The following is a 226,757-nucleotide window of genomic DNA, read 5'->3' as shown; positions in this document are numbered from 1 at the left end:
GGTAAGTCATCGCTCACCAGCTTCGCTGCCGCCGGATCTGTGCACCGTGCTGGTGCGAATCCGGGAACAACCATCGTAGCACAGCAGCGCGCACGTTGGTGTCACCCATTGGAGGCATGGCCAGCTTCATGTGCCGCTTCATGCGTGCCGGCATGGCATTCGCACGCGGCACCGGCGGCGGCCTGCTGCAGGTTCTGCAGGATGCCGCACCCGCTGGCGGGCTGGTGGTGGCGGCAGGTCTCGCGCAGCACGCGCAACTGCCCTTCCAGCGCCTCCAGCGCCACGCGCTGGGCGTGGATCTGGGCGATCTGGCGATCGAGCAGTGAGTTGATGTCGCCACAATCCTGCGACGGGTTGCGCTCGAACTCGCGCAGCCGCCGCACGTCCGACAGGCTCATGCCCAGCGACCGGCAGTGGCGCACGAAATTCAGCTGCACCAGGTGGCCGTCGTCGTAGCGGCGATAGCCGTTGGCCTCGCGCCGGGGCGCGTCGAGCAACCCTTCGCGTTCGTAATAGCGGATGGTCTCGACGTCGCAGCCACTGGTACGGGAGAGTTCGCCGATGCGCATGTGATTGGTCCTTCGCGTTACACCCTGTAACTACTACAGGGTTATCGCTAGTGTAGGCCAGTCTCATGCCTCTTGCAGAAGTGCCGGACGCGGCAAGCATTCCCGGCGCGACGCCGTTGCGGACGGCGCCTGCACCAGGCGGCATCCTGTAGAATTCCTTCGACTTCTACCGATAAACCGTCCCCCGTGGTGCGCTCCATCCGGCTACTCCTGCTGGTCATGATGCTGGTCTTCCTGCCCCTGCCGGGCTGGGCCGCCGCGTTCGCGCACGCCGCGGCGAGCACCGGTGAAGTCCCGTCCGCGCCCGCAGCCGCCATCGTCGACGACGAGGCTGTCGAAGCCGCCGCAACGGGCAACCCGTCGCCGGCACCCGAGTCCGCGGAGCCGCAGTGGCAGCCCGGCGCCGACCTGGCCGAGCAACTGCTGCCGCCATCCCCCCTGCGCCTGGCGGCCTGGGCCGGCCGCGCCGGGCCGCCGCACTATGCCGGCGCCCCGCTGCCCGAACCCGACCTGCCAAGGCTGCCGCGCCCGCCGCGCGCCTGATTCCCACTGGCGCGGCCCGCCCGCGCCCGCCTGTTCCTGCGCGCCGCGCCTCACCGTGCTGCGCGCGCCTGCGGCTGGTCCGCATCCTTGCTGTATCCGCTCGACACACCACTGCTCCACACACACATGAAACGCGTACTGCTTTTCCTGGCGACCAACCTCGCCGTCATGCTTGTCCTCAGCATCACCGCCAGCGTGCTGGGGGTGAACCGCTACCTGACCGCCAACGGCCTGAACCTGGGCATGCTGCTGGCATTCGCCGCCCTGATGGGCTTCGGCGGCGCCTTTATCTCGCTGCTGATGTCCAAGACCATCGCCAAATGGTCGACCGGCGCGCAGGTCATCACCCATCCCGGCACCAGCACCGAGCTATGGCTCGTGCAGACCGTCGAGAAGCTGGCGCAGCGCGCCGGCCTGCCGATGCCGGAAGTGGCCATCTACGAAGGCGAACCCAACGCCTTCGCCACCGGCGCGACCAGGAACAGCTCGCTGGTGGCGGTATCCACCGGCCTGCTGCAATCGATGTCCCATGAGGAAGTGGAAGCCGTGCTGGCGCACGAGGTCGCGCACGTGGCCAACGGCGACATGGTCACGCTGACGCTGGTCCAGGGCGTGGTCAATACCTTCGTCATCTTCCTGGCGCGCGTGGTCGGCTACTTCGTCGATTCGATGCTGCGCAAGAACGACGAGGAATCGCGCGGCCCGGGCATCGGCTACATGGTCACGGTGGTTGTCTGCGAGATCGTGTTCGGCATCCTGGCCAGCATCATCGTGGCCTGGTTCTCGCGCCGCCGCGAGTTCCGCGCCGATGCGGGCGCGGCCGGCATGATGGGCACGCCGACGCCGATGGTGGCCGCACTGCGCCGCCTGGGCGGCCTGGAGCCGGACGGACTGCCGCAGAACATGCAGGCAATGGGCATCGCCGGCGGCAAGTCGTGGATGGCGCTGTTCTCGAGCCACCCGCCGATCGAGCAGCGCATTGCCGCGCTGCAGTCGGCGCGCTGATACCAGGGTTCAGTCGAACACGCGGCCGCGCAGCGACTTGACCTCGCTGCGCTGGCTCTTGCTTTCCAGCCGGCGCTGGCGCGACGCCCGCGTCGGCCGTGTGGGCCGGCGCACGCGCGGCGGCACGGCCACGCTGCGCACCAGTTCGTGCAGCCGCCGCACCGCTTCGTCGCGGTTCTGGTCCAGGCTGCGGAACTGCTGCGCCTTGATCACCACCACGCCATCGCGCGTAATGCGGTGGTCATGCAGCGCCAGCAGGCGCTCCTGGTGGTCGGGCGCGAGCGAGGACGCGCGCACGTCATAGCGCAGATGCACGGCATTGGACACCTTGTTGATGTTCTGGCCGCCCGCACCCTGCGCCCGGATCGCGGTGATCAGGTATTCGTGGTGGGGGATGACAAGGTCGTCGGTCATGGCCGCATCATAGCAAGCGCCCCGGCGCCCGCTAACGCCACGAGTAACCGATGCCGACGCCATAAGTGATCTGGTTGCGCGTACCGCGCTGGGTCACGATGGGGCTGTCGGCGGCATCGCCGGTCAGGCGCTGGCCGTACACCATCGCCCCGCCATACCAGTGCTTGTCGAACTGGCAGATCAGCGCCAGCCAGCCGGTGAACTGTTCCAGGCCGCCGCCCGGGTTGTAGACCGGCAGCCCGCTGGCCGCCGAATCCGACGGGGTGACGCCGAAATAGGTGCGGTTGAAACTGCCGCTGACCCACGTCGCGCCCAGCCCGACTCCCGCGTAGACCCGCGGGTGCAGCGGCACCCAGAGCGAACCCGTTGCAGCGACATGCGTGCCGCCATAGACGACGCCGGCATTGGTCATCACGTTGACACCGCCTCGCAGCCGCCAGGGGATGCGGCCTTCGTTCAGGTATTCGTAGCCGATATACCCGCCGGCCTCGACGGTGGTGTCAATCTCATGCACGCGCGACACCACGGGATCGTCCACATTGCTGCGGCCCAGCCGCAATCCTGCCGCCGGCCCCCACTGGAACCCGGTCAGCCCGCCGAAGTTGAACTGGGCATAGGGCCCATACCATTCCAGCAGCCGGCCACCCGGCGTGACATAGCGCAGGCCAGGCACCACGCCGACCATGCGGTCCTTGCCGCCCGCGAACTCAGTGGTGGAGCCGATACCCAGCCCGACCATATTGGGCAGGGAGCCGGGCAGGCTCAGCGGCATCGCGTCCGCAGAGGTCGCTGCAGCCGCCGTGAGCGCCAGTGCTGCCAGCGCCCGGCGCAGGGGCATCGTTGAGATCGCCATGGTGGTTCCCCGAGGCGCCGCACGCGGCACGGCGCGCCCAGCTTGCTTGGATCGGGTGAATTTATCAGCACCGGGGCGCGCTACGGCGAGGCGCGTTCTGAAAGTTTTCAGTGGGCGATATAAGCCAAGCCGCACCGCGGGAGGTCGTACCAGGGCGGATCTGTGGCGTTACGGGGCTTCATCCCTGATGCCAGACAGCGAAAATCGCGCGCAACTAGCGCAAAATGTTCGATGTCAGTATTTTGTCATTGGGACGCCCTTGTTCGGATTGCTGTGACGCGTATCCCCGCCAGCGGCGCAATAGAACGATCAGGAGCCCTGCGAGCAAGATTCCCGCAAAAATATCGACAAGGTAATGGGCGCCAAACGGGATCGCCGAGTAGATCATTGCGATATTCAGCGCCGCGGAAGCCGGAAAGACCCATCGGACATGCCGCACTGCATAGGCGAACAATACGGCATCAGCAGCGTGGAGGGACGGCATCGATATAAGCCCCTGCCCCGCGTCCAGATCGAAAACGGTCATCTCGCCTGCGCGCAGCGCGTAGAACTGCGACCACGGCGATTCCTGAGGCGCGCCAGAGAAACCGAAGTGAATCATCGGGTTGGATGCCGGAAACGGCGCAGAGATCAAGATGACGGTAACAGCTGCCGCCATGAACAACAAGACAAAGTCGGCAAGGTCATCGGTACGCCTCGTAACCCCGAGCACGATAATCGTGAACACAACCTGATAGGTGTACGACAGGTAGACTTTGCTGAGCGCGACGCTGACGAAATGGTGCTTTGTCTGCCATGTGTACAGATCCGGCCAGTGGAATCCGAGCATCGCATCGAGCGCGATCAGGTCGTTGTCTATCACCGGCGGGGCGAGAGAAACACAGAGGTTTTGCAGGATGAGCGCTGCATAGGTGAACAGCATCATTACCGCCAGTGCGTCCACGAGCGCGCAACCTTCGCGAAAATGGAAGCGCAGTGCGAGTTGAGAGTAACGCGATAGGCGAGAGATGCCACGAAGGATGACCGCTGAGACGGCTACTATCAGCGAACCTGATGTATGCTGCGCCATCGCCCCGGTTGCCACCGCGAATCCGGCTCGTTGCAACCAGAGGTAATCGACCGCGGCGACGACGACGAGGGTGGCCCAGGCGGCGATATTAAGGCACGCGGACGCAGAAAGCGGAACGCGGGCGGCGATAGGGACATTCAGGGCGTTCGGATGTCCGGCGACTTCGATTTCGCGCATTCCCTCCCCCTTGTATCCTGTTCAATTTTGTCTTTCTTCAGCTTGCCCGCGCTGCGCAGCAATGTTCAGTGCCGATGTTCACGACATGGCGGGCTGGTTCCCGGGCAGAAACTAATCAATTTGCGAGTCCCGTCGAAGAAGGATTCTGCCGCCGCATTATTTGATTCGTAGCGCACGCAAACACCTGATCGTGTTGCGATGATGGTAGCGGGCCGTATTGGAATACAAGAGTAATCTGAAGCAGTAGGCCGTCTGGCCGATGGACAACCCACTCAATCCCGACAGCACCCCTGTCCTACGAGCCGATTCCCTGAAAGGCGCATCAGCTCAGAATCGAACGGGCCCGGAGCTGGATCCGACGCCTACCGTCAAGCGCATCGAGAGGTGGTAAAACGAGCGGAGTCACCGACTCGCGCCCGGATCCTGGCCGACCTGGCGAAGTGCGGCATTCGCCCTGGCTGGCGAGATGCGCATGAAGCCTATTGACTTTCCGGGCCTGAAGAAGCTCGCGGGGAGAGTGGGAATTTAGCGGCGATGGGAGCGTCCGGCGGGCAGTGGGTCACCAGACGTAAGCAAATGCCGTCATTTCTGACATCTATTGCCTGACGCCACAGGTGGAAAAAAGCGGGAATCCCTTGTGGGGATTGGCGCGCCCGGCTGGGATCGAACCAGCAACCCCTGCCTTCGGAGGGCAGTACTCTATCCATTGAGCTACGGGCGCACAGGACGGTTTTGCAACCGGTTTTACGGGTACAGCGGTTGCGGCGGGCGAGTGCTGCCGCAGAGAAGTCGCATAGGATACCGCTTTTACCCGGCGCCGTCCATGCGGGGCCGCCACGGGCGTCGGGGAACGTCTCGCAACCGCCGCTTTTTGGCACTGGCTGGGGGGCTTTGGCGCTATAATCGCCAGCTATTTGCGTCAAATCGTGCCCGTCGCGCCGTCGACGCAACGAGTCGACCGGGATCAAGTCCGCGCGGCTGGTTGTAGGTGACAATCGGGCCCGGTCCGGGAGACAGTCCGAAGCGCGCAAATAGCAACAGACCCAAGTCAGGCAAGGGCCGCAGGGGAGCGCGGGCGGTCCGGATGGGGCCGGATAGTGGTCAGCGAAGGGCCACACCAGGGCCAGAAAAAGCAAGCCGAGCGTAAGCGGCCAGAAGGTTTCCTGCAAAACTGAGAGTTCTGTATGAGCGACGTCCACAACGAACACCCCGAGCACGAGTCTCCCATCAAAACCCCGAAGCAATTGATCGCAGTCGTGATCGCGGCGTTCCTGGTGCCGATCATCGTGATCATCCTGCTGGTCAACTTTGTCGGACACGGCTCTACGGAAAGCGCCGGAGCCGTCACCACGGCGGAGGCCGTCAACGACCGCATCAAGCCGGTCGCCTCGCTCGAAATCAAGGATGCCAACGCGCCGCGCGTCTTCAAGACGGGCGAACAGGTCTACAAGGAAGTCTGCGCCGCCTGCCACGCGACCGGCGCGGCGGGTGCGCCCAAGTACGGCAATGCCGGCGACTGGGGCGCGCGTATCGGCCAGGGCTTCGAGGGCCTGGTGAAGTCGCTGCTCAATGGCAAGGGCGCCATGCCGCCGCGCGCCGGCAGCACCCCGGACGACTACACCGATTACGAACTGTCCCGCGCCGTGGTCTACATGGCCGACGCCGGCGGCGCCAAGTTCCCCGAGCCGGCTGCGCCGGCCGCCGCGGCGCCGACGACTGCCGCCGCTTCTGAAGCCGCCGCTCCGGCTGCTGCGGCCGCGCCGGCCCCGGCTGCTCCGGCCGCCGCCGCAGCAGCACCGGCGCCTGCTGCAGCCGCGGCACCGGCTGCCCCGGCAGCTGCCTCGGCGGATGTCGGCAAGAAGGTCTACGAGCAAGTCTGCGCCGCCTGCCACGCGGCCGGCGTGGCCGGAGCACCCAAGTTTGGCGACAAGGCCGCGTGGGCGCCGCGCCTGAAGGAAGGCATGGATGCGGTCCACAACTTCGCGCTCAAGGGCAAGGGCGTGATGCCGCCCAAGGGTGGCTACGCGGGCCCGGACGCGGATGTCCTCGCCGCCGCGGACTACATGGCCAGCGCCGCCAAGTAAGCCGGCCCGCCGCAAACCCAAAGCCCGCGCAATGTGCGCGGGCTTTTTTTCGTCCCGGGTTCGTCCCCGCAGACTGCGCGGGTGCTACACCACGCGCGAGTAGCGCGGCACGATGCGGATCGGCTGCGCGCCATCGTTGGCGGCCTGGGCGTCATTGTCCGCGCGACGGGCGGCATCTTCGCGCAGGTAGCGGTCGAACACCATCGCCACGCGCCGCACCAGCAGCCGGCCCAGCGGCGTCACGGTGATGCGGCCGGGTTCGCGCTGCACCAGCCCATCCTCGGACAAGCGGCCCAGATCGGCCAGTTCCGCCGAAAACACCCGGTTGAAATCGATGCCGTGCCGCGCCTCGATCGCGGGCAGGTCAAGTACGCCGTTGCACATCAGGTCGCCGATGATCTCGCGCCGCAGGTGGTCGTCAGCGTTCATCGCCACGCCGCGTGCCAGTGGCAGGCGGCCCTGGTCGAGCGCGCCGTAGTACGCGTCGAGCGTGCGCGCGTTCTGCACGTAGCGCCCGGCGATCGCGCCGATCGCGGAGATGCCGAGCCCGACCTGGTCGTAGCCGGCATGCGTCGAGTAACCCTGGAAGTTGCGCTGCAGCCGGCCTTCGCGCTGGGCCACGGCGAGGTCGTCGTCGGGCAGCGCGAAATGGTCCATGCCGATATAGACGTAGCCCTCGGCGGTCAGCCGCTCGATCGTGGAGACCAGGATGTCGAGCTTTTCGCCCGCGGGCGGCAAGGCGCTTTCGTCGATGCGGCGCTGCGGCTTGAACACATGCGGCAGGTGGGCGTAGCTGTAGACCGAAAGCCGGTCGGGGCGCAGCGCCAGCACCTGCCCGATGGTGCGGCCAAAGCGCGCCGCGGTCTGGTGCGGCAGGCCGTAGATCAGGTCCAGGCTGACCGAGCGGAAGCCCAGCGCGCGCGCGGCATCGACCACGGCGCGGGTCTCTTCGAAGGGCTGGATGCGGTGGATGGCCTGCTGGACTTCGGCATCGAAATCCTGCACGCCCAGGCTGACGCGGTTGAAGCCAAGCTCGGCCAGCAGCGCCATGCGGGCATGGTCGACGCGGCGCGGGTCGATCTCGATCGAGTGCTCGCCGTCGCCCGCCAGCGCGAAATGCGCGTTCAGCAGCGCCATCACGCGGCGCATTTCGTCAGGGTCGAGGAAGGTGGGCGTGCCGCCGCCCCAGTGCGACTGGATCACCTCGCGGCGCGTGCCGAGCCGGTCGGCCACCAGGGCCATCTCGCGGCCCAGATAGCTGACATAGCGGGCACTGCGGCCGTGGTCGCGCGTGATGATCTTGTTGCAGCCGCAGTAGTAGCAGATGTTCTCGCAGAACGGGATATGCAGGTACAGCGACAGCGGTGCCGGCGCGTCGGCGCGGCAGTCGGCCAGCGCGTCGTGGTACAGCGACAGGTCGGGGCCGTTGTGGAAGCGGTCGGCGGTCGGGTACGAGGTGTAGCGCGGGCCGTTGCCGTCGATGCGGCCGGCCAGCGCGCGGAAGTCGGACAGGGCGCGGCGGTCGAGCGCAGGAGAAGTCATCGCGGACGCAGTCATGGGGGCGCAGGGGACGGGTGTGGAACGCCCCATCGTAGGACCGGTCCGGCGCCGGCGGTTTGACCGCCGTCAAGCGCGGACCTTGGCGCTGCCGGCCACGCCGGAACAGCGCGCTTGCGCACGTCACATTGGTGTCATGTGTGGCGGATATGCTGCGCGCCACCGCGGCCCGCGCGCTATCCGTCCCTGCCTCTGCGATGCCAACTTCCGACCAGACTCCCTTCCCCGCGCCGTACCTGACACTGCGCGCCAACCTGCCAGCACCGGCGCGGCAACGGCGCCGGCTGCTTGCCGTCGCCGGCATGGCGCTGACCCTCCCCGGCTGGCCTGCCCTGGCGCAGGCGCGCCGCACGGTGGTGGTCGGACACCTGCTCGACCGCACCGGCGCGCAGGCCGACCTGGCGCGCGACTACCTGGCCGGGGCCAAGGTCATGTTCGACGCCGTCAACGCGGCCAACGGCCCGGTGCGCATCCTGCACGTGGTGCGCGATGCCGACCCCGATCCGCGCCGCGCGCTGGCGCAGGCGGTGTCGCTGGCAGATACCGAGCATGCCGAGCTGCTGTTCGGCCCGGGCGACCGGCTGCTGCCGGGGCTGGCGGCATCGACCGAACTCTCGCGGCGCGGCGTGCAGATCGTGGCGCCGTGGTCAGGGCTGGCGCTGGCGGCCGACAACGTCTGGTTCACCCGTGCCGACTACCAGACCGAACTGGACGCGGCGGTGCGCCAGCTGCGCAGCTATGGGCTGACCAGTATCGCACTGGCCGTGGCGCCGGACTTCGCGACGCCCTCGCTGGCCCAGCTGGAGGCGCAGACCGGCACGCACGCGGTGCCCCTGGAGGGCAGTGGCGAGGCCGCCGCCCGGCGCATCGCCGCGACCCGTCCGGGCGCGGTGATCGTGGCCGGCGACACCCTCGCCTATGCCGGCCTGGGCCGGGCGCTGGCCGCGCAGGGGTGGTACGGCTTTCTGGTCGGCCTGTCGTCGGTCAGCGCCACCGTGGCGCGCGAGATCCTGGGCAGCGGCTACAACGGCGGCATGGTCCTGACCCAGGTTGCGCCGGGGCCGCAGCAGGCTACCTTGCGGGTGGTGAAGGAGCATGTGGCCCGCATGAAGCAGTACCTGGACGAGCCGCCGTCGGCGGCGACGCTGGCCGGCTATATCGGCGCTGCGTGGCTGGCGCGGGCACTTGCCGGCGCGCGCGCAGGCGGCCCGGCCGAGCTGCGGCGCGCGCTGCAGGGGCGTGTCGACGTGGGTGACTTCACGCTCGACTTCACCCACGGCCAGCGCGGCTCGCAGTACGTCACGCTGGCGGTGTCAGGCGCGCGGTAGGGACAGGCGCGCGCGCAGGCCGCCTTCGGGGCGGTTGCTCAGGATCAGCTCGCCGCCGTGGCGCGCGGCGATGTCGGCGGCGATCGCCAGCCCCATGCCGACCCCGCCGGTGGCGCGGCTGCGCGAGGATTCGACGCGGTAGAACGGCTCCAGCACGCGCGGCAGTTCTTCGGGCGGAATGCCGGGGCCGTTGTCGCAGATATCGATCAGCACACGCCCGGGGCCGTCAGTGAGGACGATGCTGGCCGCGCCGGCATAGCGGCGCGCATTCTCCACCAGGTTCACCACGGCGCGCCGCAGCTCGGACGGACACGCCAGCAGCGGCTGCGCCTGGCCGCTGAGCGCGACCTCGTGGCCGGTCTCGGCGGCATCGTCGACCACCGCCTGCAGCAGGGCCAATACGTCCACCCGCTGGCGCGGGCCGCCGGCTTCGTCGCGGTCGCGCAGGTAGTACAGCGTGGCGTCGATCAGGCCGTTCATCTCGGCCAGGTCCTGGCGCAGCCGGTAGCGCACCTCATGCACATCCGCGCTGTCCATGCGCTCGATGCGCAGGCTCATGCGCGTCAGCGGCGTGCGCAGGTCGTGCGACACCGCCGCCAGGAAGCGCGACTGCTGCGCCAGCTGGGTGCGGATGCGCTGCTGCATATGGTTCAGCGCCTGCGCCGCGGCACGCGCTTCGGCCGGGCCGGCGCGCTCGTCCAGCGGCGCGGCGTGCACATCCTGCGCAAGCCGGCCCGCGCCACTGGCCAGCTCCTGCACCGGGCGCGCCAGCAGGCGCGCGCCGGCCCACGAGGCGGCCACGATCGCGGCGACCTGGACCAGCAGCCCCGGGTGCGGCGGCCAAGGCCAGCGCGGCGGCGGGGGTGGACGGGGCGGCATGGCTGCGGATGGCCCTACCGCCGGCGGCGAGCCCTGACGCCATGCGTCCGGCGGGGGCGGCGGCCCGCCCGGTCCACGCGCTGCGTCACGCGGCATGTGCGCGCTGCCCGGGCGCGGGAACAGGCTTTCGATCACGGTCATGCCCAGCAGGTGCATGGCCAGCATGATCGCGGCCATCACCACGAACAGCCGCAGGAACATCGAGTCATGGCGCGCCAGCCGGCCCATCGCCATCATCCTTCCAGCGCGGCGGTGAAGACGTAGCCCTCGCCGCGCACGGTGCGGATCAGCGTGGGATCGCGCGGGTCGTCGCGCAGCTTCTGGCGCAGCCGCGAGACCAGCAGGTCGATGCTGCGGTCGAATACATCGAGGCCACGGCCGCGCGCCTGGTTGATCAGCAACTCGCGGTCAAGCACGCGGTTGGGCTGCTCGACGAAGGCCAGCAGCAGGCGGAATTCGGCATTGGACAGCGGCACCACCACATCGTCGTGGTCGACCAGCTGGCGCAGCGTGGTGTTCAGGCGCCAGTCGCCGAAACGCATCTCATGCCCGGACCGCGCCGCCGCCTGGCGCGCGTCGGCGCCGTTGCCACGGACACGCCGCAGCACGGTGTGGATGCGCGCCACCAGCTCACGCATCTCGAAGGGCTTGGTGACGTAGTCGTCGGCGCCGACTTCCAGCCCGACCACGCGGTCGGCCAGTTCGGCACGCGCGGTCAGCATGATGACGGCGACGCCGGTGTGCGCACGCAGCTCGCGGCACAGCGCCAGGCCATTCTCGCCGGGCAGCGACAGGTCCAGGATCACCAGGTCATAAGGCGCGGCGGCCATCGCGTGCCGCATCTCGGCACCACCTCCGACGCCATCGGCCTGCATGCCGAAGGTGGACAGGTAATCGGCCAGCATGGTGCGGATCTGGGGATCGTCGTCGACGATCAGCAGGCGGATCGGGAGCGTGGGGGCAAATTCCATAAGCGAAGGGATCGGCATATGCCGGCGGCAAGGCCGGTGCTGGGGGCATGCGGTGCCCAACTTTACCAGCCTGCGATGCCCCCACTATGCCGGTTTTGTATCAGCGCTGATACGCAGTCCTGCCGGCCGGCAGTCCTTTGTACGCGATTGCAATGCCGGCCTGACCAAGTGCTCAAGCATTGGCGCGTGCCCTTCCCTAGCATGGACCGGCAGTTGACCCGAGCCAACCGCGGACGCCGCGCGGCACGCTGCCGCAAAGCGTGTCCGCCTTCACAGGAGAACGCCATGCCCTTCCGTCCCTCCCGCCTGCGCACCGCCTTGTCGGCGCTGGCGCTGTGCAGCGCATGCCTGCTGGCCACGCCGGCATGCGCGCTGCAAGCCGGCCCGCCGCCCGTGGGCGCGATGCCTGTGCCGCCGATCGGGCATCCAATCGGGCATCCAACCGGGCATCCAACCGGGCATCCAACCGGGCATCCAACCGGGCATCCAACCGGGCCGGCATCCGCCGAATCCCTGGGACTGAATGCCGCGCAGACGCAGCTCTGGCAGGCCGCGCACAGCGCCACGCGCGAAGCCGAGGCCCATGCGCTGGAACTGCACGCCCGCCTGCTGCGCGAGACCGCCGACGAAGCCCCCGACGCGCCGCTGCGGCCGCGCGCGCAGGCCATGGACCGCCTGCACGATGCGCTGGAGCAGGACCGCCGCGCGGTGCGCGAACGCTGGCTGGCGCTGGATGACAGCCTGGACGCAGCCCAGCGCCGGCGCCTGCACACCGCGCCTGAAGCCGCGCGCTGGCTGGGCCTGCCGCCGGCGGGCGCGATGATGATGCCGCCGCCGGGCGGACCGCAGCGCTAGGTTCGCGGCCGCCGCAAAAAAAATCGCCCCCGCACGCTCGCGCGCCGGGGGCTGAATAACAGGGAAGTTCCGGACGTGAAGTCCGGCGCGGCAGGCAGACCGGGCGGAAGCCTGCCGCAGTGCCACCGGCGCAAACCACGCGAGCAGCACAGCCGTCATGGTAAGGACGCCGGCAGCCGGCGTCTTGTCGGACTGGTAGCGGTTTGTATCGGAAGTGTTGCGCGCGTTCAGCCGGCGGCGGTCTTGCCGCCGGTGCCCAGCAGCGCCTTGAGTGCGCCGAGCCGGTCCTTGGGGCTCATCGCCGGGGTCTTGTCCACCGGCGCGGGCGCCTCTTCCAGCTTCATCTCGCCGATAAAGCGCGACGGCTGGCACGAGTAGGTGTCCCGCGCGCGCTTGCGCTTCTTGCACCAGCTGACATGCAGGCTGCGCTGGGCGCGGGTGATGCCGACATACATCAGGCGCCGCTCTTCCTCGATCTTCTCGTCGCTCATGTCCTCGTCCTCGCGGCAGTGGGGCAGGATGCCCTCTTCCACGCCGACCAGGAACACGTGCGGGTACTCCAGCCCCTTGGACGCATGCAGCGTGGACAGGCGCACCGCGTCGGGATCTTCCTCGCGGCCTTCGAGCATGCTCATCAGCGCCACGGTCTGGGTCAGTTCCAGCAGGTTCTTGCCTTCGCTGCCGAAGCCGTCGGCATTGTCGAAGCCGGTGGCTTCCTCGCCCTCGGCGCCCTCGGGCTTCGTGCCCTTGCGTTTGAGCCAGTCGAGGAATTCCAGCGTATTGGTCCAGCGCGACTGCGCCTGCCGCTCATCGAAGCTGTCGTACAGGTAGGCCTCGTAGTGGATGCCTGCCATCAGGTCGTCGAGCACCACGGTGGCAGGGTCCCTGGCCGCGCAGTCGGCCAGGCGCACCATCGATTCGCAGAACACGCGCAGCGGCTCCAGCTGGCGCGGCTGCAGCTTGCCTTCGATGCCGCCCATCATCGCCGCCTCGAACAGCGACACCTTGGCCTGGCCCGCGAAGGTGCCCAGCACTTCCAGCGTGGTATTGCCCACGCCCCGGCGCGGCGTGGTGATGGCGCGGATAAAGGCGGGATCGTCGTCGGGGTTGGCGATCAGGCGCAGGTAGGCGCAGATGTCCTTGATCTCGGCCTTGTCGAAGAAGCTCTGGCCGCCCGACAGCACATAGGGAATGCGCTCGCGCCGCAGGATCTGCTCGAACAGCCGCGCCTGGTGGTTGCCGCGGTACAGGATGGCGTAGTCGCGGAACTGCGCGCGGCGCTCGAACTTGTGCGCGGACAGGCGGAACACCACCGACTCGGCCTCGTGCTCCTCGTCGTTCATCGGGTGGATGGCGATGGGGTCGCCCATGCCGTGCTCGCTCCACAGCTTCTTGTCGAACAGCTTGGGGTTATTGGCGATGACGGCGTTGGCCGCTTCCAGGATGCGCACGGTGGAGCGGTAATTCTGCTCCAGCTTGATCACCTTCAGGTCCGGGAAGTCGGTCTGCAGCCCGCGCAGGTTGTCCAGCGTGGCGCCGCGCCAGCCATAGATGGCCTGGTCGTCGTCGCCCACCGCGGTAAACGCGGGTGCGCGCAGGTGCGAGCCGCCCGCCAGCAGCTTGAGCAGCTGGTACTGGCAGGCGTTGGTGTCCTGGTATTCGTCGACCAGAAAATAACGCAGGCGGTTCTGCCACTTGAGCTGCACCGTTTCATTGCGCGCGAACAGTTCGGCCGGCAGGCGGATCAGGTCGTCGAAATCCACTGCCTGGTAGGCGTGCAGCGTGGCCACGTAGTTGCGGTAGACCAGCGCGGCCTGGTGCTCGTCGGCATTGGCGGCCTGGGCGATCGCCGCCTCGGGATCGACCATGCCGTTCTTCCACAGCGAGATCGTGCCCTGCACGCCGCGGATCAGCTTCTTGTCGGTGGTGCCCAGCTGCTCCTGGATCAGGCCGAAGCAGTCGTCCGAATCCATGATCGAGAACTGCGGCTTCAGGCCCACGTGCTCGGCCTCCATGCGCAGGATCTGCACCCCGAGCGAGTGGAAGGTACAGACCGTCAGCTGCCTGAGCGGGATGCGCTTGCCCTCGCGCGTGGTCTTGCCCTCCATCAGCTTGCCGATGCGCTCCTGCATCTCCTTGGCGGCCTTGTTGGTAAACGTGACGGCGGCGATATGGCGCGGCTCGAAGCCCTTGTCCTCGATCAGATGCGCGATCTTCTGCGTGATCACCCGGGTCTTGCCCGAGCCCGCCCCGGCCAGCACCAGGCAAGGGCCGTCCAGGTAGCGGACGGCTTCGGATTGTGCGGAATTCAGGCCGTGGGTCATGCGGGAGTGGTTGAACAGGCGGGAATCGGGGAAAGCGGCGGCGAGTGCCGCACACGCGACATGGACGCCATGGGCGCGCGGGTTCGGCAAAGCAGACCATGCTAACACGCATGCCGGAGCCGAGTCAGTCGGCGGCTGGCGCATTCCCGGCTCCCGGAGTTTCACCGAAGTAACACTTCGTAAAGCCCGGAGCCAACCGCGCAACGCGCGCCTCTAATCAATATGCACCGATGGGCCTTGCGCCCTCCTGCATGCCCGATTGATCACACAGGAGAGCCAATAATGAGAACCCTCCAAACCCTGACTAGATTCACTCTGATTGGCGTCACCGTGGCGGCATTCGCTGGCTGCGCGGACATGACACCGAAGCAGCGGAACACGGCAATCGGCGCAGGCGTGGGTGCGGTAGGCGGCGCCGTGCTGACCGGCGGTGACGCGCTCGGCACGCTGGGCGGCGCTGCCGTTGGCGGCGTGATCGGTAACGTCACCACCAGTAACAGGCGCAGGTAGGAAAGCCGCTGACTGTGTGGCCAACAGTGCCCCCCGGGCCGCGCGTTGACAAAGCCCGGGGCCTCCCGTACATTGCGCGCATCCGACCGGGAGAGCGCGCATCGCCTGCGCCGCCGAAGGGGTATCACCCGAAAACTCTCAGGCACCATGGACTGGTCGGATCGGCATGCAACATGCACACGATGCATGCCGCACTCTGGAGAGCGGCACCCGCCATTCGTGGCGAGCGTGCCCACCGAAGGGGCGCACGAGGACCGGTTCCGCCAGGATCCGCCTTGTAATCTCTCAGGTATCGAGGACAGAGGGGTCATCCGCCGCAGCGGATTGTCACGCCACGGGCGTGACGAGCGTTGCGGCGGATGGCCCTTTTTCGTTTTCGCAAACCGAGATTGCCCCCGAGGATCCCATGACGCTCCAGGCCACGCCCCTCAACGCTATCCACCGCGCCCTCGGCGCCCGCATGGTCGACTTCGGCGGCTGGGACATGCCGGTCAACTACGGCTCCCAGATCGAAGAGCACAACGCCGTGCGCAGCGACGCCGGCATGTTCGACGTGTCGCACATGTGCGTGGTCGACCTCACCGGCGCCAATACCCGCGGCTTCCTGCGCGGCCTGCTGGCCAACAATGTCGACAAGCTGCAGACGCCGGGCAAGGCGCTCTACGCCTGCATGCTGGACCAGAAAGGCGGCGTGATCGACGACCTGATCGTCTACTTCTTTGCCGAAGACCGCTTCCGCCTGGTCGTCAACGCCAGCACCGCGCTGGGCGACATCGAATGGATCCGCGCCCGCAACGAAGCCACCGGCAGCGGCGTCACCATCACCCCGCGCCGTGAAGACGCTGCGCCCGCAGGCGTGCAGCCGCTGGCCATCGTTGCCGTGCAGGGCCCCAACGCCCGCGCCAAAGTGTGGAGCACCTTCCCCTCGACCCAGCCGTCGGACGCGCTCAAGCCCTTCAACGCCGCCGTGGTCCAGGATCCCGCCATCGGCGAGATCATGGTCGCGCGCACCGGCTACACGGGCGAAGACGGCTTCGAACTGGTGGTGCCGGCGGAAAACGTCGCCGCCGTCTGGGAAAAGCTGAACGCGGCCGGTGTGCGCCCGGCGGGCTTGGGCGCGCGCGACACGCTGCGCCTGGAAGCCGGCATGAACCTGTACGGCCAGGACATGGATATCAACACCTCGCCGCTGGACGCGGGCCTGGCCTGGACGGTGGACCTGCAGAGCGAGCGCGACTTCACCGGCAAGGCGGCGCTGGCCGCGGCCGGTTCGCGCCAGCAATTCCTCGGCCTGATCCTGCGTGACAAAGGCGGCGTCCTGCGCGCCCACCAGAAAGTGATCACCCCGGCCGGTGACGGCGAAATCACCAGCGGCACCTTCAGCCCGTCGCTGTCCCAGTCGATCGCCTTTGCCCGCCTGCCGAAGGACGTCGCCGTGGGCGATACGGTGCAGGTGGAGATCCGCGACCGCAAACTCAACGCGACTGTGGTTAAACTGCCGTTTGTGCGTAATGGCAAGGCACTCGTGAGCTAAGGGGAAAACCCGCTCACCCAACGGTCGCCCTCGCCTGCCGGCAACTGCCGGGCAGGCATCACCCAACAAGAAACGAATCTGTATCCGGAGAACCTTCATGAACTTCCCCGCTGACCTGAAGTACACCGAGTCGCATGAGTGGGTACGCGTCGAAGCCGACGGCACGCTCACCATCGGCATCACCGACCACGCGCAGGACGCGCTGGGCGACATCGTCTTCCTGGAACTGCCCGAAGTGGGCAAGTCGGTCGGTGCCGGTGACGCGCTGGCAGTGGTGGAATCGGTGAAGGCCGCTTCCGACATCTACGCCCCGGTGGCCGGCGAAGTGATCGCCGTCAACGAGGCCGCCACGGCCGCGCCGGAAAGCGTCAACGCCAACGCCTTCGACGCGTGGCTGTTCAAGCTCAAGCCGGCCAACGGCGACGACGTCAACGGCCTGATGTCGGCCGACGCCTACAAGGCCAGCGTCGGCGCCTGACGCCGGCGGCGCCGGTCCAGCCATGGACCGGCCACTGCAGACTGACGCGCGCCGTCCCGGCTGACCACCGGCCGGCGCGCCCCCCACGAGGTTCTTGCCCATGAACGCCCCGCTTCCCATGAACGCCGCCCAAGTGAACCGGCCTACGCTGGCCGAACTGGAGGCGCGCGACGCCTTCGCCGCCCGCCATATCGGCCCCGATACCCCCGAACAGCAGCACATGCTGAAGGTGCTGGGCTATGACAGCCGCGCCGCGCTGATCGACGCCGTCATTCCCGCCGCCATCCGCCGCCGCGACGGCATGCCGATGGGCGAGTTCACCGAGCCGCTGAGCGAGGAAGCCGCGCTGGCCAAGCTGCGCGGGCTGGCCGGCAAGAACAAGGTCCTGAAGAGCTTTATCGGCCAGGGCTATTACAACACCGTCACGCCCGGCGTCATCCTGCGCAATATCTTCGAGAACCCGGCCTGGTACACCGCCTACACGCCCTACCAGCCCGAAATCTCGCAAGGCCGCCTGGAAGCGATGCTGAACTTCCAGCAGATGGTCACCGACCTGACCGGGCTGGATATCGCCAACGCGTCGATGCTGGACGAAGGCACCGCCGCGGCCGAGGCGATGACGCTGCTGCAGCGCGTGAACAAGCACGACTCCGACACCTTCTACGTGGCCGACGACGTGCTGCCGCAGACGCTGGAAGTGGTACGCACGCGCGCCCTGCCGTTGGGCATCGAGGTCAAGGTCGGCCCCGCCGCCGAAGCCGCCGCGGCCAACGCCTTCGGCGTGCTGCTGCAGTACCCGGGCGTGAACGGCGACGTCAACGACTACCGCACCATCGCCGACGCCGTGCACGCCGCCGGCGGCCTGGTGGTGGCTGCCGCCGACCTGCTGGCGCTGACGCTGATCGCCGCGCCGGGCGAATGGGGTGCCGACGTGGCCGTGGGCAACTCGCAGCGCTTCGGCGTGCCGCTGGGCTTTGGCGGCCCGCACGCTGGTTACATGGCGGTGAAGGACGCGTTCAAGCGCTCGATGCCGGGCCGCCTGGTGGGCGTCACCATCGATGCCCAGGGCAACAAGGCCTACCGCCTGGCACTGCAGACGCGCGAGCAGCATATCCGCCGCGAGAAGGCGACGTCGAACATCTGTACCGCGCAGGTGCTGCTGGCCGTGATGGCCTCGATGTATGCCGTCTACCACGGCCCGCAAGGCCTCAAGCGCATCGCGCAGCGCGTGCATCGCCTGACCGCGACGCTGGCCGCCGGCCTGCAGGCGCTGGGCTTCGCGCGCGCCAACGCCAGCTTCTTCGACACGCTGACGCTGGAAACCGGCTTCAATACCGATGCCATCCATGCCGCGGCCACCGCGCGCGGCATCAACCTGCGCCATATCAGCGCCACGCGCGTCGGCATCTCGCTGGACGAAACCGCCAGCCGTGCCGACGTGGTCGCGCTGTGGGAAGTCTTCACGCAGGGCAAGCCGCTGCCCGCCGAACTGGACTTCGACAAGCTCGAGGCCGCCGCGCAGGATGCCTTCCCGCCGGCGCTGGCGCGCACCAGCGCGTACCTGACCCACCCGGTCTTCAACACGCACCACGCCGAGCACGAGATGCTGCGCTACCTGCGCATGCTGGCCGACAAGGACCTGGCGCTGGACCGCACCATGATCCCGCTGGGTTCGTGCACGATGAAGCTGAACGCCACCAGCGAGATGATCCCGGTGACCTGGCCCGAATTCAGCCAGATCCACCCGTTTGCGCCGCTGGACCAGACCGTCGGCTACCGCGAGATGATCGACCAGCTCGAGGCCATGCTGTGCGCCGCCACCGGCTATGCCGCGGTCAGCCTGCAGCCCAACGCCGGCTCGCAGGGCGAGTACGCGGGCCTCTTGATCATCCATGCCTACCATGCCAGCCGCGGCGAGAGCCATCGCGACATCTGCCTGATCCCGTCGTCGGCGCACGGCACCAACCCGGCGTCGGCGCAGATGGCCGGCATGAAGGTGGTGGTGGTGGCCTGCGACGAGAACGGCAACGTCGACCTGCAGGACCTGGCGAAGAAGGCCGAGCAGCACAGCAAGAACCTGGCGGCGATCATGATCACCTACCCGTCCACGCACGGCGTGTTCGAGCAGGGCGTGCAGCAGATCTGCGAGATCGTGCACCAGCACGGCGGCCAGGTCTACGTCGACGGCGCCAACATGAACGCCATGGTCGGCACCGCCGCGCCGGGCCAGTTCGGCGGCGACGTGTCGCACCTGAACCTGCACAAGACCTTCTGCATCCCGCACGGCGGCGGCGGCCCGGGCGTGGGCCCGGTCGCGGTCGGCGCGCACCTGGCTGACTTCCTGCCCAACCAGGACAGCGTGGGCTACCGCCGCGACGAGCGCGGCATCGGCGGCGTGTCGGCGGCACCGTTCGGCTCGGCCAGCATCCTGCCGATCTCGTGGATGTATATCGCGATGATGGGTTCGGCCGGCCTGACCGCCGCCACCGAGAACGCAATCCTGGCGGCCAACTACGTGGCCAAGCGCCTGGCGCCGTACTACCCGGTGCTTTACACGGGCCAGCACGACCTGGTCGCGCACGAGTGCATCCTGGACCTGCGCCCGCTGCAGAAGGACACCGGCATCAGCAACGAGGACGTGGCCAAGCGCCTGATGGACTACGGCTTCCACGCGCCGACCATGAGCTTCCCGGTGCCGGGCACGCTGATGATCGAGCCGACCGAGAGCGAGGCCCTGCACGAGCTGGACCGCTTTATCGACGCGATGATTGCGATCCGCCAGGAAATCGGCCGCGTCGCCGACGGCACCTTCGACCGCGAGGACAACCCGCTCAAGCACGCGCCGCACACCGCCGCGGTGGTGACCGCCAACGAGTGGACCCGCCAGTACACGCGCGAGGAAGCCGCCTACCCGGTGGCATCGCTGCGCACACAGAAGTACTGGCCGCCGGTCGGCCGTGCCGACAACGTGTACGGCGACCGCAACCTGTTCTGCGCGTGCGTGCCGGTCAGCGACTACGTGGTCGACTAAGCCGGTAACCCGGCAAGAGACTATGCTCTACTCAGGGCGCCGCACAACGCGGCGCCCGCCGGCCTAGCCCGGCGCCACTCTGGAGGCCGTTCGTGGCAGTCAGCGTTTTCGATCTGTTCAAGGTGGGCATCGGTCCGTCGAGCTCACATACCGTGGGCCCGATGCGCGCGGCCCTGATGTTTGCGCAGGGGCTGGAGCGCGACGGCCTGCTGCCGCAGGTGGGCAGCGTGCGCGCCGAGTTGTACGGGTCGCTCGGCGCCACCGGCAAGGGCCACGGCACCGACAAGGGCGTGATCCTCGGCCTGATGGGCGAGGCGCCCGACACCATCGATCCCGATTCGATCGACACGCGCCTGGCCGCGCTGCGCGCCAGCCGCGCGCTGTCGCTGCTGGGCCGGCATATCGTGCCCTTCGTCGAGAAAGAGCACATCGCCTTCTACCGGCGCGAGGCCATGGCCGAGCATCCCAACGGCATGAAGTTCCATGCCTTCGACGCCAGCGGCGCGACGCTGCGCGAGGCGCGCTACCTGTCGGTCGGCGGCGGCTTCGTGGTGACCGCGGGCGCACCCAATACGCAGTTGCTCAAGGCCGCGCAGCAGCTGCCGCACCCGTTCCGCAGCGGCAAGGACATGCTGGAAATGGCCACCGCCAGCGGCAAGAGCATCGCGCGGCTGATGATGGAAAACGAGCTGACCTGGCGCAGCGAGGCGGAAGTCACCAGCGGCCTGCTGCATATCTGGGAGGTGATGCAGGCGTGCGTCGCGCGCGGCTGCCGCACCGACGGCGAGTTGCCGGGGCCGTTCAAGGTCAAGCGGCGCGCGCCCGAACTGTTCCGCAGCCTGACCGAACGCGCCGAGCGCACCCTGTCCGACCCGCTCTCGGTGATGGACTGGGTCAACCTGTACGCCATCGCCGTCAATGAAGAAAATGCCGCCGGCGGGCGCGTGGTCACCGCGCCGACCAACGGCGCCGCGGGCATCATCCCGGCGGTGCTGCACTACTACGACCGCTTCGTGCCCGGCGCAAACGCGCAGGGCGTGGTCGACTTCCTGCTGACCGCGGGCGCGATCGGGCTGCTGTACAAGCTCAATGCGTCGATCTCCGGCGCCGAAGTCGGCTGCCAGGGCGAGGTCGGCGTGGCGTGTTCGATGGCTGCTGGCGCGCTGGCCGCGGTGCAGGGCGGCAGCCCGGCGCAGGTGGAGAACGCCGCCGAGATCGGCATGGAGCACAACCTGGGCCTAACCTGCGACCCGGTCGGCGGGCTGGTGCAGATCCCGTGCATCGAGCGCAACGCGATGGCCTCGGTCAAGGCGGTCAACGCCGCGCGCATGGCACTGCGCGGCGACGGCACGCACTACGTATCGCTCGACTCGGTGATCAAGACCATGCGCGAAACCGGCGCCGACATGAAGACCAAGTACAAGGAAACGGCGCGCGGCGGGCTGGCGGTGAATATCGTGGAGTGCTAGGGCCTGTTCACAGGCCCTAGGCGTATCATGGCGGCGTTCCGCGTACAAAAAACAAGAGGACAGCCATGCAGACCTTCCACCAGCTGTTCGACGAGACCTCGTCCACCTTCACCTACCTGCTGATCGATGCCGCCACCGGGGAGGCGCTGCTGATCGATCCGGTCGACCACCAGCTGGAACGCGACCTGGCGCTGCTGAAGGCAACCGGGGCGCGGCTGGCGTGGGTGATCGAGACCCATGCCCATGCCGACCACATCACCTCGGCCGGCCACATCGCGCTGCAGACCGGCGCGCATACCGCCGCGCCGTCCGGCTGCGATATCAAGCCTGCGCAGAAGCAGCTGATCGACGGCGACACGGTCGCGTTCGGCAAGCAGGTGCTGCGCGCCATGCATACGCCCGGGCATACCGCCGGCAGCATGAGCTACCTGTGGGAAGAGCCCACCGCCGACGGCGCCGTGCGCCGCGTCTTTACCGGCGATGCGCTGCTGATCGACGGCTGCGGCCGCACCGATTTCCAGTCCGGCGACGCCGGCACGCTCTACGACAGCCTGACCCGGAAGCTCTTTGCGCTGCCCGACGATACGCAGGTCTATCCGGCCCATGACTACAAGGGCCGCACCTCGTCCACCATCGGCCAGGAACGCGCCCACAACAGCCGCGTTGCCGGCCGCACGCGCGAGGAGTTCATCGAGATGATGCGCAACCTCAACCTGCCGCGCCCGAAGCTGATCGATGTCGCGGTGCCGGCCAACCAGCGCCTGGGCCTGCGCGACGGTGAGAGCGTGCCGCACGGCGCCTGAGATTTTCCCAACGTCAGGAGTCTTTGCATGTCCACCTACACCGCCGAGGTCCTGTGGCAACGCGACGGGCAGGATTTTGCCGGCAACCGCTACAGCCGCAGGCATGTGCTGCGCTTTGACGGCGGCGCCGAGGTCCCGGGGTCGTCGTCGCCCCATGTGGTGCCGCTGCCGATGTCGGATGCAAGCGCGGTCGACCCGGAAGAGATGTTCATCGCCTCGCTGTCCAGCTGCCACATGCTGTGGTTCCTGTCGCTGGCGGCGAAGCAGCGCTTTGTCGTCGACCGCTACCTGGACGCGGCCACCGGCGTGATGGAAAGGAACGCCGACGGGCGCATGGCGATGACGGTGGTCACGCTGCGCCCGCAGGTCACCTTCGGCGGCGAGCGCGAGCCCACGCGCGAAGCACTCGACGCCCTGCACCACGCCGCGCATGACGCCTGCTTTATCGCCAACTCGGTCAGGACCGAGGTGCGCTGCGAACCGGTGTACGCCGCGGTCTAGTGTCCTGTTACTGGCGACGAACAACAAACAATTTATATCTCGCCACCAAAACGCTGATTTGACTTGCCGCCCCGGCACTGCAAATACTGGCCCTCACAGAATGACTCGCCGCCCGGGCACCGGGCGGCGCATCCGGCGTTGCGTAGCCGACACTCGTGGGGAACACCAGCATGAAGCATAGCCAGCATCGCGAGCTGTACCGCGGCCTCGGCGCGCTGGCCGCGGCCATTGCGCTGATCCCGGCCCAGGCCATGGCGCAGAGCAAGCCGGTGGCCTACCCGGCCAAAGGCCAGAGCCAGCAGCAGCAGGCCAGCGACGACGGCGCTTGCTACAGCTGGGCCAAGCAGCAGACTGGCGTGGATCCTGCCCAGGCCGCCAACGCGCCGCCGCCGGCCCATGCGCAAGGCGGCCAGCGCGTGCGCGGTGCCGCGGGCGGTGCAGCCGCGGGTGCCGTGGCGGGGGCGATTGCGGGTGACGCCGGCAGGGGTGCGGCGATCGGCGCTGCAGCGGGTACGGTAGCGGGCGGCGTGGAGCACCGCCAGTCGCGCCGCCAGGCAAACGCCGCCAACCAGCAGGCTGCGGCCAATACCAGCCAGGCGATGGGCTCGTACTACCAGGCCTGGAGCGCCTGCATGCAGGGGCGCGGCTACAGCGTCAAATAAGTCCGGGACCAGCGCAGTGGGAGCGCAGGCTCAGGCAGCCCACCGGTCACACGCCTTGCGCACCGTTTCGCGCTGGCTGCGCGCATCGGCATCGACCTGGCGCAGCCACTCGGCGTCGCCGTCGCGGCGCTCGGCCAGCGCGCGGATATTGGCCAGTGCCTCTAGCGAGCCGAGCGCCTCGGCGTGCGGCACCAGCGCGTCGCAGATCGACAGGATATGGTCCGCGATCGGCCTGCGCGTCAGTTCGTTGGGATGCACGTACTCGCCCTCCAGCCCGAAGCGGCAGGCCTGGAAGCGGTTGAAGGTGTACACCAGGTAATCGTCTTCCTGCGGCATGAAGGGGCGCGACAGCAGCAGGTAGCGCGCCAGCATCTGGATATAGGCGGCGATATCGCAGGCGCGCTGCACCGTCAGCGGCGTATCCATCACGCGGACCTCGATGGTGCCGAACTCGGGCTTGGGCCGGATATCCCAGTAGAAGTCCTTCATGCTTTCGATCACGCCGGTATTGCGCATCTTCTCGAAGTACGCGGTGAAGGCATCCCACGTCAGCAGGAACGGCGCGCGCCCGCTCATCGGGAAGGCCGCGACCGAATTCAGCCGGGCCGAGGCAAAGCCGGTATCCACGCCCTGTACGTAGGGCGAGGACGCCGCCAGCGCCACGAAGTGCGGCACATAGCGGCCGATGGCGTGCAGCAGGAACAGCGATTCGTCGGCGCTGGGGCAACCGATATGCACGTGCTGGCCGAACACCGTGAACTGCTTGGCCAGGTAGCCATACAGCTCGGAGATGTACTGGTAGCGCGGCGAATCCGAGATGGTGCGGTCGGCCCATTGCTGGAACGGGTGGGTGCCGCCGCCGGCAATCCCCAGGTTCAGCGAATGCGAGGCCGCCACCATCAGGTCGCGCATCACGGACAGCTCTTCCAGCGCCTGCTGGTAGCTGTGGCAGATGCCGGTGCTGATCTCGATCATCGACGGGCTGATCTCGGGCTTGATGTCGCCGGCATGCTCCGCGCCCTTGAGCGCGCGCAGCAGATCGGGCGCGGACGGGGCCAGGTCGTAGTCATGCCGGTTGACCAGCTGCAGCTCCAGCTCGACGCCGAAGGTCAGTGCCTCTGAGTGCTTGAACGGTTCGAGCGACATCAGCGCCCTCCTCCATTGGCCCGGATATCGACGCGGACTTCGCCTGCGTAGCGCAGCGCCCAGGCCGCGATCACCGGACCGAAAAGTTGTTCGATGGCCAGCGCGCACAGGATGATGGCCGTCAGCGGCTGGCCGGTCCCCGGGTAAAGCCGCGCAACATCATGCATCAGCAGGTAGGCCAGGCCCGACATCGGCGCCAGCGCCAGTCCCAACGCCATGCACTGGCGCATGCTCAGGCCCGAGAACGAGCCCAGCGACACCACGCCGGCCAGCTTGGCGGCATGGCGCAGCAGCACCAGCACGATGGCGTAGGCGCCACCCACGGCCCAGTCCTGTGCCGTCAGCGGCAAGCCCAGCGACACCACCATCACGATGATCAGCAGGCTGCCGGCGCTGCCGAAGTGCGGCGGCCACACATGCGGCTGGTTGTCCTGGTGCTTGAACACCACGCCGGCCAGCATCAGCGTCAGCGGCATGGACAATTTTAGTACCCGGGTCAGCGCCAGCGTGAACAGCACCAGGCCCACCAGCACCAGGAAGCTGTAATGGTCGTCGGCCGACATGCGGTCATAGATGGCATGGCCGGCCTTGCCCACCACCCAGGCCAGCAGGCAGGAGCCCACCAGCAGGTACAGCGGATGCAGCAGCGCGGCGCCGAGGTTGCCGTATTCCGAGTGCAGCCAGCCGGTGGCGACCTGCACGATCGCGGCGGCATAGATGCTGTTGAGCGCGGCCATTGCCATCAGCCGCTCGGTGACCTGGCCGTCCGCGCGCAATTCGTTCTTGAGCTGCAGCACGATGGTGGGCGAAGTGCTGACCGCGATGCCGCCAGCCAGGATGGCCACGCCCGGTGAGGCCCCTATCCACTGCAGCACCGCGGCCACCAGGCCCCAGGTCAGCAGGCTTTCAAATGCGCTGGTCAGCAGCAGCCAGCGGTTGGCACGCAGCCAGGTCAGCGAGAGCCGATGCCCGAGCTCGAACAAGGCCAGCGCCAGCGCCATATCGATCAGGATACGGGTCTGGTTGATCATGTTCTCGTCGACGATGCCACGGCCCAGCATGCCGGCACAAAGCCCCGCCGCCGCGTACCCAACAATGCGCGGGCAGCGCAGCCAGCGCCGGCTCAGTTCGCCGGCCAGGCCGGCGCCGACCAGCGCCAGCCCGACCCAGAACAGGCCGCCTGGGGCGAGCGGGAGGCTTGGAAATAGTTGGCTCAGTCCGTTCATGGCGACATGGTAATGTAAGCACATCACAATCCATGTCAGTGATTGTCCGACACCGCACCAAACTTATATCTTACTTCCGTCATCTTCACGTAAAAAACGCCATCTTCGGATGGCGTTTTTTTACAACCCTTACATTTCCAGACCGTTCGGGGGCCGGAGCGAAGTTTCAGACGCCCCAGACTTTCCACATCGGCCTGGTCGCCTTGAGCGCGGTTTCGACCTGTGCGTACAAAGTGCGTGTCGGCCCCTGTGCCGCACCGCGGGCGCGAGCCTTGTCGAAGTAACCGAGCGCAGTGTCGCGCTGCTCCTGGCCGAGCGCGGACTGCACCGCGCGCAGGTACACCTCGGCGTCCCAGTCGTCACGCACGGCGAACGCGGCAACGAAGTCGGCCAGCGCCGCGTCGTGACGGCGCGCAGCGTTGTGCACCAGCCCGCGCTGCACGCGCGGGCCAGCCTGGTCCAGCGGATCGCCCTCGGTCAGCGCCACGGCCTGCTCGAACAGCGGCAGCGCGCGCTCCGAGTCACCCACGTCGCGCCAGACCTGGCCGAAGCGGTTGTACAGCCAGGCGTCTTCCACCAGCAGCGCGCGGCGTTGCTGGCCATCGATCTCGGCCAGCGTATCGGTGCGGTCGTGTTCGTCCATGCCGGCCAACTGCGCCTGCAGCAGCGCGGCATAGTGCGCGCGCGCGTGCGCCATCGGATGCGCGGCCTCGCTGCGCGCCTCCACCGGCAGCGCGTCCAGGCGGGCATCCATGTGCATCATCGCGGCCCGCGCGGCCTCGGTCGGCTCGGCCCCGCCCATGGCCTTCCAGGCCGCGATCATGCGGCTGAAGGCCCAGGTCACGTCGGCCGGGTTGCGCTCGAGCGGATAGCGGTTGAGCACTTCGCCGGCCAGTTCCGCCACCTTCTGGTGCTGGCCGGCGTCGGCGTGGCAATCGAGCAGGTCGATCCAGTGGTCGATGAACTCGCTGGCGGCCATGCCCTGGCGGTGCAGCGCGATGCGTTCGTCCGCATGCGCGGCGCCGGCCGGCAGGCTGCGCGACAGCAGCCGGCACAGCAGTGAATAGATATGCGGGTCGGCATTGCCGCCATGGCCGGCGGCATCGCCCTGGCCGGTGGCAAAGTACTGGTCGAAGCGCGCCACACCGGCGCGGCCGGCCTGCACCAGCAGTGGCCGCAGCGCGGCCTCGGCGGCCGGCACCTCGTCGATGAACTCGCCCAGCGCCATCGCGGCGCGGTAGTAGCCGGCGCCGTCGTCGGACTGGTCGGTCAGCGTGAAGCGCAGCCACGGCTCCCGGTCAGCGGGCTGGGCGGCTTGCGCGTTGTCGGCGCGCTGTGCCAGCTGGTGGCGCCAGGCCAGTTCGCGTACCTGGGTCTGCGGGTCGGGCACCTGGCGCAGGAAAACCGCGAGGTCGTCCAGTGCCCCTTGCACGTCGCCCACACCATGGCGCAGCGGCGCGCGCAGGCGGCGCGCCTCGGGATGGTCAGGGTGCTCGGCCAGCACGCGGGCGGCCTGGTCGGCTGCCACGGTATCGCCGGCCGCGGCATCGAGCTCCAGCAGGTGCGGGTTGTCCAGCGCCACGCGGCCCAGGCAGATGCGCATCAGCGGCTCCACCGGCACGCCGGCGGCCTCGGCCCGGGCAATGTAATCCGTGACCAGCGGGGCAATGTCATCCGCGCCCAGGTCCGGGTTGCGGACCATCAGGTCATACCAGTAACGGGCCGCGGCGGCCATGTCGCCCATGCGCAGGGCCGCCAGGCCGGCGTGGAAATGCGCGGCCCATTCGCCGGTCAGCAGGCCGCTGCGCTGCGCGGCCTCATGCAGCCACGGGCGCGCCTCGGCATCGCGGCCCAGGCTCATCAGCATGGCGCCGTAGCGGTGCGCGATCACCCCGCGCGAGACCCAGCGGTGCGGCGGCTGCAGCGGCAGGGTGTCCAGCCGCGCCAGGGCCTCGTCCAGCACTGCCAGCGCGGCGTTGGCGTCACCGTTGTCAAAGTGCAGCCGCGCCCGCAGCGTGACGAAATCAACCACCTCGGGGCGGGCCAGCGAAAGCTGGTCAGCAATCTGCAGGGCTTCGGCGAAGCGCCCCTGGTTGGCTAGCCCGATGGCGTGGTCGTAGCTGGCTTCCTGCTCGGACACGTACTGCTCCTATGGAATGAAAAAATGTGCGAGTGCGGGATTATGCGCCAATGGTGGGGAGTCGGATTTGTTTGGGTGAGTGGGCGCTATGGCGCCCAAGCCCCAAAAGGAAAAACGCCACCCAAAAGGCGGCGTCTCCCATAACCGGCAACAGCAGGCAGGTTACTTCCCGCCAACCGTCTCCAGCACCGTCCACTTGCCCCCCACCACCTTATAGACAGTGATACCACCATCCTTCAGGTCGCCACGCGCGTCATACGCCAGCGTCTTGGTGGTCACGCCCTGCATATTGGTAGCGGCCAGTACCGGCAGGTAACGCACCGGATCCGTCGAGCCGGCCTTGACCATTGCCGTCATCATCGCGGTGGCGCCGTCATAGGCGTATGGCGAATAGGTCTGCACCTTCGAGCCGAAGCGCTTCTCGTACCTCTTCTCGTAGCTGGCGCCGCCGGGCATCTGGTCCAGCGGCAGGCCGGCCAGCGACACCACCGTGCCTTCGGCGGCCGGGCCGGCGAGCTTCAGGAAGTTGTCGGTCTTGGACATTTCGCCCGACACCAGCGGGGCCTTCATGCCCAGTTCCTTGACCTGCTTGGCCATCGGCGCGGACTGGGTCTCGGCGCCGCCGTAGAAGATGATGTCCGGGTTGCTGCGCTTGATGTTGGTCAGCACGGCCTTGAAGTCCACCGCCTTGTCGTTGGTGAACTCACGGCGCACGACCTTGCCGCCGGCGGCCTTGGCGGCCTTTTCGAACTCGTCCGCCAGGCCCTGGCCGTAGGCGGTGCGGTCATCGACGATGGCGATGTTCTTCGCGCCCAGCTTCTTCACCACGAAGGCGCCGATCACCGAACCCTGCTGGGTGTCGGAGGTCATCATGCGGAACGTGGTCTTGAAGCCCTGCCTGGTGTATTCCGGCGCGGTCGCCATGGCGATCTGCGGAATGCCGGCGCGGTTGTAGACCATCGACGCCGGGATGGTGGTGCCGGAGTTGAAATGGCCCAGCATGCCCTGGATGCCGTTGTCGACCAGCTTCTGCGCGACCACCGAACCGGTCTTCGGGTCGGCCTGGTCGTCTTCGGAGACCAGCACGAACTTGACTTCCTTGCCGCCGATCTTGGGCTTGGTGGCGTTCATGTCCTCGATCGCGAGGACGATGCCGTTCTGCATGTCCTTGCCGTACTGCGCCTGGCCGCCGGTCATCGGCGCGGCGAAGCCCAGCTTGATTTCCTGCGCCTGCGCGAACGCGGCGGAGGCGGCGGTCAGGCCGGCCAGGGTCAGGGCAACGGTCATTGCCGTCTTGTGGAATGTCGAGCTCATCAGATCTCCTTGGGTCCCAAATGGTGCCGATGTGGTGCCGTTGCCGGCGTTATGGCGGCGCAGCCTGGCAGTGCCGCGCCTTGCTTCCTGTGCGCAACGGGGCGGGATCGCCGCCGCCGCCGCGCGCTTCGACATGACGACGTCCGAGGGTTGCCTCAGCCGATCGTCATCAAACTGGCATTACCGCCCGCGGCCGCGGTGTTGACCGAGAGCGAACGCTCGATCAGCAAACGGTCGAGCGCGATATTCGGTTCACCTTGCGCCAGGCCCTGCACGCCGATGATCGGACCGGGGCGCGCGGCCACCTGTTCGCACACCGTGCGCAGCTGGTCGGAATCGCCGTGGTGCAGCACGGCATCGACTGCCGTGTCCGCCGCGGTCCAGTCGGCCACCATGCGGACGCGCGATTGTACGCCCTCAGGCAGGCGCGCAAACAGCCCCCGGCTGACAGGGTTTTCCAGCCATACCGCCTCGGCGCCGACGGTCAGCACGGCGCCCAGCTGCAGGGCCAGGTCGGCCTCCTGCGCGGCCAGGCACAGCACGCGCTCGCGCGGCAGCAGGGTGTAGGTGTTGCGCTCGCCGGTGGGGCCCGCCAGCGTCACCGCCAGGCCGGAGGCCGAGGCCTCGGCAAAGCGCTCGCAGGCGGCGGCCACTTCCGGCAGCTCGGCGCGCGCCCAGGTGCGGAAGGCTTCCGTGGCACGCGCGGCTTCGCCGTCCGGGCCCACGGGTTCGGCACCACCCGTGGCGTCGGCCGCGCGCACGCTGCGCGCCACCGCGTCCTGCGGGCAGACCGACAGCAGCCGGTGCAGGTAGAGCGGGCCGCCCGCCTTGGGGCCGGTGCCCGACAGCGACTCGCCGCCGAACGGCTGCACCCCGACCACGGCACCGACAATATTGCGATTCACGTACAGGTTGCCCACATGGGCGCGGCTGACGATGTGCGAGATGGTCTCGTCGATGCGGGTATGGATACCCAGCGTCAGGCCGTAGCCGGTGCCGTTGATCTGGCTGACCATGGTGTCCAGCGCCGCGCGCGGGTAGCGCACCACGTGCAGCACCGGGCCGAACACTTCGCGCTTCAGTTCTTCAATGCTGTCCAGCTCGATCAGCGTCGGCGGCACGAAGGTGCCGTTGCGGCAGCTCGCGCCCTGCGCGGCGTTGGGATCGGCCTGGTGGACACGGCGGCCCTTGGCGCGCATGGCGTCGATATGGCGCACGATGTTGGCACGCGCCTCGTCGTCGATCACCGGGCCGACGTCGGTCGACAGGCGGTCCGGGTTGGCCATATTCAGTTCCTGCATGGCGCCCTTGAGCATTTCCAGCACGCGGTCGGCCACGTCTTCCTGCAGGCACAGCACGCGCAGCGCCGAGCAGCGCTGGCCGGCCGAGTCGAAGGCGGAGTTGACCACGTCGCCGACCACCTGCTCGGCCAGCGCCGACGAATCCACGATCATCGCGTTCTGGCCGCCGGTCTCGGCGATCAGCGGGATCGGGCGGCCGGCAGCGTCCAGGCGCCCGGCCACGTTGCGCTGCAGGATGCGCGCGACTTCGGTCGAGCCGGTGAACATCACGCCCTTGACGCGGGCGTCTCCCACCAGCGCGGCGCCGACGGTCTCGCCGCGGCCCGGCAGCAGCTGCACCGCGCCGGCCGGCACGCCCGCTTCGCGCAGCAGGCGCACGGCGGCGGCGGCGATCAGCGGGGTCTGCTCGGCGGGCTTGGCCAGCACCGGGTTGCCGGCGGCCAGCGCCGCTGCCACCTGGCCGGTGAAGATTGCCAGCGGGAAGTTCCACGGGCTGATGCAGACCACGGGGCCCAGCGGGCGGTGGGTCTCGTTGTCAAAGCTGCGGCGGATCTCGGCGGCGTAGTAGCGCAGGAAATCCACGGCTTCGCGCACTTCGGCGATGGCGTTGGAAAAAGTCTTGCCGGCCTCGCGCATGATGATGCCCATCAGCGACTGCATCTGGGCTTCCATCAGGTCGGCGGCGCGCTCCAGCGCGGCCGCGCGCACGTCCGGCGGCGTTGCCTGCCAGATCGGCGCGGCGTTGACGGCGGCCTGCAGCGCGGTTTCGACCTCGGCCTGGCCGGCCTCGGTCACGTGACCCACCACGTCGCGATGGTCGGCCGGGTTCAGCACCGGGGCCGCCACAGCGTCGGCCGCGCGCGGCGAATCGGCGACCAGCGCGGCGCCAAGCAGCGGCTCGGCCACGGCGCGTTCGCTGGTGCCGGCCAGCAGCGCCGACGACAGCGACGCCAGGCGGTGCTCGTTGGCCAGGTCGATGCCGGCCGAATTGGGTCGGCTCTTGCCGTAGAGCGTGCGCGGCGACGGGATGCGCGGGTGCGGCAGGCCCAGCCCGCCTTCGTCGCGGTGCATGGCCTCGACCACGGCGACGGGGTCGGCCACCAGCTCGTCCAGCGAGATGGTGTCGTCGGCGATGCGGTTCACGAACGAGGTGTTGGCGCCGTTCTCCAGCAGGCGGCGCACCAGGTAGGCCAGTAGCGTCTCATGGGTGCCGACCGGCGCGTAGATGCGGCACGGGCGGTTGAACTTGCCGTCGGCGGTGGGGCCCACCACCTGGTCGTACAGCGGCTCGCCCATGCCGTGCAGGCACTGGAACTCATACTGGCCGGGGTAGTAGCTGTGGCCGGCGATCTGGTAGATGGCCGACAGCGTATGCGCGTTGTGCGTGGCGAACTGCGGGTAGATCGCGTCCGGCACCGACAGCAGCTTGCGCGCGCAGGCGATATACGACACATCGGTGTAGACCTTGCGCGTATAGACCGGGTAGCCCTCCAGGCCATCGACCTGGGCGCGCTTGATCTCGCTGTCCCAGTAGGCGCCCTTGACCAGGCGGATCATCAGGCGGTGGCGGCTGCGGCGGGCCAGGTCGATCAGGTAGTCGATCACGAACGGGCAGCGCTTCTGGTAGCCCTGCACCACGAAGCCGATGCCGTTCCAGCCGGCCAGTTCGGGCTCGAAGCACAGGCGTTCGAGCAGGTCCAGCGAGATCTCCAGGCGGTCGGCTTCCTCGGCGTCGATATTGATGCCGATGTCGTACTGGCGCGCCAGCAGCGTCAGCGACTTCAGGCGCTCGTACAGCTCGCCCACCACGCGCTCATGCTGCGCGCGGCTGTAGCGCGGGTGCAGCGCCGACAGCTTGATCGAGATGCCCGGGCCTTCGTAGATGCCGCGCCCGCGCGAGGCCTGGCCGATGGCGTGGATGGCCTGCTCGTACGACGCCAGGTAGCGGGCGGCATCGGCCTCGGTCATGGCCGCCTCTCCCAGCATGTCGTAGGAGTAGCGGAAGCCTTCGGCCTCGTACTTGCGCGCGTTGGCCAGCGCCTCGGAAATAGTCTCGCCGGTGACGAACTGCTCGCCCATCAGGCGCATGGCCATGTCCACGCCCTTGCGGATCAGCGGCTCGCCACCCTTGCCGATGATGCGCGTGAGCGCCTTGGTCAGCCCCGATTCGGTATGGGTGGCGACCAGCTTGCCGGTCAGCAGCAGGCCCCAGGTGGCGGCGTTGACGAACAGCGACGGGCTCTGGCCCAGGTGCGACTGCCAGTTGGCGCCGCTGATCTTGTCGCGGATCAGCGCGTCGCGGGTGGCCTTGTCGGGGATGCGCAGCAGGGCCTCGGCCAGGCACATCAGCGCCACGCCTTCCTGCGACGACAGCGAGAACTCCTGGATCAGCCCCTGCACCAGGCCTTCACGGCCCGTGCCCACCTTCTGCTCGCGCAGCCGCGTGGCCAGCGTCTTGGCCATCTTGATGGCGGCCTCGGCCTGCTGCTGCGGCAGGCGCGCCTGCTCCAGCAGCACCGGCACGCAATCGGTCTCGGGACGGCGATAGGCGGACGTAATGGCTGCGCGCAGCACTGACTGCGGCTGGATGCTCTGTGCGAATTCCAGGAACGGCTGCGGCGCGGCATCGCCATGGGCCAGTTCGGCACCATCGGCGCCGTCCGCGTCGGCGCTGCCGGCGGCGCCGGTCTCGTACGGCAGGTGGCCGCGCTCGATCTGCTCGAGGTAGCTGAAGATGGCCTGCTTGATCAGCCAGTGCGGCGTGCGGTCGATGGATTGGGCAACGCGCTTGAGGCGGTCGCGCGAGGCGTCGTCGAGCTTGACGCCGAGTGTGGTGGTGGCCATGCGGGCAATTCTCCGAAAGACTGGAGCCGCCGCCGGTGCTACCTCGTCCATGCCGACAGGCAGGGGCGCGCGACCGGCCGCAGCCTGTGAGCTGGCGCGATCTTACTCCCGAAAATCACCACGGTGCAACCTAGTGCAACCCTATAGAAAACCCTAATGATAGGGTTGCACCGTCGCACCGTCGCACCGGCCAGCTCAGATCCGCAACGGATCGATCTCAAGCTGCCAGCGCACTCCCTTTGCTTCCGTCCCCACCTCTGCGAAAGTCTGCACCCACTCAGCCACAAAGCGTTGTAATACAGGGCGCGAGGTGGCCTCCACCAGCATCTGGGCACGCTCCCGGTTGAAGATGCGCACCATCGACATCGGCACCGGGTCGTGCAGTTGCACCTCGGCCGCCAGTTCGCAGGTTTCGGCATGCCGGCGCGCCGCTTCCAGGAACTGCAGCGCCCGCTCCAGCTGCCCGTGCTCGGCGGTCACCAGCACCTGGAAGCAGAACGGGGGCAACCCGGCCTGGCGCCGCTCGCGCAACTGGCTGGCCGCGAATCCATCATAGTCGTGGCGCGTCAGCGCCTGCAATGCCGGGGTGTCCGGATAGCGGGTCTGGATCAGCACCTCGCCCGGCAGGCCGGCCCGCCCTGCCCGCCCGGCCACCTGCATCAGCGAGGCAAACAGGTGTTCGGCGGCGCGGAAATCGTGGCTGAACATGGCGGCATCGGGATGGACAATGCCGACCAGGGTCACGCGCTGGAAGTCATGGCCCTTGGCCACCATCTGCGTGCCCACCAGGATGTCGACTTCGCCGGCATGGACCTCATCGAACATGGCCTGCGCGCTGCCCTTGCGCCGCGTGGAATCGGCGTCGATGCGGGCGATGCGGGCCTGCGGGAAGCGCGCCGCCAGGGCCTCTTCGATGCGCTGCGTGCCGCGCCCCAGCGGCGCGATATCGACATTGCCGCAGTCCGGGCAGTGGTGCGGCACCGGCGCCTCCAGGCCGCAGTGGTGACAGCGCAGGCGCCGCTCCGGGCGGTGCAGTACCAGGTATGCCGAGCAGCGCGGGCAGCCCGACAGCCAGCCGCAGCTGTCGCAGGCGATCACCGGCGCGTAGCCGCGGCGGTTCAGGAACAAGAGGCTCTGCTCGCCGCGCGCCAGACGGGCGTCGATGGCTTCCAGCAGCGGCACGGACAGGCCCTCGAACAGCGCGCGCTGGCGCTGGCGCTCATGGTTCAGGTCGACCAGGCGCACGGTCGGCAGGGTCGCGTCGGCCTGGGCGCGCTCGCGCAGCACCAGCTTGCGGTAGGTGCCCTGCCCGGCCCGCCACCAGGTTTCCATCGACGGCGTGGCCGAGCCCAGCACCACCGCGACGCCGCGCTGCTTGGCGCGCCATACCGCCAGGTCGCGCGCGGAGTAGCGCAGCCCTTCCTGCTGCTTGTATGACGTGTCGTGCTCCTCGTCGACCACGATCAGTGCCAGCGCCGGCAGCGACGCCATCACCGCCATGCGCGTGCCCAGCACGATGCGGGCCTCGCCGCGGTGGGCGGCCAGCCACTGCAGGCTGCGCTCCTGGTCAGCCAGGCCGCTGTGCAGCACCGCCAGCGGCAGGTGCGGAAAGCGCGCGGCGATGCGGGCCTGCAACTGCGGCGTCAGGTTGATTTCAGGCACCAGCATCAGCACCTGGGCCTGCGGGTCGCGTTCCAGCACCGCCTGCATCGCATGCAGGTAGACCTCGGTCTTGCCGCTGCCGGTGACCCCGTGCAGCAGGAACGGGGCGAAGCCTTCGGCCTCGGCGATGGCCTGCACCGCGGCGCGCTGCTCGTCGTGCAACGGCGGCGCGGAAGATGGCGGCTGCGCGGGGTCGATCGGCAGCAGGTTGCGTGCGGTGCGGCTGGCCTCAACCCAGCCGGCGGCCTGCCACTCGGCCAGCCGTGACGGGGCCGCCGCACAAAGCACGCGGGCGTCGGCCAGGGCCAGGGGCTCGCCTGCGGTGGCACGCTCGGCCAGCGCCAGCGCCAGCGCGCGCACGCTGCGTGCGCGGGCCGGCACGGCAGCCAGCAAGGCCTCGGCATGGCAAGGCAACAGGCGGTATTCGTCGGTGCGGGCACGCTGGGCCAGTCCCGGCCAGCTCTCGGCCTCGCGCAAGGCTGGCGGCAAGGCCGGCAGCATCACTTCGCCGAGGCGGCGCTGGTAGTAGCGGGCGGCGAACGCGGCCAGTTCGATCCAGTCGGGCAGCAGCGGCGGCATCCAGTCCAGCCGCTGCGCAACCGGGCGCAGCTTGTCCGCGGGTACGTCGGATCCTTCCGCGTATTCCACCGCCACCCCGACCATGCTGCGGCGGCCGAACGGCACCACGACCAGATCGCCAGGGGCCACGTCGGGGGTCGCGAGGTAGTCGAAGCAGTCGTCGGCAGGGGTGTCCAACGCCACCCGGATGACCGCCTGAGCGGCCGGCGTCACGGCGCCAGCGGTGGGCGTGTCGGCCTCTGCGAGGGGCAGCGCACCGCTAGCTGGCGCCATTTGGCCCTTCCTGGTGCACCGCCTTTGCGCAACTGTTGTGCAACGGGCGGCGGGTGTGCGGACGGCTGAAAGTTAGTGTGCGGCGCAACATCAACTTAAAGTAAAACTTCAAATGTGGCCCTAAGTCGATGATAGATGACTGGTTTTCCACTAATTCCACCGCCCCTGTGGATAACTTTGTTGAAAAGTCGCTTCGGCTGGCCGGAAAGCCCCGCGTAACAAGGGATCCACCGGCATCGAGCCTGACTTTGCAGATCTTCCAAATCCTTAAAAATCAAAGGCTTGCCAACATCCCCCAGATAGGTTAGGGACTAACCCTGTCCCGCACTGCGGCAAACCTATCGGTGTGCATAAGTCAAGGGTCGTCAGTCAAGTCCGAGCACCTTTTTGGCGAATGCTGGCGAAAAAGTTAACTTGACAGGGTCCGGCGGCGCGGCTCCCGCAGCACTGGGTACGCTAGCAGGCCATCGCGCTGCGGCGCACGGCACCGCAGCAGGCGCCAGGCCGCGCGCATACTGTCACCGTCACTTCTGCGCGGCGCGCAGCTGACGGCTGTGTCGATGGACTTCGTCGACCAGGACCGAGACGCTCTCGGACGGCGTGAACTGCGAAATGCCATGGCCGAGATTGAAGACATGGCCGTCGCTGCCGCCACCCGCTGCATAGCTGTCCAGCACGCCACGCACCTGCTCGCGGATCGCCGCCTCGGGGGCAAAGAGTACGGTCGGGTCGATATTGCCCTGCAGTGCCACGCGGCCACCGGTGCGCCGGCGCGCCTCGGCCAGGTTGACGGTCCAGTCCAGCCCGATGGCATCGGCGCCGGTATCGGCGAGCGCCTCCAGCCACAGGCCGCCGCCCTTGGTGAACACGATCGCCGGCACTTGCTGGCCCTCGTGCTCGCGCTTCAGGCCGGCCAGGACGCGGCGCATGTAGGCCAGCGAGAACGCCTGGTACATGCCATCGGCCAGCGCCCCGCCCCAGGTATCGAAAATCATCACGGCCTGCGCGCCGGCTTCGATCTGGGCGTTCAGGTACGCCGTCACCGCCTGGGCGTTGATCTCGAGGATGTGGTGCATCAGGTCCGGGCGGCCGTACATCATCGCCTTGACCGTGCGGAAATCGTCCGAGCCACCGCCCTCGACCATGTAGCAGGCCAGCGTCCATGGGCTGCCCGAGAAGCCGATCAGCGGCACGCGCTGGCTGCCGTCCTGGACCAGCGCGCGGCGAATCTCGCGCACGGCGTCAAAGACATACTGCAGCGACGCCATGTCGGGCACGGCCAGCTTCTGCACGTCGGCCTCGGTGCGCAGCGGATGGGCGAAGCGCGGGCCCTCGCCCTGCGCGAACGACAGGCCCAGGCCCATCGCATCCGGCACCGTCAGGATGTCGGAAAACAGGATGGCGGCGTCCAGCGGATAGCGGTCCAGCGGCTGCAGTGTCACTTCGGTGGCGTAGGCCGGGTTCTTGGCCAGCCCGAGGAAGCTGCCGGCGCGGGCGCGCGTGGCGTTGTACTCGGGCAGGTAGCGGCCCGCCTGGCGCATCAGCCACAGCGGCGTGTATTCAGTCGGCTGGCGGCGCAGCGCGCGCAGGAAGGTATCGTTCTGCAGTGCGGTCATGGTCATCCTCGTAAGACCGCCATTCTAAGGGATGGCCGCGGGAGGATGCCGCTCAGACGTCGTCGATGATCCCGGTGAAGGCCGACGCGGCGCGCCGCATCCACTCACGCGCGCGCTCGGCGTCGGGCTGCAGCCGCGCGAAGCCGTGGGTCATGCCGCTGGCCTCGATGGTGATCACCGGGGCGTCGTGGCGCACCAGGAAGTCGGCATAGGCCAGGCCGTCGTCGCGCAGCACATCGTGCGCGGCCACCACCAGCACGGTGGCGGGCGGACGCACCGGTGGCGCGGCCATCAGGTGCACGCGCGGGTCGCCATGGGCGGCACCCTGCGCCAGGCCTTCGGCGCCGATGAACTGGGTCCAGAACCAGGCCATCTCGTCACGCGTGAGGCCGGGGCCGTCGGCGAAGGCACGGTAGCTCTCGGTGCTGAGCACGGGCGCCGTGACCGGATAGATCAGCAGCTGGGCGTCGACCCGCACCGCGTCGCCGGCATTGATCTGCTGCGCGGCCTGTGCCACCAGATGGCCGCCGGCGCTGTCGCCGGCCACCGCCAGGAAGCCCGGCGCCAGCCCCAGGGCCTGGCGCTGGCCGGCAAGCCACAGGACGGCCTCGGCGGCATCGTCGCAGGGCGCCGGGAAGGCGTGCTCGGGCGCCAGGCGGTAGTCGACACTGGCCACGGCGCAGCCGGTATCGGCCGCCAGCAAAGCCGCGACCGTATGGTGGGTCTGCGGCGAACCGATCACCCAACCGCCGCCATGGAAGTAGACGACCAGCCGCGGCGCGGCCACGCCGGCCGGGCGGAACAGCCGCGCGCCCAGTGTGCGGCCGGCGAGCAACACCTTCAGGTCCTGCACGGCGATGCCCTCCGGGTCCGGTAACCGCGACGCGGCCGCGATCTCGGCAAAGCGCGCCCGCCGGGCAGGAATATCGGCCGGCGCCGGTTCGGCAGCGTAGCGCTCGGCCAGGCGGCGGTAATAGGCAAGCAGTTGCGGATCGATGGCCATGGTCGGCGGCAAGTCGGAATGCGGGAATGGTAAGAAAATGCCTGGTATCAGTCCAGGCCTAGCCGGCGCGTCAGCTCGATCTTGCTGCAGCAGTCCTGCACCGCCAGCAGCCCTGCCCCGGCGGCGCGGCGCACGGCCTGGTCGTTGACGATGCCAAGCTGCAGCCAGATCCCGCGCGCGCCAATGGCGATGGCCTCGTCGACCACCGCGGGCGTTTCCTCCGCGCGGCGAAAGATATCGACCCATTCGATGGGGGCGCCCGCCGCAGACGCGGCCTCGGCGGCTTCGCGCAGCGTGGCGTGGCAGGTCTCGCCCAGGATGCGTTCGCCGGCATGGCGCGGATTGACCGGCACAATGCGGAAGCCGTGGCCTTGCAGGAACTCGGCCACCTCGTGGCTGGGCCGCTCCGGACGGTCGGACAGGCCGACCACGGCTACGGTCTTCATGGCCAGCATGGCTTGTATGGCTTGCTGCATCTCAGGCGGCATCGCATCTCCGTGGGTAGGCATGGGCGCCCCGCGGGCAGGTCAAAAACGTGACACGGCCTGCGCAGGCGTACTGAATCGTAACCGCAATTGTCACGCAGCAATTGGTGCGGGAACGAACACGGAAAATGGGAGCGAGAAGATAATCCATCGGCACGTATTTGCGGCGAACGTGACGCCAACGCGCAAAAATATGCCGATCACGCCTGATTTTGGCGGTTCGGGCTTTCAACTTCTTTCAAAACGATACATTTTGTTACTGCCATGCCGGGGAGTTTCCCCCACAATGCATTGACACACCCGCTGTCCGGCGGTTGTGGCACCCCGGTGAAAATGGCAATGCAGACTAAAGGGGTGTGGTGAAGAAAGCCTTTTGAAGCATTTCTGGCAGTAACCCGATTTTCCGATCCAGCAGAATGCTGCTGGACCGGAGTACCAGGAAGACCGTTGTCGCGCGTGGCCTTTGCGGCCTGTTGGCGGATATTTGGGTATCCGCTGCGCCTTGATTGTCGACCTGGACCGAACCCGTTCCTTCGAATTGACCCCTCGAAGGGATTTTCCCGTCCGCGCGGAGCCTCCCCGGCCCGCGCGCTTTTTTTTTGGTCCAGGCACGCGAAAAGAATATCGCCAGCCAAACAAAAAAGGCAGCCATGTGGCTGCCTTTTTTAATTGTCGCGCCAAAAAAACAACAGCGCGACAACCCACTAATTGCTTACTTCTTACGACGCAGGCGGGCGATGGCAGCCAGTTGGGCAGCCGCTACGGCGAGCTCGCTCTGAGCACGTGCCAGATCCAGATCGCTGCTCTGGTTCTGCATCAGCTCCTCGGCAGCGCGCTTGGCTTCCTGCGCCTTGGCCTCGTCCAGGTCACCACCGCGGATCGCGGTGTCGGCCAGCACGGTGACGTGCTTGGGCTGCACTTCGAGAATGCCGCCGGCAACGAACACGAACTCTTCGCTGCCGTCTTCCTTCTCGATGCGCACCGCACCCGGCTGGATGCGCGTGATCAGCGGCGTGTGACCCGGCAGGATGCCCAGCTCACCCGACTCGCCCGGCAGCGCCACGAACTTCGCCTGGCCGGAGAAGATCGACGCTTCCGCGCTGACGACGTCTACAAGAATGGTTGCCATATCAGATCCTTTCTCCACTCACTTCGCTTCTGACGGCGGCACCGCACGACGCGGTCCGCCGCCGTTCCCGCCTGGGCGGAAACGGCGAAACGAGGCTTACTGGAGCTTCTTGGCCTTTTCGAAGGCTTCGTCGATCGAGCCGACCATGTAGAACGCCTGCTCGGGCAGGTGATCGCACTCGCCATCGACCAGCATCTTGAAGCCGCGGATGGTTTCCTTCAGCGGCACGTACTTGCCCGGCGAACCCGTGAACACTTCGGCCACGTGGAACGGCTGCGACAGGAAACGCTGGATCTTGCGGGCGCGGTTCACGGCCAGCTTGTCTTCCGGCGACAGTTCGTCCATGCCCAGAATCGCGATGATGTCGCGCAGTTCCTTGTAGCGCTGCAGGGTCTGCTGAACGCGGCGGGCCACTTCGTAGTGTTCCGTGCCGACAACCTGCGGGTCCAGCTGGCGCGAGGTCGAATCCAGCGGATCCACTGCGGGGTAGATACCCAGTGCAGCGATGTCACGCGACAGCACCACGGTCGAGTCCAGGTGCAGGAAAGTCGTAGCCGGCGACGGGTCGGTCAAGTCATCCGCAGGCACGTACACGGCCTGGATCGACGTGATCGAGCCGGTCTTGGTCGACGTAATACGTTCCTGCAGCTTGCCCATTTCTTCAGCCAGCGTCGGCTGGTAGCCCACGGCGGAAGGCATACGGCCCAGCAGTGCGGACACTTCGGTACCGGCCAGCGTGTAGCGGTAGATGTTATCCACGAAGAACAGGATGTCACGGCCTTCGTCACGGAAGCGCTCGGCCATGGTCAGGCCGGTCAGCGCCACGCGCAGACGGTTGCCCGGCGGCTCGTTCATCTGGCCGAACACCATGGCCACCTTGTCGAGCACGTTCGAGTCCTTCATTTCGTGGTAGAAGTCGTTCCCTTCACGGGTACGCTCGCCCACGCCGGCAAACACCGACAGACCGCTGTGCTGCTTGGCGATGTTGTTGATGAGCTCCATCATGTTGACGGTCTTGCCCACGCCGGCGCCACCGAACAGACCCACCTTGCCGCCCTTTGCGAACGGGCAGACCAGGTCGATCACCTTGATGCCGGTTTCGAGCAGGTCAACGGAAGGCGACAGTTCGTCGAACTTCGGTGCCTTCTGGTGAATCGCGCGCAGTTCGTCACAAGCGATCGGGCCGGCTTCGTCGATGGGGCGGCCCAGCACGTCCATGATGCGACCCAGGGTGCCGTGGCCAACCGGCACCGAAATCGGGGCACCGGTGCCCTTCACTGCCATGCCGCGGCGCAGGCCGTCCGACGAGCCCAGGGCAATGGTACGCACCACGCCGTCACCGAGCTGTTGCTGGACTTCGAAGGTCAGACCCTTTTCGGCGAACGAGCCGTCGCTGCTGTCTTCCAGCACGAGCGCTTCATACACCTTCGGCATTGCGTCGCGGGGGAACTCGATGTCCACCACGGCGCCAATACACTGCACAATATTTCCGATACTCATTTCGTATCTCCGATAGCTTGAATTCGTGACGCCTTAGACCGCAGCTGCACCGCTGACGATTTCCGACAGTTCCTTGGTAATCGCGGCCTGACGGGTCTTGTTGTAGACCAGTTGCAGTTCGCCGATCACATTCTTGGCGTTGTCGGACGCAGCCTTCATGGCCACCATGCGCGCCGATTGCTCGGACGCCATGTTCTCGGCCACGGCCTGGAACACCAGCGCCTCGACATAGCGGACCAAAAGCTCTTCCACTACAGTCTGGGCGTCGGGCTCGTAGATGTAATCCCACGAGTAGGCGCGCTTTTCATCTTCGGTCTGGACCAGCTTGTCGGCGGCGAGCGGCAGCAGCTGCTCAACCATCGGTTCCTGCTTCATCGTGTTGATGAACTTGGTGTACGCCAGGTACACCGCATCGACTTCACCATTGGTGAAAGCGTCGAGCTGGACCTTGATCGCGCCGATCAGCTTTTCCAGATGCGGGGTGTCACCGAGGTGCACCACGTGCGAAACCACCTTGGCGCCGATACGACCGAGGAACTGCATGCCCTTGGTGCCGATGGCAGTCGCTCGCACGTCCACGCCACGGCCTTGCAGGCTCTTCAGTTCATTGGTTACCGCGCGCAACACGTTCGTGTTCAGGCCGCCGCACAGCCCCTTGTCGGTCGTGACCACGATCATGCCGACGCGCTTGACTTCGCGCTCCTGCATGAACGGATGCTTGAACTCGGGGTTGGCCGTAGCCAGGTGCGCCGCGATGTTGCGCACTTTCTCGGCATAGGGACGGGCGTTGCGCATCCGCTCCTGCGCCTTGCGCATCTTGGACGCGGCGACCATCTCCATCGCCTTGGTGATCTTGCGCGTGTTCTGCACGCTCTTGATCTTGGTTCGAATCTCTTTCGTTCCGGCCATATCTTCCTCTCCATCCGAACCATCGCCGCGCCGGCGTGAGCCAGGCGCGGCGGCGGTGTCGTGGAATCACGCGGTTAGAACGCGGCGGACTTCTTGAAATCCTCGACAGCGGCACGCAGGGCGGGCTCATCTTCCTTCGAGAGCTGCTTGGTCTCTTCGATGCGGTTGATGAGATCGGCGTACTTGGTCTTCAGATGGTCGTGCAGGCCCTTCTCGAACGGCAGAATGTCCTTCACTTCCACGTTGTCGAGGAAGCCGTTGTTGGCGGCGAACAGCGACGCGGCCAGCTGCCACACTTGCAGCGGCTGGTATTGCGGCTGCTTGAGCAGTTCGGTCACGCGGCGGCCGCGCTCGAGCTGCTTGCGGGTGGCGTCGTCCAGGTCCGAAGCGAACTGCGCGAACGCAGCCAGTTCACGGTACTGGGCCAGGTCGGTACGGATACCGCCGGACAGGTTCTTCACCACCTTGGTCTGGGCAGCACCACCGACGCGCGACACCGAGATACCGGCGTTGATGGCGGGGCGGATACCGGCGTTGAACAGGTCGGTTTCCAGGAAGATCTGGCCGTCCGTGATCGAGATCACGTTGGTCGGAACGAATGCGGACACGTCGCCGGCCTGCGTTTCGATCACCGGCAGCGCGGTCAGCGAACCGGTCTTGCCCTTGACGGCGCCGTTGGTGAACTTCTCGACGTAGTCGGCGTTCACGCGGGCAGCACGCTCCAGCAGGCGCGAGTGCAGGTAGAACACGTCGCCCGGGTAGGCTTCGCGGCCCGGCGGGCGGCGCAGCAGCAGCGACACCTGGCGGTAGGCCCAGGCTTGCTTGGTCAGGTCGTCATAGACGATCAGCGCGTCTTCGCCGCGGTCGCGGAAGTACTCGCCCATGGTGCAGCCGGCGTAGGCAGCCAGGTACTGCATGGCAGCCGAGTCCGAAGCGGCGGCGGCCACGACGACGGTGTATTCCATCGCGCCGTGCTCTTCCAGCTTGCGCACCACGTTGGCGATCGTCGAAGCCTTCTGGCCGATTGCCACGTACACGCAGAAGACGCCCTTGCCCTTCTGGTTGATGATGGCGTCGACAGCCACGGCGGTCTTGCCGGTCTGGCGGTCGCCAATGATCAGCTCGCGCTGGCCACGGCCGATCGGCACCATTGCGTCGATCGACTTCAGGCCGGTCTGCACCGGCTGGCTCACCGACTGACGCGCGATCACGCCCGGGGCGACCTTCTCGATCACGTCCGTTTCCTTGGCGTTGATCGGGCCCTTGCCGTCGATCGGCTGGCCCAGCGTGTTCACCACGCGGCCCAGCAGTTCCTTGCCGACCGGCACTTCCAGAATGCGGCCGGTGCACTTGACCGTGTCGCCTTCGGAAATGTGTTCGTACTCACCCAGCACCACGGCGCCGACCGAGTCGCGCTCGAGGTTCAGCGCGAGGCCGAAGGTGTTGCCGGGGAATTCCAGCATCTCGCCCTGCATCACGCCGGACAGGCCGTGCACGCGGCAGATGCCATCGGTCACGGAGATCACCGTGCCGGTATTGCGCACTTCAGCTTCAGCGCCAAGGCCCGAGATGCGGGTCTTGATCAGCTCGCTGATTTCTGAGGGGTTCAGTTGCATCACAATGCTCCTAATTCTTCAATCCGTCGGCCGGTGCGTTCAGGCGGTCAGCGCGACTTGCATGGCTGCCAGGCGCGCGCGCACGGAGGTGTCGAGCACTTCGTCGCCAACCTTGACGCTGACGCCGCCGATCAGGGACGGGTCCACCGCCACCTGCGCGTACAGCTTGCGGCCGAACTTGCGTTCGAGTGCGGCGACCAGGTCGTTCAGCTGCCCATCTTCCAGCGGGAATGCGCTGGTGATCTCGACATCGGACGACCCTTCGCGGGCGTTCTTGAGCGCATGGAACTGTTCGGCGATGTCAGGCATCACCGTGAGGCGGCCGTTTTCCACCAGCAGCCTGACGAAGCGGCGCGCCTCGTCATTCAGCGGGGACTTCAGCACCGACAGGAACAGTTCGGCCAGCTTTTCGCCGGGAACGTTCGGATCGTCGGCCACCGCCTTCATGTCGGGATTGGCAGCAACCTGCCCCATCTCCGACACCAGCTCGGACCATGCACCCAGATTGCCTGCGCTCGATTCACTGGCGACGCGGAACAGCGCCTCAGCGTAGGGACGGGCAATGGTTGCGGTTTCAGCCATGATTAGAGCTCAGCCTTGAGTTGATTGAGCAGGTCGGAGTGGACCTGCGCGTTCACTTCACGCTTGAGGATCTGCTCGGCACCCTTGACGGCCAGCACGGCAACCTGGTCACGCAGTGCTTCGCGTGCGCGGGTAACCTGCTGCTCTGCTTCGGCCTTGGCCTGGGCAATGATGCGTGCGGCTTCTGCCTGGGCGTTTTGCTTGATCTCGTCTGCCGTCAGCTGGGCGCGCTTCTCGGCGTCAGCGACGCGTTGTGCACCCTCGGTGCGGGCTTCGGCCATAGCCTGGTCCACACGCTTGTTGGCGAGTTCGAGCTCGGCCTTGCCCTTCTCGGCAGCGGCGAGGCCATCGGCGATCTTCTTTGCGCGTTCGTCGAGCGCCTTCACCAGCGGCGGCCAAATGAATTTGGCAACAACCCACCACAGGATGAAGAACACGACCATCTGCGCAAAAAACGTTGCGTTCAGATTCATGGTGTGTTCCTTTCGGTAATCAAACTACAGATAAATGCACAAAAGGCGGCTGGGCTGGTGGCCCGCGCCGCCCGTCAGCATCATGCAGACCGAAAAGAATTACTTGATGACAGCCAGCAGCGGGTTGGCGAAGGCGAACAGCATTGCAACACCCACACCGATCAGGAATGCAGCGTCGATCAGGCCAGCCAGCAGGAACATCTTGGTTTGCAGCGGGTTCATCAGCTCAGGCTGACGTGCGCAGGCTTCGATGTACTTGCCACCCATCAGGGCGATACCCAGGCAGGCGCCGATAGCGCCCAGGCCGATGATGATGCCGATACCGATGGCGGTCAGACCCTGGATGTTGGCGAGAAATGCTTGCATGATGACTCCTTTAATTTAGAGAGACTTAGAACCAAAAAACCAAAAAACCAAAAAACCGGAAATCAGTGGTGATCGTGAGCCTGGCCGATGTACACCAGCGTCAGCATCATGAAAATGAAGGCCTGGAGCAGGACGATCAGGATGTGGAAGATCGCCCATACCGTGCCGGCCACCACGTGACCGACAAAGCCCAGCGCGGACAGGTCGGCGCCGAACGTCCAGATCGAACCCAGCAGCGCGATCAGCAGGAACACGAGTTCGCCGGCGTACATGTTGCCGAACAACCGCATGCCGAGCGAAACAGCCTTGGCCAGGAACTCGATCAGGTTCAGGATCAGGTTGAACGGGGCCAGGTACCACTTGGCGCCGAACGGGGCCGAGAACAGCTCGTGCATGAAGCCGCCCGTGCCCTTGATCTTGAAGCTGTAGTAGATCATCAGCACCAGCACCGAGCAGGACATGCCCAGCGTGCCGTTCAGGTCGGCCGTGGCCACCGCGCGGTGGTGCGGGAGATGGATGTGGAAGACGCCCAGCAGGTTGTTCAGGCCGGTGACCCAGTCGACCGGAATCAGGTCGATCGCGTTCATCATGGTGATCCAGCAGAACACCATCAGCGCCAGCGGCGCAATCCACGAACGGTCACCGTGGATGATGCCCTTGGCCTGGTCGTCGACCATCTCGACGATCATCTCGACGAAGGCCTGGAAGCGGCCCGGCACGCCGGGGGTGACGCGGCGCGCGGCAGCGTACAGGAACAGCACGGCGATGGCGCCGCACAGCACGGACCAGAACACCGTGTCGTAGTTGAGCACGGAGAAATCGACCACCGACGCTTGCTTGCCGCCGACCGAGTTCAGATTCTGCAAGTGTTCGGCGATATAGCCGGAGGGTGTCAGCGCGTGTTCGGCGCCTTGGGTAGCATCAGACATGTCGATACGAACGGTATATTGCGAAATCTTCAGGCCGCGCGCCGCCACTGTCTGGCAAACGCCCGGTACGCGTCTTGCATTGCCTTCGGCGGATTCGCCGGTCACCGCAATGCAAGCGGGGTCCAACCTTGGCCGTACCCGGTGTCACGGCGATGAAAGCCACTGTGAAACCGTCACGGAAAACTCTTGATATTCCGTTTCGGTGCCCCACTTCCGGATGAAGCACCGATTTCGAGCGGCTGGCCTAGCGCATCAGCAGGGCCACCACCCAATATGTCTTGAGCGCGAGCAGGAACGTGACCAGCATCGGCACCCAGCGCAGATCCCGGTACAGCACCACGACCAGCACCAGCAGTGCCACCGTGGCGAAGACCTTGATCGCCTCGCCCAGCACCAGGCCGCCGACCGAAGCCCGGTCGCGCGCCAGCCACAGGCGCAGTGCGAACAATCCGCTCGGCACGAAGCACACCATGCCGCCGAACAGTGCCGACCATCCATACGGCGCCGGCTCTTTCGCAAACAGCGCCCAGCACAGTGCCGACAGCAGGGAAACCAACACCTGCGCCAGGACAACCTTGCCCGGGGTCATGCGCGAAGGGCGCAGTGCGCGCTCGCCAAACAGCGTTACCGCCTCGGCGTGCGACAGCGGATCGACAGCTTCTTCCTCACGGTCTGCGCCTTCTTTCCAGTCGTCCCAGTCATCTTCCTGACGGGAGCCGGCGCCTCGTTGCTGACGGTCTCGAACCACCACCTGCCTGCCTTATTCCAGGCCGGAACTTTTCGGCCCGACCAGAATTCAAACCGCACGATTTTAAGGGGAACTACTGATTCGCGTCAATCTGCTTACATTTGCCTTGCAGTGCGTTGCGCACAACGGTTGCCATCACGATTGCATGATGGACGCGCAATAATTGCGCGGCAATGATGTCTGACGTAATTGGATTGCGCAGTGAACCCCGCGCATGATGAGGGATTACCGGGTACGCAGTGTGTATACCGGCAATCGGAATGGCCGGTGCAGCGTACACGCAACAGTCTTCGTCGCGACGGCCGTTAATCGCACCGAATTGCGTGCGCGGCTTCGCTTGCGCCCTCGCCCGCAGCCTCAGGCGACCTTCTGCCCTTCCGTGGATTCGCGCAGGCGCACAAGCACGCCTTCGAGCGCATCGTTGTTGCTGAAGTGAATGGTGAGCTGGCCCTTGCCGCGTGCGCCCAGCTTGATCTGCACCGCCAGCCCCAGCGCATCCGACAGCTCTTCTTCCAGCCGCGCCACGTCGCGCACATTATTGACGCCCTTCTGCTTGAGCGACTTCAGGTCGAACGGCTTGAGCGTCGATGCCACCAGCTTCTCGGTCTCGCGCACCGACAGCCGCTTGTTGACGATCTGGTTGGCCAGCGTGATCTGGCTGGCGCCATCCACTGCCAGCAGCGCGCGCGCGTGGCCCATGTCGAGATCGCCCGCCATCAGCATGGTCTGCACCGGCGCGGCCAGGTTCAGCAGGCGCAGCAGGTTCGACACCGCGCTGCGCGAGCGGCCGACCGACTCGGCTGCCTGCTCGTGCGTGAAACTGAATTCGCGGATCAGGCGCATGATGCCCTGCGCTTCTTCCAGCGGGTTCAGGTCTTCGCGCTGGATATTCTCGATCAGCGCCATCGCGGCCGCGGCTTCGTCGGCCACGTCCTTCACCAGCACCGGCACCTTGTCCAGGCCGGCCAGCCTGGAGGCGCGGAAGCGCCGCTCGCCCGCGATGATCTCGTAGCGGTCGGGCTCCGCCACGCGGCGCACCAGGATCGGCTGCATCAGCCCCTGTGCGCGGATGCTGGCAGCCAGCTCCTGCAGCGCGCCTTCATCCATGCGCGTGCGCGGCTGGTACTTGCCGGGCTGCAACTGGTGCAGGTGCAGCACCGTGGGCGCGCCCTCCTGCTTCACCGATTCAACGATTTCAGCCGGCCCGCCCAACAACGCTTCCAGGCCGCGGCCGAGGCCCTTCTTCTTTGCAGTGCTCATGCTTGCCCTCTCCTTCAGCCCAGCTGCCGGACCCGCGCGATCATCTCGGCGCCGAAATCCAGGTACGCCTTGGCTCCCTTCGATGACGGATCGAACGCCACGCCCGGCATGCCATAGGACGGTGCCTCGGCCAGCCGCACATTGCGCGGGATCAGGGTCTTGAAGACCTTCTCGCCGAAGTGCGATTCGAGTTGCGCCGACACCTGCTGTTGCAGCGTGACGCGCGGATCGAACATGACGCGCAGCAGGCCGATCACCTGCAGGTCGCGGTTCAGGTTGGCGTGCACCTGCTTGATGGTGTTGACCAGGTCCGACAGCCCTTCCAGCGCAAAGTACTCGCACTGCATCGGCACGATCACGCCATGCGCGGCGCACAGCCCGTTCAGCGTCAGCAGCGACAGCGACGGCGGGCAGTCGATCAGCACGAAGTCATACTCGCCATCGACTTCCGCGATAGCCTGGCGCAGCCGGCGCTCGCGCTGGTCCAGTTCGACCAGCTCCACTTCGGCGCCGGCCAGTTCCCGGTTGGCGGGCAGCACGTCGTACCTGCCAGTCTCGGAACGCTGGCGCGCCTGCGCGATGCTGGAGAGGCCGACCAGCACCTGGTACACGCTGTGCTCCAGCGCCTGCTTGTCGATGCCCGAACCCATCGAGGCATTGCCCTGCGGGTCCAGGTCGACCAGCAGCACGCGCTGGTCCTGCGCGGCCAGGCCGGCGGCGAGGTTCACCGTGGTGGTGGTCTTGCCTACCCCGCCCTTCTGGTTGGCGATCACGAATACCTTGGCCATAAGCTACTGAGGCTCCTGCTTCAATTCATCTGGCCAGCGCGGGGCTGGCAGTTCGCGGCGCCGGGTACAGCGCCGCGGCGTACATCATGCGTGGGCGCTTGCGCGCCGCGACAGCACCACCAGGTGGCGCTCGGCATCCAGCCCGGGCACCGTGATGCGGGGCACCGCATCCACCTGCCATTGCGCCATCAGCCCGGCGGCTTCCATGCGGTCCAGCTCGGCCTGTGGATAAACACCCTTCATTGCGATCAGCTTGCCGCGCGGCGCCAGCAGCTGGCCCGACAGGTTCACGAAGTCCGTCAGCTCGGCAAACGCGCGCGAGGTGATCACGGCAAAGCCAGCGTCGTCGTCCAGCTTCTCCACCGGTCCCCAGTGCGCCGCGGCATTGGCCAGCCCGAGCTGCGCGCGGCATTGCGTCAGGAACGCGGTCTTCTTCTGCACGATGTCCACCATCAGCACCGACACATCGGGACAGGCGATCGCCAATGGCAGGCCCGGCATGCCGCCGCCGGAACCCACGTCGAGCACCCTGCCTCGCGCCGGCGTACCTACCTCTGCAGCACGCGCGGCTTCGGCCAGCGCCGGCACTGCGGCGAGCGAATCCAGCATGTGATGCGTCAGCATCTCATCGGGGTGGCGGATCGCGGTCAGGTTATAGACGCCGTTCCACTTGCGCAGCAGCGCCAGGTAGGCGAACAACGTGTCGATCTGCGCCGGCGCGAGCGCCAGGCCGATCGCCTCGAGACCGGCCTCCAGGCGACGGCGCTGCGTGGCGTCGTCGGTCACGGTGTGTCGCGGACCGGCCACTCAGGCTGCCTCTTCAGAGTTGGTGGAAGGTGCGCCCGACTCTGCGCGCGTGCGGCCCAGCCCCTTCTTCTTCAGGTGCACCAGCAGCAGCGAGATCGCAGCCGGCGTCACGCCGGAGATGCGCGAGGCCTGGCCCAGCGTTTCGGGACGGTGCTGGTTCAGCTTCTGGCTGACCTCGAAACCGAGGCCACGCACTTCGGTGTAATCCAGCCCTTCCGGCAGGCGCGTCGCCTCGTTGGCTTCCAGCTTGTCGACCTCGGCGGCCTGGCGGGCGATATAGCCGTGGTACTTGATGCCGATCTCGATCTGCTCGCGGATCTGTTCCGCCAGCATCGGCTCCGCGTCCAGCGGGGTTTCCGGGGCATGGCGACCGCCCTGCAATGCCATCAGTGCTTCGTAGCGGACTTCCGGCCGGCGCAGCAGGTCGGCCAGGCTGTACTCGCGCTCGATCGGCTTGCCCAGCAGCGGCACGGCCTCTTCGGCCGGCAGCATGGCCGGGTTCACCCAGGTGCTCTTCAGGCGCTCTGTTTCACGTGAAACAGCGTCGCGCTTGCGGTTGAAAGCATCCCAGCGCGCATCATCGACTACGCCCAGTTCGCGGCCGACCTCGGTCAGGCGCATATCGGCGTTGTCTTCCCGCAGGCTCAGGCGAAACTCCGCGCGGCTAGTGAACATGCGGTATGGCTCGGTCACGCCACGCGTGATCAGGTCGTCGACCAGCACGCCCAGGTAGGCCTGGTCGCGGCGCGGCGTCCACGCATCGCGTTCGCGCACGTAGCAGCCCGCGTTGATGCCGGCCAGCAGGCCCTGCGCGGCGGCTTCTTCATACCCGGTGGTGCCATTGATCTGACCGGCGAAGAACAGGCCACGGATAGCCTTGCTTTCCAGCGACGCCTTCAGCCCGCGCGGATCGAAGTAGTCGTACTCGATCGCATAGCCGGGGCGCAGGATATGTGCGTTCTCCATGCCACGGATCGAGTGCACCAGCTCCAGCTGCACGTCGAACGGCAGGCTGGTCGAGATCCCGTTGGGATAGAACTCATTGGTGGTCAGGCCTTCAGGCTCCAGGAAGATCTGATGGCTCTCCTTGCTGGCAAAGCGATGGATCTTGTCCTCGATGCTGGGGCAGTAGCGCGGCCCTACCCCTTCGATCACGCCGGTGTACATCGGCGAACGGTCCAGCCCGCCACGGATGATGTCGTGGGTGCGGCCGTTGGTATGGGTGATCCAGCAAGGCAGCTGTTGCGGGTGCTGCTCCGGGCGGCCCAGGAAGGAGAACACGGGCACCGGATCCAGGTCGCCGGGCTGCTCTTCCATCACCGAGAAGTCGATGGTGCGGCCGTCGATGCGCGGCGGCGTGCCGGTTTTCAAACGCCCTTGCGGCAGCTTCAGGTCCTTCAGGCGCGCCGACAGCGACACCGCCGCCGGGTCGCCGGCGCGGCCGCCGGTGTAGTTATCCAGCCCCACGTGGATCTTGCCATCCAGGAAGGTGCCGGCTGTCAACACGACCGCGCGGCCGCGGAAGGCGATGCCAACCTGCGTCATGGCGCCGACGACGCGGTCGCCCTCCACCATCAGGTCGTCCACGGCCTGCTGGAACAGCATCAGGTTCGGCTGGTTCTCCAGCCGGGTACGGATCGCCTTGCGGTACAGCACGCGGTCGGCCTGGGCACGCGTGGCGCGCACTGCCGGGCCCTTGCTGGAGTTCAGGATGCGGAACTGGATACCGGCCTCGTCCGTGGCGGCGGCCATGGCACCGCCCATCGCGTCCACTTCCTTGACCAGGTGTCCCTTGCCGATGCCGCCGATGGACGGGTTGCAGCTCATCTGGCCCAACGTCTCGATGTTGTGGGTCAGCAGCAGCGTCTGGCAGCCCATACGGGCCGCGGCGAGTGCAGCTTCAGTGCCGGCATGGCCACCGCCGACGACGATGACATCGAATTCTTTTGGGTAAAGCATGGGACACCTCCTCCGGGAGGCTGGCGGGAAAATACGGGAATGCGAAATTATAGCGGCATTCGACTGGCCGCCTTCCGACCGACACCATGTTTCACGTGAAACATGGCGTTGACGATACCCGGCAAGTCGCTCGAAAGCGACGTTATGTTCCACGTGAAACAAAAAGGCCGGGCACATGGCCCGGCCGGATGTTTCACGTGGAACAAGCGCCTCAGAGTTGCGAGCGGATATAGCCCGCCACCCGCTCCGTCAGCTTGCCAAGGTCACGCTGCAGCGTGACGAACCCGGCATTGCGCTCCCGTGTCACCTCATCCATATACAGCGGCCGCCGGATCTCGATCTGCAGGCTGTTGCGCCGCTCGGCCGGCCGCCCGATCTGGGCGATCAGCTGCACGCCCTTGTATGGATCGTTACACGCCACCGTGTAGCCCATGTCGCGCAACTCGCGTTCGACCAGGTCGACCAGCCCCGGCTCGCAGGTGGTGCCGTCCCGGTCGCCCAGCACAAAGTCCGCCAACGGGTGCGGGCTGTCGATCTTGAGCCGCTCGTAGGCGTTGTTGGGCATGGAGTGCAGGTTCAGATGCCAGAGCGCGCCAAAGCGCTGGTAGGCGCCCTCCACCGCCTCGGCCAGCGACGCATGGTACGGCCGGTAGTAGCGCTCGATCCGGCCCTGCACTTCCGCCACGGACAGGCGCCGGTCATAGATCGGCGTGCTGGCATCAATCCGGCTCCAGATCAGGCCATAGCCCAGCTGCGTCTTCGGCCCCGGGGCCAGCGCCGTCGGCCAGGCGCCGTCGATCTGCACCGGGTCGATGTCGTCGGCCATCCGGTTCGGGTCGATATAAACGCGCGGGAACGTCGCCGCCAGCAGCGTACCGCCTGCTGCGGGCACGGCCTCCCACAAGGCATCGACGTGCGTGTCCTCGCCCCCGCGCAGGCGCGCGGCAGGAATTGCCGCGCCGAAGTCGGCCGGGTACGCCGTGCCGCTATGCGGCGAGTCGCACACCAGCGGCAGCGCCTCCCCTTCCGGCAGGCGCACAATGACCGGCGGCAGGGCGGCGGCCAGGTGATTCGCTTCAGCCATGCGTCAGTCCAGTTGGATGTTGGCGGCCTTGGCGACGCGGGCATAGCGTGCAATGGCTTGCTGGATCTGCGCCTTGAACTGCTCCGGCGTGGTCGGCACCAACGTGCCGCCGGAGTCTTCCACCTTGCGCTTGAACTCGGGGTTCTGCATGGCCTTGTGGATGGCCTGGTTCAGCCTTGCCACGATGGCAGGCGGCGTGCCCGCGGGCGCAACGATGCCGAACCAGCCGCCGTCGCCCATCTCCTTGTAGCCCAGCTCCGCATAGGTAGGGACGTTTGGCAACTGCGGCGAGCGCGTGGCGCCAAGCACCGCCAGCGCGCGCAGGCGGCCCGACTTCACGTGGGGCAGCGCGGAGGCCAGGTTGTCCGAGATGGCATTGACCTACCCTGCCACCGCATCATTGAGCCCCAGGCCGGCGCCCTTGTACGGCACATGCAGCAGGTTGATCTTCGCCAGCATCTGGAAGTTTTCAAGGTTTACGTGACCGAGGGTCCCCGTGCCCGGCGAGGCCACCGAATACTTGCCAGGATTGGCCCTGGCCAGGGCAATGAATTCCTGCATGGTTTTCGCCGGCACGCTTGGGTGCACTGTGAATACGCTCGGCATCGACACCACGTTGGTGACCGGGGCAAAGTCCTTGATCGGGTCGTACTTGAGCTTCGGGTATACGGCGGGATTGGAACCGTGCGTGCTCACCGTGGCCATGCCGATGGTGTAGCCATCCGGCGCGGCGTTGGCCACCTGCTCCATGCCCACCGAGCCGCCGGCGCCGCCCTTGTTCTCGACCACGATGGTCTGGCCCAGCTCGCGGCCGGCAAACTGAGCCACCAGGCGCGCCGACAGGTCAGTGGAGCCGCCGGCCGCGAACGGCACGATCAGGCGGATCGGGCGCGTCGGGTAGTTGCCTTGCGCGAGGGCGCTGCCGGCAAGGGCCAGCGTGGCGGTGGCAGCGGTGCCGGACAGCAGCAGCTGGCGGCGGGATATCCGGGCTCGGATCATGGGGTTTCTCCTGTTTCTTTGTGCATGAACCGGGCGAGTGTCAGCCGTTTACCGGCTGTGCACAAACGACTATATTGCACGTGTGCATTACCAAAGATCATTGTTGCGGCGACCGCGCCGGAACTTGACTTCCTCCCGGCCCCGCCCTTCCCCGCCATGCGGCTGCATTCCCCGTCGATGTCCGAACTGCACGCCTTTGCCACCGCGGCACGGCTGGGCAGCTTCACGCGCGCAGCCGACGAACTGTGCGTGACGCAAGGCGCTATCAGCCGCGCCATCGCACGGCTGGAAGCGCATTTCGGCCAGCCGCTGCTGCAACGCAATGCGCACCGGCTGATGCTGACCGATGCCGGTCAGCAACTGCTCGACGCCGTGGCCGAGCCGCTGGCCGCGATCGAGCACGCCAGCGCCGCCCTGCGCGCCGGCGACCGCCGGCACCACCTGACACTGTCAGTCGTGCCGACGCTGGCCAGTGTCTGGCTGGTGCCGCGCCTGCCGGACTTCCATCGCCACCATCCGGAAATCCGGCTGAACTTCGTCCCGTACCAGCGCGACGAGGATCTCTCCGGCCCGTCACCGGACGCCGCCATCCTGGCCGGTGAAGCCGGCAAGTGGCCCGGCCTGCAGGTCGACTACGTCGTGGGACGTGAAATGGTGCCGGTCTGTCATCCGGACCGCGCCCGTGCGCGCCGCGAGGCCGGCCGCTGGCAGTCACCCGCGGAGTTGCTGGACGAGCCCCTGCTCTACCACACCACCGCGCCGGCGAACTGGCAAAACTGGCTCCTGGCCGCCGGCGTACCCAACGCTGCGCCAAGGTTATCCACAGCGTTCGACCAGGTTTCGATCCTGATCCAGGCAGTGCGCGCCGACATCGGCGTCGCCGTGCTGCAGCGCTGCCTGGTGCGCGACGAAATTGCCGCCGGACGCGTCACAGCGCCGTTTGACCTGCCTATTTCGCTGCAACGCGGCTATTTCCTGTGTGTGCCGAAGGAACGGCGCGATCATCCGGCGCTGAGTTGCTTCCGGGATTGGCTGCTGGAGACCGCAGCGAAAGATACAGGCAGCGACACCAACACATTATTCACCGGATGAGTTCTGTATTCACATTTCCATATAAATACATCCATACGACAGATAATGTTTGTCAGCCCATCATTTGGATGGATGTAATCTCGCAGATTGCGCAGGTGAAAATTCATCCGGTGGATATCTGCGTACCTACATCAGCGCGCCAGCCGTGACATCGCGCCAAAGCCTCGCCGAATTGGGTTATCCCCAAAGTTATTCACACCACCAATAGAAAAGGGCCCGCATCTGCAGGCCCTCATTCCTCGTGCGAAAACCAGGCAGCTTATGCCGCCTTTTTTGCCAGTCCAAGGTAGGTTTCGATCACCTTCGGGTTCGCCGCCAGCTCGTCCGCCGGCCCTTCCATCGCCATGTCCCCGGTTTCGATCACATAGCCGTAGTCAGCCACCTGCAGCGCGGCGCGCGCGTTCTGCTCGATCAGGAGCGTGGCCACACCGGTCTGGCGCAGGTTGCTGATGATGTGGAAGATCTCCTTGACGATCAGCGGCGCCAGGCCAAGGCTGGGCTCGTCCAGCATCAGCAGTTGCGGCTTGGCCATCAGCGCGCGGCCCACCGCCAGCATCTGGCGCTCGCCGCCAGAGAGCGTGCCGGCGTCCTGGCGGGCGCGCTCACGCAGGCGCGGGAACAGGCCGTAGACCACGTCCATCTGGTCCAGGTAGTTCTTCTCGCCGGCGCGCTTGCGCCGGAAGGCGCCAAGCTGCAGGTTGTCCTCCACCGTCATCGATGCAAACAGCTCGCGCTTCTCCGGCACCAGGCACATGCCGCGCGCGACACGGCCCTCCACCGGGATGCCGGCCATGTCGTGGCCAAGGTAGCTGACCGCGCCGGTCGACGACCCCGTCACCGGGAGCGCACCCATCACCGCATTGAGCATGGTCGACTTGCCGGCACCATTGGGGCCGATCACCGTGACGATCTGGCCGGCCTCCACCTTCAGGTTGGCCCCGTGCACCGCTTCCACCTTGCCGTAGCGGACATGGAGGTCCTTCACTTCGAGAATCAGGCTCATGTCCGGTCCTTATTCCACGCCACCGAGGTAGGCTTCCAGCACCGCCGGGTTCTTCTGCACTTCCTCGGGCACGCCCTCGGCAATGCGCGTGCCAAATTCCATCACCACCAGCCGGTCGGTCAGGTTCATCACGAAGTCCATGTCGTGCTCGACCAGCAGCACGCTCATGCCCTCGCCCTTGAGCTTGCGCAGCAGCTCGGCCAGTGCCTGCTTCTCCTTGTAGCGCAGGCCCGCGGCGGGCTCGTCCAGCAGCAGCAGCGCCGGGTCGCAGCACAGTGCGCGCGCGATTTCCAGGATGCGCTGCTGACCCAGCGCGAGGCTGCCGGCTTCCATGTACATGCAGTCGGCCAGGCCCACGCGCTCAAGCTGGCGCTTCGCTTCAAACAGCAGCTTCTCTTCCTCGGCCTTGTTCATGCGCAGGATCGCGGCCGAGACGCCGCCCTGTGCGCGGAAGTCGCCGCGCAGGTGCGCGCCGATGGCCACGTTCTCCAGCACCGTCATGGTCGGCAGCAAATGCACGTGCTGGAAGGTGCGGCCGATGCCACGCTTGACGATCTCGCGCGACGGCAGGCCCGAGATCACCTCGCCGCGATAACGGACTTCACCGCGCGTGACCGGCAGCACGCCAGTCACCAGGTTGAAGGTGGTGGACTTGCCCGCACCATTGGGGCCGATCAGCCCGATGATCTCGCCCGCGCGCACCTGGAAGCTGACATCGTTGACCGCCACCAGCCCGCCGAACTCCTTGCGCGCCGCGCGCACATCCAGGATCAGCTCGCCGGCCTCGGGCTTCTGGCGCACGGCCAGTGCCTCGGCCTGCGCCGGCGCCAGTACCGGCGGACCCGACGGAACCAGACGCCGCAGAAACGGCCAGATGCCATCGCGCGCGTATTGCAGCAGCAGCACCAGCAGCACACCGAAGACGATGATCTCGAAGTTGCCATTGGCACCGAGCAGCTTGGGCAGCACGCCCTGCAGCACATCCTTCAGGATGGTCAGGACGCCCGCGCCCAGCACCGCGCCCCACACATGGCCCACGCCGCCGACCACGGCCATGAACAGGTATTCGATGCCGTAGTTCAGGCCGAACGGCGTCGGGTTCACCGCGCGCTGCAGGTGCGCATACAGAAAGCCCGACACGCAGGCCAGGATCGCCGCGACCACAAAGATCACCACCTTCATCCAGGCGGTGTTCACGCCCATGGCCTCGGCCATCACGCCGCCGCCCTTGAGCGCGCGGATGGCGCGGCCCGGGCGCGAGTTCAGCAGGTTCTGCATCGCCAGCACGGCCAGCAGCACCACGGCCCAGATCAGGTAGAACATCGAGCGGCCCGACTGCAGTTCGACGCCGAAAAACGACAGCACCGGGATGCCGTTCAGGCCGTCATACTTGCCCAGAAACTCCAGGTTGCCGAACAGGAAGAACAGCGACAGGCCCCAGGCAATCGTCGCCAGCGGCAGGTAGTGGCCGGACATGCGCATCGTGATCAGGCCGATCACATAGGCCGATGCCATCGTGGTCACCAGCCCCACCATCAGCCCGAACCACGGCGACAGCCCGAACTGCGTGGTCAGGTACGCAGTGCTGTACGCGCCCAGCCCCACGAACGCGGCCTGCCCGAACGAGGTCATGCCGCCCACCCCGGTCAGCAGCACCAGCCCGATCGCGACGATGCTGTACAGGCCGATGTAGTTGCCCAGCGTGATCCAGAACTCCGGTGTCGGCAGTACCGGCAGCAGCGCCAGCACCACGATGAAAGCCAGCACCAGCAGCCGGTTGCGGTTGACCCGCGCACGGCTGCCGGCCTCGGCGCCGGCGACGCCCGCCTGCTTGTCGGTCAGCATGGTCATGGCTTATTCCTCCTCCTCGACATGCTTGCTCGTCAGCGAGCGCCACAGCAGCACCGGAATGATCAGTGTGAAGACGATGACCTCCTTGAACGCGCTGGCCCAGAAGGACGAATAGGATTCGAGCAGCCCCACCAGCAGCGCACCCAGCGCCGCCACCGGATAGCTCACCAGCCCGCCGACGATGGCGCCGACAAAGCCCTTCAGGCCCACCAGGAAACCCGACTCGTAGTAGACCGTGGTCAGCGGCGCGATCAGGATGCCGCACAGCGCGCCCATCGCCGCGGCCAGCGTGAACGACAGCCGCCCCGCCTGCGTGGTGCCAATGCCGACCAGGCGCGCACCCAGCCGGTTCACCGCGGTCGCGCGCAGCGCCTTGCCCTGCAGCGTGCGCTCGAAATAGAAGTACAGCGCGCCGATCAGCAGCGCCGACACGCCCACGATCCACAGGCTCTGGCCCGAGATGCTGAGCGCGCCCACCTCAAAGCGCGCGTCCGAGAACGCATTGGTACGCGAGCCCTCCGCGCCGAACATCACCAGCCCCAGCCCCACCAGCGCGAAGTGCACGCCCACCGAGACAATCAGCAGCACGAGCGTGCTGGCTTCGGCCAGCGGCTGGTAGGCCAGCCGGTACAGCATCGGACCCAGCGGGATGATGATCAGCAGCGTCAGCGCGATCTGCGCCAGCATCGGCAGCGGCTGCGCGCCGTACTGCTGCGCCAGCCAGTGCACCGCGAACGGGAACACCAGGTATTTGCCGGCCAGCACCGCCAGCCGCTGGCCCAGCGTGCGCCGCAATTCGGCGCTGCGCAGCACGGTGACGGTCTCATAGAGGAAGGTCAGCGCCCCCATCGCCAGCAGCAGCCAGCTGGTCTGCGGCGCGTGCCCGGCCTGCATCGCCGCCAGCGTCAGCGCGCCGTAGGCGACGAATTCCCCTTGCGGGATGAAGATGACACGGGTTACCGAGAACACCAGCACCAGGGCCAGTGCCAGCAGCGCGTAGATCGCGCCTGAGGTGATGCCGTCCTGGGCCAGGATGGCGGCGATTGATAAGTCCATTGTCTCCCCGTCTTTTGTGGATGCCTGCCTGCTTTATAGGGGGAGCTGACAGGGGGTCTGTGTGCTTTGTTGTGGGATGGTAAGCGGATTGCCTGCTTTGGTTATGTCGGTCGGGTTCGATGTTGTCGTAGGTTTGACCGCCTGGTTCCGCCCTGCTGGGCGGGTCACTTTTTGTCCGAGCGACAAAAAGTAACCAAAAAACGCGTCGCCTCTGGCGGCTGGCCATCCATTCCTCGGCGTGGGTGGTTCGGGCGGTGGTGATTTCCGGTCGATGGGGTTGGTGGTTCGACCCTGCTACGCACCCTGTCTATGCCTGCTTCCACGGACTATTGGACGAACCCGACTTTAGGCGGTTGGCAGCCTGCTAACCACGGCGTCGGTCGGACGCCTTCGGCTGCGCTGCGCGCACGTCCTAACGTGGCAGAACCAGTGGCCACGTCCTGATTTTTTCCTTTGGCCCGGCATCGTCCGCGACAACGCCGTGCGAGCGCAGCGACGCACTCCGTGCCCGAGCACCCGACCTGCGATACTGAGTGCGCGCAGCGCAGCCGTAGGCGTCCTACCGATAACCTCGTTAGTAGGCTGCCAACAGCCTAAAGTCGGGTTCGTCCAATAGTCCGTCGACGCAGGGCACATCCCGGGAGCGTAGCACGCCTGAACCACCTACCCCGTCGAACGGAAATCACCGCCCCCCGAACCACCCACACCGTGGAATTGGTGGCCAGCCGCCAGAGGCGACGCGTTTTTTGGTTACTTTTTGTCGCTCGGACAAAAAGTGACCCGCCCAGCAGGGCGGAACCAGGCCGTAAAACCTACGACAACATTAAACCCGACCTACATAACCAAGCCAACCACCAAAACCCCCACCCTCACTTCCCCAACAACCTCCACTTCCCACCAACAACCTCCACCATCACCCGCGCCCGCTGGTCAAAGCCAAGGTGATCGGTAGCACTCATGTTCATAATCCCATGCGACACCGGCAGATTCCTGGTCTGCTCCATCGCATCCCGCAACGCCTTACGGAATTCCTTGGTCCCCGGTTGCCCCTTCTTCAGCGCCTCGGGGATGGCATGCTGCAGGATCAGCCCCGCATCCCACGCATGGCCGCCGAAGGTCGAGACCTGGCCACCGAACGCCTTCTCGTAAGCCGTCTTGTAAGCCATGGCCGGCTTCTTCACCGGATTGCTGTCAGGCAATTGCTCTGCCACCAGCAACGGGCCGGCAGGCAGGAAGGTCCCCTCGCAGTCCTTGCCGCACACGCGCAGGAAGTCAGGGTTGGCGACGCCGTGGGTCTGGTAGATCTTGCCCTTGTAGCCGCGCTCCTTCAGCGTCCTGGCCGGCAGCGCCGCGGGCGTACCCGAGCCTGCGATCAGCACCGCGTCGGCATTGGCGCCCATCATCTTCAGCACCTGGCCGGTCACCGAAGTATCGGTGCGGGCAAAGCGCTCGTTGGCGACGACCTTGATCTTGCGCAGCTCGGCCACCTTGGCGAACTCCTGCGCCCAGCTGTCGCCATAGGCATCCGCGAAGCCGATGAAGGCCACCGTCTTCACGTTGTTATTGGTCATGTGCTCGGCAATGGCGGTCGCCATGTGCGAGTCATTCTGCGGAGTCTTGAAGACCCAGGCGCGCTTGGCGTCCATCGGCTCGATGATGCGGGCCGACGCGGCCATGGTGATCATCGGCGTCTCGTTCTCGGCCACCACGTCCACCATCGCCAGCGAGTTCGGCGTGACCGTGGAGCCCACCACGACATCGACCTTGTCTTCGCTGATCAGCTTGCGCGTGTTCTTGACCGCGGTGGTGGTGTCCGAGGCATCGTCCAGCACGATGTACTCGATCTTCTTGCCCGCGATCTCCTTGGGCATCAGCGTGAAGGTGTTCTTTTCCGGAATGCCCAGCGACGCCGCCGGACCCGTAGCCGACACCGTCACCCCGACCTTGACCTGTGCATGGGCTGCCCCGGCAGCCAGGCTGGCCGCAGCGATTGCCAGCAGGCTGGCGCGCTTGAAATCCATCTTGTCTCCTTCGGTTCCTGAAACGGAAAGGCATCCGCCCGGCGTCCGCCGGCGGATGCCCCTTCTATTTTGTATCGACCCCTCGGGTCAACGCAGGCACATCGCCGGCACCTGCGCTACAGCCAGGAACAGCGCAAGGCCGTTCCCCATTTCCCGCCCGCACCACTCCCCCGGAAAGGCGCTTCGGGCATTCACCGACCGCGCGGTCGGGAATGCGGATCGAGTCTATCACAGCGCTTTGGCGCGAAAAGGGAGGATTAACCCGCATCGCGCGCCCCGTCTGGCTTTGCGGTCAGCGCAGGAAGGCGTCCCAGGCGGTCTTCAGGATCAGCGCGCTCACCACCACGATGAACACCTTGCGCACGAAGGCGCTGCCGTGGCGCAGCGCCAGCTTGCTGCCCACCTGGCTGCCGGCGGCGTTGGCCACCGCCATCACCAGACCCAGCTGCCACCAGATATGGCCCTTGCTGGCCAGCAGCAGCAGCGCCGCCAGGTTGGTGGCGAGGTTGACCAGCTTGGTCGACGCCGCCGCATGCAGGAAGTCATAGCCGAACACGCGCACGAACACGATCATCAGAAAGCTGCCGGTGCCGGGCCCGAACACCCCGTCATAGAAGCCCAGCGCAGCGCCGGCCAGCAAGGCGGCGCCACGCTCGCCCCAGCCGCTCAGCGTGGGAGCGTGCTCGGCGCCCAGGTCTTTCTTGGCCACGGTATAGGCCAGCAGCGCCACCAGCACGAACGGCAACAGCTTGCGCAGCGGCTCGGCCGGGATCATGGTCAGCGCCCAGGCACCGGCCATCGAGAAGACAAAGGCCGCCACCACCGCGGGCGCGGTCGCGCCCCAGTAGATGCGCACGCTGCGGCCGTAGCGCAGCGCCGCATTGGCGGTGCCCGCGATCGAGCCCACCTTGTTGGTGCCCAGCAGCGTGGCCGGAGCGATATTGGGATAAGTGGAAAACAGCGCCGGGATCTGGACCAGGCCACCGCCGCCGGCGACCGCGTCGATCAGGCCGGCGAGAAAGGCGGCAGCCGCCAGGAATGCGAATTCCGTCATTGCAGGAAAGCGAAAAGGGAAAAATCAGGAAGGATCGGAACCGGACAAGCGGCGCGCAGCCAGCCGGCTGCCGGGTCAGCCCAGCACCTTGGCCGCCGGCACCAGGCTGCGGTGCCACATGCCGTTGCCGTGCAGGCTGAAGCCCGGCGGTGCGCCGCCGTGCCCCGCCGCCAGCGCGGGCGCCAGCAGCGCATGGCGGATACCGTGCGCGCGGCCCCAGTCGGCCAGCGTGGCGCAGCAGGATGCCAGGCAGGTGCGGCTGGCGCCGGCGTCCAGCCCGGGCCGTACCCACCATTCGGTGGCACAGGCGGTCAGGCCGGCAAGCTCCAGGCTCGGCAGCAGCGCCACCGGCAGGCAGGCCAGCAGGTCGTGCGGCGCCTGCGCATCGCATGCCAGCAGGCAGATGCCGCGGCCGGACTGGGCCAGCAGGTCGTCCAGCATCAGCCGGCGCGCGCGCGCGGCGGGAACCGGCAAGGGCCGGATGGCGTCCAGCCAGTCCACCAGCATGGCGGCGTCGGCACCCAGCCCCAGGCGTACCAGGCCCTGCGGCGCGGGAGCACCGGGGCGATCCGGCGGGACGTCTGGGGAATCGGGGGAATCAGCGGCGGGCATGGCGGGCAACGAAGAGCGCCCGCATTGTCGCATGCGGTGGGACGGCGGGTGATGCCGATGCGGCATGGATGCCCCAGAATAGGGCGAAAACGCCACAAGGAGGATTGGGAAGCCCAAATGAAAAAAGCGTTGCCGAGGATCACCCGGCAACGCCCTTTATTTATAACGCTGCTACCCGACACCGGGTGCGCGCCTGTCGTCTCCTCGCTTCCGCCTCCATTTAACCTGCGAAAACCGTATATGAAATGTAACGAAGCGGTGCATCGAGGACAAGCTAGAAAAAACCCTAGCCCCAGAATCGGGCATGTCGACCTGCAGTCACTCCTGCTTGCGTCCCGTGTGGCTTCCGAAGCGCGCCAGCAACTCGCCCATGATGCCACGACGGAAAGTCAGCACACAGATGACGAAGATCACGCCCGTCACCATCGTCACCGACTCGCCCAGCGTGCCGAACCAGGACATGCCGGTCACCGACGCCAGGAAGTTGCCGATGTCGCCCAGCTTGTTTTCCAGCGCAACCACCACGAAGGCGCCGACGATCGGGCCCGACAAGGTGCCCAGGCCGCCGACCAGCGTCATCAGGATGACCGAACCCGACATCGACCAGTGCACGTCGGTCAGCGTCTCGAAGCCCAGCACCAGCGCCTTGATCGAACCGGCCAGCCCCGACAGCGCCGCCGACAGCACGAAGGCGGTCAGCTTGAAGCGGTCGACGTCATAGCCCAGCGACACCGCGCGCGGCTCGTTCTCCTTGATCGCCTTCAGGATCTGGCCGAACGGCGAATGCACCGTGCGCACGATCAGCGCGAAGGCGGCCACGATGATCACCAGCGCCACGTAGTACAGCGTCAGGTCGTCCGACAGCGGCAGCACGCCAAAGAGCTTGCCGCGCGGAATGCCCTGCAGGCCGTCCTCGCCGCCGGTAAAGGGCGCCTGCAGGCAGATGAAGAACAGCATCTGCGCCAGCGCCAGCGTGATCATCGAGAAGTAGATGCCCTGGCGGCGGATGGCCAGCGAGCCCACCACGTAGCCGATCAGCGCGCCCGTGCCGGTGCCCAGGACCAGGCCGATCTCGGGCGTCACGCCCCAGACCTTCATCGCATGGCCGGCCGCGTAGCCGGCACCGCCGAAGAACGCCGCATGGCCGAACGAGAGCAGCCCGGTATAGCCGATCAGCAGGTTGAAGGCGCACGCAAACAGCGCGAAGCACAGCACCTTGAGCACGAACACCGGATACGCCCCGGCCAGCGGTGCGGCCAGCAGTGCCAGCAGCAGCAATCCGTACAACAGTTTCTTCTGCACGCCTTGCCCCTTTCCTGCCTTGCCAGCGTTGGCTGCCACCGTGGATGACGTCGATGATGTGGAGGGCGCGCTCATCACTTCTCCTTCCCGAACAGCCCGGCCGGGCGCAGCAGCAGCACGATCACCATGATGAAGAACACCACGGTCGACGATGCTTCAGGATAGAACACCTTGGTCAGGCCCTCGATCACCCCCAGCCCCAGGCCGGTCAGGATCGAACCCATGATCGAGCCCATGCCGCCGATCACCACCACCGCGAACACGATGATGATCAGGTTCTGCCCCATCAGCGGCGAGATCTGGATCACCGGCGCGGCCAGCACCCCGGCGAACGCGGCCAGCGCCACGCCGAAGCCGTAGGTCAGCGTCACCATCAGCGGCACGTTGACGCCGAAGGCCTCGACCATCTTGGGGTTCTCGGTGCCGGCGCGCAGGTAGGCGCCCAGCTTGGTCTTCTCGATCACGTACCAGGTGGCAAAGCACACCGTCAGCGACGCCACCACGACCCAGGCGCGGTAGTTGGGCAGGATCATGAAGCCCAGGTCGGTCGCGCCCTGCAGCGCATCGGGCGTCTGGTACGGCAGCCCCGACACGCCGTAGATGGAGCGGAAAATGCCCTCGACCACCAGCGTGATGCCCAGCGTCAGCAGCAGGCCGTAGATATGGTCGAGCTTGTAGATCCAGCGCAGCATGGTCTTCTCGATCACCACGCCCAGCGCGGCGACCACCAGCGGCGACAGCAGCAGCATGATCCAGTAGTTCAGCCCGGCGTACTCCATGCCCATCCAGGCCAGCACCGCGCCCAGCATGAAGAGCGCGCCGTGCGCGAAATTGATGACGTTGAGCAGGCCGAAGATAACCGCCAGGCCCAGGCTCAGCATCGCATAGAAGGCGCCATTGACCAGCCCCAGCAAGAGCTGGGAAAGCATGGCCGGCAAGGGGATTCCGAAGATGTCCATGAGCGTCAGTTGCTGGTGGTGTCTCCCCTCCCCCGCGCGCGGGAGAGGGAAGCAAACGTCGCGGGCCTGCTGATTCTTACTTCTTCAACAATGCGCACTTCGACTCGGCCACCGTGGTGAAGGCCTGGTCGCCCGGGATGGTCGCAACCACCTTCAGGTAATCCCACGGCTTCTTCGACTCGGCCGCGGTCTTCACCTGCATCAGGTACATGTCGTGGATGCCACGGCCGTCCTGGCGGATATAGCCCTTGGTGTAGAAGTCATTGATCTTCAGCTTCTTCAGCTCGGCCATGACCTTGTCCGGATCATCGGTCTTGGCTGCTTCCACCGCCTTCAGGTAGGAGTTGACCGCCGAGTAGTCCGCTGCCTGCAGGCTGCTCGGCATCTTCTTCATCTTGCCGAAGAAGCGGTTGGCGAACTTGCGGGTGTCGTCGTTCATGTCCCAGTACCAGCTGTCGGTCATCAGCAGGCCTTCGGTGTTCTTCAGCCCGAGGCTGTGCACATCGTTGATGAACATCAGCAGGCCGGCGATCTTCATCGTCTTGGTGATGCCGAATTCCTTGGCCGCCTTGATCGCATTGATGGTGTCGCCGCCGGCGTTGGCCAGGCCCAGGATCTGCGCCTTGGACGCCTGCGCCTGCAGCAGGAACGACGAGAAGTCCGATGCCGACAGCGGATGGCGCACCTGCCCCGCCACCGTGCCGCCGTTGGCCTTGACCACGGCCGCGGTGTCGCTTTCCAGCGAATGGCCGAAGGCGTAGTCGGCGGTCAGGAAGAACCACGACTTGCCGCCCTGCTTGACCACTGCGCTGCCGGTGCCCTTGGCCAGCGCCACGGTGTCATAGGCGTAGTGCACCGTATACGGCGAGCACTCTTCGTTGGTCAGGCGCGCCGTGCCGGCGCCGATGTTGATGTAGACGCGCTTCTTCTCCGAGGCCACCTTGTTCATGGCCAGCGCCGTGCCGGAGTTGGTGCCGCCCAGCAGCATGTCCAGGCCCTGCTGGTCCATCCATTCGCGCGCCTTCGACGCGGCGATGTCGGCCTTGTTCTGGTGGTCGGCGGAGACGATCTCGATGGGCTTGCCCAGCACCTTGCCGCCGTGGTCCTCGACCGCCATCTTGATGGCCTCAAGGCCACCGGGGCCGTCGATGTCGGCGTACAGGCCCGACATGTCGGTGATATAGCCGATCTTCACGGTGTCCCCCGACACCTGGGCAGCGGCGCTGAAGGAAACCGCACCCATGGCAATGGCCGCCATCGCGGCCGCGAGCCGAGTCTTTTTCATCTCTATGTCTCCTGATTTGCGGCGGCGTGCGCGCCACCCGTTCCTGCCAAACATCAACCCATGATCCGTGCGGATCAGACCCCGAGCAGTTCGTGCAGCACCGGCATCTTGGCCTGCAGCTCGCTGGCCGCGAAGCGTTCGACGATGCTGCCGTGCTCCATCACGTAGAAGCGGTCCGCCAGCGGCGCGGCGAAGCGGAAGTTCTGCTCCACCATCACCACCGTGTACCCCTTCTGCTTGAGCATCAGGATCATGCGCGCCAGCGCCTGCACGATCACCGGTGCCAATCCTTCCGAGATTTCATCGAGCAGCAGCAGGTTGGCGCCGGTGCGCAGGATGCGCCCGACCGCCAGCATCTGCTGCTCGCCGCCCGACAGGCGCGTGCCCTGGCTCTGGCGGCGCTCCTTCAGGTTGGGGAACATCTCGTAGATGTCGGCCTCGCTCATGCCCTTGCTGGTGTCGGCGCCCTTGAGCACCGGCGGCAGCATCAGGTTCTCTTCGCATGAGAGGCTGGAGAAGATGGCCCGCTCTTCCGGGCAATAGCCGATGCCATAGTGCGCGATCTTGTGCGTCGGCAGGCTGATGGTCTCCTGGCCATTGACCTTGATCGAGCCCTTGCGCGCCCCGGTCAGGCCCATGATCGCGCGCAGCGTGGTGGTGCGCCCGGCGCCGTTGCGGCCCAGCAGCGTGACCACCTCGCCGCGGTTCACGGTCAGGTCCACGCCATGCAGGATGTGCGATTCGCCGTACCAGGCGTGCAGGTCCTTGATTTCCAGTGCGGGAGTATTGGATGTGCTCATCGTGTCGTCCCTGGCTCAGTGCGCGCCCTGCAGTTCCGCGTCGGCGGTGCCCATGTAGGCCTCCATCACGCGCGGGTCCTTCGACACTTCCGCATACGGGCCTTCGGCCAGGATCGCGCCACGCTGCAGCACCGTGATCTTGTCTGCGATCGACGACACCACGCTCATGTTGTGCTCCACCATCAGGATGGTGCGGCCCGCCGAGACCTTCCTGATCAGCTGCGTGACGCGGTCCACGTCCTCGTGGCCCATGCCCTGGGTGGGTTCGTCGAGCAGCATCAGCTCGGGCTCCATCGCCAGCGTGGTGGCGATCTCCAGCGCGCGCTTGCGCCCGTACGGCAGGTTTACCGTCAGCGTGTGCGCGAACTCGGTCAGGCCGACCTGTTCGAGCAGCTCCATGGCGCGGTCGTTGAGCACATCGAGCGAGCGCTCGCTGCGCCAGAACTGATACGCCGTGCCCAGTTGCCGCTGCAGCCCGATGCGCACGTTCTCCATCACCGTCATGTGCGGGAACACCGCCGAGATCTGGAACGAGCGGATCACGCCGCGCCGCGCGATCTGTGCGGGCTTGTCGCGGGTGATATCGATGCCGTTGAAAAGGATGGTGCCGGTGGTCGGCTCCAGGAACTTGGTGAGCAGGTTGAAGCAGGTCGTCTTGCCGGCGCCGTTGGGGCCGATCAAGGCATGGATCGACCCGCGGCGCACCCGCAGGTTGACGTCGCTCACCGCCGTGAACCCCTTGAACTCCTTGGTGAGGTTCCGCGTTTCCAGGATGGTTTCCTGCTGGTTCATGTCTCCTGCCCGCCCTCTTGCTGAACTGCCGGGGTGATGCCCGGCACTGACAATGGTCCGAACCGGCCTCGTAGGCCCTTGCTGCCGCTTGTACCGTCAGGCTGGCCGTGGTGGCGGCCCTGCCTGGGGCTTTCTGTTCATTGCGGGGCGGCTCCCGCGCAGGCTCGGCGACGGCCTTGATGTGCTGCCGGCGCACCCTGTGAGGCGTCTATTGTGTGCGCCTGTTGCATCGCAAAACATCGGGGTTTGCACTATGAAACATGAACCAAGTGTCAGTTTTTTTGCAAGCGCACATGCGCAGGCTACGCCACTTGTCTACGGCCCCGTCCGTGGCCAGGCGGCGCGGCGCTTCAAGCACTTGCCGGAGCGGCCACAGACGCTGCCCTGGGTTCCGCTGGCGCCGCCACTGCTGTCGCGACGGCGCGCTGCCGGCGGTCCTCGCGGATCATGTCGCTGGCGCGCTCGGCAATCATGATGGTCGGCGAATTGGTGTTGCCCGACGTGATCAGCGGCATCACCGAGGCATCGACCACGCGCAGGCCGTCGATGCCCAGCACGCGCAGGCGCTGGTCGACCACGGCCATGGGATCGGCGGCGCGGCCCATCTTGCAGGTGCCCACCGGATGGAAGATGGTGGTGCCGATATTGCCGGCGGCCTCGGCCAGTTGCTCGTCGGTCTGGAACGCCGGGCCCGGCAGCCACTCCTCGGGCTGGTACGGCGCCAGCGCCGGCGACGCCACGATGCGGCGCGTGAGCCGGATCGAATCGGCTGCGACCTGGCGGTCCGCGTCGGTCGACAGGTAGTTGGGCGCGATCACCGGCGCCTGGCGGAAGTCCGCGCTGCCGACATGCACGCTGCCGCGCGAGGTCGGCCGCAGGTTGCAGGCGCTCGCGGTAAACGCATTGAATGCATGCAGCGGATCACCGAACTTGTCCAGCGACAACGGCTGCACGTGATACTCGATGTTCGGGCGCGCCTGCGACGGGTCCGAACGCGCAAAGGCACCCAGCTGCGACGGCGCCATGCTCATCGGCCCGCTCTGGTTGAAGGCGTATTCCAGGCCGATGCAGAACTTGCCCCACAGGCTCGCGGCGCGCGTGTTCAGCGTGCGCACGCCGCTGACCTTTACCACCGCGCGCAGCTGCAGGTGGTCCTGCAGGTTCTCGCCCACGCCGGGCAGCGCGTGGCGCACCGAAATGCCCAGCGCCTGCAGCCGTTCGGCCTGGCCGATGCCCGACAGCTCCAGCAGTTGCGGCGTATTGACCGCGCCCGCGGCCAGGATCACTTCCTGCGCGGCCGCCGCCGTATGCGGCCGCCCGCCGCCGATATAGTTCACGCCGGTGCAGCGGCGCCCGTCGAAGGTCAGCGCGCTCACCTGCGCGCCCGTGACGATGGTCAGGTTGGGACGCTCCGCCGCGCGCCGCAGGAAGGCCTTGGCCGTGTTCCAGCGGATGCCGCGGCGCTGGTTCACTTCGAAGTACCCCACGCCGAAGTTGTCGCCGCGGTTGAAATCCTCCGTCCGCGGAATCCCCGCCTCTTCGGCGGCATCGGCAAAGCGCTCCAGGATGTCCCAGCGCAGGCGCTGGCCCTCCACGCGCCATTCGCCGCCGGCGCCGTGGAATTCGCTGGGACCGCGGTGATGGTCCTCGCTGCGCTTGAACAGCGGCAGCACATTGTCCCAGCGCCAGCCCTCGTCGCCAGTGAGGCGCGCCCACTCGTCATAGTCCTCGCGCTGCCCACGCATGTAGATCATGCCGTTGATCGACGAACAGCCGCCCAGCACACGCCCGCGCGGATAGCCCAGCGAGCGGCCGTTCAGCCCCGCTTCCGCCTCGGTGCGATAGAGCCAGTCGGTGCGCGGGTTGCCGATGCAGTACAGGTAGCCGACCGGGATATGGATCCAGTGGTAGTCGTCCTTGCCGCCGGCCTCCAGCAGCAGCACGTTGACGTCCGGATCCTGCGTCAGGCGGTTCGCCAGGACACAGCCGGCCGAGCCGGCGCCAACGATGATGTAGTCGAATGTCTCCATGGCTTCTTTTCGATATTGTCGTTATGGTCGTTGGAGCTTACTTCGCCACCGGCATGGTGAACTCGGCACCCTTGGCGATCGAATCCGGCCAGCGCTGCATCACGCTCTTGTAGCGCGTGTAGAAGCGCACGCCCTCTTCGCCATAGGCATGGTGGTCGCCGAACAGCGAACGCTTCCAGCCGCCGAACGAATGCCACGCCATCGGCACCGGGATCGGCACGTTGATGCCCACCATGCCCACCTGGATCTGCCGCGCGAACGCGCGCGCGATGCCGCCGTCGCTGGTGTAGCACGACACGCCGTTGCCATACTCGTGCGCGTTGATCAGCGACACCGCCTCGGCAAAGTCATGCACGCGCACCACCGACAGCACCGGACCGAAGATCTCTTCCTTGTAGATCGTCATGTCGGGCTTCACATTGTCGAACAGCGTGCCGCCGACATAGAAACCGTTCTCATGGCCTTCGACCTTGTGGCCGCGCCCGTCGGTCACCAGCGTTGCGCCCTCCGCCACGCCCTTGGCGATATAGCCTTCGACCTTGGCCTTGTGCGCACCGGTTACCAGCGGGCCCATCTCGGCATCGGACTCCATGCCGTTGCGGATCTTCAGCGTGCGGGCGCGTTCGGCCAGGCGCGGTACCAGCTTGTCGGCAATATCGCCGACCGCCACAGCGACCGAGATCGCCATGCAGCGCTCACCAGCGGAACCATACGCGGCACCAATCAGCGCATCCACGGCCTGTTCGAGATCCGCATCGGGCATCACCACCAGGTGGTTCTTGGCGCCGCCCAGTGCCTGCACGCGCTTGCCGTGCTTCGTGCCTTCCGTGTAGATGTACTCGGCAATCGGCGTCGAGCCGACGAAGGACAGCGCCTGCACGTCCGGATGCACGAGCAGCGCGTCCACCGCTTCCTTGTCGCCCTGCACGACGTTGAACACGCCGTCAGGCAGGCCCGCTTGCCGCAGCAGGTCGGCGATCAGCAGGCTCGGCGACGGATCGCGTTCCGACGGCTTCAGCACAAAGGTATTGCCGCACGCCAGCGCCACCGGGAACATCCACATCGGCACCATCACCGGGAAGTTGAACGGCGTGATGCCGGCCACCACGCCCAGCGGCTGGCGCAGGTTCCAGTTGTCGATGCCGCCGCCAATGTTGTCGGTGAAATCGGTCTTGAGCAGGTTGGGAATGCCGCAGGCAAACTCGACCACTTCGATGCCGCGCGTGACTTCGCCCCTGGCATCCGAGAACACCTTGCCGTGCTCGCGCGTGATCAGCGCGGCGAGGTCGTCGTGGTGCTGGTCGAGCAGTTCCTTGAACTTGAACAGGATGCGCGCGCGGCGCAGCGGCGGGGTGTCGGCCCAGGCCGGGAAGGCGGCCTTGGCGGCGGCGACGGCGTCGGCCACGTCCTGCGTGGTGCCCATGGCCACGCGCGCGGCAACTTCGCCGGTGGCGGGGTTATAGATATCGGCCAGACGCTGCGATGCGCCGCGTGTCTGCCGGCCTGCGATGGCATGTCCGATGATGGTCTGCACCGCGCTGGCTTCTGCAAGGATGTCTTCCACTTCCGCTCCTGAATGCTGGTTCGCTGACGGCATGCGGCTTGCCCGATCTTTGCGTCTGGTGAAGACGCTGGTGCCGGCATCCTCCAGGCTTGCACTGGTATCGATGCCTCGCCGCACAAGGCGTGCCGGGCCGTAATGAGCACAAGCTTGGTGCAGTTGCGCGGCCCCGTCCAATGATTTATCGTCAATCGCAATATAAGCGCCGCAAAATATTGCGCCGCACCACGCCACCGTTGCCGCGCCAACTCTCGCCCCGAAATTCGTCTTGGACCTCCACCATCTGCGCGCCTTCGTTGCCGTCGCGCGCGAAGGCAACCTGACCCGCGCCGCGCAGCGGCTGCACCTGACGCAGCCGGCGGTCAGCCTGCAGCTGAAGGCGCTGCAATCGGCATGGCGCATCCGGCTGTTCGAGCGCACCGCCGCGGGCCTGACACTGACCGCCGACGGCGCCGCGCTGCTGCCACTGGCCGAGCGCATCCTCGATGCCGTGGGCGACCTGCAGCACACCGTCAGCGCGATGCATAACACTGTGCGCGGCAGGCTGGCGATCGGCACCATCCTCGATCCGGAATTCACGCGCCTGGGCCCGATGCTGCGCACGCTGGTGGAACGCCACCCGCAGATCGGCACCGAGCTGCGCCACGGCATGTCGGGCTGGGTGCTGCAGCAGGTACGCAGCGGCGCGCTCGACGTCGGCTTCTACCTGGGCCAGCCGCCCGACGCCGGCTTCCACGCGCTGACGCTGACGCCGTTCTCGTATTACGTGGTGGCACCCAAGGGCTGGAAGGAACGCACCGCGCTGCGCTCATGGGCGCAGCTGGCGACGCTGCCATGGATCTGGACGCCGCCCGAATCGGCGCACCACCGGCTCTTGTCCGCGCGCTTCGCGCAGGCGGGCGTCGACCCTGCCGGCGTGCCCAAGGTGGCGCATGTCGACCAGGAGGCATCGATGCTGGACCTGGTGCGCTCCGGCGTGGGGCTGTCGCTGGTGCGCGACTCGATTGCGCTGCGCGAGTCGCATGCGCACGGGCTGGTGATCGTGGAAGGGGTCTCGGTACAGACCGAGCTGACGCTGGTCTGCCTGGCCACGCGCCGCGACGACCCGGTCGTCGCGGCGGTCTTCGGCGTCGCCGAATCCGTGTTCCGTACTTAGCTTCCCTGCTGCTGCAGGCGACGCTGCAGCCAGCCGGTCAGCGCCGCGAACACTTCGCCGCGCAGCGGCTGCGCTTCATTGAAGATCTCGTGGTAACCCTGCTCGAACCACACCGCTTCGCGCAGCTCGGGCGGCGCGTTGTCGAAGAAGGTGCGGCTGCCGGCCGGGTCCACCACGCGGTCGGCGCCGCCGACCAGCATCAGCGTGGGCGCCTCCAGCAGCGCGGCATCGGCCTGTGCCTGCGCCATGCCGCGGATAAAGCCCTCCAGCACGCCGGCGGTGATGGTGGTCTGCACCAGCGGATCGGCGCGGTAGGCGGCGACCTCGGCGGGATCGTGCGACAAGTGCCGCGCATCGATCGGATTGGGCACGCGCAGCCGCGGCGCCAGCGCCAGCAGCACGCGCTGCAGCGCCAGCATCGGCCCCGACAGCCGCAGCGCCAGCGCGGGTGATGACAGCACCAGCGCGCGCACCGGGCGCACGCGCGCGGTGGCAAAGCGCGCCGCGATCAGCCCGCCCATGCTGTGGCCAAGCAGGATCGGCAGCTCATGCCAGCCAGGCATCGCGGCATCGTAGATCTCGGCAAGGTCGTTCAGGTAGACATCCGGATGGTCCGCCACCATGCGCGCGCCGCCGCTGGCGCCATGGCCGCGCAGGTCATGCGCGCGCACGCGCAACCCCAGCCCGCACAGCACATCGGCCACGTGCTGGTAGCGCCCGGCATGTTCGGCAAGCCCGTGCACCAGCAGCACCGATCCGAGCGGCTCGGCGAAGCGCGCGGGATCGGGCTGCCAGGTGCGCAGCAGCAGTTCGGTGCCGTCGCGCATGCGCTGGCGGCTCTGCACCGGCGCATGCGTGACGGCAGGGGTATCGGCAGGCATGCCGGCAATGCCGGCCACAGCAGGATCGTCCGTCATCGGTTGTTCCATTCGCACAGGTCTCCTGCCGGCACGGAGCGCTCGCCAAATACCGCGCCGGCTGTCGTTATTCTTGGTTGTGCTGCTTGCTACCTTGCTTGCTGCCCGACTTGCCCGGCACTGCGTGGCCCTTCAACCGTGGCTGGCCGCCTTGTCCTGCGGCTGTGCCATGTCGGCCAGGATCGGGCAGTCCGGCCGGTCGTCGCCACTGCAGTGCTGCGCCAGCTCGCGCAGCGTGTCGCGCATGGCGGCCAGCTCGGCGATGCGCTGCTCCAGCTCGGCCACATGCCGCAGCGTCAGCGCCTTGACGTCGGCGCTGGCACGGCCACGGTCATGCCACAGCGACAGCAGGTTGCGGATCTCGTCGAGCGAGAATCCCAGATTACGGGCGCGCCGCACGAAGCGCAAGGTATGCACCGCGCGTTCGTCATAGCGGCGGTAGCCGCCTTCGGTGCGTGGTGGCGCCGCCACCAGCCGGATGGATTCATAGTGCCGGATCATCTTGGCCGACACACCCGAGGCCTGAGCCGCTTCGCCGATATTCATCAGTCGCCTCCTTGCACGGTGGATGCCGTACCGGCTTGCGCACGCCAGCGGCGCAGCAGCAGCGCATTGCTGACCACGCTGACGCTGGAGAACGCCATTGCCGCGCCCGCCACCACCGGGTTCAGCAACCCGGCCGCGGCCAGCGGAATCCCCACCACGTTGTAGAAAAAGGCCCAGAACAGGTTCTGCCGGATCTTGCGCACGGTGCGGTGCGACACCGCGAGCGCATCGGCCACCAGTGCCGGATCGCCGCGCATCAGCGTGATGCCGGCGGCGTGCATGGCGACGTCGGTGCCGGTCGACATGGCGATGCCGACGTCGGCCGCCGCCAGCGCCGGCGCATCGTTGATGCCGTCGCCCACCATGGCCACCACCGCGCCATCGCGCCCCAGCGCCTGCACGCGGGCGGCCTTGTCTTCGGGCAGGACTTCGGCCTGCACGTCATCCAGCCCCAGCGCCTGCGCCACGCGCGCCGCCGCGCCGGCGTTGTCGCCGGTCAGCATCACCGTACGCACGCCGGCAGCGCGCAGCCTTGCGATCGCCGCGGGCGCGCCGGGTTTGATGGCATCGCCGAACGCAACCAGCCCGGCCACGCGCGGCGGCGTGGTTTCCAGCAGCCACGACACGGTGCGGCCTTGCGCGCGCAACTGGTCCGCAACCGGGGCCAGCGTGCCGGCTGCCGCGCCCAGCGACTCGCGCAGGCGCTCGCTGCCCAGCTGCAGCGCGTGGCCGTCCACCACGCCGGCAATGCCGCGGCCCGGCAGGGCCTGCACGCCGCTGGCCGGCGGCACGGCAATGCCGCGCGCCTGTGCCGCGGCCAGCACGGCGCGGGCCAGCGGATGTTCGCTGCCGGCCTGCAGCGCGGCCAGCCGCCCCAGCAGCACGCTGGCGTCAGCGTCGGCGGGGTCGGCCGCATGCAGCGCCACCACTTCCGGCTTGCCGACCGTCAGCGTGCCAGTCTTGTCGAACGCCACCACGCTGACCCGGTGCGCAATCTCCAGCGCCTCGGCATCCTTGATCAGGATGCCGGCGCGCGCGCCGGCGCCGGTGCCGGCCATGATCGCGGTGGGCGTGGCCAGCCCCAGCGCGCATGGGCAGGCGATCACCAGCACCGCCACGGCGTTGAGCAGCGCCGTCTCCCAGTCGCCGGCAAAGAGGCCCCAGCCCAGCACCGTCACCAGCGCAATGCCCAGCACCACCGGCACGAACACCGCGCTGACCTGGTCGACCAGGCGCTGGATCGGCGCCTTGGCCGCCTGCGCGTGCTCGACCATGCGGATGATGCGCGCCAGCACGGTCTCGGCGCCCACCGCCTGGGTGCGCGCGACCAGCAAGCCTTCGAAATTGATGGCGCCGCCGGTGATGCGGTCGCCGGGCTGTTTCGGTACCGGCAGGCTTTCGCCGGTCAGCATCGATTCATCGGCATGGCTGATGCCTTCGATCACCTCGCCATCCACCGGGATGCGCTCGCCCGGGCGCACCACCACCTCGTCGCCCACGCGCACCGCCGCCAGCGGCACGCTCTGCTCCACGCCGCCGCGGCGCACACGGGCCGTATCGGGGCGCAGCGCCGCGAGCGCGCGGATGGCATCGGCGGTCTGGCGCTTGGCGCGCGTCTCCAGCCACTTGCCCAGGCGCACCAGCGTGATCACCACCGCCGCGCTTTCGAAATACAGGTGCGGCATGGCGTCGGCGCTGCGCCACATCAGCCACAGCGACAGCCCGTAGGCCGCCGAGGTGCCAAGCGCCACCAGCAGGTCCATATTGCCGGCGCCGGCGCGCACCGCCTTCCAGCCCGCCTTGTAGAAGCGCCAGCCGAACACGAACTGCACCGGCGTGGCCAGCAGCCACTGCACCCAGGCGGGCAGCATCCAGTGCACGCCGAACCATTCCAGCACCATCGGCGCCACCAGCGGCAGCGACAGCGCCGCCGAGATCGCCACCGGCCAGGGGCCGTCCCAGAAAGCGGCGCCCTGCCCGGCTTGTGGCCCCTGCGACGCGGCTTCGTCCACCGGCGCCGCGCCATAGCCGGCGCGCGCCACCGCGGCCACCAGCGCCGCGGTATCGGCGGCGCCGCGCAGCAAGGTGACGCTGGCGCGCTCCGTTGCCAGGTTGACCTGCGCCGCCATCACGCCCGGCACCGCGCGCAACGCCTTTTCCACCCGGCCCACGCACGAAGCACAGGTCATGTCGGTGATCGTCAGTTCGATGGTGTCCTGCGGCACGGTGTAGCCAGCGTCGGCCACGGCACGCGCGGCAGCGGGCAGTACCGCGCCGGAATCCGCGCGCAGCGTGGCGGCTTCAGTGGCGAGGTTGACGGCGACATCGCGCACGCCCGGCACCTGGGCCAGCGCTTTCTCCACGCGGCGCACGCACGAAGCGCAGGTCATGCCGTCGACCGGCAGGCGCCACTCGGGCATGCCGTCGGCTGGCGGGCGGAGGTCCGTCCGGACGGGTTGGGAAGCAAGCACAGCGCTGGAATCCGGCATGGTTCTGAATCATCCACAGTGTCGATGTCAGCATCATGGACCTTACCATCATTGGAAGGTCAATGCCGGATCGGGAGGCCGCCGCCGTCACGCCGGCACCAGCAAAATACCGCTTGCGCTTCCCACCATGGGAAGGTTCAAACTATGTCTGTCGCGGCACCCTGCCGCCTTTTCATCCCGTTCAGGAGCGTTCCACCATGATCCAGTTCCAGGTCGAAGGCATGTCGTGCAATCACTGCGTCGGCGCCATCACGCGTGCCGTGCAGGCTGTCGACCCCGCCGCGCGCGTCAGCGCGGATGTGCCCACCCAGGCCGTGCGCGTCGAGAGCAGCGCCGACACGCAGGCGCTGCGCGATGCCATCGAAGAGGCGGGCTATCCGGTCAAGTCTCTGGCCTAAGCCGCCACCGCCAACAAAAAGGGCACCCCCCGGGGTGCCCTTCTGCTATCCGTGCGCCGCGCTCAGAAGCGGTAACCCACGTTCAGGAACGTCACCACCGGATCGATCTTGATCGTGGTGTGCGACTGGATCGTCACCGGACCCGTCTGGGTGGTGAAGGTCGCGCGGGTCGACAGCGGCACATACGATACCGACAAGCCGACCAACCAGTGATCGTTGATGGCGTAGTTGGCGCCGATATTGAACACCGGGTTCCACGACGACTCCGCGCTGGCCGTCATGCGCGCGCCCGGCCCGAACTCACGGTTGACGAAGTTCTGGTTGGTGATGGTCTCGCCGGTAAACCACGTGTAGTTCACGCCGATGCCGACATAGGGACGGAACTTGGTCTTGGCGTCGAAGAAGTGGTACTTGACCAGCACCGCCGGACTCCACTGCCTGACCTTACCCAGCTTGCCATACTGGGCAAAGCTGCCAGTGCCCGTGACGTCGTGGTTGGGCGGAATGCCAACGACGAATTCGCTGGAGATGTTGTCGGTGAAATAGTGCGTGTAGGCCAGGCCCAGCGTATCGGCGGACTCGATCTTCGCGCCGGTGTTCGGCCTGACCTGGTTTACCGGTTGGCCGGCAAAGCTGTCGATGGTCAGCGGATCCGCGGAGCTGTTCGGCATCACGCGGAACCAGCCCAGGCTGACAATATTGCTGCCTGCCGACTGCGCGTGTGCGGCTCCGGCCAGCGCCATCACAGCGCCTGCCGCCAGCATCTTCTTATAGGTCGATTTCATAATCCTCTTACTCCTCATTCGGTTACTGCCTCGTGCATTATCCGGCCAGCGGGTACGCAACTGTTTCACCGATGACACAGATTCATAGAGGACACCCCCTAAAGGGAGGGTTAACCACTAAAAAAACCAGGACATTAGCGGCCTCCAGGGCCGCTGTCCGAGGCATTCACGCAACGGTTTATGCCGCGCACAGGAAGAAACCCTTATTTGGAAGAGGTTTTGTGGGCCCGGCACGCAACAGAGACTGGTTGCGCGCCCGCACCGTGCGGCGTAGTCAACGGCTGGCCAGCACGCACGCGGCCAGGTCCCACAGCGCATAGCCCACGCTCTTGAACACCAGCGGGCTGCCGGCCCGCGCGCGGATGGCATCGGCCTGCAGGATCGCGGTCTCGAACGGCTGAACGTCGGCCCAGTCGATGCCGGCCTGCAGCAGGTCGCCGGCCTCCTCTTCGATCCCGAACAGCGTATCGGCCAGCAGCCGGCCGCTGTCCGCGGCGGCATGGCACAGCGCCGGCGGCAGTTCGCACATGTCGGGCCGGAACGCGCCGACCGCGGCGATGAAGTGGTCGGCGCGCCAGAGGCCGCTGTCCAGGTCCGGCAGTACCGGGCTGCGGCTCGACGTGACCGTGACCACCATCGATACGCGCGGCAATACCGCCGCCACCGAATCCGCCACCTGCGCCTCCACCCTCAGCGTGCGCGCGTGCGCGGCCAGTGCCTCGGCCTTGTCGCGCGTACGCGAATGCAGCCACACCTTGCGCACGCCCAGCCCGGCCACGAAGGCCTCCAGGTGCGTCAGCGCCTGCACCCCGGCGCCGACGATCAGGAGCTCGCCGTCCTGGCGCGCGGCAAAGCACTGCGCCGCCAGCAGGGACACGGCCGCGGTGCGCCGTCCCGTCACGGTGGGACCGTCGAGCATGGCGATGCGCGCGCCGGTATGCGCATCGGCCACCACGACTTCGCCGAGGATATTCGGCAGCCCGCGCTGCGGGTTGCCGGGATGGACGGTGATGTTCTTGGTCATCACCAGCTTGCGGTTGCGCGCCGGCATCACCAGCAGCGTGCCCTCGCCGTCCTGCGCATCGCCTACCGGCAGCGCAATGCGCGGCGGCGCCATGGCGGTGCCGTCGCGCAGCTCGGCCAGCATGCCGGCAATGGCTTGCGCCAGTTCGGGATAAGGCAGGCGCGCCGCGGTGCTGGCGGCATCGAGAGGGACAAGGGACATGCGCTGGCTCCGGCAAGACATTGCGAAGCAACATTATTGCGCATGCCCCGATGCACGCTTCAGCGCGCCAGCATTGCCATCACCTGCGCGGCGTAGCGCGTACCCGCCGCTGCGCCGGCCGGGAACACCGCGTCGATGTCAGCCAGGTCCTGCGCATCCAGCCGCACCGCGAGCGCGCCGAGGTTGTCGTCCAGGTTGGCGATGCGGCGTGTCCCCGGAATCGGCACCACCCGCGGCCCGCGCGCCAGCACCCACGCCAGCGCCAGCTGCGCCGGCGTGCAGCCCTTGTCCGCCGCCAGCGCGCGCACCTTGTCGACCAGCGCCAGGTTGCGCGCAAAGTTCTCGCCCATGAAGCGCGGGTTGGTGCGGCGGAAGTCGTCTTCGTCGAAATTTTCCGGACTGCGGATCGCACCGGTCAGGAAGCCGCGCCCGAGCGGGCTGTAGGGCACGAAGCCGATGCCCAGGCGCTCGCAGGCCGCAAGGATGCCGTCCTCGTCCGCGTCGCGGGTCCACAGCGAATATTCGCTCTGCAGCGCCGTGATCGGATGCACCTGGTGCGCGCGTTCGAGCGTGGCGGCGCTGGCTTCGGACAATCCCAGCCAGCGCACCTTGCCGGCCTGCACCAGTTCCGCCATGGCCCCCACGGTCTCTTCGACGGGCACCGCCGGATCCACGCGATGCAGGTAGTACAGGTCGATATGGTCCGTGCCCAGCCGCTTCAGGCTGGCTTCGCAGCTGGCGCGCACATAGTCGGGGCGGCCGTTGACGCCGCGCGTGGCCGGATTGGCCGGGTCGCGCACCAGGCCGAACTTGGTCGCCAGCACCACCTGGCCGCGCCGCCCGGCGATGGCACGGCCCACCAGTGCCTCATTGGTGTGCGGGCCATAGACATCGGCGGTGTCGAGCAGGTTGATGCCCCGGTCCAGCGCATGGTGGATGGTGCGGACCGATTCGGCGTCGTCATGCGCGCCGTAGAAGTCGCTCATGCCCATGCAGCCGAGGCCAAGCGGGAACACGCTGGGACCGGTCTTGCCCAGCTGGCGGAATGGGGTGGAAATGGCGTTTGCGGTCATCGAGGGCTCCTGTTGGCCGATTGGGTACCGGCAGTGCGTCGGCGGTGCATCGGTTCAGGCAAGTATGGGCACTCGACCCGCCGGGAAACAGCGTGCTACGCTGCATGCATCATGAAGCCAGACTTCACAATCGATATCGATTCACTGCCCGCACTGGCCGCCTTCGCACGCGTGGCCCGGCTGGGGAGCTTTACCGCCGCGGCTACGGCGCTGGCCGTCAGTCCCTCGGCGGTGTCGCAGACCATTCGCCAGCTGGAAGCGCGCCTGGGCGTGCGGCTGCTGCAGCGGACCACCCGCAGCGTCGGCCTGACCGAGGCCGGGGCTGCCTTGCTGGCACGCGTGGAACCCGCGCTGGCGGAGATCAGCGCCGCCACCGACGATATCCGCCAGCAGCGCGACATGCCCGCCGGCACGCTGCGCCTGACCACGCCGACCACCGCCGGCGCGCTGGTGCTGCGGCCCCTGCTGGCCGACTTCCTGCGCGCCTGCCCCGGCATCACCGTCGACGTGATCACCGACGACCGCTTCGCCGACCTGGTGGCCGAAGGCTTTGACGCCGGCCTGCGCCTGGGCGAGGCGCTGCAGCGCGACATGGTCGCGATCCCGGTCACCGGCCCGCTGCGCATGGTAGTGGCCGCCTCGCCCGATTACCTCGCGCGCCATGGCACGCCCGGCCACCCGCGCGAGCTGCACGCGCACGCCTGCCTGCAATACCGCTTCGGGCCGCATGGCAGCGTCTATCGCTGGGAGTTCGTCGAAGCCGGCCGCACCTTTACCGTGGACACGCGCGCGGCACTGATCGCCAACGACAAGACCCTGCTGCACCAGGCGGCGCTCGACGGCATGGGGCTGATCTACGAGTTCCCGGTCCATATCCGGCCGGCGCTGGACAGCGGCCGGCTGGTCACGGTGCTCGACGGCTGGCTGCCGCCGTTCGACGGCTTCTACCTGTACTACCCGGGACGCGTGCTGATGCCCCCCAAGCTGCGCGTGTTCGTCGATTTCCTGAAAGCCCGCACCGGCCTCAGCGCTTAGGTGCTGCCAAAGGTGCGGGCGCAGGCGCGCGCACCGACGCACCGCGCACTTCAATGCCGATGCGGTCCACCACCTTGCCCGCGGCATCGAGCAGTTCCACCTGGTGCCGCCCCGGCCAGGGCAGCCAGGGCACCTCGCCGCCGCGCCCCAGCGGCTTGCCGTCCATGCGCCAGCTGACCGTGCGCGCACCCTGCCCGGCCACGCCCTCCGCCTGGAACCACACGCGCTGCGATGCAGGCGGCATGTCGGGATCGAGGGCAAACACGGTGCCGTCGGCCGGATTGGCGATCGCGGGCGCGCTCGGGCGCGCGGCCGGCGCGCTCACGCTGACGCGCCGGATCGCGGTGCCGGCAAGGAAGACTTCATCGCGCGCCGGCTCCAGCCCGTCGTCGAAGCTCAGCGCCACGCGCTGCACCCCCGCGGGCATGGCGGGTGCCTGGCTGGCAAGCGTGCGATGGAGCGCTTCCATGACGTCGTGCCACACCGGCGCCGCACCCGACACGCCCGAGACCTCGTGCATGCTGGCGCCGCTGGCATTGCCGACCCACACGCCCACGGTGTAGTGCTGCGACCAGCCGATGCACCAGTTGTCGCGCATGTCCTTGCTGGTGCCGGTCTTCACCGCGGTCCAGAAGCGCGTGGTGAGCGGGCTGTCCAGCCCGAAGGTCCGCGCGCGCGCATGGCGGTCCGACAGGATGTCTGCGATCACGTAGCTCGCGCCCGCTTGCATCACGGTCTTTGCCGCAGCCGCCGGTGCGCCCTCCCATAGCCGCGGCGCCGCATAGCTGCCGCCGTTGGCCAGCGCGCGGTATGCATTGGTCAGCGCCAGCAGCGACACGTCCGCGCTGCCCAGCGCCAGGCTGTAGCCGTAATAGTCGCCCGCCTCGGTCAGCGGCAGTCCCAGCGCCACCAGCCGCTTGTGCAAGCGGTGCGGGGTCACCATCACCAGCGTGCGCACCGCCGGCACGTTCAGCGACGCGGCCAGCGCCGCGCGCAGGCTGACCCAGCCGGCATAGCGGTGGTCGTAGTTCTGCGGCACGTAGAGCCCGCCGCCGACCGCCAGGTTCACCGGCCGGTCATCCAGCAGCGAGGCCGCCGTCAGCCGCCTTTCTTCCAGCGCCTGCTCGTACAGGAAGGGCTTGAGCGTCGAGCCCGCCTGGCGCAGCGCCGCCGCGTGGTCCACCTGCGCGGCGCCTGACAGCGCGCCCGACGAGCCCACGTAGGCCAGCACGTCGCCGCTGGCATTGTCGATCACCACCACCGCGCCATCCTCGACATTGCGCCCGGCCAGTTCGCGCAGGTGCCGGTCGAGGCTGGCCGCGGCCACGCGCTGCGTGCGCGCGTCGAGCGTGGAAGTGATGCGCGCAGGCATGGGTACGCCCGCTGCCAGCCGCGCGCGCGTCTCGCTGACCAGGCGCCGTGCCAGGTGCGGCGCAAGCTGCTGAGACGCCGCCAACGCCGCCGACGACGTGGCCGCCGCGGCACGCTGCGCGACCGGCCCCGTGCGCAGCAGCGCCAGTTGCGCAAAGCCTTCCAGGCCATCGCACTCGCGCGGCAGGCGCATCTCGCGCAGGATGCCGCAGGCGCGGCTGGCCACCTGCCCGGCCCTGGCGTTGGGCGCGCGCACCAGCGCTACCGCCAGTGCCGATTCGCGCGCGTTGAGTCCTTCCGGATACTTGCCGAACAGCACCTGCGACATCGCCGACAGGCCCACCAGTTCGCCGCGGAACGGCACCAGGTTCAGGTAGGCCTCCAGGATCTGGTCCTTGCTCCAGCCGCGTTCCAGCGATGCCGCACCCGCGGCCTGCCCCAGCTTCTGCGTGAGGCTGCGCCCCTGCCCCGCCGCGCCCGGGCGGCGCAGGTCCTCGTCGAGCAGGCCCGCCAGCTGCATGGTCAGGGTCGAGGCGCCGCGCGTGCGCGTATTCCACAGGTTGGCCCAGGCGGCGGCGGCCACGCCCTGCCAGTCGACCCCGCTGTGCGCATAGAAGCGCCGGTCCTCCGACAGCACGATGGCCGTGCGCAGCGCGGGCGAGGTGTCGGCCAGCGCCACCCAGTCGCCGCGGCGCGCGCGGAAATCGTCGCGCACGCGGCCCACGGTGTCGCCGTGGCGGTCCAGCACCACCACGTCCGCACTGCGCCAGTCGGCGCGGACTTGCTCGAATGCGGGCAAGGCCGCAGCCGGCGCGGACCAGGCCAGCGCCATCACCAGTGCCACCAGAGGCCCGCGCGACGTCATTCCCGCTTGCGTCCTGCCACGATGCCCGCCACCAGCAGCACCTGCGCGGCGGCGTAGGTCCACCAGATGCCAAGCTGGAAGGAATCAAACGGCACCAGGAAGCGCGCGATGCCGATCATCATGTCCGATGCGGCAAAGCACAGCGCCCCCAGCGCCGCCAGCGGCGTCGGCAGGCGCGCCACCAGCGCGCTGCAGGCCATGGCCGCAAGCACGCCCACATAGAGCACCACCGGCACCGTCAGCGTCCCCATGTTGGGCCAGAAGCGGCCCAGCATGGTGCCCGCCACGCCCAGCAGGGCGCCGCACGCAACCAGGCGGTGCGGGCGGGTATCGCCCGCCAGCGGCACCAGCACGCGCAGGTAGGCCAGGTGCGCCAGCAGGAAGGCACCGAGCCCGCCCACGAACGAAAACGACAGCGTCGGCAGCGCCAGCAGGAAGTCTCCGAGCGCCGAGAACAGCAGCGCCGCGACCAGCCAGCGGCGCTCGCCGAGCGGCCGGTGGAACCACGCCGCGCGTGCCAGCAGCAGCGCCATCGCGGTCTTCCACATGGGCTGCATGGCGATTTGCCCGGTCAGCGGCGCGCCATCAGGCAGCTCCATCGCCACTTGCACCAGCAGCGCGCCGTAGATGATCCCCGCCATTGCACCCGCCAGCCACCACTCGCGCACGCGCGCCGGCATCATCATTGCCAGCCAGCTCATGGGCGTGCTCCTACCGCCAGCCGCGGGTTGGGCGCCACGCCGAACACGTCAGGCGCGTACATCGCTTCGACGCGTGTGGGCGGCAGCGCGAAGTCGCCGGCGTTGTTGAGCCGCACCGTGTATTCGACCGAGACCGTGCCCTTGGGCACGTAGCCGAAGTATTCGCGGTAGGCCTGCGGCGTGCGCTCGATATAAGCCGGCCACACCGCGCCCTTGCGCTGCTCGCCGCGCGTGGCGATGGCCGAGTCGCGGCCCAGTCCGCTGCCCAGGATGGTGGCGCCGGCAGGGATCGGATCGCTGACCACCACCCAGGTCATGTCGGCCTGCGCATCGATCTCCAGCTTGACGCGGTACACGTCGCCACGCGACCACTTGTCCTTCACCGCCTGCTCCTGCGGCGTCACGGTGCGCTTGATGCGGTAGCCAGCGGCCAGCGGCGCGGTCACCGGCACCGCCGCCATGGCGCGCACCGTGGCCCACGGATGGCCGGCGCCGGCGTGATCCAGCTGCAGCGTGCCGCCCTCGGCGCCGGCCGGCCACGGCAGGTCGACGCTGCCCTGGGCCACGCCGTCGGTGCGCTGCGCGCGCGCCCAGTCGAAGCTGCGCGAGGCGTCGGCCGCATGGCTCACGCTGACGCGCGTGGTGCCCGCCACCGGCGTCTTCTCGAACGCCTGCGCAAAGCGCGTCACCGCCAGCATGCCCCATGTGTTGGCAGTGGTTGTACCCCACGCGCCATGCACCTGGCGGCCCAGCAGTCCGGTGGCCAGTTGCGGCGCGTCTTCCTTCCAGCCCGGCAGCTCCGACGCCAGCGCCAGCAGGCGCGCGGCGTTGGTGTCTCCGCCGGCCATCATCCACCACCAGTTGTCGTTGCGCTCGGTGGAGAACGCCAGGCGCGTGCCCTGCACCATCAGGCGCGAGCGCAGCAGCTGCTGGGCCTCGGCCAGGCGCTGCTCGCGCTGCGGGATGTCCTGCAGGCGCGTGAGCAGCAGGGTCCAGTCCAGCAGGGCCGAGGTCGGCCATTGCGCCGGCAGGATCTGGATCGATCCCAGCATGCGCGCCTGCGCATGGCCGGTGCGCGACAGCGCCTCGAGCGCAGCCAGCTTGCGCACTTCCAGATACTGCGTGCCGGCTGCCGGCGACCAGCTGTCGCGGCGGATGCGGCCTTCGACAAAGTCGGTCAGGCCGCGCTCCATCTGCGTGCGCTGCGCGTCGGGGATGCGCAGCGCCAGTCCGGCGCGCGCGGCCTCATCGGTCACCGCCAGCAGATAGGCCGTCAGCACTTCGCTGCCGTAGTCCCTGTCAGCATTCAGCGGGAAGTACGAGGCCAGGCCGTTGCCATCGAGGTAGGACGGCAGCTGCGTCATCAGCGCGTCCCACGCGGCGGTGTCATTCAGGCCGATGGCTTTCGATGCGCGCTGCTCCAGGCAGGTGAACGGGTAGTTGCGGAACCACTCGCGCACGCCCGGCATGCCGCCCGCCAGCGACGACTGGAAGTTCACCTGCAGCCCGCCGCGCACCTTGCCCGCCGGATCGGCCAGCGCGCCCGGCGGCGCCTTGACCGGCACCGACAGCGACGGCGACACCTGCGCCAGCGTGGCCTGCTGCACCGTGACCGGCTCCGCCGGCACGATCTGCTGCGACACCTTGATGCGGTCAGACGCGCCACCAGGGCCCTGCTCGCTCGCCTGCACTTCCCACATCACCGTGCCGCTGCGCGAGTACGCCAGCAGCGCGGGCGCGGTCACGTCCCAGCCGATCTCGCGCGCCTCGCCGGCAGGGATCTGCACGGTCTGCGCGGGCAGGCCGGTCTCGTTGCCGAGCAGCGTGCCGCGCGCTGTGGCCTGCACCGTCATGGCGCGCCTGGTGGTATTGCGCAGCGTAAACATGGCGCGGTAGCGGTCGTCCTCGCGCACCAGCAGCGGCAGGCCGGAAATCACCTGCAGGTCTTGCGTGGCGGCGATGGTGGCGCTGCCCGTGCCGAAGCGTCCCAGGCCCAGGTCCGCCACCGCGACGATGCGGAAGCTGGTCAGCGAATCGTTGAGCGGCACCTCGATGCTGGCGCGGCCCTCGGCGTCGAGTTGCACGCGCGGGTTCCACAGCAACAGCGTGTCGAACAGTTCGCGCGTGGGGCTCTTGCCGCCGCCGCCGCCCGCCGGCACCGCCTTGCGCCCGTAGTGGCGGCGCCCGATGATCTCCATCTGCGCGGTGGACGTTTCCACGCCGTAGCCGCGCCGCTGCAGCATCGCATCGAGCAGGTCCCAGCTGGTGTTGGGCATCAGCTCCAGCAGCGCCTGGTCCACCGCGGCCAGCGCCACTTCGCCGTTGGCGGCGGGCTTGCCGTCGGGCAGCTTCACCTGGATCGCCACGCGCGCCTTGCCGCGCACCGGATAGCTGGCCTTGTCAGGCGTCACGGTGACATCCAGCCGGTGCCCGGCATTGCCGACGCGGATCTCGGCCAGTCCCAGCCGGAAGGCTGGCTTGGACAGGTCGACCAGCGCGTTCGGCGCGGCGTACTCGCGGCCTTCGCTGCGGAATGCGCGCCACCACTCGCCCGGCTGGCGCCAGCCCCAGGTGAAGAACGAATACCAGGGCACCTCATGCAGGCGCCCGCGCAGAGCCAGCACCGACACGTAGACGTTGGGCCCCCACTCCGGCTTTACCTGCACGCGCACGGTGGGATCGCTGCCATGCAGTTCGACCACCTGGGTCTGGTAGATGCCCTCGCGCTCCACCGCCACCAGCGCGGTGGCGTGGCGGAACGGCATGCGCACCTGGAACACCGCGGTGTCGCCCGGTTCATAGGACTTCTTCTCCGGCAGCAGGTCAATGCGGTCGTGGTTCTCGCCGCCGAACCACAGCTCGCCCTGGCGCGTGACCCAGACCGTCGACGCCGCCTGCGCGGTGCGCCCGTCCTTGTCGCGCGCGCTGGCCACCAGTTCGATCTGGCCGGCCTGTTCCAGCGCCACGTCGCAGCGCGCGCGGCCCTGGGCGTCGGTGCGGGTCTCGCACACGGTGCCGAGGTCGCGCGTCTCGGTGCGGTTGTCATAGCGGTAGAAGCCACCGACCACGCGCTTGCGCGCCGAGGTGGTGATGCGTGCCCGCGCATTGATCTTCAGCGGGGCATCCGCCACCGGCTTGCCGTTGACATCCAGCACCACGCCATGCACGGCCAGCTTCTGTTTGACCGAGACCCAGCCATCGGTGCGGATGCCGGCCACCACCGCCGCCGGCCATACCGGCACGGTCTGGCGCAGCGTCTGGATCTCGCCGTTGGGGTCGGCAAAGCCGGCTTCGAGCAGCAGGTCGCGCGGTGCATCGGTCTTGGGCAGCTTGCGCAGCGTGACGGTGCCGTTGCCGTTCTTGTCGAGGGTCACCGGCAGCTTGTCGGCGACCAGCTTCTGGCCGTCGGCACTGGCGTCGCCCTGCTGGTCCTCATCCATCTCCTCGTCGCCGCTGGCGCTTTCGCGCTGCGCGCGCGGCGGGTTGAACGAGAACTCGTCATAGCCGGGGAAGCTGACGTACTTGTCGCGCAGCAGCGCGGACACGCGCACGGGCAGCCCGGCCGCGCCGCCACCGGAGAGATAGTGGATCTCGACGCCGACCGGCAGCTCGGCAGGCGCGACCACTGGCCCCGCCTTGCCCGCCACCTGCAGCGTGCCGGCCAGCACCGGCAAGCGGAAGGCCTCGACGCGGAAACTGCCGCTGGTGTAGCCGCGGGCGCCGCCATCGTCGTGCGCGCCATCGCCCTTCTGCGTTTCCAGCTCGACGGTATAGACACCAAGCTTGGCCGCCGGCGGCACCTGGAAGGTGCTTTCGGCGCTGCGCCCGCCGGTCGCGGTCTGGCGCCATTGCAGCGGCAGCTCGTAGGTCTGGCCGCTGCCCTCATGGCGGATCACCACGCGCGTGGGCAGCGGGCGGCCGGCCGGCGGCAAGGCAAAGCCCTGCGCGGTCTCGGCGCGGATCAGGTGCTTCATCGACACGGTCTCGCCGACGCGCAGCAGCGTGCGGTCGAAGATGGTGTGCGCGCGCACCGTGGGCGTGGGGCTGGTGTCGGTCGGCACGTTGAAGCGCCAGGTCTCGATGCCGCGGTTCCAGTCCGACATCACGAAGGCCATGTCGGCCTTGCCGCGTGCCTGCGGGTGCGTGGCGGCGATGCGTGCGGAGACGAAATAGCCGGACAGCCCGTTCTGGTCGCAGGCGCCCTCGGGCGCCGCTGCCAGCCTGGCGAAGCGCACCACGCCGCTGCCATCGGTACGGCCTTCGCCGAGCAGGCGGCCGCTGCAGTCGCGCACCGCCACGGCGGCCTCGGCGACCGGCTTGCCGTCATCCAGCGTGGTGACCCAGGCCAGCCCGCTGCGGCTGCCATCGTCTTCATTGCCGGTGCCGCGGCCCAGCTTGAAATGCACGCCCAGGTTGGTGACCAGCGCCGCGGTGCGCACGTACATGGGCGCGCGCTTGCCCAGCAGCGCCTCGCCCAGCATCGGCGAGGCGATCTCCACCACATGGAAGCCCGGCTCCGGCAGCGGGATGCCGACCACCTCGAACGGCCGTGGCGCATCGCCCGAAGGCTTGGGCACGGCCAGCTTCTGCACGCCGGCAGCGCGCTCGAGCAGCGACACCGAGCGGGTCTCGATCGACACGGCATTGCGCGGGTTGTTGACGCGATATGGCGAGCGGCCCGCCAGCACGGCGTCGAGTTCGGCCCGGGTGTAGCTGGCCTCGTGCATGCGGCGCACCAGGCCAAACCACTGCATCACGGCGGCGTCATCGTCCACGCGCAGCTTCATCACGGTGCCCGCCCTGGCCTGCAGCCCACGCACGGCGAGGTCGGCTTCCACATTGCGCAGCGTCACCGGCAGCAACGGCGGATAGTCGGCCGGCGACTTGCCGCGCGGCAGCTCGCCAAAGCGTTCCACCACGCCAAACGGCGCCGCGGCAAACTTGGCCAGCGGCGGCATCGACGCGGTGGCCACCTTGAGCGGGAACAGGTCGGCATTGGCCAGGGCGCGGCCGCTGTCGTCCTGCAGGTTGCGCGGCACTTCGATGGTGAATTGCGCCTGCTCCGCGAACGGCGCGGCAAAGGTCAGCCTGCTGACGCTGGCGTCAGGCGCCTGGTCGGGATCGAACTGCGGCGCGCGGGGCCCAGACGGGGTCTTCAGCACCACGCTCTCGGCCAGCTTGCGCGGCACCGGCGAAGAAAAGGACACCGACATCGGCCGCAGCGGCGTGCACGGCGACTGCGCGTGCTCGCGTTCGCAACTGAAGCTGGCGGTAAAGGGCTCGCGCACGGTGTAGTCAAAGCGGCGCTCGTCGCGCGTGGCGACGCCCGACGGCGTGGCGATGCCCGCGCCCAGCACCAGCTGGACGCGCGCCGCCGCCGGCAGCCGCTGCTGGCAGGTGAGCAGGTGCACGGCATCGGGCGCCTGTTTGGCGACGCGGTCCCAATGGATGGCGTCGAGCACGGCATCGCGCTCCTTGCCGGCCAGCAGCCGTACCGGGATGCGTTCGCCCAGCCCCTGTGCCTGGCACCACGCGTGCTCGCGCACCGAGGCCGCCGTGGCGGCGCCATTGAAGCGCAGCGCAAAGACCTGGTCTTCCCCGATTTCGCCGCCGGACGGGCGGCTGGAGACGACCGTCGGGCCGCCGGTCTCGAAACGGTATTCCGGCTTGCCGCTATAGGTGGTGCCGGCCTCGCTGCGCAGGCCGGTGCGCATGCGCACGGTGCAGCGCACGCCCGGCGGCAGGTCGCTGGCGAAATCGTAGACCCAGTTCTTCGCATCGATCCAGCGGGCCTGGCCGCCAGTGCCGGCGCCGGTGCAGGAAACCGCCGCGGGCGCGGTGGCCTGGACGTCGCCCATCGGCACCATGGCCTCGTCGAAGCGGATCGCCACCTGCCGCACCTGCCCGACCGTGCCTTCCGGCGAGAAACGAGTCACCTGCGCGGCCTGCGCGCTGCCGCCTGCCAGGATTCCCAGCGCGGCTACCAGGGCCAGTGCCGCGGCGGTGCGCGGCGCATACGATTGCTGTAGCGACCTGCCAAGGCCCCGACCGGCTCGGGCGACGATTGCCTTCATCCTGCCATCTCCGTTCCCGCCGCGTTTGCGGCACCCGGCGAGGGTGACACGCACGCCACAGGAGCGCAAGACCGGCACGCAATCCTGCAGCGCGCCGCCGGAAAAGTTTCAGCGCAGGTGCGACAGCGGCAGCGGGCCGTCGCATTTGATCGCCGTCAGCACAATATTCGAACGCACGCTTTCCACGCCGGGCACGCGCATCAGCCGCTTCATGGTGAATTCGGCCAGCGTGGGCAGGTCCGGCACCACCACGCGGATCAGGTAGTCGGCCTCGCCGGCCACCGAATAGCACTCCTGCACCTCTTCCAGCAGCAGGATTTCTTCACGGAAGCGCTCGATGATGGTGTCGGCATGGTGGGCCAGCTTGACGCTGATAAACACCATCACGCCAAGGCCCAGCGCCTGCGAGGACAGGTTGACGCGGTAGCCGGTGATGACGCCGTCGGCTTCCAGCCGCGCCAGCCGGCGCCCCACCTGGCTGGGCGACAGGTGCACGCGCTCGGCCAGCTGCTGGTGGGTGGTGCGGCCGTCGGCCTGCAGCGCGGCCAGCAGGGCCAGGTCATAGGGGTCGAGGGAGACGCTTTGGGCAGCCATACACAAATCCCGCATTTCTTGATCGGATGATGCGAATTATATGCACGATCATTTTGAAACAGGCGGATTATGCGGCCAGATTGCGCCATCCGACGCCTAAACTACGCAGTAAATCCGCATTCACGCTGCCGCCGATGCAGCAAGCACGCATTCAGGAGACGCGCACCCATGTCCATCGCAACGGCCACCGAAGCCCCCGGCGCCTTCCAGGGCACCCTGACCGACAAGCTCAAGGAACAGTTCGACGCCGGCCTGCTGTCCGGCCAGGAACTGCGCCCGGACTTCACCATCGCCCAGCCGGTGCACCGCTACACCAGCACCGACCACGCCATCTGGCGCAAGCTGTACGAGCGCCAGGCCTCGATGCTGCAGGGCCGCGTCAGCGACGAATTCCTGCAAGGCCTGGCCACGCTGGGCATGGAAAAGGACCGCGTCCCCGATTTCGACCAGCTCAACGAGACCCTGATGCGCGCCACCGGCTGGCAAGTCGTGGCCGTGCCCGGCCTGGTGCCGGACCAGGTGTTCTTCGAGCACCTGGCCAACCGCCGCTTCCCGGCCAGCTGGTGGATGCGCAAGCCCGAGCAGCTGGACTACCTGCAGGAACCGGACTGCTTCCACGATGTGTTCGGCCACGTACCGCTCCTGATCAACCCCGTCTTCGCCGACTACATGGAAGCCTACGGCAAGGGCGGCCTGAAGGCGGCCGGCCTGGGCGCGCTGGAGATGCTGTCGCGGCTGTACTGGTACACGGTTGAATTCGGCCTGATCCGCACCCCGCAAGGGCTGCGCATCTACGGCGCGGGCATTTTGTCGAGCCAGGGCGAGTCGATCTACAGCCTGGATTCGGCCAGCCCCAACCGGATCGGCTTCGATGTGCGCCGCATCATGCGCACGCGCTACCGCATCGACACCTTCCAGAAGACCTACTTCGTGATCGACAGCTTCGAACAGCTGTTTGACGCCACCCGGCCGGACTTCGCGCCGCTGTACGAAGAACTGCGCGCGCAGCCCACGCTGGGCGCGGGCGACGTGGCCCCGGGCGACCAGGTGCTCAATGTCGGCAACCGCGAAGGCTGGGCCGATACCGACGACATCTGATCCGGCGCCCACCTGCAAACCCGGGGCGTCCTGCCCCGCTTCCCGCTTTGTGAAACAATGCCGGCATGCCCGCCGCCTCGGCGCGGGCGGGCCGGCTGTCCGCATTTTGCGACCTACGTTTTTCCCCAAGATTCAGATCGAGCCCATCATGACCCCTCTTTCCCCGCAAGCCCGTGCCACGCTGCTCGCCGACCTGCCCGGCTGGACCACCGTCCCAGACCGCGACGCGATCTTCAAGCGCTTCACCTTCCACGACTTCAACGCCGCCTTCGGCTTCATGACGCGCGTGGCGATCCAGGCCGAGAAGGCCGACCACCACCCGGAATGGTTCAATGTCTACAACCGGGTCGACATCACGCTGTCCACGCACGATGCCAACGGCCTGACGCAGCGCGACATCGACCTGGCCCACTTCATCGAGCGCGCCGCCGACGCGGTGACGGACTGAGCGCGGCCGCGGCGGCGTCCGGACCGGGGCGGCCAGGCATTCCGGCTGTAGGCAATCCGTAAGGAACCCGGGGCCTGCGCCTAGTACAATCTGCGGCAGGCCCGCACCTCCTGTGTGCGCCAAGAGGCCTTCCCCCGAGCCATGCCCAACGTCCTACCCGAGCTGCCGCCATGCGTATCCTGCTGATCGAGGACGACCGCCAGATTGCCAGCGGCGTCGAAGCCGGCCTGTCCCGCGCCGGCCACCAGGTGCGCGTCGTCCATGACGGCGTCTATGCCACCGAACACCTGCTGCGCGAGCAGCACGACCTGGTCATCCTCGACCTGGGCCTGCCCGGCATCGACGGCATGACCCTGCTGGCGCGCTACCGCGCCCGCAACCGCACCACCCCGGTCATCATCCTGACTGCGCGCGACGAGCTCGAAGACAAGCTCTCCGGCCTGAACGCCGGCGCCGACGACTACCTGATCAAACCCTTCGCCCTGCCCGAACTGGAGGCGCGCGTGCGCGTGCTTCTGCGCCGCAGCCAGCATGGCGAGGCCGCGCCCGAGCGCGACGTGCGCCTGGGGCGCCTGCGGCTGTCGGGCAACGACCGCCGCATGTTTATCGACGCCCGCCCGCTGGAACTGTCGCCGCGCGAGTTCGCGGTGCTGGAGCTGCTGCTGCAGCGCCAGGGCCGCGTGGTCAGCAAGGCACAGCTGCAGGACCACCTGGCCACCTTTGCCCACCCCGCCGGCGAGGGCGGCGACACCGTCGGCGACACCGCGATCGAGGTCTACGTGCACCGCGTGCGCAAGAAGCTGGAAGACAGCGATGTCGAGATCGTCACCGTGCGCGGCTTCGGCTACCTGCTGCAGATGCGCGCCGGCAAATGAAGCCCCCGCTGCCCTCGCGACTCCCGGCCTAGGCCATGTGGCCCAGATCCCGCAACGCCCGCTCCGATTCAGCCACGGCTGATCCCCCCGGCGGCGGCAAGGCTGCGCCCGGCAGCGAAGCTGCCGCGTCCGCCCCGCGCCAGGCCACCCGGCCCGGCCTCAACCTCAGCCTGCGCGTGCACCTGCTGCGCGCGCTGGCCACGCCGCTGTTTGCGCTGGTGCTGACCAGCGGCTCGCTGTCGTACTGGCTGGCGGCGCACTACACCACGCAGGTGTTCGACCGCGCGCTGTATGGCGTGGCCAACAGCATCGCCCAGCAGATCCGCATCGCGGGCCCGCGCCTGGAGCACGACATCCCGATGATCGCGCAGACCCTGGTCGAGGCCGAGGGCAATGACCGCATCTACTGGCGCATCCACGGTCCCGACGGGCTGATCGGCGGCATGGACACCTGGCTGGGCTACGGCACCGGCCAGACCACGCTGCACGACGCGCGCCTGTTCTACGCCTGGTTCAGCGGCCGCCAGGTACGCGCGGTGCGGCTGCCGGTGATGCTGCCCAGCATCGCGGTGGATGAACTCGGCACCAGCGAAGCCGGCAAGCCGGCGCGCGGACCCATCGTGGTGGAGGTGGCCGAACTGCTGGACCGGCGCGAGACCGCCGCCAACGAGATCCTGCTGTCGGTATCGGTGCCGCTGATCCTGCTGCTGCTGGTCGGCAGCCTGATCCTGTCGCATGTGCTCAAGGAAGAGCTGGTGCCGCTGCAGATCCTGGCCGACAAGCTCAACCGGCAGACTGCGCGCTCGCTTGCCGCCCTGGATGAAACCCAGGTGCCGGCCGAGGTGGCACCGCTGATCCGCGGCCTGAATGCGCTGCTGGCGCGGCTGCGCGACGCGCTCGACGCCCAGCGCAAGTTCATTGCCGACGCGGCGCACCAGCTGCGCACGCCGCTGACCGCGGTCAAGCTGCATGCCGACCGGGCACAGGAAGCCGATTCGCTGGAAGTCGCCCGGCACGCGCTGCGCGAGGTCCAGACCGCCGCCGACCGCGCGGTGCGGCTCTCCAACCAGCTGCTGTCGCTGGCACGCGCCGAGCCGGGGCTGTCGCTGGAGCGTCTCGGGCCGGTGGAGCACTTCGACCTCGCCGAGCTGGCCTTCGAGACCGGGGCCGAGTGGGTGCCGCAGGCGCTGGCGCGCCGCATCGACCTGGGCTTCGAGATCCTGCCCGGCCCCACCTTCACCGGCAGCGCGCCCGCGGTGGTGCGCGGCAACCGGCTGCTGATGCGTGAAGCCCTGTCCAACCTGATCGACAATGCGGTGAAGTACGTGCCCGCGGGCGGGCGCATCACGGTGCGCGCCGGCGGCGAGGCCATGGGCCACCGCGGCATGGCGGTGGTGATGGTGGAAGACAACGGCCCCGGCATCGCGCCGCAGCGGCGCGAAGAAGTGTTCAAGCGCTTCTTCCGCGGCGACCGTGCGCCCGAGCCGGGCGGCGGCCGCGCGGACCAACCCGCCGGCGCCGGCCTGGGTCTGGCCATCGTGCATGAGATCATCACCCTGCACCAGGGCACCATCCACATCGAGGATGTGCCGCAGGTACCGGCTGCGGCCGGCGTGGCACCAGCCACCGACGCCGCGCCCGAGCGGCGGCCGACCATGCGCTTCGTGATCCGGATCCCCTGCGAACCGGCGGGATCGGTGGCCTGAACCCGCCGCGGCGCGCTGGCCTGGCAGGGCCGGCAGCGCCTTACTTGTCCTTCTTTTTCTTTTCCTTCGGCGCCAGCATGGTGCCGCGGCATTGCGGGCTGCCGCAGCGGCACTCGAATTCCTTCTTCAGCTTGGCGGTATAGCGCGCATCGATCACCAGGCCGTAGTCGTAGAACAGTTCCTCGCCCTGGGCGATATCGCGCAGCGCGTGGATAAACACCCGGCCCTTCTTCTCGTGCGCCTCGCAGTTGGGCTCGCAGGCGTGGTTGATCCAGCGCGCGCGGTTGCCGCCGTACTTGGCGTCGATCACGCTGCCGTCGTCCAGGCTGAAGTAGAAGGTGTGGTTGGGGTCGCTGGGATCGTGCGGGTGGCGCTCCAGCGCCTTCTTCCACGAAATGTGCTCGCCCTTGTACTCGATCACGCGTTCGCCTTCGGCGATCGGGGCGATGGCATAGACACCCTTGCCGTGCACGCCCGACTGACGCACCTCGATCCGGTCGCTCGCCGTCTTCTTCCTGCCCTCGCCTGCTGCCTTGCGCTTTGCCTTGTCCGCCATTTGCCTTTCCGTGCTCGTCGCCTGTTGTGCCTGGGTGGCCGGTGCCGGACGCCCCGGCGCGATCGGGGATGATACCGGGGCGGCTGCTGCACGTATACGTGACAACCGCTTCCGGCGGCGACCGCATCGACCCGATCCAGCCGCAAACCGGACGTATACGTTGCCACGCCGCCGCCACACCGGTTACTCGGCCCACCGATCTTTTTTTCCGTTTACCCAACCAGACCGCCGCGTCCGTTTACCTCCCCGCATGTGGATAACCCGGCCCCGATCTGTGGAAAAGCACGCGGATTGGATGTGGGCTGCCTGGGGCTGGCATGGGGATGCCTCAGGCATAAGTCGGAGGGGGTCCGGGACCCGCTTCATCCATCGGGCTGAGTCATCCACCTCGGCCAACACTGGATACAAGCACTTCTGGTTTACGTAAACCGTTGAGCCGAAAGACGTTTACAGGGTTTTCCACAGCGGAGGCGGTCGTTTACCTACTACTACTATTTGTATACATGAAAGAAAAAGGTAAACCGAAAGAACAAGCCAGCGCAGCGGCCCATCCGAATGGCGGCAGGCGTATACGGCAGGATTGCGAGAGACTTTGTGATTTGACCTGGCTGGCGGCGCGCGTATACCCGGCGGGCGTATACGGCGAGGCGGCAAAACTGGAGGGATCTGCGTATACGCCCAACCTTCAGCCTGCGGGAGAGAACCGTAAACCGGCTCGAACCCGCACCATGCATGAGCTGAATAGCCAGGCAGGAGGATCCGGGTGCCGACCCGGGAACATGCACCATAGTGCAGTTATCGATAAGGAGGCTTGCAAGGAGCCTTCTGGCAGTTTTGGCGGGCGCTGGCTGTCATGCCCTGTCTGCGTGTCTGCGGGCGCTCAGGAGCCCTGTGAGGACCTCTGGCGAGGCCTGGCGCGATCCGCATGCCCGACAGCGCGCCACGACACCCTGATGCTTCTTGTGCAGCCATAGCCCGTTTTCGTCACCCGAGGGCCTGCGTGCCGACGCTGCCTGACCGCGTCGATTTGCCGCGAAGCACGGCCTGGCGCGGGCTTGCGGAAACTGTCCGGTAACAATCTGTTCCCGGTGCGCCTTGTCCGACACGGTATCATGTGGCCCGCGGCGTCTTTGCCGGAGCGGTGCCAGCCTGGCCGCGCGGCATGCGGACGCCTGTGTTTTATCAACTCGATACGGAGTGAAGCATGACGAAAACCGAACTGATCGACGCTATCGCAGCCGGCGTGGACGGTCTGACCAAGGCCAAGGCGGAACAGGCACTGAACGTGACCCTGTCGGCCATCATGGACGCCGTGGCCAAGGGCGATACGCTCAGCCTCATCGGCTTTGGCACGTTCAGCAAGGGCGAGCGTGGCGAGCGCATGGCGCGCAACCCGCGTACCGGCGAAGAAATCAAGGTCGAAGCCGCCAAGACCGTGAAGTTCAAGGCTGGCCAGAAGTTCAAGGACGCTGTCAACCAGTGAGCCTGACGGGCTGCACTGCAGAGCCCGGAGTAGCCTGACCCCGCCATGCCGCCGCCCCGGTGCCCGAGGGCGCAGGCGCGCGCCAGGCGGGGGACGTTATCCACAGTCGTGATCTGAATATTCTGCAGTACCCGCCGCATCGCCATATCCACACCCTGGCGATGGCGCGCGAAGTCTTCCAACTGGCGTCCAGCCGTGGCCGCGACAGGCCGCACCCGGCGCCATGCCACGTGGGGCCAACATGTTTGCCCGTCCGCTGCGCCGTAGATTTCCACAGCGTTATGCACAGCGCTTTCCACAGCCGATTCCACAGCTTTCTCCACAGGCGCCAGGCCCCCTGCGTGCCGCCTGCGCGGCAGCGGCGCTGGCCCTGCTGAGCGCCTGCACCACGATCAGCGAGCCAGTGCGGCCGCAGGCGCGCGCGCTGCCCGACACGGAACGGCCGGTGACGCGCCCGGGCGCCACGCCGCGCGAGCGCATCGTCGAGATCGCCACCCAGGAATGGACCCGCTGGGGCGGGCAGGTGGTGCGGCTGGGCCGGGACGACACGTCCTGCGTGACCTACAGTCCGGCGCCCGCGCCGGAGTTGCCGCCGGCATTGCCCGAGACGCCAGGGGCCGAATCAGCGTCGCCCGCGGAAGCGGGAGCGCCCAGGGCAGCCACCACCGACACCGAGTCCAAATCCAACGGCAATCCCCCGCCCGCGGCCAGTTGCCTGTCGTTCCCGGATGGCACCGGCATGGAAGCCACCCCGCTGGGCTGCACGCTGGCGCGCCGCTACTGGGGCATCGTCGGCGAAACGCCGACTTGCCGGCAGGTCACGCAGGGCTCCTGGGCGTGGTCGGCGGTGTTTATTTCGTGGGTGTTGCGCAAGGCGGGACTGGACGAGCGCCAGTTCCTGACCGGACAGTCGCATTCGATGTACGTGGTCGACGCCCGCGACGGCATCCTGCCCAGGCCCGCCTTCCGCATCGAGCCGGTCCCCGCCATGCCCCGTCCCGGCGACATCATCTGCGCCGGCCGCGGGCGCGACCGCTATCTCGAGGACATCGCCGAAATCGGCTTCGGCACGACGCCCATGCATTGCGACATCGTGGTGGCCGTGGATCCCGCCGCTCGCGTGGTACGCGCCATCGGCGGCAATGTCCAGCAGTCGGTGTCGATGGAGGAAATCGAGCTGGGAGATTCCGGCCAGCTCGACGGCGTCACCAATTCGCATATGCCGTGGTTGCTGGTGATGCGGAACGAGCTGCAGTAACGCGTTATCGATGTTATTTATCGACCGGTTGTATTTTTATTTGTTTCGATAATTCGCGCGAATAGTATTCCGCTCAGTCGAACAGTTCCAGCTGCGCCGTATCCCGGTCGCTCGTCCCAACCCCCACCCCCAGCAGCCGTACCGGCAAGCCCCGGCGCGCATGGCCCTCGGCCAGCAGGCGCGCGTAGACGGCGCGGTCCGGTGCATGGCCGCGGCATTCCACCGTGGTCTGGCGGAAGTCCGCGAAGCGCAGCTTCACGGTCAGCTTGTCGATGGTGTCGTGCGCCTGCGCGCGGTCGATGCGGGCCTCGAGCATGGCGACGAGCGGTTCCAGCTCCGCCAGGCAGGCCTTCAGGTCGGGCAGGTCGTCGGCATAGGTCTCTTCCACGCTGATCGACTTGCGCTCGCGTTCGGGCGTGACTTCGCGTTCGTCCACGCCGCGGCACAGCTTGTAGAGGCGCGCACCGAAAACGCCGAACTCGCGGTGCAGCCGGTCGGGCGACCATGGCCGCAGGTCGCCGCAGGTCTCGGCCCCCAGCCGGCGCAGCTTGGCGGCGGTGACCTTGCCCACGCCGTGAATGCGCTCCACCGGCAGCGCGGCGACAAAGGCATCGACCGCCGCCGGCCTGACCACGAACAGCCCGTCGGGCTTGTTCCAGTCGCTGGCGATCTTGGCGACGAACTTGCTGGGGCCCACGCCGGCCGACACCGTCACGCCCACTTCCTCGCGCACGCGCTGGCGGATCTCCTCGGCGATGCGGGTGGCGCTGCCGGCGTGGCGCGTGCACAGGCTCACGTCCAGGTAGGCCTCGTCCAGCGAAAGCGGCTCGACCAGCCCGGTGTATTCGCGGTAGATCGCAAAGATCCGGCGCGAGACCTCGCGGTACTTGTCCATCGACGGGCGCACGATCAGCAGTTCCGGGCAGCGCTTGAGCGCCTGCGCCGACGCCATCGCCGACCTTACGCCGAAGGCGCGTGCCTCATAGTTGCAGGTGGCAATGACCCCGCGCCGGTCGGGCGCGCCGCCCACGGCCATCGGGCGGCCGCGCAGCGACGGGTCGTCGCGCATCTCGACCGAGGCGTAGAAGCAGTCGCAATCGCAATGGATGATCTTGCGCTGGACCGCGGGCGTGGCTTCAGGCGGGGCGGACATGGTGGCCAGGCACCGGATCGGTTATCCGTTAATAATCATTGGCGCTATGAATGATCTGGCTTCAATTATTGGTCGATTCATTGATCGCCTGGATGATTGTGGGCTTCTGTCGTGTACTCATCCACAATCCTTCCGCCGCATACAGGGCCAGCGACAGCCAGATCAGCGCATAGCCAGCCTGCTTCTGTGCCGGGAACGGCTCATTCCACAGCCACACGCCCAGCAGCAGCTGCAGCGTCGGCCCGGTGTACTGCAGCAGGCCCAGCAGCGACAGCGGAATGCGCCGTGCGCCGGCCGCGAAGAACAGCAGCGGCACCGCCGTCACCGGCCCCGCCAGCAGCAGCAGCCACTGCGTACCCGGTGCTGCGTGGGTGAAGCTGTCCTGGCCGGTGGCGAACAGCCAGGCCAGCGCCGCGGCGGCCAGCGGGAACAGCAGCAGCGTCTCCAGCGACAGCCCTTCCAGCGCGCCCAGCGCGCCGGTCTTGCGCAGCAGGCCATAGCCGCCGAAGCTGGCCGCCAGCCCCAGCGCGATCCACGGCAACTGGCCCGCCGCCACCGTCAGCCAGGCCACGCCGGCCGCGGCCACCGCGATCGACAGCCATTGCAGCGGACGCAGCCGCTCATGCAGGAACACCACGCCCAGCAGCACGCTGAACAGCGGGTTAATAAAGTAGCCCAGGCTGGCGTCGACCACGCGGTTGGCCGATACCGCCCAGATATAGAGGAACCAGTTCGCGCACAGCAGCGCCGCGCTGGCGGCGAACGACAGCAGCAGGCGCCGGTCCTTGAGCACCTTGCCCAGCCACGCCCACTGGCGCCGCCACGCCAGGATCAGGCCCAGGAATACCAGCGACCACACCATCCGGTGCAGCAGGATTTCCACCGGCGCGATGCCGGGCAGCGATTTGATGTAGAGCGGGAGCAGCCCCCAGATGACGTAGGCCATGAGGGCGTAGATGATGCCGAGTTGCATAGGGTTTTCCGGTAGATGCCGGCGATTCTACCGGTGCCGCGCGATCCCCGCCCGGCGCGGGCGCTGGCGCCGCCGCCAGCAAAAAACCCCATGCTCCCGAAGGAACATGGGGTTTGCGGCAGCGCCAGGGCCGTGCCCGGCTTACAGCTTGCGCGCGTAGCTGAACTGGGCGAAGGCCTGCTCGGCCACGTTGAACCAGGCGGCCTCGTTATTGCGGAACACGCGCCAGTCGTCATAGATCTTCTTGAACGACGGGTTCTTGGCGGTTTCGTCGGCGTAGGCTTCCTGGGTCGCCTTGAAGCAGGCTTCCATGATCTCTTTCGAGAACGGGCGCAGCTTGACGCCGTTTTCCAGCAGGCGCGCCAGCGCCTGCGGGTTGACCGTGTCGTACTTGGCCATCATGTTGGTGTGCGCCTCGATGGTGGCGGTTTCCAGCGCGCGCTTGTACAGCGCCGGCAGCTTCTCGTACTCGGTGGCCGAGGCGTAGAAGGACAGCTGTGCGCTGCCTTCCCACCAGCCCGGGTAGTAGTAGTACGGTGCCACCTTGTAGAAGCCCAGCTTCTCGTCATCGTAGGGGCCCACCCACTCGGCCGCATCGATGGTGCCTTTTTCCAGCGCAGGGTAGATGTCGCCGCCGGCAATCTGCTGCGGCACCACGCCCAGGCGCGACAGCACCACGCCGGCAAACCCGGCGATACGGTACTTCAGGCCCTGCAGGTCGGCCACGGTCTTGATTTCTTTGCGGAACCAGCCGCCCATCTGCGCGTTGGTGTTTCCGCCCAGGAAGTTGACGACGTTGTATTCCTTGAAGAACTCGCGCATCAGCTTCATGCCGTTGCCCTGCAGCATCCAGGCGTTCTGCTGGCGCGCGGTCAGGCCGAACGGGATGGTGGTGTCGAAGCACAGCGTCGGGTTCTTGCCGAAGTAGTAGTAGCCGGCGGTGTGGCCGATCTGCACGGTGTTGTTCTGCACCGCGTCCAGCACCTGCAGGCCCGGCACGATTTCACCGGCGGCAAAGACCTTGATATTGAACTTGCCGTCGGTCAGTTCCTTGACGCGGGCGGACAGCATTTCAGCGCCGCCGAAGATGGTGTCGAGCGACTTGGGGAAGCTCGAGGCCAGGCGCCATTCCACGGCGGGGTTGCTGCCCACCACGGCCGGTGCGGCCGGGCCGCTGGCGGCGGCAGGCGCTGCCTTTTCTTCACCCTTGCCGCACGCGGCCAGGGCTCCGGTGGCAGCCACGGCCGACGCTTTCAACAGAAAGGAACGACGTTCCATCTCCACTTCTCCTCTTATAGATTCTGATTCGGATGCGGGCCCGCGGCTTGCATGATGCCGCGCGCCGGACCGTGACGCACCGGCCGCCGTGGTACGGCAGCCTGCGCAGCGCTGTGCCTGTTGCGACCGGGCACGGCGGCGGGCCCTGCATGCCGGGCGCCGGACGCGAGCCACGGCGAAGGGCTGTCTTACCCGAAAGACAAGCTAGCCGATTATAGCGGTGGCCCTTTCGCCACGGGGCCCCGCGCAAGTGCGGGTTTTCGCTAGTCGCATGCGCCATCTCCTGGGTTTTTTCGCATTGTGAGACGGTGCACGGTGCGATGGATTTTGTAACCCGGCTTGCGGTCAAATGGGTCGGCTGATAAAAAACAGTCCCGCTTCCGGAGCCCTTGCCTGCTCCGGTTATTGTCGTTGCTTGCCTGAATTGCTGTACGAATTGCCACCCGCCTCCCGTCGAATCCCCGCCATGCCGCCTGGCCCGAGCGCTTGCGCCGGACGCGGCCTGCCCCTGCGCCGCCTCGGCTTTGCCGTGCTGGCCGCGTGGGGGCTGGCGGCGTGCGCGCAGACCGGTGCGTTGCCCGCGGGTCAGGCCAGCGCCACCCTGCAGCCGCCCCGTATCGAGCCGCTGCCGGCGGTGCCGGCGACGGTCTCGGCGGTAGCAGCGCCAGCACCGGCCCGGCCGGACGCCGGGGCAAGCGCAACCCCGGATGACCCGCTTGCTGCCCTGATCGCGGGCGATGCGGCGCCCGCGGCCAGCGTCACCGTACCCGCGCCGGCGCAACCGCCGTCCGAGGCGGCAAGCGTTGCCGCGACGGCGACTGCGGCCGACCCGAATTTCGTCGGCCCGCCCGTACCGCCCGCCGCCCCGCCGCCGCCGCCCCTGGTGCTGTTCCCGCCGCGGCTTGGCGAATTCCAGGCCCAGGCGCCCGCGGACGGCGCTTCGGCCAATGCCGATACGCCGCCAGAGGCGCCCCCGGTGCTGCGCTCGCAGCTGCCCGCCGACGACCCCGCCGGCGAGTCGGTCTGGCGCCTCAGCTATAGCGGCCGCGCCGCGGCCGAAGAGCGCCCCGCCACCACGCGCGCCTGCCCCGGCGGCGCGCTTTCCACCGGCATCGGCAGCGGCCTGGCCTGCCGCAGCGCGGGCGAGGTCAAGATCCGCGAATCGGTGCTCGACCTGGACGGCGGCGCGCAGGTGATGCTGATCGCGCAGGCGCGCGGCACCGACGCCACCACCGTCAATGGCCGCCCCGCGGCGATCGACCCCTATGCGCTGGTGCCGCAGTTCTATACCGCCGTCAGCGGCCTGGCCGTGCTCGACGGCGCCACCATGTGGGCCGGCCGGCGCGACAACGCGCCCTTCCTGATGTCGTCCGGCCTGCTGCCGCCGAATTCCACGGCGATGCGCTTCGGCGTCGACAATGCCAGGGTGATCGGCGATATCGGCCTGAACTACCAGTACACGGCGCGCGCCGACCAGAACGGCCAGAACCTGCCCAGCTATCACTCGCTGCGCACCGCGCCGATCAACACCAACGAGCAGGGCTCCGTCCAGCTCGGCTTCACGCGCGTGGAAGCGCAGTCGATGGTGCAGGATACCGGCGGCGCGTGGTGGGCGTCGGCCTTGCATGAGCAGAAAGGCGTGCTGTTCGGCACCAACCGGCTGGGCGTGCAGTTCGGCTCGGGGTCGCGCAATGCCATGACCGGCTATACCGGCATGGGGCCGGGGCTGTCGCGCACGCGCCTGGCGGAGTCGATCGAATGGAAGGGCCGTTCAGGGCTGGGCGGCGCGGTGGAGCAAAGCCTGCAGTTCGACCGTTCGCCGGTCGGCATGCTGCAGTGGACCACCACGCGCCTGCGCCCCGCCTATATCGCGAGCGACCAGTTCCGCCTGAACTTCGAGGTCTCGCACGACCAGATCTCATCCGGCTTCGGCGTCGGCGGCCAGCGCACTGCGCTGACCGTGGCGCCCACGCTGACACTGGGCAAGTCGGCCGGCAACGCCAACCTGCGCGCCTTCTATACCTACAGCCGCGCCAGCGACGTGGACGGCATCGGCTACACCGCGCCGGCCGATGCGTGGGCCTCGCAGGCGAGCGGGTCGGTCTTCGGCGTGCAGCTTAATCGGCGCTGGTAGTTGCGTTGGCAGGCACGCTGGCGGGGGCGGCGCGCCGGCCGGGCTGCGGCGGTACGGCAGCTGCCGCAGGTGCCGGCTTGGGGCACAGCCAGTGGAACAGCAGCGTGGCCGCCAGGCCGCCGCAGATCTGCGCCAGCACGAAGCCCGGCACGTCCTGCGGCCGGATCCCGGTAAAGGTATCGGTCAGCGCGCAGGCGATGGTCAGCGCCGGGTTGGCAAACGAGGTCGACGACGTGAACCAGTACCCCGCGGTGATATAGCCCGCCACCACGAACGGCACCAGTTGCGGGCGGCTGCGCAGCGTACCGATGCCCACCCCGATCAGGCCGAAGGTGGCCACGCACTCGCTCCACCACATCGCCGCGCCGGTGCGGCTCTGTGCCGACCAGGCCAGCGCCGGCTCGCCGAACATCGCATGCGCGGCCAGCACGCCGCAGACCCCGCCCGCCACCTGCACCAGCCCATAGCGCAGCGCATCGCGCGGCGACAACGCGCCCTGCACCAGCGCCGACAGGCTCACCACCGGGTTGAAATGCCCGCCCGAGACCGGGCCCAGCGACACCAGCAAGGCCACCAGCCCGGCTCCCGTCGCCAGCGAATTGGCCAGCAGCGCCAGCGCGGTGTCGCCGGCGGCGAGGCGCTCGGCCCGGATGCCCGAGCCGACCACGATCGCCACCAGCAGCGCCGTGCCGAGTCCTTCCGCCACCAGGCGACGCGCCAGCGTACTCATCGCTGCGCTGCGCCGGCGCGGCGCTGTGGCGAACGGACGTGGCAGGGATGCGGCCGCAGGGGCGCGGCAAAGACGGCAGGGAGAACGTGCAGCGGCAAGATGGACAACGTCGCCTGAGACGACGCCTCGAACGGTGGCATGTCAGTGCCATTGGCATGGCAAGACCGGTGCGCAAAGGGGTGCGCGCGGTCGCGACAGTGTTCCGTCCTGGCCTGGGCGCGTCAATGCGCGGCGGCGTTGTTGTGTGCTGACGCTGGGTTTCGAATCGCGCGCAAGGCAGGCGTGGCCGAGGCCGATGGCGACACTACGGCAGCGCCCTCGGATCGCCAGATCCGTTTCAGGATCACAGTGGGGGTGGCGGAGTCGACGGGCTGCACACGGACATGCCCAAGTCTGCCTGATAACGGTGAACTTCAGCGCAGCAGGAAGGCAATATCCTCGACCGCGATCTGCGCGACCGGAATGCCCTTGCGGCGCTGGAACAGGATGTGCTGCTGCACGCGGCTGCGCTGCTCGGTGAATACCGCCGGATCGATCGGCGTGCCCAGTCGCATGTAGTGCTGCACCAGCAGCTTGTAGGCGCGGTGGCGCACCTGCATGGCCTCGGTCTCGGCGCGCAGCCGCTTGATCTCGGCTGGGCTGCGGTCGATGGCCTGGTGCAGTTCTTCCACCGTGCGCGCATGCAGCTCGCGGTAGACATCGCGCTCGGCTTCCATCTGGTGCAGTTCGTCGCGCAGGGCGCGGATCTTGTTCTGCAGCTTCAGCGTCTGCGACACCGCCTGCTGCACCCGCCCCGCCGCCCCCAGCGCCTGGCTGGCCGCGGCCACGGTGCTCTTCCACAAGCCGCGCTCGCCGCCCGCCGTCTGCGGCGGCCAGCGCTCGTCCGTCCCGATCAATGTATCCATCAAAAGACCCCCCGGAAAGAAAGTGTCAGCCCCGGGCCGGATGTCCGCGTTGTGGGTGCGGCTTGGCCGGCTCGGCCCGCCCTGCCTGGCGGCAGCACGTCAGGGCATCGTAGAGAGACATGGGCCGGCTGCCAAGTAGAAGATATTTACTTCTGGGTTGGGTGTTGCGCGTTGCGCAAAACATCGGTCCAGGGCAGTCAGCGACCGGGCAGCATGCGATGCGACTTTACGTAGGCACGCAGCACATCGTTGATGCGCGTCTGCCATCCGTCGCCGGTAGCCTTGAAGGCCTCTACGACGTCGCGGTCGCAGCGCATGTTCAGCGTGACTTTGCGCTGGTCTTCCGGCAATGCCGGGCGGCCGCGGGGCCGCAGTAGTGCCTGCGCTGCTTTCTCTCCAACCAGCCTGGGCAGCGCTTCCCGCGCGGGCCGCATGCGCGCCAGTTCGGCGTCGGTCAGCGGCGGGTTGTCCGGGTCTGCCTGGGCAGCGCGCGTCAGTGCCTTGTCCTCGGCATCAGTCGGGATATGGATCCTGCGTTTCGTCGACATACTTCAATACCTCGCGGCGGTTGGCTTTGTGCAGGCTGATGACGCGCATCGTCTCGCCTCGCATGGTGTAGACCATCACAAACACACGGTTGCCGATCAGCCCGGTGGCGACCACGCGCCCTTCACCGTATGCAAAGCGCAGATCATCCCGGATCAGCGCACCATCCATTTCGAATGCTTCGGCCAATGCCAGCGGTACGCCATGCTTGATCTGGTTGGCCAGATCCTTGACCGGATCGAATACAAGCGGCATCGATTTATTGTATGGGCGTTAAATTGGCAAGGCAAGGAATATGTGCCTAGACGGAAATTGCCTCGTGCCAGTCGGAGCAGGCAACGTCCGGCCACTGGCGGGGCAAGGCCTCAAGATGTGCCCGCACGCGTCGGGGAAACTTGATCTCGATCACTCGTGCCGGGATGTTCGGGGAAGTGCGACGTAAGCGGGATGGAAGTGTGTCGCCGGTGCTGCGACAGCGCGGGAGGCATGGCGGGCACGAGTGGAAATCTGCGCCCCAATGCAAAAAGCCCGGCTGCAAGAGCCGGGCTTTTCTTATTCTGGTGGCCTGGGACGGAATCGAACCGCCGACACAAGGATTTTCAATCCTCTGCTCTACCGACTGAGCTACCGGGCCAAAGAAGCGAAACTATAACTGGACTTTTTCGGCCAGTCAAGAGTCATGTGCGTCACTGCTTCATTGTTCGGCCGGCTCGGGCTTGTTGCGGCCCAGTTCGACGCCGAGCTGCTTGAGCTTGCGGTACAGGTGGGTACGCTCCAGCCCGGTCTTCTCGGCCACGCGGGTCATGCTGCCGTGCTCGCGCAGCAGGTGGTATTCGAAATAGGCGCGCTCGAACAGGTCGCGGGCTTCGCGCAGCGGCATGTCGAAGGAGAACTGCATCTCGGCCTCGGGCACGCGCGCGGGGCTGCCGTTGGGGGCGGCCTCGGCGGTGGTCTCGGGCGCGGCGGCGGTGCCGGGGTCGGCCGACGGTGCCGTGGCGAGCACGGCGGCGGCGTTGCTGCGCGGGCGTTCGATGCCGCGGGCCAGGCCCTGCTCCACCGCGGACAGCAGCTTCTGCAGCGCGATCGGCTTTTCCAGGAAATTGAGCGCGCCGATCTTGGTCGCCTCGACCGCGGTGTCGATGGTTGCGTGGCCCGACATCATGATGACGGGCATCGTCAGCTGTCCCTGTGCGGACCACTCCTTGAGCAGGGTCACGCCATCGGTATCGGGCATCCAGATATCGAGCAGCACGAGGTCGGGCGTGCCCGCCACGCGGTATTCGCGCGCCTGTTGCGCGTTCTCCGCGAGTTCGACCACATGGCCTTCGTCGCTGAGGATCTCCGAGAGCAGCTCCCGGATTCCCATTTCGTCGTCGACTACGAGGATGGTTGCCATACTTCCCCTCTTAACCCCACCGCAGCGTTCCGGGACCGGACGCCATTGTTGACTAAGTCAGTTTAACGAACAGGATCGAGATCTGTGCACCGACGATCTCCGCACCTTCCATGCGATTGCGCAATTCGATGCGCGCGCCGTGTTCGTCAATGATCTTCTTTACCATCGCGAGCCCCAGACCCGTGCCCTTGGCTTTCGTGGTCACGTAGGGCTCGAACGCACGGCTCAGGATTCTTGGTGCAAAACCGGGACCATTGTCCGCAATGGTGAGTTTGACGGCCTGCCGGTTTTCGCCGGCAGAATCTTTGTATTCTACAGTCTCGGTGTGCAGAGTGATATGGGGCGCGGCCCTACCGGCCGCGACGTTCTCAGCGGCGGCGTCCTGCGCATTCTGCAGCAGGTTGTGGATGACCTGGCGCAGCTGCGTCGGATCGCCCTTGATCTCGGGCAGCGCGGCGCCCAGCGTCGGATGGATCACCGGGTGCTCGTGCACAGCGGGGTCGTCAATGCCATACAGGTGCAGCACCTCCGCCACCAGGCTGTTGAGCTGCAGCGATTGCAGCACCGCGGGCGGCGTGCGCGCGTAGTCGCGGAAGTCATCGACCATGCGCTTCATCGCGGCCACCTGGTTGACGATGGTGGCAGCGCCGCGCTTGAGCACATCGGCATCGGTGCCTTCAAGCTTGGGCGAGAGCTTCATCTGCAGGCGCTCGGCCGAGAGCTGGATCGGCGTGAGCGGGTTCTTGATCTCGTGCGCAAGGCGCCGTGCCACCTCGCCCCACGCGACCGAGCGTTGAGCGGAAATCACATCGGAGATATCGTCGAAGACGATCACATAGCCGGGTTCGTCGCGCTCGCCGCCGGGCAGGCGCGCGCCGCGCACCAGCAGCGTGAGCGGCTGTTCCTCGCCCTGCGGCAGTTCGATCTGCTTCTGCCAGTGCTCGGCGCCGCCCAGCACCTCGCTGGTGTTCTGGTCCGAGAAGGCCTGGCGCACGATCTCGCCGAACGGCCCCATGCCAGGGATCTGTTCCACTGGCAGGCCCATCACCGCGCCGAACGGCTGGCGGAAAATGCGCTCCGCGCCGGGGTTGGCGGTGATCAGCAGGAAGCGGCGGTCGAACACCAGCACGCCGGCGGTCAGGTTCTGCAGCACGCTTTCCAGGTAGGCCTTCGATTGCTCCAGCGCGGTGCGGTTCTCTTCCACCGCCAGGCGCGCCTCGGCCAGCTGGCGCGTCATCTGGTTGAACTGCTGCGTGAGCATGCCCAGTTCGTCGCGGCTCTTCAGTTCGCGCTTGGGCGAGAGGTCGCCCTCGGCCACTTCCTTGGTCCCCTGCAGCAGCATCAGCAGCGGCCGCGCCAGCTGCCCGCCCAGCAGCAGGGCCAGCATCACCGCGATGAACACGGCCAGGAACAGCGTCAGCGTCAGCGTGCCGATATACATCTTGCGCAGGCCGGTGCGGCCCAGCGCCTTCTCCTGGTATTCCTGGTATGCGCGCTGGACCTCGTCGGCGTTGCGCGCAAGCACGGCCGGCACGGGGTTCAGCACCTGCAGGTAGCGCTCTTCGCGCATGGTCTCGCCGACCAGGCCGAAGCCACTTGACGGCGAGTCTTCCGGGCGTCGTTCCACGGACAGGCCGGAGCCGGCCCAGCGTGGCTTGGTCAGTGCGCGCGCTGTGCTGGTGCCGGCCGCACCATCCTGCGCCGAGGCAGGCGTCGATCCCAGCGGAATGATCACGCGCAGCCGGTACAGGTGGCTGCTGTCGACACGTTCGGGGTCCGGGCTGCCGTCGCCCGATGGGTCCGTGCCGCCCTCCACTGCCGCGTAGCCGCCGGCCAGGCGTGCCTGTTCGGCCAGCACGCCGGAAGGCAGGTCCGGCACCAGCGACGCATAGTTGCTGGACGCCGTGGCCAGCACGCGGCCGCTGCCGGTGAAGATGGCGGCTTCCTGCACGCCGTATTGCTCGCGCAGCCGGTTCAGCTGCAGCGAGGTGGCCACGCCGGAGGCGCCGGCAAGCTGCTCGGACATCAGGCGCGCTTTGCTCTGCAGGTCGGCGAGCGAGCTGTCGATGGTGGAGCGGCCCAGGTTCAGGCCGGCTTCGAGCGCGGTTTCCACGCGCACGTCGAACCAGGACTCGATGCTGCGCGAAACGAACTGCAGCGACACCAGGTAGATCAGCACGCCGGGCAGCACACCGACCACGCCGAAGAACACGGCGAGCTTGGTCATCAGCCGCGTGCCGAACTTGCCGCGGCGGTAGCGCAGCCACAGCGTCAGCGCCAGCGCGCCCACGATCAGCACCAGCAGGGCGCCGATCACCAGGTTCACCTTGAACAGCAGCGTGAAATAGCGATCGAAGAATTCGGTGTTGGCCGAGGCGCCGGCCAGCAGGCCCACCAGCACCAGCGCCAGGAAGACGATGATCCCGGCCACGACGCGGTACAGCACGCGCCGGAACCGGCTGTCCCACAGCGAGTTGTTCATGGCTGGCTCGATGCGGGCTGCACCAGCAGTGCGGGCGACAGCCCGTACGACACCGTCTGCATGGTCAGGCCGCGCTGGTCAACGGCCGCGCCAGGCGCCGACGCAGGCGCGGGTACGGCGGGCGAGGCCGGCAGTGCCGGCGATGCGGGCGCAGGGAGTGGCGCGGATGGCGGCGGTGGCGCAGGCGGCGCGCTCAGGTCCGCCGGCACCGTATAGACAAAGCGCCGCCAGTCCGAGGCCAGGTTCCATTCGCGCGTATTGACCGCGTTGATCTGGAACGGCTTGGGCAGTTGCGACAGGTCCAGCCGCATGCGCACTTCGGCGTGGTAGCTCTCGCCCGGCCTGACCGCGTTGCGCTCGAATACGCGCCAGCCGCGCACGCGCTGGATAAACTGCAGCGCGCTCTTCAGGCGCGTGAACGGCAGCTGCAGGCCGCCGGTGGAGACACGGTACTGGCGGGTCAGCGGCTGGTACGACAGGCGCACGCTGCGGCTGGTGTTGACCGGTTTGTCGTCGAACCAGTACCAGCGCGAGCGCGAGAGCTGGAAGTCGACCGCGAAATAGAGGGAGATGCCCTTGTGCAACGCGTCTTCCAGCACGGGCGGCAGGTCGAAGTCAAAGCTGGCGGCAAGTTCGAAGCCGCCGTCCTGGTACTCGATATGGGCTTCGGTGGCCTCGATGACCTGTGCGCGCGCGGCGGGGGGCAGCCACAGCGCCGCAGCGAGCGCCAGCACCAGTGCGAGCGACCAGCGCGCCAGCAGGCTGTGCGTGTCCGCGATGGTGTCCACCAGGGTGGACACCTGGGTGCCCACGCTTGTATCTCCATTCACGCGGAAGTCTGACAGGCGCGGCGTGCTCAGCATCGGAACAGATCAGGCGCGTTTCTGGAAGCGGGCGTAGAAGAAGCCATCGTGATCCGATGGCAGGCTGGTGCCGCTGGTGCCGGCAAGGGCGTCCTTGTCACCATCTGCGCCGGCGGCTTGCATGGCATGGGTGCCGGGCAGCAACTGCCCCGGCGCCTCCAATCGTATCGCATCTGCCAGCTGTGCACCAAACCAGCGCGCCTGCTCCTCCCCTTCCGTTGGGAAAATAGAACAGGTGACATAGACCAGGATGCCGCCCGGCTTGAGCAGCGGCCACAGCTGCGAGACGATGCGGCGCTGCTCGGTGAGGAGCTTGGCGATGTCGGTCTCGCGGCGCAGCCAGCGGATATCCGGGTGGCGCCGCACGATGCCCGAGGCCGAGCACGGCACGTCGGCCAGGATGCGGTCGAAGGGCTGGCCGTCCCACCAGTCGGCGGGCCGGCTGGCATCGCCGACCACGATCCTGGCTTCCTTGCCCAGGCGCGCCAGGTTTTCGCCGATGCGGGTGGCGCGCTGCGGGTCGCTTTCCACTGCGGTGACGTCGATATCGGCCAGCTCCAGCAGGTGCCCGGTCTTGCCGCCGGGGGCCGCGCAGGCATCGAGCACGCGCATGCCGTCGGCCACCTCGAGCAGCGGCGCGGCCAGCTGCGCGCCGGCGTCCTGCACTGACACCACGCCTTCGGCAAAGCCCGGCAGCTGCGTCACCGGCACCGCGCGCACCAGGCGCACGGCCTGCGGGCCAACCACGTGGCCGGCCAGGCCGGCGTTGGCGAGGTCGGTCTGGTACTGCTGCACGGAAACGCGCGCGGTGTTCACGCGCACGGTCATCGGCGGGCGCACGTTGGCGCTCGCGGCCAGCGCCATCCATTGGTCAGGGTAGGCCTCGCGCAGCATCTGCAGCCACCACGGCGGCAGGTTCCAGCGTGCCTGCTCGTCGCGGTTGACGTCGGCCAGCAGTGCCTTGCGTTCGCGCAGGAATCGGCGCAGCACCGCGTTGACCAGGCCGCGCGCGTGCGCAGTCTTGGGTTCGGAGGCGGCGGCGCTGACGGCCTGGTCAACCACCGTGAAGGTGCTGTAGCCCGGGCGGCCGGCGTCGGCATCCTGGCGCGCCTTGTCCGCGCCGTCGTGCCGGTCGCGCGGGCCCGGCGCGTGTTCCAGCAACAGCGCCAGCGCCACGGCCAGCAGCGAATCGACCTGCGCGCCCGGCGGGCGCGTGACCAGCCTGGTCACCAGCGCGCGCGCGGTGCCGAACTGGCGCATGGTGCGGTAGGCGATGTCCTGCAGCGCGCCGCGCGTGGCGGCATCGCGCACGCGGTCCAGCCGCAGTTGCGCGGCGGCGTCCTCGATCGCCTGCGGCAAGGCGGTGCCTTCGCTGACGGCGCGCACCGCGGTGGCGGCACCAAGCATCTGGAAGGCAAGCGAATCGGGAGGCAGGCGCATATCGGTCAGGCGGCGGATCAGGCAGCGGAAAAATGGTGAATCGGCGCAAAACGGCAGGCGGTCCGGGCAAGCCCATAAGAAAAAGCCCGCCGGTCCGTGCGGAACAGCGGGCAGTTTACCTTGTGCCGGGGCCTGACCCCGGATTTCCGGCCGTTCAGGCCGGATAGGTGCCGGTCTGGGCCATCTGCATCAGGCGCGCGATGCGCTCTTCGGTGGCCGGGTGGGTCGAGAACAGGTTGGCGATGCCGCCGCCCGAGAGCGGGTTCATGATCATCATCTGGGCCGTGGCCGGGTGTTCCTCGGCCGCCTGGAACGGGATGCCCTGGGCGTAGCGGTGGATCTTGTCCAGCGCGCTGGCCAGCGCCTGCGGGTCGCCGCTGATCTCGGCGCCGCCGCGGTCGGCTTCGAATTCGCGCGCGCGCGAGATCGCCATCTGGATCAGCGAGGCCGCCAGCGGCGCCAGGATCGCCACGGCGATGCTGGCGATCGGGTTGGTGCGGTTGCCGTTCTCGTCGCGCCCGCCGAAGAACATCGCCATATTGGCCAGCGCCGAGATCGCGCCGGCCATGGTGGCGGCGATGGTCGAGGTCAGGATGTCGCGGTGGCGCACGTGCGCGAGCTCATGCGCCATCACGCCGCGCAGCTCGCGCTCGGACAGCACCCGCAGGATGCCGGTGGTGGCCGCCACCGCGGCGTGCTCGGGATTGCGGCCGGTGGCAAAGGCGTTGGGCGCGTCTTCGTTGATCAGGTAGACGCGCGGCATCGGCAGGCCGGCACGCTGCGCCAGTTCCTGCACCATGCCGTAGAACTGCGGCGCGCTGCCGGCATCGACTTCCTGCGCGTTGTACATGCGCAGGACCATCTTGTCCGAGAACCAGTAGGAGAAGAAGTTCATGCCCAGCGCCATCAGCAGCGCGAACATCATGCCGCTGCGCCCGCCGATCATGCCGCCGATGACGATGAACAGGGCCGTGATGGCCGCCATCAGCATGAAGGTCTTGACCCAGTTGAACATTGCGGTGATCTCCGTGTAATCGTGAGCAGCGCCCCGGGGGAAAGCGGACGCGATGACCGTTAGATAGGGGGTGATACCCGAAAATTCAACGATTGTTCAACGGTTTCAGGGCGGTTTCGCCAGCACTTATCCCGCCATGTGCTGCAAAGGCCTGCCCGATCATGCCTGCGCGGCGCCGCCGTTGCCAGGCACCGCGCAGCGCGTGCCCGGGGGCAGCGGCAGTCCCTGCAGGAACTGCTGCGCCGGCTGGCGGCGCCCGCCCGGCTTCTGCAGCTCGGTGACCCGCAGCGCGCTGCCTTCGCCGCAGGCGATGAGGATGCCGGCGGCGTCGGCCGCCAGCACCGTGCCGGGCGCATGCGGCAGGCTGCCGGCGGCGGCAAGGGGCACGGCCTGCCAGCACTTGATCACCGTATCGCCGACCTGCACGGTCGCGCCAGGGAAGGGGTTGAACGCGCGCACCTGGCTGGCCAGCGCCGCGGCCGGGCGGCGCAGGTCCAGCGGGGCCTCGTCCTTGGCGATCTTCTCGGCATAGGTGACGCCTTCGGCCGGCTGCGGCGTGGCGGCCAGCGTGCGGCCGGCGGCCAGCTCCTGCAGTGCTGCCACGATCATGCGCGCGCCCAGCGCGGCCAGGGTGTCGTGCAGTGTGCCGGTGGTGTCCTCCGGGCCGATCGGCACGGCTGCGCGCGTGAGCATGTCACCGGTGTCCAGGCCCTCGTCCATCTGCATCAGCGTGATGCCGGTCTCGGCATCGCCCGCTTCGATGGCGCGGTGGATCGGCGCCGCGCCGCGCCAGCGCGGCAGCAGCGAGCCGTGGATATTCAGGCAGCCCAGGCGCGGCAGGGTCAGCACTTCGGCCGGCAGGATCAGGCCGTAGGCGGCGACCACCATGACATCGGGGGCGATGCCGGCCAGCGATTCAACGGCGGCGGCGGCCTCTTCCGGGTACTTGCCCTGGCGGCGCAGCGAGCGCGGCTGCAGCACCGGTGCAAGGCCGCTGGCGGCGGCGAACTGCTTCACCGGGCTGGCCTGCAGCTGCATGCCGCGGCCGGCGGGACGGTCGGGCTGGGTCAGCACGGCCACCACCGGGAAACCGGCGGCGTGAATGGCTTCCAGCGCGACGCGCGCAAATTCGGGCGTGCCGGCAAAGGCGACACGCAAGGGGCTGGCTTGGGACATGGCAGGTTCCGTGGCCTGAAACAGGACCGGCCGCTATAGCGGCCGGTACCTTTGTTCTTCGGGAGTCATAAAGATAACAGACCCCGCGCGGGCGCCGCGCGCTGGCAGCGGGATTCCGGGCGGGCTGTTACATCTTTGTGGCAGGACGCCGCTTACATGCGGGTGCGTTCGCGCTTCTGCAGCCTGCTCTTGATGCGGTTGAGCTTGAGCGGCGACAGGTACTCGACAAAGACCTTGCCGCGCAGGTGATCGATCTCATGCTGGATGCAGACCGCCAGCAGGTCGTCGGCGTCGAGCTCGAAGCTCTCGCCCTTCTCGTTGAGCGCGCGCACGCGCACGCGGTCGGGGCGCTCGACCCGGTCGTAGACCTCGGGCACTGACAGGCAGCCCTCTTCCCACACCTTGCGGTTGTCGCTGGCCCAGACGATCTCCGGGTTGATAAAGACCTGGAGCTGGTCGCGCGTTTCCGAGACGTCGATCACCACCACCTGCTCGTGCACATTGACCTGCGTCGCGGCCAGCCCGATGCCGGGCGCCTCGTACATGGTTTCAGCCATGTCCTTGACCAGCTGGCGGATGCGGTCGTCCACGGCCGCAACGGGTTTGGCGACGGTGTGCAGGCGGGGATCGGGGTAGGTCAGGATGTCGAGTTTTGCCATGATGCTAGGGCGCAACGCCGCCGGCTGCCGGCAACCGGGCCGCGTTGCGGCGGCGGGTGTTTACATGCAGAATCGGGGCGCAAGTACAAAAATTCAAGGCGCGCCGCAACAGGCACGCTCTCCCGGGTCAATCCGGCCGAACCACCGGCTGGTCAGGAAAATGCGCGATCTTACCAAAGAACACCAGGCGGCGTCGGGCCGCAGGCTGCACGCGTTCATCCCTAAGCTGGCTTGTGCGTGGTTGAGTGCCGCTGGCTTCACTGCCGCGGCCACGCTTCCGGCCCTGGCCGCGGACCTGACGGTCACGCCGGCACAGCAGGCCGAAGCCCAGCGCGTTGCCCAGCAGGGCATCCCCGTTTCAGACCTGTCTCCCAATGCGCCGTCGCAGTACACGGTGCGCAAGGGCGACACGCTGTGGGGGATCTCGGGCAGTTTCCTGCGCCAGCCGTGGCGCTGGCCCGAGCTGTGGGGCATGAACCGGCAACAGATCCACAACCCGCACCTGATCTACCCGGGACAGATCCTGTACCTGATCCAGCGCGACGGCCGTGCCTGGCTGTCGACCACGCCGGGCGGCAGCGGCACGGTGCGCCTGTCGCCGCAGATGCGCGGCGGCGACGCCGACGGCGCCGCCATCCTGAGCATCGCGGCCTCTGATATCGAGCCCTTCCTGATCCGCCCGCTGGTGGTCGACCAGGACACGCTGGCCACCTCCGCGCGCATCGTCGCCGTGTCCGAGTCGCGCGTCATCCTGGGCCGCGACGATACCGGCTACGCGCGCGGCATCCCCGCCGACGCGCCGCAGGGCGGCGACTGGCAGGCTTACCGCCCGGTGACCCCGGTGCGCGACCCCGTCACCAATGCCGTGCTCGGCTACGAGGCCGAATATGAAGGCAACGTGCGCCTGGCGCGTGGCGCCCAGGGCCCGGACGCGGTCTCCACGATGCAGGTCACGCGGGCCAGGCAGGAGATGGGCGTGGGCACGCTGCTGATGCCGCAGCCCGCGCGCGAAGCGCTGCGCTACGTGCCGCACGCGCCCGATGCGCAGCTTGACGGCCGCATCGCCAAGGTCTATGGCGGGGTCGAGTTCGGCGGCGCCAAGCAGGTGGTGGTGCTCAACCTGGGCAGCCAGGCCGGGGTCGAACCCGGCCACGTGCTGGCACTGTCGCGCACCGGCGAGACCGTGGCGGACAAGACCGACAGCAACCGCGCCGTCCGGCTGCCCGACGAGCGCTACGGCCTGGCCTTCGTCTTCCGCGTGTTCCCGGGGGTGTCGTATGCGCTGGTCACCGACGCCTCCAACGTGATCGCGGTCGGGGACCGGGCGACCTCGCCGCGCTGAGCCGGACTTGGCAAGCGCCGCTTCCCTTTGCCATGCCGGCGCTGCCCGGCAGGCCGCCACGCGCGATCCCGACGACCTGAAGGCCTGGCTGCAGCTTGCCTGTGCGCCCGGGGTTGGCCCGGCCACGGCGCGCCTGCTGCTGGCCGCGTTCGGGCTGCCGCAGCAGGTCCTGGCGCAAAGCGTGGCTGCGCTGTCCTCGGTCGTACCCAAAAAGCACGCCCGCGCGGTGCTGGCCAGGCCCGGCGCCGGGCTACCGGCACTGGTCGAGCGCACCCTCGGCTGGCTCGGCACGCCCGGCAACCACGTGGTCACGCTGGCGGACGACGCCTACCCCGCCCGCCTGTTCGACCTGCCCGATCCGCCGCCGCTGCTATATATCAAGGGCGATCCCGCGCTGCTGTCACGCCCCGCGGTGGCCATCGTCGGCGCGCGCGGCGCCACCGAGCAGGGCAAGCGCGATGCGCAGGCCTTCGGCCGCGAACTGTCCGAGTCGGGCCTGGCGGTGATCTCGGGCCTGGCGCTGGGCGTCGATGCCGCCGCCCATGCCGGCGGCCTGCTGGGCTGCGGCGGCACGGTCGCTGTGACGGGTACGGGGCCTGACCGGGTCTACCCGGCCGAGAACCTGGCGCTGGCGCACGAAGTGGCCGCGCGCGGCGCCATCGTCACCGAATTCCCGCTCGGCATGCCGGGCTTGCCCGCCAACTTCCCGCGCCGCAACCGCATCATCGCGGCGCTGGCGCGCGGGGTGCTGGTGGTGGAGGCGGCGGCGCGTTCCGGCTCGCTGATCACGGCGCGGCTGGCCGCCGAGCTGGGACGCGAGGTGTTCGCGGTCCCGGGCTCGATCCACGCGCCGCTGTCCAAGGGCTGCCATGTGCTGATCCGCCAGGGCGCGAAGCTGGTGGAGTGCACGGAGGACGTTCTGGAAGAGATCAACCTGGGGCACGGTCCAATGACGGGGCCGATGACCGTGTCGACGACCGCGCCTGCCCGCCCTGCTGCCGTGCCGCCCACGCCGGGCCCGCAGCCGGGCTCAGAGCTTTCTGACTTTGCGGACCAATCGGACCCCCTGCTGGCCGCCCTCGGCTACGATCCGGTTACGCTGGACGCGCTATGCGAGCGTAGCGGCCAGCCCCCGGAAGCTGCCGCGGCGCGCCTGCTGGAACTGGAACTGGCCGGGCATGCCGAGCGTCTACCTGGAAACCTGTTCCGCCGCCTTGGCTGACCCTGGGCAGGGGGCCGCGGCGCAATACCTATACAATCGCCGGCTGTCCGTGTGCGGCGTGCCGCGGGCGCCTCATGTTTCCGAACCCATGACCGTTTACTTTCCTGAACGTGATGCCGGCGCCATAGCCGGGTGCCTGGCGGCGCGGCCACAGGGCCGCCTGGTGGCCTGCCTGTGCGCGCAGTGGTGCGGCACGTGCCGGGATTACCTGGTGGCGCTGACAGCGCTGGCCGCGCGCCATCCGGACGATTGCTTTGTCTGGATCGATATCGAGACGCATGCAGATGCGCTGGGCGATGTCGATATTGAGAATTTCCCGACGCTGCTGGTGCAGCCAGCCTCGGGTGGCTCGCCCCAGTTTTATGGCACCCTGCTGCCGCATATCGAGGTGCTGGAACGCATGCTGAGCCGCGGCGCGGCGATGCCGGCGAGCGCCGAAGACATACCGCAGGTGCTGGACTGGTTGCTTGCCGGGGGGAGCGACGGCGCCTAGGCGCCGTCTCGTGCGGCGGCGGGGCTTGCTTGCACCGCCGTTGAAACCGCGCTTATTATTGGCGCCTCATAGCCCCCCGGCGTTCTGATTACTTCGTTTGTAGTGCAATTCGCGGGTTGCCGGATGCAGCTCGCAAGGACCCTTCCCATGTCAAAAGCCCTCATCATCGCGGAAAAACCGTCGGTCGCGGCGGATATCGCCCGTGCCCTCGGGGGGTTTACCAAGCACGACGAGTATTTCGAGAGCGACGACTACGTGCTGTCCTCCGCCGTCGGCCACCTGGTCGAGATCGCCGCGCCGGACGAGTACGAGGTCAAGCGCGGCAAGTGGAGCTTCGCCAACCTGCCGGTGATCCCGCCGCATTTCGACTTGCGCCCGATCGCCAAGACCGAGTCGCGCCTTAAGGTGCTGAACCGGCTGATCAAGCGCAAGGACGTCACTGCCCTGATCAACGCCTGCGACGCGGGGCGCGAGGGGGAACTGATCTTCCGCCTGATCGCGCAGCAGGCCAAGGCCAAGCAGCCGGTGCGCCGGCTGTGGCTGCAGTCGATGACGCAGCAGGCCATCCGCGACGGCTTTGCCAGCCTGCGCGAAGACCAGGACATGCTGCCGCTGGCCGACGCCGCGCGCTGCCGCTCCGAGGCCGACTGGCTGGTCGGCATCAACGGCACGCGCGCCATGACCGCCTTCAACAGCAAGGGCGGCGGCTTTTTCCTGACCACGGTGGGCCGCGTGCAGACGCCGACGCTGTCGATCGTGGTGGAGCGCGAAGAGAAGATCAAGCACTTCGTGCCGCGCGACTACTGGGAAGTGCACGCCGAGTTCATCGCCGCCGCCGGCCTGTACGAAGGCCGCTGGTTCGACCCCAAGTTCAAGAAGAACGAGTTCGACCCCGAGGCGCGCGAGTCGCGCCTGTGGAGCGAGGCCGAGGCCAAGAGCATCGTGGCCGCCTGCCGCGACAAGCCGGGCACCGTCACGGAAGAATCCAAGCCGTCGACGCAGCAGTCGCCGGCGCTGTTCGACCTGACCACGCTGCAGCGCGAGGCCAACTCGCGCTTCGGCTTTTCGGCCAAGAACACGCTGGGCCTGGCGCAGGCCCTGTATGAAAAGCACAAGGTCCTGACCTACCCGCGTACCGACGCACGCGCGCTGCCAGAGGACTACCTGGACACGGTCAAGCAGACCATGGACATGCTGGCCGACAGTTCGCCCAACTACCTGCCGCACGCCAAGAAGATCCTGGCGCAGGGCTGGGTCAAGCCGAACAAGCGGATCTTCGACAACAGCAAGATCAGCGATCACTTCGCCATCATCCCGACGCTGCAGGCGCCCAAGAACCTGTCCGAGCCAGAGCAGAAGCTGTACGACCTGGTCGTGCGCCGCTTCCTGGCGGTGTTCTTCCCGGCGGCGGAGTTCCAGGTCACCACCCGCATCACGGAAGTCGCCGGCCACCACTTCAAGACCGAAGGCAAGGTGCTGGTCAACCCGGGCTGGCTGGTGATCTACGGCCGCGAGGCGCAGGGCGATAAAGATGCCGCCAACCTGGTGCCGGTGTCCAGGGACGAGAAGGTCAAGACCGACAAGGTCGAGGGCGTTGGCCTGACCACCAAGCCGCCCGCGCGCTACAACGAAGCCACGCTGCTGTCCGCCATGGAAGGCGCCGGCAAGCTGGTGGACGACGATGCGCTGCGTGAAGCCATGGCCGGCAAGGGCCTGGGCACGCCGGCCACGCGCGCGGCCATCATCGAAGGCCTGCTGACCGAGAAGTACCTGGTGCGCGAAGGCCGCGAGCTGATCCCCACCGCCAAGGCGTTCCAGCTGATGACGCTGCTGCGCGGCCTGGGGGTGCAGGAACTGACGCAGGCCGAGCTGACCGGCGAGTGGGAGCACAAGCTCTCGCAGATCGAACGCGGGCGCATGAAACGCGACGAGTTCATGCTCGAGATCGCGCAGATGACGCAGCAGATCGTCAAGCGCGCCAAGGAATACGACAGCGATACCATCCCGGGCGACTACGCCACGCTGGACACGCCCTGCCCGCAGTGCGGCGGGCAGGTCAAGGAGAACTACCGCCGCTTTGCCTGCACCGCGTGCGAGTTTTCGATCAGCAAGATCCCGGGCGGACGCCAGTTCGAGATCGAAGAGGTCGAAGAGCTGCTGCTCAAGAAGGAAATCGGTCCGCTGCAGGGCTTCCGCAGCAAGATGGGCCGTCCGTTCGCCGCCATCCTGAAGCTGGGCAAGGACGACGAAGGCCATTTCAAGATGGAATTCGACTTTGGCCAGAACGACGACGACAACGACGGAGAGCCGGTCGACTTCAGCGGCCAGGAGCCGGTGGGCACCTGCCCGAAGTGCGGCGGCTCGGTGTTCGAGCACGGCATGAAGTACGTCTGCGAGAACAGCACGACCAGCCCCAAGAGCTGCGACTTCACCACCGGCAAGATCATCCTGCAGCAGGAAATCAGCCGCGAGCAGATCGGCAAGCTGCTCAACGAAGGCAAGACCGACCTGCTGACCGGCTTCAAGTCGTCACGCACCGGCCGCAACTTCAAGGCCTTCCTGGTCAAGCAGCCGGACGGCAAGATCGGCTTCGAGTTCGAGGTGCGCGAGCCCAAGGCGGGCGCCAAGACTGCAGCCAAGGCCCCGGCCAAGGCGGCATCGCGCGGCGCGGCCGAGGCCGAGGCGGCTCCGGCAACCAAGACGGCAGCCAAGACCGCGGCCAAGACGCCAGCCACCAAGGCACCGGCAAAGAAGGCGGCGGCCAAGAAGGCCCCTGCCAAGACCGCGGCGGCCAAGAAGTCGCGCGCGGCGGCCGCCGGCGAGTAAGCGCCAGCGCATCATGGCAAAACGCCCGGCATGGCCGGGCGTTTTGCTTTGGACCGACCGTTCAGGCGGGCAACAACTCAGGTGCGCACCGCCTGCGCGCCATGGCTGGTGGATGACGCCGGCTGCACTTCCTTGCCCCGCACCTGCCCTTCTTCGAGCAGGAAGTCGATAAAGGCGCGCACCTTGGTCGGCAGGAACTTGCGGCTCGGGTAGACCACGCTGACATCGCGCCGCGGCAGCTGGTACTGCGGCAGCACGTGCACCAGCTTGCCCGAATCGATATTGGGCCGTGCCAGGTACGACGACAGCATGGCCACGCCCATGTCGGCCAGCGCTGCCTGGTGCGCCAGCTCGGCATTGCTGCACATCAGGCCGGGGCGGATCGGCACGGTCACCTCGCCTTCCGGACCCAGCAGCGTCCATTCGTGCTCGGCGGTGGGCAGGCGCATGGCGATGCAGCGATGGTGGCTCAGTTCGTGCGCATGGCGGATCGGCGGGTGCGCCGCCACGTAGCCTGGCGAGGCGCACAGGATCACCTCGGCCGACAGCAGCGGGCGCGCCACCAGGTGCGAGCCCAGGCCCAGGTCGGACAGCATCACGGCCACGTCGCGCCCTTCTTCGACGATATCGACGTTGCGGTCCGACAGGATCACGTCGAACACCACGTCCGGGTACAGCTGCTGGAAACGCGCCAGCAAGTCGGGCAGCAGGTGCAGGCCGAACATGACCGGGGTCACCAGGCGCAGCGTGCCGGACAGCGACTGGCTGCGCGCGGTGACCACGCTTTCAGCCTCCTCCACGTCTTCCAGGATCTGCTGGCAGCGCTGCAGGTAGGTCTCGCCGGCATCGGTCAGCGACAGGCTGCGCGTGGTGCGGTTGAGCAGCCGCGTACCCAGATGGCTCTCCAGGTCGGCGACATAGCGGGTGACAACGGCGTTGGACATTTCCAGCTGCTGCGCTGCACGAGCGAAGCTGCCCAGCTCGACAACCTTGGAAAAGACGCGCATCGATTGGAGTCGATCCATGACATAGTCTCCCGGTCCGGCTCTGAATCCTTCCCTATTCAGGCGGGTTTATTGTTGAAATCAGAACTAATCATTGTGTCAACCGATATTTATTGATATGAGGGAAATGCCTAATATCTAGCCATCGGATGCCGCGTTGCAACAAACGGTGACGCAAGACCAGGCATCGAGCATGAAGAGAGTTGAGCCATGAAAACCAATCGTTACGCCCTGATCGCTGTCGCCACCCTCGCCGCTGCCCTGTCCGCAGCGCCCGCGTTTGCCAAGAGCGGCAAGTTCGACACTTATACCGACGGTGCCAGGGCCGCCCGCTACGACGTCTACACCGACGGCGCCAAGAGCGGCAAGTTCGACACTTACACCGATGGTGCCAAGGCCGGCAAGTTCGATACCTACACCGACGGCGCCAAGTACGACGTTTCGAGCGATCGCGCTCCCCTGTAAGGGGCGGCAAGCCGCGATCCGGGACCGTTTCCCCCAGGGCGGTCCAACCCCTTGCACCTGATCTCCACAGGTTGTTCGGGGAGTGCCTGGCAAGGCCTCGCCACATGTCATTGGGGAAGAAGCCCGCACTGGTTGCGGGCTTCTTTGTTTCTGGCGTCGACGGAACATGGCCCGCCTGCAAGGCATTATGCCAGAGCAAGCAAATAAAAAAACGGGCCGACTGGCCCGTTTCTTCTGCTTCGCTGCAACGACTCAGTCGTCGTAGTCGTGATGGTGCTTGTGCTTCTTGTGCCGGTAGCCACCGCCCCGGTAATAGCGGCGGTCGTTGTCGTACGAGTTGCTGCGCGAGACATTGCCGCCCAGCGCGGCGCCGGCGCCACCGCCGAGGCCCGCGCCGATCAGGCCGCCGGCACGGCCGCCCATGGCGTTGCCGGCCGCGGTACCCGCGCCGCCGCCCAGTGCGCCGCCGATGATGGCGCCGGTGCGCTCACGGCGGTTCGACGTCACCGCGCCGCCGGCGCCGCCGCCAACCGCGCCACCGATTACTGCGCCAGTGCTGCCGCCCAGCGCGCCGCCAACGGCCGCACCGGCTACGCCACCGAGCGCGCCGCCCAGGGCATTGTTCATATCGCTCGCGAACGCCGGCAGTGCGGAAGCCGCCAGGGCGATGGCCAGGGTCATATTGCGAACGGAATGGCGAGACATATAGTTGTTCCTTTAATTGCCACAGTGTCGCAAGTGTAGATAACGAGCCGCAGCCTTGCTGTAACCACCTGTAAGGCGCTGTAACCCTCCCCAGAAAGGTCGGGAAGCCGTAACAAAAGCGCGGTGGGAAAACAACATCGCAAAAAAGGACAGGCGACCTCAAGGCCACCTGTCTGTTTTGTATCGGCATCCGGCTAGCGGACGCCGGGAATCAGGGTGTGCTCAGCAGCACTTGCCCTGCCCGCCGCCGTAGCGCGCTTGCTGGCGCTCGCGGAAGAATTCCTCGTAGCTCATCGGCGCGCGGTCCGGGTGGGTGCTTTCCATATGCGCCACATAGGTCTGGTAGTCGGGCAGCCCGACCATCAGCCGCAGCGACTGCCCGAGGTAGCGTCCCATCGTTCCCAGTTGTTCCAGCATGGCGGCTCCTGCTTCAGGATTGTGCCGAGGCGGCCGCCGGCAGCGGCTCGAACGGCGTTTCGCTGTCGGTGCGGCGGCTTGCCGTGCGCGCCTGCAGCGCGGTCTTGAAGCCGTAGAAGACGATCGACAGCACCACGAACATGAACAGCGCGCACAGGCCGGCGTCCAGGTAGTCGTTGAAGACGATGCGTTGCATCTGCTCGATCGACTTGGCCGGGGCCAGCACCTTGCCTTCGGCAATGGCTGCGCTGAACTTGGCGGCATGGGTCAGGAAGCTGACCTTGGGATCGGCGTCGAACAGCTTCTGCCAGCCGGCGGTCAGCGTGCAGACCAGCAGCCAGATGGTCGGCAGCAGCGTGACCCAGGCGTACTGGCCGCGCTTCATCTTGACCAGCACGCAGGTGCCCAGCACCAGCGCCACGGCAGCCAGCATCTGGTTGGAGATGCCAAACAGCGGCCACAGCGTATTGATGCCGCCCAGCGGGTCGACCACGCCCTGGTACAGGAAGTAGCCCCAGGCCGCCACGGTCAGTGCGGTGGCGATCAGGTTGGCGGGGAGCGAGTCGGTGCGCTTGAGCGAAGGCACGAAGCTGCCCAGCAGGTCCTGCAGCATGAAGCGGCCGGCGCGGGTGCCCGCATCGACGGCGGTCAGGATGAAGAGTGCCTCGAACAGGATGGCGAAGTGGTACCAGAACGCCATCATGGCCTGGCCGCCCACCACCTGGTGCAGGATGTGGGCGATGCCCACGGCCAGCGTCGGCGCGCCGCCGGCGCGCGAGATGATGGTGTTCTCGCCGACGTCCCTGGCGGTCTGGATCAGCACGTCGGGCGTGATCACGAAGCCCCAGGTCGAAACCACCTGCGCCACCGCGTCCGGCGTGGTGCCGATCACGGCGGACGGGCTGTTCATGGCGAAGTACACGCCCGGCTCGATCACCGAAGCGGCCACCAGCGCCATGATGGCGACGAACGACTCGGCCAGCATCGCGCCGTAGCCGATGAAGCGCGCGTGCGATTCATTTTCCAGCAGCTTGGGCGTGGTGCCCGACGAGATCAGCGCGTGGAAGCCCGACACCGCGCCGCAGGCGATGGTGATGAACAGGAACGGGAACAGGTTGCCCGACCACACCGGGCCACCGCCCTTGGCGAACTGGGTGAAGGCCGGCATCTTCAGTTCCGGCGCGACGATCAGGATGCCGATGGCCAGCGCGATGATGGTGCCGATCTTCAGGAAGGTCGACAGGTAGTCGCGCGGCGCCAGCAGCAGCCACACCGGCAGCACGGCGGCGATAAAGCCGTAGATGATCAGCATCCAGGTCAGGGCCTTGCCGTCATACGTGAACAGCGGCGCCAGCACGGCGCTCTCATGCACGTGCTGGCCGCCGATGATGGCCAGCATCAGCAGCACGAAGCCGATCACCGACACCTCGCCGATGCGGCCCGGGCGGATGTAGCGGGTGTAGATGCCCATGAACAGCGCGATCGGAATCGTCACCGCCACCGTGAAGGTGCCCCACGGCGAACCGGCCAGCGCCTTCACCACGATCAGCGCCAGCACCGCCAGGATGATGATCATGATCATGAAGCAGCCGAACAGCGCGATCATGCCCGGCACCGTGCCCATCTCGGACTTGACCAGGTCGCCCAGCGAGCGGCCGTCGCGGCGCGTGGAGATGAACAGCACCATGAAGTCCTGCACCGCGCCGGCGAACACCACGCCCGCCAGGATCCACAGCATGCCCGGCATATAGCCCATCTGCGCGGCCAGCACGGGGCCGACCAGCGGGCCGGCGCCGGCAATGGCGGCGAAGTGGTGGCCGAACAGCACCGCCTTGTTGGTCGGCACGTAGTCCAGGCCGTCGTTGTGGCGCCAGGCCGGCGTCATCCGCTTGGGATCGAGCTGCATCACCTTGTCGGCGATAAAGCGGCTGTAGTAGCGGTAGGCGATCAGGTAGATGCAGAGCGCGGCAACCACGATCCACAGCGCGCTGACGGCCTCGCCGCGCGCCAGCGCGACGGTGCCGAAGGCAAACGCGCCAAGGACGGCGACGGCCAGCCACACCAGGTGTTCTCCGATGCGATTCATAGTAAGGGTCTCCTCAGACCGGGATATCGATAGCCTGCGGTGGCGAAGGACTGGTAACAGGCAACTGGCACGGCCGACAGCGGGGATGCGCCGAAGGCGGGCAACGGGGCAATCCGACGGTCAAGGTGTCTCCCAAGGATAGCTGCCGCGGCCCGGTTGTGTGTCGTTTCCGGATCTCGTCTTGCAGGCAGGCGGTGCACCGTCCGGGTGGGCGGTGCACCAGCTGCATCGACGCGCGCGCCATGTTGGGGCGGCTTGCGCATCCGGCGTGTAGTATTGACACCCGCCAAACGCGGCGCAAGCGCGTAACTACGCAGCACTTCTGCGTAGTACTACGCAAGCCGACGGTGGCATGCCGCCTGCGCGGCGTCGGTGTTTACCCCGGTCCAGATGAAACTCCGCCAGAAGATCCTGTTGCTTGCCGTGGCGCCCCTTGCGGTCGCCATGCTCGGCATCGCATTCGCCGTGCGTTTCCAGGCCACCCAGCTCGCCCGGCATGAGCGCGCGCTGGTCGAGGCGGCCTATCTCCAGAGCAAGGAAACCGAGCTGCGCCACTACGTGGAACTGGCGCAGAGCGCGATCGCGCCGCTGGTGCGTTCCGGGCGCGGCGACGCCGCTACGCGGCAGGCGGCCATGGAGGCTCTCGCCCGGCTGGACTACGGCCCGGACGGCTACTTCTTCCTGTACGACCTGCAGGGCCGCAACCTGATGCACCCGCGCCAGCCCGAGCTGGTCGGGCAGGACCTGTGGACGCTGCGCGACCCGCAGGGCGCGCTCACCATCCAGCAACTGATTGCCGCAGCCAAGGCCGGCGGCGGCGCGGTGCGCTACCTGTGGAAAAAGCCGTCGTCACAGCAGCTGGCGCCCAAGCTCGGCTATGTCGTGGCGGTGCCCGAGTGGAACTGGATGCTCGGTACCGGTATTTATCTTGATGACGTGGAACGCACGCTGCGCCAGCTCGACGCCCGTGCCGAGACCGATATCCGCGAAACCATGGCCTGGATCGGCGTCATCGCCGGCATCAGCATCCTGCTGGTGGCCGCCAGCGGGCTGGCGCTGAATGTCAGCGAGCATCGCGAGGCCGACGCCAAGCTGCGCCAGCTGGCGCAACGCGTGGTGCAGTCGCAGGAAGACGAGCGCGCCCGGCTTTCGCGCGAGTTGCACGACGGCATCAGCCAGCTGCTGGTATCGGTCAAGCTGGTGCTGGAAACCGCTGCCAACCGCCTGCGCCGGGCCCCGGCCGAAGGCGCCGCGGTGGCGCCGGTGCTGGGCATGGCACTGAACCGGCTCGACGCCGTCTTCAATGAAGTGCGCCGCGTGGCGCGCAACCTGCGCCCGGCACTGCTCGACGATCTGGGCCTGTTCGCCGCGCTCCAGCACCTGGCGCGCGAGATGCAGGGCGGCAGCGGGCTGGAGATCACGGTGACCCAGGGCGGCACCCCGCGCGAGCTGCCAGACGAGCAGGCCACGGCGCTGTTCCGCATCGCGCAGGAAGCGCTGACCAACGTGGAGCGCCATGCCGGCGCACGCTGCGTCGCGGTATCGCTGGCCTTTGATGCCGATGCCACGCGCCTGACCGTGCGCGACGATGGCCATGGCTTCGACGTGGCGCGCATGCAGGCGGACCCGCAGCGCGGCATCGGCCTGCGCAACCTGCGCGAGCGCGTCGCCGCGCTGCGCGGGCAGTTCGACATCATTTCCGGCATGGGCGGCACCCAGATCGTCGCCTCGCTGCCGCTGGCCAGGCCCGCGGCCATTGCGCGCGATGCCATATCGGCAGGATCCTCGCAGTCATGACCCAGCCTTTTTCCGACGCCACCGACGTACCCGCCCGCGTCTTGCTGATCGACGACCATGCGCTGGTGCGCGACGGCATGCGCATGCACCTGGCGCTGCAGCCCGGCCTGCGCGTGGTGGGCGAGGCCGACGACGGCGAAGCCGCGCTGGCGTGGCTGGACCGCGCCGGCAGCGCCGAGCTGCCCGACCTGGTCATTACCGATATCGGCATGCGCGGCATGGGCGGCATTGCCCTGGCGGCGGCGCTGCATGACCGCTATCCGGAGCTGGCCGTGCTGATCGTGTCGATGCACGACAACCTGGAATACGTGCGCCAGGCGGTGCGAGCGGGCGCGCGCGGCTATGTGCTCAAGGACGCGCCAGCCGATGAGCTGATGGCGGCGATTCAATCGGTGCTGGCCGGGCGGGTGTTCTACAGCGCCCGCATTGCCCGTGGCATGGCCGAGCAGAGCCCTGCGGCCGGCCCGCTGGATGCGCTGACCCCGCGCGAGCGCGACATCCTGCGCGGCATCGGGCGGGGCCTGGCCAACAAGGAGATCGCGGCGCAGCTGGGGGTGTCGGTGCGCACGGTCGAGACGCACCGGCTGAACCTGAAGCGCAAGCTGGGGATCGAGGGGCGCGCCGGGCTGGTGAAGTATGCGGTGCAGACGCTGGGGGATAGCGAGTGAGACCGCGAGTGAGATAGCGAGGCGGGATAAAAAAACGCCCGTCTCCGCGGAGACGGGCGCTTTTTATCGCCGGATGCGAATCGTCGCGATCAGCCTTCCAGCCGCTTGCCCAGGGCCGCCCGTGCTTGCGCGAGCGCCTGCGGCAGCCGATGCTGCAGCTTGGTGAACAGCTCGTCATGCAGCGCCAGCTCCTGCTGCCACGCATCGCGATCGATCGAGGTCACCTGCGTGAACTGCGCCGGGCTGAAATCCACGCCGTTCCAGTTCAGGTCCTCGTAGCGCGGGGTGGTGCCGAACACATGCTCGGCGCCCTGCCCCTTGCCTTCCACGCGGTCGATCATCCACGACAGCACGCGCATGTTCTCGCCGAAGCCCGGCCACACGAAGTTGCCGTCGGCGTCCTTGCGGAACCAGTTGACGCAGTAGATCCTGGGCAGCTTCGCGCCCGCGGCTTCCAGCTTCTGGCCGAGTTCCAGCCAGTGGCCGAAGTAGTCGCTCATGTTGTAGCCGCAGAACGGCAGCATGGCGAACGGGTCGCGGCGCACCACGCCCTGCTGGCCGGCGGCCGCGGCGGTGGTTTCCGAGCCCATGGTGGCGGCCATGTAGACGCCTTCGGTCCAGTTGCGGGCCTCGGTCACCAGCGGCACGGTGGTCGAGCGGCGGCCGCCGAAGATGAACGCATCAATGGGTACGCCGGCCGGGTTGTCCCAGTTCTGGTCGATCGACGGGCACTGCGACGCCGGCGCGGTGAAGCGGGCGTTCGGGTGCGCGGCCTTGGCGCCGGTGGCGCGGGCGATTTCCGGGGTCCAGTCCTTGCCCTGCCAGTCGACCAGGTGCGCGGGCGCTTCCTTGGTCATGCCTTCCCACCACACGTCGCCGTCGTCGGTCAGCGCCACGTTGGTGAAGATGACGTTTTCCTTGAGCGTCGCCATCGCGTTGAAGTTGGTCTTCTCGCTGGTGCCCGGGGCCACGCCAAAATAGCCGGCTTCCGGGTTGATGGCGTACAGGCGGCCGTCCTGGCCCGGCTTGATCCAGGCGATGTCGTCGCCGATGGTGGTGACCTGCCAGCCCTCGAAGGCCTTGGGCGGGATCAGCATGGCAAAGTTGGTCTTGCCGCAGGCCGACGGGAAGGCGGCGGCCACGTGGTACTTCTTGCCCTCGGGCGAGGTCACGCCCAGGATCAGCATGTGCTCGGCGAGCCAGCCTTCATCGCGGCCCATGGTTGATGCGATGCGCAGTGCGAAGCACTTCTTGCCGAGCAGCGCGTTGCCGCCGTAGCCGGAGCCGAACGACCAGATCTCGCGCGTTTCCGGGAAATGGACGATGTACTTGGTCGGGTTGCACGGCCAGGCCACGTCCTGTTCGCCCGCGGCGAGCGGCTTGCCGACGGTGTGCACGCACGGCACGAAGGCGCCGTCGGTGCCGAGCACGTCGTACACGGCGCGGCCCATGCGCGTCATGATGCGCATATTGACTGCCACGTATGGCGAATCCGACAGTTCCACGCCGATATGGGCGATCGGCGAGCCCAGCGGGCCCATCGAGAACGGCACGACATACAGCGTGCGGCCGCGCATGCAGCCGTCGAACAGGCCGGCGAGCGTCTGGCGCATCTCGGCGGGGGCGGTCCAGTTGTTGGTCGGACCGGCATCTTCCTGCTTCTCGGAGCAGATGAAGGTACGGTCTTCCACGCGCGCCACGTCCGACGGGTCCGACAGGGCCAGGAAGGAATTCTTGCGCTTGGCCGGGTTCAGCCGCTTCATGGTGCCGGCGGCGACCATCTGCTCGCACAGGCGGTCATATTCTTCCTGGGAGCCGTCGCACCAGTAGATATTGTCGGGCTTGGCCAGCGCGGCGATTTCCGCAACCCAGGCAATCAGCTTGGGGTGCTTGACCCAGGCCGGCGCATTGACGGCTACCGTGCCTTGCATCGTGGGGTGGTTCATACTGCAAACTCCAGGTTCGTAAGGGAAGGAAGGGAAGGAATCCTTTCAAAGCCTGGCCAGTGGGCCCATGGTCCGCCGTACGTCCCGGGATGGAATCGTCACTTCCGGTGCGTCATCCCCGGGTCGTCACATCCCGTTACAACTACGCGGCGGCCCCGTTTATGCAAAAGGTCGCGGCGGTCCCTGCGGCTGCGCTACAGTTGCGCTTCGCCAGCGCCGGGGTGCCTGCACATGCTGGCCGGGCTTTGTCCGGTGGCGTCCGCGCGACGGGAGCGAGGCTCGACCGACAATCCGCGGCGACACCGGAGCGGGCAAGGATACCACTGGCGCACCCCCCTGTTTTTTGCTGCGCAACAATCGCCGGTGCCGGTTGGCGCGACATTTGCGCCGCCCGGCGGCAGTGTTGCGGGGCGCCGGCACGGGGTTCGCAACATTTCACAACAATACTGTTGGCCGGCGCGCGGCTCAGTGGGCGCGCGCACCAACCGGCACAACGTCCCGAAGATAACCAGGGTTGCCGATGAAGATTGCCGTACTCGACGATTACCAGGATGCCGTGCGCAAGCTGCCTTGCTTCAGCCTGCTGGAAGGGCACGACGTCAAGGTGTTCAACAATACCGTCAAGGGCGTGGGCCAGTTGGCCGCGCGCCTGTCAGACGTGGAAGCCGTGGTGCTGATCCGCGAACGCACCCGCATCACCCGGCAACTGCTGGAAAAACTGCCCAAGCTCAAGCTGATCAGCCAGACCGGGCGGGTCGGCGCCGGTCCCGGCAGCCATATCGACCTGGAGGCCTGCACCGACCGCGGCGTGGCCGTGCTCGAAGGCGTGGGCTCGCCGGTGGCGCCGGCCGAGCTGACCTGGGCGCTGATCATGGCCGCCCAGCGCCGCATCCCGCAGTACGTGGCCAGCCTGAAGCATGGTGCCTGGCAGCAGTCGGGGCTGAAATCGACGACGATGCCGCCCAATTTCGGCCTGGGCCAGGTGCTGCGCGGCCAGACGCTCGGGATCTGGGGCTACGGCAAGATCGGCCGGCTGCTGGCCGGCTATGGCCGCGCCTTCGGCATGAAGGTGCTGGTCTGGGGCCGCGAGACGTCGCTGGAAGGCGCGCGTGCCGATGGCCTGGACGTGGCGGAGTCGAAGGAACAACTGTTTGCGGACAGCGATGTGCTGTCGCTGCACCTGCGCCTGAACGACGACACGCGCGGCATCGTCAAGCAGGGCGACCTGACCCGGATGAAGCCCACCGCGCTGTTCGTCAATACCAGCCGCGCCGAACTGCTGGAAGAGAACGCCCTGGTCGCCGCGCTGAACCGGGGCCGTCCCGGCATGGCGGCGGTGGACGTGTTCGAGTCCGAGCCGATCCTGCAGGGCCACGCGCTGCTGCGCATGGAAAACTGCATCTGCACGCCGCACCTGGGCTATGTGGAGCGCGACAGCTACGAGCTGTATTTCCGCACCGCGTTCCAGAACATCCTGGACGTGCTGGACGGCAAGCATGACTGCATCGTCAATCCGAAGGCGCTGGCGCCTGTGTTGACGCGCTGATGCGCTGACGGGCTGAGTCTTCGGCGGCGGCTGGATTGCCTCCGGACGCCCAGCCCCTGACACCCCCTGTTCCGCCATGCGGGACAGGGGTGTTTTACATCTGGCCGGGCTTTTCGTCTGGGAAACGCGATTTCCACGAAACCGCTACACTCGGGACTTCCCCTACTGCCCGGCCGCCATGGCCCGCGGCATCCCCGGACAACAACAAGGCGCCCCCGCGCGCCGATCCCTCTCCCAAGGCCGGCATGGACCCCAGGCTTGTGACGCTCTGCGTCGGCAATTTCGTCATCGGCACCGGTGCGATGATCGTGACCGGCATGTTGAACGATATTGCCGGCGATTTCGGGCTGGGTGTGGCCAGCGCCGGGCAGTTGATCTCGGTGTTCGCGCTGGCCACCTGCATCGGCGCCCCGCTGTTCGCCACGCTGGGCTCGCGCATCGACCGCCGGCTGCTGCTGACGGGGTCGCTGCTGGTCTATGGGGTGATGCACGTGGCCGCGGCCTGCGCGCCCAGCTTTGCCGCGCTGATGGCGATCCGCTTCCTGACCGCGATCGGCGCGGCCATCTATACGCCCCAGACCGCGGCCGCGCTGCCGCTGCTGGTCAATGCGCAGACCCGCGGGCGCGCCATCAGCTTTGTGTTCCTGGGCTGGAGCATCGCCAGCGTGGTGGGCGTGCCGCTGGGCACGTGGATTTCGAGCACGATGGGGTGGCGCGTCAGCATGGCGCTGGTCGGCGTGATGGCGCTGCTGGTGTCGGCGGCGGTCTGGCGCGCGCTGCCGCGCGGGCTGATGGTGCCGCCGGCCGGGCGCGAGGCCTGGGGCGCGGTGCTGCGCCACAAGCCGGTCATGCTGGTGGTGCTGACCACCATGATCTCTTCGGCCGGCATGTTCACGCTGTTTACCTATATCGCCCCGCTGATGCGCGACGTCTACGGCATCAGCGGCGGCGCGCTCAGCCTGATGTTCCTGGCCTACGGCGCCTGCGGGGTGTTCGGCAATGCCATGGCGGCGTCGCGCATGGACCGGGTCACGCCCAGCCGGATCGTGCAGGTCACGCTGCTGACCTCGATCACGGCCATGGTGCTGTGGCCGCTGGCCGGGCTGGGCGGCGTGGCGCTGGTGCTGCTGTTCATGCTGTGGGGCTTGGGCGGATTTGCCACCAACAGCGCGCAGCAGGCGCGGCTGGTGCTGCTGGCGCCGGAGCGGGCCTCGGTCTCGATCTCGCTGAATTCTTCATCGATCTACCTGGGCCAGGCAGCCGGCGCCATGGCCGGCGCGGCCATCTATACGCTGGCCGGTCCCGATACCCTGCACTGGGGCGCGGCGGCGCTGATGCTGGCGGCGCTGGCGGTGTCGCAGCGCGCCCGCATGCTGGGCTGCCAGTGGCAGCGGCTGCAGGCGGCCCGGCAGGTGTGATGCAGGGCTGAAACCGGCACCGCCCTCCCCTGTTCTGCCGCCGCCAGGGCGCCTTGTGAGGAACCGCACCAAGCATTTGCCCACAGGGTTATCCGTCCCCTTATCCTCAGGGATATCCGCAGCTTGTCCACAGCCTTTTCCACAACCACGAAGCGGGGGGCGCACGTGAGCGATTCCAGACCTTGGCCGGGCCTTGCGCGTGTGCTGGCGGTCAGCCTGGGCAAGGCCATCCCGCTGGTTGTGGCCGGGGCGGGCACTGAGGCGGTGGTCCTGTCTGGCATCCGCAAGCACCCTGTCAGCACGCTGCTGCATCCGCTGCGGGTGCAGGTGCAGCCGCTGGGCCTGGCCGGCGACGAGCAGGGCGACCTGACCGTGCACGGCGGCCTGGACAAGGCGGTCTACGCCTACCCGTCCGAGCATTACGCCTGGTGGAACGCGCGCCGCCGCGCCTGCGCGCAGCCTGAATCCGGCCCGCCGCTGCCCTACGGCGCCATGGGCGAGAACCTGACCCTGGAAGGCCTGCTCGAATCCGAGCTCTGGATCGGCGACCTGGTGCGCGTGGGGACGGCCCTGCTGCGGGTGGAGTCGCCGCGCCAGCCCTGCTACAAGTTCAACGCCGCGCTCGGCTACCGCCACGCGGTGCGCGACATGGTCGAGAGCGGCTACTCCGGGGTCTATCTCAGCGTGGTGCTCAAGGGCGAAGTGCGCGCCGGCGATGCCGTGATTGTGCAGCCCGGGCCACGCAAACTGTCAGTCGACAGCGTCAATCAGTGGCGCCGCGATGGCCGGCGGCAGCTTTTCTGATAATGTTTGTCTAATCATACAAGCGCCCCGCCAGACATATCTCCAGCCTCCCCTGTGGCTCGGGCGGCGTTTGCCGGCTCCGGCCATTACCAGACCCTTGCTCCCCTGTAACGGACTGTAATACGCGGCGCTGGCTCCGGCGGGCGAAGCGCGGTACTAGTAGAGGCTTTGCGCGACACGCACCGGCAACATCTGGGCATAACAGGCCGGGCGGACCACGGGGAGTGGCGCGAAGACGTGGTGCAGAGGGTTCACACAACATGAAATCTGACAGGATCGACCAGCCCAAGGGCTTCGTCGACAGCAACTGGAGGTCGGCCACCGGAACGGGGCGCGGCCGCGTATCGCCGTGGGTCATGGTGGCCGTGGTGCTGGTGCTCGCCGGCCTGGGCTGGCTTGCCTGGCGCACCTGGCTGGCACCCAAGCCGGCGCCCAAGCCGCCGGCGGTGGTGGTGGTCTCCACCGTGGCCGTGCAGCAGGGCGACGTGCCGCTGCAGGTCTCGGCCAACGGCAATGTCACGGCGCTGTCCACCGTCGAGGTGCGCCCGCAGGTGTCCAGCACCGTGCGTACCGTCCATATCAAGGAAGGCCAGACCGTCAAGCCGGGCGACCTGCTGTTCTCGCTCGACACCCGCATGGACGAGGCCAACCTGGCCAAGGCGCAGGCCCAGCTGCTGCGCGACCAGGCCGACCTGGCCGATGCCCGGCGCACGCTTGCGCGCAGCCAGGACCTGCTGCAGCGCAACTTCATCTCGAAGAGCGCCGTGGACACGGCGCAGGCCAAGGTTGACGGCTTCGAAGCCACCATCCGCGCCGACCAGGCTGCCATCGAGGCCTCGCGCGTGGCGGTGAGCTACGGCGCCATCCGCGCCACCATCGGCGGGCGTACCGGTGTGATCAACATGTTCCCGGGCTCGCTGGTGCTGCCCAACAGCACCTTGCCGATGGTCACCATCGCCCAGGTCCAGCCGATTGCCGTCACCTTCAGCCTGCCCGAGCGCCAGCTCGCCGCGCTGCGCGAGGCGTTGCGCAGCGGGCCGGTCCAGGTTACGGCGCTGCCCAACGACGGCAGCAAGGTCCCGGTCACCGGCAAGATCACCTTTGTGGATAACACCGTCGATCCGCAGTACGGCACCATCCGCGTCAAGGCCCAGTTCGACAATGAAGCGCAGCGCCTGTGGCCCGGTACCTACGCCAACGTCAGCGCCGTGGTGCAGACCCTGAAGGGTGCGCTGTCGGTGCCGCCGCAGGCGGTGGTGACCGGCCCCGAAGGCCGCTTCGTCTACGTGGTCCAGGCCGACAGCAAGGTCGCGCGCGTGCCGGTGCAGGTGGTGACCACCACCGCCACCGCGGCCGTGGTCGAGGGCGTGCAGCCCGGCGCCCGCGTGGTGGTGGAAGGCACGCAGAACCTGCGCCCCGGCGCGCTGGTGCGCGAAGCCCCGGCCGCCGGTGCCTCCGGCGCAGCCGCCGCCCGCCCGGCCACCGCGGGGCACTGAGCCATGACGCTGTCTGAACTCTGCATCCGCCGTCCGGTGATGACGGTGCTGCTGTGCCTGGCGGTGGTGGTCACCGGCATCGTGCTGTACCCGACCATCCCCATCGCCGCGCTGCCCAGCTTCAACTCGCCGGTGATCCAGGTCACCGCGACCCTGCCCGGGGCCAGCCCCGAGACCATGGCGGCATCGGTGGCGACGCAGCTGGAGAAGCAATTCGCGACGATCCCGGGCGTGTCGGTGATCAGCTCGTCGAACACGCTCGGCAATTCCAGCATCACCATCGAATTCAACAACGACCGCGATATCGACGCCGCCGCCGTGGACGTGCAGGCGGCGCTGTTCCGCGCACAGCGTTCGCTGCCGATCGAGATGACGGTGCCGCCGTCATACCGCAAGGTCAATCCGGCCGATGCGCCGGTGCTGCTGCTGGCGATCAACTCGCCGGCGATGAGCCTGGCTGACCTGAACGCCTTCGGCGACAACCTGATCTCGCCCACGCTGGCCACGCTGCCGGGCGTGGCGCAGGTGCAGGTGTTCGGGCAGAAGCGCTTTGCCGTGCGCGTGCGCGCGCACCCGGATGCACTGGCCGCGCGCGGGCTGACGCTGGACGAGCTGGCCACGGCGCTGAACCGCGCCAACGCCAACACGCCAGTGGGCACGCTGGACAGCGCGCGCCAGACCCTGACCATCCAGGCCAACCGGCAGCTGACCAGCGCCGATGCCTTCCGCAATATCATCGTCGCCAGCCAGCCCAACGGCGCGCTGGTGCGGCTGTCCGACGTGGCCGAGGTCGAGGACAGCGTCGAGACCATCAAGACCGGCAGCTGGCTCAACAACGAGCGCTCGATCGTGCTGGCGGTGCTGCGCCAGCCCGATGCCAACACCGTGGCGGTGGTCGATGCCATCAAGGCCGCCCTGCCCCGCCTGACCGCGCAGATGCCGGGATCGGTCAATGTGGCGGTGGTCAACGACCGCTCCAGCTCGATCCGCGAATCGATCCACGACGTGCAGTTCACGCTGGCGCTGACGGTGGCGCTGGTGGTGATGGTGATCTTCCTGTTCCTGCGCCGTGCCGCTGCCACGCTGATCCCGACGGTGTCGCTGCCGATCTCGCTGATCGGCACGGTGGCGCTGATGAAGGCCTTCGGCTACAGCCTGGACAACGTCTCGCTGCTGGCCATCACGCTGGCGGTGGGCCTGGTGGTGGACGATGCCATCGTCATGCTCGAGAACATCGTGCGCCATATCGAGGAAGGCGTGGCACCGCTCAAGGCCGCGCTGGTGGGCTCGCGCGAGATGGGCTTCACCATCCTGTCGATCTCGATCTCGCTGGTGGCGGTGTTTATCCCGATCTTCTTCATGCCGGGCGTGATCGGCCTGCTGTTCCATGAATTTGCCGCGGTGGTGTCGCTGGCGATCCTGGTGTCGGCGCTGGTGTCGCTGACGCTGATCCCGATGCTGTGCGCGCGCTTCCTGTCGGCCGAGAACGTGCCGGTGGACGAATCGCACCACGCCTATGGCGACCACGCGCCGGACCATCCGGCGCCGGCTGCCGTGGCGCAGAAGCAGACCCTGGGCATGCGCTCCACGCAGTGGTTCGAGAACCTGTTCGAGTTCACGCTGCACCGCTATGCGCGCGGGCTGGACTGGTGCCTGGCGCACCGCCGCACCGTGCTGGTGATCGCGGGCCTGACCTTCGTGCTGACCGCGGTGCTGTTCGTGACCATCCCCAAGGGCTTCTTCCCCGAAGAGGACATCGGCCAGATCCAGGTCAACGCGGAAGGCCCGCAGGATATTTCCTTCGATGCCATGGCCGCGCGGCTGCGCGATGCGGCCGAGCGCATGCGCGCCAATCCCGCGGTGAAGAGCGTGGTGGTTTCCATCGGCGGCGGCCCTTCGCCCGCCATCAACACCGGCCGCATGTTTGTCGAGCTTCAGCCGCTGGGCGAGCGGCCCGGGATGGCGAAGGTGGTGGAGTCGCTGCGCAAGGACGTGGCAGGCATTGCGGGGCTGGCGGTGTATTTCTCGCCGGTGCAGAACCTGCGCCTGGGCGGGCGCCAGAGCAAGAGCCGCTACCAGTACACGCTGCAGAGCGTGAAGGCAGGCCAGCTGCAGGAGTTCTCCGACCGGCTGATGGCGAAGATGCGCGCCGATGCCGTGTTCCGCGACGTCACCAGCGATTCGCAGCAGTCGGGCCTGGAAGCGCAGCTGTCGATCGACCGCGACAAGGCCAATGCGCTGGGCGTGCAGATGCAGGACGTGCGCACCGCGCTGTACTCGGCCTTTGGCGAGCGGCAGGTGTCGACCATCTATACGCCGATCGACAATTACTACGTGATCCTGCAGGCGGCCGATGTCGACCGCACCGACGAAAGCGCGTTCTCCAAGCTCTATGTGCGCAGCAAGACCGGCCAGATGGTGCCGGTCTCGGCCTTCGCCACCACCGAGCGCCGGGTCGGGCCGATCGCCGTCAACCACCAGGGGCAGCTGCCTTCGGTGACGGTGTCGTTCAACCTGGCTCCGGGCGCGGCGCTGGGCGATGCCTCCGCGCGCATCGACCGCTACCGGCAGGAGATCGCCATGCCGACCTCGATCTTCACCAGCTGGGGTGGCGACGCGGCGGTGTTCCAGTCGTCGCAGGCCACGCAGATCGTGCTGCTGGTGGCGGCCATCGCGGTGATCTACACGCTGCTGGGCGTGCTGTATGAAAGCTACATCCACCCGCTGACCATCCTGGCGGGCTTGCCCTCGGCCGCGGTGGGCGCGTTGCTGACGCTGTTCCTCTTCAATGTCGAGCTGTCGCTGATCGCGGTGATCGGCGTGCTGATGCTGATCGGCATCGTCAAGAAAAACGCCATCATGATGATCGACTTCGCGCTGGCGGCGCAGCGCGAACAGGGCATGACGCCGGCCAGGGCGATCCGGCAGGCGTGCCTGCTGCGTTTCCGGCCGATCATGATGACGACCTTCGCCGCGGTGATGGGCGCGCTGCCGCTGGCGCTGGGCCTGGGTGCCGGCGCCGAACTGCGCCAGCCGCTGGGCCTGGCCGTGGTCGGCGGCCTGCTGTTCTCGCAGGTGATCACGCTGTTCATCACGCCGGTGATCTACCTGGCGCTGGACCGCTTCTCCGGCACCGGTCCGCTGCAGATCGATGCCGAGGGCAACAGGCTGCCGGACAAGGTGCCGGGCGAGACGGTGCACCAGCACTGAGGCTTTCAATCGGCTGTTGGTTTTCTCCCCTCTCCCGCCTGCGGGAGAGGGGAGCGTCCATCAGGGGCGAGATCTGCGTGATGTCATGCCGTTTGCGTATTGCCAACCTGCTTGCCGTGGCTGTCGCCGTGCTGGCCACCGGCTGCGCCGCGACGCGCCCGGCGCCCGAGGCCGTCAGCGCCGCCTTCGCCGGCAAGTCCTACGTGCTGCTGGGGGAGGTCCACGACAACGCCGCCGCGCAGCAGCAGCGGCTGGCCGCGCTGACGCGCGCGCTCGACCAAGGCTGGCGCCCCGCCATCGCCATGGAGCAGTTCGACCGCGAGCGCCAGGCCGATATCGAGCGCGCCCGCCGCGAGCGCCCGCGCGATGCCGACTACCTGATCGCGCAGGCCGGCGGCGGTGCCTGGCAGTGGCCGCTGTACCGGCCGGTGGTGGCGCTGGCGCTGCAGTACGACCTGCCGCTGGTGGCCGCCAACCTGTCGCGAGCCGATGCCGGCAAGATCGTGCGCGGCGGGCTGGACAGCCTGTTCCCGGCCGGCGAGCGCCGGCAGCTGGGCCTGTCCGGTGCGTTGCCCGATGACCTCGTGGCTGCGCAGACCGCGGTGCTCGACCAGGGCCACTGCGGCAATTTCCCCAGGGCCATGCTGCCCGGCATGCTGGCGGCGCAAGCCGCGCGCGATGCGGTGATGGCGCAGACGCTGCGGCCGTACGCGCAACGCGGCGCGGTGCTGATCGCCGGTAACGGCCACGTGCGGCGTGACATCGGCGTGCCGCGCTGGCTGGGGGTGGGCGCGGGGCAGGTGGTCAGCATCGGTTATATGGAAAACCCGCCGGGCGACGGTGAGTTCGATATGGCGGTGGTGGTGCCGGCGGTCGAGCGCAAGGATCCTTGTCTGCAAGCGAAGCCGGCGGGGTGAGCCACTCGGGCGAAGGCGCCATCCACGTAAACCCCGATCCTTTCTCCTCACATTTGACAGCCTTTTGACAGTTTCCGCCGCCTAGAATCCGGCCCATGACCTGTCGTTCCGGTCTGACGTTTACCAAAAATCCAAGAACAGTCCCGGCCACGCCCCGCCAAGCCGGACAGGAGACGAGCACCGGCACTGCGCTTTTGCGCGCGGCCTCCGGCCCCTCTTCCCGTCCCCCGCAACGCAGTGGCTGCCGGAACGCCCGGGTCCGATCGCGGCTGCCAGCAGGCTGGCATGGCGCGTCCCCGGTACAACCAGGAGACCGCTATGCGCCGTACCTATTCCCGCCTGGCCCATGCCGTGATGGCATCGGCCGCCGTTGCCGCCACCTTTGCCGCCGCACCGGCCTTTGCGCTGGACAGCCTCAAGGTCATGATCGGCGCCAACCCGGGCGGCGGCTTTGACCAGACCGGCCGCTCGCTGGGCGCCGCGATGATCGCGTCGGGCACGACCAGGACTGCCTCGTACGACAACAAGGGCGGTGCCGGCGGCACCATCGCGCTGACGCAGTTCGTCAACACCGACAAGGGCAACCCCAATGCGCTGATGGTGGTCGGTGCGGTGATGGTGGGCGCGATCGAGACCAACCATCCGCCGGTCACGCTGAAGAACGCCACCCCGATCGCGCGCCTGTTCGCCGACACCATGGTCATCACCGTGCCGGCCAGCTCGCCGATCAAGTCGGTCAAGGACCTGACCACGCAGCTCAAGGCCAACCCCGGCAGCGTCAGCTGGGGCGGCGGCTCCAAGGGTTCGATCGACCATATCCTGGCCGGCCTGATCGCCAAGGAATCGGGCGTTGACCCCAAGAAGATCAACTACGTGCCGTTCCAGGGCGGCGGCGAAGCCTCGGCCTCGATCATGGGCGGCCACGTGACGGTGGGCATTGCCGGCGTGTCGGAGTTCCTGCCCTTCATCAAGAGCGGCAAGATGCGCGCGCTGGCGGTGACCTCCAAGGACCGCACCGCCGATATCCCGACGCTCAAGGAGCAAGGCGTGAATGTCGAGATCTACAACTGGCGCGGCGTGTACGGCGCGCCCGGCATCAGCGCCGAGCAGCGCAAGGCCATGATCGACGCGGTGGTCAAGGCCACCGAGAGCAATTCGTGGAAAGAGACGCTGCAGAAGAACGACTGGACCCCGTTCCTGCTGACCGGCGACGAGTTCGGCAAGTTCGTCGACAGCGAATCGGCCCGCCTGGGCAGCTCGCTGCGTGAACTGGGCGTGGCCAGGTAAGGGCTGCCCGCAGCACCGTCATCCAGCAATACCGCTTCAACCTGCTTTACCTGTCGTGCCTGCCGAACCCGCCGGTGAACCCGGCGGCAGGAAAACGGCGCAGGGCCCGGTGTCCACCTGCGATACCAGACAAATAAACCATATGTCGCCGGGCCTTGCCGCCGCGCGGGCAATCAAGCCAGCGTCGCGGACGCCAGCGCCCCTGCTGGCGACAAAGGCCAAGGAGTCTCCATGAAACCGTCGCACCTCGCCATCGGCATTGCCGTGCTGGCGATCTCGCTGTTCTTCTTCCTCGGACTGTCCGGCATCTCCGGCGAGGAGGGCTATGCCGGCCTGTCGCCGCGCTTCGTGCCCACGCTGGTGGCCGTCGGCCTGGCCGTGTGCGGCGCGCTGCTGACCTGGCAGGGCGTTCGCGGCGGCTTCCGCAACATGCCTGAGGAAGACGCCGAGCTGCCCGACGCGCCGCACAACTTCGGCGGCTTCCTGTGGGTGGCCGCGGGCCTGGTGCTGAACATGGCGCTGATCGGCACGCTTGGCTTCGTGCTGGCTTCCACGCTGCTGATGGTGTGCGTGGCGCGCGGCTACGGCAGCCGCCGCATCGTGCGCGATGCGCTGATCGGCCTGTGCATCACGGTGCCGATGTGGGCGCTGTTTGAATTCCTGCTCGGCATCAACCTGCCGCTGCTGCCTATTGCTGGCTTCTGAAGCCGGCTTCCGAGCCCGCCCGTCCAGCAAGGAGTCACCGAATGGATACCCTGAACCTGTTGATGCACGGCTTTGCCGTTGCCATCACGCCCGTCAACCTGATGTGGGCCCTGGTGGGCTGCTTCCTCGGCACCGCCATCGGCGTGCTGCCCGGCATCGGCCCCGCGCTGACGGTGGCGATGCTGCTGCCGCTGACTGCCAAGGTGGAACCCACCGCCGCGCTGATCATGTTCGCCGGCATCTACTACGGCGCCATGTATGGCGGCTCGACCACCTCGATCCTGATGAACACCCCGGGTGAGTCTTCCACCATGGTCACGGCCATGGAAGGCAACCTGATGGCCAAGAACGGGCGTGCTGGCCCGGCGCTGGCCACCGCCGCGATCGGCTCGTTCGTGGCGGGCACCATCGCCACCGTGCTGCTGTCGATGTTCGCGCCGGTGGCCGCCGACGTGGCGCTGCAGTTTGGCCCGGGCGAGTATTTCATGATCATGCTGCTTGCGTTCACCACGGTTTCGGCCGTGCTGGGCTCGTCGCTGCTGCGCGGCATGACCGCCCTGTTCCTGGGCCTGGGCATCGGCCTGATCGGCATGGATTCGCTGTCGGGCCAGACGCGCTACTCGATGAACGTGCAGGAGCTGTACGACGGCATCGACATCGTGGTGGTGGCGGTGGGCCTGTTTGCCGTGGGCGAGGCGCTGTTCAACGCGTTCTTCCCGCAGCCGGAGGGCACCTTCAACAAGCTCGGCTCGGTCCACATGAACAAGTCGGACTGGAAGCGCTCGGTCCCGGCGTGGCTGCGCGGCACCGTCATCGGCTTTCCGTTCGGGCTGATTCCCGCCGGCGGCGCCGAGATCCCGACCTTCCTGTCGTATGCGACCGAGAAGAAGCTGTCGAACCACAAGGATGAATTCGGCAGGGTCGGCGCCATCGAAGGCGTGGCCGGCCCGGAAGCGGCCAACAACGCCGCCGTGACCGCCACGCTGGCCCCGCTGCTGACGCTGGGCATCCCGACCTCGAACACCACCGCGATCCTGCTGGCCGCGTTCCAGAACTACAACCTGCAGCCGGGCCCGATGCTGTTCCAGACCTCGGGCGACCTGGTGTGGGGCCTGCTGGCATCGCTGTACATCGGCAACGTCATGCTGCTGGTGCTGAACCTGCCGGCGATCGGGCTGTGGGTGCGCATGCTGCGCGTGCCCACGCCGCTGCTGTACGGCGGCATCCTGATCTTCGCGGGCCTGGGCGCCTACGGCATCCGCCAGTCGTGGTTCGACCTGCTGCTGCTGTTCGTGGTTGGCCTGCTGGGCATGGTGATGCGCCGCTTCGACTTCCCGACCGCGCCGGTGATCGTCGGCATGATCCTGGGGCCGATGGCCGAGAAGCAGCTGCGCAACGCGCTGTCGATCGGCCAGGGCGACTGGACCCTGTTCCTGCGCCAGCCGATCTCGGCCACCATCCTGGCGCTGACCGTGGCCGTGGTGGTGATCCCGCGCCTGCTGCGCTGGCACGCGACCCGCACCTCGGCGCATGTGCAGGCCGACAATGCAGCATAAGGCCGCATCAGGCCGCATGATGCGCGCGATCTTGCGCTAAGCTTTGCGAGGCCCGCACGCCAACGGCGCGCGGGCCTCTTGTCTTTCATCGTCCGTTTTCCAGAACAACAAGCCGCCGGTGCCGCCCGCGCCAGGCCGCTGAACCATGCGTCTCTTCTCCAACCGCTGGCTGTCCGCGTTGCCCACGCTGGCGCTCGGGCTCGCCGCCGCCCTGCTCTGTACCGCGTTGCATACCCCGCTGCCGTGGATGATCGGCCCGCTGCTGTCCGTGGCCACCGCGCGCATGGCCGGGGCCGACCTGCGGGCGCCGACGCAGGCGCGCAATGCGGGCCAGTGGGTGATCGGCGCGTCGCTCGGGCTCTACTTCACGCCCGACGTAGTTGCGCGGCTGGTGGAGTACCTGCCCTACATCGTCGCCGGCTCGCTGTTCGCGCTGCTGCTGGGCGCGGGCGGCGCCATCCTGCTGCAGCGGACCACCGGCGTGGCCTTCAAGACCGCGTTCTTCTCCACCGCCATCGGCGGTGCCTCGGAGATGGCCAACCTGGCCGAGCGCAACGGCGCGCGCATCGACCAGGTAGCGGCCGCGCATTCGCTGCGGGTGCTGATGGTGGTGGTGACCGTGCCGGCGATCTTCCAGTACGGCGGCATCCACGGGCTCGATCCCTATATCCCGGGCCCGCGCGTGGTCAGCGCGCCGGGGCTGCTGGCGCTGATTGCCATCACGCTGGGCGTGGCGCTGCTGGTGAAGCGGCTGAACATGCCCAACCCGTTCGTGATCGGCACGCTGCTGGCGGCGGCGGTGCTGACGGCTTCCGGTATCGAGCTGTCGGCCATCCCCACCTGGATGAGCCGCACCGGCCAGTTGCTGATCGGGGTGTCGCTGGGGGTGCGTTTCTCGCGCGAATTCCTGCATACCGCGCCGCGCTTCCTGTCCGGCGTGGCGCTGTACACGGTGCTGGCGCTGGTGGTGTCGGCGCTGGTCGGCTGGGGGCTGTCGGCGCTGTCGGGCGCGCACCCGGCCACGGTGATCCTGGGTACCACGCCGGGCGGCATTGCCGAGATGTGCATCACCGCCAAGGTGCTGGAGGTGGGGGTGCCGCTGGTGACGGCCTTCCATGTGATCCGGATGGCCTTCGTGGTGCTGGCCACCGGGCCCCTGTATCATTGCCTCAAACATCGCGTCGCGCCGGGGGAGACAGAGTAGCGGTCCGCCACAGGGCGGCTGCGGTGCGGCCAGCCAGAACCAGGAGCACCATGCCCGAAGCCCTGACCCTTGCCGATATCGACGCCACGCTCGAGCGCGTGCTGGCGCCATGGGTACGCCAGCTTGGCCTGCGCGCCGAAGCCGTCGATGCCCAGGGCGTGACGCTGCGCCTGCCGTTCAGCGAATCGTTCCGCCATGCGGGCGGCGTGGTCTGCGGCCAGGTGCTGATGTCCGCCGCCGATACCGCCATGATTGTCGCCGTGGCCAGCGCGCTGGGCGCCTTCCGCCCGATGACCACGGTCACGCTCACCACCAACTTCATGCGCCCTGTGATCGACGGCGACGTACTGGTGCGCGCCAACGTGCTGCGCCTGGGCAAGACCGTGGTGTTCGGCGAGATCGAGCTGACCGGTGCCGACGGCAAGCTGGCGGTGCAGGCCACCACCACGTACGCACTGCTCTGATTCACATCGGATTCCCATGCATTCCGGCTACGCCAATCCCTTCGACCAGATCGTCTTTGCCGGCGGTGGCAACCGCTGCTGGTGGCAGGCGGGCTGGTGGGACACGGTCGCGCCCGAACTGCAGCTGCGCCCGCGCGTGATCGCCGCGATCTCGGCCGGCGCGGCGACGGCCTGCATGGTCTATGCGCATGATTCGCACCAGACCATGGACTATTACCGCGAGGTGCTGGCCAACAACCGCCGCAATGCCTACTGGGGCAACCTGCTGCGCAACGAGCGCGTGTTCCCGCACTACGGCATCTACCGCACGGCGTTGCTGACGATCTTTGCCGACGGGCGCCTCGCGCACCTGCAGCAGGCGCCGGAGATCCGCATCGGCGTGGCGCATATCCCGCGCTGGAGCGGCCCGCGCCTGGCGGTGGCCGCGGGGCTGCTGGCGTACAACATCGACAAGCATGTGTTCAAGACGCTGCACCCGCGGCTGGGGCGCAAGCTGGGCTTCCGGCCCGAGTTCGTGCGCGCGCAGGACTGCGCCTCGCCCGAGCAGCTGGCCGACCTGCTGCTGCAGTCGGCCTCGACACCGCCGTTCACGCCGGTGCTGCGCCGCGACGGCCGCCCGGTGCTGGACGGCGGGCTGGTCGACAACGTGCCCGTGGACGCGCTCGATGCCGCGCCGGGCAATGTGCTGGTGCTGGTCACGCGGTTGTACCCGCGCCCGCGCCGTTTCGTGCTTGAGCAAGGCGGCCAGCGCCGCCTGTACCTGCAGCCCTCGCAGCGCGTGCCGATTTCGAGCTGGGACTACACCCGGCCCGATGCCATGACGCACGCCTACGAGCTGGGCCGCCGCGACGGGGAAACGTTCCTGCGCGAGTGGCCGTCGATCCTGAATACCGAACTGCGGCCGGCCGCCTAGTTTCCGTTTCTGGCGCTGGCCTGATTGTTGTCGATGCGGCCCGCGTGCCGCGACAGGAGGCATGGATGACTAAGCGCCAGACAACCCCCGCCGGGGCCAGGGAACCGCGGCGCGCCCGCGAAGTGAGCGCGGCGCCGCCGGTGGAGCAGGTGCCGCGCGTGCGCAATGGCCGCGCGCGCCGCAACGACAAGGTACGCAAGGCAGACCTGGTGGTGATCGGCGGCGGCTCGGGCGGCGTGGCCTGCGCGCGGCGCGCGGCCGCGCACGGCGCGCGCGTGATCCTGGTCGAGCGCGACGCCATCGGCGGCACCTGCGTCAACCGCGGCTGCGTGCCCAAGAAGATGCTGTCCTACGGCGCGGGCTGGTCGGCGATCCTGTCGGGCTGCCTGTCGCATACCGGCGGGCACGAGGACTGGCGCGACGCCATCGTGCGCGTCAACGCCGAAGTCGCGCGGCTGAACGTCGGCTACACCCAGCGCCTGACCGAGTCCGGCGTCGAGGTGCTGCACGGCGATGCGCTGGTCACCGGCCCCGACGAAGTGCGCGTCGGCGACGAGATCATCAACGCGCGCCGCATCCTGATTGCCACCGGCGCGCATCCGCGCACGCTGGATGTGCCCGGCGGCGACCTTGCCGCCAGCTCCGACGATGTCTTCACCTGGCAAAGCCTGCCGGGGTCGATTGCGGTCCTCGGCGGCGGCTATATCGGCGTGGAGCAGGCCTCGATCCTGTCGCGCTACGGCGTCAAGGTCGACCTGCTGGTCGCGGGCGACCGGGTGCTGCCGCACTTCGACCACGACATCTCCGCGGCGCTGGCCGATGCGCTGGTGGCGCGCGGCGTGCGGCTGCACCTGAACGCCCGCGCGCACCTGCTGAGCCAGGCCAACGGCGCGGTGGAAGTCTGCTACCGCCCCACCGACCGGCCCGGCCAGACCGAGACGGTACGCGCCCAGGCCGTGCTGGCGGCGATCGGGCGCATTTCCAACGTGCAGGGCCTTGGGCTGGAAGCGGTTGGCGTCACGTTTGGCGACCGGGGCGGCATCCGCGTGGACCGCCAGTTCCGCAGCAGCGTGCGCGGCATCTACGCGCTCGGCGACGCCATCGACGGCCTGCACCTGACACCGGTGGCCACAGCGCAGGGCCGCTGGCTGGCCGACCGCCTGTATGGCCGGCGCAGCGAGCGTGCCGATTTCGACTTTGTTCCCACCGCCGTGTTCTGCGAGCCCGCCATCGGCGCCGTGGGCCTGACCGAGGCCCAGGCGATCGAGGCCACCGGCAAGCCCGAGCGCGTCCGCACGGTGGTCAAGCGCTTTGTCTCGCTGGAAAACCGCTTTGGCGGCACGGCGCATCAGTCGATGTTCAAGCTGGTGCTGAACGCGCGCAGCGGGCGCGTGCTGGGTGCGCACCTGATGGACGACGCCGCCCCCGAGATCGTGCAGACGCTGGCGGTGGCATTGCGCCTGGGCGTGCGCGAGTCGCACCTGCAGACCACGTTGCAGGTGCACCCGACGGTGGCGGAGGAGTTGTTCGGCTAGGGGCTATTCGCCGCGTCATTCCCCGACAGGCAGCTTGAGCACCGCGCGCACGCCGGTGCCCTGCAGGCCCTCGCCCAGTTCCACCGTGCCCCCAAACCGCGCCGCCATCTCGCGCGAGATCGCCAGGCCCAGCCCCGAGCCCGGCTCCGCATTGCCCACGCGCCGGTAGAAGCGCGCGAAGACCTTCTCGCGCTCTTCGGCCGGAATGCCCGGGCCGTCGTCTTCCACCACCAGGCAGGCGGTGTGGTCGGCACGCGTGGCCGACAGCGTGATGCGGCTGCCGCGCGGCGAGTACTGGATCGCGTTGTGGACCAGGTTGGCCAGCGCCTCGCGCAGCAGCGCGGCATCGGCGCGCACCGGCAGCTTCAGCCCCGGCACCGGCTCCCAGCCGAAGTCCTGCTGCTTGCCGCGCGCCAGCGGCAGGTAGTCCAGCGCGACCTGCTCGGCCACGGTGACGGCGTCGATGATGTCGATGCCGTCGCTGGCCTCGCCCGGCTGCGCGGTGTCGCCGGGGTGCTGGCGTACCCGCGCCAGCGCCAGCAGCTGGTTGGTCAGGCGCGCGGCCTGCTCCAGCTGGGTGACGATGCCGCCCACGGCCTCGCCGGCGGCCTGGCGCGCGGCCTCGGGGTCGGGCGCGTGCAGCTGGCGCTGGGCATATTCGGCCTGGGTCTTCAGGATGGCCAGCGGCGTGCGCAGCTGGTGCGCGGCGTCGGCGATGAACTGGGCCTGCGACTGCGCCATCGCGGCCGAGCGCGACACGTGCAGGTTGACCGCGTCCACCAGCGGGCGCACCTCGGCGGGCACGCGCTCGAACGCCAGCGGCGTCAGGTCGTCCGGCGAACGCGCTTCGACATCGTCGCGCACGCGCGCCAGCGGGCGCAGCACGTAGGTGACGCCGCCCACCAGGATGGCGGCGCTCAGCAGGATCAGCAGCAGGTCGCGCGCCAGCGCGCTGCGCCAGACCGAGCCGATCAGCGCGGTGCGCGGCTCGGCGGTCTCGGCCACCTGGATGATCACGCGCATGTGCGCATCGGGCCGGTACACCGACCGCGCCATGGCGGCGATGCGCACGGCATCGCCCCGGTATTCGGCGTCGTAGAAGCGTGGCTGGTTGCTGACGAGGTTGCCGGCCGGCAGCGGCAGGTCGTCGTAGCCGGTGACGGTCTCGACCCGGCCGGCGCGCTCGGTCGACACGCGGTAGAACACATGGGTCTGCGCCGCGGTCTCGAACATTTCCATGGCGGCGTCGGGCAGGGTCAGCTGGACGCTGTCGCCGGCCATGCCGATGGCGTTGTCGATGGCGCGGATCGAGCCATAGAGCGAGCGGTCATAAGCCGTGTTGGCGGCGTCGCGCAGGGTGCCGTAGGTGAGCCAGGTGTCGATCGCCATCATCGCCGCCAGTGCCGGCACCAGCAGCAACAGCAGCTGCCGGCGCAGGCTGCCGCGGCGCCACAGCAGCACCGGATGGCGCGGGCCCATGCGCCAGCGCATCAGCGCCCGGCCTCGGGCTCCAGCAGGTAGCCGAAGCCGCGCAGGGTGACGATGGTGACGCCATGCCCGGCCAGCTTCTTGCGCAGCCGGTAGACCAGCACCTCGATCGCGTCGGGGGAGACGTCGGCGTCGAGCGAGAACACCTTGTCGAGCAGCTGCGCCTTGGTCAGCGGCTGGCCGCTGCGCGCCAGCAGCGCGCCCAGCAGGGTCGATTCGCGCGGGGTCAGCGCCAGCGGCGCGCCGTCCAGCGTGAAGCTGCGGGTCTCGCCGTCGAACACCAGCGTGCCGCATTGCAGGCGCGGATGCGCGCGCCCGCGGCTGCGGCGGATCAGTGCCAGCAGCCGTGCTTCCAGCTCGGCGATGGCAAAAGGCTTGGGCAGGTAGTCGTCGGCGCCCAGGTTCAGGCCGCGCACGCGTTCATCCAGCGTGTCCTGCGCGGTCAGGATCAGCACCGGGGTGCGGTCGTCGCGCACGCGCATCGACTTGAGCACGGCCAGCCCGTCCTTGCCGGGCAGGCGCAGGTCGAGCAGCACCGCGTCGTATTCCTCCGCCTGCAGGCGGGCCTCGGCCTGCAGCCCGTCGGCGACGTGCTCGATCACAAAGCCGCCCTGCTCCAGCGCGCGGGCGACCCAGCGTGCCAGTTCGACTTCATCCTCCACCAGCAGGATGCGCATGCCGGTCTCCTCCTCTGCCGGTTGGGTCCTTGTTTCGGTTGCGGCGGCGGGAAGACGCACGGAAAGCGTCCGGACAACAGGGGGCTGCACCGATGGAGCGTGCCCGCCGCGGGCGCCTATAATACCTCCGCCCCGCCAGTCCCGGCGCGCCAGCATCATTCCACAGGCAGCCGCCCCTTCCCGACCACCGTGCCCACGCGTCCGCCCCTGCCGTTCACTTGCGAGCCGCCCGCCTCGGGCCAGCGCCGCCGCCTGCTGGGCGCATCGCTGCTGGCCGGCGCCGCGTTGCCGGCCGCGTGGCCCCTTCATGCCCAGTCTAGGCCGCCGGCAGCGCCGCCGGGGTATCCGTCGGGGTATGACGCCACCATTGCCGGCGCCCTGCGCGAAGGCATGGTCACGGTGTATGCGTCGACCGACCTGGAAGTGGCGCGCCCGCTGATCGCGGCATTCGAGGCGCGCTACCCCGGCATCCGCGTGCACTACCAGGATCTCAACACGGTCGAACTCAACCAGCGCTTCCTGGCCGAGACCGCGGCGCTGGCCGGCAAGCCGCCCGCGCCCGATGCGGCCTTTGCCGATGTGCTGTGGAGCACGGCCATGGACCTGCAGATCAAGCTGGTCAATGACGGCCACGCGCAGCGCTACCCCTCGCCCGAGCGCGCCGGCCTGCCTGGCTGGGCGGTGTGGCGCGACGAGGCCTGGGGCACCACCTTCGAGCCCGCGGTGATCGTCTACAACCGCCGCCACCTGGCCGGCATGCGCCCGCCGCGCAGCCGCAGCGGGCTGGCACGGCTGCTGCAGGAAAATACGCCGCGCTGGCACGGCAAGGTGGTGACGTATGACGTGGAGCGTTCGGGCGTGGGCTATCTGCTGGCGCAGCAGGACGCACGCATGGGCAGCGAGTTCTGGTACCTGGCGCAGGCGCTGGGGCGCGCCGGGGTGCAGCTGTCGGCGTCCACCGCCGAGATGATCGAGCGCATCGCCAGCGGCGAGCTGGTGATGGGCTACAACCTGCTGGGTCCGTATGCGCTGTCGCTGATGGAGCGCGGCGCGGCCATCGATGTGATCGCCCCGCGCGACTATACGCTGGTGATGTCGCGGGTGGCCTTTATCGCCCGGCGCGCGCCGCGGCCCAATGCGGCGCGGCTGTGGCTGGACTACCTGCTGTCGCGCGAAGGCCAGGCGCTGCTGGCCGGGTCGACCTCGCAGCTCTATACCATCCGCACCGATACCGACAGCGTGCACACCGCGGCGGCGCTGTCGGAGCGGCTGGGCTACGCGCTCAGGCCGATCAGCGTCGGCCCGGGCCTGCTGGCGGCGCAGGACGCGATGCGCAAGCGCGCGTTCCTGGCACGCTGGCGCGAGGCCATGCGCGGGTAGAACGACAGCGCCGGCGGGCTCAGGGCACCAGGTCGCCCGTATCGAGGCCGACCTTCTGGACGCCGGGGCAGGCCTGCTGGCACAGCGTGGACAGTTCCTGGTCCAGCTCCGCCATCGGGCGCGGCACATAGCCATGGCGCAGCGCCGGCGAGAACTTCAGGGTATCGATGAAGGCGTCGGACAGGCGCTCGGCGTTGGCGTCGAGGTCGAAGTCCGGGGGCGAGAACAGCCAGTGCGCCAGCACCCCGCCGATGGCGGCATGGAAGGCATTGACGGCCAGGTCCAGGTCCAGGTCGGCGGGCAGCTGGCCGCGTTCCAGGGCCAGGCGCAGGTGTTCGCGCATCTTGACCAGGCCCTCCTGGTGCGACTGGCGCTGGCGCTCGAAGATGGCGCCGTTGTCCTGCACCATCTCGCACTTGTGGAAGATGATCTCGAAGACCCGGCGCCAGCGCGGGTTGATCACGGTCTGGCGCATCACATAGGCGCAGATGTCGCGGATGCCGCCGAGCGGGTCTTCCTGGCGCGCCAGCCGCTCGGGGTCGCACAGCGCTTCCACCGGCAGGTGGACGCGGTCGCACATGGCGGCGAACACATCGCTCTTGTTCTTGAAGTGCCAGTAGATCGCGCCGCGCGTGACACCCGCCGCTTCGGCGATGTCGGCCAGCGACGGGCGTGCCACGCCGCGGGCGTGGAACACGGCTTCGGCCGCGTCGAGAATCCGGTGGCGCGTTTCAAGCGCCTCTTCCTTGGTGCGTCTGACCATTTTTGTCTCTGGTGCCGGCGGCATGACGATGCGTCAGTCATGGCCAGCTTTGTTGGTTCTCCCTGGGTGCGGCTGCCCTGGCTGCCGCACGGGCCGGCGCATGCGCCGGCGGGTCGTTGTCGTCACATGAAATATGCCTGCAAGTCTGCGAGCCGACACGACGGCGCGCATCCTAACCCGAGCCGGCGGTTTGCGCCGTGATTCCGGGCGAATTGAGGGCATTTCGGACCGATCCGATGGATTGACCGGCGTCGGGATCCGTATTGCCGCGGCCTTGGGGTGCAGGGTTGTGCGCCGAAAGGCCCTTTCGCAACATCAACTTAACATACATGCTTGAATGTATATATAATACGCGCTTGCCCGGCATTCGGCCAGCCGCCTTCTGTGACATACCCAGCACAGCTGGCAATCCCAGCCGCAGGCCAGCCGGTCATTAATCCAGTCGTTACATAAAAGCCGCCGTTCGTCGCAATCGTCACCGCGACGCCGTGAATTGTGGCTAGCATCACGCTTTTGTCCGCCGCAAACCGTGCGGCGTGCTGTGTCGTTCCTGTTTGTCTGATGGACAGTTCGGGGCAATGCGGCAGATCTCAAATTGCCATCATGGGGTTATCGATGAGGAAGTCCCAACGTATCAGTTGCGTTGCAGCCTATGCACTAGCGGCGCTGTCGGCCGTGGCGCTCAGCGCCTGCGGCGACAAGAAGGCCGCGGGCGGCGCCCCGCCCCCGCCCGAAGTGGGCGTCGTGACCGTGACGCCGTCGCCGGTCTCCGTCGTCAATGAATTGCCGGGCCGCCTGGAAGGCGTGCGCACGGCCGAAGTGCGTGCTCGCGTCGAAGGCGTCGTGCTGTCGCGCAACTACACCGAAGGCGGCGAAGTGAAGGCCGGCCAGGTGATGTTCCGCATCGACCCGGCGCCCTACCAGGCCACGCTGGCTTCGGCCCAGGCCGCGCTGCAGCGCGCCGAGGCCAACGCCGTGTCGGCGCGCCTGAAGGCCGAGCGCTACAAGCCGCTGGTGGCCGTCAACGCGGTCAGCAAGCAGGAGTACGACGACGCCGTGGCCGCTGCCGGCCAGGCCAACGCCGACGTGGCCTCGGCCAAGGCGGCGGTGCGCACCGCCCAGATCAACCTGGGCTACACCACCGTGACCGCGCCGATCAGCGGCCGCGCCGGCCGTGCGCTGGTGACCGAGGGCGCGTTGGTAGGCAAGGGCGAGGCGACCAAGCTGGCGCTGGTGGAGCAGGTCGACCCGATGTGGGTCACCTTTACCCAGCCGGCTTCGGAAGTCACACGCCTGCGCCGCGCCATCGAGTCCGGCGCGGTCAAGGGCATGAACGGCGGCGCCAAGGTGCACCTGTACGTCGAAGACGGCCGGGAATACGAGCAAACCGGCAAGCTGCTGTTCTCCGACATGACCGTGGACCCGACCACCGGCGCGATCACGCTGCGTGCGCAGTTCGCGAACCCGAAGCGCGAACTGCTCTCGGGCACCTTCGTGCGCGTGAAGATCGAGCAGGGCGTGGACGAGAACGCGCTGACCGTGCCGCAGCGGGCGCTGATCCGCGGCGCGCAGGGTGCCAGCGTGATGGTGGTGGGCACGGACGGCAAGGTCGAGGCGGTGCCGGTCAAGGCACCGCAGGCCGTCGGCGACAGCTGGGTGGTGACCGAGGGCCTGAAGGGCGGCGAGAAGGTGATCGTCGAGGGCCTGCAGAAGATCAAGGTGGGCGCGCCCGCCAGGCCAGTGCCGTTCGTCGCGGCCGGGGCCTCGGCGCCGGCCGCCACGCCGGCCTCGGCAGCAGCCCCGGCCTCGGCCCCGAAGACCGAGGCCCAGTCCGAAGCCAAGTCTGACGCCAGCAAAGGCTGAACCCGGCAAACCGGCAAATACGGCTAGACCGCCAGACCGGCTAGACCGCCAGACCAAAGGGAGCCAGTTTTATGGCCAAGTTTTTTATCGACCGGCCGGTGTTCGCGTGGGTGCTCGCGCTGATCATCGTGCTGGGCGGCGTGCTGTCGATCCTGCAGTTGCCGATCGCGCAGTACCCGAACATCGCCCCGCCGACGATCTCGGTCACCGCCACCTATCCGGGTGCGTCGGCCAAGACGCTGGAGGATTCCGTCACCTCGGTGATCGAGCAGGAGCTTAACGGCGCCCCCAACCTGCTCTACTACAACTCCACCAGCGAGTCGTCCGGCCTGGCGAGCATCACCATCGCCTTTGCGCCGGGTTCGAACATCGACCTGAACTCGGTCGAGGTGCAGAACCGCCTCAAGCGCGTGGAAGCGCGCCTGCCGGCCGAAGTGCGCCAGCAGGGCGTGCGCGTGGACAAGGCCGGGAACAACTACATGATGTTCCTGACCGTGTCGTCCAAGTCCGGCACGGCCGACGCGATCCAGCTCGGCAACTATATCTCGGCGCAGGTGATCGACTCGATCCGCCGCGTGCCGGGCGTGGGCCAGGCCGACCTGTTCGGCACCGAGTACGCCATGCGGATCTGGCTGGACCCGGCCAAGCTGACCGGCTTCAACCTGACCCCGACCGACGTCACCGCCGCGGTGGGCGAGCAGAACATCCAGGTCGCCGTGGGCGAACTGGGCGGCACGCCCTCGCCCAAGGGGACGGAGCTCAACGCCACCGTCACCACCGAAAGCCGCCTGACCACGCCGGAGCAGTTCGGCAACATCCTGCTGCGCACCAACCCGGACGGGTCGTCGGTGCGCATCAAGGACGTGGGCCGCGTGGAACTGGGCGGTGCCGACTACTCGACGCTGGCCCGCACCAACGGCAGGCCGTCGGCGGCCATCGCCATCAAGCTGGCCCCGACCGGCAACGCGCTGGCCACCGCCACCGCGGTGCGCGCCAAGATGGAAGAGCTGTCCAAGAACTTCCCGACGGACTACGCGTACTCGGTGCCGTACGACACCTCTGCCTTCGTCAAGATCTCGATCGAGGAAGTGATCAAGACCCTGCTCGAAGCCGTGGTGCTGGTGTTCCTGGTGATGTTCCTGTTCCTGCAGAACTTCCGCGCCACCATCATCCCGACGCTGGTGGTGCCGATCGCGCTGCTGGGTACCTTCGGCGCGCTGCTGGCCTTCGGCTTCTCGATCAACGTGCTGACCATGTTCGGCATGGTGCTGGCCATCGGTATCCTGGTGGACGATGCCATCGTGGTGGTCGAGAACGTCGAGCGGATCATGAGCGAGGAAGGCCTGTCGCCGCGTGAAGCGACGCGCAAGGCCATGGGCCAGATCACCGGCGCCATCATCGGCATCACGCTGGTGCTGACCGCGGTGTTCATCCCGATGGCGTTCTTCTCGGGCTCGGTGGGCAATATCTACCGCCAGTTCTCGCTGTCGCTGATCGCCTCGATGGCGTTCTCGGCGCTGCTGGCGCTGACGCTGACCCCGGCACTGTGCGCAACGCTGCTCAAGCCGGTGGAGGCAGGCCATCACCACGAGAAGACCGGCTTCTTCGGCTGGTTCAACCGCACCTTCGCGCGCGCCTCCACCAGCTACCAGGGCGTGGTGGCGCGCGTCCTGAAGCGCACGGGCCGCTACCTGATCATCTACGCGGTCATCATCGTCGGCGTGGTGGTGCTGTTCAAGCGCCTGCCGTCGTCGTTCCTGCCTGACGAAGACCAGGGCTACATGATCACCGTGGTGCAGCTGCCCAACGGCGCGACCCAGGACCGTACCATCGGCGTGCTCAAGCAGATCGAGGACTACTACCTGCAGAAGGAAAGCAAGGTGGTGGACCAGATGATCACGGTGGCGGGCTTCTCCTTCTTCGGCCGCGGCCAGAACGGCGGTATCGCGTTCGTGCGCCTGAAGGACTGGAAGGAGCGCACCGGCGCCAACGAGACCGCGCAGGCACTGGTCGGCCGCGCCTTCGGCGCGCTGTCGTTCATCAAGGACGCGATCATCTTCCCGCTCAACCCGCCGGCGATTTCCGAGCTGGGCAACTCCTCGGGCTTTGACTTCCGCCTGCAGGACCGCACCGGCCAGGGCCACGCCAAGCTGATGGAAGCGCGCAACATGATGCTGGGCATGGCCGCCAAGAGCCCGGTGCTGATGGGCGTGCGTCCGGAAGGCCAGGAAGACGCGCCGCAGCTGCAGATCGACATCGACCGTGAAAAGGCCAAGGCCCTCGGCGTAAGCGTTGCCAACATCAACTCGACCCTGGCGATCGCGTTCGGCTCGAACTACGTCAACGACTTCATCTATGAAGGCCGCGTGCGCAAGGTGATCGTGCAGGCCGAAGGCGCCGACCGCCGCCTGCCGGACGACCTGACCAAGCTGCGCGTGCGCAACAGCAACGGCGACATGGTGGCATTTGCCGCGTTCGCGACGTCCAAATGGGTGATGGGCTCGCCGCGCCTGGAGCGCTACAACGGCATGCCGGCGGTGAAGCTGGCGGGCCAGGCCGCGCCGGGCCGCAGTACCGGTGAAGCCATGCGCGTGATGGAAGAGAACTTCGCCAAGCTGCCGCCGGGCTTCGGCTTCGAGTGGTCCGGTCAGTCGTATGAAGAACGCCTGGCCGGCTCGCAGGAACCGATCCTGTACACGCTGTCGCTGATCATCGTGTTCCTGTGCCTGGCCGCGCTGTATGAAAGCTGGTCGATCCCGTTCTCGGTGCTGCTGGTGGTGCCGCTGGGTGTGCTGGGTGCGCTGCTCGGCGTGACGCTGCGCGGCATGCCCAACGACGTGTACTTCAAGGTGGGCCTGATCGCCACCATCGGCCTGTCGGCGAAGAACGCCATCCTGATCGTGGAATTCGCCAAGGACCTGCAGGCGCAAGGCAAGGGCCTGATCGAAGCCACGCTGGAAGCGGTGCACCTGCGCTTCCGCCCGATCCTGATGACGTCGATGGCCTTCATCCTGGGCGTGCTGCCGCTGGCGATCGCCAGCGGTGCGGGCTCGGGCAGCCAGCGCGCCATCGGTACCGGCGTGATGGGCGGGATGATCACGGCCACGGTGCTGGCGATCTTCCTGGTGCCGGTCTTCTTCGTCGTGGTGCGCAAGCGCTTCAAGGGCAATGCCCGCCAGCGCATGCTGGACCAGAAGTGGCACGAGCCGAAAGAGGAAATCTGAACATGACCAAGACTCTGACCACGCTGCTGCTGGTGGCCGGCGTTCTGACGGGGTGCACGCTGGCGCCCCACTATGACCGCCCTGCCGCGCCGGTGGCCGGCAGCTTCCCGGCGGCGCCCGAGGGCTACGCCACCGCCGAGGCGAAGAGCGGCGAGACCCGCCGCGCCGTCGACATCGGCTGGCGCGAGTTCTTCCGCGACCCGCGCCTGCAGTCGCTGATCGCGACCTCGCTGGAAAACAACCGCGACCTGCGCACCGCCGCGCTGCGCATCGAGGAAGCGCGCGCGCAGTACCAGGTGCAGCGCGCCGACCTGCTGCCCACGGTGAACGGCACCGCCGGCTTCACCCGCGCCCGCACGCCGGCTTCGCAGTCGGTGATCGGCCGGGACTTCACCGGCAGCACCTACCAGGTGGGCGTGGGCATCAGTTCGTACGAGCTGGACTTCTTCGGCCGCGTGCGCAGCCTGTCCAACGCGGCGCTGGCGCAGTACTTCGCCACCGAAGAAGCACGCCGCTCGGCGCAGATCTCGCTGGTGTCGGAAGTGGCCAAGGCCTACCTGGCCGAGCGCTCCTTCGCCGAGCAGTACGACATTGCCCGGGACACGCTGAAGGCGCGTGAAAGCACCTACGACCTGGCCAAGCAGCGTTTCGACGCTGGCGCCACCTCGGCGCTGGACCTGCGCGACAACGAGTCGCTGGTGGCCCAGGCCCGCGTGGCCGCCGCGCAGCTGGCGCGCCAGCGCGCGCAGGCGCAGAACGCGCTCGAAGTGCTGGTGGGCAAGCCGCTGGGCACCATCGAGAACCTGCCCGAGCCGATGCGCCTGTCGGATGAGCGCATCATCAGCGATATCCCGGCCGGCCTGCCGTCTGACCTGCTCGAGCAGCGCCCCGATATCCGCCAGGCCGAACAGCAGCTGCTGTCGGCCAACGCCAATATCGGTGCCGCGCGCGCGGCGTTCTTCCCGCGCATCACGCTGACCAGCAACGCCGGCACCATCAGCCCGAGCTTCTCCGGGCTGTTCGATGCGGGCACGCACGCGTGGTCGTTCGCGCCGCAGCTGGTGCTGCCGATCTTCGACTATGGCCGCAACCTGTCCAACCTGGACCTGGCCAATGTGCGCAAGAACATCCAGGTCGCCAACTACGAGAAGACCATCCAGACGGCCTTCGCGGAAGTGGCGGACGCGCTGGTGGGACGCGGCACGCTGGAAGACCAGGTGGCCGGCCAGGAAGACGTGCGCAACGCCGAAGCCGCGCGCTACGACCTGGCGCGCCTGCGTTTCCGCAGCGGCGTGGCCAGCTACCTGGACGAGCTCGATGCACAGCGCCAGCTGTTCACCGCGGAGCAGGCGCTGATCCAGGCGCGGCAGCTGCGGCTGAACAATGCGATCGATTTGTACCGGTCGCTGGGCGGCGGCTTGCAGGAGAGCAGTGCGGTGGCGCAGCAGGTGACGCCAGCGCAACCGGGGACGGTGACGCAGTAAGGGTTGCCGCTTGCCGTTGCTGCAATGAAAAACGACGCGCTCAGGCGCGTCGTTTTTTTATATCGTCAGAACTTGTACGAAGCCGCCAGAAAGAACACCAGCGGTTCCGGCTCCAGCTTGGTCTTCGACGTCGACAGCACCGTGCCATTGGCCGCCTTGATCGTCATCGACGACGTCGTCTTCAGCGGAATATAAGTCACCGCCGCCGTCACGCCCCAATGCTCGTCAAAGTTGTAGGTGCCGCCGACATTGAACACCGGCGCCCATGACGACGACGCGTCCGCGCTCACCGACGTCGGGCCCGGAATCCCCGCCCCCGCCGCCAGGATCGCGCCGAGGTTGTTGTTGACCGAATTCGCAAACGCCGGATTGACCTCGATGTTGGTAAAGAAGTTGTACGACACCCCCAGCCCCAGGAACGGCCGGAAGCGCGCGCCCGGATCCATGAAGTGGTATTGCACTATCGTTGCCGGGCTCCACTGGCGCGCCTTGGTGATGATGGGGTTCAGCGACGGATCGCCCAGGCTCTGGCGGCCGAGCGCGCCGGCCGGACCGGGCGGGATCAGTTCGCCGTGGCCATAGAGCTTGAACTCCGGCGGGATGCCGCCCACCGCGGTAATCGCGATATGGTCGGTGACGAAGTGGCTGAAGGTCAGCCCCAGCGTATTGTCATTGGATGACGAGAGGCTGCTGCCCGGCGCGCTGAAGCTGGACGGCAGCCCGAGCGGGTAGTTGATCGGCACGTTGAGCAGCGTGGTGGTCAGCGGGTCGCTCTGGCCGTGGGTCTGGATATAGAACCAGCCGGCGGATACCACGTTGTCACCCTTCTTCTGGGCATGGGCAGGCAGGGCGAAGCTGGCCAGCGCGGCCAGCATCAGCGTGAGAGTGAGGCGTATGGTCTTCATCTTGTGTCCCCCGGCAGTGGGTGTCGCTGTTGGTCGAGTCATGGCGGCCCGGGCGGCGATGGCCCGGGCCTGTCGCGTGCTTACTGCACGAATGCGCCGACGGTGAAGTACGGGCCGCTGTCGCGCTGTTCCAGGAAGCCGAACACGCCGCCGGTGAACATCAGCTTGCCGGTCGGCGCCGAACCCGCGGGCGCATCGCGCCGCGAAGTGCGGACCACCCCCGGCACCTGCTGCGAGTAGTCCAGCTGGTAGGGAATCGCCAGCGACGCATCGGACGGATGGAACGGATCCATCATGGTCGCGGCGGCCGCGACCAGCGCGGTCACGCGGTAGTTGAAGTTGCTGTCGACGCCGACGTATTCGCCGTTGACCGTGCCCTCGGTGATTGCCACTGCCGGCGCCATCATGCCGATGCCGATCTCGTCGTCGGCGCCGAGCGGGCCGTTGGCGAGCGAGTCATTGGCATAGCCCACGCGGATCATGATTGGTACCAGCTGGCCGCGCAGCTTGCCCACGATCAGGTAGGCCTTGCCCAGCGTGCTGCCCAGCGTGGGCGGCTGGCTCTCGGCCTTGTAGTTGGTCGACAGCAGCGCGCCGCTGGCCTGCGGCACGAAGTTGTTGCCCTTTTGCTCGCAGGTGTTGGTGGCGTTGTCGCAAACCGTGAATGAACCATTCGCGGCCAGCGCCATGCGGTAGTCCTGCGCCACCGTCTTGAACTGCTTGGACGGCACTTCGTGGAAGCCCGTGCCGTTGTATTGCCCGGCAATCTTCGACAGGTCGGTCTCGGTCTGCGCGAAGCCGATGAACTGAAAATACGGGAAGGTGGTATCCGGCACCGCGCCGGCACCGAGCACGCCATTGAACTGGATGCGCGCGCCGGGGATGGTGCCGCCCATCACGCCTTCGCCGACGAAGAGCTTGGCCGGGCGGTTCGGATCGAGGCTGGCCCCGGTCAGCTCGTACGCGCACTGGTTCAGCTTCTCGGTCGGCAACCCTGTTTCCGGCTTCAGCGTGCCGCGCATCACGTTCTGCCCGTTGGTCGGGTCGCTGCGCGTGGGCTGCACGGTGCCGGTCTGGCGCGGCACCGAGGAATCCAGGAAGGTCACCTGCCAGGTGTTCTTGGTGGTGTCGATCTGCACCTTCACCAGCTCGCCGGAGCCGGTGCCGCCGGTGAAAGTGGTGGTGTAGTCCAGCGATGCCGGGCACAGCCGCGTCTGCGCGGCCGCCGGCGTGGATGGCGCGTCGCTGCCGCCGCCACCGCCGCCGCAGGCGGCAAGCATGGCGGTGGCGGCCACGGCCAGCGCACGCGCCGGCACCATGGATGGGCGCGAAGCGCGCGGCAGGATCATTCGATGGGGTTGCATGGCGTTGTCTCCTCGGTGTTATTTGTCTGTGGTGTGTTCAGGGTGCCGCCAGCACGCCGACGCGGAAGGTCGGGCTGGCGCCGCCGGTGCCGGACAGGTGGCTGAACACGCGGCCGCTCGCGATCAGCGCGCCGGTGGTGCCGCTGTTGTCGGTGGTGGCCACCATGCCCGGCGCGGTCTGCGTGAAGTCGAGCTGGAAGCCGCCGGTCTGGTTCATCGTCATCGGATCGAGCAGGTCCACGCGCGCGCCCTTGATCAGCGATGCCGTGTAGGCAAAGTCGCTGCCCGAGCCGATATAGCCGCCGTCAAGCTGGCCGCTGGCCACCGCCCTGGCCGGCGCCATCAACGCCAGCCCCGATTCATCGTCGACATTGACCGTCAGCGGCAGCAGCGAGATCTGCGCGTAGCCGGTGCGCACCAGCAGCGGCACCAGCGCGCCGTTGAGCTTGCCCACCACCATCAGCCCCTTGGCGCGGCTGGCGTTGTTGCTGGTGATGGCCTGGCTCTGGAACGACGGGTAGCGGCGGCTGCCGTCGGCATTGCTGCTTTCGAAGGCGCCGTCGGCGCTGCGCAGCTTCCAGCTGTTGCCGGTGCTGAGGCAGCTGCCGGCCGCCGCGGTGCAGCTGCCATCGGCATTCAGCGTCTCGGTGGTCTGCGCGGTCGCGGGCGTGAAGTGGCTCGACGCAGTCAGCGAGCCGCCGGACGGCACCTGGTGGTAGCCCAGCAGGTTGTAGCTGCCGGCCACCCGGGTGAAGTCGGTCTCGGTCTGTGCGAAGGCCAGCACCGGGTAGAACGGGAACGTGGTGGCCGGGATCGCGCCCAGTCCGAGCACGCCCGGATAGGAGATGGTGGCGCCCGGGATGCCGCCGCCGGCGACGCCGTTGCCCAGGAAGATCACCGGCGGCTTTGCCTTGTCGATATTGGCCTGCGAGGTGCCGTCCGAGGCCGTGGCCGTCTGCAGCGCGACGGCGCAGCGGTTCTGCTCGGCGGTGGGCAGCGAGGTCAGGTTGGCGAAGGTGCCGGTGAAGGTCACGCCCGCGCGGGTCGGGCTGACGCTGCCGGGTTGCTTGGGCACCGGCGACTCGATGATCTCGAGCTGGTAGGTGCGGGCCGCGGTGTCGAAGCGCAGCTTCACCAGCTCGCCCGCGCCGGAGCCGCCGGTGAAGGTGGTGCTGTAGTCCAGCGCCGCCGGGCACAAGGATCCGGGCGGGCCGCCGATGGTCACCGGCCCTTGCGCGGGGCAGGTGCCGGTGTCCGCGCATTGCGGCGGTGCCTGCGTGCTGGCGCGCGGCGCCTCTGCATCGCCGCCGCCACCGCAGCCGGCCAGCGCCGCGGCAAGACTCACCCCTGTCAAAACGAAAGTGCTGCGTCGAAGCATCGACATGGTCATGGCCTGTCTCCTGATTTTTCTGGCGACCCCTGGTTCCGGATCTGTCGTCCGGCTCTGTGTCCGGATCCCTCCCGTGTGCGGCGACTCTCGCCGCTCGCGTGTTTTTGCGTCAATAGAGCGGCCGTTCCAAACAGACGAACCTGCCGTGCGTGCCGCGTGTGGCTGTGGATTGCGGGCCTGGCTCGGACTGCGCGGCAAGCGGCGCGGCCTGCGATTCAAACGCACGGTGCGCGCCGCTTTGCCGCATTTCAGAAGCGATAGTCAGAATTGGCCGGATCAAACGCCGAGGCCTCGAAGGTCTTGCGCACCAGCTTGTCGAACACGATCTTCTCGACCATGTTGCCGTCGGCATCCCATGCGGTTTCGACGCGGATATACGGATGCTTCAGGTCCAGCATCAGCTGCACCTTCTTGGCGTAGTACTGCGGCGCGCCGGCCGGCAGGTCCCAGGTCAGCGCCACCATGCGCACGCCCTGCTCCTGCACGATTTCGGCCTTGCTGTATTTCTCGGACAAGCCGGCGGCGCGCAGGGACTTCGCATCGCGCTCCAGCATCGACAGCACGAACTGGAAGCCCAGGTCGCGCACGGTGTGGCTGGACTGCGAGCGCGCCAGCGTGCCGTCCAGCGCGATCCACATCGAGGTGAAGCCCAGCACGCCGCCCAGGTGGCCGTACATCTCGTCCTTGCGGCGGGTCTCGTCATAGAGGATTTCCTGTCCCGACTGCGCGCCGCCGGACAGCCATTTCGCATAGAGCTGGCGCGGCTGATGGCGGTAGCGGATCTGCATCTTCGCGGGCTGGTCCTGCCACTGGTTGTTGAGCCGTTCCTGGCGCGACATCCAGTACTCGTACTCGGGATAGCGGTTCATCTCGGCGCGTGCCCACTTCAGCAGGGCATCGGGCTGCAGCGCCTGGAACACGGCCAGCACCTGCTCGTCGGGCAAGCGCGCGAGTTCGCCGCTGGCGACCTGGCGCGAGAACAGCGCGGATTGTTGTGCCGAGGGCAGGCCGTCATAGCCCGTGCCCGCGGCGGCAGTGGTTGTGGCCGGCTGGGCGATGGCCACGGGTGGCATGGCCAGTGGCGCGGCCAGCAGGCCGATGACGGCGGCGAGATACAGCGGTTGGATCGACATGGCAGCTTCCTCCTCAAGGTGTCCGCAACGGGCGCAGCGCGGCAGCGCAGGGACGAGCGGGGCCACCGCCGCGCCCGCGGGAATTCCGATCGGGCGCACGGGGTCCACGGGGCCTGTGCGTGGCCTCGCGGGGTGGATCGACAGTTCAGGTTGGCGTGAGGGCGGCGGCGCCGTCCCGGCGGTAACCGGGCGCGGCGCGCGCCGCTATGTCCTGGTGCGCATTCGCATCCAGTCATCCAGCGGGTTGCTGGGGAAGTTCATGACGTGCTCGCGCGCGCGGACCGGCACGCTGGTCACGGCGGCACGTTTGGTGCCCGCATTGCGCACGGTGCGCGCGCTGATGCGGGCCTTGTCCAGGGCGGCGTCGGTCTGGCTGGCCGGGTCGCCCTTCGTTGCCGCCATCGCGGCGCAACTGGCACTCAGGTCGTCGGCGGTTTGCATCGCGGACAGCTTGCTGGCGCGTTGCTCGGCCTGCTGATGCTCGCCGAGGTCGAACACCGACTGCAGGGCCGAGAATTCATCCGCACCGGGTTGCGCCACGTTCAGCACGGCTTCCACCATGGCGGTGAGCTGGGCCAGCACATGCGCATCGCTCATCTGCCGGCCTTGCGTGAACACGGGCAGCAGGCTGGTGAGTTCTTCGCCGGCCAGCACGCCGGCCAGCGCCTTGAGCGCAAACTGCAGGCGCCAGCCGAGCTCGTGCCGCGGCAGCGCCGGAATGGCGCGCGAAAAGGCATCGAAGAAGCGGCCGTACATCGGCGCGTAGTGTTCCAGCAGATATTGCTGGATAAAGGGCGAGGTATCCGAATACACGCGCCCGAGCAGCCGCAGGAACGATGGCCCGCCCACCGAGGGGTCGCGTGCCATCTGCAGCGCGGGCACGAACAGTGCGCCCATCACGTGCTCGCAGCGGATGCTGTTGCCGGGCCAGCGGGCTTCGCACGCATCGAGCAGCGCCAGGCGCCGCGCGTTGAGCGGATCCAGCCGCCGGCTCAGCACGGCGTGCATCATGATGTCCTTGCTGCGGAAGTGGTAGTTCACGGCGGCCAGGTTGACGATGGCGCGCGACGTGACCTGCCTGAGCGAGGTGGCTTCGTAGCCGACCTCGGTGAACAACTTTTCCGTGGCGTCGAGAATCCGGGCCTTGGTGTCTCCTGCCGAGCTTTTGCCGGTCTTCATGGGGGCGTCTCTCTTCTTTGCTGCCGTAAACCCCTTAGCAATTTGCTGCGCTGTTCCGCTCCCTGCTCTGACGGCATACGGATGCTTGAAACAACTGTACGAAGCCTATCCAGCGCTTCGAGCGTTTCACAAGATCAGAATTGGAGTGGATATTCTAATTGCGCCACTGGTGTGGGGAATCGCGCAACATTGTCGGCCGCGTCCTGCATTGAGGCGTTGCGCCGAATGCCTGCAATGCCGGACATGGCAGGCTTGCGCGGCCAGTCCATCATGACGTGAGGCGCCGGGCCAGCGCATCCGCATTCTGCGCCGTCAGCGCAAACACTGACAATTGAGGGTTCGCCCCTATGCTGGTCGGGAACACCGAGCCATCGAATACCGACAGGTTGGCCAGCTGGTGATGAGCGCCGTGGCTGTCCACCACGCCGCCGCGCGCATCGTCGCTCATGCCGCAGCCGCCCATCAGGTGCGCGGTAAACAGCGCAGTGCGGAACGGCTTGAGCGGCAGTTGCGCGATGGCGTCGCGCGCCTGCGGCCAGCTGCGGTACTCGGCGGCATCCAGGTGCGCGGGCCGCACGCGCTCGGCGCCGGCGGCGAACTGCGCCTGCGCCATGCTCAGCCACGCGCGCCGCACGCCGTCCCAGGCGTAGTCCGTCATCGCATAGTCCAGCAACGGGCTGCCGTCGGCCGCCAGCCGCACGCGCCCGCCCGCGCTCTCCGGCACGAAGCCGTCGCGCAGCAGCGCCAGCATGGCATTGGTGTGCGGCAGCTGCGCCATGTCGCGGCGCAGCGCCTCGCCCACGCCGTTGACCACGCCCGCGCTGATGCCGGGGAACAGCGGCGGCACCTCCAGCTTGTACCCCATCGGCCCGGTCGCGCCGTCCTTCCACTGGAAGTGGTCGGAGGCAATCGACTGCGGCGCGCCATAATAGGGATCAATGCGATCCGGCATTTTTGCGATGCTGATATTCACCGGATGGATAAATGTGCGCAACCCCAGCCGCTCATGCGGGTCCGGCACGCGCGAGCGCAGCAGCAGCGCCGGCGTGTTGATGGCACCGCCGGCGGCGATCACGTGTTTGGCGCGCACGATCACGCCGACGCCTGTGGGCGTATAGCCGTCCGCGCCCAGGGCCTCGCCGGTGACCGACCGCACTTGCTTGCCGTCATGGTCCAGCGTGCGCACGCGCACGCGGTGCACCAGCGTCGCGCCGCTGGCCAGCGCGGCGGGGATGGTCGATACCAGCATCGACTGCTTGGCATTGACCGGGCAGCCCAGCCCGCAGTAGCCCGAGTTCCAGCAGCCCTTCACGTTGCGCGGGATCACATGCCATTCCCAGCCCAGCGTTGTGCAGCCGCGCCTGAGCACGTCGTTGTTGGGATTGGGCGCCATCGCCCATGGCGCGATGCCCAGGCGTTCTTCCACCTTCTGGAACCACGGGGCCATGTCGGCCTCGCTGTGGCCGGTGACGGCATGATGCGTGGCCCAGTGCGCCAGCGTCTGCGGCGGCGTGCGGAAGCTCGACGACCAGTTGACCGTGGTGCTGCCGCCGACCGAGCGCCCCTGCAGGATGGCGATGGCGCCGTCAGCCGTGGTGCGCGCCGCGGCCTCCTGATACAGCTCGCGATAGGCGCGCTGCTCGTCCATGTCGCGGAAGCTGTCCGAGGTGCGCAGCGCCCCTTCTTCCAGCAGCACCACGCGCAGGCCCGCGCGGCTGAGCGCCTCGGCGCTGATGCCGCCGCCCGCGCCGCTGCCGACGATGACGACGTCGGCATCCAGCGTGCGCGTGGTGGTGAAGGTGGCAGCGTCCAGTACCTTCCAGCCGGCGGCGATGCCGGCGTCGTAGAGATTATCGATGGCCATGTCGGGGATCAGGCGTGCAGCGCCTGGTAGACGGCCGCATTGGGGCCGGGATAACCGCTGCCGGCCCACGCGGCCGGCAGCACGTAGTAGCCCACGCTGGTGAGCTTGACCAGTACCACGCCGCCGGCATTGAGGGTGGCCAGGCGGCTGGCGCGCCAGCGCGCCAGGAAGGCCTGCACCTGCGCCGGCGTGGCCGCGCTCCAGTCCTGGCGGATGCCGGTCAGCGCCCAGCGCAGCGGCATGCTGGCAAGCAGGCCGAACAGCTTGCGCAGCTCGGCCTGCGCGCCCGCGCCCATCGCGGCGCAGGTGGTGTCGATATTGCGCAGCGCGTCCTGCTCCAGCGATGCGCGCCGTGGCGGCGGGGCTTCGGCCAGCTCGGTGACGATGGCCGGCAGCAGTGTCCGGAACATCGCCACGTCTTCGGGGCGCAGCCACTTCATGCCAGCCTGCGGCGCGGGATCGGCCGACGAGCAGCCGGTCAGCGACGGCACCAGCGCGGTACAGGCCAGCGCGGCCGAGAAGCCGATGCCGACTTTGAGGAAGCCGCGCCGCGTCAGCGCGTGCAGCGCATCCGCATCAGCATCGGCACCGGCAAGGCGGTGTGGATGATCGGGGGGCATATTGTCTCCATGCGTCGGTCTCTTGGTTTCAGGCGGGGCTGGCCCGCATTGACGCTACCCGGAGTTTGGATAAAGATCGGGGCCCGGTCTTGATCCCGCATGACAGGTGATTTGATGCCACGCGCCAAGCTGCCTGATGGCGGTGCCAGTGGTACGCAAGCGGGCACCGTCTCGCTCGCCTACCTCCGCGCCGTGCTCGACCACGGCGCGCGCCAGGGCATTGCCCCGGCCGAACAGATGCGCGCCGTTGGCGTGCCGCCCGAGCTGCTGCACGCCACCGGTGCGCAGACCGCCACGCGCATTCCCGGCTCTGCTTACCTGGCCCTGCTCGACTGGCTGGAACAGGTCACCGGCGATGCCAATGTCGGCCTGCGCGCCGGCGCTGCCTTTGCGCCGCGCCACTATGCCGAGATGGGCTACGTGGTGCTGACCACGCCCACCGTGCGCGACGCCATCCTGCAAGGCATCCGCTACGAGGTGCTGGCCAACGACATCGGCGGCACCCGCCTGATCGAAACGCCGCAGGCCGCCTGCATGACCTGGGAAGCGCGGCATGGCCCGCTGTCGCGCCATGCGCATGAACTGCATATGGCCACCTGGGTGGTGTTCGCGCGCTGGCTGATCGGGGACCAGCACGTGGCCACGCAGGTGGAATTCCCGCATCCCGCGCCGGCGGATACCCGACTGCATGCCGAGGTGTTCGGCTGCCCCGTGGTCTTCAACGCCGGGCGTCATGCCATGCATATCGATCGCGCCCTGCTGGACCTGCCGTCGCTGCAGGCCGATGCGGGCATGCAGGCGCAGATGACGCGCATCGCCGATACCCAGCTGCAGCAGATCGTGCCGGCGGGCGCCGACGCGCTGGCTCAGGCGCGTGCCTATATCAGCGGGCGGCTGCAGCAGGGCGAACTGCCCATTGCCGACGTGGCCACGCACCTGAGCCTGCCGGTGCGCACCCTGCAGCGGCGGCTGCAGGCGCAGGGCATCAGTTATTCACAGCTTGTGGATAACGTGCGGCGCGCGTTGGCGGAGCAGTACCTTGCCGATCCCGGCATCAGCCTCGCGCAATGCGCGATGCGGCTCGGCTATTCCGAGCAGAGCGCCTTCACCCACGCCTTCAAGCGCTGGACCGGTGAAACGCCGCATGGCTGGCGGCGCAGGGGACGGGCGGCGTAGCACCCCAATGTTGCGGCCCCGCCTTCGTGATCCGCGAAGCCCCGAAAAAATCTTCCGGTTTCAAACGCACGACCGAATCCGGCAGCCCAAGCGGCTGCAGGGTCGCTTGGCGTTGTTTCATGTGCGCCAGACGCCGCTGGAAAACCCCGGAAATTAGAACCATCCTTCAACTCACGGCATTGACCACCCGCGCCGCGCTTCCTACGATGACATCCATCAATGTCACAATAAACACTGTAATAACGGTGAGGAGCGCCCATGAATGCACCCGCGGAGCTGCCGCAACAGGCATCGCCTGCCCCTGAGCACACAGACATTGCCATCATCGGCAGTGGCTTTGCCGGCCTTGGCATGGCGATCCGGCTGCGCGAGCGCGGCGAGCGCAATTTCCTGATCTTCGAGAAGGCCGGCTCGGTCGGCGGCACCTGGCGCGACAACCATTACCCGGGCTGCGCCTGCGATGTGCAGTCGCACCTGTATTCCTTCTCATTCGCCCCGAATCCGGACTGGTCGCGCATGTTCTCGACCCAGCCGGAGATCCGCGCCTACCTGGAAGGCTGCACCGACCGCTTCGGCCTGCACCCGCACCTGCGGCTGCACCATGAACTGCGCCATGCCGCGTGGGACGATGCCGCGCAGGTGTGGCGGCTGGAGATGGCCGACGGCAAGGTGGTGCGGGCGCGCGTGCTGGTATCCGGCATGGGCGGGCTGAGCCGGCCTTCCTACCCCAATATCCCCGGGCTGGAGTCGTTTGAAGGCGAGTGCTTCCACTCGCAGCACTGGAACCACGGGTATGCGCTCGCCGGCAAGCGCGTCGCCGTGATCGGCACCGGCGCCAGCGCGATCCAGTTCGTGCCGCAGATCGCGCCGCAGGTGGCGCAACTGGACTTGTACCAGCGCACCCCGCCATGGATCATGCCCAAGCCCGACCGCGAGGTCAGCGCCACCGAGCGCTGGCTGTTCCGCCGCCTGCCGTTCACGCAGACACTGGTGCGCACCGGCATCTACTGGATGCTGGAATCGCGCGTGCTGGGCTTCGTGCTGCATCCGAAGATCATGAAGGTGGTGGAGCGCGTCGCGCGCCGCCATCTGGCCAGACAGGTACGCGACCCTGCGCTGCGCGCAACGCTGACGCCGGACTACACCATCGGCTGCAAGCGCGTGCTGATCTCCAACGACTACTACCCGGCGCTCACGCGCGACAACGTGGACGTGGTCACCAGCGGCATCGCCCGCGTGGAGCGCGACGCGGTGGTGCTGCGCGACGGCACGCGCCGGCCGGCGGACTGCATCATCCTGGGCACCGGCTTCCATGCCACCGACCCGCTGCCGCGCGGCGTGATCTCTGGCATCGACGGCGTGGACCTGGTCGATGCCTGGCGCGACGGCGCGCAGGCCTACCTGGGCACCACGGTAGCGGGCTTCCCCAACCTGTTCTTCGTGGTCGGCCCCAACACGGGCCTGGGCCACAGCTCGATGGTGTTCATGATCGAGTCGCAGGTGGCCTACATCGTCGACGCCCTGCAGCAGATGCGCCGCGAAGGCGTGCAGGCGGTGGACGTGCGCGAGCCGGTGCAGCGCCGCTTCAACGAACAACTGCAGGCCCGGCTCGGCCATGCGATCTGGTCCGCCGGCGGCTGCGCCAGCTGGTACATCGACCCGCGCAGCGGCCGCAACACCACGCTGTGGCCGGGCTTCACCTGGCAGTTCCGCCGGGCCACGGCGAGCTTCCGCATGACCGACTACGACCTGTACCCGGTGCGGCACGCGTTGCCCGACGAAGCCGCGATGCAGCCGTCGCCGGACATCGCCACGGTCGCCGGTGCCTGACGCACGCGCATTTCCCCTGATTCCCACCCAAAAGAACGACACCACACCGGAAGGAGACCGGACATGAAGGACTTCCGCAACAAGGTTGCCGCGATCACCGGCGCCGGCTCGGGCATCGGCCGCGCGCTGGCGGTGGCGCTGGCCCGCGAAGGCTGCCACCTGGCGCTGTCTGACCGCAACGAGGCCGGGCTGGCGCAGACCGTGGCCCAGGCCATGGCCGCGGCGCCGCATGCCCGCATCACGCAACACACCGTGGATGTGGCCGACCGCGCCGCGGTCCATGCGTGGGCCGCCGCGTCCGCCGAGGCGCATGGCCGCGTCAACCTGATCTTCAACAACGCCGGCGTGGCGCTGTCCAGCACCGTCGAGGGCATGAGCTACGACGACCTGGAATGGATCATCGGCATCAACTTCTGGGGCGTGGTGTATGGCACCAAGGCCTTCCTGCCGTACCTGAAGGCCAGCGGCGACGGCCACGTGGTCAATACGTCGAGCATCTTCGGCATCTTCGCTCAGCCCGGCATGGGTGCCTACAACGCCAGCAAGTACGCGGTGCGCGGCTTCACCGAATCGCTGCGGCAGGAACTGGACCTGATGGACTGCGGCGTGTCGGCCACCACCGTGCACCCAGGCGGCATCAAGACCAATATCGCGCAGGCCAGCCGCGTGTCGGCCAGCGTCAACGGCTTCCTGGTGCGCGACGCGCAGCACGGCAAGGATGAGTTCGAGAAATTCTTCATCACCTCGCCCGACAAGGCCGCGCGCGTGATCCTGGAAGGCGTGCGCCGCAACCGCCGGCGCGTGCTGATCGGGCCCGATGCCTACGCCGCCGATGCCATGGCGCGGCTGCTGCCCGCCGCCTACCAGTCGCTGGTGGTGCGCGAGACGCGCCGCAAGCGCGACCTCGGTCCCGCGGCCGCACCGGCCTCGGTGGGCCAGGGAGAGCGCCCGTGAACCGGCTGGCGATCGAACAGGATGCGGCGCTCCTGGCGCCACCGGGCGCGCTCACGCGCTGGTTCGGGCAGGGCCGCGTGGGGCTGTTCAGCCTGTCGCGCGCGACGCTGGCGCAGCGCCACGCGCTGCCGGCCTCGCGCTGGGTGCGCGTGCTGGACGCAATGGTGCACTACACCGACGAAGGTCCCGCCGACGGCGAGACCCTGGTGCTGATCCACGGCTTCGGCGCGTCGTTGCATACCTGGGAAGGAATCGTGCCGGCGCTGGCGCAGCGCTACCGCGTGCTGCGGCTGGACATCGCGCCGTTCGGGCTGACCGGGCCGCTGCGCGACGCGCGCGGGCGCATCGAGACCATGGACGTGCACCGCTACCGCGATTTCATCGACGCCTTCCTGGCCGCGGTGAACGTGCGCCGCGCCAGCATCATCGGCAATTCGCTGGGCGGGCTGATTGCGTGGGACCTGGCGGTGCGGCGGCCCAATGCGGTCGACAAGCTGGTGCTGATCGACGCCGCCGGCTTCCCGATGCGGCTGCCGATCTATATCGACCTGTTCCGCCATGCGCCGGTGCGCTGGTCGGCGCCGTGGATGCTGCCCGAGTTCATCATCCGCGCCGCCACGCGCGACGTCTATGGCGATGCCTCGCGCGTGCCGGAATCCACCTTCCGCCGCTACGTCGATTTCTTCTACGCCGAAGGCAGCCGCGAGGCCGTCGGCAAGATGGTGCCCAGGCTGGACTTTGCCCAGCTCGACACCCACCTGCTCGGCAGCGTGCGCGCGCCCACGCTGGTGCTGTGGGGCGAGCGTGACCGCTGGATTCCGCCGGCGCACGCGCAGGCCTTCACCGAGCGCATTCCCGGCGCGCAATTGCGCCGCTACGCGGGCCTTGGCCATGTGCCGATGGAAGAAGACCCGCAACGCGTGGCCGCAGACCTGCTGCCCTTTTTAGCTCAATGAGCCTGCCACCCAAGGAGACCGCCATGATGCCAGTCCGCCGCGACGTGCATCCCCACCTGCCGCCAGAACGCATCAGCGACTGGCACGAACGGGGCCGTCACGTCACCCATTTCATCAACGCGCTGTCGATCTTCTTCCCGGGCGGGGAGCGCTTCTTCATGGACAGCGTGCGCAACTACCGCGACCAGGTGAAGGATCCCGAGCTAAGCCGCGCCATCGCCGGCTTTATCGGCCAGGAAGCGATGCACACGCGCGAACACATCCTCTACAACCGGCTGATGGAAGACGCCGGCTTGCCCGCCGCGCGGCTCGACCGCGCGGTGTGGAAGCTGCTGGACGTGCTGCGCAAGATCCTGCCCAAGTCGTGGCAGCTGGCCCACACCATCGCGCTGGAGCACTACACGGCGATGCTGGCCGACGGTCTGCTGCGGGATCAGCGCCACATGGGCGCGGCCTCGGAGACCGGCTACCGGCAGGTGTGGACCTGGCACGCGCTGGAGGAAACCGAGCACAAGGCCGTGGCCTACGATGTCTGGAACACGGTGATGAAGCCCGGCCCGTATCGCTACTTCCTGCGCACTTTCACCATGCTGACCACCACGGTGACGTTCTGGGCCATGGTGTTCGTGTTCCATATCGCGCTGGTGATGGGCGACAAGGGCTGCCGCAACAAGCTGACCGGGTTTGGCGGCGTGCTGCGCTTCCTGTGGGCCTCGCCCGGCGTGCTGCCCAAGATGATCCCGGAGTGGTTAAGCTACTTCCGTCCAGGCTTCCATCCGTGGGACGACGACAACCGCGCCGAGCTGGCGCGCATCGCGCCGCTGGTCCAGGAGATCGAGGACACCGCGCGCGCCGCCGGCGTCTCCACCCGTGCGCCTTCGCTGCGGGGGGCGGCATGACCATCTGGCAGTGCCGTATCTGTGGATTCGTTTATGAAGAAGCGCTCGGCATGCCCGAGCACGGCATCGCGCCCGGCACACCGTGGGGCGCGGTCCCGTCGGAGTGGAGCTGCCCGGACTGCGGCATGGCGAAAGCGGATTTCGACATGGTTGCGCTATAGGCGGGCGGTGCTGCTGGAAAAGGGCTGAGGCGCCGGCCGCTAAGGCTTGGCGCCCCCACCCTCCTCATCATGCAAATGCTCGATGATCGCCGCCACCCGGTCCCCCAGGTACTTGTTGGCCGAGATCTCCAGCGCCCGCATCATCTCCGTCTCCGCCATCACCAGCGCCAGCGGGCGGATGCGCCACAAGATGTCCACCAGCCGCGGCACGTCCTGCGGCGGCGGCAGCTTGCCCTCGCCAAAGCGGTCCAGCTCGCGCACCACGGTGGCGACGATATGGTCTGATACCGCCTGGAAATGCCCGCGCGACTGCGCGATGATCTCCAGCACGTCTTCCAGCGCAAAGCCCGCCTGGGCGATCTCCGCGCCCGCGGCCAGCGCGCGCGGGCTGCGCGCAAGATAGCCCAGGCCGTCCGGTTCCAGCAGCCCTAATGAGATCGCCTTGGCCAGCGCCGGGCGCGAGATCGCGCGGCCGAACAGCCGTGCCAGCGCCAGGTAGGAATAGTGCCGCGGCGTCTCATTGGTCCACGGGCTGCTGATGGCTGTCTCCAGCCCCAGGATCGAGCGCAGGTCGTGCCCTTCGACAATCGCCTTGAGCAGCTCGGTGATATTGGCCAGCGTATAGCCGCGCGCCAGCAGGTGGTGGATCAGCTTGAGCCGGCCCAGGTGCGCCTGCGTGTAGATGCCCACGCGCCCGCGCCGCTGCGGCGGGTCGATCAGGCCGCGGTCCTGGTAGGAGCGCACGTTGCGCACCGTGGTGCCGGCCACGCGCGCCAGCTCGTCGATGGTGTATTCCGGGCTGGGCGGCGTGGTGTCCGATGCCTGGCTGGTCGGGGACGAGGGGTGGCGGCGCCGGGTCAGTGTCATGCGAAAAATTCTAACCGAGGAATGCGGCAGGCAAAGGTGGCGCCCGGTTTTGCCGATAATGAGGGCATTGCCGCCCTACCCTCAATTGGCCACCTCCATGCATATCCGCTGGCTCGAAGACTTCGTCTGCCTGGCCCAGGCCGGCAGCCTGGCGCGCGCCGCCGAACTGCGCAACGTGACCCCGCCCGCCTTTGGCCGGCGCATGCAGGCGCTGGAAGTCTGGGCCGGCGCCCCGCTGATCGACCGCAGCGCCTTCCCGGTGCGGCTGACCGCCGAAGGCCGCCAGTTCCTGGAAGCCGCGCAGAGCGCCCTGCGCACGCTGGATGAAACCCGCCTGGCGCTGCGCGCCGCGCACCGCGCCGACGCCAGCACGGTCACCATCGCCACCGGCAAGACCCTGGCGCGCTCGATGGTGCCGGCCTGGCTGGCGGGCCTGCGCGAGGCACTGCGGCACGACCCCGCAGCGGCCAGCTTCCGCACGCGCCTGTCGACCTTCCCGATGCACGACGCGCTGGCGATGTTCGCCGAGGGCGATGCCGATTTCCTGCTCTGCTACAGCCCGCCGGACCTGCCGGTGATGCTGGACGATGCGCGCTACCAGTTCCACCTGGCCGGCGTGGAGCGGCTGGTGTGCGTCAGCGCCGCCGATGCGCGCGGCGCGCCGCTGCACCGGCTGGCCACTGCCAGGGCGGCTGCAAAGCCCGTGCCGATGATCGCCTACGCCGAGACCCTGACGCTGGGCCGCATGGTCAACCAGGAGATCGCGCGCCGCAAGCTGGCAGCGCGGCTGGACGTGATCGCGGTCAGCGACTTTGCCGAGTCGGTGCACGAGATGGTGCGCCAGCGCATGGGCCTGGCCTGGCTGCCGGCGCGGCTGATTGCCGATGACCTGCACGCGGGCCGGCTGGTGCGTGCCATCAGCGCCGCACGGGGCGACGATGGCGGCGACCTGGCGCTCGATATCCGCCTGTACCGCCCGCGCGCGCCGATGCGGCCGCTGGCCGAGGCATTCTGGCAGGCGGCGGTGCAGGCACCGCGCTGATTCGCCTTCGGCCGCACCATTGCCGAATCGGCAACCCCCCTTGCCAAAGCTGCACGCCGGGCCGGCTCCGCGCTCTCTACCATCGGTCCACAACCATTATTCCGGGACCCCCAGAGCCAAGACCATGAAGACCACCCTGCGCGCGGCCGCTGCCGCACTCTGCCTTGCCGCTTCCGCCGGCGCCCTCGCTTCCACCTGGCCCACCAAGCCGATCACGCTGGTGGTGGGCTACACCGCCGGCGGCAGCGTCGACCTGGTGGCCCGCACCATCGCCCCGGAACTGGGCAAGCGCCTGGGCCAGAGCGTGGTGATCGAGAACCTGGGCGGCGCCGGCGGCACCATCGGCGCGTCCAAGGTGGTCAAGGCAGACGCGGACGGCTACACCCTGCTGATGGGTTCCGGCAGTGAAGTGTCGATCGCCCGCCTGACCAACCCCGCCGTGCGCTACGACGGCGAGAAGGACCTGGCCCCGGTGACCTTCGTCGGCACCCAGCCGATGGTGCTGGTCGGCAAGACCGGCCTGCCGGCCAGGAATGCGGCCGAGCTGATTACGCTGGCCAAGGCCCAGCCGGGCAAGCTGGCCTATGCCTCGTCGGGCGTGGGCACGCCGCTGAACCTGGCCGGCGAGCTGATCAAGCAGCAGGGCAAGGTCAATATCACGCACGTGCCGTACAAGGGCGCCTCGGCCATGGCCACCGACCTGCTCGGCGGCCAGATCGACCTGGCGGTGATGGTGCTGTCGTCGGCGCTGCCGCATATCCAGGCCGGCCGCGTGCAGGCATACGGCGTGACCAATGCCAAGCGCTCGCCGGTAGCGCCGAACGTGCCCGCGCTGGCCGAGACCCCCGCGCTCAAGGGCGTGGACATGGGCGTGTGGTTCGGCCTGATGGGGCCGGCCAGGCTGCCGCAACCGGTGGTGGATCGCCTGAACACCGAGATGCAGGCCGTGCTGGCGATGCCGGATGTGAAGAAGAAGCTGGCAGAAGCCGGCGTGGAAGTGGCGCCTGCCAACCCGGCGCAGTTCGGCAGCTTTATCAAGCGCGAGACGGGGCGTTATCGCACCATCGTGCAGACGGCTGGGATTCATGAGTAAGTGAGGTTGTGGGGCGGCGCTGGAAATGCCCGCCCCCTACCCTGTTTGTCCACATCACACGACCCGGCAGGCACCGACCCGCCAGGCACCCTGAACGCACCGATTCCCATGACCCAGCCCTCCGCACCGATCGACGCCTACCCCGTCGATGTCGCCTTCCCCGACATCCGTCCCTACGCCGCCGGCAACACCGGCATCCCCTACCTGTTCACCTTCGACAGCGGCCAGCCCGGCCCACACGTGATGGTCAACGCGCTGACCCACGGCAACGAGGTCTGCGGCGCCATCGCCGTCAAGGCGCTGTTGGACCACGGCCTGCGCCCGCGCCGCGGCCGCCTGACGCTGGCCTTTGCCAACGTCGATGCTTATCACCGCTTCGATGCGGCCAGGCCCGACGCCTCGCGCTTCGTCGACCAGGACTTCAACCGCGTATGGACGGCCAGGACGCTGGACGACACCAGCCTGGATTCGTCCGAGCTGCGCCGCGCGCGCGCCATGCGCCCGGTGATCGACACCGTCGACCTGCTGCTGGACCTGCATTCCATGCATGAGAAAAGCCGGCCGCTGATCGTCTCCGGCCCGCTGGACAAGGGCATCGCCCTGTCGCGCGCGCTGGGCGCGCCCGCCGACGTGATCGTCGACGAAGGCCACCCCGAAGGCCGCCGCATGCGCGACTACGATGGCTTTGGCGACGCCGCCAGCCCGCGCAATGCGCTGCTGATCGAATGCGGCCAGCACTGGGAGCCGGCAGCCGTGACGGTGGCGCAGGACAGCAGCGCGCGCTTCCTGCTGCATGCCGGCATCGTGGATGAAGCCGACTTGCCCGCCGGCTGGCTGCAGCCGCTGCCCGCCACGCAGCGCGTGGTACGCGTGACCGAGCCGGTGGTGGCCACCAGCATGGACTTCCGCTTTGCCGGCCCCTATACCGGGCTGGAGACCTTTACCGAGGCCGGGACCGTAATCGGCTGGCGCGACGGCGAGCCAGTGGTGACGCCGTATCCGGATTGCGTGCTGGTGATGCCGTCGCTGCGCCAGTTGCGCCCGGGCGTGACCGTGGTGCGCCTGGGCCGGCTGGAACGCTGACCCGGGTACGCTGGGCCGGGTACGCTGGGCCGGGCGCGGCTGCGCCCGGCAAGATGCTGCGCAGAGAGGCATGGTCCCGCCCTCCGGTTGACTGCAGATGGGCTAGGCCGCCGGTGTGGCCACCGTTCCCGCCGGCGGCGGAGGCGGCGGCAGCATGCCGGGGAATAGCTTCTCGACCAGTTCATCGAGCTTGGACGACGGCTGCACGAAGTTGCTCAGGTTGAGCCCGCCCGCGCTGCGGTTGGCGTCGTAGGTCGCCTTGCCGACACGGTCGCCGTTGCGGAATACGGTGATGTCCGCGCTGTTCAGGTAAGAGGTCCAGTACCAGGCGCCGCGCGCCGCGTACAGCGCCACCATCGGGCACGCCGCGGGCGAGGCCTGCGCCTGCAGCACCTTCACCTCGAAATTGCGCCGCCGCAGCGACGCGAGGAAGCTCTCGACAAAGTCATTGCCCGTGACCGGGTTCACCACCACGCACAGCAGCGTGCCATTGGCGCCGTAGTGGCCCAGCGGACCGCCGCCGGCCGGCACCTGGAACGCGACAAGGGGATCGTTGCGGTCAGGCCGGTCGACCGGCGTCACGGCCTGGTAGGTCGAGCAGCCGGTGAGCAGCAGGCCAAGGCCGGCGGCCAGCAGAGCTTTGTTCATGGGGTGTCCTGGATGGCTGGGGCGGCGTGCCATGCAAGGCGCAATGGCCACCGCATACCTTCACACTGTAGGTGCCGGTACGCCGATCCAATCGTCCAAACAGAAGCGCAAATCCGCCGCTTCTGCATGAAGGGGTGGCGCCTCAGCCGCCCTGCGCCAGCCGGCCCACCAGGACCAGGCAAAGCCCGGCAAGACAGACCCCGATCACTGCCACCTGCACGCGAGTAACGGGTTTGCCGCCGAACAGCGTCTGGCTGAACCAGGCCGGCGAGACCAGGCCGACGATGGTGCCCACCATGATCAGGATGGCAAGGACGGACAGTACGGATTGCATGAAAAGACTCCGGAATCGTGGACCAGCGCGATCAGTTGGCGCCGCCGCGCAGCAGGCAGTCGCGCAGCAGCGGCGAACCGTCCGCCAGCCCTGCCCCGTTGCATTCCACCGCCACCTTCTGGCCGCGCCGCACCATGGTGGCGCGGGCTTCTACTTCACATACCCGCCCCGCCGGGCCGCAGATCTGGCGTTGCAGCAGCAGCGCGCGCACGTTCACGCCGGGATCGTTGGTGCGGATATCGACATAGACCTGGTCACCCTCGCGGCGAATGCCGCTGGCAATGCCCTCGACAATCAGGTACTGGCCCAGGTAGCGGTGGTCGGCTTCCCTGGCGTTGTCGCGGTATTCATTCAGCAGCGCATCGGCCTGGCGTTGCGGCAGGCGGTCCGCTGGGCGTTCCGGGTCGATGCTGACCGGATCCAGCGTGCCATTGCGCGGCACACCGCGCACATCGCTGGCAGGCACCGCGCTGGCCGCGGCCTGCGCTTCGGCCTGTGCGTCGGGCGCGGCACCGCCGACATCGTCGCGGCGGTCATTGCCGGCAAACCACAACATGCCAAGGACAGCCACGGCGACGATGGCAATCAGGATTTGCTGGGTACGGTTCATCATCTGGAGGTCCTGCGTCTGTGAAAGCGTAAGGCGGAACCGGATTATGCGCCCTGCCTGCCGCAAAAGCGCTCGATCGCGGCCACGGCATTGGCCACGCCGCGCTCGGCGGCGATCGCGCGGCCCAGCGTGGCGGCCCGTTCGCGCGTGGCCGGCTGCTCGGTAAATTCGATCATCGACGCCAGCCGCCGCGCATCGATCTTGTGCCCGGCGACATAACGCGGCGCCACGCCCAGCGCCGCCAGCCGGCCCGCCCAGAAGAACTGGTCGCCCGCAAACGGCAGCACGATCGCCGGCACGCCTGCTGCCGATACCGCATGCGTAGTGCCCGCGCCGCCATGATGGATCGCCGCCGACACGCGCGGCAGCAGCCAGTCATGCGGCGTCGCGTCCACCACGTGGAAGTTGGACGGCAGCGCGCCCACGTCAATGCCGCTCCAGCCCGGATAGAACAGCGCGCGCCGGCCATCGACCGCCTGCACCAGCGCTGTCACCACCCTGTTTCGATCAAAGCCCGCCATGCTGCCAAAGCCGATATACAGCGGCGCCCGGCCGGCTGCCAGGAAGTCCTGCAGCCGCGCATCCGGCTGCCAGTCCGGCTGCGGCGGCATGGTCCACGCGCCGCTCACCAGCCAGTCGTCATGCCAGTCATGCGGACGCGGCACCAGGTGCGGCGACATTGCGTACAGCGTCGGAAAATCCACCCACATCGCCTTGCGCGCTGAGGCACCGAACAGCCTGGCGCGTGCGGCATTGGTGGCGGTTCGGAACATGCGCCACAGCACGAAGTTGATCAACTGGTGGCTGGCGCGGTTGGCCCACCCCGGCAGCCTGAACGGCGGCAGCAGCGCGGACGGAAAGGCCCGCGTCGGCGAGATCGGGAACATGCCCGCGCCGATCACCGGCTTGCCCAGATGCTCGCCCACCGACAGCGCCACATACGCCGTGAGCCCCGAGAACACGATGCCATCGGCGTCGCGCGCAGCCTCGGCCAATTGCGCCATCCACGCCTCGGTGTTGTCCTCGGCAATGCGCGCAAACGCGCGCGTGGCCTCGGCCACGTTGCCGCCTTCGGTCATCAGCTTGTGCAGCGCGCCGCCGGGGGCCAGCGTCTGCTGGATATCGCCGGCCATCGGCGCAAAGGCCAGGCCGTGCTCCGCCGCGAGCGTGGCTGCCGAGCGTTCGCCCAGCATCAGCACGTCGTGGCCGGCTGCGCGCAGGCCGAGGCCCAGGGCGACGATGGGGCGGCAGTCACCCTGGGTGCCGAAGGTGATGAGGATCAGGCGCATGGCGTAGCGGTAACTTCTGTCCACGGTCGTTCGGTGTGGCTTTGTCTGCTTCGCTTGGCCATTAATGTTGCCTACGGCAGGCGCCGGGACCGGTCTCGGCCATTGTGAGGACTTCCTCAAAATGGTTGTCCACGTCTGGCCATTGCTGCCACAGGCTTTCCCAGGCATCCATTGCGGAGAGCCTTAGACCAGCTACTTCCCAATACAAAACCGCGTAAAAATCGTCCCCAGCAAATCATCACTGGTGAACTCACCCGTAATGCTGTTCAGGCACTCCTGCGCCAGCCGCAACTCTTCAGCAAACAAGTCCAGCGCCTGCGCCTGATGCTCTGCCTGCTCCGCAGCGATATCCAGGTGCGACTGCGCCGTGCGCAGCGCCGTCAGATGCCGTTCGCGCGCCAGGAAGTTGCCTTCATTGCCCGACTGCCAGCCCACCAGCCGCAGCAGTTCCTTGCGCAGCAGTTCAATGCCGGCACCAGTGCGCGCCGAGATCCAGATCTCAGTCGGGTTGGGCCCGTTGGCGGCGACCACATGCGGTCGATTGCCGCCAAACACGACATCCCCCACCGCCGGCGCCTTGTCGATCTTGTTGACGATGCGCACGATCGGCGAGCCCGGCGGCAGCTGGCCGCTGAGCTGGTCGTCGATGGCGTCGTCGGTCTCGGACAAGCCATGGCGCAGGTAGTCGGTGGCGTCGACCAGGTGCAGCACAATGTCGGCGCGGCGGATGGCGTCCCAGGTGCGTTCGATGCCGATGCGCTCGACTTCGTCGGCGGCGTGCTCGCGCAGGCCGGCGGTGTCGATGATATGCAGCGGGATGCCGTCGATCTGGATGGTCTCGCGCACGCGGTCGCGCGTGGTGCCGGCGATGGGTGTGACGATGGCCAGCTCAGCGCCGGCCAGTGCGTTCAGCAGCGATGACTTGCCCACGTTGGGCTGGCCCGCCAGCACCACCGACAGGCCCTCGCGCAGCAACGCGCCCTGGCGCGCCTGCGCCAGTACCGCACCCAGTTCGGTGCGGATGGTGGCAAGCTGGCCGCGTGCGTCGGACTGCTCCAGGAAATCGATCTCTTCCTCGGGGAAATCCAGCGTGGCTTCCACCAGCATGCGCAGGTGGATAACTTTATCCACAAGCTGGCGGATGGCGTTGGAGAACTCGCCTTCCATCGATCGCGCCGCCGAGCGCGCCGCGGCCTCGGTGCTGGCTTCGATCAGGTCGGCCACGGCCTCGGCCTGGGCCAGGTCGAGCTTGTCGTTAAGGAAGGCGCGCCGCGTGAACTCGCCGGGCTCGGCCAGGCGCAGGCCGATGCCGTTGCCGGCCTGCAGGCAGCGCGTCAGCAGCATCTGCATCACCACCGGGCCGCCATGGCCCTGCAGCTCAAGCACTTCCTCGCCGGTATAGGAATTGGGCGCCGGGAAATACAGCGCCAGGCCGTGGTCGATGACCTTGCCTTGGCCATCGAGGAACGGCAGGTAAGTAGCGTGGCGCGGCTTCAGTGCCTGGCCGCAGACGGCGCGCATCACGGGGCCGACATCGGGGCCCGACACGCGCACCACGCCGATGCCGCCGCGTCCGGGGGCGGTGGCGATGGCGGCAATGGGAACCTGGGGAGCAGTCATGGCGGTATTGTCGCAGATCGGGTGCAGTTGGCGTGGCACACGGTGGGCAGGCCGCCATGGCGGGCGGGTGTTCAGGTGGCGCCGGGCGGCGGCGGCGGCGCTTCATCGGGCATCGCCTGCGCTTCCAGGCATTCGGCCATCAGCCGGCGCGCGACAATGCCGTCGACAAAGCTGCCGAGCTTCGTCTGCCCTTTGACCAGCTTGCGATGCAGGCGCCTGGTATAGCGGGACGGCAGCACCGGCGCGAATGCCTCGATCACATAGCGCAGCCGCTTGCCGGCGATACGTTGCTCGTGGACCGCGCGGGCATCGCCATCGCGTGCGGCCTTGGTCAGCGCGCGCAACTGCTTGCGGCCACGGCGCACGCGCTTGCGGGCGAAGGGCCCGAGGCGGCCGCCGTCCTTGCGGGCGCGGGTGGCAAGCTGGGCCAGGTGCGCCAGGTCGCGATGCAGCGTGGGCAGCGGCCAGTCACGGTAGCGGGCCATGGCCGCGAGCATGGTGTCACGGGCGATGGTGCGGCGCTCGCGGGCCGTGTCGGCGATGGCCGCCAGCACGGTGTCGTCCGGTTCCAGCTTGCATGCCGGGGCGATGGTTTCGGCCAGGAATACGTCCCAGTCGCGGACCGCGCTGGTGGCGCGCGCCAGCATGCGCAGGTCTTGCTGCCAGCGGTCGCGTTCCTGCCGCGGCAACGACGGCCCCAGGGCCCAGAGCACCGCGCGCGCATGGCGTACCGCGACGCGCAGCGCGTGCAGGTCCTCGGGCTCGTCGCGGTGCAGCAACTGGTCCAGGCACGCTTCGATGTGCGCCAGGCTGGCCTGTATCAGCGCAGCAAAGGCAGCAGCCGGCCGCGTCTTGCGGTGCAGTGTGGGGGAAGGGGCGTCGACGGTCATGGCGGGCTGCATGCGGTCAGGCGCGCATGCGGGACGCGGATGCTTCCAGTGTAGGTGACGGCACGCGCTTGCGCGCCCCCAAGCGACGCAGGATGCTCATCTGGAAGTTGACACGCCCGGCCCTACACGCTGGAATGCGTACATCCCGGTGATGCAGTGACCCGACAAGGAACATCCATGACCACCGAACAGGAACGGCTTTTGCTGCGCGACACCGCCCTGCCACCCTCGAACGGGAGCCACCCATGATCGACCACACCGGCGTAATCGTCAGCGACTACGGCAAGAGCCGCATCTTCTACCAGGCGGCGCTGGGCGCCATCGGCTATGTGCTGGACAAGGAGTTCCCGGCCAGCATCACCGGCAGCACCGATGTGGCCGGCTTTGGCCCGCCGGGCCATCCCGACTTCTGGATCTACCGCGGCACCCCCAACCAGCCGCCGCTGCACGTGGCCTTCCGCGTGGACAGCCGCGAAACCGTGGACGCTTTCTACCAGGCGGCGCTGGCCGCGGGCGGGCGCGACAATGGCGCGCCGGGCCTGCGCGCGCACTATCACCCCAACTACTACGGCGCCTTCGTGCTGGATCCGGACGGGCACAACATCGAGGCGGTGTGCCACAAGCCCGCGTAACGGCTAGCGCGTCGCCACGATGAACAGGCGCGGGAACGGCAGCAGCACCGATCCGTCCGGCAGCGCCGGGTACGCCCTGGCAATTTCGGCCTCGTAGCAGGTCAGGTAGGCGGCGCGCTCGGCATCATCCAGCGGCTGCAGGAAGGGACGCAGGCCGCTGCCCTTGAACCACTCCACCACCGCGGCCGGGCCGTCGGCCAGCGGATGGTGGTACGTGGTCAGCCAAACGTCCACGCGCTGGCACAGCGGGCGCAGCAGCTCGTAGTACCAGCGCGCCGGCGCACGTTCCGCGCGGGCCTTGCTGGCGCCGGCAAGCTTGTCGGCCCACGGGCCTTCCGCCGCCACCTGGCGCATCAGCAGGTGCGCGGGTTCTTCCAGGTTGTCCGGCATCTGCACGGCCAGCGTGCCGCCAGGGGCGAGCTTCGACACCAGTGCCGGGAACAGGCTGGCATGGTCAGGCAGCCACTGCAGCACGGCATTGGCCAGGATCACGTCATAGGGACCGGCCTCGTCCCAGGCGCCGATGTCGGCCACGCGGAACTGCACGTCGGGCAGGCGCTTGCGGGCCGCGTCGATCATGTCCTGCGAGCTGTCCATCCCGGTCACCGACGCCCCCGCATAGCGCGCCAGCAGCACCTCGGTGGAGTTGCCCGGCCCGCAGCCGATATCCACCGCGCTGCGCACGATCTCATTGGGGATGGCAGCCACCAAGTCGCGGACCGGGCGGGTGCGTTCATCTTCGAAGGCGACGTATTGGCGGGCGGACCAGCTCATCGTGAATCTCCTGTCGGGTGGTGCGGGGTTGGTGCGTTGTATTGCATGCAACGGCATACAGCCCGAAAGCATACCCCCGCCACAAACAAAAAGCCCGGCATCGCTGCCGGGCTTTTCACTTACCGCATCCTGCAACAGGATCAGCTCTTCGCCGCCACTGCCGCCTTGCCCTTGCCGAGCATGCGGTTGATCTGCCACTGCTGGGCGATCGACAGGATGTTGTTCACCACCCAGTACAGCACCAGGCCGGCCGGGAAGAAGAAGAACATGAACGAGAACACCAGCGGCATGATCATCATGACCTTGGCCTGCACGGGGTCCGGCGGGGTCGGGTTCAGCCTGGTCTGCACGAACATCGACGCGGCCATCACGACCGGCAGGATGTAGAACGGATCCGGCACCGACAGGTCATGGATCCAGCCCAGCCACGGCGCGCCGCGCATTTCCACCGTCGACAGCAGCACCCAGTACAGCGCAATGAACACCGGGATCTGGATCACGATGGGCAGGCAGCCGCCGAGCGGGTTGACCTTCTCGGTCTTGTACAGCGCCATCATCTCCTGGTTCATCTTCTGCGGATCGCCCTTGTGGCGCTCGCGGATCGACGTCATGCGCGGCTGCAGGTCCTTCATCTTGCCCATGGACTTGTAGCTTGCCGCCGACAGCGGGAAGAACACCAGCTTGATCAGCACCGTCAGCAAGATGATCGACCAGCCCCAGTTGCCCAGGAAGCCGTGCAGCTTCTCCAGCAGCCAGAACAGCGGCTTGGCCAGGATGGTCAGCCAGCCGTAGTCCTTCACCAGTTCCAGGCCCGGGGTGATCTTCTCGAGCATGCGCTCTTCCTGCGGACCGGCAAACAGGCGTGCGTCAGTCGTCACGGTCGCGCCTGGGGCGATCTGGCCCAGCGGTTGCTGGATGCCCACGCGGAACAGGTTGGCATCGATCTTCTCGACGTAGAAGCTGTGCTCCTTGCCGGACTGGGGAATCCAGGCCGAGGCAAAGTAGTGCTGCACCATGGCCACCCAGCCACTGCTGCTGGCGGCCGGCACGCTGGCCTTGCCCTTGCCGATGTCGTCGAAGGTGATCTTGTGGTACTTGTCGGCGTCGGTGTAGATGGCCGGGCCGGTGAAGGTGCTGTAGAACTGCGACTGCTCGACCTTGCTGCCGTCACGCGCCAGTTCCATGTACAGCGTCGGCGAGACCGGCGCGGTACCTTCGTTGGTCACGGCAAAGCGCGTGTCCACCACATAGCTGCCCTTGTGGAAGATGTAGGTCTTCACGAACTTCACGCCGTTCTTGTCGGCGGTCAGCGTCACTTCCAGCTTGTCGGCGCCGTCCAGCGCGCGCGGGCCCGGGGCGGCGGTGAAGACCGTGGTGTGGTTGGGCAGGTCGCCGCCGATCAGGCCCGAGCGGGCCATATACGTGCGGGTGGTGTCGCGTTCGAACAGCACCACCGGCTTGCCGTCCTTCTCGTGCTCGTTGAGCAGCTCCAGGCGCGACAGGATGCCGCCGGCGGTGTCGATCTCGGCGCGCACCTCGTCGGTGGTCACCACGATCTTCTCGCCGGTGGGCTGGGCCGCGGCCTGCGGCGCGGCCGGGGCAGCGGTACCCGCTGCGCCTGCCGGCACGTTGGCCTTGGGCACGTCGCCCTGCGCGGCAGCACCGCTGGCGGCCGGCGCCGAAGCGCCCTGCTGTTGCGTCGTGCTCGGGAAGAACATCGACGCATGGCCTTGGGAGCGCTGCCAGTTGTCGTAGAGCAGCACGAGGGACATCGAGAAGATGACCCAGAGGATGGTGCGTTTGATATCCATGTCTGGCTGTGGTCGGAGAAATCAGGGTCTGGGCAGACGGATCGCCACAGGCGCATGGCCTGCGGCGGCATGGACGGAACGGCCCGCGTGGGTGTCCGGCCTGGCAGTGTCGTCAGCTTCCGTGCCCGGCACGGGATCATACCCGCCTTGTGTGAAAGGATGGCAACGGCACAGCCGGCAGGCGGCCATCCAGCTGCCGCGTGCGGCGCCGTAATGGACGACGGCGTCGCGGGCGTACTCGGAACAGGTCGGCACGAAGCGGCACTGCGAGCCCAGGTAAGGACTCAGGGCGATCTTGTAGACACGCAGCAGGACTAGCAGGATTCGCTTCATGGCGGGCGTTGGCGCGCGTTCAGGCCGGAAGGCCCGGGGGCTGGCTTTGCGAGGGGCTCGCCGCTGGCGCCGCGGATGGCGGTGCCGGGGGCGAGGCAGACGGCGCGGGTGGCGGCAGTGGTTTTGCCGCAACGTCGAGCAGGCTGGCGATTTCCGCCGCGCATGCCCTTCGGACCGCCGCGCGCGTTGCAAATTCCGCGCGCGGGAACTTGGTTTGCAGGCGCAGCAGCACGTCGCGCCCCGCCAGTTCTTCACGGCGCTGGCGGAACAGCTCGCGCGCCATGCGCTTCACCAGGTTGCGCTCAGCGGCGCGCGGCGCGAACTTCTTGCCGACCACCACGCCAAGACGGCCTTCCGGCCGGTCGTTGGCGCGTACATAGAGCACGAAATGCGGGCTGCGCCGCCGGGGCCGCAAAGCAAAAACGGATGAAAACTCATCCGTCTTTGTTAGCCTTGCGGCTTTGGGGAAGGCATGGGCTGACACGCTTGATAACGCTGGCGAGTAAGACTGCTGGCGCAAAGCGGCGCCCTGCGGCAAGCTGCCGGCCGACCTGAAACCGAGGCGGTGGGCATTGACGGCTGCGCGGCACGGCTGCGGTATGCTGCAGCCGGCGCCGGGCGTGCCGTCAGGCCGGTCGCCCGGGCCTCAGATGGCCAGGCGCTTGCGGCCCTTGGCGCGGCGTGCGTTGATGACGGCACGGCCGCCGCGGGTCTTCATGCGCACGCGGAAGCCGTGGGTACGCTTGCGGCGGGTAACGGAAGGTTGGTAGGTACGTTTCATGTTGCACTCTCTGGTTGATCTGGGCGCGCCTGACACCGGCTGGTGCCGGGGTGCCGTGGCCGCCGCGTATGGTTCGCATGGGGCTGCCGCTGGCAAGACACTGCAGCGGGATTGCCGACGATTCTGGTTCTGTCTTGCTGCCGGCCGTGTTTATGCATGTGCAGGTCGATAACCTGTTAGCAAGGACGGCACGAACAGGCCAGACCCGGCGATGCGCATACGTGATCCCCTGCCGCATCGCAGAACCCGCCATTTAAACGATTTTCTCCGGCGCTGTCAAGGTGCCAGTCTGTGTGCAAGGACACATTTGCTACAGCACCCCAAGGCCCGTGGTGCGCCATTGTCCACAACACGCGGTGGGTAACTAAATGTGCCCTCCGGGCCACCACCGGCAAGGTCATCCACAGGCGAAGTCCCTGTTTTGCCTGAAATTTTCCCCGTTTTCACACCCCGGAAAGCCGCATCACAGCAGGGGTTGTGCACACAAATCCACTGCATTTGCACAAGTTGTCCACAGACTTATCCTTTGTGGATAACTCAGGGGCGGGGGTACAATCCGGGTCCAAACACAACACGGGCTGCGTGGCGCAGGCGCAACCCGGGCCCCCACCGCGGCAACGCATGACTGAACGCACGCCAGTGCGGCGAGCCTGAAGGCTCGCTGGCTGCTGCATTGGCATGCCGCGGAGGCCTCACCGAACGGAATTGATTCCTAATACGGTAAGGATGGCCCGGATCGCGCGGCACAGACGCCGCTTGTGGCGTGCCGGGGGAACCGCTGAATGGCGGCCGGGTACGATTACCAAAAAACAAACAATGCAAGATTTCTGGCAGGCGGCAGCCGCGCAACTAGAGCGCGAGCTGACGCCACAACAGTTCAAGACGTGGATCAAGCCGCTGGCGCCCGTTGCGTTCGATGAAGAAACGCACGCGCTGCGCATTGCCGCGCCCAACCGTTTCAAGCTGGATTGGGTCAAGAGTCAGTTTTCGGGGCGCATCACCGCACTGGCCTGCGAGTACTGGGAAGCGCAGGTCAGCGTCCAGTTCGTGCTGGACCCGGCCGCGTCGGGCCGTGCCGCTGCCTATATGCAGCCGGCCCAGCCCGGCATGGGCCCGGGCGGCATGGACGCCCACGCAGCACCGGGTACGGCCATGGCCGGCTATCCCGGTGGCCAGCCGATGGGTGGCCAGGCCATGGGCCAGCAGCCCCCGTTTGCCATGCCCGGCCAGCCTGGCTATGGTGAGTACCCCGCCGCTGCCGGGTACGGCATGGGCCAGCCGCAGTACGGTAACCCGGCCGGCATGCCGTCCGCGGCCCCGGTCCCGGCCGGCGCGCGCGCCCAGGGCCCCGGCATGGGCGGCCAGCACCCCGGCCAGCATCACCACCCGCAGCACGGCGCCGACATGGGCGAGATCGACGTGGTCCACATGGACCCCGCCGAAGCCAGCGCCCGCTCCTACCGCGTGCAGCCGCAGCAACCGCAGCAGCAGCCGCACCAGCAGATGGGCGGCAACACGCCGATGCCCGGCCACCAGCCGAGCGACACGGTGCACGAGCGCTCGCGCCTGAACCCGATCCTGACCTTTGACAACTTCGTCACTGGTAAGGCCAACCAGCTGGCCCGCGCCGCGGCCATCCAGGTGGCCAACAACCCGGGCAAGTCCTACAACCCGCTGTATCTCTATGGCGGCGTAGGCCTCGGTAAGACTCACTTAATCCACGCCATCGGCAACTACATGCTGATGGAGAATCCGCGCGCGCGCATCCGCTACATCCACGCCGAGCAGTACGTGTCCGACGTGGTCAAGGCGTACCAGCGCAAGGCGTTCGACGAGTTCAAGCGCTACTACCACTCGCTGGACCTGCTGCTGATCGACGATATCCAGTTCTTCTCCGGCAAGAACCGCACGCAGGAAGAGTTCTTCTACGCCTTCGAGGCTCTGATTGCCAACCGGGCGCAGGTGATCATCACCAGCGATACCTACCCGAAGGAAATCAGCGGCATCGACGACCGCCTGATCTCGCGCTTCGACTCGGGCCTGACCGTGGCCATCGAGCCGCCCGAGCTGGAAATGCGCGTGGCCATCCTGATGAAGAAGGCCGCCGCGGAAAGCGTCAACGTGCCCGAAGAGGTCGCCTTCTTTGTCGCCAAGCACCTGCGCTCCAACGTGCGTGAGCTGGAAGGCGCGCTGCGCAAGATCCTGGCGTTCAGCAACTTCCACGGCAAGGACATCACCATCGAGGTGACGCGCGAAGCGCTCAAGGATCTGCTGACCGTGCAGAACCGCCAGATCTCTGTGGAGAACATCCAGAAGACCTGCGCGGATTTCTACAACATCAAGGTCGCTGACATGTACTCGAAAAAGCGGCCTGCCAATATTGCACGGCCGCGCCAGATTGCGATGTACCTGGCCAAGGAGCTGACGCAGAAGAGCCTGCCCGAGATCGGCGAGCTCTTTGGCGGCCGCGACCACACCACCGTGCTGCACGCCGTGCGCAAGATTGCCGACGAACGCAGCAAGGATGCGCAGCTGAACCACGAGCTGCACGTGCTGGAGCAAACGCTCAAGGGCTGATGGCTGGCCGATGCCGGGGGTGACCCCGAAACTGGCGTATTTTGAAGGGTCGGCCCCTCGGGGCTGGCATACTGTAGGGTGCGCGCCACGGACATCCCGTGGCGCCTGGGGAATTAACGTCAGCGACGCCGGGGCAAGTGTCCGGAGAATGGCCACTGATAAGGCTTTGCGGTGAGTCGGGACGGGATGGCAAGTACGGTTTGCGTCAGCGTGGCTTTTTGGGCACAGCTGGCCCGCCCGCCGGTCCCGCCCCGCTTCACCGCAGCGGCTTATCCTTGGTACAATGGCACATTAACTCCTTGATTCCTAAGTGAATTTGGAGTTGTTTGCGTTCTGCGGTCGCCGATTACAAACGACGAAGGATAAATTCAATGCAATTGGTCAAAACCTCGCGAGACAACCTGCTGCGTCCGCTGCAAATCGTGAGCGGCATCGTGGAGCGCCGCCACACCCTCCCGATCCTGGCCAATCTGCTGATTCGCAAGTCCGGATCCAACGTTTCCTTCCTCTCGACCGACATCGAGATCCAGATCACCACGCATGCCGAATGCGGCGTTGGCAACGACAGCGTTGCCACCACCGTGGCCGCGCGCAAGCTGCTGGACATCCTGCGCGCCATGCCTGACGGCGACGTGGCCCTGTCGCTCAACGACAAGCGCATGACCGTGCAATCCGGCAAGAGCCGCTTCGCACTGCAGACGCTGGCCGCCGAGGAATTCCCGACCGTTGCCGAAGCCAGCGAATTCAACGCCAGCGTCAGCCTGCCGCAGAAGACCTTCAAGCACCTGCTGGCAATGGTCCACTTCGCCATGGCGCAGCAGGACATCCGCTACTACCTGAACGGCATGCTGTTGGTGGTGGAAGGCAAGAAGGTGATGGCAGTCGCCACCGACGGCCACCGCCTGGCCTACTGCGGCGTTGAGCTTGAGACTGAAGCCGCCGGCGTGGGCGCGCGCCAGGAAGTCATCATCCCGCGCAAGACCATCCTGGAACTGCAGCGCCTGCTGGAAGACAACGACGATCCGGTGACGGTGCAGCTGGCCGCCAACCAGGTCAAGTTCACGTTCGCCAATATCGAACTGATCTCCAAGCTGGTTGAAGGCAAGTTCCCCGACTTCCAGCGCGTAATCCCGAAGGGCTACAAGAACGCCTTCGCCATCGACCGCGTGCGGCTGCAGCAGGCGCTGCAGCGTACCGCGATCCTGACGACCGACAAATTCAAGGGCGTGCGCTGCATCCTCGACACGCACATGCTCAAGATCAGCTCCACCAACGCCGACCAGGAAGAGGCGCAGGAAGAGCTGGAACTCGATTACTCGGGCGACGCGCTCGATATCGGCTTCAACGTGACCTACCTGCTTGACGTGCTTGCCAACCTGAAGAGCGAGCAGGTGCAGGTCAGCCTCGGCGACTCGAATTCGAGTGCGCTGATTACCGTGCCGGAAGACGACAACTTCAAGTATGTCGTCATGCCGATGCGCATCTGATGATCCGGTGACAGGACCAGACCAGACGAGAACCGGAGCAGCAAACGGTACGCTACGACACCCGGCCCAGGCCGGGACGTCCTGGGGATAACCATCCCGCAGCGGGGGCAGGATCGAAACGACGATCCGCCCCTTTTGCCGTTTTTAGTAACCCGCCATGCGGACCCTTTCGCGCCCCGCCGCCAGCATGTCAGCCATGCCGGCCCGGCCCGAATTCCGCCATTGCCGTGAGTAGAAAGATATGACCGAACAGCAGAACCCGCAGCAGGAAAACACCTACGGAGCCTCTTCGATCCAGATCCTGGAAGGCCTGGAGGCGGTACGCAAGCGCCCGGGCATGTATATCGGTGATACCTCCGACGGCACCGGCCTGCACCACCTTGTCTTCGAGGTGCTGGACAACTCCATTGACGAAGCGCTGGCCGGCTACTGCACCGAGATCCAGGTCACCATCCACAGCGACAACTCGATCTCCATCGTCGACAACGGCCGCGGCATCCCGCCCCTGGTCAAGTTTGACGACAAGCACGAACCCAAGCGCAGCGCGGCCGAAATTGCCATGACCGAGCTGCACGCCGGCGGCAAGTTCAACCAGAACAGCTACAAGGTGTCCGGCGGCCTGCACGGCGTGGGCGTGTCCTGCGTGAACGCCCTGTCCAAGTGGCTGCGCCTGACCGTGCGCCGCGACGGCCAGGTCCACCTGATCGAATTCGCCAAGGGCGACGTGCAGAACCGCATCGTCGAGACCGTGAACGGCCCCGACGGCCAGCCCGTTGAAGTCTCGCCCATGAAGATCATCGGCGCCACCGACAAGCGCGGCACCGAAGTCCACTTCCTGGCCGACGAAGAGATCTTCACCAACGTCGAGTTCCACTACGAGATCCTGTCCAAGCGCATCCGCGAGCTCTCGTTCCTGAACAACGGCGTGCATATCAAGCTGGTCGACCAGCGCACCGGCAAGGAAGAAGACTTTGCCTTCTCCGGCGGCGTGAAGGGCTTTGTCGAGTACATCAACCGCTCAAAGAGCGTGCTGCACCCCACCATCTTCTACGCCAATACCGAAAAAGACGGTATCGCCGTGGAAGTGGCCATGCAGTGGAACGACGGCTACAACGAGCAGGTGCTCTGCTTTACCAACAACATCCCGCAGCGGGATGGCGGCACCCACCTGACCGGCCTGCGCGCCGCGATGACCCGCGTCATCAACAAGTACATCGAAGAGAACGAAGTCGCCAAGAAAGCCAAGGTGGAAACCACCGGCGACGACATGCGCGAAGGCCTGTCCTGCGTGCTCTCCGTGAAGGTGCCCGAGCCCAAGTTCAGCTCGCAGACCAAGGACAAGCTGGTCTCTTCCGAAGTGCGCCTGCCCGTGGAAGAACTTGTCGGCAAGGCCCTGAACGACTTCCTGCTGGAAACCCCGGGCGACGCCAAGATCATCTGCGGCAAGATCGTAGACGCCGCCCGCGCCCGCGAAGCCGCCCGCAAGGCCCGCGAAATGACCCGCCGCAAGGGCCTGATGGACGGCATGGGCCTGCCCGGCAAGCTGGCCGACTGCCAGGAAAAAGACCCCGCCCTGTCAGAACTCTTCCTGGTGGAGGGCGACTCCGCAGGCGGCTCCGCCAAGCAAGGCCGCGACCGTAAGTTCCAGGCCATCCTGCCGCTCAAGGGCAAGATCCTGAACGTAGAGCGCGCCCGCTTTGACAAGATGCTGTCCAGCCAGGAAGTGCTGACCCTGATCACCGCCCTGGGCACCGGCATCGGCAAGGACGACTACAACCTGGACAAGCTGCGCTACCACCGCATCATCATCATGACCGATGCTGACGTGGACGGATCGCACATCCGCACCCTGCTGCTGACGTTCTTCTACCGCCAGATGCCCGACATCATCGAGCGCGGCTATGTCTATATCGCGCAGCCGCCGCTGTACAAGATCAAGCACGGCAAGGAAGAGCGGTATATCAAGGACGATGTCGAGCTCAATGCCTACCTGCTGAAGCTGGCGATGGAGAAGGCTGTGCTGGTGCGGCCTGATGGGTCGGAGATCAATGGGGATGCGCTGACTGAGTTGGCGCGGCAGTATCAGTTGACTGAGGGGGTGATTTCTCGGCTGTCACGCGTGGTTGATACCGATGCACTGCGCGCGATTGCTGATGGGGTGGCGCTGGATCTGGATAGCGCGGCTGCTGCTGAGGCGTCTGCCGTGGCGCTGAAGGCCAAGTTGGCTGAGATGCATGCCAAGACGTTGATTGGGGCTGCCGTGAATGACGACGGTACCGCTGATGTCTACGCGCAGTTTGATGAGAAGACGGATAAGCATCGGTTGATGATTGCGCGGCGTCATCATGGGAACGTGCGGTTGTCGCATTTGGATGCGGATTTTGTTCATGGGGCGGATTACGCTGCGCTCTCCAATGCTGCTAAGACTTTCCAGGGGCTGACTCCGGAAGGGACTAAGGTGCAGCGTGGTGAAGGCGAAAAGCTGCGCGATCAGACTGTCAATGACTTCCACGGGGCGATGCAATGGCTGCTGGCTGAGGCTGAGCGTGGGGTCTCTCGTCAGCGGTATAAGGGGCTGGGTGAGATGAATCCTGGGCAGTTGTTTGAGACCACCCTGGACGTTACCCAGCGGCGCTTACTGAAGGTGCAGATTGAGGATGCTATTGCTGCCGACCAAATCTTTACCACACTGATGGGGGATGAGGTGGAGCCGCGAAGGAACTTCATCGAATCTAATGCGTTGGTGGCGCGGAATATTGATGTTTGAGGTGGTGCTGTCGAGTGACCGGATTCGTGAGACTGGTGCCATGATTAGCGAAAACTGGTGTCACGATTCCTGAGAAATCTCGACGAACTGTGGGGAATCTGAACTAGCCGGACTACGTTTCGTTTTGCTGGACTGGAACTTCAGATGTGGCTTGACTGGCGTGCGGCGCGTAACTGCCGATGCCAGGCGTTGGCGGCTGCCGTTCCCGCCAACCATGGATTTCAATCTCCATGAGAGAAAGCGTCGTATGCCTCCATGGCGAAGGGAGGGGGCACTTGCGACCCGGGGGTAGCACGAGTGGCTCACCGCGATTGGAGCGCCTTCCACTCAGACGTTAAACCGCCATATCGGCCTGTAAGCCATGTAGCTATTGGGTTGCCTGTTTGATCGGTCGATTTCGTACCCGGTTTTATACCCGGTTTCGAAATGTCAGCCTGCCCGATTTGTAGACAACCGCCCTATGGTTTCCAAGGCTGGCCGGCTTTTTTCTGTGTACGCTTTGCCGCGCCCACGGCGTTTCTAGGCCACGCAAGTTTGTATGCGTAGCCAGGCTCGGGATTGAGAATCTTGTGCGAAAAGGACTTTGTTGATGGGTCAAAAGCAATTGAGTCAAGAACCTCGTCCTTCGCGTTGATACTTCTATCAAGCGCAATCCTTGACACAGTTGCCTTCTGGCCTTGGTACCGGCCGTTCATATGGAGCAACTCCACACGAAAGTCGATGAGACGCATTGGATCCTCTACCATCTGGGTGACCTGCGTCTCTGCAGCTTCATCAGAGTCGTCAAGCACACCAGAATCGTCCTGTGTGTCGTAGATGCCCTTGAAGCGCCGGGAAGACTCAACTTGGTCCTGGCGCATCGCATCTGCCGCCCATGCGATAGCGGCCGTTGCGAAGCCCGTCATCGCCCCCGATTTACAGTCGCCCCCCTGCATCGTGGCCGTGCCGCAACCGGCGGCTCCGGACGTGAGCAGCCGTTCAACGCCATAGTTGGACCCAAAGTATCCAGTTAGTCCCCCGGTCACGGCTCCTGCGATACCTGCAGTCGCCAACTTATCGAGCTTGATCTTGCCAGTCATGCCAAGCTGAATGGCCGCGCTGGAAGCAATGCTGCCTATGGCGCCGGCGATGGCCAGGTTTGCCATACCTCCGGCCGCAAATACCGAACTAGCCAGAATCCCGCCGGCAGCAGTCGCTTCCGCGACGGATCCCGTAGCAATCAACGCAGCCATGCCAGCCTCAGCGGCGGCCAACTGTGTCCCAGCCAAGGCGGCAGCCGCTGTGCCGGCGGTCGCCACGGCAAGCGCCACCGCGGCCACAATGGCCACGATCTGCCCCAACGGCCCAAACCCCTTATCCTCCCTGATGAACTCCTGATGGATGTCATCGCTGACCGTGCCCTCGGTGTAGTTCAACCCGAGGTTGGCCTTCAGCTCTACGACCTTACCAATTGGGGGTCGGGTTGAGTCATTAATTTGTGAAATGTCTCAACTAATTTGAATTCCTACCGCACCTGTCGAGTGTCACAATTCCTGAGAACTCCCACTATGATTCAAAAGCGCTTTCTCAGTAATTGAGACAGGGGGGTGCGCACCTTTTGCCACGATTACTGAAAAAACTCGGCCTATGTGCCAAGAAAAATGAAGAATCTCGGCAGGGCCATGGACTCCGAAAATATCCATTAAAAATCAAATAGTTGTGAGGAGGCTTGCTGCCAGTCTTCTACTCTTTGCCCTCCGATTAGAGCAGCTCCGGACCCGTGGCAAAATTGAACGCGCCGGGCACTGTTTGGTTGATGTATGTGCATACAGGATTCGCAATCTGTAGTGGCTCGCGCCCGATGGAAGTGCGCTCGGCTGACGTGCGAGGCTTCCATTTCTGGCTGAGTGCCGCGAACGACATATCTATTTGCTGGCCCCGCGCAGCGACCTTGCTCGGAGCCCGCGATGAATCTGATTCGGCGACGGTGCGCAGCATGCGGCACCCTATTTCTCCCCCGGCCACAAATTCCTGGTCAGCGCTTTTGCTCTGCTGCCGACTGCCAGCGCCAACGTCGACGCCGGTGGCAACAGCAGCACTTGCGCACTGACGACGACTATCGCGATAACCAGGCGCGTGCCACCTCAGAATGGAGCCAACGTCACAGGAGTTACTGGCGGCAGTATCGCGAAACCCACCCGGCTTATACGGCGCGCAACCGAAATCTGCAGCGTGAAAGGAATCAGAGGCGGCGGACGATTGCAAAGATGGACGCGTCGGCTCCGAAAACGCCTCTGCCTTCAGGCACTTACGTGCTTCAGCGGTAACTGCTCAATAACCCGGGGCAACCCCTCAGGCGCTGCGTCGCCCCCCGACCGGGAGCATCGAGCCAGGATGCAGGCGACGCCTTCTTGCGGGCGGCAATAAATTTCGGTTGTAAACCTTAGGCGGCGATGTTAACTTTTGTTGCATCGCCACTCCTACGTTGCCGGGCCATGAGCACCCCTCAAAAATTCATCCCGCCGGATATCGACCGAAGCGAGTTGACGCCGCGGGAGCTTGAATTGCTGGCGGTGCTCGAGCGGTTGACCGACATGGTCAATCACCAGCAGGAGCAGCTTCAAGGACTGGAAAAGGAAATCGCCCGGCTGCGTAAAGCCGGCAAGCGCGCATAGCCTCACGCAACCGTGAGGAAGAAACTCGCTGCGCCGTATATTCCCGAAGATTCGATGCAGGTTCACATGAGCCTGCGGCTTGGCGGGATTCCCACCGGTACGGCCAAGCACTTCTCGAAATATCGATTCAAACGGTTACCTGGATGAGAGCGTCACCCCTTCTCCATTGTCGGCACAATGGACTTGCTACAGGATGCTACTTGGGGCTTGCCACCGGAACGTCGCGATCCTGCACCAAGGACCACCTCAAGTCAAACAAGCCGCATTAACCACCCCCACCGCCAACGAAATCACCCCCATCACCGCCCCAACCCCCCGGTTATCACTGGAAATCGCCTCACTAACACCCCCCATCACCCGCGCCACCACCAGATAGGCCAACACTTGCACCGCAAACGCCCCAAACGCCCACAACAAAAACATCCCAAACGAGGCGTTGTGCTGAATGCTCGACGACAACGTCAGCGAGAACCCCAACACCGCCCCGCCCAGCGACAACGCTGCCGCGACATTCCCCTCGCGGATCAGTTGGAACTCACGATGCGGCGTCACCTGCGTATAGACCAGCATGAACAGCCCCAGCATGGCAAAGCTGGTGACGATGTAGATCAGGTAGGCAAGCGCCGGGTGCATGATATTGACCATCGGTTGGACTCGTTGTCAGTTGTCAGGGATGTGAGTACGACATGGCATTCAGCAGGCGGCACTCAGCCGCCGCCGGAGCGCCCGGAACTGCCGAAGCGGCTGGTGAAGCCGCCACGCGACACGACTGGAGCGCGCGACACGGCCGCGGCGCGCATGGACAGGCCCATGGAGCGTCCACCGCTGAGCGAGCTGCGGCGAACAGTGGCTTCTTCGACCATCGCGGCGCGCGGGGTGGCGTTGGTGAAGGATTGCGTGCGCGTGCCGGTGCTGTCGTAGATGTCCATCGGGCGCAGCGGGCCGGCGGACATGTCGCGCTGGGTCTGGGTGCCGTTGGGGTGGTAGACGGTACCGCTGGAGGTGTAGTACGGGCCGTACCAGTGCGCGTAGTAGTGCGTGCCGCTGCTGCCGCCGTGACTGGTACCGGGGCTGCTCGCGGCGGCGTCGCTGGCGGGGCTGGACAGGCTGGCGCTGTAGAGGGTGCTGGTGTCGTCGGCCGGCACGCTTTCGCAGTCGTTGGGGGTGTTCCAGTCGGCTTCGCAGTCTTCCAGCGTGGCGTAGCTGGCGCGGCGTACGGTCACGCCGGGATCGTCGTCGGCGTCGTCGCTGCAGGAACCGACTGCCGCCACGCCGGCCACCACGGCGCAGGCGCCGATGATCCATAGCGTGGGCGAGCTGCGTTTCTGCTCGCCCGCTGACGGCTGCGGCTGCCACGCGGACCGGGGCGATCCCTTTGACCTGGACTGGTACGGGCTGTCGTACTTCGGCGGCTTCCAGGCAGCGCTGGTTCAGGTCGTACGCGGCGGCGTAGAGCGTTTCCACCTCTTGCTTGCTGAAGGCGTAGGCGGCGTCTTCGCGCCAGTAGAAGAAGGTGTTGTCATCGACTTCGCGCGGGACGTTGAACTCGTCCAGCGAATGGAAGTGGAAGCCGACCTTCTCGAGTTCGCGCGGCCAGTTTTGGCGTGGGATCTGTGGGATGCGTTGCATCAGCAGGCGAGCAGTTGTGGCGATGGATCGGGCTGGGCCATGGCATCGTCCAGCAGGAAGTCGGTGAAGGCCAGTGCGCCGGCGCCGGGCCGCGGCAGCCAGTCGGTGAACTGTACGCTGAGCGGGGCCCACCAGTGCGCGGCATCGGCCAGCACGTGGCGGAAGTCGAGCGCATCGGATTCCACCACGCCGCGCGCCGGGTTGGCCAGCATCCACTGCATGCCGGCGACCAGGCTCGATGCCACCTGCAGGCTGGTTGCGGAGTTGTACGGCGCCAGCGAGCGCGCGCGCTGCGTGGACAGGCGCGATCCGTACCAGACCGCCCCATGCCGGCCGCTCATCAGCAGCACGCCGAGTTCGTCCTCGCCGCACTGGATCTCGTCGCGCAGGATGCGTTCGCCGCGCACGCGCGGGGCGGCGCGGTCGTCCAGCCATTGCATCGAGGTCTGCGTGGCGGAGGTCGGGCGGTAGGCGTAGTAGACGGTGGGGCGGTACAGCGGCTGGCCGGCAGGCTGGTCGGTCAGGTATTCGGCGATCGAGATCGATTCGTTGTGCGTGATCAGGTACGCATCGAAGGGGCCGTGCACTGGCGACCATGACCGCACGCGCGTGCGATGGCCGGGCCGGTCCAGCGCGATCGCCGCGCCGCTGCCGTAGCCGTGGCGATAGCCATCGGGCGGCAGCGCGGGCTCATGGCTGCCCCAGCCGAGCTCGGCGTCCTGCAGGCATTCGGTGATAAAGCCTTCGGCCGACCAGGTGTTGGCGAACTCGCCATCGCGCGGATAGCCGGGGGCTTGCTGGCTGTCGTACTCGGCGACCTGGATCACGCGCACGTCCAGCGCGCGGGCCAGGGCGGCCCAGCCGGCGCGGTCGTGGGGCTCTGGCCGGTTCATGCCGACATTGCCGGCCAACGCCATCAGTGCGGCCTTGACCAGCACCGATACCAGCCCGGGATTGGCGCCGTGCGCGATCAGCGCGGTCGGCAGGGTCTCGCGGCCGAGCGCGAAGGCCAGCATGTCGTGGCGCAGCGCGTAGTTGCTCAGGTGCGAGGCTTGCGGGTCGGCCTCGTAGTCCCAGGGCTCGATGCCGGCATCGACATAGCAGGCGCCGCGCGTCTGCGCCAGCGCGATCAGGTCGCGGCTGCAGACGGATGGTGCCAGGTTCAGCAGGAAGGTGCCTGGCCGCAGCAGCGGGCCCAGCACGGATTCAAAGTTGTCGACCGTGATGGTGGACTCGATGGCGTGCAGCTTGTGCCTGGCGGCCAGTTGCCGGCGGTTGCCGTCCAGCACGCGGTCTACCACGGCAATCGCTGCCCGCGGCCAGGTTCGTTCCAGCAGCGGCAGCACGGCCTGGCCGATGCAGCCAAAGCCGACGATGACGATTTGTTCGATCACGCAGACCCTTCCGCCCGTAAGCGGCGACTGGCCGCCCGGGGGCGCGGCAAGACGGCCGCGCCGGCGCAGGACTGCCCTCGCCTTGCTTTATCAATTCTGATCAGAATCGCTGAATCTAGCGAAGGGCAATACTATCGCCGGGCGCTGCGGTTGCCAACTGCGGGGCGGCGGAAGGGGGCTGCCGGTCAGCCGAACAGGCGCCAGGCCAGGCGCGCCGCCACGCGCGCGCCCAGGTGGTCGCGGTCGTACTGCGGGTTGTACTCCGCCAGGTCGGCCACGCGCAGCTTGCCGCTGCGGCGGGCAAGCAGGGCCACTTCCTCCACCACCGGCAACGGCACGCCGTAGGCGGCGGGTGCCGATACGCCCGGCATGACCGGCGCCGGCAGCGCGTCGAGGTCGATGGTCAGGTACAAGTGGTCCGTGGCATCGATGCGCGCCGCCAGTTCCGCCAGACGCGATGCCAGGTGGCGTTCCTGCATGTCCACGTCTTCCACGTAGCTGACGCCCAGCTCGTCGGCGCGGCTGAAGAGCGCCGGCGTGTTGCTGAGGCGGCTCACGCCCAGGCAGATATAGTCGAACGGCTGTCCGCGCTCGGCGCAGGCGTTGGCGATCTGGTCGAACGGCGTGCCGGAGCTTGCCGGCCGGCTGGTGCGCAGGTCGAAGTGGGCGTCGATATTGATGATGAGCACGCGCCCGCCATCGTCCTGTGCATCCAGGTGCGCGCGCAGGCCTTGCCACGTGCCCCAGGCCACTTCGTGGCCGCCGCCCAGCACCAGCGGCAGCCCGCCGCGCGCCAGCACGTCGCGCACGGTGCCCGCCAGCGCCAGCTGGGCCGATTCCAGGTCGCCGTCCTCGCAACTGACATTGCCGGCGTCGTACAACGCGGGCAGCCCGTGTGCCGGCACGTTGGCCAGCGCCTGGCGGATGGCGTCGGGGCCGTGCGCGGCACCGGGGCGGCCCTGGTTGCGCAGCACGCCGGCGTCGCAGCGGAAGCCGAGCAACACCGGGGCGCCGCCGAGAGGCGTCACGTCTGCCGTCTCCAGCGCTTGCACGATGCGGAACAGGCGCGTGGTGTCGCCACGCTCGCCGTTGTCGATGCGGCCCTGCCAGATATTCTGCGTCACAGCCATCCTCACGCCCGCGTCAGCACGGCCTGCAGGAAGCCGCGTGTGCGTTCCTGCGTCGGCGCCGAGAAGATGACCGACGGCGGCCCGGCCTCGATGATGCCGCCGCCATCCATGACGACCACCACATCGGCGACTTCGCGGGCAAAGCCCATTTCATGGGTGACCACGACCATGGTCATGCCTTCGGCGGCCAGCACCTTCATGACCTGCAGCACTTCGCCCACCAGCTCGGGGTCGAGCGCCGAGGTCGGCTCGTCGAACAGCATCACGCGCGGCTCCATGGCCAGGGCGCGGGCAATGGCCACGCGCTGCTTCTGGCCGCCCGACAGGCTGGCGGGCATGGCGTGCGCCTTGTGCGCCAGGCCGACTTTCTCAAGCAGGCTCATCGCCTTGCGCTCGGCTTCCTCGCGCGAGGCGCCGCGCAGCATGCGGGGGCCCACCGTGACGTTGTGCAGCACCGACAGGTGCGGGAACAGGTTGAACGACTGGAACACCATGCCCACTTCTGTGCGCAGCTGGTTCAGCTCGTGCTCGCCGATCAGCTCGCCGTCGGTCACCAGCCGCTTGCCGACGATGTCGATGGTGCCGGCCTCGGGTTGCTCCAGGCCGTTGCAGCAGCGCAGGAAGGTGCTCTTGCCCGAGCCGCTGGGGCCGATCACGACCACCACCTGCGACGGCTCCACATCGAAGTCGATGCCGCGCAGGACGGTATGGCCGCCGAACGATTTGCCCAGGTTCCGGATCCGGATGATTGCGGAATCGCTCATTGCACCATGCCTCCCATGCGCAGCCTTTGTTCGGCGCGCCGCAGGATCAGCCCGGCCGCGCTCGTCAGGATCAGATAAACCAGCGCGATCGCCAGATAGACTTCCAGCGACCGGTACGACACGCTGATGATCTTCTGGCCCTCGTGCATCAGGTCGGCAATGGTCAGCAGCGACACCAGCGCCGAGTTCTTGATGAGGGCGATGAACTCGTTGCCCAGCGGCGGGATCATCCGCACGATGGCCTGCGGCAAAATCACCGCGCGCATGGCCTGGCCGGAAGACATGCCGATCGAGCGGGCAGCTTCCATCTGGCCCTTGTCGACGGACTGGATGGCGCCGCGCACGATTTCCGACACGTACGCGCCGGAATAGATGCCCAGCCCGATCACGCCGCACACAAAGGCCGGCAGCAGGATGTTGAACTGCGGCAGCCCGAAGAACAGCAGGAACAGCTGCACCAGCAGCGGCGTGCCGCGGATAAAGGTCACGTAGGCGGTGCAGAGGCCGTAGATGAAGCGGCGCTTCGGGTCCAGCCGGCCGATGCCGACCAGCAGGCCCATCACGCAGCCCAGCACCAGCGCGCAGGCCGTCACCTCGACGGTGACGACGGCGCCGTGGAGGATGTCATGCCAGCCGGCAAAAACAGGAGAAAAATCCAATTCCATGATGAGGTTCCGCGCGGCTTACTTGGCGGCCGCGCCGAACCATTTCTGGGTCAGCCTGGCGTAGGTGCCGTCGGCCTTCACTTTGGCGAGTGCGGCATTGAGGGCGCGGGTCAGCTCGGGCGTGTCCTTGCGCACGGCCATGCCGTATTCCTCGGTGGTCAGCGGCTGCTCCACCATGCGCAGGCCGCCGCGGGTCTTGACGTACTGCGTCGCGGCCGGCTTGCCGGTCACGGCGGCGTCGGCGCGGCCGATCTCGACGAGGTTGAACATTTCCTGGTTCTTCTCCACTTCCACGCGCTGCACCTGCGGATACGTGTCGCGCAGGAAGTTGACCGACTTGGTGCCCACCTGCACGCTGACCTTCTTGCCGTTCAGGTCGGCCGGGGTGTGGATGGTGGTGTTGCCGCTCTTGACCAGCGCCACCAGGCCGCCGATGTAGTAGGGCTCGGTGAAGTCGACCACCTTGCGGCGCTCGGGCGTGATGTAGATGCCGGAAACCGCCATGTCGAAGCGGCGCGAGACCAGCCCGGGGATCAGGCCCTTGAAGTCGATATCGGTCCATTCGACCTGCTTGCCCATGGTCTTGGCCATGGCCTCGACCAGCTCCACGTCAAAGCCGGTGCGCTTGCCGTTCTCGACAAATTCCATCGGCGGGAAGGTGGCGTCGGTGGCCACGCGCAGTACGGTATTGTCCTGCGCGTGCGCGGCGGTGCCGAGGGTCAGGGCGGTCAGGGTTGCCAGGCCGGCCATCAGGCATTTGCGGCGAAGGTTCATGGAAGTCTCCTATTCTCGGGAACGAGGGATCTGCCGTCGCATGGGTCTGCCGACGGCGGCGGTAATGGTTTGCTTGGTCCTGGTATTCAGTAAGACTGCAGCCGTGCGGAAATCCGCATCGCCGCGGCCACCGTCATGTCGATCAGCGCGGTCTCACGCCCTTGCCGCCGTGTGGCCGGCACCATCAGCGTGATGGAGCCGAGCGCATCGGCCTTGCTGCGCCGGGAGAAGAGCGGTGCGCTTACGCCCCACACGCCCGGATCCACTTCACCCTCGCTGACGGCGTAACCGGTCTCGCGAATGGCGGCAAGCTCGGCCAGCAGCCGTTCGGCTTCGCCTGGCTCGCACTGGGCACGCACCAGGCGCTCGCGCGCTTCGTCGCGCATAAACGCCAGCAGCGACTTGGCCGATGCCCCGGCGCGCAGCGGCACGCCGCGGCCCTTTTCGAACGAGCAGCGCAGCGACTGGCGGCTCTCCACCATCTCCAGGCACACCGCGTGATCCTTGACGGCGACGACCAGGCCTACGCTTTCATCGGACTGCTGCGCCAGCAGCTGCATGTCGGGCAAGGCTTCGCGCGCCAGGTGCGAGGCCATGTCAAAGCCCAGCGCCAGTTGCAGGCTGATCGGGCCCGGCGCGTATTCGCCGTCGGACTCCAGCACAAAGCCCCAGCGCTTGAGCATCATCAGTTGCCGGTAGAGCGTGCTCTTGGGCAGGCCCGTCCTGGCCACCAGCTCACGCACCGTGATCGGCGCGCCGTGCTGCGCCAGCGCCGCCAGCACAAACAACACGCGATCGGCTCCGCCCGCGGGCTGGCCGGGTTCGGCAGGCGCGGAGGCCGCGGGCTTCATGGCGGTGGGGTTGTCGACGGCATTCAACATAGGACCCAAGCATAGGACTTGATTCCCAAAAATCAAAACCACGAGTCCCGGAAAATGGGAATGCGTGGCTAGGGATAACCCTTGGTGCCTTGCAGATCGATGAGCCAAGTGCGCAGGGCGCCGCTGCACCGCGATCAGTAGACGCCCGGCAGCATCCGCCAGGTCCGGGCGCAGTACGACGCGTACTCGTCGCCAAACTGGTCGCGCAGCAGCGCTTCTTCCGCCCGGATGCGCGCCAGCAGCGCCGGCACCATCAGCAGTGTGAGCACCACGCCCACGCCGGAGCGGAACGCCAGTACCCATCCCAGCGAACTGATCAGCAAGCCTAGATAGCTTGGGTGCCGGATCACGCCATAGATCCCGGTGGTCACCAGCGTATGCCCCGGCTGGATCGCCACCAGCCCGCTGAAGCGCCGCCCCAGCACAAACACCGGCCACAGCCGCAGCACGCCGCCGCCGGCGAACAGCGCCACGCCGATCCAGCGCATGGTGTCGCCATCGAGCGTCCAGTAGCCGATGCGGTCGGTGAAGGGCGACAGGTACGCCGCCAACAGTCCAAGCACGCCAAACACGGCCAGGACCCAGCGGTTGCCGCGGTCCTCGCGCATGCCGCTGCTGATGTTGCCGCCGGAGAACAGTGCGGCGATGGACAGGGCAAACAGGACCCAGGACAGGGCCACGCGCGCCGGGTGCGCGAAGAAGGGGGCGATGCCGCCCCACCCTGCAATGGCGATCGCCAGGTAGGCGAGCGTGCCGGCGAGGGTGGCAATCGCCATGGCGGGAGTCGGGCGCATGAGGAGCCTCCGTTGGGACGGTGGATGCACAAGCGAAGGGTAAGCCGCAGGCGGCCCGGGTGTCGAGGGTGGCCCGGTCGTGCTTAAATCAGCGTTTTGCGCCGGCCCATGCCTGGGCGCAGTGAAACGCTATCGCCACACCGCCATGCCCCTGATCGACATCAAGAACCTCCAGCAAGCCGCCCAAGACTTCGGCCAAGCCCGTAACTGGGGCAAATACCACAGCCCCAAGAACCTCGCGATGGCGCTGAGCGTGGAGGTGTCCGAGCTGGTCGAGATCTTCCAGTGGCAGACCGACGCGGAATCGCGCGCCATCATGACTACCGACGAGCGCGAGCATGTGGAGCAGGAGCTTGCCGATATCACCATCTACCTGGCGCAGCTGGTGACGGCGCTGGACGTGGACCTGGACGCGGCGATCCGGGCCAAGATGGAGATGAACGCCAGGAAGTATCCGCTGCCGGAATAGGCCGGTCGCGGCGCGGATGTAGCGCCATCGTCGCGGTGCTTTGTCAGCGGTTTGATCCTTTGATCAATGGATCCTGGCAGTGTTCGGAATTTGATCAATTGATCAAGCCGGCAGAGCCCTGTTTCTGCGATGCGCGGCGGCTCGGCAACGCGCTGTGTCCCGCATCCTTCGCATCGTTCCCCTTCGCGTAACGCCCGCGCCACTCGTATCCCATCGCATCCGTCACTGGCACGCCCTATGCGGTTACCGGGCATGGCCCAGCAGAGGCCTGCAACGGAGACGGCGATGGCATCCCTCAGCGAAACGATGAAGGCAACGGCGCAGGGCACGGGCAACCCGCATGCCCTGGCAGCGCGTGTCGCCCTCGATGCCGATCCGCCCGTCGGCGCCCACCTTGTCACGCCGCGCCACGGCTACGCGCATCACGGCATCTACGTCGGGCGTGGCATGGTGGTGCACTACGCTGGCTATTGCCACCGGCAGCAGCGCGGCCCGGTGGAAGAACTGAGCCTGGCCGCCTTTGCCGCGGGCCATGGCATTACGGTCCTGAACACGCCGATGGCACGCTACAGTGCCGCCGAATCCGTCGGGCGAGCCCGCTCGCGGCTGGGCGAGGACCGCTACCGCCTGCTGACCAACAACTGCGAGCACTTCTGCATGTGGTGCCTGTACGGCGAAAGCCGCAGCGAGCAGGTGCGCCATTGCCTGATGCATCCGCTCAGCGGCCTGCGTCTGGCTGCGAGCATGCTGCTTTGCTGGTGGAGGACCGCTGCCGCGCCGGCGTGGGATGGCGCGACGGCATGAGCCTGGGTGCGATCGCCCACAGAGCGATGCGGCACGCCTTGCTCGCGGCCTCTGGTGTGCATCATAGGTAACATATTCGGGGCGCCGATCCCTCCTTGCCTTCGCTCGCCCCCCGCGTGCGCAGGGACGACATGCCAGCCCCCGCACGTCATCCTTCCGACTGACCAAAACAAGAAGGGAAAGGGTCATCATGGGTCGCACGAAGCAATCGAGCGTTTTTGCGGATTTGTTTGGCATTGCCGCCGCGCTGCCATGGTGGGCAGGCGCAACCTCGGCCATCCTTGCCTATGTGCTGTTGCACCGCTATGCGATTGCCGAAGTGCCGGTCACCGGCGTGCCGGGGCAAGTGGGCCAGATGGTCGTGTCCCAGATGGCCAGGGCGCTTTCCGTGTACGGCCAGTACATCGTGCCGCTGGTGTTGCTGGCCGGCGCGCTGGCCTCGTGGCTGGGTCGCCGCAAGCGGCAAGGGCTGGTACGCAGCGTGGTGGCGAGCCAGTCTGGCGATGCCCTGCGCCAGATGACCTGGCGCGATTTCGAGCAGCTGGTCGGGGAGGTGTTCCGGATGCGCGGTTACGCCGTTGCCGAGACCGGTGGTGGCGGTGCGGACGAGGGAATCGACCTGCGGCTCAGGAAGGGCAAGGAACTGGCGCTGGTGCAGTGCAAGCATTGGCGCGCCTACAAGGTGCCGGTCACGGTAGTACGCGAACTGTATGGCGTGATGGCTGCGCAAGGTGCGGCACGAGGATTCGTTGTCACATCGGGACAGTTCACGGCCGATGCGCGGGCCTTCGCGTCCGGGCGGAACATCAAGTTGATCGATGGGCAAGCACTCACTGCGCTGGTCAAGCGCACCAGCGCTGCAGCACCGAGGGGATCGACCACAAAGTCACCCGCGGCTGCGAGCGCGCCTGCACCCACTGCTGAGCCGCCGCAGCCAACTGACATGTCGCCAGCCGCCGCACCCGGCTGCCCGCGCTGCGGCAGCGCCATGATCCAGCGCATCGCCAAGCAGGGCGCGAAAGCGGGCAAGCCGTTCTGGGGTTGCGCCACGTTCCCCAAATGCCGCGGCGTGCGTGGTCTCTGACGGGCCCTGGATCGGACATCAACAGGTTGCCGCGGTACCGGCCATCGCCAGCATGGCGACCATGCCGATCGCGACGGCATTGAACAGGAGCGCTGTCGCGGCATCAGGCATGGGTAGTCTCCCCAGCCTGTTGCGATGCGGCGGTTGCCCGCGCAGTGACGATCCAGCAAGACGCGGTGTAGCGCACGGTTGCGCCAAGCACGTAAGGCTCGAAGGCGGCGCGCACTGCTGCGATGACACGGGCGCGCGTGTCTGCATCGGCATCGCGCAGCGCCAGGCCGACGGGGCCCAGGCGGGACAGGTAGCTCACCAGCGCGGGTTCCGGCAGCGTGCAGGCGATGTCGATCGGCTGGATATCGATCTCGTGCCAGCCGCCGGCCTGCAGGATCGAATGCACGCGCTCCCTGTCGCCGAAGGCGAACTGCCCTGGCGCACCTGGCTGGCGGGGCGGCAGGCTGGGCAGCAGCGGCGCCGCCGCGCGCTCGGCGGTGGTCATGAACGGATTGTCAGCAGCGCTGCGCCAGGCAATGCAATGCAGCGTCGCGTCCGGTGTGGCAGCCTGGCGCAGGTTGGCAAAGGCACTGACCGGATCGCTGAAGAACATCACGCCCAGGCGCGACACGATCATGTCGAAGCTTGCCGGGGCGAACGCGTAGTCTTGCGCGTCGGCGCGGATAAAGCTCGCAGTGGAGCCGTCCCGTTGCGCACGTGTCCGTGCGGTGGCAAGCATCGGCTCGGAAATATCGATGCCAGTGCATTGGCCCGGCGCACCGATCCGCCGTGCCAGCGCAAGCGTGGTGCTGCCGGTGCCGCAGCCGACATCGAGCACATGCCGCGCCGAGGTCTTGCCGACCGCCTCGACAAGCAGGTCTTCCAGCGGCCGGAGCATGTCGTCGAGCACGGCCTGCTCCTCGACCCAGGCATGGCCGGACGGGCCGTTCCACAGTGCGGCCTGCTCGCCGCCGTTGCTGCTGCTCTGCTGTTGCTCACCCATGGTCGTATCCCCTTGCCTGGCTTGGAAGCTACACTTTGCCAGTTCAAGTCGACTTGAGGTCAAGCGGTGAAAAGCCTGGATATTGCGGAAGTGGCCCGGCAGGCTGGCGTGCCGGCATCGACGCTGAGGTACTACGAGGAAAAGGGCCTGATCGCCTCCATCGGCCGGCGCGGGATGCGGCGCGTATTCGATGCGGGCGTGCTGGAGCGGCTGGCGCTGATCGCGCTGGGGCGCGCCGCCGGCTTCTCGCTGGACGACATCGCGCAGATCTTCTCGCCGCAGGGCCAGCCGCGGATCGACCGGCAGATGCTGGCGGCCAAGGCGGATGAACTGGACCGGACCATCCGCAAGCTGACCGCGATGCGCGACGGGCTGCGGCATGCGGCGGTGTGCCCGGCGCCAAGCCATTTGGAATGTCCGACGTTCAAGCGGATTCTGCGGGCGGCTGGATCCGGCACGATTGGTGGGCGGCGGGAGCGGCTACCGGGCGTCGGGAAACTGCAATAGTTTCCCGGAGATCGTCACCCCAGCCTGAACTGCCCCACCGCCCCCGCCAGGCTCCCCGCCTGCGCCTGCAGCGCCGCCGCTGCCGCGGTGGACTGTTCAACCAGTGCCGCATTCTGCTGCACCATCTGGTCCAGCTGGGTCACCGCCATATTCACCTCTTGAATGCCACGAGTCTGTTCTATGGCGACGTTAGTGATCCCGGAAATAATCTCTGTGACCCGGGAGACGTTGCGGACGATCTCGCTCATGGTGTCGCCGGCGCGGCGGACCTGGTCGGAGCCGGAGCTGACGCTGCCCACGGTGGATTCGATCAGGGTCTTGATCTCCTTGGCGGCCTGCGCGCTGCGCTGGGCCAGGGCGCGCACTTCGCCGGCCACCACGGCGAAGCCGCGGCCCTGGTCGCCGGCACGGGCGGCTTCGACGGCGGCGTTCAGCGCCAGGATGTTGGTCTGGAAGGCGATGCCTTCGATCACGCCGATGATGTCGGAGACCTTGACCGAGGCGTGTTCGATCTGGCCCATGGTGGTGATCACGGCGCCGATCACCTCGCCGCCATTGGCGGCCACGCGCGAGGCGGCGGTGACGGAGTCGTTGGCCTGCTGCGCGGAGCTGGCGGACTGGCCGACGGTGGCGGTGATCTGTTCCATCGACGCCGCGGTCTGCTGCAGGCTGGCGGCGGCGGATTCGGTGCGGCGCGACAGGTCCATGTTGCCGGCGGCGATCTCGTCGGTGGCGGCGCGCACGGATTCGCTGGCGTCGCGGATCTGGCGCATGGTGCCGCAGAGCTTGTCGGCAAAGGCATTGAAGGCGCGCGCGATCTGCGCGACCTCGTCGTTGCCCTGGGCGGGCAGGCGCTGGGTCAGGTCGCCGCCACCGGAGCCGATCGCGTCCATGGCGTCGCGCACGGTGGCCAGGCCGCGCAGCGAGCGCGTCGCCACGCCCCACACCACGATCGCGGCCAGGGCGGCGATCAGTCCCAGCGCGATCATCGAGGCGATCAGGACGGAACGCATCCCCGCGTTGGCCTCGGCCTTGTCCAGCGCGACGATGACGATCCAGTCGGTGCCGGGGATGGCGCGGGCGCTGAGCAGCTTGGCGCTGCCGCCGACCTCGGCTTCCATCGGTGCCTTGGCGCTGACCAGGGCGGCAAGCTTGTCGGCATTGAGCGCGGGCACCAGCTCGGTGACGGGCTTGAGCGTGAGCTTGTGGTCGGCGTGCGCCACGATCTCTCCGCTCCTGGCCACCAGCATGCCGAAGCTGGCGGGCGTGGGCTGGATCGACTTGACGTTGGCGATCACCGTGTCCATGGACACATCGCCGGCCACCACGGCCTTGAGGGCGCCGTCGCGCACCACCGGCGCGACAAAGGCCACCACCAGGGCTCCGGTGGCAATGTCGACATACGGCGGCGTCACGGCAGGCTTGCCGGCCGCCGCTGCCTGCTTGTACCAGGGGCGGACGGTGGGGTCGTAGCCGGGCGGAATGCCTTGGGGGTTGGAAAAGGTCGAGCGCTTGTCGGCGTAGCCGACATAGACATTGCTGAAGCCGCCGGCACTGGCCATCTGCCTGAGCATGGCGTCGGGTTCGGACTGCAGCGCCGTGTCTTGCAGTGACTGGATCATCCGGCTGTGGGCAGCCACCCAGTCGGCAATGGCACCGGCGTGGCCGCTTTGCACGGCGGCCAGGCTGCTGTCGATGGCGTCTTCGTTATAGCGTGTGGCGACAAACTGGTTCAGCGCCTTATTGATGGCGAGTGCAATGACGACAATGGCCACGCAAAGGGCCATGATGCGCGAGCGGAGGGTAGTGAACATCGGCATGTTCCTTGGTAAGGAATCGTTTGGGGCGTTTGCTGAAATCCAGATCAGCACGGTGGGATTTCCACCTCGCTATATACGGAGCTGGAGCGGGCGACTTGAGCGGATTCGGCAATAAATTGTGGAGTTGGTCAGGGTTGATGACACAACCTTCCAATCTGGTGCGCGACCGTGCATTTTCTGGTTCGCGAGGCGAACGTTGCGGGCGCATAATCGATCGTAGACTGCCGCAGCAGGGTCATGCGCGTGCGGGCAAGCAAAGGCCAGCGCCAAAGCTCGGCTGTTCTGTCATGCAGACAGGTAGCCGATCTTTTTCACAACGTATTACAAAGAATTACAGCGGTTATCTGAACTGCAACATATGCTCCGATCACCCCACGACCAATAAAGCGGAGAGACCACCGTGTCCGTCATTTCTTATCCTTCTGCGCCGTTGCGCATTCTTGCCCTGAGTGGCGCCCTCGCGCTGGCCGCCTGTGGTGGCGGTGGTGGCGATGGCGGTGGCGGTGGCGGGCAGGGAACGCTCCAGGTCTCGATGACCGATGCACCGGCTTGCGGTTTCAGCAGTGTCTTCGTGACCGTCAACCAGGTGCGCGTGCACACCAGCGCGAGTGCCGATGTCAGTGCCAGCGGCTGGGTCAACGTCGATGTAGTGCCGGCACGCAAGATCGACCTGCTGTCGCTCACCAACGGCGTGCTGTCCGTGCTGGGCCAGACCGCGCTGCCTGCCGGCGACTACCAGCAAGTGCGTCTGGTGCTGGCCGCCAACACTGGCGGCGGCGCCAATGCACTGGCCAACTCGGTGGTGCCGACCGGCGGCACCGAGCAGACGCTGGATACGCCAAGCGCGGTGCAGTCCGGCATCAAGATCATCCGGCCGTTCACGGTGGCGCGCGGCACGCTGACCGACCTGGTGCTGGATTTTGACGCCTGCAAGTCGGTGGTCAGGCGCGGCAATGGGACCTTTGGGCTGAAGCCGGTGGTGACGGCAGTCCCGACGATCGTCAGCGGCGAAGTGGACGGCGCGGTCGTCGCGGCGCCGGGCGCGCGCGTCTATGCCGAGCGCAATGGCGTGGTGGTGAAGGCGACGGTGGCGGACGCCAACGGCAACTTCAAGCTGTCGCCGATCGAGCAGAGCAGCACGGCCGGCCCGGTTGATGTGGTGGTGGTGCCGGGTGAGGCCAATGGCAAGGCGACGGGCATCGTGCGCGGCGTGCCGGTGGTGGTGGGCACGCCCACGGCGATCTCGACCGGGCCGATCACGCTGCCGGCGTCGGCGTATCGGCGTGTCTCCGGCACGGTTGCGCCGGCGTCCGCCGAAGCGACCGTGAGTGCGCTGCAACTGGTCAACGGCGGTACCTTCGAGATCGCGTCGACCGCTGCCGCGAGCGATACCGGTGCCTATAGCCTGTTTGCGACCGAGCGTGCGCTGCCGGCCGCCGCGCCGGTGATCGGCACCTATCAGGCCGGGGTGCCGGTGACGCTGCTGCCGGCTGGCACGGCAGCGGGCAAGTACACGGTGCAGGCCACCAGCAACGCCGGCGCGACGGTGTCGCAGTCGGCGGATGTCAGCACCGCGGATATGCTTGTGAACCTCTCGTTCTGAGGCCGGGGGTTTCCGAGAGGCGACCGGAAGGGGGCGTCACCCTCTTCCGGTTTTTTTATGGGCGTCCGGCTTTGCCACGTCGCCACCGCTTGGCGCGGTTTCCCGCTAGACTGCCAGTCTCGCGTTTCGGGAGATCGCGCCATGGCAGCACGCACCGCGGCGAAAGCCGCATCCACGCCTGCAGCAAAGTCCGAGGCCTCGCCCAAGGCCGCGTCGCGCAAGGCCCCTGCGTTGGCGGATCCGGTGCGCGTCGGCATCGGTGGCTGGAATTTCGCGCCGTGGCGCGACAACTTCTATCCCGCCAGACTGCCGCAGTCGCGCGAGCTGGCCTACGCCAGCCGGCACCTCAGCGCGATCGAGATCAACAGCACGTATCACGGCACGCAGAAGCGCACCTCGTTCGCCAAATGGCGCGACGAGACGCCGGATGACTTCGTGTTCGCGGTGAAGGCCTCGCGCTTTGCCACCAACCGGCGCGTGCTGGCGGAGTCCGGCGAATCGATCGAGCGCTTTATCGACAGCGGCATTGCCGAACTGGGCCGCAAGCTGGGGCCGGTGGTATGGCAGTTCGCGCCGACCAAGTCGTTCGATGCGGAGGACTTCGAGGCCTTCCTGCAGCTACTGCCGGATTCGGTGGAAGGCGTGAAGCTGCGCCACGTGCTGGAGGTGCGGCACGACAGCTTCCAGTCGCCGGACTACCTGAAGCTCGCGCGCAAGTACAAGGCCGCCACGGTCTTTACCGATTCGCCCAAGTTTCCGTCGATGGCAGATCTCACTGCAGACTTCGTCTATGCACGGCTGATGGCCAGCAGCGAGAAGCTGAAGACCGGCTATGCGCCCAAGGCGCTCGATGCGTGGGCCGATCGGGCGCGTGCGTGGGCCGAGGGCAGGCAGCCGGACGATTTGCCTACCGTGGAAGACCGCAAGCCCGCCGCGCGCAAGCGCGAGGTTTTTGTCTTCTTCATCAACGGCGCCAAGGAACGCGCGCCCGCCGCGGCGCAGGCGTTGCTGGACCGTCTGGGCTGGCAGCCGGCCGATGTGTGACGGATCGACAATCCCGGATCGCTATAATCGCGCATGAACTCGACCCCCGCCCAGCCGCAAGCCGGCACCGCTTTTTCCGCCCTGCCGCTCTCGCCCACCATGCTCGCCACGCTGGCGCAGCTTGGCTATGACGAAATGACGCCGATCCAGGCGGCCAGCCTGCCGATCACATTGGCGGGCCAGGACCTGGTGGCACAGGCCAAGACCGGCAGCGGCAAGACCGCCGCCTTCGGGCTGGCGCTGCTGCACCGGCTCGATGCGCGCCGCTTCGACGTGCAGGCGATGGTGCTGTGCCCCACGCGCGAGCTGGCCGACCAGGTCACGCAGGAAATCCGCCGCCTGGCGCGCGCGGAAGAGAACATCAAGGTGCTGACGCTGTGCGGCGGCTCGCCGATGCGGCCCCAGGTCGACAGCCTGATCCATGGCGCGCATATCGTGGTGGGCACGCCCGGCCGCATCCTGGATCACATTGACCGCGGCAGCCTGGACCTGTCCGGCATCAACACGCTGGTGCTGGACGAGGCCGACCGCATGCTCGACATGGGCTTCTTCGACGACATCGCCTATGTGGCCAGCCGTTGCCCGAAGGAACGGCAGACGCTGCTGTTCTCCGCCACCTATCCGCCCGGCATCGACAAGCTCAGCCACCGCTTCCTGCGCAATCCGCAGTCGCTCAAGCTGGAGGCGACGCATGACAACACCACGATCCGCCAGCGCTTCTACGAAGTGGAAGAAGGCGAGCGCCTGAACGCCGTGGGGCGCCTGCTGGACCACTTCCGGCCGGCCAGCACGCTGGCCTTCTGCAATACCAAGGCGCGCTGCCGCGAGCTGGTGGAACTGCTGCGCGCACAGGGCTACCAGGCGCTGGCGCTGCATGGCGAACTGGAGCAGCGCGAGCGCGACCAGGTGCTGGTGCAGTTTGCCAACCGCAGCTGCTCGGTGCTGGTGGCCACCGACGTGGCCGCGCGCGGGCTGGATATCGCCCAGCTTGAGGCCGTGATCAATGTCGAGATCACCCCCGACCCTGAAGTCCACGTGCACCGCATCGGCCGCACCGGCCGCGCCGACCAGGAAGGCTGGGCCTTCAGCCTGGTCAGCATGGACGAGATGGGCCGCGTGGGCAACCTGGAACAGCACCACGGCGGCGAGTTCGAATGGCAACCGCTGGCCGAACTGCGGGCCGCCAGCACGGAACGGCTGCTGCCGCCGATGGTGACCCTGCAGATGCTGGGCGGGCGCAAGGAGAAGATCCGCCCCGGCGATATCCTGGGCGCGCTGACCGGCGAGGCGGGCTTCACCAAGGAGCAGATCGGCAAGATCAACGTGCTGGAGATGTCGACCTATATCGCGGTGGAGCGCAGCATCGGGCGCGAGGCGGTAAAGCGGCTCAATGCCGGCAAGGTCAAGGGCAAGAAGGTGAAGGTGCGGATGCTGACGGAGTGAGACACGGGCCCCATGCGGGGCCCGTTCTGTTTTTACCCGACTACCACTACATACCCTTCCTGCGGCGCCCCGCTCCCCGCCGCCAGCCGCGCGATCCGCGCCTGCGCGGCTTCGAAGCCCCGTTCCTCCAGCAGCGCCAGCCAGCCATTGGCCGGATCGCGCGCATGGTCGATAAAGCGGCGCTGCGCGGCGTTGAAGCGCCGGTTCACTTCCTGCGGTCCCCAGTCGGCATTGCGCTTGCGGATCTGCACCGGGGCGAAATAGAACTCGGGCCTGGGCCCGGGCAGGCGCAGGTCGCGCAGGAAGCCGGTGTTCTGCGCCGAGCCCGCAAAGCAGTCATACACCAGGCTGTCGCCGAAATGCGCATGCACGCGCGCGCGCAGCGATTCATCGCCGGAAAAGTCGACATAGAGCGTGGGCTCGCCGGCCGGCATCGACTCCAGTTCGTCGTAGGTGACGGTGCTGTCGTAGCAGCCCAGGCCTTCGACAAAGCCGCGGTTGCGGGCCGAGGTCAGCGCGGTCAGCGTGATGCCGTCGATGTCGCGCAGGCAGAAGGCGGTGCCGTAGGCGGTCTTGCTGGAGGCGCTGGACACCACCAGCCGGCGGGCGCCGAAGAAGCCGTTGTCTTCCAGGAAATCGGCCAGCATGAACGAGGTGATGAACAGCGGCCGGTACAGCATCTGGTAGTGCTCCAGCTCCGGCGCATAGGCGGCGTCGTTCTGCACGCGGGTGTACTGGTTGTAGGCCGAGGTCAGCCTGGCGCGGTGCGCTGCGGCATCGTAGAAGCCGCGCGCGGTGACGCGCCCGGGCTGCATGCGCACATGGCTGGCGATGGGGAAGTAGCCGTAGAAGCGCTCGCCGGGCATGATGCCTTCGACTGCGGAGTCCACCACATCGGCAAAGCCCCACACCGGCATGTGGCCCCACTGCGGCTGGCCGGTGGGAAAGAAGTCCCAGTACTGCATGGCGTCGCCGAAGGCGGCGTAGGTGATGTTGTTGGTGGTCAGCGCGAAGCGGTCCAGGCGCAGCAGGACCTCGCCAGGCGCGGCGCGGGCGGGTTCGTGCGCGGCTTCCAGACGGCTTTCGTTTAGGGCATCCTTGCGGCTGAACAGCCGCGTGACGGCAAGGGTCGGTTCGGTTGCTGCCATGTCTTCTCCTGGTTCGCGGCCCGTCCGCCCGGCGTGCAATGTCCGCCATGACTTCCGTGAGGCCGATGCCAAGAATCTATCGCCGCGGCGCCGCCGCCGGGTTCGGAAACGAAGCGCCCGCCGCCAGCGGCCTGAAGCCGCCCGCCACGCCGCGCAGCAAGCCGCTCAAGCGCCCGTCGCAGCAGCGCGCGCACTTCACCGTCAACGCCATCTACGACGCCTTTGTTCGGATCTGGCGCCGCGACGGCTGGGACGCCTTGACCACGCGCGCGGTGGCGCTGGAGGCGGGGTTTTCGGTGGGGACGCTGTACGAGTACTTCCCCAGCAAGGAAGCGCTGGCATCGGGCTATGTGCGCCACACCGTCGAGACCATGCTGGCGCGCATCGACGCCGAGGTCACGCAAGCGGCCAATGCCGACTGGCGCACGCGCGTGCGGCGGCTGGTGGCCATTGCCTGCGGCGCGGACGATGCGGCCACGGGCATCGTCTTCGATGCCGACATCATCGGCCTGGAGCCGCGCATCGCCGAGCCCAAGCACCACCGGCGCGTGTTCGAGGAGTTCTGCGAGGCGTGGCGCCGGGCGCTGTGTGCCTGCCCCGACTTGCCCACGGTTCCGGATGCCGCCAGGGTGCAGGCGCTGGTGCTGGCGGTCTGGGGCGCGCGCCGCTACCGGCTGTTGCTGCAGGGCGCGGCGCTGGAGCCGGCACAATGGGTGTCCGAAATGCAGGCACTATGCCTGTCGGCCCTTGAGGAAAAAGGTGCCGGTCCGCAGACCTGACGCCGGCATTGCCATGCTTGCGTCACAGCATTGCTTGCAAAGATTAGCGTAAGTCACCCTGTAAGGGCGCGCGATCCTTTGCTACTCTGATTGCATTGGCGCCGAATGCCGGCACCGCCAGCCGCACTGCATTGTCGACAGAAGAGGAGTTGGTGATGAAAACCGCACGCCAGGTTCTGGAGTCCAAGCCGAGTCAGGCCATTTACAGCATCCCGCCAACGGCGACCGTCTACGCCGCGCTGCAGCTGATGGCCGAAAAGGGCATCGGCGCGCTGCTGGTGATCGAGCAAGGCGAGATCAAGGGGATCCTCAGCGAGCGCGACTATGCGCGCAAGGTGATCCTGATGCAGCGCACCTCGCGCGAGACGCTGGTGCGCGACATCATGACCAATGCGGTGATCTACGTCAGCGCCACCCAGACCACCGATGAATGCATGGCATTGATGACCCGGCACCGGCTGCGCCACCTGCCGGTGATGGAAGGCGACGCGCTGATCGGCATGCTGTCGATCGGCGACCTGGTGAAGGACATCATCTCCGAACAGCAGTTCATCATCGAGCAGCTGGAACATTACATCACCGGTGGTGGGCATTAGGCCGTATCGGCGGACTGGCCTTTGATGCCGTTCAGTTAACTACCCTCGTTCCCGTGCAGGCGGGAGCAAGGTGATCTTTAAGGCAAGTCATTCCCGCCTGCGCGGGAATGACTTGCAGTGCTTGATACCTGCTGGCCGGACAACGGCCTGTCCTTCCTCCCATCGCAACCTTGACCAACGGTGTGCTCCCTCTCCGACGCGGGAGAGCGGAGCAAGCCGGCATGCCGGGTTTTCCCTTATCGGCTGCCAGCACGATATTTGCTGAGCGCATATACTTATGCGTTCGCTGAATTTGGCCAGCCGCGACGGCTTTACGCCTCCTCTTGCGTGGGTTCCGGCCGATATTCCCTGCATTTGACGTTGCTTTCGCCGCACATCGCTGCGGTTTCCTGCTTGCCCATGTCTTCCCCCTCCTCTGCCGCAATCGCCCCGGACGCCACGCCCGCCCTGCCCGCTCACGACCATCGCGCGGTCATGCGGGTGATCGGCGGCATCGTGCTGTGCATCCTGCTGGCCGCGCTCGACCAGACCGTCGTGATCCCGGCGGTGCCGGCCATCGCCAATGACCTGAACGGCTTCGGCCACCTGTCGTGGATCGTGACGGCGTACCTGATCGTGTCGACCGTGACCACGCCGCTGTACGGCAAGCTTTCCGACAGCTTCGGGCGGCGGCGCCTGCTGATGGTGGCGATCACGCTGTTTATCGGCGCGTCGGTGGCGTGCGCGCTGGCGCAGACGCTGGGCCAGCTGATCCTGTTCCGCGCGCTGCAGGGCGTGGGCGGCGGCGGGCTGATGTCGCTGGCGCAGGCGTCGATTGCCGACGTGGTGGCGCCGCGCCAGCGCGGGCGCTACCAGGGCTACCTGGCCACGGTGTGGGCGGTGGCGTCGATCGCCGGGCCGCTGGTGGGCGGCTGGGTTTCCGACCATCTGTCGTGGCGCTGGCTGTTCTGGGTCAACGTGCCGCTGGGCCTGCTGGCGATGTTCATGTGCTACCGCGGCCTGGCGATCCTGCCCAGGCGCGGCGGCCGTGCGCGCGTGGACTGGCTCGGGGCGCTGCTGCTGGCGGTGGCCATCGTCGCCTTCCTGCTGGCGATGAGCTGGGGCGGCGACGTCTATGACTGGCTCTCGCCGGAGCTGGGCGCCCTGCTGCTGGCCACCGTGGCCGCGGTGCTGCTGCTGGCCTGGCAGGAGCGCCGCGCCGCGGATCCGATGCTGCCGCCGCGCCTGTTCGCCAATCGTGCCTATGTGATGGGCGTGGCCGCGTCGGCGCTGGCCGCGCTCGATATCTTCCTGTGCATCTTCGCCCTGCCCCTGTACTTCCAGCTGGTGCGCGGCGTCGATGCGTCGACCTCGGGCCTGCTGGTGATGCCGTTCCTGCTGGCCAACGTGGCTGGCAATTTCATCGTGGCGTGGCTGGCGCCGCGCGTGGGCCGCATGCGCGGCATCCTGACCGCGGGGTATATCGCCGGCGCGCTGGGGCTGATCATCCTGGCACTGATGACCCCGACGGTGCCGCTGGCCGTGGTGCTGGTGGCGATGGCGCTGGCCGGCGTGGGCCTGGGCATCACCATCGTCTCCACGCTGATGAGCGTGCAGAACGCGCTGGAGCGCCGCGATACCGGCGCCGGCACGGGTGCACTGCTGGTGCTGCGCTCGCTCGGCAGCGCGCTGGGCGGCGCGGTGGCCGGCACGCTGCTGACGCTGGAATTCCGCCACGCGCTGACGGCCTCGGGCGTCACGCAGACACTGGACCTGGGCGCGCTGCGCCATGGCAGCGAGGCCTTTGCGCAACTGTCGCCATCGGTGCGAGCGGTGCTGGCGGGCGGCGTGGAGTCGGGCTTCCACCTGATCTTTGCCGTGGGCGCGGCAGCGGCCGTGCTGGCGCTGCTGATCGTGCGCCGCATGCCGGACCTGGAGCTGCGCAGCAGCGTCACCGAACACGCGGCCACGCTGGCGATGGACTGACGTGGCGCGCCGCATCCGGCTGGCCGCCATCGGCGTAAACTACGCGTACCCTGCGCGTACCCGATACAGCGAGCCGACCACCGGAGCCCCGTCGCCATGATCCGTCATCCCCTGCTTTCCAGCCTGGCTGCCGCCCTGACCCTTGCGGCGGCCAGTACCGCCCTGTTGCCGGCGCCGGTGCACGCCGCCGACAAGCCCGCGGCGGCCCCTGCCGCTACCGCGGGCGCGTGCCCTGCCTCGCTCAGCTTCACCTTCCCGCGCCTGCAGGACGATGCGCCGCAGAACCTGTGCCAGTACGCCGGCAAGGTGGTGCTGGTGGTCAACACCGCCAGCTATTGCGGCTTCACGCCGCAGTACGAAGGGCTGGAAGCGCTGTACGCCAGGTATGGCGCGCGCGGCCTGGTGGTGCTGGGCTTCCCGTCCAATGACTTCTCGCAGGAGCCCGGCTCGCAGAAAGAGATCGCGGACTTCTGCTACAACACCTATGGCGTCAAGTTCCCGATGCTCGGCAAGTCGCATGTGCGCGGCAGCGATGCCAACCCCATGTACGCGCTGCTGGCCAGGCAGACCGGCACGACGCCGAAGTGGAATTTCTACAAGTACCTGATCGATCGCGACGGCAAGGTGGTAGCCAGCTATGGCAGCCGCACCAGGCCGGACGACAAGGAACTGCTGGCGAAGATCGAATCGCTGCTCGGCGCGCAGCGCTGAGCCGGGCGACGCTCTGCGCGCGGCCGGGGTTCAGGATCGCCCCCCTTTAAGCGACAATGCGCGTCCTCGCGGACGCGCATTGCAAATCTGCACAGCGGTTCCGGCGCATCGCGCCGGCTTGTTCCCTTATTCGACTTCGCGGAACAGGCGGCCCCAGCCCCGCAGCTCGCGCGTGTCCACGCCGCACAGGCGCAGCGATTTCCACACCACCGTGGAGATGGTGTCGTACAGCGGAATGCCGGTCTCGGCTTCCAGTTCTTCAGCCAGGTGCGCGGCGCGCAGGTTGGTGCAGAAGGTGGTGATGGCCTGCGGCTTGTGCTGGGCCAGGCCACGCACCATGTCGCGGATGGTGTCTTCCTCGACCTCGGCGAAGCTGTAGTTCACGTGCAGGTCCAGGTGGCTCTCGGCCACGCAGTGAAAGCCGCTGCGCTCGTAGTTGGCGATGATGCGCTGCTGCACGTCGTCCAGGTAGGGCGTGGCCAGGCCGAAGTTGCGCGCGCCGGTCTTTTCCAGGATCTCGTTGAGCGCCAGCACCGAGGTGGTGGCCGGGATGCCGGTGGCTTCGGTGATCTGCTTGCACAGCGCTTCGTCCTTGTCGAAGCCGAGCCAGCCCGACGACGTGCCGTTCCAGGCGATGACATCGACGCGCGCGTCGGCCAGCAGGCTGGCGGCGGCCAGGATCTTGTCCAGGTTGAACTGGCCCAGCGCCTGGTCGCGCAGCGAGATCTCGGTCACGGTGAAGCGCGAGAAATGCGCGCTGACGTTGGGCAGGCCTGCAACCATCGCGCTGGTAATGGGTTCGAGCGCGGTGTTGGAAGACGGGGTCAGCATGCCGAGGCGGATTTGCTTGGTCATATCAGTCGTTCTCAGGAGTAGGGGCGGCGCCGTCCGGTTGCACAGTCAGGGCGAAGGCGGCGCCTGCGGGGTTCATTGTTCGGGTTTGTCGTTGAAGGCGAGGGCGGTGCCGGGCACGCCCTGGCTGGCGCGCGCCAGCGCCAGTTCCTTCTGCAACGCGGCCTGCCGCGCGGCATCCGGCCTGACGGTGTTGCCGGCCTGCAGCGCGGGCAGCACGTATTGATTCACCATGCGGCGGTACAGGTCAAGGTACGCCGCATCACGCAGGCCGCCTTGCGTGGACATGATGCTGTTCATCACGATCACTGCATTCTGCTTCGGCAGCACCGTGATGAACTGGCCCTTGTAGCCCATCGCGCTGAACTCGCGCTCGCTCTGCACGATGTTGTTGACCCAGCAGTAGAAGCCGTAGTCCTTCGCCGGGCCGGCGGGCGTGGTCATGCGCGCGACCCACGAGGCCGGCACGATCTGCTGGCCATTCCAGCGGCCCTGGTTGAGCATCAGCATGCCGAGCTTGGCCATGTCGATGGAGCGCAGCCGCAAGCCCCAGCCGCCCGACACCGCGCCCTTGCCGTCGGCGCCGTCCCAGCGGTAGTGGCTCATGCCGAGCGGGCCGAACAGCCGGGCTTTCGCGTACTGGTCTTCGGGCTGGCCGGCGGCCTGCGTGATGGTGGCGCCCACCAGCACCGGATTGACGTCGATGTAGTCGAACTCGGCACCGGCCTTGGTGCGTACTGCGGCGGAGGCCGCCACGCGCAGGCGGTCCGGTACGCCGTAGTAAAGCGTGTCAGTGCCTTCCACCAGCTTGTATGACAGTCCGCTGGACATCGACATCAGATGGCGCAGCTGGATCGCCTGCTTGTCGGCCAGCGCGGCGGCGAGGTCAGGGCGTGCAGCCGCCAGGCGCGCTGCCGGCGACTCTTCGGCGCTCAGCTTGCCGTCGCCGACCAGCGTGCCGACCAGCAGGGCGCTGATGAACTTGGTAACCGAATACAGTTCGTGGTTGTAGTCGCGCGAGAGGCCGTCGCCGTAGCGCTCGAATACCAGCTTGCCGTCCTTGATGACGAGCAGGCTGCGCACGTCGAGCTTGTCGCGGCGGATCCATTCGGACAGCGCGACGAGCTTGCTTGAATCGACGCCAACCGCTTCCGGCTGGGCTGTGGGGATGCCTTCGGCAGTGGCCCTGGCGGACGTGGCCGGGGCGGCGTTGGCTTGCGCGGCGCCCAGCACCAGCAGGGCGGCCGCGAACACATGGGACAGGCGTTGCATGGGGAGTCTCCTCCACCGCCGCGCTGCCGATGGCAGCGCGGCGTGTGCAAATCGGGTATGCGTGGATGGGCGTGCGTAACGCCGCAGGGGTCAGACCGGAAGCTTCGTCTCGTAGTCGATCGCGGTGGAAGCGAACAACAGGCCCACGCCGGCAGCGGCGAAGAACATCAGCGCCAGGAAGTAGGAGCCCGTGGCCTGCACGATCAGGCCGACGATGATGGGCACGCTGATGCCGGCGATATTGCCGCCCAGGTTCATCAGGCCGCCCAGGAAGCCGACCTTGTTGCGGGTAGCCAGCATCGACGGCACGGACCAGAACAGGCCGCACCAGCGCAGGAAGAACATGGTGGAGGAGAGCAGCGCCACCACGGCCACCGCGTTGGCGACATAGGCTACCGAAAAGATCGAGACGGTGGCGACCACGGCCGCGATACCAAACAGCGTGCGCATCACCACGTTGGGGCGGCCGCCGGCTTCCTTCCACTTGTCGGCGATCCAGCCGCCGACGAGTTCGCCGATGAAGCCGCTCATGAAGATGATGAAGCTGGCGCCACCCATCGTCTTGAGGTCAAAGCCGCGCGCCTTGCTCAGGTAGGTCGGCATCCAGGTCAGCAGGCCGTAGAACACGGCGTTGAAGCACATCCAGCTGATGGCCATGCACCACACCGAGCGGTACTTGAAGAAGTCGAGCGAACGGCCGGACAGGTTGGTCGGCTCGGCGCTGTGCTCGCGGGCATGCGCTTCCTCGATATGGCGCGCTTCGAGTTCATTGACGCCGCTGTGTTCGCGCGGCGAATTGCGGATGTACCACCAGGCCACGAAGCCGGCGAGCACGGTGCCGACGCCGGCTACCACGAACGACATGCGCCACGAGCCGAGTTCGCTGATCAGCCCGGCAATGATGAGAGAACCGAGGGCTGCGCCCAGCGGCGCGCCGCCGTCAAGCAGCGTGGCGCCGCGACCGCGTTCGTTCGGTGTCATCCAGATGGCGTTGAGCTTGCCGCCGGCCGGGTAGATCGGCGCTTCGGAGGCGCCCAGCCCAAGCCGGGTGAGCAGCAGCGAGGTGGCGTTGGTGCAGACCGCCGCGATCGCCTGGAAGAAGCCCCAGAACACGGTGGCGCAGGCAATCACGATGCGCGGCTTGAACTTGTCAGCCAGCATCCCGCCCGGGATCTGCATGAATGCGTAAGTCCAGAAGAAGGAGCTGAGGATCAGCCCCTGCATGGCGGGGCTCAGATCGAACTCCTTGGCGATCAGTGGCATGGCCACCGACAGCGATGCGCGGTCAATGTAATTGATCGCGACCAGCAACAGCATCATCAAAAAAATCTTCCAGCGTACGGAGGACTTGCCCTCCGCTAGCACTGTCGCCCGGCTTGTCGTCTGCATGACGGCGTCTCCTGTTTTAGTCCTTGGGTGAGGCAGTTCTGTTGGCGTGTTGCGCAACAGGTCGGAGTATAGGATACGTAATCTGTAATTACAACTTACGTAAGTCATTGATTTTGCTGTATTGCGGATGCACAATTTGAGTGTGTGGTAGCCTTGTCCTGGTGCATTTCCCCATTCTGGTGACGTCTGTGACACAAACGCTTTCCCAAACCACGCGCCTGCGCACACTCGGCATGTCGGCTGAAATCGCCGCGCGGCTGCGTACCATGATCGAAGAGGGCGAACTGCCGCCCGGCGCGCGGATCGATGAACGGGCCTTCTGCGAGGCGTTCGATGTCTCCAAGACGCCACTGCGCGAGGCGCTGAAGGTGCTGGTGTCCGAGGGGCTGGTGCTGCACCGGCAGTACATCGGCTACCGCGTGGCGCCGCTGGACCTGGAAGAACTGCGCGCCACCTTCGAGACGCTGCACGGGTTGGAGGCCCTGGCAGGTGAACTGGCCGCGCAGCGCCTGACCGATGCCTCCATGACGAAGCTGGAGCGGCGCCACCAGGCCATGATCGACGCCCATGCGGCGGGCCGGCGCACCGAGTATTTCCGCATCAACCAGGAGATCCACCAGCTCGTCATCGACGGCGCCGCCAACCCGGTGCTGGCGAGCGTGTACGCCACGCTGATGAGCAAGGTCCACCGTGCGCGCGGCGCCGCCAATGCCGACATGCTGCGCTGGCAGGAATCGCATGAGGAACACGAGGCCATCATGGCCGCCTTGCGCGAGCCCGGCCGTCCGCGCCTGGCGCAGGTACTGCGCTGGCACTCCGAGAACACCGCGAAAGAAGTCCTGAGTGTGGTCGAGCGCTCGCTCGCCGAGCCCGGCCGCCTCGTCAATTCGAAGACAGCAGCCTGAGGAAGAGAATGAAACTGGTAAGAGTGGGCCAGCCCGGCGCGGAGCGCCCGGGCCTGATCGACGCGCAGGGGCGCGTGCGGGACCTGTCCGGCGCGATCGCGGATATCAGCACGGCCGAACTGGCGCCGGCGGCGCTGGAAAATCTGGCGCAGGTGGACCCGGCAACGCTGCCTGTGGTCGAAGGCGCGCGTTTTGGCGTGCCCTGGACGGGTATCGGCAAGATCGTCGCGATCGGCCTGAACTATGCTGACCACGCCGCCGAGGCCGGCATGCCGCTGCCGGCCGAGCCGATCGTGTTCCTCAAGGCCAACAGTTCGCTGAATGGTCCCAACGACGCGGTGATGCTGCCGTTCGGCTCGCACAAGACCGACTGGGAAGTGGAACTGGGCGTGGTCATCGGCACCACCGCGCGCAATGTCTCGCGCGAAGCGGCGCTGGACCACGTGGCCGGCTACTGCGTGGTCAACGACGTCTCGGAGCGCGAGTTCCAGATCGAGCGTGGCGGCACCTGGGACAAGGGCAAGGGCTGCGACACCTTCTGCCCGGCCGGCCCCTGGCTGGTGACGCGCGACGAAGTGCCGGACCCGCAGGCGCTGGGCCTGTGGCTGGAGGTCAATGGCGAGCGCGTGCAGAAGGGCAACACCGCCACCATGGTTTTCGACGTGGCCACCGTGGTCAGCTATGTCAGCCGCTTCATGACGCTGCTGCCGGGCGACCTGATCGCGACCGGCACGCCACCGGGGGTGGGCATGGGCTTCAAGCCGCCGCGCTTCCTGAAGGCCGGCGACACCATGCGCCTGGGCGTGGACGGGCTGGGCGAGCAGACGCAGCAGGTGGTGGCGTACGGCGAGCGCTGAGGGCAGGGCGCCGGCACGCGATGTCATTGCAATGATGCGAGCCGGTGTCCAGGCGCAGGCGGAAGACGCGCCGCCTCGGATGGTTCCCCACTGATACGCTTTCACACAAAGCGTTGGGTTTCCATACAAAGCGTACGATTAGGGCAACAGTTCCGGCGCTCAAACGCGCCGGATGACATGGTTTTGCAGGAAATCGCACACTTGGCGTTTCGCTCGCGTTTTCTGCGTGAAATACTGGTTATACAGGTTTCGCCAGAGAGCAGAACATCATGTCTGAGCACGCCCCCGAAATCGAGTCTTATCTCGGCACCGCCCTCGCGGCGTCCCCCGCATCGCCACAAAAGCACCGGTTCTGCGCGCTGGCCGACACCCTGGACAGCCGCGCTGAACTCGAAGCCATCCGGCGCAATATCCACCAGCATCCCGAGCTGGCCTTCGACGAGGTCCGCACCTCGGGCCTGGTCGCCAACCTGCTGGAGACGTGGGGCTACACGGTCACGCGCGGCGTGGGTGGCACGGGGGTCGTTGGCACCTTGCGCCGCGGGGACAGCGGCCACAGCGTGGGCATCCGCGCCGACATGGACGCATTGCCGATCCACGAGCGCACCGCGCTGCCTTATGCCAGCGTCAATGCCGGCCGCATGCATGCCTGTGGCCACGATGGCCATACCGCGATCCTGCTCGGCGCGGCAAAGCAGCTGGCGCGCACGCGCAACTTCAATGGCACCGTGCACCTGATCTTCCAGCCGGCCGAGGAAATCGGCGCCGGCGGCGGCGCCGAGCGCATGCTGGCGGACGGGCTGTTCGAGCGCTTCCCGTGCGATGCGATCTTCGGGCTGCACAACCACCCGGGCGTGGAGCAGGGTCATTTCCTGTTCCGCTCGGGCCCGTTCATGGCGGCGTGCGATACCGTCACCATCACCATCCGCGGCAAGGGCGGCCACGCCGCGCGTCCGCACCAGTCGGTCGACCCGATACTGGTGGCCGGCAGCCTGGTGATGGCGCTGCAGTCGGTGGTATCGCGCTATGTCGACCCGAACGAGACCGCGGTGGTCACGATCGGCACGCTGCACGCCGGCCACGCCCCCAATGTGATCCCGGACAACGCGCGCATGGAGATCAGCGTGCGCTCGTTCAGCCCCGAGGTGCGCGCCTTGCTGGAACACCGCATCCGCCAGCTGGCCACGTCGCACGCCGAAGGCTATGGCGCGGTGGCCGAGATCGACTATGTGCGCGGCTACCCGGTGCTGGTCAACAGCGAGCGCGAGACCGAGTTCGCGCGCCAGGTGGCCGAGGAACTGGTCGGCGCCGGCAAGGTGGTGGACCAGGCCGCGCGCATCGCCGGCAGCGAGGACTTTGCCTACTTCCTGCAGCAGCGCCCGGGCTGCTTCGTGCGGCTGGGCAACGGCGCCAACCAGCCGCTGCTGCACAACGCCGGCTATGACTTCAACGACGAGAACCTGACCGTGGGCGCGGCCTACTGGACGCGGCTGGTGGAGCGCTACCTGGGAAGCTGAGCGCAAGGCTTAGCGGAAGAACGCGCTCGGCGGCACGCCGAACTGCCGCCTGAACATGGTCGCGAACGCGCTCGGGCTGTCGTAGCCCAGGTCCAGCGCCACATCCACCACCTTGCTGCCGGCGGCCAGCTTTTCCAGCGCCGCCAGCAGGCGCGCCTGCTGGCGCCATTGCCCGAAGGTCATTCCGGTTTCGCGCGCAAAGCGGCGCTGGATGGTCTTGGGGTCCACGCCCAGGCGTGAACCCCAGTCCGCCAGTGTCAGCGCCGTATCGGGTGCCCCGGTGATGGCATCGCAGATCTGCCGCAGGCTGTCGTCGGCCGGGCGCGGCAGGTGCAGCGGCAGCGACGGCACCAGCATCACCTCATCGAGCAGCAGCCGCATCAGCCGCGCGGCGCGGGTGTCAGGCGCATAGGGCAAGGGAATGTCCACGGCCGCCAGGATCAGCTCGCGCAGCAGCGGCGAGATGCCCAGCACGGTGCAGCGCCGGGGCAGGTCGGGCGCGGCATCGGGGCGAATATAGGCGGTGCGCATCTGCACCCGGCCCACCATGCGGATCCAGTGCGTGGTGCCACCCGGCATCCACATGCCGCGCGTGGGCGGCACGATCCACTGGCCTTCGGCGGTCGCCACCACCATCACGCCATGCACCGCGTGGATCAGCTGCGCGTGCGGATGCTGGTGCGGATTGGTCACGTGGCCGGGCAGGTAGTCGGCGGCCATGGCGGTGACGGGCAGCGGGCTGCGGTCGAAGCGGACGTAGGCGGGAGGGTCGGCGTAGGTGTCGCCCAGCGCCAGCGTTTCCGGCGTGGGGGCCGGGAGCACATGCCGTTCGCCGGGGCGGCGGCGGGCCGAGCCGGATGCGGAAAGCGGGCGAGGGGCGCGCGGCATGTCCTTTTCTCCAAGGTTGCGGACCTATTCTCGCAGGACAGGCGCCAGGGCGCCAGCTAGCATCGGTGCTCAGATCCTTCCAGGCCGGCGCCCCCGCCGGCTTCCGTTTGTCGAGAGCCGCCAATGAGCACAACCATCGACTCCGCGCCGACCGGCGCAGCCTCCGCTTCAGCGTCCCCGCAGGCCGAACGCACCGGTTTCCGCGTGCTGTCGGCGATCAGTTTCGCCCACTTCCTCAACGACATGATCCAGTCGTTGATCCTGGCGATCTATCCG

Annotated in this window: 190 protein-coding genes, 2 tRNA genes, 2 pseudogenes and 2 riboswitches (1 of these 196 only partly in view); of the genes and pseudogenes, 77 read left to right on the top strand and 117 right to left on the bottom strand. The window is 67.4% G+C overall.

Translation table 11 applies throughout. The annotated features are described in order from the left end of the window. Positions 1-101 precede the first annotated feature (101 nt). The gene (locus tag ACZ5MJ_RS18610; RefSeq protein ID WP_464221354.1) at positions 102-569 is read right to left on the bottom strand and encodes a Cd(II)/Pb(II)-responsive transcriptional regulator; all 468 of its coding nucleotides are present in this window, start codon (positions 567-569) and stop codon (positions 102-104) included. Positions 570-755: 186 nt separating this feature from the next. Here ACZ5MJ_RS18610 and ACZ5MJ_RS18605 point away from each other — a divergent pair, with 186 nt between their 5' ends. Together ACZ5MJ_RS18605 and htpX (ACZ5MJ_RS18600) are read left to right on the top strand one after the other, a co-directional pair. Further along, the gene (locus ACZ5MJ_RS18605; RefSeq protein ID WP_464221352.1) at positions 756-1,112 is read left to right on the top strand and encodes a hypothetical protein; all 357 of its coding nucleotides are present in this window, start codon (positions 756-758) and stop codon (positions 1,110-1,112) included. 126 nt (positions 1,113-1,238) lie between these two features. Next, positions 1,239-2,117: a protease HtpX gene (gene htpX / locus ACZ5MJ_RS18600; RefSeq protein ID WP_464221350.1), complete on the top strand. Its 879-nt coding sequence runs from the start codon at positions 1,239-1,241 to the stop codon at positions 2,115-2,117. Between the two features lie 9 nt (positions 2,118-2,126). Here the strand turns inward: htpX (ACZ5MJ_RS18600) and arfB are convergent, their stop codons facing one another. The 4 genes from arfB to ACZ5MJ_RS18580 form a co-directional block, all read right to left on the bottom strand. Continuing rightward, entirely contained in the window at positions 2,127-2,531 is a 405-nt protein-coding gene (gene arfB, locus ACZ5MJ_RS18595; protein WP_464221348.1) for an alternative ribosome rescue aminoacyl-tRNA hydrolase ArfB, read from the bottom strand. Positions 2,532-2,562: 31 nt separating this feature from the next. After that, entirely contained in the window at positions 2,563-3,384 is an 822-nt protein-coding gene (locus tag ACZ5MJ_RS18590; RefSeq protein WP_464221346.1) for a MipA/OmpV family protein, read from the bottom strand. A gap of 214 nt (positions 3,385-3,598) precedes the next feature. Further along, on the bottom strand, positions 3,599-4,630 hold the full coding sequence (locus ACZ5MJ_RS18585) for a phosphatase PAP2 family protein (RefSeq protein WP_464221343.1): 1,032 nt from the start codon (positions 4,628-4,630) through the stop codon (positions 3,599-3,601). 645 nt (positions 4,631-5,275) lie between these two features. Next, positions 5,276-5,351 (bottom strand) — tRNA-Arg (locus ACZ5MJ_RS18580). A gap of 463 nt (positions 5,352-5,814) precedes the next feature. Here ACZ5MJ_RS18580 and ACZ5MJ_RS18575 point away from each other — a divergent pair. After that, positions 5,815-6,714 (top strand): c-type cytochrome, encoded by a 900-nt coding sequence (locus ACZ5MJ_RS18575; protein WP_464221342.1) that lies wholly within the window; start codon positions 5,815-5,817, stop codon positions 6,712-6,714. Positions 6,715-6,798: 84 nt separating this feature from the next. Here the strand turns inward: ACZ5MJ_RS18575 and hemN are convergent, their stop codons facing one another. Continuing rightward, complete coding sequence (hemN, locus tag ACZ5MJ_RS18570; RefSeq protein ID WP_464221339.1) at positions 6,799-8,271, bottom strand: oxygen-independent coproporphyrinogen III oxidase; 1,473 nt, start codon at positions 8,269-8,271, stop codon at positions 6,799-6,801. A 197-nt stretch (positions 8,272-8,468) separates the two neighbouring features. On the opposite strand from hemN, the gene ACZ5MJ_RS18565 reads away from it, so the two are divergent. Continuing rightward, positions 8,469-9,599 carry an ABC transporter substrate-binding protein gene (locus ACZ5MJ_RS18565; protein ID WP_464221337.1) on the top strand — a complete coding sequence of 377 codons (1,131 nt, stop codon included), beginning with the start codon at positions 8,469-8,471 and terminating at the stop codon, positions 9,597-9,599. Here ACZ5MJ_RS18565 and ACZ5MJ_RS18560 read toward each other — a convergent pair. Continuing rightward, positions 9,585-10,706, bottom strand: coding sequence for a sensor histidine kinase (locus ACZ5MJ_RS18560; RefSeq protein WP_464223755.1), 1,122 nt, complete (start codon positions 10,704-10,706; stop codon positions 9,585-9,587). The two genes, ACZ5MJ_RS18565 and ACZ5MJ_RS18560, sit on opposite strands and share 15 nt — an antisense overlap. Before the next feature lie 5 nt (positions 10,707-10,711). Continuing rightward, on the bottom strand, positions 10,712-11,449 hold the full coding sequence (locus tag ACZ5MJ_RS18555; RefSeq protein WP_464221336.1) for a response regulator: 738 nt from the start codon (positions 11,447-11,449) through the stop codon (positions 10,712-10,714). 285 nt (positions 11,450-11,734) lie between these two features. Here ACZ5MJ_RS18555 and ACZ5MJ_RS18550 point away from each other — a divergent pair, with 285 nt between their 5' ends. Next, positions 11,735-12,304, top strand: a complete 570-nt coding sequence (locus ACZ5MJ_RS18550) for a hypothetical protein (RefSeq protein WP_464221334.1) — start codon at positions 11,735-11,737, stop codon at positions 12,302-12,304. Between the two features lie 227 nt (positions 12,305-12,531). On the opposite strand, the gene ACZ5MJ_RS18545 is transcribed toward ACZ5MJ_RS18550, so the two are convergent. Further along, positions 12,532-14,628: a UvrD-helicase domain-containing protein gene (locus ACZ5MJ_RS18545; RefSeq protein WP_464221333.1), complete on the bottom strand. Its 2,097-nt coding sequence runs from the start codon at positions 14,626-14,628 to the stop codon at positions 12,532-12,534. Positions 14,629-14,910: 282 nt separating this feature from the next. Between ACZ5MJ_RS18545 and ACZ5MJ_RS18540 the strand changes: the two genes are divergently transcribed. The 8 genes from ACZ5MJ_RS18540 to ACZ5MJ_RS18505 all read left to right on the top strand — a co-directional run bounded on the left by ACZ5MJ_RS18540 (position 14,911) and on the right by ACZ5MJ_RS18505 (position 23,616). Next, the gene (locus ACZ5MJ_RS18540) at positions 14,911-15,138 is read left to right on the top strand and encodes a glycine zipper 2TM domain-containing protein (RefSeq protein WP_464221332.1); all 228 of its coding nucleotides are present in this window, start codon (positions 14,911-14,913) and stop codon (positions 15,136-15,138) included. 77 nt (positions 15,139-15,215) lie between these two features. Further along, positions 15,216-15,303, top strand: a riboswitch (glycine riboswitch). Positions 15,304-15,324: 21 nt separating this feature from the next. Beyond that, positions 15,325-15,450, top strand: a riboswitch (glycine riboswitch). A 94-nt stretch (positions 15,451-15,544) separates the two neighbouring features. Continuing rightward, the gene (gcvT, locus tag ACZ5MJ_RS18535; protein WP_464221331.1) at positions 15,545-16,672 is read left to right on the top strand and encodes a glycine cleavage system aminomethyltransferase GcvT; all 1,128 of its coding nucleotides are present in this window, start codon (positions 15,545-15,547) and stop codon (positions 16,670-16,672) included. A 97-nt stretch (positions 16,673-16,769) separates the two neighbouring features. Next, positions 16,770-17,150 carry a glycine cleavage system protein GcvH gene (gcvH, locus tag ACZ5MJ_RS18530; RefSeq protein WP_018006183.1) on the top strand — a complete coding sequence of 127 codons (381 nt, stop codon included), beginning with the start codon at positions 16,770-16,772 and terminating at the stop codon, positions 17,148-17,150. A 100-nt stretch (positions 17,151-17,250) separates the two neighbouring features. Next, positions 17,251-20,181, top strand: coding sequence for an aminomethyl-transferring glycine dehydrogenase (gene gcvP / locus ACZ5MJ_RS18525; protein WP_464221329.1), 2,931 nt, complete (start codon positions 17,251-17,253; stop codon positions 20,179-20,181). Between the two features lie 92 nt (positions 20,182-20,273). Next, complete coding sequence (locus ACZ5MJ_RS18520; protein ID WP_464221328.1) at positions 20,274-21,650, top strand: L-serine ammonia-lyase; 1,377 nt, start codon at positions 20,274-20,276, stop codon at positions 21,648-21,650. A gap of 65 nt (positions 21,651-21,715) precedes the next feature. Beyond that, positions 21,716-22,453 (top strand): MBL fold metallo-hydrolase, encoded by a 738-nt coding sequence (locus tag ACZ5MJ_RS18515; protein ID WP_464221327.1) that lies wholly within the window; start codon positions 21,716-21,718, stop codon positions 22,451-22,453. Positions 22,454-22,480: 27 nt separating this feature from the next. Then, positions 22,481-22,954 (top strand): OsmC family protein, encoded by a 474-nt coding sequence (locus tag ACZ5MJ_RS18510; RefSeq protein ID WP_464221326.1) that lies wholly within the window; start codon positions 22,481-22,483, stop codon positions 22,952-22,954. A 170-nt stretch (positions 22,955-23,124) separates the two neighbouring features. Next, on the top strand, positions 23,125-23,616 hold the full coding sequence (locus ACZ5MJ_RS18505) for a YMGG-like glycine zipper-containing protein (protein WP_464221325.1): 492 nt from the start codon (positions 23,125-23,127) through the stop codon (positions 23,614-23,616). 30 nt (positions 23,617-23,646) lie between these two features. On the opposite strand, the gene ACZ5MJ_RS18500 is transcribed toward ACZ5MJ_RS18505, so the two are convergent. The 24 genes and pseudogenes from ACZ5MJ_RS18500 to ACZ5MJ_RS18385 all read right to left on the bottom strand — a co-directional run bounded on the left by ACZ5MJ_RS18500 (position 23,647) and on the right by ACZ5MJ_RS18385 (position 54,354). Further along, complete coding sequence (locus ACZ5MJ_RS18500) at positions 23,647-24,762, bottom strand: YbdK family carboxylate-amine ligase (RefSeq protein WP_464221323.1); 1,116 nt, start codon at positions 24,760-24,762, stop codon at positions 23,647-23,649. Next, positions 24,762-25,988 (bottom strand): cation:proton antiporter, encoded by a 1,227-nt coding sequence (locus ACZ5MJ_RS18495; protein ID WP_464221321.1) that lies wholly within the window; start codon positions 25,986-25,988, stop codon positions 24,762-24,764. Before ACZ5MJ_RS18495 ends, ACZ5MJ_RS18500 begins: the two co-directional genes overlap by 1 nt. Positions 25,989-26,154: 166 nt before the next feature. Next, positions 26,155-28,128: a hypothetical protein gene (locus ACZ5MJ_RS18490; protein WP_464221320.1), complete on the bottom strand. Its 1,974-nt coding sequence runs from the start codon at positions 28,126-28,128 to the stop codon at positions 26,155-26,157. A 162-nt stretch (positions 28,129-28,290) separates the two neighbouring features. Continuing rightward, positions 28,291-29,442 carry a branched-chain amino acid ABC transporter substrate-binding protein gene (locus ACZ5MJ_RS18485; protein ID WP_464221319.1) on the bottom strand — a complete coding sequence of 384 codons (1,152 nt, stop codon included), beginning with the start codon at positions 29,440-29,442 and terminating at the stop codon, positions 28,291-28,293. A gap of 155 nt (positions 29,443-29,597) precedes the next feature. Beyond that, positions 29,598-33,587 carry a trifunctional transcriptional regulator/proline dehydrogenase/L-glutamate gamma-semialdehyde dehydrogenase gene (putA, locus tag ACZ5MJ_RS18480; protein WP_464221318.1) on the bottom strand — a complete coding sequence of 1,330 codons (3,990 nt, stop codon included), beginning with the start codon at positions 33,585-33,587 and terminating at the stop codon, positions 29,598-29,600. Between the two features lie 195 nt (positions 33,588-33,782). Beyond that, on the bottom strand, positions 33,783-36,101 hold the full coding sequence (locus tag ACZ5MJ_RS18475; protein WP_464221317.1) for a primosomal protein N': 2,319 nt from the start codon (positions 36,099-36,101) through the stop codon (positions 33,783-33,785). A gap of 524 nt (positions 36,102-36,625) precedes the next feature. Then, positions 36,626-37,717 (bottom strand): uroporphyrinogen decarboxylase, encoded by a 1,092-nt coding sequence (gene hemE, locus ACZ5MJ_RS18470; RefSeq protein WP_464221316.1) that lies wholly within the window; start codon positions 37,715-37,717, stop codon positions 36,626-36,628. 52 nt (positions 37,718-37,769) lie between these two features. Further along, complete coding sequence (locus ACZ5MJ_RS18465) at positions 37,770-38,720, bottom strand: alpha/beta hydrolase (RefSeq protein ID WP_464221315.1); 951 nt, start codon at positions 38,718-38,720, stop codon at positions 37,770-37,772. Between the two features lie 47 nt (positions 38,721-38,767). Then, positions 38,768-39,208 carry a CoA-binding protein gene (locus ACZ5MJ_RS18460; protein WP_464223754.1) on the bottom strand — a complete coding sequence of 147 codons (441 nt, stop codon included), beginning with the start codon at positions 39,206-39,208 and terminating at the stop codon, positions 38,768-38,770. Between the two features lie 709 nt (positions 39,209-39,917). After that, the gene (locus tag ACZ5MJ_RS18455) at positions 39,918-40,334 is read right to left on the bottom strand and encodes a F0F1 ATP synthase subunit epsilon (protein ID WP_010811262.1); all 417 of its coding nucleotides are present in this window, start codon (positions 40,332-40,334) and stop codon (positions 39,918-39,920) included. A 96-nt stretch (positions 40,335-40,430) separates the two neighbouring features. Then, a complete protein-coding gene (gene atpD / locus ACZ5MJ_RS18450; protein WP_432258663.1) occupies positions 40,431-41,834 on the bottom strand; it encodes a F0F1 ATP synthase subunit beta in 1,404 nt (467 codons plus the stop codon). Between the two features lie 33 nt (positions 41,835-41,867). Beyond that, positions 41,868-42,743, bottom strand: coding sequence for a F0F1 ATP synthase subunit gamma (gene atpG / locus ACZ5MJ_RS18445; RefSeq protein ID WP_464221310.1), 876 nt, complete (start codon positions 42,741-42,743; stop codon positions 41,868-41,870). Positions 42,744-42,817: 74 nt separating this feature from the next. Continuing rightward, positions 42,818-44,359, bottom strand: a complete 1,542-nt coding sequence (gene atpA / locus ACZ5MJ_RS18440; RefSeq protein ID WP_171516233.1) for a F0F1 ATP synthase subunit alpha — start codon at positions 44,357-44,359, stop codon at positions 42,818-42,820. 39 nt (positions 44,360-44,398) lie between these two features. Next, positions 44,399-44,941 (bottom strand): F0F1 ATP synthase subunit delta, encoded by a 543-nt coding sequence (locus ACZ5MJ_RS18435; RefSeq protein WP_464221308.1) that lies wholly within the window; start codon positions 44,939-44,941, stop codon positions 44,399-44,401. Between the two features lie 2 nt (positions 44,942-44,943). Next, positions 44,944-45,414, bottom strand: a complete 471-nt coding sequence (locus ACZ5MJ_RS18430; RefSeq protein WP_464221306.1) for a F0F1 ATP synthase subunit B — start codon at positions 45,412-45,414, stop codon at positions 44,944-44,946. A gap of 99 nt (positions 45,415-45,513) precedes the next feature. Then, the gene (gene atpE, locus ACZ5MJ_RS18425) at positions 45,514-45,780 is read right to left on the bottom strand and encodes a F0F1 ATP synthase subunit C (protein WP_013958389.1); all 267 of its coding nucleotides are present in this window, start codon (positions 45,778-45,780) and stop codon (positions 45,514-45,516) included. 62 nt (positions 45,781-45,842) lie between these two features. Continuing rightward, a complete protein-coding gene (atpB, locus tag ACZ5MJ_RS18420) occupies positions 45,843-46,709 on the bottom strand; it encodes a F0F1 ATP synthase subunit A (RefSeq protein WP_464221303.1) in 867 nt (288 codons plus the stop codon). A 244-nt stretch (positions 46,710-46,953) separates the two neighbouring features. After that, on the bottom strand, positions 46,954-47,460 hold the full coding sequence (locus ACZ5MJ_RS18415; protein WP_432258668.1) for an ATP synthase subunit I: 507 nt from the start codon (positions 47,458-47,460) through the stop codon (positions 46,954-46,956). A 354-nt stretch (positions 47,461-47,814) separates the two neighbouring features. Continuing rightward, positions 47,815-48,717: a ParB/RepB/Spo0J family partition protein gene (locus tag ACZ5MJ_RS18410; RefSeq protein ID WP_464221302.1), complete on the bottom strand. Its 903-nt coding sequence runs from the start codon at positions 48,715-48,717 to the stop codon at positions 47,815-47,817. Between the two features lie 14 nt (positions 48,718-48,731). After that, the gene (locus ACZ5MJ_RS18405; protein ID WP_464221301.1) at positions 48,732-49,505 is read right to left on the bottom strand and encodes a ParA family protein; all 774 of its coding nucleotides are present in this window, start codon (positions 49,503-49,505) and stop codon (positions 48,732-48,734) included. Positions 49,506-49,589: 84 nt separating this feature from the next. Then, entirely contained in the window at positions 49,590-50,291 is a 702-nt protein-coding gene (gene rsmG / locus ACZ5MJ_RS18400; RefSeq protein WP_464221299.1) for a 16S rRNA (guanine(527)-N(7))-methyltransferase RsmG, read from the bottom strand. 21 nt (positions 50,292-50,312) lie between these two features. Beyond that, positions 50,313-52,271 carry a tRNA uridine-5-carboxymethylaminomethyl(34) synthesis enzyme MnmG gene (gene mnmG, locus ACZ5MJ_RS18395; RefSeq protein ID WP_464221297.1) on the bottom strand — a complete coding sequence of 653 codons (1,959 nt, stop codon included), beginning with the start codon at positions 52,269-52,271 and terminating at the stop codon, positions 50,313-50,315. A gap of 211 nt (positions 52,272-52,482) precedes the next feature. Beyond that, positions 52,483-53,355, bottom strand: a complete 873-nt coding sequence (locus ACZ5MJ_RS18390; RefSeq protein ID WP_464221296.1) for an N-formylglutamate amidohydrolase — start codon at positions 53,353-53,355, stop codon at positions 52,483-52,485. Between the two features lie 3 nt (positions 53,356-53,358). Further along, positions 53,359-54,354 (bottom strand): annotated as a pseudogene (locus tag ACZ5MJ_RS18385) (tripartite tricarboxylate transporter substrate binding protein BugE). Positions 54,355-54,510: 156 nt separating this feature from the next. Between ACZ5MJ_RS18385 and ACZ5MJ_RS18380 the strand changes: the two are divergent. Beyond that, positions 54,511-55,446 (top strand): LysR substrate-binding domain-containing protein, encoded by a 936-nt coding sequence (locus ACZ5MJ_RS18380; RefSeq protein ID WP_464221295.1) that lies wholly within the window; start codon positions 54,511-54,513, stop codon positions 55,444-55,446. A gap of 259 nt (positions 55,447-55,705) precedes the next feature. Here ACZ5MJ_RS18380 and ACZ5MJ_RS18375 read toward each other — a convergent pair whose 3' ends face one another. From ACZ5MJ_RS18375 to ACZ5MJ_RS18315, 13 genes are all read right to left on the bottom strand, one after another. After that, entirely contained in the window at positions 55,706-56,449 is a 744-nt protein-coding gene (locus ACZ5MJ_RS18375; RefSeq protein ID WP_464221293.1) for an ABC transporter ATP-binding protein, read from the bottom strand. A gap of 9 nt (positions 56,450-56,458) precedes the next feature. Next, a complete protein-coding gene (locus ACZ5MJ_RS18370) occupies positions 56,459-58,300 on the bottom strand; it encodes a branched-chain amino acid ABC transporter ATP-binding protein/permease (RefSeq protein WP_464221291.1) in 1,842 nt (613 codons plus the stop codon). Between the two features lie 3 nt (positions 58,301-58,303). After that, positions 58,304-59,356, bottom strand: coding sequence for a branched-chain amino acid ABC transporter permease (locus ACZ5MJ_RS18365; RefSeq protein WP_432258677.1), 1,053 nt, complete (start codon positions 59,354-59,356; stop codon positions 58,304-58,306). Positions 59,357-60,225: 869 nt separating this feature from the next. After that, complete coding sequence (locus tag ACZ5MJ_RS18360; RefSeq protein WP_464221288.1) at positions 60,226-61,377, bottom strand: ABC transporter substrate-binding protein; 1,152 nt, start codon at positions 61,375-61,377, stop codon at positions 60,226-60,228. A gap of 292 nt (positions 61,378-61,669) precedes the next feature. Continuing rightward, a complete protein-coding gene (locus ACZ5MJ_RS18355; RefSeq protein WP_464221286.1) occupies positions 61,670-62,431 on the bottom strand; it encodes a sulfite exporter TauE/SafE family protein in 762 nt (253 codons plus the stop codon). 75 nt (positions 62,432-62,506) lie between these two features. Continuing rightward, entirely contained in the window at positions 62,507-63,043 is a 537-nt protein-coding gene (locus tag ACZ5MJ_RS18350; RefSeq protein WP_464221285.1) for a hypothetical protein, read from the bottom strand. A gap of 318 nt (positions 63,044-63,361) precedes the next feature. After that, positions 63,362-64,420: a branched-chain amino acid ABC transporter permease gene (locus ACZ5MJ_RS18345; protein WP_464221284.1), complete on the bottom strand. Its 1,059-nt coding sequence runs from the start codon at positions 64,418-64,420 to the stop codon at positions 63,362-63,364. After that, entirely contained in the window at positions 64,420-65,304 is an 885-nt protein-coding gene (locus ACZ5MJ_RS18340) for a branched-chain amino acid ABC transporter permease (RefSeq protein ID WP_464221283.1), read from the bottom strand. The genes ACZ5MJ_RS18345 and ACZ5MJ_RS18340 overlap by 1 nt, the downstream gene beginning before the upstream one ends. A gap of 76 nt (positions 65,305-65,380) precedes the next feature. Further along, positions 65,381-66,589: an ABC transporter substrate-binding protein gene (locus ACZ5MJ_RS18335; protein ID WP_464221281.1), complete on the bottom strand. Its 1,209-nt coding sequence runs from the start codon at positions 66,587-66,589 to the stop codon at positions 65,381-65,383. Positions 66,590-66,663: 74 nt separating this feature from the next. Continuing rightward, complete coding sequence (locus ACZ5MJ_RS18330) at positions 66,664-67,389, bottom strand: ABC transporter ATP-binding protein (RefSeq protein ID WP_464221279.1); 726 nt, start codon at positions 67,387-67,389, stop codon at positions 66,664-66,666. A gap of 15 nt (positions 67,390-67,404) precedes the next feature. Next, positions 67,405-68,181 (bottom strand): ABC transporter ATP-binding protein, encoded by a 777-nt coding sequence (locus ACZ5MJ_RS18325; protein WP_464221278.1) that lies wholly within the window; start codon positions 68,179-68,181, stop codon positions 67,405-67,407. A 350-nt stretch (positions 68,182-68,531) separates the two neighbouring features. Continuing rightward, positions 68,532-70,211 (bottom strand): GMC family oxidoreductase, encoded by a 1,680-nt coding sequence (locus ACZ5MJ_RS18320; RefSeq protein WP_464221277.1) that lies wholly within the window; start codon positions 70,209-70,211, stop codon positions 68,532-68,534. Between the two features lie 37 nt (positions 70,212-70,248). Continuing rightward, the gene (locus ACZ5MJ_RS18315; RefSeq protein WP_464221275.1) at positions 70,249-71,808 is read right to left on the bottom strand and encodes a CoA-acylating methylmalonate-semialdehyde dehydrogenase; all 1,560 of its coding nucleotides are present in this window, start codon (positions 71,806-71,808) and stop codon (positions 70,249-70,251) included. 232 nt (positions 71,809-72,040) lie between these two features. On the opposite strand from ACZ5MJ_RS18315, the gene ACZ5MJ_RS18310 reads away from it, so the two are divergent. Beyond that, positions 72,041-72,928, top strand: a complete 888-nt coding sequence (locus tag ACZ5MJ_RS18310) for a LysR family transcriptional regulator (protein ID WP_464221273.1) — start codon at positions 72,041-72,043, stop codon at positions 72,926-72,928. Here the strand turns inward: ACZ5MJ_RS18310 and ACZ5MJ_RS18305 are convergent. The 3 genes from ACZ5MJ_RS18305 to ACZ5MJ_RS18295 all read right to left on the bottom strand — a co-directional run bounded on the left by ACZ5MJ_RS18305 (position 72,925) and on the right by ACZ5MJ_RS18295 (position 76,880). Continuing rightward, positions 72,925-73,857, bottom strand: coding sequence for an alpha/beta hydrolase (locus tag ACZ5MJ_RS18305; protein WP_464221272.1), 933 nt, complete (start codon positions 73,855-73,857; stop codon positions 72,925-72,927). The two genes, ACZ5MJ_RS18310 and ACZ5MJ_RS18305, sit on opposite strands and share 4 nt — an antisense overlap. Before the next feature lie 120 nt (positions 73,858-73,977). Next, complete coding sequence (gene cueR, locus ACZ5MJ_RS18300; protein ID WP_464221270.1) at positions 73,978-74,391, bottom strand: Cu(I)-responsive transcriptional regulator; 414 nt, start codon at positions 74,389-74,391, stop codon at positions 73,978-73,980. Beyond that, entirely contained in the window at positions 74,391-76,880 is a 2,490-nt protein-coding gene (locus tag ACZ5MJ_RS18295; RefSeq protein ID WP_464221269.1) for a heavy metal translocating P-type ATPase, read from the bottom strand. The genes cueR and ACZ5MJ_RS18295 overlap by 1 nt, the downstream gene beginning before the upstream one ends. A gap of 197 nt (positions 76,881-77,077) precedes the next feature. Between ACZ5MJ_RS18295 and ACZ5MJ_RS18290 the strand changes: the two genes are divergently transcribed. Next, on the top strand, positions 77,078-77,278 hold the full coding sequence (locus ACZ5MJ_RS18290; RefSeq protein WP_464221267.1) for a heavy-metal-associated domain-containing protein: 201 nt from the start codon (positions 77,078-77,080) through the stop codon (positions 77,276-77,278). A 62-nt stretch (positions 77,279-77,340) separates the two neighbouring features. On the opposite strand, the gene ACZ5MJ_RS18285 is transcribed toward ACZ5MJ_RS18290, so the two are convergent. The 3 genes from ACZ5MJ_RS18285 to ACZ5MJ_RS18275 all read right to left on the bottom strand — a co-directional run bounded on the left by ACZ5MJ_RS18285 (position 77,341) and on the right by ACZ5MJ_RS18275 (position 80,361). After that, positions 77,341-78,063 carry an OmpW/AlkL family protein gene (locus tag ACZ5MJ_RS18285; RefSeq protein WP_464221265.1) on the bottom strand — a complete coding sequence of 241 codons (723 nt, stop codon included), beginning with the start codon at positions 78,061-78,063 and terminating at the stop codon, positions 77,341-77,343. A 274-nt stretch (positions 78,064-78,337) separates the two neighbouring features. Beyond that, a complete protein-coding gene (locus tag ACZ5MJ_RS18280; RefSeq protein WP_464221264.1) occupies positions 78,338-79,288 on the bottom strand; it encodes a delta(1)-pyrroline-2-carboxylate reductase family protein in 951 nt (316 codons plus the stop codon). Between the two features lie 59 nt (positions 79,289-79,347). Continuing rightward, the gene (locus tag ACZ5MJ_RS18275; protein ID WP_464221263.1) at positions 79,348-80,361 is read right to left on the bottom strand and encodes an aldo/keto reductase; all 1,014 of its coding nucleotides are present in this window, start codon (positions 80,359-80,361) and stop codon (positions 79,348-79,350) included. A 111-nt stretch (positions 80,362-80,472) separates the two neighbouring features. Between ACZ5MJ_RS18275 and ACZ5MJ_RS18270 the strand changes: the two genes are divergently transcribed. Beyond that, positions 80,473-81,396 carry a LysR family transcriptional regulator gene (locus ACZ5MJ_RS18270; RefSeq protein ID WP_464221262.1) on the top strand — a complete coding sequence of 308 codons (924 nt, stop codon included), beginning with the start codon at positions 80,473-80,475 and terminating at the stop codon, positions 81,394-81,396. Here ACZ5MJ_RS18270 and pbpC read toward each other — a convergent pair. The 4 genes from pbpC to ACZ5MJ_RS18250 all read right to left on the bottom strand — a co-directional run bounded on the left by pbpC (position 81,386) and on the right by ACZ5MJ_RS18250 (position 91,001). Further along, the gene (pbpC, locus tag ACZ5MJ_RS18265; RefSeq protein WP_464221260.1) at positions 81,386-83,632 is read right to left on the bottom strand and encodes a penicillin-binding protein 1C; all 2,247 of its coding nucleotides are present in this window, start codon (positions 83,630-83,632) and stop codon (positions 81,386-81,388) included. The two genes, ACZ5MJ_RS18270 and pbpC, sit on opposite strands and share 11 nt — an antisense overlap. Further along, positions 83,629-84,333: a lysoplasmalogenase gene (locus ACZ5MJ_RS18260; protein ID WP_464221259.1), complete on the bottom strand. Its 705-nt coding sequence runs from the start codon at positions 84,331-84,333 to the stop codon at positions 83,629-83,631. Before ACZ5MJ_RS18260 ends, pbpC begins: the two co-directional genes overlap by 4 nt. Continuing rightward, positions 84,330-90,407, bottom strand: coding sequence for an alpha-2-macroglobulin family protein (locus ACZ5MJ_RS18255; RefSeq protein WP_464221258.1), 6,078 nt, complete (start codon positions 90,405-90,407; stop codon positions 84,330-84,332). Before ACZ5MJ_RS18255 ends, ACZ5MJ_RS18260 begins: the two co-directional genes overlap by 4 nt. A gap of 108 nt (positions 90,408-90,515) precedes the next feature. Beyond that, a complete protein-coding gene (locus ACZ5MJ_RS18250; RefSeq protein WP_432258702.1) occupies positions 90,516-91,001 on the bottom strand; it encodes an Lrp/AsnC family transcriptional regulator in 486 nt (161 codons plus the stop codon). A 168-nt stretch (positions 91,002-91,169) separates the two neighbouring features. Here ACZ5MJ_RS18250 and phhA point away from each other — a divergent pair, with 168 nt between their 5' ends. From phhA to ACZ5MJ_RS18230, 4 genes are all read left to right on the top strand, one after another. Next, the gene (gene phhA, locus ACZ5MJ_RS18245; protein ID WP_464221256.1) at positions 91,170-92,099 is read left to right on the top strand and encodes a phenylalanine 4-monooxygenase; all 930 of its coding nucleotides are present in this window, start codon (positions 91,170-91,172) and stop codon (positions 92,097-92,099) included. Positions 92,100-92,247: 148 nt separating this feature from the next. Continuing rightward, entirely contained in the window at positions 92,248-92,547 is a 300-nt protein-coding gene (locus ACZ5MJ_RS18240; protein WP_010811305.1) for a 4a-hydroxytetrahydrobiopterin dehydratase, read from the top strand. A 170-nt stretch (positions 92,548-92,717) separates the two neighbouring features. Next, on the top strand, positions 92,718-93,422 hold the full coding sequence (locus ACZ5MJ_RS18235; RefSeq protein ID WP_432258705.1) for a response regulator transcription factor: 705 nt from the start codon (positions 92,718-92,720) through the stop codon (positions 93,420-93,422). Positions 93,423-93,457: 35 nt separating this feature from the next. Then, positions 93,458-95,128 carry a sensor histidine kinase N-terminal domain-containing protein gene (locus ACZ5MJ_RS18230; RefSeq protein ID WP_464221255.1) on the top strand — a complete coding sequence of 557 codons (1,671 nt, stop codon included), beginning with the start codon at positions 93,458-93,460 and terminating at the stop codon, positions 95,126-95,128. Between the two features lie 40 nt (positions 95,129-95,168). Here the strand turns inward: ACZ5MJ_RS18230 and ACZ5MJ_RS18225 are convergent, their stop codons facing one another. Beyond that, positions 95,169-95,684, bottom strand: coding sequence for an SET domain-containing protein (locus tag ACZ5MJ_RS18225; RefSeq protein WP_464221253.1), 516 nt, complete (start codon positions 95,682-95,684; stop codon positions 95,169-95,171). A gap of 1,204 nt (positions 95,685-96,888) precedes the next feature. Between ACZ5MJ_RS18225 and ACZ5MJ_RS18220 the strand changes: the two genes are divergently transcribed. Together ACZ5MJ_RS18220 and ACZ5MJ_RS18215 are read left to right on the top strand one after the other, a co-directional pair. Further along, positions 96,889-97,167 carry an HU family DNA-binding protein gene (locus ACZ5MJ_RS18220; protein WP_012354324.1) on the top strand — a complete coding sequence of 93 codons (279 nt, stop codon included), beginning with the start codon at positions 96,889-96,891 and terminating at the stop codon, positions 97,165-97,167. A gap of 241 nt (positions 97,168-97,408) precedes the next feature. Then, complete coding sequence (locus ACZ5MJ_RS18215; RefSeq protein WP_464221249.1) at positions 97,409-98,425, top strand: DUF2272 domain-containing protein; 1,017 nt, start codon at positions 97,409-97,411, stop codon at positions 98,423-98,425. 73 nt (positions 98,426-98,498) lie between these two features. Here the strand turns inward: ACZ5MJ_RS18215 and dinB are convergent, their stop codons facing one another. The 3 genes from dinB to ACZ5MJ_RS18200 form a co-directional block, all read right to left on the bottom strand. Next, entirely contained in the window at positions 98,499-99,578 is a 1,080-nt protein-coding gene (gene dinB, locus ACZ5MJ_RS18210; protein WP_464221247.1) for a DNA polymerase IV, read from the bottom strand. A gap of 61 nt (positions 99,579-99,639) precedes the next feature. Then, complete coding sequence (gene rarD, locus ACZ5MJ_RS18205) at positions 99,640-100,551, bottom strand: EamA family transporter RarD (RefSeq protein ID WP_464221245.1); 912 nt, start codon at positions 100,549-100,551, stop codon at positions 99,640-99,642. A 141-nt stretch (positions 100,552-100,692) separates the two neighbouring features. Further along, the gene (locus ACZ5MJ_RS18200) at positions 100,693-101,829 is read right to left on the bottom strand and encodes a TRAP transporter substrate-binding protein (protein ID WP_464221244.1); all 1,137 of its coding nucleotides are present in this window, start codon (positions 101,827-101,829) and stop codon (positions 100,693-100,695) included. 466 nt (positions 101,830-102,295) lie between these two features. Here ACZ5MJ_RS18200 and ACZ5MJ_RS18195 point away from each other — a divergent pair, with 466 nt between their 5' ends. Then, entirely contained in the window at positions 102,296-103,963 is a 1,668-nt protein-coding gene (locus ACZ5MJ_RS18195) for a carbohydrate porin (protein WP_464221243.1), read from the top strand. Here the strand turns inward: ACZ5MJ_RS18195 and ACZ5MJ_RS18190 are convergent. The 12 genes from ACZ5MJ_RS18190 to def form a co-directional block, all read right to left on the bottom strand. After that, entirely contained in the window at positions 103,947-104,693 is a 747-nt protein-coding gene (locus ACZ5MJ_RS18190) for an aquaporin (protein ID WP_464221242.1), read from the bottom strand. The genes ACZ5MJ_RS18195 and ACZ5MJ_RS18190 overlap by 17 nt on opposite strands. Before the next feature lie 413 nt (positions 104,694-105,106). After that, on the bottom strand, positions 105,107-105,598 hold the full coding sequence (locus ACZ5MJ_RS18185; protein WP_464221241.1) for a hypothetical protein: 492 nt from the start codon (positions 105,596-105,598) through the stop codon (positions 105,107-105,109). A 197-nt stretch (positions 105,599-105,795) separates the two neighbouring features. Then, positions 105,796-106,146 carry a BrnA antitoxin family protein gene (locus tag ACZ5MJ_RS18180; protein ID WP_464221239.1) on the bottom strand — a complete coding sequence of 117 codons (351 nt, stop codon included), beginning with the start codon at positions 106,144-106,146 and terminating at the stop codon, positions 105,796-105,798. Next, the gene (locus ACZ5MJ_RS18175) at positions 106,112-106,399 is read right to left on the bottom strand and encodes a BrnT family toxin (protein ID WP_464221238.1); all 288 of its coding nucleotides are present in this window, start codon (positions 106,397-106,399) and stop codon (positions 106,112-106,114) included. The genes ACZ5MJ_RS18180 and ACZ5MJ_RS18175 overlap by 35 nt, the downstream gene beginning before the upstream one ends. A gap of 303 nt (positions 106,400-106,702) precedes the next feature. After that, a tRNA-Phe gene (locus ACZ5MJ_RS18170) sits at positions 106,703-106,778 on the bottom strand. Between the two features lie 60 nt (positions 106,779-106,838). Further along, entirely contained in the window at positions 106,839-107,540 is a 702-nt protein-coding gene (locus ACZ5MJ_RS18165) for a response regulator (protein ID WP_464221237.1), read from the bottom strand. 52 nt (positions 107,541-107,592) lie between these two features. Then, on the bottom strand, positions 107,593-110,022 hold the full coding sequence (locus tag ACZ5MJ_RS18160) for a sensor histidine kinase (protein ID WP_464221235.1): 2,430 nt from the start codon (positions 110,020-110,022) through the stop codon (positions 107,593-107,595). After that, complete coding sequence (locus ACZ5MJ_RS18155) at positions 110,019-110,885, bottom strand: DUF4390 domain-containing protein (protein ID WP_464221234.1); 867 nt, start codon at positions 110,883-110,885, stop codon at positions 110,019-110,021. Before ACZ5MJ_RS18155 ends, ACZ5MJ_RS18160 begins: the two co-directional genes overlap by 4 nt. Before the next feature lie 9 nt (positions 110,886-110,894). Continuing rightward, positions 110,895-112,325: a 16S rRNA (cytosine(967)-C(5))-methyltransferase RsmB gene (gene rsmB, locus ACZ5MJ_RS18150; RefSeq protein ID WP_464221232.1), complete on the bottom strand. Its 1,431-nt coding sequence runs from the start codon at positions 112,323-112,325 to the stop codon at positions 110,895-110,897. Between the two features lie 154 nt (positions 112,326-112,479). Next, positions 112,480-113,340 carry a zinc metalloprotease HtpX gene (htpX, locus tag ACZ5MJ_RS18145; RefSeq protein ID WP_464221230.1) on the bottom strand — a complete coding sequence of 287 codons (861 nt, stop codon included), beginning with the start codon at positions 113,338-113,340 and terminating at the stop codon, positions 112,480-112,482. A gap of 159 nt (positions 113,341-113,499) precedes the next feature. Continuing rightward, positions 113,500-114,516, bottom strand: a complete 1,017-nt coding sequence (gene fmt / locus ACZ5MJ_RS18140) for a methionyl-tRNA formyltransferase (RefSeq protein WP_464221229.1) — start codon at positions 114,514-114,516, stop codon at positions 113,500-113,502. Positions 114,517-114,668: 152 nt separating this feature from the next. Continuing rightward, entirely contained in the window at positions 114,669-115,175 is a 507-nt protein-coding gene (gene def, locus ACZ5MJ_RS18135) for a peptide deformylase (protein WP_115213642.1), read from the bottom strand. A 160-nt stretch (positions 115,176-115,335) separates the two neighbouring features. Between def and ACZ5MJ_RS18130 the strand changes: the two genes are divergently transcribed. The 4 genes from ACZ5MJ_RS18130 (at position 115,336) to ACZ5MJ_RS18115 (ending at position 121,058) form a co-directional block, all read left to right on the top strand. After that, positions 115,336-116,517: a LysM peptidoglycan-binding domain-containing protein gene (locus tag ACZ5MJ_RS18130; RefSeq protein ID WP_464221226.1), complete on the top strand. Its 1,182-nt coding sequence runs from the start codon at positions 115,336-115,338 to the stop codon at positions 116,515-116,517. Positions 116,518-116,524: 7 nt separating this feature from the next. Continuing rightward, positions 116,525-117,739 (top strand): DNA-processing protein DprA, encoded by a 1,215-nt coding sequence (gene dprA / locus ACZ5MJ_RS18125; protein WP_464221225.1) that lies wholly within the window; start codon positions 116,525-116,527, stop codon positions 117,737-117,739. An 88-nt stretch (positions 117,740-117,827) separates the two neighbouring features. Beyond that, complete coding sequence (locus ACZ5MJ_RS18120; RefSeq protein ID WP_464221223.1) at positions 117,828-118,232, top strand: thioredoxin family protein; 405 nt, start codon at positions 117,828-117,830, stop codon at positions 118,230-118,232. Positions 118,233-118,379: 147 nt separating this feature from the next. Further along, the gene (locus tag ACZ5MJ_RS18115) at positions 118,380-121,058 is read left to right on the top strand and encodes a DNA topoisomerase III (protein WP_464221222.1); all 2,679 of its coding nucleotides are present in this window, start codon (positions 118,380-118,382) and stop codon (positions 121,056-121,058) included. 77 nt (positions 121,059-121,135) lie between these two features. Here ACZ5MJ_RS18115 and ACZ5MJ_RS18110 read toward each other — a convergent pair whose 3' ends face one another. After that, complete coding sequence (locus ACZ5MJ_RS18110) at positions 121,136-122,083, bottom strand: LysR family transcriptional regulator (RefSeq protein WP_464221220.1); 948 nt, start codon at positions 122,081-122,083, stop codon at positions 121,136-121,138. Between the two features lie 189 nt (positions 122,084-122,272). Here ACZ5MJ_RS18110 and ACZ5MJ_RS18105 point away from each other — a divergent pair, with 189 nt between their 5' ends. Continuing rightward, complete coding sequence (locus ACZ5MJ_RS18105) at positions 122,273-122,527, top strand: hypothetical protein (RefSeq protein ID WP_464221218.1); 255 nt, start codon at positions 122,273-122,275, stop codon at positions 122,525-122,527. Between the two features lie 252 nt (positions 122,528-122,779). Here the strand turns inward: ACZ5MJ_RS18105 and ACZ5MJ_RS18100 are convergent, their stop codons facing one another. The 3 genes from ACZ5MJ_RS18100 to ACZ5MJ_RS18090 all read right to left on the bottom strand — a co-directional run bounded on the left by ACZ5MJ_RS18100 (position 122,780) and on the right by ACZ5MJ_RS18090 (position 125,735). After that, positions 122,780-123,232, bottom strand: coding sequence for a hypothetical protein (locus ACZ5MJ_RS18100; protein WP_464221216.1), 453 nt, complete (start codon positions 123,230-123,232; stop codon positions 122,780-122,782). A gap of 222 nt (positions 123,233-123,454) precedes the next feature. Next, a complete protein-coding gene (locus tag ACZ5MJ_RS18095) occupies positions 123,455-123,649 on the bottom strand; it encodes a YbdD/YjiX family protein (RefSeq protein WP_464221214.1) in 195 nt (64 codons plus the stop codon). A 13-nt stretch (positions 123,650-123,662) separates the two neighbouring features. Further along, positions 123,663-125,735: a carbon starvation CstA family protein gene (locus ACZ5MJ_RS18090; RefSeq protein ID WP_464221212.1), complete on the bottom strand. Its 2,073-nt coding sequence runs from the start codon at positions 125,733-125,735 to the stop codon at positions 123,663-123,665. A gap of 390 nt (positions 125,736-126,125) precedes the next feature. Between ACZ5MJ_RS18090 and ACZ5MJ_RS18085 the strand changes: the two genes are divergently transcribed. Together ACZ5MJ_RS18085 and ACZ5MJ_RS18080 are read left to right on the top strand one after the other, a co-directional pair. Further along, entirely contained in the window at positions 126,126-127,532 is a 1,407-nt protein-coding gene (locus ACZ5MJ_RS18085) for a cache domain-containing protein (RefSeq protein WP_464221210.1), read from the top strand. Continuing rightward, positions 127,529-128,200, top strand: coding sequence for a response regulator (locus ACZ5MJ_RS18080; RefSeq protein WP_464221208.1), 672 nt, complete (start codon positions 127,529-127,531; stop codon positions 128,198-128,200). The genes ACZ5MJ_RS18085 and ACZ5MJ_RS18080 overlap by 4 nt, the downstream gene beginning before the upstream one ends. 89 nt (positions 128,201-128,289) lie before the next feature. Here the strand turns inward: ACZ5MJ_RS18080 and ACZ5MJ_RS18075 are convergent, their stop codons facing one another. Further along, positions 128,290-130,146 carry a phosphoenolpyruvate carboxykinase (GTP) gene (locus tag ACZ5MJ_RS18075; protein WP_464221206.1) on the bottom strand — a complete coding sequence of 619 codons (1,857 nt, stop codon included), beginning with the start codon at positions 130,144-130,146 and terminating at the stop codon, positions 128,290-128,292. 520 nt (positions 130,147-130,666) lie between these two features. On the opposite strand from ACZ5MJ_RS18075, the gene ACZ5MJ_RS18070 reads away from it, so the two are divergent. From ACZ5MJ_RS18070 to ACZ5MJ_RS18010, 13 genes are all read left to right on the top strand, one after another. Next, positions 130,667-131,692 (top strand): D-2-hydroxyacid dehydrogenase family protein, encoded by a 1,026-nt coding sequence (locus ACZ5MJ_RS18070; RefSeq protein ID WP_464221204.1) that lies wholly within the window; start codon positions 130,667-130,669, stop codon positions 131,690-131,692. A 245-nt stretch (positions 131,693-131,937) separates the two neighbouring features. Next, entirely contained in the window at positions 131,938-133,110 is a 1,173-nt protein-coding gene (locus ACZ5MJ_RS18065; protein ID WP_464221203.1) for an MFS transporter, read from the top strand. A gap of 165 nt (positions 133,111-133,275) precedes the next feature. Further along, a complete protein-coding gene (locus tag ACZ5MJ_RS18060; protein WP_464221201.1) occupies positions 133,276-133,914 on the top strand; it encodes an MOSC domain-containing protein in 639 nt (212 codons plus the stop codon). Positions 133,915-134,174: 260 nt separating this feature from the next. Then, a complete protein-coding gene (locus ACZ5MJ_RS18055; RefSeq protein WP_464221200.1) occupies positions 134,175-135,410 on the top strand; it encodes an efflux RND transporter periplasmic adaptor subunit in 1,236 nt (411 codons plus the stop codon). A 3-nt stretch (positions 135,411-135,413) separates the two neighbouring features. Beyond that, positions 135,414-138,620: an efflux RND transporter permease subunit gene (locus tag ACZ5MJ_RS18050; RefSeq protein ID WP_464221199.1), complete on the top strand. Its 3,207-nt coding sequence runs from the start codon at positions 135,414-135,416 to the stop codon at positions 138,618-138,620. 80 nt (positions 138,621-138,700) lie between these two features. Continuing rightward, positions 138,701-139,537, top strand: a complete 837-nt coding sequence (locus tag ACZ5MJ_RS18045) for a ChaN family lipoprotein (RefSeq protein WP_464221198.1) — start codon at positions 138,701-138,703, stop codon at positions 139,535-139,537. 318 nt (positions 139,538-139,855) lie between these two features. Then, positions 139,856-140,824, top strand: coding sequence for a tripartite tricarboxylate transporter substrate binding protein (locus ACZ5MJ_RS18040; RefSeq protein WP_464221197.1), 969 nt, complete (start codon positions 139,856-139,858; stop codon positions 140,822-140,824). 231 nt (positions 140,825-141,055) lie between these two features. Further along, complete coding sequence (locus ACZ5MJ_RS18035; protein WP_432258746.1) at positions 141,056-141,529, top strand: tripartite tricarboxylate transporter TctB family protein; 474 nt, start codon at positions 141,056-141,058, stop codon at positions 141,527-141,529. Positions 141,530-141,570: 41 nt separating this feature from the next. Continuing rightward, the gene (locus ACZ5MJ_RS18030) at positions 141,571-143,085 is read left to right on the top strand and encodes a tripartite tricarboxylate transporter permease (RefSeq protein WP_464221196.1); all 1,515 of its coding nucleotides are present in this window, start codon (positions 141,571-141,573) and stop codon (positions 143,083-143,085) included. A gap of 145 nt (positions 143,086-143,230) precedes the next feature. Beyond that, a complete protein-coding gene (locus ACZ5MJ_RS18025) occupies positions 143,231-144,289 on the top strand; it encodes an AbrB family transcriptional regulator (protein ID WP_464221195.1) in 1,059 nt (352 codons plus the stop codon). 50 nt (positions 144,290-144,339) lie between these two features. Beyond that, positions 144,340-144,753, top strand: coding sequence for a PaaI family thioesterase (locus ACZ5MJ_RS18020; RefSeq protein WP_464221193.1), 414 nt, complete (start codon positions 144,340-144,342; stop codon positions 144,751-144,753). Positions 144,754-144,769: 16 nt separating this feature from the next. Continuing rightward, complete coding sequence (locus ACZ5MJ_RS18015; RefSeq protein ID WP_464221191.1) at positions 144,770-145,666, top strand: patatin-like phospholipase family protein; 897 nt, start codon at positions 144,770-144,772, stop codon at positions 145,664-145,666. Between the two features lie 65 nt (positions 145,667-145,731). Beyond that, positions 145,732-147,201 carry a dihydrolipoyl dehydrogenase family protein gene (locus ACZ5MJ_RS18010; RefSeq protein ID WP_464221190.1) on the top strand — a complete coding sequence of 490 codons (1,470 nt, stop codon included), beginning with the start codon at positions 145,732-145,734 and terminating at the stop codon, positions 147,199-147,201. 15 nt (positions 147,202-147,216) lie between these two features. Here ACZ5MJ_RS18010 and ACZ5MJ_RS18005 read toward each other — a convergent pair whose 3' ends face one another. Next, entirely contained in the window at positions 147,217-148,692 is a 1,476-nt protein-coding gene (locus ACZ5MJ_RS18005) for a sensor histidine kinase (RefSeq protein WP_464221189.1), read from the bottom strand. Next, positions 148,692-149,366 (bottom strand): response regulator, encoded by a 675-nt coding sequence (locus ACZ5MJ_RS18000; RefSeq protein WP_464221188.1) that lies wholly within the window; start codon positions 149,364-149,366, stop codon positions 148,692-148,694. Before ACZ5MJ_RS18000 ends, ACZ5MJ_RS18005 begins: the two co-directional genes overlap by 1 nt. A 285-nt stretch (positions 149,367-149,651) precedes the next feature. On the opposite strand from ACZ5MJ_RS18000, the gene ACZ5MJ_RS17995 reads away from it, so the two are divergent. Then, entirely contained in the window at positions 149,652-150,746 is a 1,095-nt protein-coding gene (locus ACZ5MJ_RS17995; RefSeq protein ID WP_464223753.1) for an ABC transporter substrate-binding protein, read from the top strand. A gap of 19 nt (positions 150,747-150,765) precedes the next feature. Here ACZ5MJ_RS17995 and ACZ5MJ_RS17990 read toward each other — a convergent pair whose 3' ends face one another. Further along, positions 150,766-151,509 carry a TetR family transcriptional regulator gene (locus tag ACZ5MJ_RS17990; RefSeq protein WP_464221187.1) on the bottom strand — a complete coding sequence of 248 codons (744 nt, stop codon included), beginning with the start codon at positions 151,507-151,509 and terminating at the stop codon, positions 150,766-150,768. A 615-nt stretch (positions 151,510-152,124) separates the two neighbouring features. Here ACZ5MJ_RS17990 and ACZ5MJ_RS17985 point away from each other — a divergent pair. The 3 genes from ACZ5MJ_RS17985 (at position 152,125) to ACZ5MJ_RS17975 (ending at position 158,080) form a co-directional block, all read left to right on the top strand. Next, a complete protein-coding gene (locus ACZ5MJ_RS17985; protein WP_464221186.1) occupies positions 152,125-153,372 on the top strand; it encodes an efflux RND transporter periplasmic adaptor subunit in 1,248 nt (415 codons plus the stop codon). Between the two features lie 71 nt (positions 153,373-153,443). Further along, a complete protein-coding gene (locus ACZ5MJ_RS17980) occupies positions 153,444-156,596 on the top strand; it encodes an efflux RND transporter permease subunit (RefSeq protein WP_464221185.1) in 3,153 nt (1,050 codons plus the stop codon). 2 nt (positions 156,597-156,598) lie between these two features. Further along, complete coding sequence (locus tag ACZ5MJ_RS17975; protein ID WP_464221183.1) at positions 156,599-158,080, top strand: efflux transporter outer membrane subunit; 1,482 nt, start codon at positions 156,599-156,601, stop codon at positions 158,078-158,080. Between the two features lie 65 nt (positions 158,081-158,145). Here the strand turns inward: ACZ5MJ_RS17975 and ACZ5MJ_RS17970 are convergent, their stop codons facing one another. From ACZ5MJ_RS17970 to ACZ5MJ_RS17940, 7 genes are all read right to left on the bottom strand, one after another. Beyond that, positions 158,146-158,985: an OmpW/AlkL family protein gene (locus ACZ5MJ_RS17970; RefSeq protein ID WP_464221181.1), complete on the bottom strand. Its 840-nt coding sequence runs from the start codon at positions 158,983-158,985 to the stop codon at positions 158,146-158,148. Positions 158,986-159,065: 80 nt separating this feature from the next. Continuing rightward, the gene (locus ACZ5MJ_RS17965; RefSeq protein ID WP_464221180.1) at positions 159,066-160,349 is read right to left on the bottom strand and encodes a DUF2957 domain-containing protein; all 1,284 of its coding nucleotides are present in this window, start codon (positions 160,347-160,349) and stop codon (positions 159,066-159,068) included. A gap of 37 nt (positions 160,350-160,386) precedes the next feature. Then, positions 160,387-161,739, bottom strand: a complete 1,353-nt coding sequence (locus ACZ5MJ_RS17960) for a DUF2957 domain-containing protein (RefSeq protein WP_464221178.1) — start codon at positions 161,737-161,739, stop codon at positions 160,387-160,389. A gap of 248 nt (positions 161,740-161,987) precedes the next feature. Then, positions 161,988-162,872, bottom strand: a complete 885-nt coding sequence (locus ACZ5MJ_RS17955; RefSeq protein WP_464221177.1) for a DUF1571 domain-containing protein — start codon at positions 162,870-162,872, stop codon at positions 161,988-161,990. 204 nt (positions 162,873-163,076) lie between these two features. Then, complete coding sequence (locus ACZ5MJ_RS17950) at positions 163,077-164,051, bottom strand: TetR/AcrR family transcriptional regulator (protein WP_464221176.1); 975 nt, start codon at positions 164,049-164,051, stop codon at positions 163,077-163,079. Between the two features lie 268 nt (positions 164,052-164,319). Next, positions 164,320-165,915 carry a GMC family oxidoreductase gene (locus ACZ5MJ_RS17945; RefSeq protein WP_464221175.1) on the bottom strand — a complete coding sequence of 532 codons (1,596 nt, stop codon included), beginning with the start codon at positions 165,913-165,915 and terminating at the stop codon, positions 164,320-164,322. 8 nt (positions 165,916-165,923) lie between these two features. Beyond that, positions 165,924-166,535 carry a hypothetical protein gene (locus tag ACZ5MJ_RS17940; protein ID WP_464221173.1) on the bottom strand — a complete coding sequence of 204 codons (612 nt, stop codon included), beginning with the start codon at positions 166,533-166,535 and terminating at the stop codon, positions 165,924-165,926. A 114-nt stretch (positions 166,536-166,649) separates the two neighbouring features. On the opposite strand from ACZ5MJ_RS17940, the gene ACZ5MJ_RS17935 reads away from it, so the two are divergent. From ACZ5MJ_RS17935 to ACZ5MJ_RS17910, 6 genes are all read left to right on the top strand, one after another. After that, complete coding sequence (locus tag ACZ5MJ_RS17935) at positions 166,650-167,711, top strand: AraC family transcriptional regulator (RefSeq protein ID WP_464221171.1); 1,062 nt, start codon at positions 166,650-166,652, stop codon at positions 167,709-167,711. A gap of 258 nt (positions 167,712-167,969) precedes the next feature. Then, positions 167,970-169,541, top strand: a complete 1,572-nt coding sequence (locus ACZ5MJ_RS17930; RefSeq protein ID WP_464221169.1) for a flavin-containing monooxygenase — start codon at positions 167,970-167,972, stop codon at positions 169,539-169,541. A gap of 63 nt (positions 169,542-169,604) precedes the next feature. Continuing rightward, positions 169,605-170,495: an SDR family NAD(P)-dependent oxidoreductase gene (locus ACZ5MJ_RS17925; RefSeq protein WP_464221168.1), complete on the top strand. Its 891-nt coding sequence runs from the start codon at positions 169,605-169,607 to the stop codon at positions 170,493-170,495. Continuing rightward, positions 170,492-171,451: an alpha/beta fold hydrolase gene (locus ACZ5MJ_RS17920; RefSeq protein ID WP_464221166.1), complete on the top strand. Its 960-nt coding sequence runs from the start codon at positions 170,492-170,494 to the stop codon at positions 171,449-171,451. The genes ACZ5MJ_RS17925 and ACZ5MJ_RS17920 overlap by 4 nt, the downstream gene beginning before the upstream one ends. 23 nt (positions 171,452-171,474) lie before the next feature. Then, positions 171,475-172,350, top strand: a complete 876-nt coding sequence (locus ACZ5MJ_RS17915) for a metal-dependent hydrolase (RefSeq protein WP_464221165.1) — start codon at positions 171,475-171,477, stop codon at positions 172,348-172,350. Next, a complete protein-coding gene (locus ACZ5MJ_RS17910; protein ID WP_464221164.1) occupies positions 172,347-172,511 on the top strand; it encodes a rubredoxin in 165 nt (54 codons plus the stop codon). Before ACZ5MJ_RS17915 ends, ACZ5MJ_RS17910 begins: the two co-directional genes overlap by 4 nt. A 39-nt stretch (positions 172,512-172,550) precedes the next feature. Here the strand turns inward: ACZ5MJ_RS17910 and ACZ5MJ_RS17905 are convergent, their stop codons facing one another. Continuing rightward, positions 172,551-173,378 carry a MerR family transcriptional regulator gene (locus tag ACZ5MJ_RS17905; RefSeq protein ID WP_432258770.1) on the bottom strand — a complete coding sequence of 276 codons (828 nt, stop codon included), beginning with the start codon at positions 173,376-173,378 and terminating at the stop codon, positions 172,551-172,553. Positions 173,379-173,475: 97 nt separating this feature from the next. On the opposite strand from ACZ5MJ_RS17905, the gene ACZ5MJ_RS17900 reads away from it, so the two are divergent. From ACZ5MJ_RS17900 to ACZ5MJ_RS17890, 3 genes are all read left to right on the top strand, one after another. Beyond that, a complete protein-coding gene (locus ACZ5MJ_RS17900; protein ID WP_432260440.1) occupies positions 173,476-174,420 on the top strand; it encodes a LysR family transcriptional regulator in 945 nt (314 codons plus the stop codon). A gap of 124 nt (positions 174,421-174,544) precedes the next feature. Further along, entirely contained in the window at positions 174,545-175,513 is a 969-nt protein-coding gene (locus ACZ5MJ_RS17895) for a Bug family tripartite tricarboxylate transporter substrate binding protein (protein WP_464221163.1), read from the top strand. A 108-nt stretch (positions 175,514-175,621) separates the two neighbouring features. Further along, positions 175,622-176,596, top strand: coding sequence for a M14 family metallopeptidase (locus ACZ5MJ_RS17890; protein WP_464221162.1), 975 nt, complete (start codon positions 175,622-175,624; stop codon positions 176,594-176,596). A gap of 102 nt (positions 176,597-176,698) precedes the next feature. Here ACZ5MJ_RS17890 and ACZ5MJ_RS17885 read toward each other — a convergent pair whose 3' ends face one another. From ACZ5MJ_RS17885 to ACZ5MJ_RS17860, 6 genes are all read right to left on the bottom strand, one after another. Then, entirely contained in the window at positions 176,699-177,244 is a 546-nt protein-coding gene (locus tag ACZ5MJ_RS17885) for an Sbal_3080 family lipoprotein (protein WP_464221160.1), read from the bottom strand. 142 nt (positions 177,245-177,386) lie between these two features. Beyond that, the gene (locus ACZ5MJ_RS17880; protein ID WP_464221159.1) at positions 177,387-177,578 is read right to left on the bottom strand and encodes a hypothetical protein; all 192 of its coding nucleotides are present in this window, start codon (positions 177,576-177,578) and stop codon (positions 177,387-177,389) included. Positions 177,579-177,609: 31 nt separating this feature from the next. Continuing rightward, positions 177,610-178,191, bottom strand: coding sequence for an OB-fold putative lipoprotein (locus ACZ5MJ_RS17875; RefSeq protein ID WP_464221158.1), 582 nt, complete (start codon positions 178,189-178,191; stop codon positions 177,610-177,612). A 41-nt stretch (positions 178,192-178,232) separates the two neighbouring features. Next, positions 178,233-179,477, bottom strand: coding sequence for a glycosyltransferase (locus ACZ5MJ_RS17870; protein ID WP_464223752.1), 1,245 nt, complete (start codon positions 179,475-179,477; stop codon positions 178,233-178,235). Positions 179,478-179,669: 192 nt separating this feature from the next. Beyond that, on the bottom strand, positions 179,670-181,097 hold the full coding sequence (gene mnmE, locus ACZ5MJ_RS17865; protein ID WP_464221157.1) for a tRNA uridine-5-carboxymethylaminomethyl(34) synthesis GTPase MnmE: 1,428 nt from the start codon (positions 181,095-181,097) through the stop codon (positions 179,670-179,672). Between the two features lie 71 nt (positions 181,098-181,168). Next, on the bottom strand, positions 181,169-181,987 hold the full coding sequence (locus ACZ5MJ_RS17860) for a CHAD domain-containing protein (protein WP_464221156.1): 819 nt from the start codon (positions 181,985-181,987) through the stop codon (positions 181,169-181,171). A 245-nt stretch (positions 181,988-182,232) separates the two neighbouring features. On the opposite strand from ACZ5MJ_RS17860, the gene ACZ5MJ_RS17855 reads away from it, so the two are divergent. After that, positions 182,233-182,619, top strand: a complete 387-nt coding sequence (locus ACZ5MJ_RS17855; protein WP_464221155.1) for a VOC family protein — start codon at positions 182,233-182,235, stop codon at positions 182,617-182,619. A gap of 3 nt (positions 182,620-182,622) precedes the next feature. On the opposite strand, the gene tam is transcribed toward ACZ5MJ_RS17855, so the two are convergent. From tam to rpmH, 5 genes are all read right to left on the bottom strand, one after another. Next, complete coding sequence (tam, locus tag ACZ5MJ_RS17850; protein ID WP_464221153.1) at positions 182,623-183,393, bottom strand: trans-aconitate 2-methyltransferase; 771 nt, start codon at positions 183,391-183,393, stop codon at positions 182,623-182,625. 140 nt (positions 183,394-183,533) lie between these two features. Then, positions 183,534-185,204 (bottom strand): membrane protein insertase YidC, encoded by a 1,671-nt coding sequence (gene yidC / locus ACZ5MJ_RS17845; RefSeq protein WP_464221152.1) that lies wholly within the window; start codon positions 185,202-185,204, stop codon positions 183,534-183,536. Positions 185,205-185,225: 21 nt separating this feature from the next. Then, on the bottom strand, positions 185,226-185,537 hold the full coding sequence (yidD, locus tag ACZ5MJ_RS17840) for a membrane protein insertion efficiency factor YidD (RefSeq protein WP_464221151.1): 312 nt from the start codon (positions 185,535-185,537) through the stop codon (positions 185,226-185,228). A 19-nt stretch (positions 185,538-185,556) separates the two neighbouring features. Beyond that, on the bottom strand, positions 185,557-186,021 hold the full coding sequence (gene rnpA, locus ACZ5MJ_RS17835; protein WP_464223750.1) for a ribonuclease P protein component: 465 nt from the start codon (positions 186,019-186,021) through the stop codon (positions 185,557-185,559). A gap of 162 nt (positions 186,022-186,183) precedes the next feature. Next, positions 186,184-186,318 carry a 50S ribosomal protein L34 gene (rpmH, locus tag ACZ5MJ_RS17830; RefSeq protein ID WP_008650850.1) on the bottom strand — a complete coding sequence of 45 codons (135 nt, stop codon included), beginning with the start codon at positions 186,316-186,318 and terminating at the stop codon, positions 186,184-186,186. An 816-nt stretch (positions 186,319-187,134) separates the two neighbouring features. Between rpmH and dnaA the strand changes: the two genes are divergently transcribed. From dnaA to gyrB, 3 genes are all read left to right on the top strand, one after another. Continuing rightward, positions 187,135-188,895, top strand: coding sequence for a chromosomal replication initiator protein DnaA (dnaA, locus tag ACZ5MJ_RS17825; RefSeq protein WP_464221144.1), 1,761 nt, complete (start codon positions 187,135-187,137; stop codon positions 188,893-188,895). 371 nt (positions 188,896-189,266) lie between these two features. Further along, the gene (dnaN, locus tag ACZ5MJ_RS17820) at positions 189,267-190,382 is read left to right on the top strand and encodes a DNA polymerase III subunit beta (RefSeq protein WP_464221142.1); all 1,116 of its coding nucleotides are present in this window, start codon (positions 189,267-189,269) and stop codon (positions 190,380-190,382) included. A gap of 241 nt (positions 190,383-190,623) precedes the next feature. Further along, entirely contained in the window at positions 190,624-193,149 is a 2,526-nt protein-coding gene (gene gyrB, locus ACZ5MJ_RS17815) for a DNA topoisomerase (ATP-hydrolyzing) subunit B (RefSeq protein WP_464221141.1), read from the top strand. A gap of 458 nt (positions 193,150-193,607) precedes the next feature. On the opposite strand, the gene ACZ5MJ_RS17810 is transcribed toward gyrB, so the two are convergent. Beyond that, positions 193,608-194,564: a hypothetical protein gene (locus ACZ5MJ_RS17810; protein ID WP_464221140.1), complete on the bottom strand. Its 957-nt coding sequence runs from the start codon at positions 194,562-194,564 to the stop codon at positions 193,608-193,610. Positions 194,565-195,623: 1,059 nt separating this feature from the next. On the opposite strand from ACZ5MJ_RS17810, the gene ACZ5MJ_RS17805 reads away from it, so the two are divergent. Then, positions 195,624-195,803 (top strand): hypothetical protein, encoded by a 180-nt coding sequence (locus ACZ5MJ_RS17805; RefSeq protein ID WP_464219360.1) that lies wholly within the window; start codon positions 195,624-195,626, stop codon positions 195,801-195,803. A gap of 246 nt (positions 195,804-196,049) precedes the next feature. Here the strand turns inward: ACZ5MJ_RS17805 and ACZ5MJ_RS17800 are convergent, their stop codons facing one another. The 10 genes and pseudogenes from ACZ5MJ_RS17800 to ACZ5MJ_RS17755 all read right to left on the bottom strand — a co-directional run bounded on the left by ACZ5MJ_RS17800 (position 196,050) and on the right by ACZ5MJ_RS17755 (position 203,834). Continuing rightward, positions 196,050-196,448, bottom strand: coding sequence for a DUF350 domain-containing protein (locus ACZ5MJ_RS17800; RefSeq protein ID WP_464221139.1), 399 nt, complete (start codon positions 196,446-196,448; stop codon positions 196,050-196,052). A 62-nt stretch (positions 196,449-196,510) separates the two neighbouring features. Beyond that, positions 196,511-197,074, bottom strand: coding sequence for a hypothetical protein (locus ACZ5MJ_RS17795; RefSeq protein ID WP_464223759.1), 564 nt, complete (start codon positions 197,072-197,074; stop codon positions 196,511-196,513). A 193-nt stretch (positions 197,075-197,267) separates the two neighbouring features. Further along, positions 197,268-197,432 (bottom strand): annotated as a pseudogene (locus ACZ5MJ_RS17790) (glutathionylspermidine synthase family protein); the annotation flags it as partial. Next, positions 197,432-198,826, bottom strand: a complete 1,395-nt coding sequence (locus ACZ5MJ_RS17785) for a saccharopine dehydrogenase NADP-binding domain-containing protein (protein WP_464221138.1) — start codon at positions 198,824-198,826, stop codon at positions 197,432-197,434. The gene ACZ5MJ_RS17785 and the pseudogene ACZ5MJ_RS17790, both read right to left, overlap by 1 nt. Positions 198,827-199,011: 185 nt before the next feature. Then, positions 199,012-199,956, bottom strand: a complete 945-nt coding sequence (hutG, locus tag ACZ5MJ_RS17780; RefSeq protein WP_464221136.1) for a formimidoylglutamase — start codon at positions 199,954-199,956, stop codon at positions 199,012-199,014. 2 nt (positions 199,957-199,958) lie between these two features. Then, entirely contained in the window at positions 199,959-200,720 is a 762-nt protein-coding gene (locus ACZ5MJ_RS17775; RefSeq protein ID WP_464221135.1) for an amino acid ABC transporter ATP-binding protein, read from the bottom strand. Then, a complete protein-coding gene (locus ACZ5MJ_RS17770; protein ID WP_464221134.1) occupies positions 200,717-201,385 on the bottom strand; it encodes an amino acid ABC transporter permease in 669 nt (222 codons plus the stop codon). The genes ACZ5MJ_RS17775 and ACZ5MJ_RS17770 overlap by 4 nt, the downstream gene beginning before the upstream one ends. Before the next feature lie 18 nt (positions 201,386-201,403). Continuing rightward, a complete protein-coding gene (locus ACZ5MJ_RS17765; RefSeq protein WP_464221133.1) occupies positions 201,404-202,159 on the bottom strand; it encodes a glutamine ABC transporter substrate-binding protein in 756 nt (251 codons plus the stop codon). 86 nt (positions 202,160-202,245) lie between these two features. Beyond that, positions 202,246-203,040 (bottom strand): IclR family transcriptional regulator, encoded by a 795-nt coding sequence (locus ACZ5MJ_RS17760; protein WP_464221132.1) that lies wholly within the window; start codon positions 203,038-203,040, stop codon positions 202,246-202,248. Positions 203,041-203,174: 134 nt separating this feature from the next. Continuing rightward, on the bottom strand, positions 203,175-203,834 hold the full coding sequence (locus ACZ5MJ_RS17755) for a methyltransferase family protein (protein ID WP_464221131.1): 660 nt from the start codon (positions 203,832-203,834) through the stop codon (positions 203,175-203,177). 145 nt (positions 203,835-203,979) lie between these two features. On the opposite strand from ACZ5MJ_RS17755, the gene ACZ5MJ_RS17750 reads away from it, so the two are divergent. From ACZ5MJ_RS17750 to ACZ5MJ_RS17740, 3 genes are all read left to right on the top strand, one after another. Next, positions 203,980-204,303 carry a nucleotide pyrophosphohydrolase gene (locus tag ACZ5MJ_RS17750; protein ID WP_464223749.1) on the top strand — a complete coding sequence of 108 codons (324 nt, stop codon included), beginning with the start codon at positions 203,980-203,982 and terminating at the stop codon, positions 204,301-204,303. A gap of 285 nt (positions 204,304-204,588) precedes the next feature. Next, a complete protein-coding gene (locus ACZ5MJ_RS17745; RefSeq protein ID WP_464221129.1) occupies positions 204,589-205,107 on the top strand; it encodes a lecithin retinol acyltransferase family protein in 519 nt (172 codons plus the stop codon). 190 nt (positions 205,108-205,297) lie between these two features. After that, positions 205,298-206,191 carry a restriction endonuclease gene (locus tag ACZ5MJ_RS17740; protein WP_464221127.1) on the top strand — a complete coding sequence of 298 codons (894 nt, stop codon included), beginning with the start codon at positions 205,298-205,300 and terminating at the stop codon, positions 206,189-206,191. A gap of 103 nt (positions 206,192-206,294) precedes the next feature. Here the strand turns inward: ACZ5MJ_RS17740 and ACZ5MJ_RS17735 are convergent, their stop codons facing one another. Next, positions 206,295-207,185: a class I SAM-dependent methyltransferase gene (locus ACZ5MJ_RS17735; RefSeq protein ID WP_464221126.1), complete on the bottom strand. Its 891-nt coding sequence runs from the start codon at positions 207,183-207,185 to the stop codon at positions 206,295-206,297. Between the two features lie 66 nt (positions 207,186-207,251). Between ACZ5MJ_RS17735 and ACZ5MJ_RS17730 the strand changes: the two genes are divergently transcribed. Continuing rightward, positions 207,252-207,692, top strand: coding sequence for a helix-turn-helix domain-containing protein (locus tag ACZ5MJ_RS17730; protein WP_464221125.1), 441 nt, complete (start codon positions 207,252-207,254; stop codon positions 207,690-207,692). A gap of 14 nt (positions 207,693-207,706) precedes the next feature. Here ACZ5MJ_RS17730 and ACZ5MJ_RS17725 read toward each other — a convergent pair whose 3' ends face one another. After that, on the bottom strand, positions 207,707-209,506 hold the full coding sequence (locus ACZ5MJ_RS17725) for a methyl-accepting chemotaxis protein (protein ID WP_464221124.1): 1,800 nt from the start codon (positions 209,504-209,506) through the stop codon (positions 207,707-207,709). Positions 209,507-209,912: 406 nt separating this feature from the next. Here ACZ5MJ_RS17725 and ACZ5MJ_RS17720 point away from each other — a divergent pair, with 406 nt between their 5' ends. The 3 genes from ACZ5MJ_RS17720 to dbpA all read left to right on the top strand — a co-directional run bounded on the left by ACZ5MJ_RS17720 (position 209,913) and on the right by dbpA (position 213,602). Continuing rightward, complete coding sequence (locus ACZ5MJ_RS17720; RefSeq protein ID WP_464221123.1) at positions 209,913-211,115, top strand: DUF4382 domain-containing protein; 1,203 nt, start codon at positions 209,913-209,915, stop codon at positions 211,113-211,115. A 141-nt stretch (positions 211,116-211,256) separates the two neighbouring features. Then, on the top strand, positions 211,257-212,159 hold the full coding sequence (locus tag ACZ5MJ_RS17715; RefSeq protein ID WP_464221121.1) for a DUF72 domain-containing protein: 903 nt from the start codon (positions 211,257-211,259) through the stop codon (positions 212,157-212,159). A gap of 33 nt (positions 212,160-212,192) precedes the next feature. After that, entirely contained in the window at positions 212,193-213,602 is a 1,410-nt protein-coding gene (dbpA, locus tag ACZ5MJ_RS17710) for an ATP-dependent RNA helicase DbpA (RefSeq protein WP_464221120.1), read from the top strand. 32 nt (positions 213,603-213,634) lie between these two features. On the opposite strand, the gene ACZ5MJ_RS17705 is transcribed toward dbpA, so the two are convergent. Continuing rightward, positions 213,635-214,750: a DUF2855 family protein gene (locus ACZ5MJ_RS17705; protein WP_464221119.1), complete on the bottom strand. Its 1,116-nt coding sequence runs from the start codon at positions 214,748-214,750 to the stop codon at positions 213,635-213,637. Between the two features lie 65 nt (positions 214,751-214,815). Between ACZ5MJ_RS17705 and ACZ5MJ_RS17700 the strand changes: the two genes are divergently transcribed. The 4 genes from ACZ5MJ_RS17700 (at position 214,816) to ACZ5MJ_RS17685 (ending at position 218,801) form a co-directional block, all read left to right on the top strand. Further along, positions 214,816-215,529, top strand: a complete 714-nt coding sequence (locus ACZ5MJ_RS17700) for a TetR/AcrR family transcriptional regulator (protein WP_464221118.1) — start codon at positions 214,816-214,818, stop codon at positions 215,527-215,529. A 155-nt stretch (positions 215,530-215,684) separates the two neighbouring features. Further along, positions 215,685-216,125: a CBS domain-containing protein gene (locus tag ACZ5MJ_RS17695; protein ID WP_464221117.1), complete on the top strand. Its 441-nt coding sequence runs from the start codon at positions 215,685-215,687 to the stop codon at positions 216,123-216,125. Between the two features lie 474 nt (positions 216,126-216,599). After that, positions 216,600-218,090 carry an MDR family MFS transporter gene (locus tag ACZ5MJ_RS17690; protein WP_464223748.1) on the top strand — a complete coding sequence of 497 codons (1,491 nt, stop codon included), beginning with the start codon at positions 216,600-216,602 and terminating at the stop codon, positions 218,088-218,090. A gap of 96 nt (positions 218,091-218,186) precedes the next feature. Next, complete coding sequence (locus tag ACZ5MJ_RS17685) at positions 218,187-218,801, top strand: glutathione peroxidase (RefSeq protein ID WP_464221116.1); 615 nt, start codon at positions 218,187-218,189, stop codon at positions 218,799-218,801. Between the two features lie 126 nt (positions 218,802-218,927). Here ACZ5MJ_RS17685 and ACZ5MJ_RS17680 read toward each other — a convergent pair whose 3' ends face one another. The 3 genes from ACZ5MJ_RS17680 to ACZ5MJ_RS17670 form a co-directional block, all read right to left on the bottom strand. Next, positions 218,928-219,656, bottom strand: a complete 729-nt coding sequence (locus tag ACZ5MJ_RS17680; protein WP_464221114.1) for a maleate cis-trans isomerase family protein — start codon at positions 219,654-219,656, stop codon at positions 218,928-218,930. Between the two features lie 72 nt (positions 219,657-219,728). Further along, positions 219,729-220,925: a serine hydrolase domain-containing protein gene (locus tag ACZ5MJ_RS17675; RefSeq protein WP_464221112.1), complete on the bottom strand. Its 1,197-nt coding sequence runs from the start codon at positions 220,923-220,925 to the stop codon at positions 219,729-219,731. 90 nt (positions 220,926-221,015) lie between these two features. Then, a complete protein-coding gene (locus ACZ5MJ_RS17670) occupies positions 221,016-222,314 on the bottom strand; it encodes an MFS transporter (RefSeq protein WP_464221111.1) in 1,299 nt (432 codons plus the stop codon). A gap of 233 nt (positions 222,315-222,547) precedes the next feature. Between ACZ5MJ_RS17670 and ACZ5MJ_RS17665 the strand changes: the two genes are divergently transcribed. The 3 genes from ACZ5MJ_RS17665 (at position 222,548) to ACZ5MJ_RS17655 (ending at position 225,593) form a co-directional block, all read left to right on the top strand. After that, the gene (locus tag ACZ5MJ_RS17665) at positions 222,548-223,219 is read left to right on the top strand and encodes a GntR family transcriptional regulator (protein ID WP_464221109.1); all 672 of its coding nucleotides are present in this window, start codon (positions 222,548-222,550) and stop codon (positions 223,217-223,219) included. 8 nt (positions 223,220-223,227) lie between these two features. Further along, positions 223,228-224,076: a fumarylacetoacetate hydrolase family protein gene (locus ACZ5MJ_RS17660; protein ID WP_464221107.1), complete on the top strand. Its 849-nt coding sequence runs from the start codon at positions 223,228-223,230 to the stop codon at positions 224,074-224,076. Between the two features lie 269 nt (positions 224,077-224,345). Next, a complete protein-coding gene (locus tag ACZ5MJ_RS17655) occupies positions 224,346-225,593 on the top strand; it encodes a M20 aminoacylase family protein (protein ID WP_464221105.1) in 1,248 nt (415 codons plus the stop codon). 9 nt (positions 225,594-225,602) lie between these two features. On the opposite strand, the gene ACZ5MJ_RS17650 is transcribed toward ACZ5MJ_RS17655, so the two are convergent. After that, complete coding sequence (locus tag ACZ5MJ_RS17650) at positions 225,603-226,481, bottom strand: AraC family transcriptional regulator (protein ID WP_464221103.1); 879 nt, start codon at positions 226,479-226,481, stop codon at positions 225,603-225,605. 123 nt (positions 226,482-226,604) lie between these two features. Here ACZ5MJ_RS17650 and ACZ5MJ_RS17645 point away from each other — a divergent pair, with 123 nt between their 5' ends. Continuing rightward, positions 226,605-226,757 carry the start of an MFS transporter gene (locus tag ACZ5MJ_RS17645; protein WP_464221101.1) on the top strand. Its footprint extends 1,083 nt past the window's final position, so only the first 153 of its 1,236 coding nucleotides appear in the window; the start codon lies at positions 226,605-226,607; its stop codon lies beyond the right edge, outside the window.

The sequence above is a fragment of the Cupriavidus sp. LA-1 genome (genome assembly GCF_055385985.1).
This window is presented reverse-complemented; position numbering and strand designations above follow the sequence as displayed.

What these genes read in the sequence shown, in the direction of transcription:
- ACZ5MJ_RS17750 (WP_464223749.1), top strand. Translation starts at nt 203,980, where the DNA reads ATGCCCCTGATCGACATCAAGAACCTCCAGCAAGCCGCCCAAGACTTC.
- ACZ5MJ_RS18235 (WP_432258705.1), top strand. Translation starts at nt 92,718, where the DNA reads ATGCGTATCCTGCTGATCGAGGACGACCGCCAGATTGCCAGCGGCGTC.
- ACZ5MJ_RS17685 (WP_464221116.1), top strand. Translation starts at nt 218,187, where the DNA reads ATGATCCGTCATCCCCTGCTTTCCAGCCTGGCTGCCGCCCTGACCCTT.
- ACZ5MJ_RS17970 (WP_464221181.1), bottom strand. Translation starts at nt 158,985, where the DNA reads ATGAAGACCATACGCCTCACTCTCACGCTGATGCTGGCCGCGCTGGCC.
- ACZ5MJ_RS18055 (WP_464221200.1), top strand. Translation starts at nt 134,175, where the DNA reads ATGAAATCTGACAGGATCGACCAGCCCAAGGGCTTCGTCGACAGCAAC.
- ACZ5MJ_RS18485 (WP_464221319.1), bottom strand. Translation starts at nt 29,442, where the DNA reads ATGAGCTCGACATTCCACAAGACGGCAATGACCGTTGCCCTGACCCTG.
- rarD (WP_464221245.1), bottom strand. Translation starts at nt 100,551, where the DNA reads ATGCAACTCGGCATCATCTACGCCCTCATGGCCTACGTCATCTGGGGG.
- ACZ5MJ_RS18050 (WP_464221199.1), top strand. Translation starts at nt 135,414, where the DNA reads ATGACGCTGTCTGAACTCTGCATCCGCCGTCCGGTGATGACGGTGCTG.
- rsmB (WP_464221232.1), bottom strand. Translation starts at nt 112,325, where the DNA reads ATGCGCCTGCCTCCCGATTCGCTTGCCTTCCAGATGCTTGGTGCCGCC.
- ACZ5MJ_RS18075 (WP_464221206.1), bottom strand. Translation starts at nt 130,146, where the DNA reads ATGAACCACCCCACGATGCAAGGCACGGTAGCCGTCAATGCGCCGGCC.
- ACZ5MJ_RS18065 (WP_464221203.1), top strand. Translation starts at nt 131,938, where the DNA reads ATGGACCCCAGGCTTGTGACGCTCTGCGTCGGCAATTTCGTCATCGGC.
- ACZ5MJ_RS18375 (WP_464221293.1), bottom strand. Translation starts at nt 56,449, where the DNA reads ATGAGCCTGATTCTCGAAGTGAAGGACCTCCATGTCCGCTACGGCAAG.
- atpA (WP_171516233.1), bottom strand. Translation starts at nt 44,359, where the DNA reads ATGCAACTGAACCCCTCAGAAATCAGCGAGCTGATCAAGACCCGCATC.
- ACZ5MJ_RS18080 (WP_464221208.1), top strand. Translation starts at nt 127,529, where the DNA reads ATGACCCAGCCTTTTTCCGACGCCACCGACGTACCCGCCCGCGTCTTG.
- ACZ5MJ_RS17760 (WP_464221132.1), bottom strand. Translation starts at nt 203,040, where the DNA reads ATGTTGAATGCCGTCGACAACCCCACCGCCATGAAGCCCGCGGCCTCC.
- ACZ5MJ_RS17775 (WP_464221135.1), bottom strand. Translation starts at nt 200,720, where the DNA reads ATGAGCGATTCCGCAATCATCCGGATCCGGAACCTGGGCAAATCGTTC.
- ACZ5MJ_RS18285 (WP_464221265.1), bottom strand. Translation starts at nt 78,063, where the DNA reads ATGAAATCGACCTATAAGAAGATGCTGGCGGCAGGCGCTGTGATGGCG.
- ACZ5MJ_RS18335 (WP_464221281.1), bottom strand. Translation starts at nt 66,589, where the DNA reads ATGAAAAAGACTCGGCTCGCGGCCGCGATGGCGGCCATTGCCATGGGT.
- ACZ5MJ_RS18390 (WP_464221296.1), bottom strand. Translation starts at nt 53,355, where the DNA reads ATGGCTGAAGCGAATCACCTGGCCGCCGCCCTGCCGCCGGTCATTGTG.
- ACZ5MJ_RS18230 (WP_464221255.1), top strand. Translation starts at nt 93,458, where the DNA reads ATGTGGCCCAGATCCCGCAACGCCCGCTCCGATTCAGCCACGGCTGAT.
- ACZ5MJ_RS18030 (WP_464221196.1), top strand. Translation starts at nt 141,571, where the DNA reads ATGGATACCCTGAACCTGTTGATGCACGGCTTTGCCGTTGCCATCACG.
- ACZ5MJ_RS18590 (WP_464221346.1), bottom strand. Translation starts at nt 3,384, where the DNA reads ATGGCGATCTCAACGATGCCCCTGCGCCGGGCGCTGGCAGCACTGGCG.
- ACZ5MJ_RS17680 (WP_464221114.1), bottom strand. Translation starts at nt 219,656, where the DNA reads ATGACCAAGCAAATCCGCCTCGGCATGCTGACCCCGTCTTCCAACACC.
- ACZ5MJ_RS17650 (WP_464221103.1), bottom strand. Translation starts at nt 226,481, where the DNA reads ATGCCGCGCGCCCCTCGCCCGCTTTCCGCATCCGGCTCGGCCCGCCGC.
- ACZ5MJ_RS17805 (WP_464219360.1), top strand. Translation starts at nt 195,624, where the DNA reads ATGAGCACCCCTCAAAAATTCATCCCGCCGGATATCGACCGAAGCGAG.
- ACZ5MJ_RS18515 (WP_464221327.1), top strand. Translation starts at nt 21,716, where the DNA reads ATGCAGACCTTCCACCAGCTGTTCGACGAGACCTCGTCCACCTTCACC.
- htpX (WP_464221350.1), top strand. Translation starts at nt 1,239, where the DNA reads ATGAAACGCGTACTGCTTTTCCTGGCGACCAACCTCGCCGTCATGCTT.
- ACZ5MJ_RS17885 (WP_464221160.1), bottom strand. Translation starts at nt 177,244, where the DNA reads ATGAACAAAGCTCTGCTGGCCGCCGGCCTTGGCCTGCTGCTCACCGGC.
- ACZ5MJ_RS18195 (WP_464221243.1), top strand. Translation starts at nt 102,296, where the DNA reads ATGCCGCCTGGCCCGAGCGCTTGCGCCGGACGCGGCCTGCCCCTGCGC.
- yidC (WP_464221152.1), bottom strand. Translation starts at nt 185,204, where the DNA reads ATGGATATCAAACGCACCATCCTCTGGGTCATCTTCTCGATGTCCCTC.
- phhA (WP_464221256.1), top strand. Translation starts at nt 91,170, where the DNA reads ATGTCCATCGCAACGGCCACCGAAGCCCCCGGCGCCTTCCAGGGCACC.
- ACZ5MJ_RS17735 (WP_464221126.1), bottom strand. Translation starts at nt 207,185, where the DNA reads ATGGGTGAGCAACAGCAGAGCAGCAGCAACGGCGGCGAGCAGGCCGCA.
- ACZ5MJ_RS17700 (WP_464221118.1), top strand. Translation starts at nt 214,816, where the DNA reads ATGCCAAGAATCTATCGCCGCGGCGCCGCCGCCGGGTTCGGAAACGAA.
- htpX (WP_464221230.1), bottom strand. Translation starts at nt 113,340, where the DNA reads ATGTTCAACTGGGTCAAGACCTTCATGCTGATGGCGGCCATCACGGCC.
- ACZ5MJ_RS17900 (WP_432260440.1), top strand. Translation starts at nt 173,476, where the DNA reads ATGCATATCCGCTGGCTCGAAGACTTCGTCTGCCTGGCCCAGGCCGGC.
- ACZ5MJ_RS17855 (WP_464221155.1), top strand. Translation starts at nt 182,233, where the DNA reads ATGATCGACCACACCGGCGTAATCGTCAGCGACTACGGCAAGAGCCGC.
- ACZ5MJ_RS18435 (WP_464221308.1), bottom strand. Translation starts at nt 44,941, where the DNA reads ATGGCTGAAACCGCAACCATTGCCCGTCCCTACGCTGAGGCGCTGTTC.
- ACZ5MJ_RS18175 (WP_464221238.1), bottom strand. Translation starts at nt 106,399, where the DNA reads ATGCCGCTTGTATTCGATCCGGTCAAGGATCTGGCCAACCAGATCAAG.
- ACZ5MJ_RS18475 (WP_464221317.1), bottom strand. Translation starts at nt 36,101, where the DNA reads ATGGCGCCAGCTAGCGGTGCGCTGCCCCTCGCAGAGGCCGACACGCCC.
- atpG (WP_464221310.1), bottom strand. Translation starts at nt 42,743, where the DNA reads ATGGCCGGAACGAAAGAGATTCGAACCAAGATCAAGAGCGTGCAGAAC.
- ACZ5MJ_RS18020 (WP_464221193.1), top strand. Translation starts at nt 144,340, where the DNA reads ATGCCCGAAGCCCTGACCCTTGCCGATATCGACGCCACGCTCGAGCGC.
- hemN (WP_464221339.1), bottom strand. Translation starts at nt 8,271, where the DNA reads ATGACTGCGTCCGCGATGACTTCTCCTGCGCTCGACCGCCGCGCCCTG.
- ACZ5MJ_RS18360 (WP_464221288.1), bottom strand. Translation starts at nt 61,377, where the DNA reads ATGGATTTCAAGCGCGCCAGCCTGCTGGCAATCGCTGCGGCCAGCCTG.
- tam (WP_464221153.1), bottom strand. Translation starts at nt 183,393, where the DNA reads ATGAGCTGGTCCGCCCGCCAATACGTCGCCTTCGAAGATGAACGCACC.
- ACZ5MJ_RS18555 (WP_464221336.1), bottom strand. Translation starts at nt 11,449, where the DNA reads ATGGAATTTGCCCCCACGCTCCCGATCCGCCTGCTGATCGTCGACGAC.
- ACZ5MJ_RS18365 (WP_432258677.1), bottom strand. Translation starts at nt 59,356, where the DNA reads ATGGACTTATCAATCGCCGCCATCCTGGCCCAGGACGGCATCACCTCA.
- ACZ5MJ_RS18410 (WP_464221302.1), bottom strand. Translation starts at nt 48,717, where the DNA reads ATGAGCACTGCAAAGAAGAAGGGCCTCGGCCGCGGCCTGGAAGCGTTG.
- ACZ5MJ_RS18220 (WP_012354324.1), top strand. Translation starts at nt 96,889, where the DNA reads ATGACGAAAACCGAACTGATCGACGCTATCGCAGCCGGCGTGGACGGT.
- ACZ5MJ_RS18085 (WP_464221210.1), top strand. Translation starts at nt 126,126, where the DNA reads ATGAAACTCCGCCAGAAGATCCTGTTGCTTGCCGTGGCGCCCCTTGCG.
- ACZ5MJ_RS18575 (WP_464221342.1), top strand. Translation starts at nt 5,815, where the DNA reads ATGAGCGACGTCCACAACGAACACCCCGAGCACGAGTCTCCCATCAAA.
- ACZ5MJ_RS18430 (WP_464221306.1), bottom strand. Translation starts at nt 45,414, where the DNA reads ATGAATCTGAACGCAACGTTTTTTGCGCAGATGGTCGTGTTCTTCATC.
- ACZ5MJ_RS17985 (WP_464221186.1), top strand. Translation starts at nt 152,125, where the DNA reads ATGAGGAAGTCCCAACGTATCAGTTGCGTTGCAGCCTATGCACTAGCG.
- ACZ5MJ_RS18275 (WP_464221263.1), bottom strand. Translation starts at nt 80,361, where the DNA reads ATGACCGCAAACGCCATTTCCACCCCATTCCGCCAGCTGGGCAAGACC.
- ACZ5MJ_RS18455 (WP_010811262.1), bottom strand. Translation starts at nt 40,334, where the DNA reads ATGGCAACCATTCTTGTAGACGTCGTCAGCGCGGAAGCGTCGATCTTC.
- pbpC (WP_464221260.1), bottom strand. Translation starts at nt 83,632, where the DNA reads ATGACGTCGCGCGGGCCTCTGGTGGCACTGGTGATGGCGCTGGCCTGG.
- atpB (WP_464221303.1), bottom strand. Translation starts at nt 46,709, where the DNA reads ATGTCTGATGCTACCCAAGGCGCCGAACACGCGCTGACACCCTCCGGC.
- ACZ5MJ_RS18330 (WP_464221279.1), bottom strand. Translation starts at nt 67,389, where the DNA reads ATGAGCACATCCAATACTCCCGCACTGGAAATCAAGGACCTGCACGCC.
- ACZ5MJ_RS18380 (WP_464221295.1), top strand. Translation starts at nt 54,511, where the DNA reads ATGCGGCTGCATTCCCCGTCGATGTCCGAACTGCACGCCTTTGCCACC.
- ACZ5MJ_RS18370 (WP_464221291.1), bottom strand. Translation starts at nt 58,300, where the DNA reads ATGACCATGCTGACCGACAAGCAGGCGGGCGTCGCCGGCGCCGAGGCC.
- ACZ5MJ_RS18035 (WP_432258746.1), top strand. Translation starts at nt 141,056, where the DNA reads ATGAAACCGTCGCACCTCGCCATCGGCATTGCCGTGCTGGCGATCTCG.
- ACZ5MJ_RS18565 (WP_464221337.1), top strand. Translation starts at nt 8,469, where the DNA reads ATGCCAACTTCCGACCAGACTCCCTTCCCCGCGCCGTACCTGACACTG.
- ACZ5MJ_RS17910 (WP_464221164.1), top strand. Translation starts at nt 172,347, where the DNA reads ATGACCATCTGGCAGTGCCGTATCTGTGGATTCGTTTATGAAGAAGCG.
- rpmH (WP_008650850.1), bottom strand. Translation starts at nt 186,318, where the DNA reads ATGAAACGTACCTACCAACCTTCCGTTACCCGCCGCAAGCGTACCCAC.
- ACZ5MJ_RS17980 (WP_464221185.1), top strand. Translation starts at nt 153,444, where the DNA reads ATGGCCAAGTTTTTTATCGACCGGCCGGTGTTCGCGTGGGTGCTCGCG.
- ACZ5MJ_RS17955 (WP_464221177.1), bottom strand. Translation starts at nt 162,872, where the DNA reads ATGTCGATCCAACCGCTGTATCTCGCCGCCGTCATCGGCCTGCTGGCC.
- ACZ5MJ_RS17960 (WP_464221178.1), bottom strand. Translation starts at nt 161,739, where the DNA reads ATGACCATGTCGATGCTTCGACGCAGCACTTTCGTTTTGACAGGGGTG.
- ACZ5MJ_RS17965 (WP_464221180.1), bottom strand. Translation starts at nt 160,349, where the DNA reads ATGCAACCCCATCGAATGATCCTGCCGCGCGCTTCGCGCCCATCCATG.
- ACZ5MJ_RS18115 (WP_464221222.1), top strand. Translation starts at nt 118,380, where the DNA reads ATGTCAAAAGCCCTCATCATCGCGGAAAAACCGTCGGTCGCGGCGGAT.
- ACZ5MJ_RS17705 (WP_464221119.1), bottom strand. Translation starts at nt 214,750, where the DNA reads ATGGCAGCAACCGAACCGACCCTTGCCGTCACGCGGCTGTTCAGCCGC.
- dnaA (WP_464221144.1), top strand. Translation starts at nt 187,135, where the DNA reads ATGCAAGATTTCTGGCAGGCGGCAGCCGCGCAACTAGAGCGCGAGCTG.
- ACZ5MJ_RS17695 (WP_464221117.1), top strand. Translation starts at nt 215,685, where the DNA reads ATGAAAACCGCACGCCAGGTTCTGGAGTCCAAGCCGAGTCAGGCCATT.
- ACZ5MJ_RS18350 (WP_464221285.1), bottom strand. Translation starts at nt 63,043, where the DNA reads ATGCCCGCCGCTGATTCCCCCGATTCCCCAGACGTCCCGCCGGATCGC.
- ACZ5MJ_RS18215 (WP_464221249.1), top strand. Translation starts at nt 97,409, where the DNA reads ATGTTTGCCCGTCCGCTGCGCCGTAGATTTCCACAGCGTTATGCACAG.
- ACZ5MJ_RS18120 (WP_464221223.1), top strand. Translation starts at nt 117,828, where the DNA reads ATGACCGTTTACTTTCCTGAACGTGATGCCGGCGCCATAGCCGGGTGC.
- ACZ5MJ_RS17905 (WP_432258770.1), bottom strand. Translation starts at nt 173,378, where the DNA reads ATGACACTGACCCGGCGCCGCCACCCCTCGTCCCCGACCAGCCAGGCA.
- ACZ5MJ_RS18130 (WP_464221226.1), top strand. Translation starts at nt 115,336, where the DNA reads ATGCGCGATCTTACCAAAGAACACCAGGCGGCGTCGGGCCGCAGGCTG.
- dbpA (WP_464221120.1), top strand. Translation starts at nt 212,193, where the DNA reads ATGAACTCGACCCCCGCCCAGCCGCAAGCCGGCACCGCTTTTTCCGCC.
- ACZ5MJ_RS18095 (WP_464221214.1), bottom strand. Translation starts at nt 123,649, where the DNA reads ATGCTGGAACAACTGGGAACGATGGGACGCTACCTCGGGCAGTCGCTG.
- ACZ5MJ_RS17770 (WP_464221134.1), bottom strand. Translation starts at nt 201,385, where the DNA reads ATGGAATTGGATTTTTCTCCTGTTTTTGCCGGCTGGCATGACATCCTC.
- ACZ5MJ_RS18355 (WP_464221286.1), bottom strand. Translation starts at nt 62,431, where the DNA reads ATGACGGAATTCGCATTCCTGGCGGCTGCCGCCTTTCTCGCCGGCCTG.
- ACZ5MJ_RS17925 (WP_464221168.1), top strand. Translation starts at nt 169,605, where the DNA reads ATGAAGGACTTCCGCAACAAGGTTGCCGCGATCACCGGCGCCGGCTCG.
- ACZ5MJ_RS18100 (WP_464221216.1), bottom strand. Translation starts at nt 123,232, where the DNA reads ATGTCTCGCCATTCCGTTCGCAATATGACCCTGGCCATCGCCCTGGCG.
- atpD (WP_432258663.1), bottom strand. Translation starts at nt 41,834, where the DNA reads ATGAGTATCGGAAATATTGTGCAGTGTATTGGCGCCGTGGTGGACATC.
- ACZ5MJ_RS17690 (WP_464223748.1), top strand. Translation starts at nt 216,600, where the DNA reads ATGCGGGTGATCGGCGGCATCGTGCTGTGCATCCTGCTGGCCGCGCTC.
- arfB (WP_464221348.1), bottom strand. Translation starts at nt 2,531, where the DNA reads ATGACCGACGACCTTGTCATCCCCCACCACGAATACCTGATCACCGCG.
- gyrB (WP_464221141.1), top strand. Translation starts at nt 190,624, where the DNA reads ATGACCGAACAGCAGAACCCGCAGCAGGAAAACACCTACGGAGCCTCT.
- gcvP (WP_464221329.1), top strand. Translation starts at nt 17,251, where the DNA reads ATGAACGCCCCGCTTCCCATGAACGCCGCCCAAGTGAACCGGCCTACG.
- gcvT (WP_464221331.1), top strand. Translation starts at nt 15,545, where the DNA reads ATGACGCTCCAGGCCACGCCCCTCAACGCTATCCACCGCGCCCTCGGC.
- ACZ5MJ_RS17915 (WP_464221165.1), top strand. Translation starts at nt 171,475, where the DNA reads ATGATGCCAGTCCGCCGCGACGTGCATCCCCACCTGCCGCCAGAACGC.
- def (WP_115213642.1), bottom strand. Translation starts at nt 115,175, where the DNA reads ATGGCAAAACTCGACATCCTGACCTACCCCGATCCCCGCCTGCACACC.
- ACZ5MJ_RS18025 (WP_464221195.1), top strand. Translation starts at nt 143,231, where the DNA reads ATGCGTCTCTTCTCCAACCGCTGGCTGTCCGCGTTGCCCACGCTGGCG.
- ACZ5MJ_RS18610 (WP_464221354.1), bottom strand. Translation starts at nt 569, where the DNA reads ATGCGCATCGGCGAACTCTCCCGTACCAGTGGCTGCGACGTCGAGACC.
- ACZ5MJ_RS18405 (WP_464221301.1), bottom strand. Translation starts at nt 49,505, where the DNA reads ATGGCCAAGGTATTCGTGATCGCCAACCAGAAGGGCGGGGTAGGCAAG.
- ACZ5MJ_RS18465 (WP_464221315.1), bottom strand. Translation starts at nt 38,720, where the DNA reads ATGGCCATCGATCCGCAACTGCTTGCCTATTACCGCCGCCTGGCCGAG.
- ACZ5MJ_RS18325 (WP_464221278.1), bottom strand. Translation starts at nt 68,181, where the DNA reads ATGAACCAGCAGGAAACCATCCTGGAAACGCGGAACCTCACCAAGGAG.
- ACZ5MJ_RS18185 (WP_464221241.1), bottom strand. Translation starts at nt 105,598, where the DNA reads ATGGATACATTGATCGGGACGGACGAGCGCTGGCCGCCGCAGACGGCG.
- ACZ5MJ_RS18540 (WP_464221332.1), top strand. Translation starts at nt 14,911, where the DNA reads ATGAGAACCCTCCAAACCCTGACTAGATTCACTCTGATTGGCGTCACC.
- ACZ5MJ_RS18200 (WP_464221244.1), bottom strand. Translation starts at nt 101,829, where the DNA reads ATGGAACGTCGTTCCTTTCTGTTGAAAGCGTCGGCCGTGGCTGCCACC.
- ACZ5MJ_RS17715 (WP_464221121.1), top strand. Translation starts at nt 211,257, where the DNA reads ATGGCAGCACGCACCGCGGCGAAAGCCGCATCCACGCCTGCAGCAAAG.
- ACZ5MJ_RS17725 (WP_464221124.1), bottom strand. Translation starts at nt 209,506, where the DNA reads ATGTTCACTACCCTCCGCTCGCGCATCATGGCCCTTTGCGTGGCCATT.
- ACZ5MJ_RS17675 (WP_464221112.1), bottom strand. Translation starts at nt 220,925, where the DNA reads ATGCAACGCCTGTCCCATGTGTTCGCGGCCGCCCTGCTGGTGCTGGGC.
- ACZ5MJ_RS18010 (WP_464221190.1), top strand. Translation starts at nt 145,732, where the DNA reads ATGACTAAGCGCCAGACAACCCCCGCCGGGGCCAGGGAACCGCGGCGC.
- ACZ5MJ_RS18040 (WP_464221197.1), top strand. Translation starts at nt 139,856, where the DNA reads ATGCGCCGTACCTATTCCCGCCTGGCCCATGCCGTGATGGCATCGGCC.
- ACZ5MJ_RS18290 (WP_464221267.1), top strand. Translation starts at nt 77,078, where the DNA reads ATGATCCAGTTCCAGGTCGAAGGCATGTCGTGCAATCACTGCGTCGGC.
- ACZ5MJ_RS18585 (WP_464221343.1), bottom strand. Translation starts at nt 4,630, where the DNA reads ATGCGCGAAATCGAAGTCGCCGGACATCCGAACGCCCTGAATGTCCCT.
- ACZ5MJ_RS17890 (WP_464221162.1), top strand. Translation starts at nt 175,622, where the DNA reads ATGACCCAGCCCTCCGCACCGATCGACGCCTACCCCGTCGATGTCGCC.
- ACZ5MJ_RS18005 (WP_464221189.1), bottom strand. Translation starts at nt 148,692, where the DNA reads ATGCGCTGGCGCATGGGCCCGCGCCATCCGGTGCTGCTGTGGCGCCGC.
- ACZ5MJ_RS17990 (WP_464221187.1), bottom strand. Translation starts at nt 151,509, where the DNA reads ATGGTCAGACGCACCAAGGAAGAGGCGCTTGAAACGCGCCACCGGATT.
- dnaN (WP_464221142.1), top strand. Translation starts at nt 189,267, where the DNA reads ATGCAATTGGTCAAAACCTCGCGAGACAACCTGCTGCGTCCGCTGCAA.
- ACZ5MJ_RS17940 (WP_464221173.1), bottom strand. Translation starts at nt 166,535, where the DNA reads ATGCCCCCCGATCATCCACACCGCCTTGCCGGTGCCGATGCTGATGCG.
- putA (WP_464221318.1), bottom strand. Translation starts at nt 33,587, where the DNA reads ATGGCCACCACCACACTCGGCGTCAAGCTCGACGACGCCTCGCGCGAC.
- ACZ5MJ_RS18105 (WP_464221218.1), top strand. Translation starts at nt 122,273, where the DNA reads ATGAAAACCAATCGTTACGCCCTGATCGCTGTCGCCACCCTCGCCGCT.
- cueR (WP_464221270.1), bottom strand. Translation starts at nt 74,391, where the DNA reads ATGAATATCGGCGAAGCGGCTCAGGCCTCGGGTGTGTCGGCCAAGATG.
- ACZ5MJ_RS18240 (WP_010811305.1), top strand. Translation starts at nt 92,248, where the DNA reads ATGACCCCTCTTTCCCCGCAAGCCCGTGCCACGCTGCTCGCCGACCTG.
- ACZ5MJ_RS18165 (WP_464221237.1), bottom strand. Translation starts at nt 107,540, where the DNA reads ATGGCAACCATCCTCGTAGTCGACGACGAAATGGGAATCCGGGAGCTG.
- ACZ5MJ_RS17660 (WP_464221107.1), top strand. Translation starts at nt 223,228, where the DNA reads ATGAAACTGGTAAGAGTGGGCCAGCCCGGCGCGGAGCGCCCGGGCCTG.
- gcvH (WP_018006183.1), top strand. Translation starts at nt 16,770, where the DNA reads ATGAACTTCCCCGCTGACCTGAAGTACACCGAGTCGCATGAGTGGGTA.
- ACZ5MJ_RS18155 (WP_464221234.1), bottom strand. Translation starts at nt 110,885, where the DNA reads ATGCTGAGCACGCCGCGCCTGTCAGACTTCCGCGTGAATGGAGATACA.
- ACZ5MJ_RS18225 (WP_464221253.1), bottom strand. Translation starts at nt 95,684, where the DNA reads ATGGCGGACAAGGCAAAGCGCAAGGCAGCAGGCGAGGGCAGGAAGAAG.
- ACZ5MJ_RS17895 (WP_464221163.1), top strand. Translation starts at nt 174,545, where the DNA reads ATGAAGACCACCCTGCGCGCGGCCGCTGCCGCACTCTGCCTTGCCGCT.
- ACZ5MJ_RS18280 (WP_464221264.1), bottom strand. Translation starts at nt 79,288, where the DNA reads ATGTCCCTTGTCCCTCTCGATGCCGCCAGCACCGCGGCGCGCCTGCCT.
- ACZ5MJ_RS17740 (WP_464221127.1), top strand. Translation starts at nt 205,298, where the DNA reads ATGGGTCGCACGAAGCAATCGAGCGTTTTTGCGGATTTGTTTGGCATT.
- ACZ5MJ_RS17745 (WP_464221129.1), top strand. Translation starts at nt 204,589, where the DNA reads ATGGCATCCCTCAGCGAAACGATGAAGGCAACGGCGCAGGGCACGGGC.
- ACZ5MJ_RS18340 (WP_464221283.1), bottom strand. Translation starts at nt 65,304, where the DNA reads ATGGACATCTTCGGAATCCCCTTGCCGGCCATGCTTTCCCAGCTCTTG.
- atpE (WP_013958389.1), bottom strand. Translation starts at nt 45,780, where the DNA reads ATGCAAGCATTTCTCGCCAACATCCAGGGTCTGACCGCCATCGGTATC.
- ACZ5MJ_RS18510 (WP_464221326.1), top strand. Translation starts at nt 22,481, where the DNA reads ATGTCCACCTACACCGCCGAGGTCCTGTGGCAACGCGACGGGCAGGAT.
- ACZ5MJ_RS17930 (WP_464221169.1), top strand. Translation starts at nt 167,970, where the DNA reads ATGAATGCACCCGCGGAGCTGCCGCAACAGGCATCGCCTGCCCCTGAG.
- ACZ5MJ_RS18560 (WP_464223755.1), bottom strand. Translation starts at nt 10,706, where the DNA reads ATGGGCCGGCTGGCGCGCCATGACTCGATGTTCCTGCGGCTGTTCGTG.
- ACZ5MJ_RS17670 (WP_464221111.1), bottom strand. Translation starts at nt 222,314, where the DNA reads ATGCAGACGACAAGCCGGGCGACAGTGCTAGCGGAGGGCAAGTCCTCC.
- mnmG (WP_464221297.1), bottom strand. Translation starts at nt 52,271, where the DNA reads ATGCTTTACCCAAAAGAATTCGATGTCATCGTCGTCGGCGGTGGCCAT.
- ACZ5MJ_RS18270 (WP_464221262.1), top strand. Translation starts at nt 80,473, where the DNA reads ATGAAGCCAGACTTCACAATCGATATCGATTCACTGCCCGCACTGGCC.
- ACZ5MJ_RS18160 (WP_464221235.1), bottom strand. Translation starts at nt 110,022, where the DNA reads ATGAACAACTCGCTGTGGGACAGCCGGTTCCGGCGCGTGCTGTACCGC.
- ACZ5MJ_RS17975 (WP_464221183.1), top strand. Translation starts at nt 156,599, where the DNA reads ATGACCAAGACTCTGACCACGCTGCTGCTGGTGGCCGGCGTTCTGACG.
- ACZ5MJ_RS18500 (WP_464221323.1), bottom strand. Translation starts at nt 24,762, where the DNA reads ATGTCGCTCGAACCGTTCAAGCACTCAGAGGCACTGACCTTCGGCGTC.
- ACZ5MJ_RS17800 (WP_464221139.1), bottom strand. Translation starts at nt 196,448, where the DNA reads ATGGTCAATATCATGCACCCGGCGCTTGCCTACCTGATCTACATCGTC.
- ACZ5MJ_RS17935 (WP_464221171.1), top strand. Translation starts at nt 166,650, where the DNA reads ATGCCACGCGCCAAGCTGCCTGATGGCGGTGCCAGTGGTACGCAAGCG.
- ACZ5MJ_RS17860 (WP_464221156.1), bottom strand. Translation starts at nt 181,987, where the DNA reads ATGACCGTCGACGCCCCTTCCCCCACACTGCACCGCAAGACGCGGCCG.
- ACZ5MJ_RS18045 (WP_464221198.1), top strand. Translation starts at nt 138,701, where the DNA reads ATGTCATGCCGTTTGCGTATTGCCAACCTGCTTGCCGTGGCTGTCGCC.
- ACZ5MJ_RS18015 (WP_464221191.1), top strand. Translation starts at nt 144,770, where the DNA reads ATGCATTCCGGCTACGCCAATCCCTTCGACCAGATCGTCTTTGCCGGC.
- fmt (WP_464221229.1), bottom strand. Translation starts at nt 114,516, where the DNA reads ATGTCCCAAGCCAGCCCCTTGCGTGTCGCCTTTGCCGGCACGCCCGAA.
- ACZ5MJ_RS17875 (WP_464221158.1), bottom strand. Translation starts at nt 178,191, where the DNA reads ATGATGAACCGTACCCAGCAAATCCTGATTGCCATCGTCGCCGTGGCT.
- yidD (WP_464221151.1), bottom strand. Translation starts at nt 185,537, where the DNA reads ATGAAGCGAATCCTGCTAGTCCTGCTGCGTGTCTACAAGATCGCCCTG.
- mnmE (WP_464221157.1), bottom strand. Translation starts at nt 181,097, where the DNA reads ATGACTGCTCCCCAGGTTCCCATTGCCGCCATCGCCACCGCCCCCGGA.
- ACZ5MJ_RS18345 (WP_464221284.1), bottom strand. Translation starts at nt 64,420, where the DNA reads ATGAGCGCGCCCTCCACATCATCGACGTCATCCACGGTGGCAGCCAAC.
- ACZ5MJ_RS18250 (WP_432258702.1), bottom strand. Translation starts at nt 91,001, where the DNA reads ATGGCTGCCCAAAGCGTCTCCCTCGACCCCTATGACCTGGCCCTGCTG.
- ACZ5MJ_RS17880 (WP_464221159.1), bottom strand. Translation starts at nt 177,578, where the DNA reads ATGCAATCCGTACTGTCCGTCCTTGCCATCCTGATCATGGTGGGCACC.
- ACZ5MJ_RS18545 (WP_464221333.1), bottom strand. Translation starts at nt 14,628, where the DNA reads ATGACCCACGGCCTGAATTCCGCACAATCCGAAGCCGTCCGCTACCTG.
- ACZ5MJ_RS18090 (WP_464221212.1), bottom strand. Translation starts at nt 125,735, where the DNA reads ATGAATCGCATCGGAGAACACCTGGTGTGGCTGGCCGTCGCCGTCCTT.
- ACZ5MJ_RS18190 (WP_464221242.1), bottom strand. Translation starts at nt 104,693, where the DNA reads ATGAGTACGCTGGCGCGTCGCCTGGTGGCGGAAGGACTCGGCACGGCG.
- ACZ5MJ_RS18460 (WP_464223754.1), bottom strand. Translation starts at nt 39,208, where the DNA reads ATGCCGCCTGAGATGCAGCAAGCCATACAAGCCATGCTGGCCATGAAG.
- ACZ5MJ_RS18505 (WP_464221325.1), top strand. Translation starts at nt 23,125, where the DNA reads ATGAAGCATAGCCAGCATCGCGAGCTGTACCGCGGCCTCGGCGCGCTG.
- ACZ5MJ_RS17755 (WP_464221131.1), bottom strand. Translation starts at nt 203,834, where the DNA reads ATGCGCCCGACTCCCGCCATGGCGATTGCCACCCTCGCCGGCACGCTC.
- ACZ5MJ_RS18000 (WP_464221188.1), bottom strand. Translation starts at nt 149,366, where the DNA reads ATGCGCATCCTGCTGGTGGAGGATGAAGTCGAACTGGCACGCTGGGTC.
- ACZ5MJ_RS17950 (WP_464221176.1), bottom strand. Translation starts at nt 164,051, where the DNA reads ATGAAGACCGGCAAAAGCTCGGCAGGAGACACCAAGGCCCGGATTCTC.
- ACZ5MJ_RS17665 (WP_464221109.1), top strand. Translation starts at nt 222,548, where the DNA reads ATGTCGGCTGAAATCGCCGCGCGGCTGCGTACCATGATCGAAGAGGGC.
- ACZ5MJ_RS18495 (WP_464221321.1), bottom strand. Translation starts at nt 25,988, where the DNA reads ATGAACGGACTGAGCCAACTATTTCCAAGCCTCCCGCTCGCCCCAGGC.
- dinB (WP_464221247.1), bottom strand. Translation starts at nt 99,578, where the DNA reads ATGTCCGCCCCGCCTGAAGCCACGCCCGCGGTCCAGCGCAAGATCATC.
- ACZ5MJ_RS18070 (WP_464221204.1), top strand. Translation starts at nt 130,667, where the DNA reads ATGAAGATTGCCGTACTCGACGATTACCAGGATGCCGTGCGCAAGCTG.
- ACZ5MJ_RS18315 (WP_464221275.1), bottom strand. Translation starts at nt 71,808, where the DNA reads ATGCCGTCAGCGAACCAGCATTCAGGAGCGGAAGTGGAAGACATCCTT.
- ACZ5MJ_RS17765 (WP_464221133.1), bottom strand. Translation starts at nt 202,159, where the DNA reads ATGAACCTTCGCCGCAAATGCCTGATGGCCGGCCTGGCAACCCTGACC.
- ACZ5MJ_RS17945 (WP_464221175.1), bottom strand. Translation starts at nt 165,915, where the DNA reads ATGGCCATCGATAATCTCTACGACGCCGGCATCGCCGCCGGCTGGAAG.
- hemE (WP_464221316.1), bottom strand. Translation starts at nt 37,717, where the DNA reads ATGACCGCACTGCAGAACGATACCTTCCTGCGCGCGCTGCGCCGCCAG.
- ACZ5MJ_RS18255 (WP_464221258.1), bottom strand. Translation starts at nt 90,407, where the DNA reads ATGAAGGCAATCGTCGCCCGAGCCGGTCGGGGCCTTGGCAGGTCGCTA.
- ACZ5MJ_RS18305 (WP_464221272.1), bottom strand. Translation starts at nt 73,857, where the DNA reads ATGGAACAACCGATGACGGACGATCCTGCTGTGGCCGGCATTGCCGGC.
- ACZ5MJ_RS17655 (WP_464221105.1), top strand. Translation starts at nt 224,346, where the DNA reads ATGTCTGAGCACGCCCCCGAAATCGAGTCTTATCTCGGCACCGCCCTC.
- ACZ5MJ_RS18260 (WP_464221259.1), bottom strand. Translation starts at nt 84,333, where the DNA reads ATGAGCTGGCTGGCAATGATGATGCCGGCGCGCGTGCGCGAGTGGTGG.
- ACZ5MJ_RS18320 (WP_464221277.1), bottom strand. Translation starts at nt 70,211, where the DNA reads ATGGAGACATTCGACTACATCATCGTTGGCGCCGGCTCGGCCGGCTGT.
- ACZ5MJ_RS18550 (WP_464221334.1), top strand. Translation starts at nt 11,735, where the DNA reads ATGCCCTTCCGTCCCTCCCGCCTGCGCACCGCCTTGTCGGCGCTGGCG.
- hutG (WP_464221136.1), bottom strand. Translation starts at nt 199,956, where the DNA reads ATGGCTGTGACGCAGAATATCTGGCAGGGCCGCATCGACAACGGCGAG.
- ACZ5MJ_RS17870 (WP_464223752.1), bottom strand. Translation starts at nt 179,477, where the DNA reads ATGCGCCTGATCCTCATCACCTTCGGCACCCAGGGTGACTGCCGCCCC.
- ACZ5MJ_RS18295 (WP_464221269.1), bottom strand. Translation starts at nt 76,880, where the DNA reads ATGCCGGATTCCAGCGCTGTGCTTGCTTCCCAACCCGTCCGGACGGAC.
- ACZ5MJ_RS18110 (WP_464221220.1), bottom strand. Translation starts at nt 122,083, where the DNA reads ATGGATCGACTCCAATCGATGCGCGTCTTTTCCAAGGTTGTCGAGCTG.
- ACZ5MJ_RS18180 (WP_464221239.1), bottom strand. Translation starts at nt 106,146, where the DNA reads ATGTCGACGAAACGCAGGATCCATATCCCGACTGATGCCGAGGACAAG.